Genomic DNA, 212,517 nt, shown 5'->3' with positions numbered 1-212,517 from the left:
CCGCGGTCATGCGAAAGATCGTCGTCACCCTAAACGCTAGGCTCAGAGACGCCGCCATTCCTCAGAGTTGATGACGAAGCCGCGTGAGCCGAGGTTTCGCCTGCTGCCACTCCAGCACCGCTCTTGGCCGTCGGTGCTTGGGCTTGCCTGATCTGAAGACGTGCCAGCCGATCAGTACTTGCCGACGCCGTTGGTGCTGCCGCCGTTGTTGCTGCCGCGGCCGCCATTGCCGTGATGGTCGCGGCCACCGTTACCGCCGCCCAGGCAATTCTCGGTGCCGACGTTGCAGCAGCGACCGCTCCACAGGTCATTGAGATTGGTCTTGGCGCAGCTTTTGACGGTCTGGTCCGCCAGGGCCGAGCCGGTCAGGGCCGATATCGCGACGGCGGCAAGCAGGGTGTTTCGCAGGAAAGCAGTCATTTGAATTCTCCATGGTTGGGTTTCTGTTCACGGCTGTGTGTCGCTCGCCGGACGGAAACGGTTCATGGAGTTGTGCGAAAAAATTTCGGCGACGTCGTCATCCACGGGTGAAGCGGACGCGCAGACCCGAGGATCCATGCCGAAAACTTCGCCGAAGGGCGCAACGACACAGAATTCTGGACCGCGGAGGCGCTCGAAGGTCACGGCATGGATCCCAGGGTCTGCGCTGCGTCGTTACTCTCCTTGCTTCGCCCTGGGATGACGAAGCCGGGTGAGCCGAGGCTTTCGCCTACTGCACGGAGCCGACCAGCACTGCCTGGCCGTCGCGGATCGAGACCCAGCGGCCGGTGTTGTCGATCGCCTGCCGCTTGAGGAAGCGGTAGCCGGTCGCATCCCAGGCTTTGACCTTGTCGGTCAGATTGTCGAGCACGTAGTCGCCTCTGTCGGTGCGCACCGTCAAAACGGAATGGCCCTCGCCGTCAGGCTTGCGCACGACGGTGATCAAGAGATCGGCGAGCGACATGCCCATGCGGTAGAGCTCGCGGCGCTTCTCCAGCACATAGTCCTCGCAATCGCCGTAGCCATTGTCCGGATAGGTCCAGACTTCGTCCTTGCCGTAATTGTCGAGGTCGCTCATCGGCTTGACGGCGGCGTTGACCCTGGCGGTCACGCTGACCAGCCTGCGCCACAGGCCGTCCGTCATCTTGGCCGGCGCCAGATCGGCCGGACGGATGTTGCATTCGCTCGGATGCGATTTGCAGAAATCATAGTGGCCGATCGGCTGCGAGGTCAGGCCGCCCGTGGCCATCGCGCCGGCCGCCCAGGCGGGCACCGCCCAATGCGCAGAGATCGCCAGCCCTGCGACTGCACACAAACGCAGAATCCGCGTCATCGCTGAGGAAGTCATTGTCCCCGCCGCCCTGTTCTTTCTTAACGAAACGTTAAAGGCGATTTACAGTCCGTGTCAATTAGAGACGACGGCTAGTTTGACGGCATGGTTACCTGGGCGATCCCACAGCGGCACTTTCGCAACAGAGGCGGCGGCGCAACACGGAGGGCTGCCGGGGTGGCGGCAGAACCGGATCTGGCTCCAGCAATCAGCTTTTGGCGGAACGGACCAGTTTCGGCTTTACCGCCACCCGGTGCTGGCGGCCATAGCTGGAAATGAAGTCGGCGATGCGCGGCACGATTTCCGAGCGGAAGCGTGAGCCGTTGAAGACGCCGTAATGGCCGACCGCCGGCTGCATGTAATGGGCTTTCTTGTCGGCCGGGATATTGACGCAAATGTCGTGCGCGGCCTGGGTTTGGCCGAGGCCGGAAATGTCGTCGTTCTCGCCCTCTATGGTCAGCAGCGCGACGTTGCGGATCGCCCTCGGATCGACCGGCTCGCCGCGATGCATCATCTCGCCCTTCGGCAAAGCGTGACGCACGAACACGGTGTCGACCGTCTGCAGGTAGAATTCCGCCGCCAGGTCCATCACCGCCAGATACTCGTCATAAAAGTCGCGATGCTTTTCGGCGTTGTCGCCGTCGTTTTTCACAAGGTGCATGAAGAAGTCCTTGTGGGCGATGATGTGGCGGTCGAGATTCATGCTCATGAAGCCCGAGAGCTGCAGGAAGCCGGGATAGACCGCGCGGCCGAAGCCCGGCACAGGCCACGGCGCCTGCATGATGACATTGTCGCGGAACCAGGCGATGCCCTTTTCCTCGGCAAGCAGATTGACCGCCGTCGGGTTGCGGCGCGTGTCGATCGGGCCGCCCATCAGCGTCATGGTCGAGGGCACGAAGGGATCGCCGCGCTTTTCCATCAGCGCCACAGCCGCCAGCACCGGTACGGAAGGCTGGCACACCGCCATCACATGCGTGTCGGGGCCGAGCGCATGGAACATCTCGATGACATAGTCGATATAGTCGTCGAGATCGAAGCTGCCTTGCGCCACCGGCACCATGCGGGCATCGACCCAGTCGGTGATGTGCACATCCGCGTGAGGCAGCATCGCCTCGACCGTGCCGCGCAGCAGCGTCGCGTAATGGCCCGACATCGGCGCAACGATCAAAAGCTTCGGGTCGGGCTTGCGGCCGGCGGGCAGCGCGCGTTCGAAACGGATGAGGTTGCAGAACGGCTTCGACCAGACGGTCTTTTCCGTGACGCCGACGCTCTTCCAGTCGACCACGGTGTTTTCCAGGCCGAATCGCGGCTTGCCGTAGCGGCGGGTGGTGCGCTCGAAGAGTTCGGCTGTCGCCGCGACGGAGCGGCCAAAAGGGGTGTGGGAGATCGGATTGAGCGGGTTCGAATAAAACAGCCGCACGGCGTCGGCGTAAAGGCGCGCGGGTTGCAGCGCCGCATGGTTCAATTCGTAGAGCTGGTAGAACATCGAGAACCCCGCTGCCGTCCGACGACCGAAAGGACGACGAACAGCGCCGAGCCTTGAATGTCTCGCAGCGAGGTTAGCAAGATATTGTTGCGATGCAATACGTCATTTTGTCTGACGAATGCTTCTTTCGTTCAACCTGTTGAAAAACAGCCACGAGCGGCCGAGCCGGCTCAATGTGCGCCGCAGAAGTGTGAAGGATATGTGTCCGGCCCCTCATGCCGGACGCCAGGCCATGATCCTGAACCTCGGGTCCGCGTTGGATCATGATCCGACAGATAGACGGCTTGGAGCAATTCCACGAAAAGTGTGAGCGGTTAAGTTCGGCGCTTTCGCCGTAACCTTCCGTCCGGAATTGCGTCCAGACAAAGAGCTCTAGACGCGCGCCATGCAGACGGCGGTGTGACCCGAACCGATGAAGCCGAGCTGGCCGGCGGCGCCACGAGAGAGATCGAGCACGCGACCCTTCACGAAGGGGCCGCGATCGTTGATGCGCACGACGACGCTGCGGCCGTTGTCCTTGTTGGTGACCCTGAGCTTGGTGCCGAACGGCAAGGTGCGATGGGCGGCAGTCAATGCCGAGGGGTTCATGCGTTCCCCCGAGGCGGTCCTGGAATGCAGCGCATACCAGGAAGCGCGGCCGCACTGCGCGGCGGCGGAGGAGGCGGAAGAGGCGCCAGCCATCAGGCCAGCCGCGATCGTCACCGCGACAAGCGCGGTCTGGTTGGTTTTCTTCATGCTTTGGGGAGGGCTCCGTTAGAGATAGACCCCGCCGATATGTGCCGAATGAGGCAGGAAATGCGGCAACCGTCTGGCGGTTCCATGGCGACGGCACACGTTTGGAGTCGCCAGGAAACAGTTTGTCATGATATTTCCGGCGCCGGTCAGGCGTATTCTCAATGAATATCGGACCGATATCCTGGACGTTCCGGGCAAGATCGGTCCTCAAGATTCAAGTAGAGGGGAACGGAACTGCTTCGGTTCCTCCGCGTCTTTTGTTGCGTCCCTATTGCTGTTCAGGATCGACTTTCGGAGAGGGTCTAACCGATGCGATTGATCAGGTTTGTGCTGGCGCTGATTGTGCTCGGCATCGGTGCGCTGTGGTCGCTGCAGGGCCTCGGCCTCATCAAGGGCAGCTTCATGACCGGCCAGACGCAGTGGCTCTATATCGGGCTCGTCACCATGCTGGTCGGCGTCGTCGGGCTCTACTGGGCGAACCGCTCGCGCGTCTGACCTGCCGGCTGCGCAGAGAAGGCGGGCGCCGCGAGTCCGCTGGACGGACGGCGCCCGGTTGCGTTCAGGCGGCCTTTGCCGCCGGCTTGGCCGATTTGACGTGGGTGACGCTGCGGCGACCGTCGACGCTGACCGGCACGTCGCCGTCGACGGTGGCGCGGCGCACGATCCGGTGCTCGCTGCCATAATCGTTGACCGCGTAATGCTGGGTGGCCCGGTTGTCCCAGATGGCGACGTCTCCAGCCTGCCACCGCCACCGGACAGTATTCTCCGGCGTGGTCACATAGCTTTGGAACAGCTCGTAGAGTTTTGCGGAATCGCTCTTCGACAGGCCGACGAAGCGATGGACGAAATTGCCTAAGAGCAGCGACCGCTCGCCGGTCTCCGGATGCACGCGCACGACGGGATGCTCGGTTTCGTAGACGGTCGAGGTGAAGACCTCCTCGAAATGCTTCCTTTCCTCGGCCGAGGCGCGGGGACGGACCGCGGCGTAATCATAGGCATTGCTGTGGATCGCCCAGAGGTTCTCTGCCAGCCGCTTGAGCGGCGCCGGCAGGCTTTCATAGGCGGCATGCGTGTTGGACCAGATCGTGTCACCTCCGGCCGCGGGAATGACGACGCCGCGCAGCACCGAGAACTTCGGATAGGCGTCCACGAAGGTGACGTCCGTGTGCCACTGGTCGGCGCGGCCGCCGCCGCGGCTGGAATCGAGATTGAGGATCGAAGCGGTGCCCGCCACCGGTCCTTGCGTCGGATGAGGCACGAGATCGCCCAGACGCCGCGCGAACAGTTCATGCTCTGAATCGTCGAGATGGTCCTGGCCGCGGAAGAAGACGACCTTGTGCTTCAAAAGCAGCTGGTTGATCGATGCGATGGTGGCATCCGACAGGCTGGCGCCGAGGCGAATGCCCCCGATTTCCGCTCCGACGCGGGCTGTCAAGGGAACGGCATCGGTCGCGATCTGGTCGACAAGGACTGGGTTGCTCATGAGGTCTCTCCTGGTTGGTCTTCGGGGAAAAGGCGGGGCTGCGGATCGATCACTGCGACCAGTACTGCCAAGCCCAGTAGAAGCTTTCGTCGCGCGGCGGCAGGCGATCGCGCTCGCCGGCAAAATGCACCGGCGTCGGCGATCTCGGTTCGCCCTCGGGTCGCCTGTCGTTCGGCGGCAGACGCAACAGCCATGTGCCGACATGGGAAAACAGCACCGCGGTGGAATGGGTCATTGAAAGGCTCGCTGAGAAACCGGATTGCCTTTCTATCGTCGGTTAATTCTATCGGGTTTGTAGAGTTAAATCCTTCCAAGCAAGCCGGCTTTGTTGGAAAAGTGTCGCCCAGTATCGGCGGAAAGGGCGCAAAAGGGTGGTCGCCGCGGCTTGGCGGGGCCGGAGCGATCGCCGGAGGAGACTAGCTGAGCCGCCGTCTCTGTCGTCATGTATGGACGGCCCTCTCACGAGCACCCCGGCGAATGAGAAATCCTCCTGTCACGCCATCCGGGTAAATCCATGCTTCAAAAGCTCCAGCAATTGGAAACCCGGTTTCGTGTGCGGAGTGGTTAGTATAGTAATCTTATCAACATTGGGAGTGAGAGAACGATGCGCAACCTTCTGAGGACCATTCGGGCGATCGTTCGTGGCCGGCGGCCGAGGCCGCCGGCGGCGGTCGCCGCGCGCTGACCGCTCCGTCAGGTTTCCGGCTCGCAACCATGGTTGGACGCGGCAACTCCATCATCATTGTCGGCGGCGGCGCCAGCGGCGTCGTGCTGGCGGCGCATCTGTTGAAGTCGCCCAATCCGGACCTGCGCGTCACGCTGATCGAGAAGCGGCCGCATTTCGGCCAGGGCATGGCCTATTCGACGCTGCTTTCGGCGCATGTGCTCAACGTCAATGCCTCCGGCATGAGCGCCTATGCCGACGACCCCACCCATTTCGCGCGCTGGGTGCTCGAGCGCGGCCTCGCCAAGCCCGACCAGGGTCCGTTCTATGCGCCGCGCAGCCTTTATGCCCGCTATCTGCAGGAACTGCTCGACGGCCTCGAGGAACGCGAGCGCGAGACAGGCCGCCTCCGGCTGATCAGCGAGGAGAGCCTGTCGATCTCGCCGACGCCGGCGGGCGTCGAGGTCGCCTTGGCCAACGGCACCAGCGTCGTCGCCCATCTTGCCGTTTTGGCCACCGGTCATGACGAACAGCCCGGCGCCTTCCAGGGCCAGGCCATCCGCATGGGAACGGAAGCCGACAGCGCGCTCGATCCTGAAGCCCCCGTTCTGTTGCTCGGCACGGGCCTGAGCATGGTCGACGCTTTCCTGTCGCTCGTACAGCGCGGCCATCGCGGCAAGATCGTCGCGGTATCGCGGCGCGGCCTGTTGCCGTCGCCGCACCGCAAGGGCAACCCGATCAAGCTCGATGTCGCCGACATTCCGCTCGGCACAGAGCTTTCCTATTTCGTCGGCTGGTTCCGCAATTTGATCCGCGAAACCCAGAAGGCCGGCGGCGACTGGCGCGACGTGGTCGACGGCCTGAGGCCCTTCAACCAGGCCATCTGGCAGAACTGGCCGTCTTCGGCGAAGCGCCGCTTCGTCGAGCACACCAAGGCCTGGTGGGACATCCATCGCCATCGCATGGCGCCGGAAGTCTATCGGCGCGTCACCGAGGCAGTCGGGTCAGGTCGACTGCGCCTCGTCGCCGGCCGGATCGTGGACATCCAGCCGAACGATGGCTTCGTGGTGAAAATCCAGCCGCGCGGCACGCAGGATGTGGAGACCCTCGATGTCGAGCGCATCTATGACTGCATGGGCATCGCGCGCGACATATCGAGGACGTCGAACGGCGTCGTGCGCTCGCTGGTCGAGCGCGGCCTGGCGCGCCCGGACCCGCTGCGCCTCGGCCTCGACGTCACCGCCAAATGCGAACTGGTCGCGGCCGACGGCACGGTCTCGTCGAAGCTGCTCGCCGTCGGGCCGCTGACGCGCGGCACCTTCTTCGAGATCGACGCCATTCCGGATATCCGCGTTCAGTGCGCCAAGCTCGGCAAGCTGCTGCTGGGGTGATTACGCTTGCTGTAGCGAGATATTGAAACGCTGGCGGGACAGCACCCCCCTCTGCCCGGCAGGGCAGAGGGGGTGTGAAGGAACTCGACATCCAAGGTTTACGGCCACCCGCCTGAAATTCCATTCCTCCACTCGCCGCCGGATTGGCACGATCTATCTTCTTTCCTGATGAAAAGGGCTGGAAAAGACGAGCGCGCGATCCGCGAAACCGGAATGGATTCCGGCGGCATCCTGCGCGAGATTGCGAAGACCCGCATCGAACTGCTTCCACGGAGCATCTGAGATGATCGAGCAGAGACAACCGGCGCCCGGCGGCGCGGACACCAATCTGTCCCGTTTGCGCCCGCCTTACGCTTCGGTGCTCGACCTGATCGGCCAGACACCGATCGTCGAGCTGACCAAATTCGACACCGGCAAATGCCGCCTGTTCATCAAGCTCGAGAGCCAGAATCCCGGCGGCTCGATCAAGGATCGCATCGCGCTGTCGATGATCGCGGCGGCCGAGAAGGATGGCCGGCTGAAACGCGGCGGCGCAATAATCGAGGCCACCGCCGGCAACACCGGCCTCGGTCTCGCCCAGGTCGGCATCCCGAAGGGCTACCGCATCATCCTCGTCGTGCCCGACAAGATGTCGCGCGAAAAGATCCAGCATCTGCGCGCGCTTGGCGCCGAGGTGCGCATGACCCGCTCCGATGTCGGCAAGGGCCATCCCGAATATTACCAGGACATGGCCGAGAAGATCGCCGCCGAATTGCCCGGCGCCTTCTATGCCAACCAGTTCGCCAATCCGGCCAACCCGCTGGCGCATGAAACCACCACCGGTCCGGAAATCTTTTCGCAGCTCGACGGCGATGTCGACGCGGTGGTGGTCGGCGTCGGCTCCGGCGGCACGCTCACCGGCCTCGGCCGCTATTTTGCGAAACATTCGCCGAAGACCGAGATGGTGCTCGCCGATCCGGTCGGCTCGGTGCTGGCGCCGCTGATCAAGACCGGCAAGATGGAGGAGGCCGGCAGTTGGACGGTCGAAGGCATCGGCGAGGATTTCGTGCCGCCCAACGCCGACCTGTCGCTGGTGAAAAAGGCCTACTCCATCACCGACAAGCAGAGCATGCTGGCTGTGCGCGATCTGCTGTCGCGCGAAGGCATCCTGGCCGGCTCGTCCTCAGGCACGCTTTTGTCGGCAGCACTTCGCTATTGCCGCGAGCAGACGATGCCGAAGCGCGTCGTCACCTTCGTCTGCGACAGCGGCAACAAATATCTGTCCAAGGTGTTCGACGATATCTGGCTGGCCGAGCAGGGCCTCGCGGACCAGGAACAGCATGGCGACCTGCGCGATCTGGTGGTGCGCTCGCCGCGCACCGGCGACATCGTCTATGTCGGTCCCGATGAGAGCCTGCTCAACGCCTATGGCCGCATGCGCCGCTCCGATGTCTCGCAATTGCCGGTGCTGGACGAGGGCAGACTGGTCGGCATCGTCGACGAGAGCGATATTTTAGCCAAGGTCGACGGCCCCTATGACGGCCGCTGGGACCGCTTCAACGGTCCGGTGCGCTCGGCCATGACCTCGAACCTGCACACGCTGCAGGCCAATCAGACGCTCGATGCGCTGCTGCCGGTCTTCGACCGCAACGAGGTCGCTATCATCTTCGATGGCGAGGAATTCATCGGCCTGATAACCCGTATCGACCTGATCAACCATCTGAGGCGCCGCGCAAAATGACGTCAACCGGCAAGAACCGCCTGGCCTTTTCCACCCGCACCATCCATGGCGGCCAGAGCCACGATCCGCTGACCGGCGCGGTGATGGTGCCGATCTACGCCACCTCCACCTACGGCCAGCAGTCGCCCGGCGTGCACAAGGGCTTTGAATATGCCCGCAGCCAGAACCCGACGCGCTTTGCCTTCGAGCGAGCCGTGGCCGACCTCGAAAGCGGCACTGCCGCCTTCGCCTTCGCCTCGGGCCTGGCGGCGATCGGCACCGTGCTCGAACTCTTCGACGCCGGCGCCCATGTCGTGGCCACCGACGACATCTATGGCGGCTCCTTCCGGCTGATGGAGCGGGTGCGCAAGCGCTCGTCCGGCCTCCAGGTGAGTTTTGCCGACTTCACCGACCTTGCGGCAGTCGAGGCGGCCATCCGCCCCGAAACAAAGCTGCTCTGGGTCGAAACGCCGACCAATCCGCTGCTGCGGGTCGTCGATCTCGAAGGCATCGCGGCGCTGGCCAAGCGCAAGGGGCTGATCACCGTCGCCGACAACACGTTTTGCAGCCCCTACATCCAGCGGCCGCTGGAGCTCGGCATCGACATCGTCGTGCACTCGACGACGAAATACCTGAACGGCCATTCCGACATGGTCGGCGGCGTGGCGGTCGTCGGCGACAACAAGGACCTCGCTGCCCAGCTGAAATTCCTGCAGAACGCCATCGGCGCCATCTCCGGCCCGTTCGACAGTTTCCTGGCGCTGCGCGGCATCAAGACCCTGGCGCTCAGGATGGAGCGCCACTCCTCGAACGGCCTCAAGATCGCGCAATGGCTGGAAGCGCGAAAAGACGTACGCCGCGTCATCTATCCCGGCCTCGCCAGCCACCCGCAGCACGAGATCGCCAAGCGCCAGATGCACGCCTTCGGCGGTATGATCTCGGTCGACCTCGACCGCGACCTCGCCGGCACCAAGCGCTTCCTCGAACGCACCCAGCTGTTCACACTGGCCGAGAGCTTGGGCGGCGTCGAAAGCCTGATCGAGCACCCGGCGCTGATGACGCACGGCTCGATCCCGGCGGAGAAGCGCGGCGCAATCGGCATCACCGATTCGCTGGTGCGGCTGTCCTGCGGGATCGAGGATGGGGATGATCTGATCGCGGATCTGGGGCAAGCGTTGCAGACCTAAGAATTCGTAGATACTCGTCATCGTAGTGATCCTTCGCGCCCCCCTCCGTCTCGCTAGCCGATCCCTCGTCATTCTAGGGCGGAGCAAGGAGCGAAGCGACGCGCGCAGACCCTAGAATCCATGCCGTGGCGGTTGAGAGGCGCCGCGGTCCAGAACGCTCACCAGCCAGTTCCGCGAAAGAGCTCGAACCATTCCGGATTGTTTTCCTCGATGAGTTCGATCTTCCATTGGCGTGGCCAGCGCTTCAATGACGTCTCACGTTGAATGGCGTCGGCGATGTCGAAATACTCCTCGTACCAGACCAGACGCTGCACGCCGTAACGGCTGGTGAAGCTGGAGCCTTGGCCGGTCTTGTGCTCGGGCATCCGACGAGCAAGGTCGTTGGTGACACCGATATAGATCGTGCCGCCTTTCTGGCTTGCGGTCATGTAGACATAGCCTGTCATCGATTGATGTTAGATGGCGGTGCTGCAAGTAGCCATTCTGCAGCGCTGCATCTTACGGCCCGTGTCACGGCATGGATTCTAGGGTCTGCGCGCGTCGCTTCGCTCCTTGCTCCGCCCTAGAATGACGAAGGATACGCCATTTGCGATTGTCCTGCCCACGAGAGGGGGGGGCGCTGTCCCGCCGACATGTCTGTATGTGTGCCATTGCAGACCGCGATACACACTCTAAACTACCCCGGCTTGCGATCTCCGGAGGCGCCATGCGCGTGATCGTGTTGGGTGGCGGCGTTGTCGGCGTCACCACCGCCTATCAGCTGCAGAAGGACGGGCACGAGGTCGTCATCCTCGAGCGCCAGCGCCAAGTCGCTGCCGAGACCAGCTGGGGCAATGCCGGCATGATCGCGCCGGGGCATTCCTTCGTCTGGTCGTCGCCCAGGGCGCCGATGATCCTGTTGAAATCGCTGGTGCTGAAGGACCAGGCGCTGCGCTTCAGGCTCTCGGCCGATCCCCGGCTCTACAGCTGGTCATGGCTGTTCCTGATGGAATGCACGGCCGACAAGGCCCGGCGCAACACGCTGCTCAAGCATCGGCTCGCCGTCTATTCGCAATCGGTCCTGCGCGAAGTCGTCGCCGACGAGGCGATTGACTACGATCGCAACGAGCGCGGCATCCTCTATTTCTATCGCAGCCAGCAGGCGCTCGACAAAGGCGTGGAGCATATGCGGCTGCTCGAATCCGACGGCCAGCTGATCAAGGTGCTCGACCGCGGCGCCATCGTCGCGCTCGACCCGTCATTGGCTTCCGCACAGGAAAAAATTGCCGGCGGTATCCATTGCCCGACCGACGAGACCGGCGACCCGGCGAAATTCACCCGGGCGCTTGCCGCCAGGGTGATCGAGCGCGGCGGCGAGATCCGCACCGGCACCACCATCACCGGCATCGAGGCGTCCGGAGACGGCGTCGCTCAGCTGCTGACCGACAAGGGCAGCTTCAAGGGCGACGCCTATGTGCTGGCGCTCGGCTCCTACAGCCCGCTGATCGCAAGCACGGTCGGCATCAGGCTGCCGATCTATCCGATCAAGGGCTATTCGCTGACCATTCCGATCGGCAACCGGCCGCGCCCGCCGACCATCGCGGCGATCGACGAGCACAATCTGGTCGCCGTGTCGCGCTTCGGCGATCGGTTGCGCGTCACCGCCACGGCGGAATTCGCCGGCTACGACACCAGCCACAAGCCGGCCGATTTCGCCTTCATGAAGGGCGTGACCGAGGAGCTTTATCCCGAAGGCGCCGATTACGACCGCGCCGAGATGTGGGCGGGCCTGCGGCCGATGACGCCCAACAATTTGCCCGAATTCGGCCTGCGGCAATTGCGCAACCTCTATCTCAACACCGGGCACGGCCATATCGGCTGGACCATGTCGCATGGCTCGGCCCGTATCACCGCCGACCTGATCGCCGGCCGTAAGCCTTCTATTTCGATGGAAGGTCTTTTGAACTGAAAGGGAACGCCATGTCTGCCGGACTCGCCGCCTCTATCCCTGCCGCCGTCAAGACTCTTGACCTCGGCGTGCTGCCATCCGAGATCGACGGCGGCCTTGCCTCGCGCGCGGCGATCGGACTGGCGATCCTGGCCACCGACCAGACGCTGGAACATGAATTCCGCGCGCTGGTGCGCATTCCGGGCGTCGCCTTCTACGAGGCGCGCCTCTTCAACGACAACGACATCACGCCCGAAACGCTGCGCGCCATGGGGCCGCGCATCGCGCCCACCGTCGACCTCATCCTGCCCAGCATCCCGCTCGACGTCGTCGGCTTCGGCTGCACCTCGGCGACCATGACGCTCGGCGAGGAAGCCGTCTTCGCCGAGATCAGGAAGGCGCGGCCGGGCGTCGCCTGCACCACGCCGGTCACCGGCGCTTTAGCCGCCTTCAAGGCGCTCGGCGTCAAGGGCATTGGGCTGCTCACGCCCTACGCGCCCGAGATCAACCAGGGCCTGGTCCGCTATTTCACCGGGCGTGGCCTCGATATCGCCGCCGTCGCCACCTTCGACCGGCGCGACGACCGCGAGGCCGCCCGCATCTCGCTCGCCTCGATCGAGGTAGCGGCCGAGACGATGGCTGCCGTGCCCGGAGTGGAGGCGATCTTCATCTCCTGCACCAGCCTGCGCGTCGCCGAGGCGGTGGCCGAGCTGGAACGGCGCATCGGCATCCCCGTCACCTCCTCGAATCACGCCATGGCCTGGCACTGCCTGCGGCTCGCCGGCATCGACGACGTCGTGCCGGCCGGCGGCCGGCTGTTCGCGTTGCCTGCCAGCTGATGCGCACCGGTCGTCGAGAATGGAGCGTTTGCGCATCCAGAGGGCAATCGCACAGGGCGCTCCCCCTCTTCGTCTCGGCTTCGCCGAGCCACCTCTCCCCCATTTCATGGGGGAGAGGAAACGCCAATCGCGGAGGCCGCGACCCTCGCAAACTTGGTTCCTCGCCCCCACAAAGTGGGGGAGAGGTGGCCGCGTAGCGGCCGGAGAGGGGGCAGCGCTGCCATATGCGACTGGCCTGGGGCAGCCAGCGACTTCATTTGCTCTCCCAGGGTGGTGGAAGGTTCATTAGCTTGAACAGTTTCCCGTTGGTTTGGCCGGCGCATCGAGCACCGCCAGGAATTCCGCATAAACCTCCGGCGAGACCTAACCTACGGATCTTAACTGTCTTTCCGAAGAGAGGCTCGTCTGGAAAGGCGCGTTTCATGGATCTCACGATAGCAGATCGTCCCACGTTAACCGAATCGGAAGGGGTTGTTTAACGCTTCGTCTCTATGTCCCGCCCGGGGAGGCGCAGACCGAGCGAGCATGATGAACGACAGCCCTGAAAAGCGAAATGAATGGCGCGCCATCTTTTATGTGCAGGCGCGCGTCGCCATCCTGTTTGTCCCGGTTGTCATCAGTCTGCTGATCATCGGCGCGCTCGCCGGCAAGGACCGCGACCCCAATGCCGTCGATCGAACCGTTACGGGCTCGGTGCGTTAAAGGCCTAATGCATGTCGCCCAGAAGTGCAGCGGTTCTGGGACAACGACATGCATCAAAACAAAGAGTTAAAACGCGTCGCCTGAATCCGGTTCAGCGCGACGCGCTTTAGCAGGCGACTGGAAGTCTGGCTGCGGAACGCGCTCAAACAAACCTCGGGATCGGGCCGTTCTGCGGTGTGATGTCGTCGCCGAGGTCGATGAACACTTCATCGAGATAGCACCATGCCCAGCCTTCCGGCGGATCGTAGCCCTCGATGACCGGATGCTGCGTGGCCTGAAAATGCTTGGTGGCGTGGCGGTTGGGCGAGTCGTCGCAACAGCCGACATGGCCGCAGCTGCGGCAGAGCCTCAGATGCACCCACCAGGAACCGCTCTTCAGGCATTCCTCGCAGCCGAGCGCGCTCGGCGTGACCTTTTGGATGTCCTTGGTGTGCCTGCATTCGTCCATTACGGGGTCCTCGCCGGTTCGGGCTCTCACTTTGTTTCACGCAATTCCGAACGGAAGGCTACGGCGAAACCGCCGAACCTAACCGCTCACACTTTTTCTGGAATTGCTCTATGGCTGTCGACGCCCTGGCCGCCGTTCCGCGCGAGATAGGCATGCAGTGCCGCGACCACCTGCGCGCCTTCGCCGACGGCGGCCGCGACCCGCTTGGTCGAGCCGCAGCGCACGTCGCCGATTGCATACACGCCATCTCGGCTCGTTTCCATCAGCCCTCGTCCCGGCGCCGCGTCCGGTCCGGTGCGCACGAAACCCTTCGCGTCGAGCGCTACGTTGCAATTCGCCAGCCAGTCGGTGTTCGGGTCGGCGCCGATGAACAGGAAGAGATGGTGGATGGCGCGCGTCGTCTCCTCGCCGGTCGCCCGGTTGCGCCAGCGCAGGCGGTCGAGATTGCCCTCATGGCCTTCCAGCGCCGCGACCTCGGTCTCGGTCAGCACCTCGATGTTCGGCTGCGCCTTGATGCGCTCGACCAGATAGCGCGACATGGTGGCGTCGAGGCTGTCGCGGCGCGCCAGAAGCGTCACCTTGCGCACCTGGCTGGCCAGATAGACGGCCGCCTGGCCGGCCGAATTGCCGGCGCCGACTAGCGCCACTTCCTGGTCCTGGCAAAGTCGCGCCTCGATCGGCGAGGCCCAGTAATGCACCGACGTGCCCTCGAACTGCGCCAGATTGGCGATATCGAGGCGGCGGTAGCGCGCCCCGCTGGCGATCACCACGGCGCGCGTGCGCACCGTTTCGCCATCGCCGATGGCAAGCTGGTAGCGGGCACCGTTATCGGCGTCGTCGAGCAGCTTCGCCTCGTCGGGGATCACCATCTCGACGCCGAATTTCTGCGCCTGGTTATAGGCGCGCGCCATCAGCGCCATGCCGGTGATGCCGGTCGGGAAGCCGAGATAGTTTTCGATGCGCGCCGACGCCCCCGCCTGTCCGCCGAAGGCGCGACAGTCGAGCACGATGGTCGACAGCCCCTCGGACGCCGCATAGACGGCCGCCGCCAGCCCCGCCGGCCCTGCGCCGACGATCGCCACGTCATAGACCTTGTCGGCATCGACCGGCCGCAGCAGGCCGATGCATCTGGCAAGCTCGGTTTCGCCCGGATTGTGCATCAGCTTGCCGTTCGGGCAGAGCACGATCGGCAGATGGTGCGGGTCGACATGGAAACGCTCGATCAGCGTCTTGGCGCAAGGATCGGTGTCGGAATCGAGCGCCCGGTGCGGCAGTCCGCTGCGCCGCAAAAAACCCTGAAGCCGCAAGACGTCGCCGTTGCCCGGCGGCCCGATGACGACCGGCCCGCTGGCGCCGCTTTCGAGCAGGCCGACGCGGCGCAGGATCAGCGCCCGCATGACGCGCTCGCCGAGATTTGCCTCCTGCACCATCAGGTCGCGCAGCCGTTGCGAGGGGATGACGACGGCCTCGACCGGCGAGGCCGCCTCGGCGTTGACCAGCGACGGCCGGCTCGAAAGCTGCGCCAGCTCGCCGACGAAATTGCCCGGGCCATAGGTGATGATCGGTTCAGCGCCGAGCCCGCCGGCCTGGGTGATATCGACCTTGCCCGACAGGATGACGATCAGCCCGGGCGAAACCGTGCCGGCCGTCACGATGTGATCGCCGGCGGCATAGGCGCGCTGCTCGCCGAAGCGGCGCATGCGATCGATATCCGCATCGGCAAGGACGGGAAACATCTGGTCGCGACGGGCGGCGATGGTCGGGCTGACGGTTTGGGCCATGGCGGGACCGTAGCGCCCGGGGCGGCGGGTTTGAAGCGCTTTGTTGGGGGACTGGCCGGAAGGGGAGGTCGCAAAGGCGCCCATCCGTTCGTCATCCACGGGCGGAGCAAGGAGCGAAGCGACGCGGTGCAGACCCGAGGATCCATGCCGTGACCTTGGCCGGAGAATGCAGCGGAAGCAGAATTCTGGAACGCCAATCTCGAACGTCGAGGCTTGCATCCCGTTGGCAGTCGGGATGAATGGCGACCCCTTTGCTCTTTGAACTCCGGGATGGCCTGCCATCCGAAGCTCGAAGAGCAAAGGATGGTGCCCAGAAGAGGACTCGAACCTCCACTCCTTGCGGAACACGGACCTGAACCGTGCGCGTCTACCAATTCCGCCATCTGGGCTGGTGGGCGCTCATGTAAGCGGGCAAACGATATGTGTCAACGCGCTTTTTTGTCGATGTCGGCACTGCCCCTCATCGCCCTGCCGGGCACTTCTCCCCGTATAGTGGCGGGGAGAAGTGGCTGGCCGCCGCGTCGGTGCTCTTCTTGCAACGCTGGCGATTGGCGAAACCGGCGACGGAGCCTCCCTCTCCCCGTCACTATACGGGGAGAGGATGCCGGCAGGCAGGTGAGGGGCAGCGCCAACGCTGGTCGGATGGAATTCAAACCTGAAGCGACTGTCTCGAGACTGCCACTCACCCCGAGCGCAGTCGGAAGAAGAGACCCCTCACCCCTCCAGCACGTCCTTCGACGCCACCGTGGAATCGGCGTTGAGCTTGTAGATCACCGGCACGCCGGTGCCGAGCTCGAGCTTGACGATCTCTTCGCCCGACTTGCCGTCCAGCGCCATGATCAGCGCGCGCAGCGAATTGCCGTGCGCGGCGACGAGCACGGTCTGCCCGCGCAGCACATGCGGCTGCACGTCGTGCAGGTAATAGGGCCACACCCGCGCGCCGGTGTCCTTCAGGCTTTCGCCGCCGGGTGGCGCGATGTCGTAGGAACGGCGCCAGATATGCACCTGCTCCTCGCCCCATTTCTTGCGCGCATCATCCTTGTTGAGCCCGGAGAGGTCGCCATAGTCGCGCTCGTTGAGCGCCTGGTCGCGGATCGTTTTCAGATCGCTCTGGCCGACGACGTCGAGAATGTGCTGGCAGGTCTTCTGCGCCCTGATCAGCGCCGAGGTGTAGGCGATGTCGAATTTCAGACCGCGCGCCTTGAGCTTCTGGCCGGCGGCAAGCGCCTCGGCGTTGCCCTGCTCGGTCAGGTCGACGTCGCGCCAGCCGGTGAACAGGTTCTTCAGATTCCATTCGCTCTGGCCGTGGCGCACGAGCACGAGAGTTCCCGACATGTCTGCTCCTTCAGGATGGTTGGATTTGAGCAATTCCAGGAAAAGTGTGTAGCGGTTTTCCGTCCGGAACTGCGTAAGAAAAAGCCCGCCTCAGCTCAGGCCGAGCACGTCTCGCATGGAATAAAGCCCGGGCTTCTTGCCGCGCGCCCAGAGCGCTGCCTTGACGGCGCCGCGCGCGAAGATCGCCCGGTCCTCGGCATGGTGGGAAAGCGTGATGCGTTCGCCGGTGCCGGCAAGGACCACGCTGTGGTCGCCGACGACGGAGCCGCCGCGCAGCGTCGCGAAGCCGATGGAGCCGGTCTTGCGCACGCCGGTATGGCCGTCGCGCACCCGCACGCTGTTGTCGGAAAGATCGATGCCGCGCCCTTTCGCCGCCGCCTGGCCGAGCAGCAGTGCCGTGCCGGACGGCGCGTCGACCTTGTGCCGGTGATGCATTTCCAGGATCTCGATATCGAAATCGTCGGCGTCGAGCGCCTTCGCGGCCTGCTCGACCAGCACCGCCAGAAGATTGACGCCGAGGCTCATATTGCCGGATTTGACGATCGTGGCGTGGCGCGCCGCGGCGGCAATCCTGGCATCGTCGTCGGCAGAGCAGCCTGTGGTGCCGATGACATGGACGATGCGCGCCTGCGCGGCATAGCCGGCGAATTCGACGCTTGCCGCGGGTGCGGTGAAATCGAGCACGCCGTCGGCCTTGGCGAAGGCCGGCAGCGGATCGTCGACGATCGGCACGTTGATGATGCCGATGCCGGCGAGCTCGCCGGCATCCTTGCCGAGATGGGCCGAGCCTGCCCGCTCGATCGCGGCGGCGACGCGCGCGCCGGGCATGGTGTGGATGGCGCGGATCAGCGTCTGGCCCATGCGGCCGGCTGCGCCCACCACCACCAGGCCCATATCGCCGGATTCACTCATGCGCTTCTCCTGACGGTCTTCTTGGCGCGGCTGCGCGGCGCCGGAGTTTGGCCCGAAGTCTGGCTTGCCTTGACGTCGTCGACAAGCCCCAGCCCCTTCTTGCCCTGTATCCGGTGGAAACGGGCATAGATGCTGTGCGGATCGGCCATCAGCGTCACATGCGTGCCGTCCTCGACCAGCCGGCCCTCTTCCAGCACGATGATGCGGTCGGCATTGACCACGGTCGACAGCCTGTGCGCGATGACGATGGTGGTGCGGCCTTCCATGACATGGGTGAGCGCTTCCTGGACGCGCGCCTCCGCTTCATTGTCGAGCGCCGAGGTTGCCTCGTCGAGCAACAGGATCGGCGCCTGGCGCACGATGGCGCGGGCGATCGAGACGCGCTGGCGCTGGCCGCCGGACAGTGTGGCGCCGTTTTCGCCGACCGGCGTGTCGTAGCCCTGCGGCTGCTGGCGGATGAACTCGTCGGCGGCGGCCTGGCGCGCCGCCTGCTCGATCTCGGCATCGGTGGCCGAGAGCCGGCCGTAGCGGATGTTGTCGCGGATCGTGCCTTCGAACAGATAGGGCGCCTGCGAGACATAGGCGATCGATTGGCGCAGCGATCGCTTCGTCACCTTGGAGATGTCCTGGCCGTCGACTTCGATGCTGCCCTGGTCGACGTCGTAGAAGCGCTGCAACAGCGCCACCAGCGTCGACTTGCCCGCGCCCGAGGCGCCGACGATCGCTGTCACCTTGCCGGCGGCCGCGGTGAAGCTCAGGTCCCTCAGCACCGGCATGTCGGCGCTGTAGCCGAAGGTCACATTGTTGAAGCGCACCTCGCCGGTGGTGATCTTCGCCTCGACCGCGTCGGGTGCGTCGCCCTGCTTCGGCTCGAGATCGAGCAACTCGTAGATCATGCGCGCATTGACCAGCGCGCGTTCCATCGTCACCTGCATGCGGGCCAGGCGCCGTGCCGGGTCATAGGCCAGGATCAGCGCGGTGATGAAGGAAAACACCGCGCCCGGCGGCTGGCCCAGCACGAGCGCCCGATAACCGGAATAGGCGATGACGGCCGTAACGGCGAAACCGGCCAGAATGTCCGAAATCGGCGACAGCCGCTCCGAGACGCGCGCGATCTTGTTGCTGCGCTGCTCGGCGGTGTCGGCCATGATGCCGATGCGGCGCGCCAGCTCGTCCTCCATGGTGAAGGCCTTGACGATGGCGATGCCTTGCGTGGCCTCCTGCACCGACCCGCTCAGCCGCGAGTTGATCAGCACGGATTCCCGGTTGATCTTACGCACCCGGCTTGTGATGTAGACGACGGCCCAGATCAGCGGCGGCCCGATCAGCAGCGAACTGAGCGACAACACCGGATCCTGATAGACCATCAGGCCGACGAGGCCGACCAGGGTCACGGCGTCGCGGGTGATCGAAATCAATGTCAGCGACAGGAGATCGCGGATGCCGCCGACATTCTCGTCCAGCTGCGCCGCCAGGCGGCCGGAACGCGTGTCGTTGAAGAAATTGACGCCGAGCTTCATCAGATGGTCGAAGGTGCGCTTCTGGTAGCGGGCCACCAGATTGTTGCCGATCGTGGCCAAGGCTATCGCCTGGCCGTAGCCGGCGAAGCCGCGTACCAGGAAGGCGCCCATGAAGCCGGCGCAGATCCACACCACCGCGTCGCCGCGCCGTTCGTAGAAGATCTCGTTGACCATCGGGGCCATGACCCAGGCCGAGAAGGCGGTCGCGCCCGAAACCAGCAGCGAGCAGACGATGACGACCACATAGGACCAGCGATGGTCATAGCCGTTCTCGGCGACGATGCGGCGCAGCACCGCCGAAACCTCGCCGGGTCGAGCCTTTTGCTTGTTTGGATTCTGAAATGTCAAATCGGAAGCGCTTCGTGGGTTTTCGGGAGACGGGGCTGCGTTTCGGCACCCCTCTTAGCGCCCCGGCTACGGCTTGCCTATGGCGAAACTTCGTCGCGGATCACTCGCGGCCTGGGGCCTGACCCAAAAGCGCACAGGTTGGAGATTGGCTGAAACGCCCATCGCTTCGTCATCCACGGGCGGAGCAAGGAGCGTAGCGACGCGGCGCAGACCCGAGGATCCATGCCGCGAGGCACGAGCGCTTCTGCGGTGCAGCATTCTGCTCCGCTGCAACCTTCGATCAAGGTCGCGGCATGGATTCCAGGGTCTTCGCGACGGAGCTTCGCTCCTGCTTCGCCCTGCAATGACGAAGCAGGGCCGATTTCAACGGTCCACCGCTGCGCCCCGGCCTCATGCCCGCCAGTGCCGCCCCGCCGTCTGCACGCCGAACAGCGAAGGCGTCCTGGCATAGGCGGCGAGCCCAAGCAGCGCCGCCAGCGGATGGGTGATGACATAGACCGGCATTTCGCGCATCAGCGCGCTGTGCGGCGCCTTGTCCTCGAAGGCGGCGCGGAAATTGCCGGCTTTCAGCGCCGGCACGATTTTCTGCGCGATGCCGCCGGTCAGGAAGACACCGCCGCGGCTCATGAACACCAGCGCCAGGTCGCCGGCAGTGCGGCCGAGGCAGGTGACGAACAGCGCCAGCGCTTCCTCGGCCACCGGGTCGGATTTCGAAAGCGCCGCCGCGGTGACCTCGGCCGGCGTGGTGAAGGGCGCCGGCCTGGCATCGGCCTTGGCCACGGCGCGGTAGACATTGACCAGCCCGCGGCCGCACAGGATCTGCTCGCCGGAGATGCGGCCTTCCAGCTTATCGATATGCGGAAACACTTCGAAGTCGCGCGGCGTGCGCGGGCCGATATCCATATGCCCGCCCTCGCCCGGCACCGGGATCCAGCGATTGAGCGCGTAGATCAGCCCGGCGACGCCGAGCCCGGTTCCGGGCCCGAGCACGACGCGGCCCGCATTGCCTTCCGGGGTGCCGCCGCCGATCTTTTCCATATGCTCTTCGCCCAGCGCCACCACCGCCAGCGCCTGCGCCTCGAAATCGTTGAGCACCACGACCTCGCTCAGGCCGAGATTGGCAAACATCTGGTGCGGCTTGACCACCCAGGGGCAATTGGTGAGACGGATCTCGTCGCCGTCGACCGGGCCCGCCACCGCCAGCACCGCCGAATTCGGCCGGATGGACGAGCGGTCGAGCACCGCCGCCTGGATCGCCTCGTCGATGGTGGCGAAATTGGCGGTCTGGACGATTTGCGGCTCGGTCGCTTCCGAATTGGCGTCGAGCACGATCGAGAAGCGCGCATTGGTGCCGCCAATGTCGCCGATCAGGATCGGAAACCGCAGCGCTGTCTCGTTCTCGCCTGGCATTTTCTCGTTCGACCCCGTTCGGGCTGTCTGCCGCTGTTTGTTCGTTGACTAGCGCATGGCCTTGCAAAGGGAAAGCGGCTTCGCTTCAGGCTTGAATTCCGGCCTAGCCACGTTTTCAACGTTTGCGCCGCCCCTCACCTGCCTGCCATCGCCGGTTTCGCCAATCACCGACGTTGCAAGAAGGGCGCCGAGATTGCGGCCAGCCCCTTCTCCCCGTCACTTATACGGGGAGAAGTGCCCGGCAGGGCGATGAGGGGCAGCACCGCCATCGACAATTGGACGTCTCGGCGACCGCACGATTTGGCAAGAACCTCAGTTTCCCGGCCTTGGCCTTGGCAGCGGAATGCCGATTTTCGGCGTCGGAGCAAAAGCGCTGGCCGCCGCCGGAAGCGCCGCGCCGCTTTCGGAGATCGTCTCAGCCGGCTCGGTTGGCTGCGGTTCGGCCACGGCGACCGCGGCGGCGCTGCCGCCCTGGTAGGTCACGGCCGCCAGCGACGGCGCATCCGACGCGGCGAGCACCGCCTGGCACTCTCTCGGCAAATTGGCCATCGTCAGCAGGTCGCGCGCCTTGGGCGCATCCGGGTTCTTGTTCGGCCGCCAGGGCTCCTCGGTGAACCACCAGGCGAGCGGCTTGCCGCAGCCGTCGTCCGTTGGCGTCGCCTCTTGGCGCTTGCAATCGGGCGAGCCGGGCTGGCAGCCGATGCGCATATGGAAGTGATAGTCATGGCCCCAGAACGGCCGGATCTTGCGCAGCCAGGAGCGGTCGCCGGTGACGGTGTCGCAAAGCTTCTTCTTGATGCCGGGATTGACCAGGATGCGCTCGACCTCCGGATAGCTCGCCGCGCGCTTGAGCAGCCTGGTGTGCTGCGGCGTCCACAGCGCGTCCCTCACCAGATGCGTCTTTTCGTCGACCATCAGCGTGGCGCTCATCGACTCGCGCTCGGCAAACGTCAGCGGACGCCCCGGCATCGCCGTCAGCCAGATGTCAGCATCCAGTCCGATCTGATGCGAGGCATGGCCGGTCATCATCGGGCCGCCGCGCGGTTGCGAAATGTCGCCGATCAAAAGACCCGGCCAGCCGTCGGCAACGGCGTCGCGCGACAGTTTCTCGATCAGCGAAATCATGGCCGGATGGCCCCAGCGGCGGTTGCGCGAGGGGCGCATCACTTCCCAGGTCGGCCCGTCCATCGGCAAGGCAACGCCGCCGGCGAAGCAGCCCTTGGAGTAGAAGCCGAAGGATTGCGCGGGTACCACCGCCGGCAGTTTCTTGGCGCCGAACAGATCCTTGGCGCGCGGTTCGGCCGAAATCGCGGCGGCCGCCAGCGCAGCGAGCGTCATTACCGCAAGCGCGGCGGTCAGGAACGGTTTCCTGTCGGGCAGCGATCGCAGATTCATCAGGTCGGGTCCCTCTCCAGTGGCGCGACGACACGCTTCGGGTGCGAATCATATCATGGCGTGCACGCCGCTTCGATCATGCGGCTCTAAATCAAGAAGGATGATGTCGTCCGAAAACCGCTTCACACTTTTCGGCATCATCCTTTCATCGGGCTGCGGGGTTCTCCGTCCCGCCAGTTGCCGTCGGCCCACATCCGCTCCAGCGCCACCCGGTAATCCGGGAACCGGAAGCGATAGCCGGCCGCCTTGATCGCCTTGTTGGCGACGCGCTTGTTCTCGCCATAGAAAGAACGCGCCATGGGCGAAAGTTGGGCGGTCTCGAAGGGAATTTCAGGCGGCGGCTCGACGCCCATCAGCCCTGCGGCATAGGCGACGACATCCTGCGGCGGCGCCGGCTCGTCATCGGTGACGTTGAAGATCCCGCCGAGATTGTTTTCGGCCAGAAGCCGGAGCGCGCCGGCGATGTCGTCGCAATGGATGCGGTTGAACACCTGGCCGGGCTTGACCAGCCGCCGTGCCGTGCCATCATCGAGGTTGGCCAGCGCGTTGCGGCCTGGCCCGTAGATTCCGGATAGCCGCAGGATCGCTACCGGGTTGCCGATCTCACGGCCAAGCTTCAGCCATTCCTGTTCGGCCGCCACCCGCATCACCGAGCGCTTCGACACCGGCCGGCACGCGCTGGTCTCGTCCACCCAGGCGCCGCCATGGTCGCCATAGACGCCAACGGTGGAGAGATAGCCGATCCACTCCAGTGCCGGCATGTTTGCCTTGAGCGCGTCGCCGGCGACGTTGAGCACCGGGTCGCCGGCTTCGTCGGGGGCGATCGAGACGATGAGATGGGTCGTCTTTGCAAGCGCATTGCCAAGGTCCGGCGACAGCGCGCCATCAAATTGCAGGGGCTCGATGCCGGCCGATCTCAGCGCTTCGAACTTTTCCGGCGTCCGGGTCGTCCCGAAGACCGGCGTGCGCTGCCCGTTGGTCAGCGCGAAAGCCCTGCCGGAATAGCCGGCGCCGAAGATGAAGAAGCGTCTTTCGCCCATCGATGAACCCCCATTAATCGGCCTTCACGGAATCGGCCGGTGCCGCCAGCCATTCCTCTCGGACCACCGCATCGGTTTCGGTCTTCGAAGCCGCAGCGGCAAGGTCGCCAAATTCGCGATCCGGGAGCAGTCGCGACAGGGCCCAGATTGCCGCACCCCGCACCAGCGGCGAGGCGTCGCCAAGCAGACCACGCACGATAGGTGCAACCGAAGAGTCGCCCGAATTTCCGGCGGCGATCAGGACGTTGCGGATAAAACGATCGCGGCCGATGCGCTTGACCGGAGAGCCGGAGAACAAAGCGCGGAACGCCGCGGCGTCGAGCGCGAGCAGTTCCGAAAGCGGCGGCTCGCGAAGATCGTCACGCGCGGCAAGCTTCGCCTCGGACGCCGCACTGGCGAACTTGTTCCAAGGGCAGGCGGCGAGGCAATCGTCGCAGCCATAGATGCGGTTGCCGATCTTTTCGCGGAATTCGCGCGGGATCGGCCCCTTGTTCTCGATGGTGAGGTAGGAGATGCAGCGCCGCGCATCGAGCCGGTAAGGCGCGGGGAAAGCATCGGTCGGGCAGACGTCGAGGCAGGCGCGGCAGGAGCCGCAATGGTCGATCTCCGCTCGATCGGGCTCCAGCTCCGCCGTGGTGAAGATCGTGCCGAGGAACAGCCACGAACCATGCGCGCGGCTGACGAGATTGGTGTGCTTGCCCTGCCAGCCGAGCCCCGCCGCCTCCGCCAGCGGTTTTTCCATGACCGGCGCCGTATCGACGAACACCTTCACGTCGCCGCCGGCGCGCGCGACGATCTTGCCGGCGATCTCCTTGAGCCGGCCCTTCATCACATCGTGATAGTCGCGGTTTTGCGCATAGACCGAGATCGCGCCGCGGTCGCGCTTTGCGAGGATACCGCGCGGATCATGGTCCGGGCCGTAATTCATGGCCAATACGACGATCGAGCGGACCTCCGGCCACAGCGTCGAGGGTTCGGCTCGCCGCTGAACCGTCTCGGCGATCCACTCCATCGAGCCATGGAAACCGTCGGATATGAATTCCGCCAGCCTTGCCGGCGCCAGCGGGATCGCGTCCGGCCGGGTCACGGCGACCGCCTCGAAGCCGGCGCGGCGCGCCTCGGCGTCGATCAGCGTGCGTAAGTTTTCAGAAGTCGAGGTCCGCATAATGCGATACCGGCGACAGGCCGCGCACCCGGTCGGAAAGCAGCGGCCGAAACGACGGCCGCGATTTGACGCGCGTGTACCACTCGCGCGCGGCGGTGTGCTCGCGCCAATCGATCTCGCCGAGGTAATCGAGCACCGAAAGCGTCGCGGCGGCCGCAAGGTCGGCATAGGTCACCTTGCTGCCGGCCAGCCAATGGCGAGTGCCGGCCAGCCAGTTGGTGTATTTCATGTGCTGGCGGATGTTGGCGCGGGCGGCGCGGATCGCCGCCGAGTCCGGCGAGCCGCCGCCGGCGGTTTCGGGCATGACAGGCTTCAGCACGCGCTCGCGCACCAGGTGGCGGGTGACCTCGCTTTCGGCTTTGCTCAGATACCAGTCGGTCAGCCGGCGGATTTCGGCGCGCTGCATCGGGTCCTCGGCGAACAACCGCTTGTCGCGCTTCAAGACGCCGCGCGTCTCGTCGAGATATTCGGCGATCACCATGGCGCCGACGATCGGCACGTCGCCTTCGGCAAGCAGGATCGGCAGCGTGCCGGCCGGGTTCAGCGCCAGGAACTCCTTGCGCCTGGTCCACGGCTTTTCCTCGATCAGCGCCAGCTCCTCGCCGTACTCGCCAAAGGCGAGGCGCACGAACCGGCAGGTGGCGAACATAGGATGATGGAAAAGCGTCAGCATGGTTCCGCGATAATAGGGCGCACTGGCGAATCATTACCCGCGCCGGTAAGTCCTGGCGGCCCGTCATGCGGCCGTCACGGTGCTGCGACCTATAGGGGGACTTCCGCGCCGTGACAAGCAAGCCGTTGTCTCCAGCTGTCCCCGAAATCCTGAGGTTGCCATGGAAAGCCAGACCATCGTCGAAGCGCTGCTGCTCGGGCTTTTGGAGGGCCTGACCGAATTCATCCCGGTGTCCTCGACCGGCCACATCCTGCTTGCGGGCCATTTCCTCGGCTTCCATTCCACCGGCAAGGCCTTCGAGATCCTGATCCAGCTCGGCGCGATCCTGGCGATCCTCAGCGTCTATTTCAGCCGTCTCTGGCAGATGCTGATCAAGCTGCCCAGCGATCCGCAGACCCGCCATTTCGTCATCGGCATCCTCATCGCCTTCCTGCCGGCCGCGGTCATCGGCGCCTTGGCGCATGATTTCATCAAGACCATCCTGTTCGAATCGCCGCGGCTGATCTGCATCATGCTGATCATCGGCGGCGTGGTGCTGCTTATCGTCGACCGCATCAACTTCAAGCCGCGCTTCCACGACGTCGAGCGCTTCCCGACCAGCCTTTGCCTGAAGATCGGCCTGTTCCAGTGCCTGTCGCTGATCCCCGGCACCTCGCGCTCCGGCTCGACCATCGTCGGCGCGCTGCTGATGGGCGTCGACAAGCGCGCTGCGGCCGAATTCTCCTTCTTCCTCGCCATGCCCACCATGGTCGGCGCCTTCGCCTTCGACCTCTACAAGAACCGCAACGTGCTGACCTCGGCCGACCTGCCGATCATCGCCATCGGCTTCATCGCCGCCTTCGTCACCGCCTTGATCGTGGTGCGCTTCCTGCTCGATTATGTCTCGCGCAACGGCTATTCGCTGTTCGGCTGGTGGCGGCTCGTGGTGGGGATCGCGGGGCTGGTGGCGCTATTCATTTGGGGGTAAGGGCGGGCTTTGCCCGCACCATTGGTCGAGTTCCCGCCAACCCCCCTCTGGCCTGCCGGCCATCTCCCCCGCAAAAGGGGGGAGATCAGACGTCACCACGGCTTTCGCCAATTGTCGACGTCGACGAAAGGGCGCGGCGCCTAAGCTGCCAATCTCCCCCCTTGCGGGGGAGATGTCCGGCAGGACAGAGGGGGGTGCTGTCCCGCCGACATTCGTAAGGGTCGACTGAGGGAGGCCCTTCAATTCCGCCCATAAAACGCATTCTCGACATGCACCGGCCAGCGCCAGGGCAGGACGGCCACCATGTCGAAACGCATCGAAAGCTTCCCGTAGTCGGGCTGGCGCGACAACCATATGTCCGCGGCGCCCTCGATACGGCGCTCCGACTCATGGCCGATCGCTTCCATCGCCTCGATCAGCGTGCGGCGCGCCTTGACCTCGACGAACAGCACGAGATCGCCGCGCCTGGCGATCAGGTCGATCTCGCCGAGCTTTGTGCGATGGCGGCGGGCGAGGATGCGGTAGCCCTTCAGCATCAGCGCCAGCGCCGCCAGCCATTCGCCGCGATGGCCGCGCCGATAGGCTTTTCGCCGACGGCCGGCCGAACGCTCAGCCACCATCGCCTTCCCTGAGCTCCAACAACCTTCGATAAAGCGCCTGCTTCTGCCCGCCGGTCATTTTCGCCGCTTCGGCAGCTGCCTTGGACGCCGGCATTTCGGCAGCTAGCGACAACAGCAGCCGGTCGATGTCGGCCGGCTGGTCCTCCGACGCTTCCGGCGGGCCGACGCAGATGACGATCTCGCCTTTCGGCGTGTCGGCGGCCGCATAGTGGTCGGCGAGCTCGGCAAGCGTGCCGGTCCGCATCTCCTCGAATGTCTTGGTCAGCTCGCGGCCGATCGCGGCCTGGCGCGTGCCGCCCAGCGCCTCGGCCATGGCGCCCAGCGTCTCGGCCAGCCGGCGCGGCGATTCGAAGAAGATCAGCGTCGCCGGCACCTGCCTGAAGCTCTCAAGCTTCGTCAGCCTTTGCCCTGCTTTCACCGGCAGGAAACCGGCGAACAGGAAGGCGTCGGAAGGCAGCCCCGACGCGGTCAGCGCGGCAAGTGCTGCCGAAGGTCCCGGGATCGGCACGACGCGGATGCCGCGCTCCAGTGCGTCGCCGACCAGCCGGTAGCCCGGATCGGAGATCAGTGGCGTGCCGGCATCCGAAATCAGCGCCACGCTTTGCCCGGCCGCGAGTGCGGCGATCAGCTTCGGTCCGGCTTCGGCCGCATTGTGCTCGTGATAGGCCGTGGTGCGGCGGCGGATGCCGTAGCGTTCGAGCAGCACGCGCGACACGCGCGTGTCCTCGCAGGCGACGATGTCGGCGCTGGCAAGCGTCTCCAGCGCGCGTAGCGTGATATCGGCCAAATTGCCGATCGGCGTCGCCACCAGATAGAGCGCCGGCGCAAGCGGCCGTGCCGCGATCTCGGTCTGTCCGATCAGGTAGCTGCGTTTGTCGCCGGTCACCGGTTGCCCCTCATAACCGGCCTTGTTTGGCATGGCTGACGCCCCGTTGCAAAACGTGAGGTCGACGTAAGAAAATCGCCATGCCTTTGCCACAGTGAGGAACGAAACCCGCTCAGTCGTATTTCAACCCTGATTCCCCGGGAGGAGGCAGGACCTGACGATGCCCAATCGCTTCGACATTTTTATCAGCCGACTTGAAAGCAAAACCGCCCGAGAGGGCATCCCCCCACATCCGATCGCCACTCAGCAAGGCGCCCGCCGCGACAAGGCCGACCAGAAGCACGACGCTTAAAGCGTAGCGGCGCCGCGGTCACCGCGCGGACGCGCAGAATTGCGTGACGTCGATCGCCGTTGAAATACCAGTGATGTGCCCACAGGAGTGGTTTCAAACCGTAGGATTTCGCGCAGCCGCTCAGAACTTATAGTTCACCTTGGCGACAACGCTGTTTTCGGTCTCGTTGAACCTGATCGACGTTGGACCAAGGCCGCCGTCGCCCCTCTTCTTCCCGAAATCGTAATACTTCCATTCCACGCCTGCCGTGATGTGGTCAGAAAAGGCGTACTCAGCACCAAGGCCAGCCGTCCAGCCAGTACGTGAGCCGCCATTCCATGACTGACCAAGTGGGGCGGTTTGATTAAACTTGTATTTCGTGAAGGCGACGCCGCCTGTCCCATATATCAGCAGTCGATCAAAAGCATAACCGGCGCGCCCGCGAACTGAGGCAAGCCAGTCCTGCTTCGTTCTGCAAACAGTTCCGACTACGGACGAGCACTGATTATCACCTTTGACAGATGATCCGTCGAAATCGGCTTCTGCGCCCAGCACGAATTGTTGGATTTGGTAATTGTATCCGATCTGGCCCCCATAAACGACACCGCTGCCGTTCGTGTTGAACTCCGGGCCGCCAAGATCAGTCCATTTGCTGTCATTCCACGCTCCCCCAACATTGGCACCAACGTAAAAGCCGGTCCAGCTATAGGGTGTTGCAGGCTCGGTCGTTCGGGCAGCAAGATCGGCGGCGAATGCCGGAGTTGCGAAAATAAGCGATGCCAGGACGGCAAAATTGGAAGCTCGCATGGATGTTCTCTAACGACAGGCGCTCTGATCAGAAATCGGCAGTCCTGAGAATACCGCCGATGTGACTGCAAAGATGTTACTTTTCGGTCACAGGAGTGGAGGAAAGAGCTAACTCTACATCGGCGTTCCATAAGCAAATGATGAACCGACAACTCCACTTTCTTTCGCTATCGACAACCATGCCCGATGCGATGGGAGAAGGTCAGGACTGTGTGGATGATCTCCCGGGCGAGGCATTCAGATATCTTGAGACCCTCACTTCCAGCAACCGCACCAGCTCCGGATCCATGAACTCGTAATCGTCCGGGATATCGAGGCAGATCACCCTGGCGCCCTTCAGGCTCGACCGGAACATCTTCTGCAGCTTGGCGCGGTGCGCCTTTTCCATGACGAAGATGATGTCGGCCCAGGCGACCAATTCATGCGTCAGCGGGTTGTCGGCGTCGTGATTGGTGCCAGCCGATTCGACCTCGATGTCGCGCCGCTTGGAAAACACCTGCTCGGCGGTCGGGCTGCGCAGGCGGTTCTGGCTGCAGACGAACAGGACGTTCTTCAAAGAGGTTACCTTGCCAGATCCGCCACCACGGCGTCGAGCACGATCATGCCGGCGGTCGTGGCGCGCAGGCGGGCATTGCCGACCGGCGCCACCAGCCCTTCTTCCTGCAGCACGGAAAGCCGCGCGGTCGACAGGCCGCGTCCGGAAAGCGCCTCGTAGCGCTGAAGGTCGATGCCTTCGGCGAGCCTCAGCCCCATCAGCAGGAACTCGTCGGCCTCTTCCGAGCGCGTCAGCACCTCGCCGCCGGCGATGCCATGGCCCTTGGCCTCGACCAGATTGGCCCAGGTCTCCGGCATCCTTTCCGCTATCGTCACCGTGCGGCGTCCGTTCTCGACGAAGCGGCCATGCGCGCCCGGCCCGACACCGACATATTCGCCATAGCGCCAATAGGTGAGATTATGCCGGCTCTCCGCGCCCGGCCGCGCGTGGTTGGAAATTTCATAGGCTGGCAGCCCATGCGCCGCGGTCACCTCTTGCGTCAGCGCGTAGAGGTCGGCGGCGTGATCATTGTCGGGAAGGGTGAATTTCCGCGCCGCGTAGAGCGCATGGAAGGGCGTGCCCTCCTCGATGGTGAGCTGGTAGAGCGACAGATGGTCGGCGGCATAGCCGATCGCCTGCTCCAGCTCCGCCCGCCACTCCTCCGGCGTCTGGCCGGGCCGCGCATAGATCAGGTCGAAGGAGAGCCGCGGAAAAATCTCGCGCGCCAAGTCGATGGCATGAAGCGCCTCCTCGACATTGTGCAGCCGGCCGAGGAAGCGCAGATCCTTGTCGTTCAGCGCCTGCACGCCGAGCGAGACGCGGTTGACGCCGGCGGCGCGGTAGCCGCGGAAACGCCCGGCCTCGACCGAGGACGGGTTGGCCTCCAGCGTCACCTCGATGCCGGCCGGCACCGTCCAGTTCTTCGCCACCGCCTCCAGCACCGCGCCTACCGTTTCCGGCTTCATCAGCGATGGCGTGCCGCCGCCGAGGAAGATGCTGGTCACCTCGCGCGGCCCGGTGCGGGCGCGCATGGTTGCCAATTCGGTTTCAAAGGCGCGGGCAAAACGCTCCTGGTCGACCGGCTGGTGGCGGACATGGCTGTTGAAGTCGCAGTAAGGGCACTTGGCCGCGCAGAACGGCCAGTGGATATAGACGCCGAAGCCGGGGCTGCGGTCGAGCGGTATGGTCACCGAGCTCATGCGGATCCCGATCGCGCTAAATCCAACCGGGCCAAATCTAGGCGTGCCAAGTCCAGGCGTGCTTGCGCGAATTTCTGGAAGGCGCGGGCGCGGTGCGAAAGCGCCGTCGCCTGGCCGGGCTTCCAGCCATGTTTTTCTTCCGCGCTCATCTCGCCAAAGGTCTTGTCGAAGCCATTGGGCAAAAACACCGGATCGTAGCCGAAGCCAAGCGTGCCGCGCGGCGGCCACACCAGCGTGCCTTCCGCTTCGCCCCGGTAATACTCCGCCTCGCCGTCCGGAAAAGCCAGGCAGATGACGGCGACGAAGCGGCCGCTGCGCTCCGAGGGGTCGGTCGCGCCGGCTTCCTGCAGCGCCGTTTCCGTCTTCTGCATGGCCATGCCGAAATCCCTGCTGCCGTCGGGCTTCTCGGCCCAGTTGGCCGTGTAGACCCCCGGCGCGCCGTCGAGTGCGTCGACGCAAAGCCCGGAATCGTCCGACAGCGCCGGCAGGCCGGTGGCCTTGGCCGCCGCATATGCCTTGATGTAGGCGTTCCCTTCAAAGGTGGTGCCGGTCTCGTCCGGTTCGGGCAGGCCATAGTCCTTGGCCGACTTCGCCTCGAAGCCGAATGGCGCCATCAGGTCGGCGAATTCGCGCAGCTTGCCCGCATTGTGGCTGGCGACGACGATCTTCCGTCCGTTCAGAGAATGCATCAAAAACCCCAGATCCTTGGCTCGGCGAACTCGATCGAATTGCCCGAAGGGTCGCGGATATAGATCGAATGCCCACCTTGCGGCCATTCGAAATCGCTTTCGATGGCGATGTTGTTCGCCGCCAAATGCTCTCGCCATGCGGCGATCTCGTCGGCGCTGGCGGCAAAGCAGAGATGACCCTCGCCGGCCGTGCCATGCGGCGGCACCTTCAGCCTGACGTCAGGCGCCGGCGGGACTTTCGTCGCCTCGGCGTTGAAGAGAAGCAGTACGCCGTCGCCGCAGCGAAAGAAGACGTGGCGTCCTTCGACCTTGCCCAACGCCTCGAGGCCGATGATGTCGCGGTAGAAGGCCTCCGACGCCTGCAAGTCAGTGACGTAGAGGGCCGATTCCAGGATGGCTGAGGGTATCACGAGGCACCCCCCTCTGCCCTGCCGGGCATCTCCCCCGCAAGGGGGGAGATCGGCAGCGTCGATGCCGCCGCATCCCTTTCAGCGTTGGAGATTGGCGAAGGCCGAGACGATACCCAATCTCCCCCCTTGCGGGGGAGATGGCCGGCAGGCCAGAGGGGGGTGTGAAGGATCGCCGACCTCATCGCATTCAACGTCAGGCCACCGCCATCTGCTGCAGGCTCACCAGCCGCTGAATCCCCTTCTTCGCCAGTCCCATCAGCGAGGCGAACTGTTCCTCGGAAAAAGGCTCGCCTTCGGCCGTGCCCTGGATCTCGACGATGCCGCCCTTGCCGGTCATGACGAAATTGGCGTCGGTGCCGGCCGAGGAATCCTCGAGGTAATCGAGATCGATGACCGGCTGGCCGTCATGGATGCCGCAGGAAATCGCCGCGACATGGTCCTTCAGCACCTTGGCGACGCTCACCATCTGGCGCGCCTCCATCCAGCGCAGGCAGTCGTAAAGCGCCACCCAGCCGCCGGTGATCGAGGCGGTGCGGGTGCCGCCATCCGCCTGGATGACGTCGCAGTCGACGGTGATCTGCTGTTCGCCGAGCGCCTGCAGGTCGATCACGGCGCGCAAGCTTCTGCCGATCAGCCGCTGGATCTCCAGCGTGCGGCCGCCCTGCTTGCCGGCGGAGGCCTCGCGCCGCATGCGCTCGCCGGTCGAACGCGGCAGCATGCCATACTCGGCCGTCACCCAGCCCTTGCCGGAATTGCGCATCCAGGCCGGCACTTTTTCCTCCAGGCTCGCCGTGCACAGGACATGCGTGTCGCCGAACTTCACCAGGCACGAGCCTTCGGCGTGCTTGGAGACGCCGCGCTCGAAGGAGATGGCGCGCATTTCGTCGGCTTGGCGTTTGGAGGGGCGCATTCGGCCTGCTTTCTTCTCGTTTCGGAATCGTGGCCGGCTTGTAGACGCAAGCGAGGCAAGTCGCAAAGGAAAAGGGGTCGCAAAGGAAAAGGGGTCGCAAAGGAAAACGCGGTCGTGAAGAAACGGGCGGGTGACCGCAAGCGCGGTACCGTGACCGCAAACGCGGCACCGGGTTGCGCCGGAGTGGCTTAAGTCTATATCTTTTGGGCAGGAGGTTTCTCGCCGGAATGAACAAGCCAGTCGATCCGACGTCGCAGTCGCCGGTGCTTCAGTCACTCGACATGCGCTCGCGCGACATTTTCCGGCGGATTGTCGATTCTTATCTGCGTGACGGCGAGCCGGTCGGCTCGCGCAGCCTGTCGCGCATCCTGCCTTCGTCGCTGTCTCCGGCCACCATCCGCAACGTGATGAGCGACCTCGAGCATCTGGGCCTGATCTACGCGCCGCACATTTCCGCCGGCCGCCTGCCGACCCAGACAGGTCTGCGCTTCTTCGTCGATGCCTTCATGGAGCTCGGCGACCTTTCCGACGACGAGCGCCGCATCATCGAGGCGCAGGTGCGCGCCTCCGGCTCGGGCGCGACGCTGGAGCATATGCTGACCGAGGCCAGCCAGATGCTGTCCGGCATGTCGCGCGGCGCCGGTCTCGTGCTTGCCTCCAAGAACGAAGTGGCGCTGAAGCATATCGAGTTCATCCAGCTCGAACCGACCAAGGCGCTTGCCGTGCTGGTGTCGCAGAACGGCGATGTCGAGAACCGCGTCGTCGACCTGCCCGTCGGCACCACCGTGTCGCAACTGCATGAGGCCTCGAACTTCCTCAACGCGCATATCCGCGGCCGCACGCTCGCCGAGGCGCGGGCGGAAATCGCCCGCATCAAGGACGAGACCAGGGCGGCGCTCGATACGCTGTCGCAGGATCTGGTCGAGAAAGGCCTTGCGGTCTGGGCCGGTGCCGAAAGCGGCCTGCCGGCGCGCCTCATCGTGCGCGGCCGCGCCAACCTTCTGGAAAATGTCACCGCCCAGGCAGACATCGAATTGCTGCGCCATCTGTTCGAGGATCTGGAAACGCAGGACGGGCTGCTGCAGCTGCTCGACCTCGCCGAGGAAGGGCCGGGCGTGCGCATCTTCATCGGCTCGGAGAACAAGCTGTTTTCGCTGTCCGGCTCGTCGCTGGTCGTCGCGCCCTATCGCGACAAGGATGCCCGCGTCATCGGCGCCCTCGGCGTCATCGGTCCGACAAGGCTCAACTACGCCCGCATCGTGCCGATGGTCGACTATACCGCGCAGCTGATTTCGCGCATGCTCCGCTAGCACATCAAAAGGGAGGCAAGAAAAATGGCGCTGGAAGCAATCAAGGCCCAGATCGACCTCCTGCTCCAGGAAATGATCAATCAGCCGCAGGACGAGCACGAGATCCAGGAACAGCTGCGCGAGAAGCTGAGGGAACTGCGCGCCATGGGCCTGCCCCTGCCGGCTGACCTCGTCGAATTGGAAAAGCGCCTCGATGACGATCTGGATGCCGAGGAGGCTGACTGATCCGGAACCGCTATGAAATCGGCCCCCTCTTTTCGGAGCACCCGTCGATCCTAGTTTCCCAGCAGGGAAATTTGCTGGATCGGATGGTGCTGCGTGGGCAGATTGCATGCCTTGGAGATCGGCCGGGACGCTTTTAGCCTCGCCCTGGGATGACGACGTCGATTAGAAGCAGACGACGAAGGACAGCCATGATGCGGATCGCCGGCCTTGCGGGCCTTGCACTGGTTCTCGCCAGCGGCGCCTTTGCGCAGCAGGCCGATCGCCCCTTGCTCAGCGGCGAAAAGGCCTTCGGCGACTGGAAGGCCGACGGCCCGGGCGTGCGCCGGCTGCTGAAGCCTGAAGACTTGCAGAAACCCTATGTGACGGAGTCCGCTTCGAACGGCGGCGGTGTCACCGATCGCCCCGAGGATGCGAAGCCAAAGCTTCCGCCGGGCTTCTCCGCCGAGCTCGTCGCTTCCGGAATCGACAATCCCCGCGTCGTGCGCGTGGCGCCGAATGGCGACCTCTTCGTGGCCGACAGCCGGGCCAACCAGGTCCGCGTCTACCGCCTGGCCGAGTACAGCGCCAAGCCCGTCGAGACGTCGATCTTCGCCAAGGGCCTGACCCGGCCCTACGGCATCGCCTTCTATCCGCCGGGCGACAAGCCGCAATGGGTCTATGTCGCCAACAGCAACAGCGTCGTCCGTTTCCCCTATCGCGACGGTGACCTGCAAGCGTCCGGCAAACCGGAGAGCATCGTCGCCAGGATCCCGGCCAACCATCACTGGACCCGCGACATCGCCTTCTCGCCCGACGGCAAGACGCTCTATCTGTCGGTCGGCTCCGGCTCCAACATCGCCGAGGACATGGGCGCCACGCCGAAGGGCGGTCTCGAAGACTGGGCCAAATCGCAGCCTCTGGGCGCGGCCTGGGGTTCGGAACAGGGCCGCGCCGCTGTGCTGGCCTTCGATCCCGACGGCAAGAACCGCAGGACTGTCGCCACCGGCCTGCGCAACTGCTCCGGCATGACCGTGCAGCCCGCGACAGGCGCGCTCTGGTGCGTCGTCAACGAACGCGACGAGCTTGGCGACAACGTCCCCTTCGAATACGCCACTGCCGTGAAGGACGGCGCCTTCTATGGCTGGCCCTGGTACTATATCGGCGACAATGAGGACCCGCGCCACAAGGGCGCGCGCCCGGACCTCGCCGGCAAGGTCACCATGCCCGACGTGCTGATGCAGGCGCATTCGGCGCCGCTCAACATTGCCTTCTACGACGGCGGCAATTTCCCTGCCGAGTATCGGGGCGACGCCTTTGTCACTCTGCACGGCTCATGGAACCGCGATGTCCGCAGCGGCTATAAGCTCGTGCGGCTGAAGTTCAAGGACGGCAAGCCGACCGCCGAATACGAGGACTTCGCCACCGGCTTCGTCATTTCCGACGACGCGGTCTGGGGCCGGCCGGTCGGCATCGCGGTGGCCAGGGATGGCGCGCTGATCCTCACCGAGGACGGCAACGGCACCATCTGGCGTATTGCGTATGGCGGGTAGCCCGAGCGCGGGCGTTCGATCCTGCGCGGTCCCCCTCACCCGGATTGCCCCGAATTGCGAAGGGCAATTCGGGGCAATCCGACCTCTCCCCCAGGGGAGAGGAGAGCGCTGGCGCCAACCTCTTCTCCCCTCCGGGGGAAGGTGGCCGCGAAGCGGCCGGATGAGGGGGCTGGCGCAACCGAATCCGGCTTTAGCGAATTCATTCCCGTTCGGATTCGTGCGATAAGCGCGTCCTGATTTCGGACCTTGAACCATGACACTCACCGGATTTCTCACCTACAGTGCCGCGCTTGGCGTCGCCGCCGCCATTCCGGGCCCTGGCGTCACGGCGCTTGTCGCCCGCGCGCTCGGCTCCGGCTTCCGCTCCTCGCTCGCCATGTCGTTCGGCCTGATGCTCGGCGACCTCATTTATCTCACCGCCGTGGTGCTCGGGCTCGCCTTCGTCGCCCAGACCTTCGGCATGGTCTTTCTTGCCGTCAAATGGGCCGGTGTCGCCTATCTCGCCTTTCTTGCCTGGCGCTTCTGGACCGGCGGCATCACGCCCGAGACCGTCGAGGCGCGGACGGCCAAGGGCGGACTCATATCGAGCTTCATCGCCGGGCTGACCGTCACGCTGGGCAATCCGAAGACGATGATCTTCTATCTCGCCATCACGCCGACCATCGTCGACCTGAAGACGATCACGTTTGCCGACTACGCCATCCTGGCGATGCTTACCGTGGTGGTGCTGTTCGTGGTGCTGGTGCCTTATCTGGCTTTAGCCGCCAAGGCGCGCTGGTTCCTGAAATCGCCGCGCGCGCTGAAGGTGTTGAACCGCACCGCCGCCGGCTTCATGATGGGCGCGGCGGCCGCTATTGCGGCCCGGCAGTAAGCGCCGATCTCAGCAGCTGCTGATTTGAGCCAAACCATTCCTGAAACTCGCCGCTGCGGAAAATGCGTTTCCGGTCTCGGGCGGTTTTGAGCAACCGCCCCACTCGGATATTTTCGAGCCTCAGCCTATCTTGCGCGGCTGAAAGCCCTATTCTGTTTGCCTGTGCCATTGCCTTGGGAGCGAACCAATGAACAAGCCCGTCACCTCCGCGCGCGTCCCCGGCCGCGGCCGCATCTTCAACTCGATCACCGAGACGATTGGCGACACGCCGCTGGTCAGGCTGGACAAGTTCGCCAGGGAGAAGGGCATCGTCGCCAATATTCTGGCCAAGCTCGAATTCTTCAACCCGATCTCTTCTGTCAAGGACCGCATCGGCGTCGCCATGATCGAGGCGCTGGAGGAGGCCGGCAAGATTGCGCCCGGCAAGACCACTTTGATCGAGCCGACCTCGGGCAATACCGGCATCGCGCTCGCTTTCGCCGCCGCCGCCAAGGGCTACAAGCTGATCCTCACCATGCCGGAGACCATGTCGGTCGAGCGCCGCAAGATGCTGGCGCTGCTCGGCGCCGAGCTGGTGCTGACCGAGGGGCCGAAAGGCATGAAGGGCGCCATCGCCAAGGCCGACGAGCTCGCCGCCACGCTTCCCAACGCCATCATTCCGCAGCAATTCGAGAATCCGGCCAATCCCGAGATACATCGCCGCACCACGGCCGAGGAAATCTGGAACGACACCAATGGCGAGGTCGACATCTTCGTTTCCGCCATCGGCACCGGCGGCACCATCACCGGCGTCGGCCAGGTGCTGAAGAAGCGCAAGCCTTCGCTGCAGGTCGTGGCGGTCGAGCCGGAGGCCTCGCCGGTGCTGTCGGGCGGCCAGCCCGGCCCACACAAGATCCAGGGCATCGGCGCGGGCTTCGCGCCGAAAATCCTCGATACATCGGTCTATGACGAGGTGGTCAGGGTTTCGAACGAGGATTCGGTCGCCAATGCCCGTCTCGTCGCCCGCCTCGAAGGCGTGCCGGTCGGCATCTCGTCGGGCGCAGCGCTGCAGGCCGCGATCGTCGTCGGCTCGCGGCCCGAGAACAAGGGCAAGAACCTCGTCGTCATCATCCCCTCCTTCGCCGAGCGCTATCTCTCGACCATCCTGTTCGACGGGCTGGGCGCTTAGGCATTCCCTTCGTCATCCCAGGGCGGAGCGAAGCGCAGACCCTGGGATCCATGCCGTGACGGTGGCCGAGGAAAGCCGCGGTCGAGGATGTTGTTGTCAGGCCGGCTGACCCTGTCGAGTAACGGGTGCTATCGCTCCCTCGGAACCCGTGTTCTGCATCGTTGTGACGTGGAGACGTCACGGCATGCATCCTCGGGCCTGCGCGCGTCGCTTCGCTCCTTGCTCCGCCCGTGGATGACGAAGTCGGGTACGCCACAACCAATCTCAAGGGCTTGCGAACAAGCGGCCGGGATTGATCCTGGCTGGACCGCTGAAAAAACACCTCTGGCGCCCGTCGTTTCGCTTGAGCGAGATGCGGCTTCGATCCAACCTTTCTTGCCGGCCTCGATCGGCCGGCGGGAGGATTTTGCATGTACAAGCTCTATACGCGCCCGGGCAGCGGCGGCTTCGTCGTCGAGGCGGCGCTTGCCATGGCGGGCGTGCCCTTCGAACAGATCGACGTGCCGAAGAAGGAAACGCCCGATCCGGCCTTCCTCGCCATCAGCCCGCTGAACCAGGTGCCGGCGCTGACGCTGCCGAACGGCCAATCGCTGACGGAATCGGCGGCAATCTGCATCCTGCTTGCCGAGCGTCACCCTGAAGCGCGTCTCGCGCCGGAAGCGGGCTCGCCCGGCCGCGCCGACTTCCTGCGCTGGATGGCCTTCATGTCGTCCGTGCTCTATCCGGCGATCCTGCGGCTCTATTACGCGCACCGCTACACCGCCGACGGCGAAGGCCTGCAGCCGGTGAAGAAGGCGGCGGTCGCCGAGATGGATCGCGGCTTTGCCATTCTCGACCAGGCGTTGGCCGGCCGTGATTGGCTGGCCGGCGAGACGCTTTCGCTGGCCGACATCTACCTTATCATGCTGGTGGCCTGGCATCCTGATGTCGACAAAGCACGCAGCGCCTGGCCAAACATCGAACGTCTGTGGAGCAGGCTGCGTCAGAATGAGCTCATGCGCAAACTGAATGCATCCCACGAGATGTGGCCTTGAAAGTGCGCGGCGAATGGGCTCGGCGATTTCGCCGGAGCCGTCCGTCTGGGTTGAGCTAAGTCCTCAGCATAGGGATTTTATCCCGGTCGGCTGTGTTTGCGCTGGCAGGCCGCATGCCTTGAAGATTGGCTGAAGCCCTCCCAACCTCGTCATCCACGGGCGGAGCAAGGAGCGAAGCGACGCGCGCAGACCCGAGGATCCATGCCGTGACTTCGACGCGCCGCAATGGTGCAGAATTCTGCTCCGCTGCGTTCTACGATCAAGGTCACGGCATGGATCCCAGGGTCTCCGCGACGCCGCTTTGCGGCTGCTTCGCCCAGGGATGACGAGGTTGGGGAGGCTTCAGCCAATCTCCCCAGCGTGCGCTGATTCACGGAAATGAACGATGAAACCGTGCCCGCCGATAAACGGCAACCTTCCAAAATCCCTGTGTCGGGGCCCTAGAGAAGGTCATTGCGCTAACTCCTGACGAGCTTCGCCTTTTCGCCCTGGAGGAAACGCCGCAGCGCGGGGTCGCGCTCGAGGCCGATCGCTTGGTCGTAGGACTCGGCGGCCTGCTTCCTGTTGCCGAGCCTGGCCAACAGCCCGGCGCGGGCGGCCCAATAGGGCTGGTAGTCCTGCAGCCGCTTGTCGTCGCCCAGCACGTAAAGCGCCGCCAATCCCGCCATGGCGCCCTCGGTTTCGGCGATCGCCACCGCGCGGTTGATCGCCACCACCGGTGAGCCGGCTATGGAGAGCAGCGCGTCGTAAAGCTGGCGGATCGCCATCCAGTCGGTACCGCTGCCGCGCCGGCGCGCCGTATGGGCGGACTGCACGGCGGCCTCCAACTGGTAGCGGCCGATGATTTCCCTTTGCGCGGCGCGCACGAGCAAGGCTTCCGCCTCGTCGATCAGGCTGTCGTCCCAGAGCGCGATATCCTGCTCGGCTAAAGGCACGAAATCCCCTTCCGGGCCACGCCTTGCCGAGCGGCGCGCCTCGGCGAAAAGCATCAGCGCCAGCAGTCCGAGCGCCTCCGGCTCGTCAGGCATCAGCGAGGCGACCAGCCGGCCGAGCCAGATGCCTTCGGTGGCGAGGTTGCGCCGCCTGGTATCGGTGCCGGTCGGATCCGACCAGCCTTCGGCGAAGGTGGCGTAGATCGCTTCCAGCACGGCGCCCAGCCGGTCGCCGAGCTCCGCCTGCTCCGGCACGCGGAACGGGATGCCGGTTTCGCGGATGCGCGCCTTGGCCCGCACCAGCCGCTGCCCCATCGTCGCCGGCGAAACCAGGAAGGCCGAGGCAATCGTCGCGGCGTCGAAACCGAGGATCGTCTGCAGGATCAGCGGCGCACGCACGCTCGATTCGATCGCTGGATGGGCGCAGGCAAACATCAGCCGCAACCTCTCGTCGGGCAGATCCTCGCCGCTCATGCTTGGCTCCATTTCTTCGGCAATCAGCTGCAGATGGACGCGGGCTGCCTCGCCTGTCAGCCGCCTCCGCACCGCGTCCACGTCGCGCCGGCGCGCCACCGCCAGCAGCCACGCCTCCGGCTGCGCCGGCACACCGGTTCGCGGCCAGCGTTCGAGCGCCGCCGCGAAGGCATCGGCCAACGCGTCCTCGGCGCCGGCGACGTCGCGCGTGCGGGCCGCGAGCCAGGCGACCAGCTTGCCGTAGCTGCGCCGGGCGGCCGCCTCGGCCGCCGCCCGCGCGATCTCGGAGCGATCGTCCATCACAGGCTCGCTACGCGGCTATGTACTCGGCCATCTCCCAGATCGGCCGCACCTCGACCGTGCCGCTGCTGGCGGCGGGGCAGCGCGCCGCCCATTCGATGGCGGCGTCGATGTCGGCTACCTCGATCATGTAAAAGCCGGCCAGTTGCTCCTTGGTGTCGGCATAGGGGCCGTCGAGCACATTGGTCTTTCCGCCGGCCATCCTCACCGAGGTGGTCGCTTGAGTCGGGCGCAGCCTGTCGCCGGCCAGCCACACGCCGGATTTGTGCAGCGCCTCGGTGTAGGCGCCGTAGGCAGCGAGGACCTGCTGGGTCTGCTCTTTCGGAGCATTCGCCATCGCGGCTTCGTCATTGTAGATCAAAAGCATGTATCGCATGGTCTTCTCCCGTTTTCTTGAAGGCCGCATCGTCGCGTGCCGACCTATGTCGTGTGGCATCGACCGATTTCGACAGGCGCAGCGAAAAATCTTTCGTCTTCATCACGAGATTCCGCAAGGACCAGGATTCCAGGCGACCAGTCCGATCGCTGGAATGCTTGAATACTGGCAGCCGTAGCTCGCAGCCCTATCCTTTTCTCGCGGGTCGGGCCCATCGCGCGCGAGAAGGGAGAAGAAAATGGAACTCGTGACCCACAAGAAATTCAAGAACGGCCGGCTGATGCCATGGGGAAAAGGCACGGTCGTCAGCGGAGCGAAGGGCACCGTCTACCTGTGCGGAAACACGGCGACATCGGACGACTACGATCCAATGGGCAACAAGGGCGGTGGCTTTGCCGGCGATGCGGCGGGGCAATGGCGCGCGGTGCTCGGCAACATCAAATCGGATCTGGAGGAACTCGGCAGCGGTCTCGAACATCTCATCCGATTGACCTTCTTTGTCAGGGGGCCATTTCCCGATGGCGGCGTTCTCGGTTCGCCCAATTTTCGCCTGGACGTGCTGGACGAGTTCTTTGCCGAGCATTGCCCCAAGCATTGCAGCTACAACAACCCGCCGCCCTCGGAGGTGATCGGGGTCGCAGCCCTTGCTCAAGCCGATATCGTCATCGAAATCGTCGCGGTCGCGGCGCTGCCGGATTGAGGTTCGCGGCCGAAAACCGCCTGCGCGGGCACCAGCCAGCCGCGATAGCGCACGATCGGCCCGACGACCGGGTGCGAGATCTCCACATGGAAGCGGAAGCGCCCGTCCTCGACGGTTTCGTATGCGTTCGAGCGCGGGCAAAGCCACATCGGCAGCGGCAGGCCGAGAAAGCTCCAGCGGCGCGGCACGAGCCGGAGCCGGTTATCGTCGAGGACCAGCGCCATGGCGAAGGTGAGCGGCCCGAAGCGTTCGCACAGCATCCGCTGCGAGCGGCCTCCCCCGGCAAATTGCCGGCTCGAAAAGCTGTGCGTTCCGAAAGTCCGCGTCCAGGTCTCGCCGTCCCTGCCGATGTCGAAACGGACCCTGACCGGGACATCCGTGCCGGCGGCGGGGAAACCGATCAACCACGCCGCAAGCCGGCTAAAGATGCCGCTGCCACGTTCGACGCCGGCGCGGCCTTCCGCCATTGCCGCTCCCTCATGCATGGCCCGGATTTCATGCGGAAGGCTTTTCCAGGCTTCACCGAGCAGCTCGGGATAGAGCCTCTTGGCCTCCTCGGTATCGTCCCTGAAACCGGTGTGGATCGTCTTGCCGGCAAAAAGCGTTTCGTAGTCCCCTAGCTCGACGTCGCGCACCGCCGCTCGGGCGCCCGGCATGGGCATGCGGCCGTCGAGTGCCTTGCCGATGATCGCCGCGACCGCCATGGAGGGGATCAGCGGCCCGTCATCGCCCTCGGCCAAGAGGTGCCAGGACCGCCTGGCCGGCATGCCGGCTGCGTCCGCGCCTTCGACTTCGACGAACATGCCGCCGCGATGTTCGCCCCATGACAGCCTGTTGGTTGCCCAATGCATCAGCGGCGCCAGCGGCGAGAGCGAACGGACGAGGCCGGCGCGGACCAGCCGGGCCAGCCCGATCAGTGCCCTATGCAGCACCTCCGGCACCGGGCCGGCGCCCATCCAGATCGTGCTGGCTTGCGGCCACAGCGCCTGCAGTGCGCCCAGGTCCGGCACGTCGACCAGCGAGAACAAGGTGTTGCGCACAGGTACGCGTCCGGGCGGCGCGATCGTATAGCGCATCTGCTCGGTGAGCGGATAACCTTCCGCCGGCCTGCCGTCCCGCACCAGCCGCACCGCCTGGCCGGCATAGCTTGCAATGGCGCGGATGACGTTCTCGCCGACGCCGGCGAAGGGCGAGGGCGCGATGCCGCCGCGAATGCTGTCGACGCGCGCCAGACCGGACGACAGGCACCGCACCACCGCCGCCGTCAGCACCGGAAAGCTGGACACGCCGGATAGCACAGTGACACCGGCCGCCTTGGCAGCCGCATCGAAGCCGGCAACGCCAGCGACGAATTCGGAGCCGTCAGCCAAATCGAGATAATGGATGCGAGCGTCTATGCAGGCCTCGACCAGCCGGTAGCGCCCCTCGCCATAGGCCTGGAACGGACCGCTGGCGTCGATGACGATATCGGGCAGCAGGCCAGCAAGTTGCGTGCCAAGGTCGCCGGCGCGGTCGAACATCAGCGGAACGAGCCCGGCCTTGGTGCCGCCTCGTGCTTTGCAATAGGCCTCGGCTTTGGCGAGCGACCGGCCGGCGACGAGCAGCCCGAGGCGCGGCTCATTCTCCAACAACTGCACGATGCGTCCGCCGAAGGTGCCGTAGCCGCCGACGATCAGAAGCTTCATCTAAACCTCCGCACCTTCCGTCTTATGCATGTCGTTGACCCAAAACCGCGGCGCACTTTTTGGGCGACATGCATTTAGCCGACCAACCGCTGCCGCAGGTCGGCGGACGGGATGTCGCAACTGTCCTTCCGGCCGAACAGCGCATAGCGGTTCTTGGCGACACGGTCGTAGACCCAGTCGCGCAGCGGCCGGGGCAGGATGAGCAGCGCCTTCGCCGCACGCCATGGCCAGCCGAGCGCTGCCATGACCGCGATGAAGCTGTCGAGGCGCGTGAAGGCCGCGCCGTCGATGATGGCGAGGTTGGTGTCGTAATTGTCGGTCGCCAGGCCGTGCTGGTGAAACAGCGCCTCGCCGAGGGGCGACTGCGCCGTGGCGAAGCGGAAGCGTTTTTTCCGGTCGAGCTTGAGGATGAGCTGGACGAAGCCTGAGCAGAACACGCAGACGCCGTCGAAGACGATCAGCGGCTGGCGAGCGTCATAGGTCTGGCGCGGGAAGTTGGGACGTTCGGGCAGGTCGGTCATGGCGGCCCCGGCTGCTTGTGCCTTAAGACACTAAGCCAGCCGGCGGCGGCGTCAAAGTCGCGGCGTTGTCGCACGCCAGTTGGCGGCAAGCGCAAGGCGCTCGGCGCGATAGGTCGTGGCGCGCTGGTCGGCGGCCGGCCTGCAGATGCGGCTGTGGTGGCCTCGTTCGCGGGTCATGATCAGTTCGCGCTGACGCCGAGCGAGTTGCCGCGGCGCGCGCAGGCCGGGCCCGGGCCGCGCATGTAATAGCGCTCCGGCCGGTAGGTCGGCGCGACGAATTCGCGAATGGCGGCGGCGTAGCCGGTGATGTGGTTCCAGAAGTTCATTTTACCTGTCCCTGTCCCGCTTTCGGATGTCCCGTCCGAATTGTTCGAGAGCATAGCGTCGAGGCGTGAATAGTCGGTGAACGTGATGTTAATTTCTGGTCCGAAAGTCGTTGCATCGTGGCCGGATTGCGGCTGATTCGCGGTCTTTCCACGCCTTTTGTCGCGATTTCGGCTCGTGTGACTTTTGCATCACATATGTTTCGTTCCGATGTCGCTTGGGCGCGCTTCTGTTTCACGATCGGCCGCCGACGGGAAATTTCCTTGCTCGCCGGACAAACGGCAGGAACCGCCTGAGGGCCACGCCCGTTGCGTTGAAAACCGGTCTGTGCACGCAAGGGAGTTTTGCCATGGCGCCGCGCCCCGCCTGGAAGGGCTATCTGAAGCTGTCGCTGGTCACCTGCGCCATCGAGTTGACCAATGTCGTCACCCATGCCGAAAAAGTCTCGTTCCGCATCCTCAACCGCAAGACTGGCAATACCGTCAAACGCATCTATGTCGATGCCGAAACCGGCAAGCCGCTGGACGAGGGCGACGAGATCAAGGGCTATGAGGTCGACGACGGCGACTTCATCCATATCGAGGAGGAGGAGATCGAGGCGGTGCAGATCGAGTCCTCGCATACGATGAGCCTCGACGGCTTCGTCGAGAAATCCTCGATCGAGCAGATCTATCTCGACACGCCCTATTACGTGGCACCGGCGGACAAGGTCTCCGAAGAGGCTTTCGCCGTCATCCGCGACGCGATGGCGGCCAGGAAGATGGCCGGCCTTGCCCGCCTCGTGCTCTATCAACGCGAACGCCCGGTGGTGATCGAGCCGCTCGGCAAGGGCATGGTGCTGACCACGCTGCGCTACGACAATACGGTGCGCCAGCCGGGCACGGTCTTCGACGACATCAAGGCGGCGAAGACCGACGACGAGATGATCGACCTGGCCCAGCACATCATCGACAAGAAGAAGGCGAAGTTCGATCCGTCGAAATTCGACGATCGCTATGAGGATGCGCTGCTCGAACTCATCCGCGCCAAGAAGGCCGGCAAGAAGGCGCCGAAGGCCAAGGCGCCGCCGAGGCCGTCCAATGTCGTCAATTTGTTCGACGCGCTGAAGAAGAGCCTGAATCCCGACGGCGGTGGCAAAGCCGGCAAATCCTCGGCCAAGGCGCCGGCGGGGCGCGCGAAAAGCAAGGCTTCCGCGCCGAAGCGCAAGTCGGCCTAGGAGGGCGGAACCGTGGCGAGCCTCGAACAGTATCACGCCAAGCGCGATTTCAAGAAAACCGCCGAGCCGGCCGGCAAAGTAGCTCGCGGCAAGGAGGCAGGCGGCCTCTTCGTCGTCCAGAAGCACGCCGCGACGCGCCTTCACTATGATTTCCGGCTGGAGCATGACGGCGTGCTGTGGAGCTGGGCGGTGACGCGCGGCCCGAGCCTCGATCCGCATGAGAAGCGGCTGGCCGTGCATGTCGAGGATCATCCGATCGACTACGCCTCCTTCGAAGGCACCATTCCGAAGGGCCAGTATGGCGGCGGCTCGGTGATCGTCTGGGACGAAGGCAGATGGATCCCTGACGGCGGTCCGGCCCAGGCGATGAAAAAGGGCCATATCGACTTCGAGCTCGAAGGCCGCAAGCTCAATGGCCGCTGGCATCTGGTGAGGTTGAGGCCTCGCCCCGGCGAAAAGCGCGACAACTGGCTGCTGATCAAGTCAGACGATGCCGCCGCCCGGCCCGGCGAGGATGTTCTTAAGGAACAGCCGAAATCGGTGAAGTCGGGCCTGACCATCGAGGAAGTCGGCGAAGGCAAGGCCGCCAAGGGCGAGAGACCGAAGGTCTGGCAATCGAACAAGCCGGCCGGCGGCAGGGCCAAGGCCGGGCATGGCAAGCGTCTCGACTTCATCGAGCCGCAGCTGGCGACATTGGAAAAGGACGCGCCTGCCGGCGACGATTGGTTGCACGAAGTAAAATTCGACGGTTACCGGTTGCAGGCGCAGATCGCAGGCAGCGAGGTCAGGCTGCTGACCCGCGCCGGCCTCGACTGGACCGGAAAATTCGACGGGCCGGTCACCGCGGCGCTGGCGGGGCTGAAATGCCGCGATGCCATCATTGACGGCGAGATCGTGGTTTTGGCCGACAGCGGCGTCTCATCCTTCCCCTTGCTGCAGGCGGACCTGTCGGCCCGCCGCGCCGACCGCTTCGTCTATTATGTGTTCGACCTGATGCGCCTCGATGGCGAGGATTTGCGCGGCGAGCCGCTGGTCGAGCGCAAGCAGGCGCTGGCCGAGCTGCTCGGCGAGCAGCCCGAAAATTCGTCGCTGCGCTTCAGCGACCATTTCCATGAACCGGGCAAGGTGATGCTGCAGCATGTCTGTCGCATGGGCCTGGAAGGCGTGGTGTCGAAGCGCGCCGACGCGCCTTACCGCAGCGGGCGGGGACTAGCCTGGATCAAGTCGAAATGCACGCTGCGCCAGGAATTCGTCATTGGCGGCTATCTGCCATCGGACAAGACAGGACGCGGCCTGCGCTCGCTGCTGGTCGGCTACAACGAAGGCGGCAAGCTGCACTATGCCGGCCGCGTCGGCACCGGCTTCTCCGGCAAGGTGTCAGCGGATCTCAAGAAGAAGCTCGACGGGCTCGAGGCAAAGGTATCGCCCTTCTCGGCCGCGGTGCCGACGGGCAAAGGCCTTATCTGGGTCAAACCGGAACTTGTCGGCGAGGTGGAGTTCCGCAGCTGGACATCCGACCGTATAATCCGCCATGCCTCGTTCCAGGGATTGCGCGAGGACAAGCCGGCGGAGGAAGTCGTGCAGGAACAGCCGAAGAAGTCCAAGGCCGAGACCGACGCAAAGTCGGGCGCCAAGACCGCGCCGAAAAGCTCGACTGGCGCGGCAAGAACCTCGATAAAGCTCTCGCACCCCGACAAGCTGCTGTGGCCCGACGAGAAGGTCTCCAAGCAGGACCTGCTCGATCACTACGCGCTGGTCTGGCCGCGCATGGAGCAATTCGTCGTCAACCGGCCGCTGAGCCTGGTGCGCGCGCCGGACGGCATCCACGGCCAGCGCTTCTTCCAGAAACACGCCTCGCCCGGCATGAGCGACAAGATCGCCAGGATGAAGGATCCGGGCGACGGCGAGGAGATCCTGTTCATCAAGGATTTCGACGGGCTTGCGGCACTTGTCCAGTACGGCGTGGTCGAGGTCCATATATGGGGCTGCACCATCGATGAATTGGAAAAGCCGGACCAGATCATCTTCGATCTCGATCCGGACGAAGGCGTCGAGGTCAGCCGGGTGCGCGAGGCCGCGCTCGACATCCGCAAACAGCTCGACGCGCTGTCGCTGCCCAACCTGGTCAAGACCTCCGGCGGCAAGGGCTATCACGTGCTGGTGCCGCTGAAACCGGCGGCGGGGTGGGACGCGGTCAAGGACTTCGCCCATGATTTCGCCCGTGCGCTGGAGCAGGCGGCGCCCGACCGCTACACGGCGACGCTGTCGAAGAAGGCGCGCACCGGCAAGATCTTCGTCGACTATCTGCGCAACGGCCGCGGCTCGACCACGGTCGCGCCATACTCATCGCGCGCCAAGAAGGGTGCGACGGTATCGATGCCGGTGACCTGGCCGGAACTCGAAAAGGGTCTCGCGCCCAATGCCTTCCCGCTTGGCGACGAGACGACGCTGAAAGAGTTGAAGAAGGCCGATCCGTGGGCGGAGTTCTTCAAACTGGGCAAGGTGCTGGAGCGGGGGTGAGCCTGTGTGGAAGGCCACGCCGTGATCCTTCACACCCCCCTCTGGCCTGCCGGCCATCTCCCCCGCAAGGGGGGAGATTGAACGCTCAGCCGGTTTCGCCAATCTCCAACGTTGGGAGAATGGCGGAGCGCCAGAACTGCCAATCTCCCCCCTTGCGGGGGAGATGCCCGGCAGGGCAGAGGGGGGTGCTGTCCCGCCGACGTTGCATGTTATCGCCGTCGAAATCTCACGCCAGAAACACCCTCTCGAACGCCTGCCTGCCTTTCGGCGAGAACACTACGGCGCGGCTGTCCTTTTCGCGCCGCGCCCATTTCTCGGCGATGATCTTGTCGAGGATGGCCGCGCCTAGCGTGCCGGCGAGATGCGAGCGCCGCACGCTCCAGTCGAGGCAGGCGCGGCACACCGGCCGCCTGGCCTTGGCATGGATATCGATGCCGAGCGCCGAAAAATGCGAGGCACCGGATGACGAGAGCCTGATCTCGCTGTCCTCGCGCAGCAAAATTTTTTTGTCGAAGAGCCGGTCGAGCATCGCCACCGCCTGTTCGCCGGCGAGGTGATCGTAGCAGACCCGCGCCACGCGCATGGCCGCATCGCGCGGGCCGGGCCGCACCCGCTTCGGGCCGACCGCCTCGGCAACGCCGATGATCGCTTCGATCATGCCGGCCACCTGCGCGCTGGCGAGGCCGTAATAGCGATGCCTGCCCTGGCTCGCCAAAGTCAGCAACCCGCCATCCATCAGCTTCGACAGATGCGAGGAAGCGGTGGGCAGCGATACGCCGGCTTCCAGCGCCAGTTCCGACGCGGTCAGCGCCGAGCCGCCCATCAGCGCGTTCAGCATATTCGCGCGGGCCGGGTCGCCAACCAGGCTGGCGATGCGGGCGATGTCCGGTCCTTCACGCATGGTTCGATCCCTATCGAAGCATTCCCGTCAGGGAAGCACTATTCTGCGGCGAGCTCAAGCAGCCCAGGCAAACCCTCCTGACAGGAGAATGCCTAACACACCGGCATAAGCGATGCTTCGACCGCGGTCGAAGCATCGCCGTCCAAAAGCCAACCGACGAGGAGACCGACATGACCATCACCTGCTTCATCCGCTACGAGATCGATCCGTTCGGCAAGGCGGCCTTCGAACAATATGCGCGGGCCTGGGGCCAAGCCATTCCGCGCTGCGGCGCCGAGCTCATCGGTTATTTCGCGCCGCATGAAGGCTCGGCCACCACGGCCTATGCCGCCTACAACATCGAGAGCCTCGCGGCCTATGAAGCCTATCGCGCGCGGCTTGCCGCCGACCCCGCGGCCAAGGCAAATTACGAGTTCGCGCGGCGCGAGAAATTCATCCTCAAGGAAGACCGCGCCTTCCTGAAGCTGGTGTCGGGGCCGCACGGTCCAAGACAGATTTTCAAGACCGACGTGACGGTGAGCGAAGGGATAGAAGCATGATCGCGGTCATCTTCGAAGTGGAGCCGGCGGACGGAAAGCGCGATGCCTATCTAGGCATCGCCGCCGAGCTTAGGCCGCTGCTCGACGGCATAGACGGCTTCATCTCGATCGAGCGCTTCCAGAGCCTTGCCGATCCCAAGCGGGTGCTGTCGCTGTCCTTCTGGCGCGACGAGGATGCGGTGAAAGCCTGGCGCAACACCGAGGAGCACCGGCAGGCACAGAAGGCGGGACGGGGCGGCATCTTTGCCGGCTACCGTCTGCGCATCGCCCATGTCGTGCGCGACTACGGGTTGACGGAAAGGGCCGAGGCACCGGCGGATAGTCGCATCGTCAACGGGTGAAGCGCGGCTCTCCCTTCTCCCCTTGTGGGAGAAGGTGGATCGGCGCGTAAGCGCCGAGACGGATGAGGGGTGCTCCAGCGGGGTGAGACGCTGGCTTTCCCTGGAGCACCCCTCATCCGTCGCCTTCGGCGACACCTTCCCCCACAAGGGGGGAAGGAAAAACTACGCATTCCCGATCAGCACGCCGGCTCCGAACACCAGCGCGCCGCCCAGCACCACCTGGAAGGCGGCGCGCCAGAACGGCGTCTGCATGTAGCGGTTCTGGACGAAAGCGATCGCCCAGAGCTCGAAGAACACCACCACGGCCGCGACCGCCGTGGCAGTCCAGAAATGGGGAATGAGATAGGGCAGCGCGTGGCCGAGCCCTCCCAATGACGTCATCAGCCCGACCGTCAATCCGCGCTTGATCGGCGAGCCGCGGCCCGACAGCTTGCCGTCATCGGAGGCGACCTCGGTAAAGCCCATCGATATGCCGGCGCCGATCGAGGCGGCGAGGCCAACCAGCAGCGTCTGCCAGGTATCGTGCGTGGCGAAGGCGGCGGCGAAGATCGGCGCCAGCGTCGACACCGATCCGTCCATCAGCCCGGCCAGCCCCGGCTGCACATAGGTGAGGATGAACTGGCGCTGTTCGGCGCTCGCTTCCTCGATCTTGATCTCGCCGGGGACGTGCTCCTGTTCCAGTTGATGCGCCGAGCTTTCATGGCCCTGTTCGGCCACGGCGAGGTCGTCGAGCAGCTTGCGCGTCGAGGCATCGGTGGTGCGTTTGGCCGCCTCGACATAGAAGCGATAGGCCTGCTGCTCCATCGCTTCGGCCTGACGCCTGACATGCTCGATGCCGAGCGGCTTCACCAGCCAGTCGGGCTTGCGCTCGTAATAGTCCCTCACATGCTCGCGGCGGATCAGCGGAATGCGCTCGCCGAAGCGCTTGCGGTAAAGCTCGATGAGGGAATCGCGATGGACGTCCTCCTCCTCGGCCATCGCCTCGAACACCTTGGCCGATTGCGGAAAGTCTTCTGCCAGCCCGTCGGCATAAGCGCGGTAGATGCGACCGTCATCCTCCTCGGAGGAGATCGCCAGCGCCAGGATCTCCTGCTCCGAGAGGGAATCGAACGAACGGCGGCCGAAGCCGAAAACACGGGAAAGCATGATGGGATCACTCTAGTTTAGAATTGTTCTAAACTACGATTTCGACTGCCGGACGTCAATTGCGAACGGCGCCGGCCGCGTCCGCAAATGGGTGATCCAGCGGAACCTGCCTCTTCATTATTGCCGAATGTTTGCTTATATAGCTGCCAACAGCCGAAATTGAAGGAAGCCCGATATGACGGACAAGAAGCCACCGCACGCATTCGACCCGAAACCCATTCTCGATCTCATCGCCAGCATCGAGGCCGACCTGCAGCGCCTGAAGGGCCTTGTCGAAGAACAGCTCGAAAAGTTCGACCCGGCCAACCCGCACAACAAGACGCCGGACGGCAAGCTGACCGAGGAAGGTGCGGAGTGCTGCTACCGCATGTTCGACGAAGGCAAATCGCGCTACACGGTTTCCCAGCAGATGAAGATATCCTTCGCCGCCGCCACCCACCGCTTCAACAATTGGCGCAAGCTCGGCGGCAGCAAACGGACGAGGACGCTGCTGGGGTGAGGAATGTAGCGTGTAGCGAACGAAAAGCTGAAAGCCCGGATCCATGATGGAGGGCTGGGCCGTCGCCAATCGCCATAGTCGGCGCCGCCCCTCATTGCCCTGCCGGGCATTTCTCCCCGTGAACGGGGCGAAAGAAGCCGGCCGCAATGCTGGCTCGCTACCTGCAACGTTGGTGATTGGCGAAAGCAGCGGCGACAGCGCCCTTCTCCCCGTTCACGGGGAGAAGATGGCGGCAGCCAGATGAGGGGCGGCGCCGGCGGTGAGGATAATGCGCCAACATTGTCTCCATCACATTTTTTCGTTGGCGCGTTGCCTCAATTTCCGTGCAGCATAGGCAGACCATCCGTCAACGAGGCCCGCCATGCTCACCCTACCCGGCATCTCCGACATCCGCGCCGCCGCCGCGCGGCTTTCCGGCCTGGTCGTCGAAACGCCGCTGATCGAATCGCCCGAGCTCAACAAGCGCTATGGCGGCCGCATCCTGTTCAAGCCGGAGACTTTGCAGCGCACCGGCTCCTTCAAGATCCGCGGCGCCTACAACAAGCTGTCGTCATTGAGCGCGGAAGAGCGCAGCCATGGCGTCGTTGCATTTTCATCCGGCAACCATGCGCAAGGCGTGGCGGCCTCGGCCGCGATCTTCGGCGTCAAGGCGGTTATCGCCATGCCGGCCGACGCGCCGGCGCTTAAAGTGGGCAATGTCCGCAAGATGGGCGCCGAGGTCGTGCCTTTCGACCGTTTCAAGGACGACCGCATGACGGTCGTCCGCCCCTATATCGAACAGGGAATGGCGCTGGTGCCGCCCTTCGACGATCCGGCCATCATTGCCGGCCAGGGCACGGTCGGGCTGGAGTTGATGAAGCAGGCGAAAGCCCTTGGCGTGGCGCTCGATGCCGTCGTCATCCCGTGCGGCGGCGGCGGCCTGTCGAGCGGCATCTCCGTTGCCGTCAAGGACGCCTCGCCGCAAACCGCCGTTTGGGCCGTCGAGCCGGAACATTTCGACGATACGCGCCGCTCGCTGGCCAAGGGCGAAAGGGTCGCCAACGAACCCGGCTACAGCTCGATCTGCGATGCGATCCTCACCGCCGAGCCGGGCTTGATCACCTTCGAGATCAACCGCAAGAATCTCGCCGGCGCCATCGCCGTCTCCGACAAGGCGGTCGCCCAGGCGATGCGCGACGCAATGGCCCATCTCAAGCTGGTGGTCGAACCCGGTGGCTGCGTCGCGCTTGCCGCGCTCGCCTCCGGCGAGATCGACCTCGCCGGCAAATGCGTTGCCGTGGTGCTGTCCGGCGGCAATGTCGATTTCAGCACCTATGCCGGGATCATGGCAGCGGCGTAAGCGCTGCGGCCCGCACACAGGAATCGCCGCGATCCTTCACACCCCCCTCTGCCCTTAGGCCTCCTTGCGAGGCCTCAATCCAGCGTGCGCCGGAACCGCACCAGCGCCACGCCGGCAAACAGCGCCACGAACACCACCAGCCAGCCGATCTCCACCGCCACCGCCGGCAGTTCCGCGCCCTTCAGCATGACCGCGCGGGTGATGCGCAGGAAATGCGTCAGCGGGAAGATCTCGCCGAAGGTCTGCGCCCAGCCCGGCATGCCGCGATAGGGGAACATGAAGCCGGACAGCATGATCGAGGGCAGGAAGAAGAAGAAGGTGAGCTGCAGCGCCTGCATCTGCGTGCGCGCGATCGTCGAGATCGTGTAGCCGAGCAGCACCAGCGCCAGCACGAACACCAGCACCGCCGATAGGAGCAGCGACAGCGATCCCATGAAGGGAATGGCAAACAGAAGCTTCGCCGCCGCCAGCACCACCACCACCTGCACGGCGCCCACCACCAGATAGGGCAGCACCTTGCCCATCATGATCTCCAGCGGGCTCGACGGCATCGCCAGAAGGTTTTCCATCGTGCCGCGCTCGGTCTCGCGCGTCAGCGCGATCGAGGTCATCATCACCATCGTCATCTGCAGGATGACGCCGAGCAGGCCGGGCACGATGTTGTATTGCGAGATGCCTTCGGGATTGTAGCGCCGGTGCACGACGACATCGAGCTGGCCGCGCGCCGCTTCCTTGGCGGTCTCCTCAGTGCCCTGGGCCCTGAGCAGCGCCTGGCTGGCCACGGTGCTGAGCGTCGAGATCGCGCCGCTGGCAACCGCCGGATCGGTGGCGTCGGCCTCGATCAGGATCTGCGGGTTATCGCCGCGCTCGACCCGCCGGGCAAAATCGGCGGGGATGGTGACGACGAAGGCGACGTCGCCGCGCGCCATCAGGAACTCGGCCTCCTCGGCACTTTGCGCCACATGGTCGAAGCGGTAGTAGCCGGTGGTCTGCAGCGCCGAGACCATGGCCCGCGTGTAGGGATCGCTGCTGGTCGCCACAAGTGCCGCCGGCAGGCTCTTCGGGTCGTTGTTGATCGCATAGCCGAACAGCACCAGCTGGATCAGCGGCACGCCGAGCATCATGGCGAAGGTGATGCGGTCACGCCGCATCTGGATGAATTCCTTGATCAGCAGCGCGCCCAGCCTGGCGAAGGAGAAGACCACGTTCATGCCATCTTTCATGCCATGTTGTCCTTCGAGCCGGACATGAACTGGATGAACACATCCTCAAGACTGGTCTCGCCCGGCGTCACAGTCACGCCCTTGTGCTCCTTCTCGATATCGGCAAGCGCCTTTTCCAGCGCCGCCTTGTCGGAACCGACGACATGCAGGGTCGTGCCGAACGGCGCCACCTGGTCGACGCCGGGCCGGCCCTGCAACGCCTCGGCCACCTGGTCGAGCCGTGGCCCCTGCAGCACGAAGGTGGTCAGCCCGGCATTCTTCACCACCTCGTCCACCGTGCCGGTGGCCAGCATCTTGCCGTAGGAGATGTAGCTGATGCGGTGGCAGCGCTCGGCCTCGTCCATGTAATGGGTGGAGACGAGCACGGTCAGGCCGCCGGCGGCCAGCCGGTGGATCTCGTCCCAGAACTCGCGCCGCGCCTTCGGATCGACGCCGGCCGTCGGCTCGTCGAGCAAAAGCAGCTTCGGCTGGTGCATGATGCAGGCGGCCAATGCCAGCCGCTGCTTCCAGCCGCCGGAAAGCGTGCCGGCAAGCTGGCTGCGGCGGCTCGCCAGGCCGAGTTCTTCCAGCGTCCTCGCCACATATTGTTCGACCGGCCTCAGCCGGTAGAGCCGCGCCACGAATTCGAGATTCTCGCCGATCGTCAAATCCTCGTAGAAGGAGAATTTCTGCGTCATGTAGCCGACTTCGCGCTTGATCCTGAGCGCGTCGCGGCGGATGTCGAAGCCGAGCACCGTGCCGTCGCCTTCGTCCGGGGTCAAAAGCCCGCACATGATGCGAATGGTCGTCGTCTTGCCCGAGCCGTTCGGCCCGAGGAAGCCGACAATCTCGCCTTCGGCGACCTTCATCGTCACATGGTCGACGACGGTCTTGTCGCCGAAGCGCTTGACCAGGCCGCGAACGTCGATGGCGTTCATTGCCCGAGATCCGCGAGATCGACATCGACGATCTGGCCGGGCTGCAGCGGTCCCGCATTGCCGTCCGGCCGCGCCTCGACCAGATAGACCAGCTTCTGCCGGTTCTCGAGCGAGTAGATCACCGGCGGCGTGAATTCGGGATCGGGCGAGACGTAGCTGACGCGTGCCTTCAGTCCTGTCCCGCAACCGTCGCAGTGGACGTTGAGCTCACTGCCGACCTTGACCGCCGAGAACGCACTTTCGGGCACATAGACGCTGAGCTTTACGGCGCCGTCCGGCAGCATCGAGATCACCGGCGCGGTCGGCCCGGCGGTGTCGCCGGGATTGCGGATGACGTCGCTGACGCGGCCGGGCGAGGGCGCGGTCAGCACCCGCTTCGACAGCCGCCATTCTGCCTGCTCCAGGCTCGACCGCGCCTGCTTGACCTGATTGTCGGCGGCCTTGATGGTCTCGGACCGCGCCGGCAGATTGCCGACGGCGAGGTTGGCCTCCGCCTGGCCGACCTGGGCCGTGGCGGTCTCCAGCGAGGCCGAGGCGGTGTCGTAATCCGCCTGGGTGCCGGTGCCGCGTTTATAGAGGTCGCTCGCGCGGTCATATTTGCGCTTGGCGTCGGCGGCCTGGGCCTTTGCCATGTCGACCTCGGCCTTGAGCGCCGCGATTTCTTCGGGGCGCTTGCCGACTTGCAGGTCGGCAAGCTGCGCCTGTGCCTGCGCAAGGGCGGCCTGCGCCTGCGCCACCTCGATCTTGGCGTCGGCATCCTCGAGCGTCGCCACCGCCTTGCCGCTTTCGACGCGGTCGCCGCGCCTGACCGTCACCGTCGCCACCTGGGCCACTTCGATCGGCGCCATCAGCACATATTCGCCTTCGACAAAGCCGACGGCCAAAGGCGCGGCCGGTGCGCAGGCGCCGAACAGCTGGGCCGCGAGCGGCAGCGAACAGAGAAAGCTCATGATTTGCCCTTCTTGCCGACGGCCGGTCTACGTGCTGCCAGCATTGCCCTGAGATTGTCGGTTGTGACCGCCACCACCTTGGCGGCCTCGACATTGCCGATCTCGCGCCAGCCCATCCGGCGCATCACTGCCTCGCGGCCGATGCGGAAATAGATGACCTGGCCGATCATGGTGAAAACGGTGAGCCGGGTTGCCTCGCTCTCGGCCGGCTCGCCGGTTGCCTGCTCCCAGATATGGCACAGCCGCCGGTGCGTAGGTTCGAACACGCCGGCATAGATGCGGTCGAGCGCCGCGGTCGGATGCGACAGCTCGCGAAGTACGAATTGTACGATCTCGCCGGCCTGTGGACTGGCCACGACGAAGCCGACCATCCGCTCAAGTGCCGCGAAAAGCTGGGCCCGGGCTGCTTCCGGATCCAGGGGCGCTGCGGCCTGCGCGCCGCCCAGCGCCTCGCCGGCGATCCCCTGTATGGTGTCGACGATATGGTCTGCGGCAGCAGTGCGCAGGCCTTCCTTGCCGCCGAAATGATAGGCGATGGAGCCGATATTGGCCTTGGCCTCCGACGCGATCTCGCGCGTCGATGTGCCGTCGAAACCTTGCCTCCCGAACAGCTTGAGCGCCGCATGCACCAGCGCCGCGCGCGTTTGATCGGCGGTGGTGGCCTCGCGCTGCTGCCTTTTTACTCCTGGTTGCTTGTTCATTTTTCAACTTTAATCAATCGATTGATTAAAGTCAAATTTGACACCCGACTCGGCTTGCCTTCTCGACCCTCGCAGGCTTTAGTGCGTGGCCATGGGCAAGGAAATCGAGCGTAAGTTCCTGGTCTCCAGTCCCGCCTGGCTCGAAGAGGTCGAGGCGGAGATCCGCATTCGTCAGTTCTATGTCGCAGCCCAGCCCGGCCGCACGGTGCGCGTGCGCATCTGCGATGGCCGCTCAGCCAATCTGACGCTGAAGTTCGGCGACAGGGCGCGCGAGCGTGACGAATTCGAATATTCGATCCCCCTCGCCGAGGCCGAGGAGTTGATGGCGTTTGCCGTCGGACGTGTCATCGAGAAGACACGCCACCATGTTAGACACCGCGGCTATCTCTATGAAGTCGATGTTTTCGGCGGAAAGCTCGCGGGGTTGGTGATCGCGGAGCTGGAGACGCCGGAGGACGTATCTGACGAAATGCTGCCCGATTGGCTCGGTCGCGAGGTCACCGGCGAGTCGAGCTTCTACAACGCGTCGCTGGCCCTCGGGGGGATTCCGGAGATCGCCGCATGAGCTTCCGCATCGATCCGCGCTTGCCGCTGACCGGCGAGGTCAGGCGCATATTGACCGACGAGATCGGCAAGGCAATCGGCCACCTCGAGACGGCGCGCGAGAAGCCGGAGCAGGGGCTGCACAAATGCCGCAAGCGGCTGAAAGGCGTGCGCGCCTTGCTGCGCCTGGTTCGTTCCGGGGACGAACCGTTCTGCCAGACCGAGAACGAATGCTATAAGCAGGTGTCGGCGCTGCTCGCCGGCCCGCGCGAGGCGACCGCGCTGATCGAAACCGTCGACCGTCTGGCCGACGCCTTTCCGGAGCAATCGGCCGGCGACGGTCTCGATCCCGTGCGCGAGCGGCTGGTGCTGCGCCAGCATGAACTCCATGCCGGTCCTGGGCTCGACGCCGCCATCAATGCGGCAATAGCCGCTTGCCGGGAGGGCCTGGAGCGCATCGACCGGCTGGCTCTGCCCGATCAGCCGGAGCAGGCCGCCGACATCCTGGCCGACGGCGCCCGCGCCACGCTGCGGCGGGCCAAAAAAGCGCTGGACAAGGCAGAGTCGCGCGGCCAGGGCGACGATTTTCACGACCTGCGCAAGGCAACCAAGACGCATTCCATGCATCTGTCGTTGCTCGGCCGCCTGTGGCCGACGCCGATCAAGGCGCGCCGCAAGGCGGTCGACAAGCTCGGCGAACAGCTCGGCGAATTGCACGACGTCTTCGTCATGCGCGCGCTGCTCGCCGCCGAAGGCGAGCCGCTCGGCCCCGCCGACGAGACCAGGCTTCTGAGCAAGCTGTTGAAGCGTTCCGAAAAGAGCCTGGCCAAGGCCTGCCTGGCCGATGCCGCCGACCTGTTCGGCGACAGCCCCAAGCGCTCGGCCAAAAAACTTGCCCGCAAAGCGCGCGACGATCTCGCCGGACCCCAGGAAGAAGCAAAAGCGGCCTGATCATGGCCTAAGTGGCGGGCCTGTGCTAATCGGCGTCTGGCATGACTGCGCCGGCCGACACCCTTCTGGATCGACTTGGCCGCTGGCTCGCCGGCCGGCTGCAGGATGAATCTTCGGGCTATGAGCCCTATACGCCATCCGATGCCGAAACACTGCGCCGTACCCTACAACCCGGCGATATCCTGCTCATCGAAGGCAACCAAAAAATATCGGCGGTGATCAAGTATCTCACCCAGTCGACCTGGTCGCATGCGGCCTTCTATGTCGGTGATGCCTTGCCGCAGCCCGATGACGGTTCGGAGCGGCCACGCCTGATCGAGGTCACGCTCGGCGAAGGTTGCGTCGCCGTACCGCTCTCGCGCTACCGCACCTACAATACACGCATCTGCCGGGCGAGCGGGCTGACTCCCGAGGATCGCGACAAGGTCGTTACCTTCATGATCGGCAAGCTCGGCCTGAGATACGACCTCAAGAACATTTTCGACATGCTGCGGTTTTTCCTCCCGGCGCCGCCGGTGCCGGTGCGCTGGCGCCGCCGGATGCTGGCATTCGGCTCCGGCGATCCGACGAGGGCAATCTGCTCTACGCTGATCGCCGAAGCCTATGGCCAGGTCCGCTATCCGATCCTGCCCGAGATCGCCCGTGCGCCCGGTCGCGCCTCGGCGCAGTCGAACTATATGCGACGGGAAATCCTGCACATCCGCCACCACTCGCTGTACACGCCACGCGACTTCGACCTGTCGCCCTATTTCCGCATCGTCAAGCCGACGCTGGAGTATGGTTTCGACTACCGGGCGGTGACCTGGGAAGACAAGGCAAGCGAAGACGCCGCAGCCGCAAAGGCTGGAGCAATCGCCTCAGACACGTGATGGCTTTCGGCCTGGGTCAGGACACGCCGTGTGGCGCGGCCGACCGCTATCCGGCCGAGGTGCGGGCGTTTCGCATGGCGGCCTGTATCACGCCGAAACCGCAATAGCGCCTTGGTCTTCGGCTCTGTGCTCGACCCAGACATGGACCGGTTCGTCCCGGCCGCGGATACTCACCGGCCCATGATCGCGCGCATTCAACTGTGTCGTGGGCGATTCCGCCTTTGCGGCCTCAATCAGTCGTGACCCAAAGCAAATATTCGCCTGAAGCTCGCGGCAGAGCGACTGCAAACGGCTGGCGACATTGACGGTGTCACCCACCACCGCGAAGGACAGATTGCGCTCGCTGCCGACCGCGCCGATGACGACTGCGCCATATTGTGCACCGATCCGAACGTCCAGGGGCGGGTACCCCCTGGACACACGCTGCACATTCCATGCTTCGAGAGCGGCGACCATCGCTTCAGCGCACTGGATGGCGCGAGTGGCGTCGTCATGGCTGGTTTGCGGAACCCCGAATGTCGCCATGATGCAATCGCCGATATAGTTATCGACGGTGCCATGGTGGTCGAAAACGACCTGCTCCATGCGACGGTGGAACTGACGCAGAAGTTCGAACACTGCTTCGGCCGGATGATCCTCGGAATAGTGTGTGAAGCCTACGATGTCGGCGAACAGCACCGCGATATCCTGCCGGCGGACCGGGCCGAAGGGCTCGTCATCCGTGGCGAGCTGGTCGACCACATTGGGCGAAAAATGCCGGGCGAGATTGGCGCGGGCGCGCTCTGCCTTGACATAGTCTTCCGACAGGTGTCGGGAACGATAGACGACCAACGCCATGATCGCGCCGATAATCAACACAACCAACATGTTGGTCGCCTGCGCGAATGTATCGACGAAGTTGGGGTTGAGATAGAGGTTCAGTCGCTCCGTCATCGGCAGCGAATAGAGGTTTGTCGCCGGAATGACGGTTCCCGGGTGAAAAATCACCCATCCCACCCCGATCGCCCACGTCAAGGCCGCGAGCGCGCCGAGATAGAGCGCCAATCGTGTCGAAAGGGTCAGCGCGCCAAGGCATACGAAAATCAGCAGGAATTTGAAGCTGCCCTCGCGCAGTTGCATCGCGGCCGGCGCGACCTCCAGCGAAAACGGGTTGGGCGTCACCAGCAGAACGGTCAACAGAATGATGTCCAGCGTACCGACGAGGTAACCGATCCACCATGGCGCCGTGCGACGGCGCGCAAAGAGAAACTGGATCAGGCCGACGAGTTGGAACAGCACGAGGCCCGCCAGCACGAAGAGCAGCGAGGCATCCCAGCGACTGATCAATGAAAAGAAGCAGGAGATCACGGCGAGCGATGCCGTACGCGCCCAGAACTGCAATCCAGCACCCTGGCGTTCTGCGCGCTCCCGCAAATTTTTCAGGCGCGAATAGCGGCGAAGTTCAAGTGTTGGCGCGGTCGGCATAAGGTCACTTCGATTTGACGGGGACGTGTCACGCATTCGGCAAACCCGCCCGCTACAATCTGGGGATCAGTGCACGAACTCTATCATGACTCAGCGCCGTCGGAGTGGTGCGCGACAAGCTCAGCCGCCAGATGCAACGATTTGGCCGTGTCAGGCCGGCAAAGGACGACGTCCCTTTGCAGGAGCGGCGCGTCGGTCGGCCGCCCCGGCATCGCGCGGGTGCGGCCCGATCGGCATGATCGCCGGAAACGGCGTCGCCCCGAAGGCAAAGGTCCATTTGTAGCCGGTGAGCTGGTCCTCCGGCGTGGTGTGCTGGTCGTGATGGGCAAGCAGCCTGGCGCGTTCGGCGAGTTCCTGGGCCTCGCGTCGCAGCATTTCCGCCGTTTCCGGCCGCATCCGCCTGGAAAAGCTGATGAAGGTCGCGGCCTGTTCCATATGGCCGATCGCCCAGCCGATGAAGTTCTTGTTGGTCATTTCGAAATGCGGCTTCAGCGGCCCCTCGAAATCCCACTGGATCGGCGTGTCGACGAGCAATTTTGCCGACAGCCCGCGCCCCAGCGCCACCAGCCCGAGTTCCTCGAGGTCGCGCAGATAGAGGAACATCGAAGCTTCGCTCAGGCCTTGCGAGCGCATGATGCCTTCGGCCGTGAATTTCTCCGACAGCATGATGAAGACGAAGAGCAGCGCCGGCCGCGCCGCCAGCCTGCGCTCGATTTCCGGCGCGACGCGGTTGGCCGGACCAGGCCCCCGGTTCATCGCGCCGAGCACGTTCTCCAGCTCGACATCCACCGCGGCGCAGATCTCCATCAGCCGGTCCAGCTTGCAGTTGCGCTCATGGAAGATGCGCTTCACCGTCGGCTCGGAAATGCCCACGCGCTCGGCCAGCGTGCGATAGGTCAGGCCCTTGGCCTTGAGCGTCCGTTTCAGCGCCTCGAAGATCGGACCGTTCATGGACTGCGCCTCATTCGTGCGAATTCGTATTGAATGGCGATACTAGCTTTGTTCTGACTTCCAGGAAAGTATCGAAAACACTAGCTCTCCGCCGTCATCACAGGAGAGCACCCATGAAACATCTGATCGCCTCAACCGCCTTCGCCGCCATCGCCGCTGCCGCTGTATCTGCCGCGCAGGCCGGCGAACTCTGGCGCGCCTCCGGCTTCGAGCAGCCGGAATCCGCCCTTGTCGATGCCGCCCACAACCGCATCGTCGTCTCCAATATCGTCGGCAGTCCCGGCGCCGTGGACGGCAACGGCTATTTGTCGCTTCTGTCGATGGACGGCAAGGTTATCGCCCGCCACTGGGTGGACGGCATGGACGCGCCCAAGGGCATGGCGATTTCCGCTGGCAAGCTCTACGCCGCCGACATCACCAAGGTGCGCGTCGTCGATCTCGCCAGTGGGAAACTGGTCGCCACCATCGAGGTGCCGGGCGCCGTGTTTCTCAACGACATGACGCAGGACAGCGCGGGCAAGGTCTACGTCAGCGACATGCTGGCCGACGCGATCTACCGCATCGACGGCGACAAGCCGGAACTGTTCGTCAAGGATGCGCTGCTGGCCTCGCCCAATGGTGTGTTCGCCGATGGCGGCAGGCTGATCGTCGCCTCCTGGGGCAAGGGCATCAAGCCCGATTTCAGCACGGCGGAGCCGGGCGGCCTGCTGTCGGTCGACCTCGCCACGAAGAAAATCACACCGCTGCCGGGCGCTCAAGAATTCGCCGACCTCGACGGGGTCATCGCCATTCGTGACACCATCTACGCCACCGCCTACATGACCGGCACGCTTTACAGCTACAAGCCTGGCGGCGCGCCGACAGCTATTGCGCAGTTCAAGCCGGGCAGCGCCGACATCGGCACCGACGGCGAAAAGATCTTCGTGCCGCTGATGGGCGAAGGCGAGATCGTGGCACTATCGCTGGAATGAGCCATGCGGCGGTGGAGAAGCCTTGAAACGCTGGCGCTGTCCCGCCGACGTTTCGGATTCATGCACTGCAGTGGCATTCTGAAGCCACCTCGGCCCGACGCGAGCCGCTCATTGCGTCAGTCCGATCCCTGCCAGCTTGTCTGGATTGCGGGCGGCTTGGCGGCTCAGCCTTGCGGGTTCTGCGCCGCGGTGATCTTGAGCCGCACACCCCTGCCGCCGCGCTCGCTGGCCTGGTTCTCGCCGATCAGCTCCACGCCGACCTCTTCGAGCGCCTGGATGACCTTCATCAGCGTGTCGACCACGCCCCTGACGACCCCGGCGCTTGCTTCCATGCGCTGGATCGTCGGCAGCGAGACTCCGGCTCGCTCGGCGAGCGTCTTCTGGTCGATGCCGGTCAACGCCCGCGCGGCGCGCATCTGTGCGGCAGTGATCATCGGCCGGAATCCATCTCTGAATCTATAAAAGATGCATATTGTAAATATTACAATGTCTCAAGCATCATTTTGCATGCATTAAACATCGTCACTGTCGGCCACCATTTTGCGTCGCTGCAGCAGGCGTGCCGCAAGCCAGCACAGCATGGCCCAGGCAAAGCCCGCGCACCAGCCGGCAAGCACGTCGGACGGCCAATGCACGCCGAGATAGACGCGGCTGGTGCCGACCAGCACGGTGATCAGCACGGCAAGGCAAAGCACGAAGATCTTCGTCCTGCGATCCGGAAGGAAGCGCGCGGCGAGCGTGCCGAGCGTGAGATAAGTCACCGCCGACAGCATGGCGTGCCCGCTTGGAAAGGACAGCGACGTCTCGTTGACCAGATGCGAGACGAGATCGGGCCGCGGCCGGTCGACCTCGAGCTTGAGCAGACTGGAAAGCACTTGCCCGCCGGCTATGGCGGCGAATACGAACAGCGCCGTCCCCGGCCTGCGGATCAAAAGCAGGTAGATGATCGTCGCCGTCGTGATCAGCACCAGCACGGCGGAGCTGCCGAGGGCGGTGACATCGCGAACAGCACCCTGCAGCCAGGCCGGGCCGATCGGGCTGTCCGGCTGCCCGACATGGCGGAAGGCAAGCAGGATTTCGGTATCGAAGGTGTGGGGCGTTGTCGCGCGCGCGGCCTCCATCGATTCCACAAAACCCCACAGCCCGCCGGCGATCACCAGCCCGGCCAGAAGCAGGGGGAATTCGATCTTGGTAAGCAATGCGCCGACGGATGGCTTCATCAAAGACCCGGGGTTAGAGCTTCTGCATATAGGGCCCAAGCGTGATCAGCGCGACGGCGGCGATCGCCAAGACCATGCCGGTCGCCTGAAGCGTATTGAGCCGTTCGCCGAAGAAAGCGATCGCCACGACATTGACCGAGACCAGCTGGATCACTGCCGACAGGCTGAACGACACCGACATGCCGAACTCGCGCACGAGCCTCAGCATGATCAGATTGCCGGCGGAATAGAGCGCGAGCGTCAAAAGCATTTTGCCGAGGCTCGGCGCCAGCCCCCATTGCTTGGCCGCCGCTGCCGCCAGCAGGAACATCACCGTCGAGGCGCCAAGCTGCGCCAGTCCCCAGAAACTCACCTTGCCGTCCCCATTTGAAGCGCCGTCGCCACGCAGGCCGCAGCCCTTGTTTCGCAAGCGGGTGAAGCCGTCAAGCTGATTGCGGCGGGCCGTGCGCGCTCACAAGGGATCGAAGCAGGGTTGTCGTAAAGGTCGCCGCTGTGACCCGGGGACTGGACGCCGCTCGATCACGGATGGCGCATCCGAAACCAAGGCAAACTCATCAGCCGGCAAACAACTATTGCAATTTGATCACGGCGATGTCACGAAAATGTGATCGGGGTGCTTTAGGGGTCGAAAGGTCAAAAACTCAAGCCACCTCAAGAAGCCAGAGGAACAGCCCATGACCGTGACCCCTGAGACCCGCTTCCGCACCAGCCAGCTCGAGGAAAATGACGGGCCGCCCGTCAACCCGACCGACAACCGCACCATGGGCGAGATCATCGCCGCGCGTTTCTCGCGCCGCGGTTTTCTCATGGGCTCGCTGGCCGTCTCGGCCATCGCCGCCACCGTCAGCCCGCTGGCGCTGGTCGCCGCCGACGAGGCGCGCGCCGCCGAAGGCTCCGCTTTCAAATTCGACGAGCTCGAGGCCGGCATCGACGACAAGCATCATGTCGCGCCGGGCTATGATGCCGACGTGCTGCTGCGCTGGGGCGACCCGCTCTTTGCCGATTCGCCGGAATTCGATCCGGCAAAACAGTCGGCCGAGGCCCAGGCAAAACAGTTCGGCTACAACAACGATTATGTCGGCTTTATCCCGATCGACGGCTCCGCCGAGCATGGCCTCCTGGTCGTCAACCACGAATACACCGACCCGCATCTGATGTTCCCCGGCATCGTCAAGGTCGTCGAGAAAGATGGCAAGAAGGCCGCCGAGGTCGCACCGCTGAGCAAGGAGCAGGTCGATGTCGAGATGGCCGCGCATGGCGGCACCATCGTCGAGATCCGCAAGCAAGACGGCAAATGGCAGGTGGTGCGCGACGGCCAGCTCAACCGCCGCATCACCTCCAACACCGAAATGGCGCTTTCCGGCCCGGTCGCCGGCCATGACCGTGTCAAGACCAATGCCGATCCGTCCGGCGCCAAGGTCATCGGCACCGTCAACAACTGCGCCGGCGGCGTCACGCCCTGGGGCACCTATGTGATGGCCGAGGAGAACATCCACGGCTATTTCTCGGGCGAGCTGCCGGAGGGCCACAAGGAAGCCGCCAATTACAAGCGTCTCGGCATCCCGGAAGGCGCCTATGAATGGAGCGCGCATTACGACCGCTTCAACCTCGCCAAGGAGCCGAACGAGCCGAACCGTTTCGGCTGGATCGTCGAGGTCGACGTCAACGACCCGAACTCGGTGCCGAGGAAGCGCACCGCCATGGGCCGCTTCAAGCATGAGGGCGCCGAATCGATCGTCGCCAAGGACGGCCGCGTCGTCTTCTATCTCGGCGACGACGAGCGTTTCGACTATGTCTACAAATTCGTCACCGCCGGCAAGTTCAATCCCGATGACCGCGCGGCCAACATGGACCTGCTCGACGACGGCACGCTGCATGTGGCCAAGTTCGCCGAGGACGGTTCGGTCGAATGGATGCCGATCGTGTTCGGAGAGGGTCCGCTGACTGCGGAGAACGGTTTTGCTTCTCAGGCCGACGTGCTGATCGAGACACGGCGCGCCGCCGACCTGCTCGGCGCCACCAAGATGGACCGCCCCGAAGACATCCAGCCCAATGCCGGCAACGGCAAGGTCTATGTCATGCTGACCAACAATTCGAAGCGCAAGGCCGAGCAGGTCGACGCCGCCAACCCGCGCGCCAAAAATGCCTTCGGCCATATCATCGAGATCGTCGAGGACGGCGGTGATTTCGCCGCCACCAGGGGCAAGTGGGAAGTGCTGTTGAAATGCGGCGATCCTTCCGTTGCCGATGTCGGCGCCACCTTCTCGACCGCGACCACCGCCAATGGCTGGTTCGGCATGCCCGACAACTGCGCCGTGGATTCTGCCGGTCGCCTGTGGGTCGCCACCGACGGCCAGGGCCCGAAAGCCACCGGCCGCACCGACGGTCTGTGGGCCGTCGACACGGAAGGGGCCGCGCGGGCGACCTCAAAACTGTTCTTCCGCGTGCCGATCGGCGCCGAAATGTGCGGCCCGCTGTTCGCGCCGGATGACCAGACCGCCTTTGTCGCCGTGCAGCATCCGGGCGATGGCGGCGAGGACTGGGAAGGTTTTGGCCGGCCTTCCTATTACGAGGATCTGTCGACCCGCTGGCCGGACTTCAAGCCGGATATGCCGGTGCGTCCGTCCGTCGTCGCCATTACGAAACAGGGCGGCGGCAAGATCGCGGTCTAATGCATGTCGCCCAGAAGTGTACGCGGTTCTGGGACAACGACATGCATAAAAACAAGGACTTAAAGCGCGTCGCCTGAATCCGTTTCAGCGCGACGCGCTTTAACGAAGGCGCGTCGGTCGAAAGAACCATCACAGACGTTGGGGATTAGCGGAGCCTCCCCAGCGTCGTCATCCCAGGGCGAAGCAGGAGCGAAGCTCCGTCGCGAGGCCCTGGGGTCCACGCCGTTACCTTGGTCGTAGGGTGCAGCGGAGCAGAATTCCGGACCGCTGCAGCGCCTCAGAGCCCCGGCATTGATCCTCGGGCCCACGCGTCCCTTCGCTCCCGCTCCGCCCGTGGATGACGAAGTCACGGCGCCTTCGAGCCAATCTCCCGGGTCCAACTATCCCGCCCGTTCAACCACGGCCATGTTCATCCTGCTTCTCGATATCCGCGAGACCGTTCCGGCCGCGATGGGCGACAGCGGGCGCTTTCGGACATTTGCCCTTCATTCGCCGCCAATTGCATCCTATATCGCGCTGGCGCGACGTGGGCGGCAATTCGGTCGCGTCCGCGATTCGGGCCTCCACAGCGGTCGCGCTGGGCTGAGGGTCCTCCCATCCACCGGCACGCGGAGCTCATGGCGCCCCTGCGCATCTATTTCGACAGGCTTCTCGACGGCGCGGCGCCCAAGGTTCCGCGGCGCGAGCTGACGCATCTCGAGCGCCTGGCGCTGATGCGCCGGCATGGCGATTTCTCGCTCGCCTATTCGACGGCCGTGCAGCAGAAACTGTCCTATTTCGGCGATGCCGACGGTTATATCGCCTTCGGCACCAAGATGAGGCACCATTTCGCGCTCGGCGATCCGGTGGTCGATCCGGCGGATCGCCCGGCCTACATCAAGCGCTTCGTCGAGGCCGCCGGCGGCCCCTGGTTCGTCCAGGTCGGCGCCGCCACGGCCAAGGTGCTGGCTGGGCTCGGTTATCAGGTCAATCGCCTCGGCATCGACACCAGCCTGCTGCTGCCGGCGCATGATTTTTCCGGCAAGCGCAACGAGACCGTGCGCTATTCCGAGCGCTGGCTGACCAGGAAAGGCTTCACGCTCGCCGAGGACAAGGACAACATGCTGCTCGACGAGGTCGGGCGGCTTTCCGACAATTGGCGCGGCGAGCGTATCGTCAAACGCTGGGAGATGGGCTTCCTCAACCGCCGCTTCGCCGACCATCTCGGCACCGACATGCGCCGCTTCGTCCTGCACAGCCCCGAGGGCGAGCTTACCGCCATCCTCGATTTCGATCCGATGTTCAGCGACGGCAAGCTCATCGGCTACACCACGGCCTTCAAGCGCAAGCAGATCGGCGCCACGCCGCATGCCGAGATCGGACTGACCAAATTCGCCGTCGACCGCTTCCGCGAGGAAGGCATCTCGGTGGTGACACTGGGTTTGTCGCCGATGGTCGATATCGAGCCGAGCGGCTTTGCCGAGTCGGATTTCTGGCGCGGCGCCTTCCAGCGCGCCTACCAGTCGCCCTGGGTCAACCGCTCGCGCTTCAATCTGCAGGGCCAGGCAGCCTTCAAGCGCCGCTTCCACGGTGTCGAGGAGCCGACCTATATCGCGTTCCGCAAGGGGACCTTCGTGGAGATGCTAGGGCTGCTGCGTTTGATCAAGGCGATCTGAAGGAGGCTGGCGGGTTTCGCGATTGGCCGAAACCTCGCAGCTTCGTCATCCACGGGCGAAGCAAGGAGCGAAGCGACGCAGCGCAGACCCGAGGATCCATGCCGTGACGGGACAGGCGTCGGGGCTAATTTTCTAAGCCTTGCGGGCGCCCAAGTGCGGTACAGCGAATGTCAATTCCTCAACCTGTATCCCGTCTTGAAGATCCAGGCCACGATCGCGATGCAGACGCCCAAAAACACCAGCGTCATGCCGAGGCTGACGCCGACCGAAACGTCGGCCTTGCCGTAGAAGCTCCAGCGGAACCCGCTGATCAGATAGACGACCGGGTTGAACAGCGTGATCGTCTTCCAGATGCCGGGCAGCATGTGGATCGAATAGAAGCTGCCGCCGAGGAAGGTGAGCGGCGTGACGATCAAGAGCGGCACCAGCTGCAGCTGCTCGAAGGTTTTCGCCCAGATGCCGATGATGAAGCCGAACAGGCTGAAGGTCACCGCCGTCAGCACCAGGAAGGCGATCATCCAGAACGGATGCTCGATCCTCAGCGGCACGAACAATGCCGCTGTGCCTAGGATGATCAGGCCGAGTATGATCGATTTTGTCGCCGCACCGCCGACATAGGCGATGATGATCTCCAGATAGGACACCGGCGCCGACAGGAGCTCGTAGATCGAGCCGACGAATTTCGGGAAATAGATGGCGAAGGAGGCGTTCGAGATCGATTGCGTCAACAGCGACAGCATCATCAGGCCGGGCACGATGAAGGCGCCGTAGCTGATGCCGTCGATTTCGGTGATGCGCGAGCCGATGGCCGAGCCGAAGACGACGAAATAAAGCGATGTCGAGATGACCGGCGAGATGATGCTCTGCAGCACCGTGCGGAAGGCACGCGCCATCTCCACCCGGTAGATCGCCCACACCGCACGAAGATTCATGGCCGCGCGAGGGTTCATGGCTCTTGCCTCAAAAGATTGACGAAGATCTCTTCGAGCGAGCTGTTCTTGGTGTCGAGATCGCGGAACTGGATACCGGCCGCCTCGAGGTCGCGGATCAGCGAGGCGACGCCCGGCCGGTCGCTCTGGTTGTCGTAGGTGTAGGTGAGCTGGCTGCCGTCCGTGGACAGCTCCAGCGCGTAGCGCGACAGGCCGTCCGGAACAGCCGAAAGCGGCGCCCGCAGCTCCAGCTTCATCTGCTTGCGGCCAAGCTTGCGCATCAGCTCGGCCTTGCCCTCGACCAGGATGATCTCGCCGCGGTTGATGACGCCGACGCGATCGGCCATCGCCTCGGCTTCCTCGATGTAATGCGTGGTGAGGATGATGGTGACGCCGTCTTCGCGCAGCCGCCGCACCATCGCCCACATGTCCTGGCGCAGTTCCACGTCGACGCCGGCCGTCGGTTCGTCGAGGAACAGCACGCGCGGCTCATGCGACAGCGCCTTGGCGATCATCAGCCGGCGTTTCATGCCGCCGGACAGCGTGATCGCTTTCGAATCCTTCTTTTCCCACAACGAGAGGTCGCGCAGCACCTTCTCGACGAAATCCTGGTTGGGCGCCTTGCCGAACAGGCCGCGGCTGTAATTCACCGTCGCCCAGACCGTCTCGAAGGCATCGATGGTCAGTTCCTGCGGCACCAGCCCGATCAGGCTGCGCGCCGCGCGATAGTCCTTGCCGATGTCGTGGCCGTCGACGCTGACGCTGCCCGACGAGCGGTTGACGATGCCGCAGACGATCGAGATCAGCGTCGTCTTGCCGGCGCCGTTGGGGCCGAGCAGCGCGAAGATCTCGCCCCGCTCTATGTCGAGATTGATTTCCTTCAGCGCCTTGAAGCCGGTGGCATAGGTTTTCGTGACACCGGAGATCGAGATGATGGATGACATGCTGAAATACGGCCGGCTGGAAATTGTGACCTGATATAGGTCGGTTGCCGTTTTATGCAAACCGTTAATCGATGCCGCTCCTGACAGCTCTGGACAGTGACATCCCAACTGACGGTCCTGCCAGACCAGTTATACCGTCCGCGGCGACTGGAGCGCCGGCGCCGGCGCCTGCTTCTTTCTCCCCGTTTACGGGGAGAAATGCCCGGTCCACCCTCCGTAGCTGCAGCTCAGCTGCAGCGAAGGATGGGCAGGGCAATGAGGGGCGACGCTAACTTGGCAAGCAAAGCGATACGGTGCGCTTTTCGGGAGATGCCTATATCACAAACGCCTGCGCTGCCCCTCATCCGTCACTTCGTGACACCTTCTCCCCGTGAAACGGGGAGAAGGCCTTAACCTTGCTCGGTCCAGAACGCGATCTCCTGCGCCTTGGTCCCGAGCTCCGTCTTCAGCCATGTGTCGTCGTCGTCCAGATAGCTCCATGGCGTCTTGCCCTGCGCCTGCATCTCGCGGATGTAGGAGCGGTAGCGGTAGTGGCTGTAGACCGACATCGCGTAGGTGGCATAGGCGGCGGCGAGCTTCCTGTGGCCGCGGATGATCACCAGGTTCTCGTCGTTCTTCTCGCTCGCCGGCGCCGAGAAATTGTGGCTGCCGGTCACCACCACGCAGTCGTTCGAATGGGGGTCGGTCACCAGGATCTTCGAGTGCACGATGGCGTGGCCGATCTGCGACAGGAAGGTGCGCCGGTTGACCTCGGCGATCCACGGCCCGAGCGGCGCGTCGAGGCCCTGCGGCTGCGCCACCGCATAGCGGTCCGGCGTGAATGTCCGGTCGCTGCTCACCAGGTCGATGTCGAGGAAATTCTGTTCGGTGCCGCCCTCGTCCGCGCTGAGCGTCGAGACCACGCCGCGCACATACATGCCCTTTTCCCTGGCGCGCTGCCCGGCCAGCGTGTGCAGCCCCTGCTTGCCCGGCGTGAACATCAGGAAAAGCACCGCCTGCCTGGCCGAGGTGATGACCTCGCGCAGCGCCGCCATGTCGGCGCCGTTCGACGTGCGGGTGAACCACACGGTCGCCTTGGCCGTTCCGACTGAGAAGGTTTTGGGCGCGTCGTTGTCGGCCATCAGCGCCGGCGTGAAATTGGCCGGGTCGGTCTTCGGCGGCGAGGCGTCCTTCAACAGGTCCCAGTGCTTGCGGTAATGCTCCGCGACCGCCGCGTCCTCGATCAGAAGGCCGTTGTTGACCTGCGTGCACAGGCCGGTCGTGCTCCAGTTGGTGCTGCCCGTCCACACCATCTTCGGCTCGCCGGCTTCCGAAACGACGACGAACTTGTTGTGGCCGAGACCTTTCGATTTCAGCATCCGGTCGATGGTCGCAATGCCGTGGTCGTTGAGGTTCTTGCGCGCGTCCTGGTTGCCGTCGCCGCTTGTGTCGGAGCCGTTGGCGAGGATGAGATGGAGCCGCGGCCCAAGCCCGATCAGCGCCGTCTCCAGCGTGGCGTCGCCGAGCTCGTAGAGCGCGGCATGCAATTCGTCGCCGGCAACCTGCGTCAGCCCGACCATGCGCAGCCCGAGATCGCCCTCGAGGAAAGCGCGGAACTTGGCGTCGCCATTGGTCTGCAGGCTCTTCTTGAAGGCCGCGGGCGAGAGCTTGTTCCTGGCCATGTAGCGGGCAACGAATTGCGACAACACCAGGCCGCGGTTGAAGTAGCAGGAAAAGCCGCCGCCGGCGTCGGTGGCGAGCGTCTTCCAGTCCGTCCAGTCGCTCGACACGCCCTTGGTCAGCGGCTTGCCGGGGCCGGCGCTCATCATCGCCGTCACCCGGTAGCGCACGACATTGCCGACATCGGCGGCATGGTCGGTCCAGTTGAAGCGCTGGAAAGGCCACACGTCGGACGGCCTGTGGTCGCCCGATACCGGCTTGTCCTTGGGGAAGCCGACACGGTTCTCCACCGGCTCGATCTTCTCGGTCGCGCCGACCTTGCGGCCACGCTCCAGAAGGAAGCCCCGGCATCCCGCGATGAATTCGCTGGGCGCCCAGGCGACGAAGGCGTCGTCGCCATTGGTGTAGACGGAAACTTTTATGTCGATGGCCATCTATCGTTCCTCCACGATGCGGCACCGGCATGTCCGGCCCATCAATGCCGCCAACAGTTCTCGGCGCCGGAAGCAGGGCTCCGGATCAGCCGAAACAGAATTTGGAAAGGGTGACGGCGATGATTATGTGGCGGCAGAAGATCGGATGTCAATGTTTTGCAGCGTCAAGTATAATTCTATGAACTGCTTCACATTGCGGTTTGTTTGCCAGCAAAACAAAGGGCGGATGGTTAGGTTGCCGTTTGTCGGCGGGCAGGATTTTCACCGTTCCTTTCCGTGAAATCGGTGCAAGCGCCGGGAATTGGCCGGAACGGCCCGGCCTCGTCATCCACGGGCGGAGCAAGGAGCGTAGCGACGCGCGCAGACCCGAGGATCCATTCCGTGACGTATGAGCGCTGCTGCGGTGCAGAATTCTGCTCCGCTGCGCTCTTTGTTCAGCGTCACGGAATGGATTCCAGGGTCTCCGCGACGCCGCTTCGCGGCTGCTCCGCCCTGGAATGACGAGGTTCTGGCGGCGGCCGCCAATCGCCAAGGCAACTCCTCCGCCAACGCAGACACATACCCCAACGGTCCAAATCCCTGTGCCGGGGAACAGGCCACCCTCGTCAGCTCTTGCTGGAGGCCAGCACCAGCACCGGCTTCTCGCTGTAAAGCTGCGGGAACAGCGACTTCAAATTCTCGATCTTGGGCAGGTCGTTGTAGACGATATAGGGATAGGTCGGGTTCAGCGTCAGGAAGTCCTGATGGTAATTCTCGGCCGGGTAGAAGGTCTTGCCGGTTTCCAGCGTGGTGACGATCGGCTTGCCGAACACCTTGGCCTTGTCGAGCTGGGCGATGTAGCTCTCGGCGACCTTCTTCTGCTCGTCATTCTCGGCGAAGATCGTCGAGCGGTACTGCGTGCCCGAATCCGGCCCCTGGTAATTGAGCTGCGTCGGATTGTGCGCGACCGAGAAATAGACCTGCAGCAGCTGGCCGTAGGTGACCTTCGACGGATCGTAGGTGATCTCGACCGATTCGGCATGCCCGGTGCGGCCGGAACCGACCACCTCATAGACGGCGTTTTCGGCGCTGCCGCCGGTGTAGCCCGAAACCGCCTTGCTCACGCCCTTGACGTGCTGGAACACGCCCTGCACGCCCCAGAAGCAGCCGCCGGCGAAGATCGCCTTTTCGCTGCCGCTCGCCGCCTTTTCGTCCATCGCCGGCGGCGGGATCACCACCGCATCCTCGGCCGAGCGGGCCGGGCTCTGCCAGAAGACGGCCGCGGCCGCGCTGAGCACCAGCGCCGCCAGCGCGCTCTTGGCAAGGAATGGCCGCCGCGCGGCTTTCTTTTCAATGCCGTTCATGTTGGGTCTCCTTGTTGTTGTTTCACTATATACGAATGAAGCCGCCAAGGGGTTCTCACTTTGCCGTGCGGCGGTGTGTAACCGCCGACGGCGCTCCCCTCATCCGGCCGCTTCGCGGCCACCTTCTCCCCGAGGGGAGAAGAGAGCGCCGGCGCTGAAAGTCTCCTCTCCCCACCGGGGAGAGGTCGGCCGAGCGAAGCGGAGGCCGGGTGAGGGGCAGCGCTCGACCCACCCTTACTGAGCGGTGGTGTCCGCCGGCTTCATGGCGTCCGTTGCCGGCTTCATGGCGTCGGCAGGCTTCATGGCATCCGTGGCCGGCTTCATCGCCTGGGTGCTCATCGCATCGGGCTTCATGGCATCGGCGGGCTTCATCGCGTCCGTCGCCGGTTTCATGGCGTCGGTCGCCATCGCATTGGCCGGCTTCATGGCATTGGCCGTGTCGTCGGCGCGGGCGCCGGCAACGAAGACGGAAGCGCAAAGCGCGAAGGCGAGCGCCGGCAGCGTGAGGAACTTGGTCATGGATAGTCTCCTTGGGGTTTGGCGCGCGGAAGCGGGCCGGGTTATGCGTTGCCGCTTTTTCACGGCCCCGCGCGAAGAGAAAGAAAAGTCAGTTGACGGCCGCGGCCAGGATCGGCCCGCCGCGCGGCGCCTGCACCAGCACGGCGGTGCTGAGCCCGCCGCTGGCCGCCGGCAGCGGCAGCGTGGTCGCTTGCCCGTTCCAGCTGCCGAGTTTTGTGAGCGCATGCACGACATTGGCATGCGGCAGTGTGCGTCCGGTGTTTTCGCCGCGCGCCACCGGCACCTCCACGACGCCCCGGTTGTAGCGCACCAGCCAGATGTCGGCGCCGCCGCCCGGCGCCTTGCCGGCGCCGATGCTGACCTTGCCCTGCCCAAGCGAAAGGTCCGGACCTTGCGTGCGGCCGCCCTTGGCGATCAGGCTCTGGATCTCGCCGGGCGCAGCGCCCACCACATCGTGGCTGCCATTCACCACCACCTGCGGCGTGAACGGCCCGTCATGGCCGAGCGGCGGTTCGTAGGTCACCTGGCGGTCGGTGAATTCCTTGCGGCCGAAAGTATCCTTCCAGCCGAGATAGTCCCAGTAGGTGACGTTGAAAGACAGCGCCAGCACGCCCGGCTGATCCTTGACCTTGATCAGATTGGCGTTGGCCGGCGGGCAGGAGGAGCAGCCCTGGCTGGTGAACAGCTCGACCACGGTGAGCGGCTGTGCGGCAGCGGCGCCCATCGTCGCGGCAAGCATCGCGCCGGCGAGCAGCGCTTTGCCGATCCTTGTCTTCAATCCGGTCATGGGAAGCAGTCTCCGTTGCGGCGGGTCATGCTCCCATTTCGCTACGGCGGACGGCTTCGTTACAGCTTCACCGGTTTGTGATTGAGGCGCACTTTCCCTTCTCCCCTTGTGGGAGAAGGTGGATCGGCGCGCAGCGCCGAGACGGATGAGGGGTGTTCCAGCTTGACGTCGACGTCGATCCTAGTCACCGCCAAGGCTGCAGGTCGGTATCCTTTACATATGCGATGATCGTATCGCGGACGCCGTCCATGTCGTCGTCATTCCAAAAGCGCAATACCCGAAACCCTCTCGCCTTCAACTCGGCTCCGCGAGCCAAATCCGATTCCGAGTCCGCGTGCTGGCTACCATCAAGCTCGACAATCAGGCGCGCTTGGAGGCAAGCGAAATCGGCAATGTATTTTCCGATAGGCACCTGCCGGCGAAACTTGATCCGATCGAGTCTGCGGTCGCGCAGTTCCTGCCACAGTTTGTTCTCCGCTTCCGTCATTTCACGGCGGAGCGTGCGGGCAAAGCTGCGTTTGGCCTGGGTGGTCGGCTGATGCGGCATGGCGCTAGATTAGCCGGCCGCCCCGATCCGTCCAGCACCCCTCATCCGTCTCGGCGCTGCGCGCCGATCCACCTTCTCCCACAAGGGGAGAAGGAAAAGCGTCGCGTAGCGCTCCTACTGCGTCAGCACCGTCTTCGACGGGCGCTGGTTGTAGTCGCATTTGCCTTGCACGGTGTAGAAGAAGTCGGCTTGGCTGCTGCCTATGGCCGCGGATGTCGGCACCGCGCTGCCGCCGTCTTCCCAAGCCTGGTAGCCGGTCTGGCCGCAGGGCACGGCGGTGAAGATGTCGACGATCTGGCCGGTCGCCACCTCCGGCATGTTGGTGGCGCTGGTGCCGATATAGAGCCGGTTCGAGGTGGTCGGATCGTTCGATTGCAGCGTCTGCGGGTTGCCTGAGGGCACCTTCATCTGCAGATAAAGCTTGTCCATCTGGCTGACGTCGATCACCGCGCCCGTGCCATTGGCGGGATAGAACGTATCGGCGCAGGAATAGGTCGTGCCGTACTGGTCTGTCTGGATGACCGATCCGGACGGCAGGTTCTTCTGTAGGTTCTTCAACGTGCCGGTGGTGCACACCTGCGTCTGCACCGTCGTGGACGTGGACCCGTTGACGGTGCTGACCGTGGTCGTGCCGTAACCTTTCGGGTCGCCATAGCCATTATAGCTGTAGGTGATCGCCATCAGCTTCTGGGCGGTGGTGTCGCCGAATTTGGTGCCGTAGAGATACATGGTCTTGCCCCAGTAGCCCGACACCTTCGTCACCTTGAACGTGGTCTGCACCAGCGCCGGTGTCTTGCGCACCGAGGAGCCGACGCCGACCTGCACCGTGTTGATCCGCGCGATCTGCATGAAATTGGTCGGCATCGGGTAGCTTGCCGCGGCGGTGAAGGTCGCCGTGCCGAACGTATCGACATTGACGCCGGTCAGCGTCGCCGCCCCCTGCCCGCTATTGGCGACATAGGCCTGCTGCAGCGCCGTCTGGCGGTCGGACAGCGATGTCGTGGTCGGCAGCGTGGTGATCGAGATGATCGCCGCGTCGAGCGCGTTCTGCATGTCGCTGCGGGCCGTCACCGCCGAGGTGTAGTCGACCGAGAAGCCGATCGCCGTCACCAGCGGGATCGTCATCAGCACCATGATCGGCATCATCGAGCCGTCGCGGCACGCGAGGAATTTGATCGCCGCCCCGGCCGGGCTGAACTTTCGGGCAGAACTGGACATTTCGGGCCTTCGTCGTCGCGGCGGTGAGCCGGGTTACCATCCGGGGGCGAAAGATGCCCTAAAGCGGTGCATGAAAGTTTAAGCGCTTTGAATGTTTCGTGAGCGGGACGTGAAGGGGCGCCTTTTCCTTCTCCCCTTGTGGGAGAAGGTGGCCGCGCAGCGGCCGGATGAGGGGTGTTCCAGGGAAAGCAGACGTCTCACTCCGCTGGAACGCCCCCATCCGTCTCGGCGCTATCGCGCCGATCCACCTTCTCCCCGTGAACGGGGAGAAGGGAAAAAGGCGCGCCGCTTGCCCCTCAACTCTGCCCCTGCTAAAGCGCGCCGCATGACCACCCCGCTCGACCACATCCGCAATTTCTCCATCGTCGCCCATATCGACCATGGCAAATCCACGCTTGCCGACCGGCTGATCCAGCTCACCGGCGCGCTGGAGGAGCGCGACATGAAGGAGCAGGTGCTGGACTCGATGGATATCGAGCGCGAGCGCGGCATCACCATCAAGGCCCAGACCGTCCGGCTGAACTACCGCGCCAGGAACGGCGAGGACTATGTCCTGAACCTCATCGACACGCCCGGCCATGTCGACTTCGCCTATGAGGTGTCGCGTTCGCTGGCCGCCTGCGAGGGCTCGCTGCTGGTGGTCGATGCCAGCCAGGGCGTCGAGGCGCAGACCTTGGCCAATGTCTACCAGGCCATCGACAACAACCACGAGATCGTCGTGGTGCTGAACAAGGTCGACCTGCCGGCGGCCGAGCCCGAGCGCATCCGCGAGCAGGTGGAGGAGGTGATCGGCCTCGACGCCTCCAACGCGGTGATGATCTCGGCCAAGACCGGGCTGGGCGTGCCGGACGTGCTGGAGGCGATCGTCCACCAGCTGCCGCCGCCGCGCGAGGGCGACATTTCCGCCCCCTTGAAGGCCATGCTGGTCGATAGCTGGTACGACGCCTATCTCGGCGTCATCGTGCTGGTGCGCATCATCGACGGCGTGCTGAAGAAGGGCCAGACCATCCGCATGATGGGCACCGGCGCGAAATATCTCGTCGAGCGCACCGGCGTGTTCAAGCCGGCCCGCGTCAATGTCGATGAGCTCGGCCCGGGCGAGTTCGGCTTCTTCACCGGTTCGATCAAGGAGGTGGCCGACACCCGCGTCGGCGACACCATAACCGAGGACCGCCGCCCGACGCAAAAGGCGCTGCCCGGCTTCAAGCCGGCGCAGCCGGTGGTGTTCTGCGGCCTGTTCCCGGTCGACGCCGCCGATTTCGAGGACCTGCGCGCCGCCGTCGGCAAGCTGCGCCTCAACGACGCGTCCTTCTCCTATGAAATGGAAACCTCCGCCGCGCTCGGCTTCGGCTATCGCTGCGGCTTCCTCGGCCTGTTGCATCTGGAGATCATCCAGGAGCGGCTGGAGCGCGAGTTCAACCTCGACCTCATCGCCACCGCTCCATCAGTCGTCTACCGCCTGAACCTCAATGACGGCTCGGTGAAGGAGCTGCACAACCCGGCCGACATGCCCGACGTGGTCAAGATCGCCTCGATCGAGGAGCCGTGGATCCGCGCCACCATTCTCACGCCCGACGACTATCTCGGCGGCATCCTGAAGCTCTGCCAGGACAGGCGCGGCATCCAGGCCGACCTCTCCTATGTCGGCAAACGCGCCATGCTCACCTACGACCTGCCGCTCAACGAAGTCGTCTTCGACTTCTACGACCGCCTCAAGTCGATATCCAAGGGCTACGCCTCCTTCGACTATCACCTGACCGACTATCGCGAGGGCGACCTGGTCAAGATGTCGATCCTGGTCAACGAGGAGCCGGTCGACGCGCTGTCCATGCTGGTCCACCGCACGGCGGCCGAAAAGCGCGGCCGCGCCATGTGCGAGAAGCTGAAGGAGCTGATCCCGCACCACCTGTTCAAGATCCCGATCCAGGCCGCGATCGGCGGAAAGGTCATCGCCCGCGAAACCATCTCGGCGCTGCGCAAGGACGTCACCGCCAAATGCTACGGCGGCGACGTCACCCGCAAGCGCAAGCTGCTCGACAAGCAGAAAGAGGGCAAGAAGCGGATGCGCCAGTTCGGGAAGGTGGATATCCCGCAGGAGGCGTTTATCCAGGCGCTGAAGATGGGGGATTGAGGGCGCTAACGCACGGCAACGTCGAAGAACGTTCGAACTTCAGCGGCCCACTCGAGAAACTGGGGTGTTCCTGAACCACCTGGTTGGAAATGAAGGATTTCGTCCGGGTCCCGATTCGGACCTAGCCGCAGAGGGCCGAACTCGTTCAACAATTCCAATAAAGTAGCAAAGTTTCGATGCGCGTAATAATGTCGAGGTACCTTAAGTTGACTAAAGACTCCGTAATTTAGAGCTATTGCGTTGTCAAAGTCCACTTGGATTGGAACTCCAGCAGTTATCAAAATTTGTCTGATTTGAACAGGATTCCGAACCGTGGGTTCATCGCGCCTAGCAACTTGAAGCGGCCTAGCCTTGGCGTATTGCCTTGGCCGCAAGCTCTCCAAAGCTAAGGCCCCGTATTCGCCATCTAAAAGCGGACGGTGGCCAATCCGTCGGATGGCCAGGCCCCTTGTTTGCTCACGACGAATTACAGTTATGGCATAAGAACGCAACGCGTCCACACAAAGATTATCGAGCTCAACAACCAAACTGCCAACGTAGAAAGACGACACTGCCGGCTGATCCCAGCTCCGCGTCATGTACGCAAGCTCCAGCTTAGTGCTTCTTTGCCGAACGAAACTGAGGTTCTTCAAATAATCATTTCGCCAAGTCATGCTTCGTTTTCTAGTGCGGCCAAAATAAACGCAAAACGTCTAAATTTCTGATTGCCTACGTTTGTCTTCTCAGAGCAGGCACTAACGAAATCCGAAAGCGCGGCCTCGGGAACCTCCTCTGCCAGAGCTTGATTGAGCGAAGCCAAAGTCAATCCAAGTTGCCGAATGCCGCTTAATTCTTCTGTCTGTTCACCGCTGAGACCTGGTAGAACAAAATTAGAGTTCCTCTTGGCGATAAGAGCCGCCAAATAGGTATAGAACACGTGCTTGCGGGCCAGCCGCTCGTAGGTCCCGTCATCAAACAGCCGCCAAGCGTCAAAAGCTTCAGCGATCAAATTTCCGTACTGCGCCGACAGAGCGAACTCCCTATCGTAGCGCTTATAAAGCGCCTCAATATTTGAGGGCTTAGTCGTAATGAAACCATCCTCCAGTATCGAAATCAAGTCAGAAAAAATACGCGTGTCGGCCATTCGGACAATATCACGGCGGGAGAGCACTCCGGCCTTCAGAAGATCTTCTCTATACAGCCGAGATAACTCCAATATAAACCACTTAAACTCTCCCTGATATTTCGCGTTAAGAAGTTCTTCAGCATTAAGAGAAACGTTGTTCGCATTCATTCTGGCAAATGACTCACGAATATCGTCCTCTGGAACGCCACTAAATTCATCTATCGAAAGAGAGTATGAAAGAAACGCTTCCTGCTCATCCTCAGATAAGTCACGATATCTTTTCTCGCGTAGCTGCGTAGTTGGAATATTTTTCGAAAGGCGCGTCTTATTTCGATAAAAGAGAAGCAGTGCGTGGCTCCTCTGCTGGCCATCCACGATTTCTTTGATGCTTCGCTTCGTCTTCAAATCAAATTTTGTGTAAAGAAAAATTTTCGGTATGGGATATCCGAGAAGGACCGATTCGATAAAATACGATCGCGCATAAGGGGTCCAGACACCCTCTTCCCTTTGGTAATCGTGGTTCACCACGATGCGGTCTTTTTCCATGCCTTCACAATAGTCCGCTACAGACATGGGGGAAGCATTGGCTTTCATAGGGACGACCTCTCGTAGGTGGCGGCATATTCAGGTGGAGGTGAAAAGCCAGAGGCGACTGATCGACTATTTACCGTTATCATATTGTGAGGTGCCAAGAAACTGAAGTTGGAGATGCGCTTATATTGATGACTGCGCAAAATTTCGTCGACAATAGCGGGAACGTCAACAAATATCTCTTTATAGTATGACCCCTGCGTAACGATAGTTATCGTTCGCAAGTCGTCAACCGAGTTAGTAATTTTTTTGAGAGAATTTTCGAGTCGTAGAAAATAGCTAGAGAAAAACTGCAAGTAATACGCCGAGGACGCTTTCGATTTGTGGCTAGAAATCTTTTCTAAATTCGATGCCGCTATGGAACTTTTCGGGAGACCGACCTTCCTTTTTCCTGATAGCGTCAGGACACTTCCAAGCATGGCTCGGCGCAGGGCGTCCAGGTCGATCGGAGTCTCTGCATTCAGCAGAAGGAGCTCCGGCAAGGTTTTCATCACATAGTCAATCCGCGTGAGGTATGGGGGTGACGTAATGATGTGTGACGCTGCGGTTCGCCAACGCAATTTGCTCCAGTCTGCTGTTGTCAGATGGGGCGAAACGTTGTCGCCGACAGAGGCAGCGCCCGTCTTCCATTTAGATAGGGCCGAGAAAGAAGATAAGCATTCGGCCGCAATCACCTCTGGTTTGAATTTTGCCGCCTTGAGCAATAGGAGCGAAAACCAAGTGGGATTCTTTGATCGTATGCTCCGAGCAAGTGCCCTGCACGTGACCATAAAGCCAAAGCGCAACGCGTCATGCAGGTCGACATCACAGCCTTTCTTCGCGCATTTCAAAAGCATTCCGCAGAGTTCAAAAAGGGACGTTTCTTCGTCGCCGAATTCCATCGAGTTGATGATAGCTATCGCATGGTCGCATGCCATCTCCACCCTGTCGGGGCGCATCGAGCGAACGGCGGCTATAGGCTTCATTGCCGGATTTATATCCACACCGAAGGATCGAATGCCCATCCGTGTGCAAACGGCCGTCGTGGTGCCAGATCCGTTCCATGGATCCAAGACCGTATCCTGTTCTGATGCGTTGATTTTCCTGAGAATAGACTCGACAAATTGTTCGGAATATCCCGCGTAGTAAGGGTAGATCGAACCCCTTCTGGTCGCTGGCGTGTGCTTGGGTGATTCCGGCTCATCATGCATGGCGACTTTTGTAAGCCAGGGCAAAAAAAAGGGAACACTCCGAAGGTAATAAATTATTGCGTCTCGCTGACTTCCGTCCTAGTGCCGCGCCAGCCAATCGTCTCCTTCTGTCTCATCCCGGCTTTAAGAACGTGTTTCCATACAGTATCCTCTCCCCAGCTCGGGGAGACATCACATGCGCTCCACCTCCGCCACCATCGCCGCGATCGGCCTCGCCATTGGCGGCGCGTTGGGCTTGGCGGGCACCTTCGTCGCCAGCGACGCGCTGCGCGAGACGCTGTGGACCATCGACGGCGTGGCGGTCGTCGTCGCGGCAGCGCTGCTCACCCTGAAATACCAGCGGCTGGGCAATGATCTCGTCGCGGCCGGCTTCCTGACGTTCCTGGCCGGCGAAAGCCTGCTTCTGGCCGGCAACGCGGCGGGCCTGCAGGCGAGCGTGCCTTCCTATGCCGGCGGCATTGCGCTCTGGGCGGCGGGGCTCACCATGGTCAGCGCGCCAGCCACCTTCGCGCTCTGGATGCGGCTCACCGCTTTAGTCTCGGCGCTGCTCTTCACCATCTCGGCGGCGATGATCCTGTGGGGCGCTCAGCTGTTGCCCACCTCCGCGCCGCTGCCCGCCGCCGGCTATCCGTTCCTAGTCCTCACCTTCATCGGCTGGATCTGGACGATTGCGAAATCCGAGCGTTGAATGGGCGAAAAATGGCCGCCCCGCTCGAACTCCGCAACAGCCCCTCGGGAAAGATTCTCCCGGCGCTCGGGCCGTTCCTGATCGGCGGCATTTTCGGCTTCGGCGCGCTGCAGGGCGTGGCCTCGGGCGCCGATGGCGGGCATGTGCTGTGGATCGCGCTGCTCGGCGCCGCCTGCCTCGCGCTCGGCGTTTTCATAGCCCGCGGCGCCTTCGACACCTCGGTCAAGGTCACCCTCGACAGCCGAGGCTTCCGCGATGCTCGCGCCGGCGACGTGCTGGTGCCGTGGAACAAGGTCATGAGCGTGCGCCTCGCCGCCGGCGGCAAGGGTGCTGCGATGCTCAATTTCGAGCTCACCGAGGAGCCGCCAGACGAGATCAGATACGCTGCCGCCAATGCCTTCGGCCTGATGCCCTTCGGCAAGACCATTGTGCACATGGAAATCTCCTCGCTCGACGTGCGCGGCCAGGACCTGGTGGACGCGGTGAAGACATTCGCGCCGCATGTGGTGGTGAGGAGGTAGGGCGCCGCAAATCGCCGACGTTGCACGGTGAGCGGGCGCCGAAGCCGCTGATCTCCCGCCTTGTGGGGGAGATGTCCGGCAGGACAGAGGGGGGCGCGAAGGAACGCCGACACTTCCGTCGTCATCCTAGGGCGGAGCAAGGAGCGAAGCGACGCGCGCAGACCCTAGGATCCATGCCGTGCCGCTAAGGCGTTGCAACGGTTATAGAATTCTGCACCGTCGCACCCGACGGCAAACGTCACGGCATGGATCCTCGGGTCAAGCCCGAGGATGACGAATGGAGAAGTTCGGCGGGACAAGCGCCCCCCTCTGCTCTGCCGGGCTTTCGTCGTTCGCAAAGCCAAGCAATTGGCTTTGCGCCCGCTACGCGGACCACTCCTCAATCCCCACAAGGGGGAGATTACGCACTCCACCCGTGCTCTACTCCGTCCGGGGACCCCGCCATGATTCGCGCTCTGCTCGCCGCCCTTCTCCTCACCACGCCGGCCTTCGCCGCCGACATGTCCGTGTTCGTGCGCAACAAGCGCTCGGACGGCGTCGCGGTGGAGCTGTTCAGCCGCGACAGCGGCAAAGTCTGGCCGGGCGACGACAAGGTCTACCTCATCCGGCCGAAGGCGCGAAAATCCGTACCGATCTCCTGCGAGCCGGGCGAGCACATCTGCTGGGGGGCCTGGGTCGACGGCAACGACCGGGTTTCCGCCGGCGTCGGCCCCGACAACGACCAGCCCTGCGACACCTGCTGCTTCATCTGCACCGAGCACTCGACCGAGACGGTGGACCTGGCCGAGTAGCGGGGTCTTCCCTTCTCCCCTTGTGGGAGAAGGTGGCCGCAAAGCGGCCGGATGAGGGGTGTTGGAAGAAACGAGGCGCCGGCGATTGGGCTCGATGCTCCACGATGGCGCCCTTGCCAAGCTGGAGCACCCCTCATCCGTCTCGGCGCTTCGCGCCGATCCACCTGCTCCCACAAGGGGAGAAGGGGAAGTCCCGCCAATCCCCCAAAATCAGTCACCTATTTTCGTCGCCAACCCCTTGGCAGCGGCCCGCATCGTGCCATCATCCCGCGATCGGCCGTGGGGGCCGATTCTACCTCGGGGGTTTTCATGTCGATCCTTTTCGCGCGCCGCGCCGTCGCCGCGCTTTCGCTTGCCGTCCTGTTCGTGCCCGCCGCCCATGCCGGCGACGTCACCTTCCAGATCAAGAACAATCACCCCAACGCCATGCGCGTCGAACTCTACAGCCAGGACCGCGACTATGTCTGGCCGGGCGATGGCAAGGATTTCTACCTCGACGACGGCGAGACCAAGCAATTGCCGATCTCCTGCAACGAGGGCGAAAAGATCTGCTACGGCGCCTGGGTCGACGGCGACGAGGAAACCTATTGGGGCGTCGGCCCCAACAACAAGGAAATCTGCGACGACTGCTGCTACACCTGCAGCGGCGGCCAGAGCGAGGAGATCGATCTGCAGGAGTAGGGGGACGCCTCTTCCCCTTCTCCCCCTGTGGGAGAAGGTGGCTCGGCGCGCAGCGCCGAGACGGATGAGGGGTGCTCCAGCGGAGTGAGACGCTATTGGCCTGAGCACCGATGATGGCATGCCGCACCAGCCCATAACCCCAGCCAAACGAAATTTCGCTCGTTCGATGCGCCGCGAGGCAACGGACACGGAAGACCGCTTATGGCAGGAGTTGCGTGGCCGCCGTCTCGACAAGATCATGTTCAAACGGCAGGTGCCGATCGGCCGATTCGTAGCCGACTTCCTTTGCGCAGATGCTCGGCTCATCGTCGAAATCGACGGCAGCCAACATGCGGAGTCGCGCCATGACCGGGAGCGTGATGCCGAACTGAAGGCGAGGGGATTCCGCGTGCTGCGGTTCTGGAACGACGATGTTTTGAAGGAACTGGACGCGGTCTGCGACACCATCATCGCCTATGTGCGGGATGAAAGTTTGCAACCTTGGCGGTGATGCCGATCGGGCGTATTTGCCAAGCTGGAACACCCCTCATCCGTCTCGGCGCTGCGCGCCGATCCACCTTCTCCCACAGGGGGAGAAGGAGAAGCTGCCCATCCTCCCAGCTTGACGCCTTTCCCACAGCCGCCCTAGCCTGTCTCCCATCAACAGGAGTACCCTACCCAAATGGCAGGCACGGTCGAAGGCGAGAAGATCGACGTCGGTTTCAGCGGCAAGCGCTGCATCCATTCGCGCAATTGCGTGCTCGGCAACCCGCATGTCTTCGTGCCCAACGCGCCGGGCGAGTGGATCCATCCAGACGCAACGAGCGTCGAGCAGGTCGTGGCGCTGGCGGAAAACTGCCCGTCCGGCGCCATCACCTACAACCGCAAGGATGGCGGGCCGCAGGAGAAGCCGCCGGCGGTCAACACCGTGCGCGTCAGGGAGAACGGCCCGCTGGCGGTGCATGCCGAGATCGTGCTGGGCGATGAGACCTTCTTTCGCGCCACGCTCTGCCGCTGCGGCCTGTCTCAGAACAAGCCGTTCTGCGACAACAGCCACATCAAGGCCGGCTTCACCGCCACCGGCGAGCCGCCCTTGAAGGAAGCGCAGGTGCTGGAAGCGCGGGATGGCCCGCTCAACGTGACGCCCACCGCCAACGGCCCGCTGAAGGTCGAAGGCAATGCCGAGATTGTCACCGGCACCGGCCACACCATCGCCCGCACCACAAAAGTCTTCCTCTGCCGCTGCGGCCACTCGGCCAACAAGCCGTTTTGCGATGGGTCGCATAAAAAGATCGGCTTCCTGGCATGACAAGCCCCGCGCCGGCGTTAGTTAAGGATGAGGTCTCGCGCTCAGGAGGATATCCATCATGCGCACCATGCTCGTTCTTGCTCTGCTTGCCCTGGCCATGCCCGCCTACGCCGCCAATCACGCGGTCCAGATCAAGGGCATGAAATTCAACCCGTCGAAGGTCAGCGCCGCCGTCGGCGACACCATCACCTTCACCAATGCCGACCCGATGACGCACACTGCCACCGCGGATGACGGATCCTTCGATACCGGCCAGCTTGCCACGGGCAAGAGCGCCAAGGTCAAGATCGCAGCCGCCGGCGCGCACCCCTTCCATTGCGCCATCCACGTCTCGATGAAGGGCACTGTCACGGCGAAGTAGGAGGCGCCGGCGGCGGAGCCGATCTCCTGCGTTGATGATTAGAGAGGCCGGCGGGACAGAGGGGGGTGGCTTGGCGCCAACTTCTCAGCAAATCTTCGAAGCCGCTCCAGCTCTCCGTCCCTTGGCCCATCCCTCCCTTCTTTATCCGCAACGCCGTATCGGCTAAGGGGCAGGCACCCGATCCTCTTGTCCCGGACTGCCGCCCCAAATGACCGCCAAGCCAAAACCTCTCTTCCTCGGCATCGACACCGGCGGCACCTACACCGATGCCGTGCTGTGGTCGGAAGAGGGTGGGCCCCTGAATCAGCCAACCAAAGGCAAGGTGCTGGCCAAGGCCAAGTCGCTGACCACGCGCCACGATCTCGCCGTCGGCATTGCCGGCGCGGTCGATGCGGTGCTGGAGAAATCCGGCACCGACCCGGCCGCGATAAAGCTGGTCTCGATGTCCACCACTTTAGCCACCAACGCGCTGGTCGAGGGCCAGGGCGGGCGCGTGGCGCTGGTCATGATCGGCTTTTCCGAGGCCGATCTTGCCCGCGACGGGCTGAAGACGGCTTTAGGCACCGACCCGGTGGTGTTCTGCCCCGGCGGTCATGACGTGCACGGCAATGCGGCAAAACTCGATCTTTCCGGTCTCGAGGCGGCACTGCCGGAGCTTGGGCGTTCGGTGTCGGGCTTCGCCGTCTGCGCCTATTTCGCCACCCGCAACCCGGCGCATGAGCTAGCAGCGCGCGACCTGATCCGCGACAAGACCGGCCTGCCGGTCACCGCCAGCCATGAGCTTTCGGCGAAGCTCGGCGGCCCGCGCCGCGCGCTCACCACTTTGCTCAACGCCCGCCTGATCTCGATGATCGACCGGCTGGTCGCGGCGACCGAAGGCTTCCTCGCCAAGCGCGGCATCGCCGCGCCCCTGATGGTGGTGCGTGGCGACGGCGCGCTGGTGTCGGCGGCCTTTGCCCGCCAGCGGCCGATCGAAACCATTCTCTCCGGCCCCGCCGCCAGCCTCGTCGGCGCCCGCCATATGACCGGGCTGGACGACGCCTTGGTCTCGGATATCGGCGGCACCACCACGGATGTCGCCGTGCTGGATGGTGGCCGGCCGCGTCTCGATCCCGAAGGCGCCACCGTCGGCGGCTTCCGCACCATGGTCGAGGCGGTCGCCATGCGCACCTTCGGCCTCGGCGGCGATTCCGAAGTCACGCTGGAAGACGGCGCGCTCGACCCGAAAATCCTGCTCGGACCGCGCCGTCTGGTGCCGCTTGCGCTGGCCGGCCTGGCGCATGGCGAGGCGGTGACGTCGGAACTGGAACGGCAGCTGCGCGCGCCCAATCCCGGCCGCATGGATGGCCGTTTCGCCGTGCGCACCGGCGTGCCGGACCGGCTCGCCGCCGGCCTCACCGGGCCGGAAGCGAAACTCTACGAGACGATCGGCGCCACCCCGCTGGCGCTCGACAGGCTGCTTGCTTCCAACGCGCAGAACGCCACGCTGAACCGGCTCGTGGCGCGAGGGCTCGTGCACATATCGGGCTTCACGCCGTCCGACGCCGCCCATGTGCTGGGCAAGCAGTCGAACTGGGATCCAGCCACCGCCCGCATCGGCGCCGAGCTTTTCGCCCGCCGCCGCGACGGTCGCGGCCAGGCGATCGCCGCGACGCCGGAAGCGCTGGCCGAGCGCGTGCTTGTCACGCTGACCCGCTGGTCGGCCGAATACATCCTGGAGACCGCTTTCGCCGAGGACGGGCTGGACGGTGCCGCGACCGTCGCGCATGCGCTGGTGCAGCGCGCGGTCGATGCCCATCCCGGCATCGCCCGCTTCACCGTCGCGCTCGACCGCCCGGTCATCGGCCTCGGCGCCTCCGCGCCGCTGCATTATGCAGGCCTGCCGCCGCTCGTCGGCAATGGCTGCATCGTGCCGGAGGATACCGACGTCGCCAACGCGCTCGGCGCGGTGGTCGGCCAGGTGCGCGTCTCGGCCGAAGCCCGCGTCAGCCAGCCCAGGGAAGGCCTCTTCCGCCTCGCCTCCGGCCAGACGGTGCGCGACTTCACCGAGGAGGAGAAGGCGATTGCGGCGGCCGAAGCCGATGTGCAGGCGATCGTTGCCGAACGCGCCAAAAACGCCGGCACCGACAATGCCGAGATCGAACTTGCCACCGAGTTCAAGGTCTCGACCATCGAAGGCCAGCGCATGTTCATCGAGGCGCATGTGGTGGCGGTGGCTTCGGGGCGGCCAAGGATTGCGGTGTGAGGCGACTTTTTTCCTTCTCCCCTTGTGGGAGAAGGTGGATCGGCGCGATAGCGCCGAGACGGATGAGGGGTATTCCAGCGGAGTGAGACGCTGGTTTTCCCTGGAACACCCCTCATCCGTCGCCTTCGGCGACACCTTCTCCCACAAGGGGAGAAGGAAAGGCGGCGCCGCCCTACACCCTAAGCCGAATTGACCCCGCAACCCCAAACATGCCAAAGGCCCCCGAGCCAGCAAACACGGCCGACTTCCCTCGGCCACCTATCTGGAGACGTGCTGATGACCGATCGCATCGAGATCGCCGGGTTGCGGATTGCCCGGGAGCTCCATGACTTCGTGGCCGAGGAGGCAGCAGTCGGCACCGGCGTCGACCCGGAGAAATTCTGGACAGGCTTTTCGGCGATCGTCCACGATCTCGCGCCGAAGAACCGCGCGCTGCTGGCCAAACGCGACGCCATGCAGGAAAAGCTCGATGGCTGGTACCGCCAGAACGGCGCACCGATCGACATGGAAGGCTACAAGAATTTCCTGAAGGAGATCGGCTATCTGGTGCCGGAAGGGCCGGCCTTCAGCGTCGGCACCGAGCATGTCGACCCTGAGATCGCCGTCGTCGCCGGGCCGCAGCTCGTCGTTCCGGTGATGAACGCGCGCTATGCGCTCAACGCCGCCAATGCGCGCTGGGGCTCGCTCTACGACGCGCTCTACGGCACCGACGCCATTCCCGAGACCGGCGGCGCCGAGAAGGGCAAGGGCTTTAATCCCGCGCGCGGCGCCAAGGTGATTGCCTGGGCCAGGGATTTCCTCGACCAATCGGTGCCGCTGACCACTGGCAAATGGGCCGGCGTCAACGGGTTGTCCGTCGCGAACGGCGCGCTGAAACTGGGTGAAGGCGCCGGCGCCACCACGCTTGCCGACCCAAAGCAGTTCGCCGGCTATCGCGGCGATGCCGAGAATCCCGAAGCCGTGCTCTTGGTCAAGAACGGCCTGCATATCGAGATCGTCATCGACCGCGCCAACCAGATCGGCAAGACCGATCCGGCCGGCATTGCCGACGTCATCCTGGAATCGGCTTTGACCACCATCCAGGACTGCGAGGATTCGGTCGCCGCTGTCGACGCCGAGGACAAGGTCGTCGTCTACCGCAACTGGCTCGGCCTGATGAAGGGCGATCTTTCCGAAGAGATCACCAAGGGCGGCAAGACCTTTGTCCGCAAGCTCAACCCGGACCGCCGCTACACGGCTCCCAATGGCGGCCAGCTGCTGCTGCCTGGACGTTCGCTGATGCTGGTCAGAAACGTCGGCCACCTGATGACCAATCCGGCGATAACCGATCGCGACGGCCACGAAGTGCCGGAAGGCATCATGGATGCGGCCATCACCGCGCTGATCGCGCTGCACGATGTCGGCGCCAGCGGCCGCCGCGCCAATTCCCGTGCCGGCTCGATGTATGTCGTGAAACCCAAGATGCATGGGCCCGACGAGGTCGCCTTCGCCGTCGAGATCTTCGATCGCGTGGAAGTGCTGCTCGGCATGGCGAAAAACACCATCAAGATGGGCATCATGGACGAGGAGCGGCGCACCACCGTCAACCTCAAGGAAGCGATCCGCGCGGCAAGAGCGCGCGTGGTGTTCATCAACACCGGCTTCCTCGACCGCACCGGCGACGAGATCCACACCTCGATGGAAGCCGGCCCGATGATCCGCAAGGGCGACATGAAGCAGGCCGCCTGGATTTCCGCCTATGAGGCCTGGAATGTCGATACGGGGCTGGAATGCGGGCTCGCCGGCCATGCCCAGATCGGCAAGGGCATGTGGGCGATGCCGGACCTGATGGCGGCGATGCTGGTTGAGAAGATCGCGCACCCCAGGGCCGGCGCCAACACCGCCTGGGTGCCGTCGCCGACGGCCGCGATCCTGCACGCCACGCATTATCACAAGGTCGACGTGCATGCCGTGCAGGCGGCGCTGAAGAGCCGGCCGAAGGCCAAGCTCGACGATATTTTGTCCGTGCCGGTGGCGGTGCGGCCGAACTGGACGCCGGACGAGATCCAACGTGAGCTCGATAATAACTCGCAAGGCATTCTGGGCTATGTCGTGCGCTGGATCGACCAGGGCGTCGGCTGCTCGAAAGTTCCCGATATCAACGATGTCGGCCTGATGGAGGACCGCGCCACGCTGCGCATCTCCTCGCAACACATCGCCAACTGGCTGCGCCACAAGGTCTGCTCGGAAATCCAGGTCCGGGATTCGCTGCAGCGCATGGCGGCGATCGTCGACCGCCAGAATGTCGGCGACCCGCTCTACCGCCCGATGGCGCCGGACTTCGACCATTCCATCGCCTTCCAGGCCGCCTGCGACCTTGTGTTCAAGGGGACGAGCCAGCCCAATGGCTATACGGAGCCGGTGCTGCATAAGCGGCGGCTGGAGCTGAAGGCGAAAGGGTGAACCGGCAGAGGATCGAAGGGCGCGGCGTCAGTCGCCGCGATCATTTTTCATCCGTCAGCGTTGCCCCTCATTGCCCTGCCGGGCATTTCTCCCCGTAAACGGGGCGAAAGAGGCTGGCCGCAACGCGCCGCCATTCCTGCCGCGCTGACAATTGGCGAAAGGAGCGGCGACAAGTCCCTTCTCCCCGTTCACGGGGAGAAGATGGCGGCAGCCAGATGAGGGGCGGCGCCGGCCTCTGCCTAATTGGCAAACAGCACCCCAACGCAGCATACTCAAGCGATCTCGGCTCTTTTGAAAAACCTCAGTTCAGCCCCAGCGTCCCCCGCAGCTTGGGCAAATCCACTGCCAGGGCCGTCACCGGGCCGTTTAGCGCCTTTCGGTCGGCGTCGGACAGCTTGTCGTAGGCCCATCCGCCGTTTTGTACTTCGCCAGGATCGTGTCGACGGTGGTGAAATTGTCGTTGACGGTCTTGATCAGCGCCGGGTGCTCCTTCGCGACCAGTGCCACGATCTTCTGGGCACCGTCGATATTGGCGTGGAATCCTACAGATCGGTGTGGCTCTAGCGGTCTTCCTCGCCGGAGATATTTGACGAGGCAACTTCCTCGAGCAGGCCGGCCGCGCCGTCGACCGCCGGCGGGACGGTGAGCCGGCGCCGATCACATAAACGAGATATCGAGGTGATCGCTGATCGGTCCGCAAGGCATTGACGATTTTGTATCTACCTATTAGTTGGTAGGCACAATTGGATGAAAGGTATCGTCATGTCTGCACAAATCGACCGTGCCCGGTCGTCGAATGCCTGGCTCAAATTCTATTACTATCTGCGGTTTGCGGTGTCAGCGGCCTGGGTTGCCCTGGCTTTCACCGTCGCAAGAAGCAGTCAACCGCTCGCTGCCGTCATGCTGGTGACCTACCCCGTGTGGGACGCGCTCGCCAACTATGTCGACGCGCAGCGTAGCGGCGGGCTCCGCCGCAACAAGTCGCAGATGTTGAACTTCGCCGTCAGCATCGTAACGGCGATTGCGGTCGCCATCGCGCTTGGCCGCAGCATGAATACGGTGCTCTCGGTCTATGGCGTCTGGGCCGTTGTCTCCGGCGCCTTTCAGCTTCTCACCGCCGTGCGTCGCTGGAAAACCAACGGTGCGCAATGGGCAATGATCCTGAGCGGCGCCCAGTCGGCGCTGGCCGGCCTGTTCTTCGTAAAGATGGCCGGCGGCACCGAGGCCATTGGCATCGCCAACGTTGCGCCCTATGCCGCTTTCGGCGCCTTCTACTTCCTGGTGTCCGCTGTGTGGCTTTCCGTGAGCGATATCCTTCGCAAGCCGCGACAGGTCGCGAGTTGAGGTTTCCTCCGCTGGAAGTTAGGCATGTCTATGAACAAGCCCTCGAACACTGCCGATGACATCCTGGCCGCCGCGCGAACCTTCATCGTCGCCGGCGGCTACAACGGTTTCAGCTACGCGGACATCGCCGAGGTGATCGGAATCCGCAAGGCCAGCATCCACCACCATTTCCCCAGCAAGGTCGACCTGGTGCAAACCCTGGTCAGCCGTTATCTCGAGCATGCCGTCACGGGCATGGCGGAACTCGAGCGCAATGTGCCTGAGCCGCCTGAGTTGCTTCGAACCTACGCCGGCTTCTGGGCCCAGTGCATTGAGGATGCGAGCAGGCCGTTCTGCGTCTGCGCCCTGCTCGCCAGCGAGCTTCCGGCTCTTCCGCCCGAAATTGCCGTGGAGGTCCGGGCGTATTTTCGGTTTCTCTCGGGGTGGCTGACCGGCGTCATCGAGCGCGGCGCCGAGCAAGGCACATTGACAATCTCCGCTGCGCCGCCCGTCGAGGCGGAGGCCTTCATGGCGACCGTGCACGGGGCCATGCTTTCCGCGCGAGCCTATGGCGATGCTTTGACCTTCGGCATGATCCTGGCGCCGACGCTGCAGAAGCTGATCCCCACGACCGATTGAAGAGGAAAAGCAAGCCCCGGGAGCCGATGGAGAAGCGGACCTGGGCCCCTTGCGATCCCTTGTGATTACGCCGCCTGCGCCATCCGCTCGGCACTCATCCGGTAAGAAATCGCCTCGGCGAGATGGATGCGGCCGACCGTCTCGCTGGCGTCGAGGTCGGCCAGCGTGCGCGCCACTTTGAGCACGCGGTGATAGGCCCGCGCCGAAAAGCCGAGTTTTTCGCTGGCATCCTTGAGCAGCGTCAGGCCGGCCGTGTCGGGCTTGGCGATCTCCTCGATGATCGAAGGCGGGCAATGGGCGTTGGTGGTGGTGCCGGCGCCCAGCTTTTCGAGCCGTTCGCGCTGCATGGCGCGCGCCCGCGCCACGCGCTGCGCTACCGAAGCACTTGTCTCGGCCTTGTCCGGCCGGATCAGGTCGCTTGCCGAGACCGCCGGCACTTCGATCCGAAGGTCGATGCGGTCGAGCAGCGGGCCGGAAATGCGCGCCTGGTAGTCGGTGCGGCAGCGGTCGCCGCGCAGGCAGCGATAGCCGGGCTCTCCCGACATGCCGCAGCGGCACGGATTCATCGCCGCCACCAGCTGGATGCGCGCCGGGTAGGTGACGCGATGGTTGGCGCGCGCGATCATGCAGTCGCCGGTCTCCAGCGGCTGGCGCAGCGCATCCAGCGTCTGCGGCGTGAACTCCGGCAACTCGTCGAGGAACAGAACCCCATGATGGGCGAGCGAGACCTCGCCCGGCCGCGCGCGTATGCCGCCGCCCACCATCGCCGCCATCGAGGCCGAATGATGCGGGGCGCGGAACGGCCGCCGGTCGGTCAGCTTGCCTTCGCCAAGCTCGCCTGCCACCGAAGCGATCATCGACACTTCGAGCAGCTCCTTCGGCGCCAGCGGCGGCAGGACCGAGGGCAGGCGCTGCGCCAGCATCGATTTGCCCGAACCCGGCGGCCCGACCATCAAGAGGTTGTGCCCGCCGGCAGCCGCCACTTCCAGCGCCCGCTTGGCGCTTTCCTGGCCCTTGATGTCGGCGAGGTCAGGCAGGTCGCGCCCCGCGAGCTGGATGCCGGCTTCGGGCCGCGACAGCACCTGGGTACCGCGAAAGTGGTTGGCGATCGCGATCAGGCTGCGTGGCGCCAAAATGTCGAAATCCTTGCCCGCCCAGGCCGCCTCCGGTCCGCAGGCGAAGGGACAGATCAGGCCCTTGCCTTCGGCGTTGGCGCCGATTGCCGCCGGCAGCGCGCCGGCCACGCCGGCGATGGTGCCGTCGAGCGACAATTCGCCCAGTACCACATAGCCTGCCAGCATGTCGCCAGGGATGGCGCCGAGGGCCGCCATCAGGCCGAGCGCGATCGGCAGGTCGTAATGGCTGCCTTCCTTGGGCAGATCCGCCGGCGCGAGGTTCACCGTCACCTTCTTCGACGGCATCGACAGGCCGGACGCATGCAGCGCCGCCTGCACGCGCTCGCGGCTTTCGGCCACCGCCTTGTCCGGCAGGCCGACGATCTGCATGCCGACCTTGCCCGGTCCGACCATCACCTGGACATCGACCGGCACTGCCTCGATGCCCTGGAAAGCGACCGTGCGAACCCGCGCCACCATTTTTCAAAGCCCCCGGATACCTGCCCTCCTGCCGGTCCTGCCACCAGGCGGCGAAGGGGTCAACGAAGACAACCACAGATTTTTGTTTACTGCAAGAACATTACGAGAACAGGCTTGTTATCAAGGCAATGACTTCGGCTCGGAAGTGCCATCGACGTCATGAGGCTGAAGTCGTCGAGGGGCTGTGCGCCCGCCCGGCGCAGGAACCGGTCACAATCCACTATCGGCTGCCGCTCGAAGCGCTTCTCTTAGCGGAACTCCAACGCAATCCTCACGCTCGACACGAAACTCGGAGCTTTTTCCAAGCGCTTGGCTGACGCGCCATTCTCTAAAGGTCTCGCGGAATCGACGGCAAGGCTCGTCGTGCCGTTCGCGGGGAAGATGACCGGCACGGCCTCCATGCCCTGGAAAGCCGCCGTGCGAACCCGCGCCACCATCTTGTCTCAAGCCCCCGGATACAGGCTCGCGGGCGGTCTTGCGATCAAGCCGCGAGCGAAGTCAGGCTGGACAACCACAGATTTTCGCTTGGGCAAGAACATTGCCGGGAACGTAGACAACTGCGCGTCCCGTTATGGCGCAGCAGTCGAACATTGCCGCGGCAACGGAACCTTCGAGAATATCTTATCCAAGCTTCGTAGGTGCGGCTTGGTAAATCGACGGCGATAGTAGTAAGTTGCCAGGGCGGACGACCAGTACTTCCTTCGCAGCCCTATGAGGCCAAGGATCATCTTTCGTCTACGGGCGGACTTCAAAACCATTGTTCCTGCAGGAATATTCAACCCCGACATGGTTCTGTAGAAATTGAAAACATCCGCAAAAGGCACGCGCTTGAAGCGCCAGGGCTTGGCCGCTCCCGCATAGTGGATCACCTTGGGAAGCCGCCGTTCGATTTGCACATACCGGTCTGAAAAGAAATTCCATTCCCTGTCCAGGAAAAGAACTCGTCCGCGCACCACCGTATTCAAGGCTGTCTGGTCGAGGTATCGCGAATGGTCGGTTTCCCGAACTTTTGCAAAGATCCTGTCCGTAATGCCTTCACTGCGCCAGGCGGCGAGGTTCATCGTCAGAACGCCGGAATTGATATACTCATTCCGGGACATTCCGACGTCATCGAGTTCCTCCTGCTCGACGAAGCCGTCAATCACGCCGGCGACCAAATTGTCGCCCAAGTCCGCTGACCAGAGGCCGCTGAGATCGGACACCACCAGCGTATCTGCATCCATGTAGATGGCCTTATCACAATCAGGCAATATCTCGGGAATGAGTATTCGGGCATATGCGGCAGTCGTCAGCAGCTTGCCTCTTGTCGGCAGATCGGAAATCCGCTTGCCGTCTGCTCGGACGAGCTGACAATCTATTCCATTTCGTTCACAAAAACGGCGAAGCTTTATCACGGTGGCAGGCTCTATTCCTGCGTCGATAACGAGGAACTTCGCCCCGCGATTATGAATCCAAGCAGAAAAGATGAATACGAAAAGCCCGGGCACAAAGTTATTGTCGCTTGCGGTAACAATTATCATGAAATTGCTTTTCCTGGAAAGCGGGAGGCTAGACCCTGCTATAGCGGATAGGTCGCGGGAGCGCTCACGGTCAAAGGCAGCACGTTGACAACTTGCTCCTCAAATAGCTCATCGCCAGATCTACTTCTTCCAGCACATTTGGCAGACTAGTCGTATGGGAGGCTTACTTCCTCTTCCCCTCGACGCAATCCCAGAACAAACCCGCAATATCCGCCCCGCCGAAACGCTGCACCTCGCGCACGCCGGTCGGCGAGGTGACGTTGATCTCGGTCATGTAATCGCCGATCACGTCGATGCCGACGAGGATGAAGCCGCGTTCCCTGAGCGCCGGTCCGATGCGGGCGCAGATCTCGCGCTCGCGCTCGGTCAGCTCCGTCTTCTCGGCGCGGCCGCCGACATGCATGTTGGAGCGCGAATCGTGCTCGGCCGGCACGCGGTTGATGGCGCCCACCGGCTCGCCGTCGATCAGGATGATGCGCTTGTCGCCCTTGCGCACGTCCTTGAGGTAGCGCTGCACGATATAGGGCTCGCGGAACAGCTGGCCGAACATTTCCAGCAGCGAGGCAAGGTTGCGGTCGGCCTCGTGCAGATGGAAGATGCCGGCGCCGCCATTGCCGTAGAGCGGCTTGACGATGATGTCGCCGAATTCCTTGCGGAAGGCGGCCACCTCCTGCGGGTCCTTGGTGATCAGCGTTTCCGGCATCAGGTCCGGGAATTCGGTGACGAAGATCTTTTCCGGGCTGTTGCGCACCCAGGCCGGGTCGTTGATCACCAGCGTTTTTGGATGGATGCGCTCCAGAATGTGCGTGGTGGTGATGTAGTTCATGTCGAAGGGCGGGTCTTGCCGGAGCAGCACCACGTCCATCTCGGAGAGGTCGGTGCGCACCTTCTCGCCCAGCGAATAGTGGTTGCCCTTCTCGTCGCGCACCTGCATCTCCTCGACGCGCGCGAACACCTTGCCGTCGCGCATCGACAGCCGGTCGGGCGTGTAGTGATAGAGCTTGTGGCCGCGCCGCTGCGCCTCCAGCGACAGCGCGAACGAGGTGTCGCCGGCGATCGACACGGTGGAGACATGGTCCATCTGGACAGCGATTTTCAGCGGCATTTTCGGCCTCCAGGGCGGTCGAGCAAACTCCAGGAAGCGCCGATATAGGGAAATCGGCGGCTTCTGCCAATCGGCCAGAGCTACAGCAATTCCAGGAAAAGTGTGAAACGGTTTTCCGTCCGGGATTGCGTCAGACAAACAGACAGAGCGGTTGCCGTTTGCATGAAACGGAAATCGCTCTACCGGTCGAAGACCAGGCGCGAATAGCCCAGGAAGGATAGCGCCATGGCGACGATCGAGGCAAAGGCGAGGGCAACGAGCGGCGGCAGCCCCGGCAGCGCGAACAGGGCGGCGCAGTAGACCAGATAATTGACGACGCTGGTGGCGATGCCGACGCCGCCGTAGCGCACGCCTTCCTGCGCGATGCCCCGGCTCGACGGCGAGAAGGTCAGATGGCGGTTTACCTGCCAGGTGACGCAGAGCGCGAAGCCGATCGACAGCACGCGCGCCGAGAGCGGGCCGAGCGGCGTCGCCGAAAGCAGCAGCCAGAGTGCCGCCGCGTCGGCGGCGAAGCCGATGCCGCCGGCAAGAGCGAAGCGGACAAGGCGGTCCACTATGCCGCCCGCGATGCCTTGCGCGGCTCGCTTTTCGGCGCGGCCTGCCCGGATCCCGGGCGCTCGGCGCGGCCGGAGGAAATCGACAGGTAGAAGATGCGCTTCTGCTCGGCCCGGCCGCGCGAAACCGAATCGAGGATCAACCCGGTCATCATGGAGAGCATGGCCAGAAGCAGCATGCCGATCGACAGCACCCAGGTCGGCATGCGCGGCACCAGCCCCGTCTCGGCGAACTCGACCAGTACCGGGATCATCAGGCCGATGCTGGCCGCCAGGAAGAACAGCGCGAACGTGCCGAAGAAGCGCAGCGGCTGCGTCTCCTTCATCAGCATGGCGAACATCCACAGGATCCTGGCGCCATCGCGGAAGGTCGACAGTTTCGACGACGAGCCTTCCGGGCGGCGGCCGTAATCGAGCGCCATCTCGCTCACCGGCAATTTCAACTGCGAGGCATGCACCGACATCTCGGTCTCGATCTCGAAGCCGCCGGAGACGGCGGGGAAGCTCTTGACGAAGCGGCGGGAAAAAACCCGGTAGCCCGAAAATATGTCGGTGAAGTCCGTGCCGAACAGGCTCTTGTAGAGGCGGTTGAAGATGCGGTTGCCGAAAGCGTGGCCGTTGCGGCCGGCATCGTCGGTCACGCCGCGCCTGGTGCCGACCACCATGTCGGAGCGCTCGGTCAGCAGCACGTTGATCAGCTGCGGCGCATCCTCCGGCGCATAGGTGCCGTCGCCGTCGGCCATCACATAGATGTCGGCATCGATGTCGGCGAACATGCGCCGCACCACATTGCCCTTGCCCTGGCGCGGCTCGCGCACGACGTTGGCGCCGGCGGCGCGGGCTTTCAGCGCCGTGAGGTCCTTGGAATTGTTGTCGTAGACATAGATCGCGGCCGACGGCAGGGTCTCGCGGAAACGCCGCACGACCTCGCCGATCGTCAGCTCTTCGTTGTAGCAAGGCAGGAGCACGGCGATAACCGGCTCGTGGCGGACTGCATGCGGCATGTCTGTCTCCGGGCGCCCGACCAGCCTCCGGCCGTGCTCATGCCGGCCCCGTCGAGCCGTTTTACTATTTATTGAAGCCGTTAAGGCTAGGTTTAAACCGATCCTCTCCCTTCAAAGGCTAAGGCAATGGGCACAGCTGAGAACGGCGCCGCCACCTGGAAGTCCGATCTCATGCTGGCGCTGCTTGCCGCCTTGCTCGCGTTCGCACTCGATGCGTGGACCGGTTTTGGCCCGCTGACCGATGCCGGCGGCGACAACGACAACCTGCTGCGCCTCGTCGAGGTCCGCGACCTGCTCGCCGGCCAGGGCTGGTTCGACCTGCACCAGTACCGGATGGGCCTGGAAGGCGGCTTCGTCATGCACTGGTCGAGGCTGGTCGATGCGCCGATCGCTGCGATCATGCTTGCCGCCTCAGTGCTTACCGGCAGCAGGCCGCTCGCCGAGGACGTGGCGCAGGTGCTGTGGCCGGCGCTGCTTTTTTGGTCGACCTTGTTCTTCACCGCGCGCGCCGCGCGCAGCTTCGGCGGTGGTGGCGCGGTGCTGCCCGCCATCCTGATCGGTGGCGCCGGCTATTACGTCATGGGCATCTATGCACCCGGCGCGCTCGATCACCATAACGCCCAGCTGATGCTCACCATGGCGAGCCTCGCTTTGCTGATCGAGGCGCCTGCCCGACGCTGGGCCGCGCTGTTGTCCGGCTCCTGCGCCGCGCTGACACTCGCCGTCGGCATGGAAACCGTGCCCTATGTCGCCGCCATCGGCGTCTGCGTGTCGTTGCTGTTCGTTGCCGATGCCGGCGGCGAGCGGGCGATCGTCCGGGATTTCGGCCTCGGCTTCGCCGGCGTGGCGGCGCTTGTCTTCGTCACCACCGTCTCGCCTTCCGCATGGGGCGTGGCGCAATGCGATGCCTTCTCGGTCACGCAGTTCCTCGTCGCGGCCGTTGCCGGCATCGGGCTTGCGGCGATTGCCTCGATCGTACCCGCCGCCCGCGGCTGGCAGCTCAGGCTGGCATCGCTTGCCGCGCTCGGCGTCGTCCTCGGCGTGGTCGTGGCGGCGCTGTTTCCGCAATGCCTCGCCGCGCCCTACGCCAATCTCGACCCGCGCCTCAGGGAACTGTGGCTCGACAATATCGACGAGGCCCAGTCGCTGTTCATGCTGCTTGTCCGTAATCCGGCGCGCGTGGCGGCGCGTTACGGGACGCCGCTGGTCGCGATCATCCTGATGGCGCTGCGCTTCCGCCGCGGCGGCTGGCGGCGGCAGGACAGCCTCGTTGCAGCACTGCTCGTCGTCGCTTTCGTGGTCGGCGCCTGGCAGGTGCGCGGCACCACCTTCTCGATCGCCTTTGCGGTCATCCCGCTCTCGGCCTGGATCGCCAAATGGCGCGCCCGCGCCGAAACCAGTTCTTCGCTCGGCGTGGCGCTGCGCCTGGCGGCCGTCTGGCTGGTCTCGATCAACCCGGTCTGGACAGGCGTCGCCGCTGCCGCCTCTGTGGCGTTCGATAAAGGCACGGCTGTCGCCGACGGCGGCGCCATGGACAAGACCTGCGAGAAGAAGGCCACCTTTGCGCCGCTTGGCGGCATGGCCGGCACCACCGTGCTGACGATCTCCAATCTCGGAGCGCCGGTCCTTGCTTACAGCGGCCATCGCGTCTTCGCCGGCCCCTATCACCGCAATGTCGCCGGCAATCTCCTGGCACTGGAGGCCTTTCTCGGCTCGGCCGATGACGCGCATCGTATCGTCGAAGCGCATCGTGTCGGCCTCGTCGCCATCTGCCCCGGCAATTTCGAGAGCCGGACCCTGACCCAGAAGGCGCCGCAGGGCTTCCTTGCCGGCCTGCTGCGCGGCAGCGTGCCGGACTGGCTCGAGCTGGTCGGCGAGAAGGGCAGTCCGATCGAGCTCTATCGCGTAAGGCAAGCCGGCTAAAGCGATCCACGAAAGGCGCGAAGCGGTTGGGTTCTGCGTCTGCGCGGTGGCCTCCGTCCGCAATTGCTTAAACAGAAGCCAAGCCCCTAAGACCATCCGATATTTCCATTGGAAATTACGCATAAACGAATATCTTGGGGGCGGATCAGTGTTCCTTGTCGGAAGCTGAACCATTGCCGGCGAGGCAAGCAGCTTTTGGACATTGGAAAATCGATTTTCCGATACTTTTCCTAAACGCTTTGCTGCCAGTCTGGCCGCAAATACCGACATCACAACAGAGGCATGATGCAAACGACGTTTGGCACCGGTCAGCCAGGCAAGGAAAACACGGATCTGGCTTTCACCGATTCGTTGACCGGGCTTGGCAACCATCGTCGCTTCTTCGACAAGGTCGATCGCCTGATCAGCGACCGCGCCGACGATCCCGCGCCCTTCACCGTCGGCATCCTCGACCTCGACGGCTTCAAGCCGATCAACGACCTGTTCGGCCACAGGGCCGGCGACGACATCCTGATCCAGGTGGCGATGCGGCTGCGCGCCTCGATGGACGGCTATTCCACCGTCTGCCGCATCGGCGCCGACGAGTTTGCCTACCTCTACCCGATGGTGTTCTCGGAGGAGCAGGCGGCCGAGAAGTCGCGCATGCTGATCGAGATATTGTCGGCGCCATATGACGTGGGCGAGCGCACCGCGAGGCTGTCGGCCTCGGTCGGCTGCTCGCTGTTTTATTCCGGCGACGAGACCACCGAGATCCTCATCAACAAGGCCGAAACGGCGCTCTATCACGCCAAGCGTTCGGGCCGCGGCCGCGTCGTCGTCTACACCCGCGAGATGGAAGAGGCGGCCAAGCGCGTCACCCGCATCGAGCAGGCGCTGCGCCGCGCCGTCTCGGCCGGCGAGGTCGAGCCGCATTTCCAGCCGATAGTTGACCTCAACAGCCGCCGCACCATCGGCTTCGAAACCCTGGCGCGCTGGACCGACCGCGACCTCGGCGTCGTGCCGCCATCCGTCTTCATCCCGATCGCCGAGGAACGCGGCATCATCGGCCCGCTGTCGCAGCTGGTGCTGCGCAAGGCGACCGAGGCCGCGCGCAACTGGCCTAAGGAGCTGTTCCTGTCCTTCAACCTGTCGCCGTCGCAGCTCGTCGACCAGAACACCGGCCTGCATATTCTTGCCATCCTCGACCGCACCGGCTTCGATCCGCGCCGGCTGGAGATCGAGATCACCGAGACCGGCCTGATGAACGATCCGGCCTCGGCCGAGAAGATCGTCGAGGACCTGCGCCGCGTCGGCATTCGAGTCTCGCTCGACGATTTCGGCACCGGCCAGTCGTCGCTCGGCCGCCTGCGCGAATTCCACTTCGACAAGCTCAAGATCGACCGCGCCTTCGTCTCCTCCATCCTCGACGACCGGCCCTCGGAACACATCATCCGCGCCATCCTGGCCATGTGCGAGGGGCTCGGCATGGATGTCGTCGCCGAAGGCATCGAGGACGAGGCGCAGGCCGACCGTCTCGTCCAGTTCGGCTGCGCCGGCGGGCAGGGCTACCTGTTCGGCAAGCCGGCCGATGCCGACGCCACGCTCGGCTATCTGCGCGATTCCTATCGCGGCGCGCTGCACGCCAAGGCGATCTGACCGCGCCTTTCAGTTGTTCGGAAGACCGGCCGCCGCCGATCTGGCGTGGCGCCGATCATTTGTCTGACATTAGGCCGGAAATCCGACGTTTCTCCCTTGCCCCCGCGCTTTGTCTGGATAGGATGCGCGCCGGCCAAACGGAGAATAGAGATATGATGCCATCGGCGCGGTTCGCCGACCTCGACGGCACCTCGGTGCTGATCACCGGCGGCGGCTCCGGTATCGGCGCGGCGCTGACCGAAGGCTTCATGCGGCAGGGCGCCAAGGTCGCTTTCATCGACATAGCCGACAAGTCCAGCACGGCCCTTGCCGACCGGCTGGACAAGCAGCTTGGCCGCCGCCCGCTCTATCTCAAGGCCGACCTGCGCGACATCGAGGCGCTGCGCGCTGCCGCGGCAAAGGCGGCTGAAGCGCATGGCGATGTCACGACGCTCGTCAACAACGCCGCGCTCGACGACCGCCACGCGGTGGAAGACGTCACCGTCGAGTTCTGGGACAACAACCTCGCGGTCAATCTGCGGCCGCATTTCTTCACCGCGCAGGCCGTGGCGCCCGGCATGAAGCGCGCCGGCGGCGGTTCGATCATCAATTTCACCTCCACCTCCTATCTGATCAACCATCCCGATATGCCGGCCTATACCGCCGCCAAGGCGGGCATACTCGGCCTGACCAAGGGCCTTGCCGGCAAGCTCGGCGCCGACCGCATCCGCGTCAACGCGGTGGCGCCAGGCTGGGTCATCACCGAACGGCAGCGCGAGCTCTGGGTGACGGACGAGGGGCTCGCCGCCCATATCGCAAAACAATGCATCAAGGACGTCATGCAACCCGACGACATGGTGGGCACGGTGCTGTTCCTGGCATCGGATGCCTCGCGCATGCTCACCGCCCAGATGCTGATCGTCGATGGAGGCTTCCTGTGAGCACAGCACCTGCGGTTGCCGCGCTCGACTGGGGCACGACGCGGCTCAGGGCCTGGCTGCTCGATGGCTCGGGCAAGGTGCTTGCCGAGCGGCGCGGCGACGACGGGCTGATCACCGCCCGCGAAAAAGGTTTTGCCAAGGTGCTGGAAGGCCACCTTGCCGCCATGGGCGCGCCGGACACGTTGCCGGTCATCATCTGCGGCATGGCCGGTTCCCGGCAAGGCTGGATCGAGGCGCCTTACGTCACCGTGCCGGCGCCGATCGGCGCCATTTTGCGCGGTGCCGCCCGCATCGAAAGCGAGCGGCGCGACATCCGCATCGTGCCTGGCCTCGCCCAGCGCCTGGCCGATGCGCCCGATGTCATGCGCGGCGAGGAAACCCAGCTTGCCGGCGCCGGTTTGCCGGCAAAGGGGCGCCACCTCGTCTGCATGCCGGGCACGCATTCGAAATGGGTCGCGGTCGAGGACGGCGCGGTCGAAGGTTTCGGCACCTGGCCGACTGGCGAGCTCTATTCGATGCTCTCCGCGCATTCGATCCTCAAACATTCGCTGGGCGAGCATCCCGCTCCGGTCGCCGCCGCCAGCCCGTTCTTCCGGCAATGGTGCCAGCGCGCGCTGGGCGAGGGTGGCGACGTTACCTCGAAGCTGTTTGCCATCCGCGCAGCCGGGTTGCTGCAGGATCTGCAGCCCGCCGATGCGGCGGCATGCCTGTCCGGACTTTTGCTCGGCGGCGAGATCGCCTCGGCAAGGCGCCGCTTTGGCGTAAGCGATGCGCAGGTGGCGCTGGTCGCCTCCGGCGCGCTGGCCACGCTCTATGGCGCGGCGCTCGACCTTGCCGGCCTTGCGTTTCGCACCGTGGACGCCGATGAAGCGGTGCGCGCCGGCCTCGTCGAGGCCGCGCGCGAGAACGGCATGATTGGAGGCGCCGCATGAGCCAGACCGCAGTGACCCAGACCGCGGCTTTCCCGAAACTCCGGCGCGGCCTTGTCGCCATCCTGCGCGGTTTGAAGCCTTCCGAGGCGGTGGCGATCGGCCGGGCGATCCATGACGCCGGCATCGCGGCGATCGAGGTGCCGCTCAATTCGCCGGAGCCGTTCGTCTCCATCGCCGATCTGGTCAAGGCGCTTCCGCAAACGGCGCTGATCGGCGCCGGTACTGTGCTGACGGGGGCGGATGTCGATGCCTTGCACAAGGCAGGCGGGCGTCTGCTGGTCAGTCCCAACATCGATGCCGAGGTCATGGGCCGCGCCATGCAGCACGGCATGGTGACGATGCCTGGCGTGTTCACACCCACCGAAGCCTTCCAGGCGATCCAGCTCGGCGCCTCGGCGCTGAAATTCTTCCCGGCAAGCGTGCTCGGATCGGGCGGCATCGCGGCGATCCGCGCGGTGCTGCCGGCAACGACGCTGGTCGGCGCCGTCGGCGGCGTTTCCGACAAGGATTTTGCCGGCTACAAGGCGGTCGGCGTCAGCGTCTTCGGTCTGGGGTCGAGCCTCTACAAGCCAGGTGCAAGCGTCGAGGACGTGGCGCAGCGCGCCCGTGCCGCGGTCGCCGCCTGGGACGAAGCCTTCGGAGGATAAGATGGACGGCGTTTCGGTTTTTTCCGACCACATTTGCGAGCTCGGCGAAGGCCCAAGCTACGATCCCGCCACCGACACGCTGTTCTGGTTCGACATCGTCAACGGCGAGCTTCTGGAAAAGCCGCTCGCCGGTGCCCTGAAAATCCATGATCTCGGCCTGATGGCCAGCGCCATCGCCGTCATCGATGACGATCGCCAGCTCATCGCCACCGAGATCGGGCTGCAGGTCAGGGACGTCAGGACCGGCAGGCTGACGCCGCACACGCCGATCGAGGCCGACAATCGCTTGACGCGCTCCAACGATTCCCGCGTCCATCCGTGCGGCGCCTTCTGGACCGGAACGATGGGCAAGGACGAGGAGAAGGGCGCCGGCTCGATCTACTGGTTCTTCAAGGGCGAGCTGCGCCGGCTGTTTTCCGACATCACCGTATCGAACTCGATCTGTTTCTCAGAAGATGGCGCGACCGCCTACTACACCGATACCGCGACCGGGCTTCTGATGCGCGTCGCCTGCGATCCGGCGACCGGCCTGCCCAAAGGCGAACCGAAGGTGTTCGTCGACCATCGCTCCTCGAAAGGCTATGTCGACGGCTCGGTCGTCGACCGCGACGGTGTGCTGTGGAACGCGGTCTGGGGCGGCACGGCGGTGAAGGCCTATGCGCCGGACGGCACGCTGCTCAAAGAGATCGCAATGCCGGTGACGCAGGCATCTTGCCCGGCCTTTGTCGGCCAGAAGGCCGACCGCCTGGTGCTTACCTCTGCCTGGAAAGGCAAGGACGAGAAGCAGCGCGCTCTCGATCCGCAGGCCGGCATGACCTTCCAGCTCGATATTCCGGTCAAAGGCCGCTTCGAGCCGCGTGTGCTGATCGCCTAATTCTTCGACAGAGAGATTTTGAAAGATCGCCGTTTGTCGAGGGGCAAGGCTTTCACCGCTCATTCCATGAAATCGGCGCAAACGCTGGGGGTTGGCGCAAGCCCCTCAGCCTGACGACGGGACTGGTCGTTTCGGCCAATCTCCAAGGCATGCCGCCCCCAAAGGCCAACAAAATCCCTGCGCTGGGAACTGGCGCAATTTCCAGGAAAGCGTGAGAACGGTTCGGCGCCTTCGCCGTAGCGGCCGGCTTCCTGTCGCGCAATCGCCCGGCCCGGTCGGTTTCCCGCAAGCCGGCCGCTCCGGCCATGCGATGGTAAGCGCCTGATTTCGCCCGGAGCATTCGATGCCGCAGCCGACCCTGATCCTTGTCCACGAGCCGGAACAGGCCTGCTTTGATCGGCTTGTCGCCGATGGTCATCCGGCGGAGCGCGCCACCGAGATTTCGTCCTACCTGGCGCAATCGACCGATCTTGCGCCTGAGTTTGGCATGCTGGCTGCCGCCTGCGGGACGCGCGGCCTCGCCTTCGCCGCTGTCGAGCTCGACGACGCGGCGCCGCTGCTGGCGAAAGCCGACCCGCGGACGACGCTGGTCTGGACGTTGACCGACGGCATCGCCTATTTCCGTGGCGGCGCCGCACCCGCAATGGCGCGGCTGAACGGGCTGCGCACCATCGGCGCCGACGATTCGCTGTTCGCGCTCTGCCAGGACAAGCTTCGCTCCGGCGCGGTGCTCGGGGCGTTCGGCCTGCCGGCGCCGCCCGCCGGCTTGGCACGCAACGGCGAATGGCTGGTTGAGCCGCCCGCCTCGTCCGCCGGCTGGTTCGTCAAGCCGAACCGGCTTGGCGCCAAGATCGGCATCTGGCCGGATTCGCGCATCGCCGACCTCGCTCACGCGCTGGAACTTAGCCGGCGTGTCTTTTCCCATTATCGCGACGACGTCGTCGTCCAGCCCTATGTCGCCGGCCGCAATGTGCGGGCGAGCTTCCTCGGGCTGAAGCCCGAAACCGGCGTCGAGGCGCTCGGCATCTTCTTTGTCGATTCCGGCGGCGATTTCCAGACCATGGCCGACTCGATGGCGCTCTATGGCGAGACCGGCCAGGCCGCGAAGGATGCGGGAACCTATGCCGAGCCGGAGCTCGAGCCTGTCGGCTCGCGCCAGCCGGCGGCCGACCGGAGAATCCGCGCCATCGCGCAAAGGCTGATCGGCGGGCTTGGCTTGCGGGATGTCTTTTCCGTCGATTTCCGGGTCGAGGCCGACGATACCGTCCACCTCATCGAGTTCGAGGTTTGTCCGGGCCTGCCCTGCTTCGATTTTCGCGACTATTGCCGCAGAGAATGGGGCATGAGCCTTGCCGATGCGATGGCAGAGACGGCTGCCAATAGATTGAGGTCGTGACCTTCATATTGGCTGAGACCTAACGATTTCGTCATTCCAGGGCGGAGCAAGGAGCGAAGCGACGCAGCGCAGACCCTGGAATCCATGCCGTTACCTCGGCCGTGGAGTGCAGCGGAGCAGAATTCTGGACCGTAGCGGCGCGTTGACGTCACGGATTGGATCCTCGGGCCTGCGCTGCGTCGCTACGCTCCTTGCTCCGCCCGTCGATGACGACAAGATGGATGGACGTTTCGGCTAATCTCCAACGTGCCAACGCAGCAACAGGCGATCTACCCCCCTGCTTCGACGAACTAAATCCCTTCCACCAGCACGATTTCGCCGTCGGCCACTTTCTGGCGGATAGCGACGGCGCGCTGATATTCCGGCGAGTGGTAGCAATCATGCGCCGCCGAGAGCGATTCGAATTCGATGATGACGTTGCGGGCGCGTCCAGGCCCTTCGGCCTTTTCATGCTCGCCGCCGCGCGCCAGGAATTTCGCGCCGAAGCGGTCGAAGGCGAGCTTCGCGGCGGCGACATAGTCCTTGTAGCCTTCGGCATCGCGCACATCGACACGAGCGATCCAGTATCCCTTGGGCATTTGTCTTCTCCGGTTCGAAAAATCAGGCTGATTGCATCTCGGTGAGGATCGCCTCAGCCGCCGCGCGGCGATCCGGCGCCGCGACGATGGGCCGGCCCACGACGAGATGGCTGGAGCCGTTGCGAATTGCCTGCGCTGGCGTCACCACGCGTTTCTGGTCGCCATGGTCGCTGCCTGACGGCCGGATGCCCGGCGTCACCACCGCCATGTCGGGGCCGACGATGCGGCGCACCGCTTCAGCCTCCTCCGCCGAGCAGACGATGCCGCCCATGCCGGCATGCAGCGCCTGTTCGGAGCGCCTGAGCACCAGCGTGTGCGGGTCGTATTCATAGCCGGCGTCGATCATGTCCTGCTCGTCCATCGAGGTCAGCACCGTCACTCCGAGCAGGCACAGATCGCTGCCTTTGGCCGCCTCGACCGCTGCTTTCATCGCTTTTGGATAGGCATGCAGCGTCAGCATCGTCATGCCCATCCTGACGATGTTCTCGACGCCCTTGGCCACCGTGTTGTCGATGTCGAGCAGCTTCATGTCGAGGAACACTTTCGTGCCGCCGCTCGCCAGTTCCCGAGCGAAGTCCAACCCGCCGGCGAAGGCGAGCTGGTAGCCGATCTTGTAGAAGGAAACGGTGCCTTCGAGCTCGCGCACCGCCTTCTCGGCCTCCTTCAGCGTCGGCAGGTCGAGCCCGACGATCAGCCTCTCTTGCATGGACTTGGCGCGCATGGTGTCGGCTTCCGCGAAATGCATCACGCCTCGATCCGGGTGGACAGCATGCGCGAGGTTTCGATCAGCGTACGGCATAGGCGCTCCATCGATCGGTGTAGTCTATCGTCCCTGAATTGTCCGTCCTCGGCGAAAGCTTCGTCGGCGCCGGCAACCGAGCATTCCGGCGTAATCACCTCCATCTGGCAGCGCACCAGCACCGCGCGCAGATGGTTGATGCAGCGTATGCCGGCGAACTTGCCCTCCGAGGACGAGCAGAGTCCCACCGGCTTGCCGGCAAGCGGCCTGGATGTACGGTTGCCGTCGCGCCGTATCAGGCTTACCCAGTCGATCGCGTTCTTGAGCAACGGCGGGATCGAGCCGTTATATTCCGGCGTGGCGATCAGCAAGCCATCATGGACCGCGATCTGCCGACCGAGCTTCACGGCATTCTCGGGGATGCCTTTTTCCTTCTCGAGGTCTTCGTCCATGATCGGTAGCGGATAATCGCCGAGCGAGATGCGCGTCACCTCCGCGCCCTGCATGGCGAGTTCCTTCTGCGCGACATCGGCCGTCCGGCCGCTGAACGCGCCGGTCCGGACCGAGCCAGCGAAGACGAGGATTCTTGGGATCACTGCCATCGGCCTGCTTCGCTAAGGGAGTAAGGGAGTAGGGGAGCAAGGCAATAGGGATTAGTCCGCAAATCGTCCCGTTCATTCCCTACTCCCTACTGCCTTACTCCCCTACTCCCTTCATCTAATGCGCCGCGCGCCGGTAGATCCACAGCTGAGTCGGCGGGATGTTGCGGATGATGAAATCGAAATGCTCGACCGTGTAGTCGCCGCGCCCCGCCGGGATCGGCGACAGCGGGCCATAGGTCAACTGCACGATCGGCCGGCCATGCGGGATGCGGTCGAGCAGGCTTTCGATATAGGCGACGCGCTGGGCGACCGGGAAATTGAGCAGCGGCACGCCGGAGACGACCGAATCGAACACCATGTCGCGCTTGTCGCCGAGCGTGGCGTTGAGATTGAAGGCGTCGCCCTCGATCACGTTGACGCCGGGATAGAGCCTGCGCAGATGGCGCACGAAGTCGCTCGAATATTCGACCGCGTATAGGTTCTCCGGCTTCACGCCCTGGGCCAGGATGGCGCGGGTGATGACGCCGGTGCCGGGCCCGACTTCAAGCACCGGCAGGCCCGATCTCGGATTGACGATCGAAGCCATCTTGCGGGCGGTGATGGAACTGGTGGGAACGATCGAGCCGACCGCTTTCGGCTTGTCGATCCAGCCTCTGAAGAACTTCAGCTCGTCGTCGAATTTCTCCGCCAGCGCTTTGCGCAATCCGGGACCACGTGCCATGCGAGCTCTCCTCACTGCTCAGCCTCCCGATCCGCTACTTAGCAGCTGGGTGGCACAAGGCAAGGTATCGGTCCGGCATAAGGTGTTGATGACGCTTGGGAAGCGTCCGCTTCCGATGCCGGTGCGCGATGCCGGCACGGTCATGAGCCTTCGCCAAAAGACTCGAAGAAGTCCTTCATGCGGGCGAAAAAGCCGCTCGACTGGGGCGAATTGTCCTTCGAGGAGAGCTGCTCGAACTCCTCCAGCAGCTCGCGCTGGCGGCGCGTCAGGTTCTGCGGCGTCTCGACCGCCGTCTGGATGTAGAGGTCGCCGACATTGGGCTGGCGCAGCACCGGCATGCCCTTGCCCTTGAGCCGGAACTGGCGGCCGTTCTGAGTGCCTTCCGTCACCTTGACCTTGGTCTGGCTGCCGTCGAGCGTGGTGACCTCGAAGGAGCCGCCAAGGGCTGCCGTCGTCATCGAGATCGGCACTTTGCAATAGAGATCGGCGCCGTCGCGCTGGAAGAATTCGTGCGGCTTCACCGCCAGGAAAATGTAGAGGTCGCCGGACGGTCCGCCGCGCAGGCCGGCCTCGCCCTCATTGGCAAGCCGGATGCGGGTGCCGTCCTCGATGCCGGCCGGGATGTTGACCGACAGCGAACGCTCCTCGGTGACGCGGCCCTGGCCGGCGCATTTCGGGCAAGGATCCTTGATCGTCTGGCCGCGGCCCTGGCATTGCGGGCAGGTGCGCTCGATCGAGAAGAAGCCTTGCGTGGCGCGCACCTTGCCGTGGCCGTGGCACATCGAGCAGGTCACCGGCTGCGTGCCGGGCTTGGCGCCGCTGCCGGAGCATTCCGAGCAGGAGATGGAAGCCGGCACGCGGATCTGCGCCGTCTTGCCGGAGAAAGCCTCTTCCAGCGTGATTTCCATGTTGTAGCGCAGGTCGGCGCCGCGTTCGCGGCCTCCGGAAGAGCGGCGCTGGCGGCCGCCCATCATGTCGCCGAAAATATCCTCGAAGATGTCCGCGAAGCCGCCGGCGCCAAAGCCGTGCGCGGCGCCGTTCATGCCGCCCTGCTCGAAGGCGGCGTGGCCGAAGCGGTCATAGGCGGCGCGCTTCTGCGGGTCCTTCAGCGTCTCGTAGGCTTCGTTGATTTCCTTGAACTTGTGCTCGCAGGCACCGTCGCCGGGGTTGCGGTCGGGATGGAACTGCATGGCGAGCTTACGGAAAGCGCTCTTGAGTTCCTTTTCGTCGGCGCCTTTTTGCACGCCCAGCGTTTCGTAGAAATCAGCTTTCATTTTTTCCCGCTGTCCGGATGCTCAATGTCTTCAAGCATTGTTGGCGACGTTTGCCGGCACGTTCTTGGATTTAGGAGCGATGGTACCCGGATGCTAGTACTAAGCTGGGCCCGCTCCGGGTTTTTCAGTCACTTTTTCGGACAGGCCCTTACTTTTTCAGCGAAGGTTGCAAAAAAGCCCGGCTTTGCGCCGGGCTTTTGCACTTATTCGCCGTCAGCCGGCTCAGGCCGACTTCTTCTTGTCGTCGTTTTCGTCGATTTCCTCGAAGTCTGCGTCGACCACGTCCGAATCCTTGGCGGCATCCGCCTTGGCGTCGGCTTCGGCCGCTTCCTTCTGCGAGGCCTCGTACATGGCCTGGCCAAGCTTCATCGACACTTCGGCAAGCGACTGCGACTTGGCCTCGATATCGGCCGCGTCGTCACCTTCGGCCGCGGCCTTCAGCGCGGCGATGGCGTCGACGATCGCGGCGCGGTCAGCCTCCGAGACCTTGTCGCCATAGTCCTTGAGCGACTTCTCGGACGAATGCACCAGCGCTTCGGCCTGGTTGCGGGCCTCGACGAGACCACGGCGCTTCTTGTCCGTCTCGGCATTGGCCTCGGCGTCCTTCACCATCTTCTCGATGTCGGCGTCGGACAGACCGCCCGAAGCCTGGATGCGGATCTGGTGCTCCTTGCCGGTGCCCTTGTCCTTGGCCGAGACGTTGACGATGCCGTTGGCGTCGATGTCGAAGGTGACCTCGATCTGCGGCACGCCGCGCGGGGCCGGCGGGATGCCGACCAGGTCGAACTGGCCGAGCAGCTTGTTGTCGGCCGCCATTTCGCGCTCGCCCTGGAAGACACGGATCGTCACCGCCGACTGACTGTCCTCGGCGGTCGAGAAGGTCTGGCTCTTCTTGGTCGGGATCGTCGTGTTGCGCTCGATCAGCCTGGTGAACACGCCACCCAGCGTCTCGATGCCCAGCGACAGCGGCGTCACGTCGAGCAGCAGGACGTCCTTGACGTCACCCTGCAGCACGCCCGCCTGGATGGCGGCGCCAAGCGCCACGACCTCATCGGGGTTGACGCCCTTGTGCGGCTCCTTGCCGAAGAACTGCTTCACGATCTCCTGGATCTTGGGCATGCGGGTCATGCCGCCGACCAGAACCACTTCGTCGATCTCGGCAGCCTTCAGGCCGGCATCCTTGAGCGCCGCCTTGCAGGGCTCGATGGTGCGCTGGACGAGGTCGTCGACCAGCTGCTCGAACTTGGCGCGGGTCAGCTTCATCGTCAGGTGCTTCGGGCCGCTGGCGTCGGCGGTGATGAAGGGCAGGTTGATCTCGGTCTGGGTCGTCGACGACAGCTCGATCTTGGCCTTTTCCGCGGCTTCCTTGAGCCGCTGCAAGGCAAGCTTGTCGTTCTTCAGGTCGATGCCCTGTTCCTTCTTGAACTCGGCCGCCAGGTACTCGACGAGCCGCATGTCGAAGTCCTCGCCGCCGAGGAAGGTGTCGCCATTGGTCGACTTCACCTCGAACACGCCGTCGCCGATTTCGAGCACCGAAATATCGAACGTGCCGCCGCCAAGGTCATAGACGGCGATGGTCTTGCCGTCCTTCTTTTCCAGGCCATAGGCGAGCGCCGCGGCCGTCGGCTCGTTGATGATGCGAAGCACCTCGAGGCCTGCGATCCTGCCGGCATCCTTGGTCGCCTGGCGCTGGGCGTCGTTGAAATAGGCTGGAACGGTGATGACCGCCTTCTCGACCTTTTCGCCGAGATAGGCTTCCGCCGTCTCCTTCATCTTCTGCAGGATCATGGCCGAGATCTGGCTGGGCGACTGTTTCTTGCCGCCGGCCTCGACCCACGCGTCGCCATTGTCGCCCTTGACGATCTTGTAAGGGACAAGCTTCTTGTCCTTCTCCGTCACCGGGTCGTCATAGCGGCGCCCGATCAGGCGCTTGACCGCGAAGATGGTGTTTTCGGGATTGGTGACCGCCTGGCGCTTGGCTGGCTGGCCGACGAGACGTTCGCCGTCGCTCGAGATGGCGACGATGGAAGGCGTCGTGCGGGCGCCTTCAGCGTTTTCGATCACCTTGGGGTCCTTGCCATCCATGATGGCGATACAGGAATTGGTGGTGCCGAGATCGATACCGATAACTTTTGCCATTTGTTCTAGTCTCTCCTCTAAGCAGGCTCTCAGGACCCTTCAAAAGGCGTTCCGACGAAAGCCCCTGTTCACAAGAAATCCCGTCCCGTCCCCGCATTTCGGGGCCGGACGGCTTGGCGCGTATATAAGAACAGCCGACACGGGGCGCAAGCATTCTGCGCAAGGCGTCCATCGTCTCGACACGGACCGGGAGGCGACCCGCCGTGCTTGGCGGCAAGATCGGCGTGAGATTGCGCTATCGCTTTGTTCCAGCTTGCTTTTTTAGAATCGATGCTATGGACGACGCGCAGATCCGCCATCCGGCAGGGGCAAGATGTGCCCCGGCGGGCGTGACTTTCAGTCGCGAAAGAGCGGAAAATCAGCCTCGCCGCCATGCTTTTGGCATCTGTCGGCGAGCTGTGAAAGCGCCCGGCTCGCGCAGAGTGTCAGCGCGTAGGCCCGAAGGCGGTCTCGCAGAGCCGTTGTAGCCTAGGGAAGATCTGCTTGCCGCCGGTGATCACTTGCGTGCCCTGGTCGAGCACCGTCTTCGGATCGGCCTTGAGCACCGTGCCGCCTGCCTCCTCGACCAGCAGCATGCCGGCAAGGCAATCCCAGGCGTTCATGTGTTCCTCGACATAGCCGAGCAGCCGGCCCGCGGCCGTATAGGCAAGCATCAGCGCGCCGGACGCATTGCGGAAAAAGACGCCGCCTTCGGCCATGATCTTGCTGATGAGCACCGCGACATGCTCGGTCGAAGCCCGGTTCGAAAGCCCGGTGCCGACGGAGCCCTCGGAAAGCGAGGCCGCATTGCTGGCCTTGATCGGCTTGCCGTTGATGAAAGCGCCGCCGCCGAGGCGGCCGTAAAACGTCTCGTCGGTCGAGGGCTCATGGATGACGCCGACCACAGTCTCGCCATCCCTGGCGCAGGCGATCACCACGCACCAGGCGGGAATGCCGCGCACGAAATTGGCGGTGCCGTCGATCGGATCGATCACCCAGACATGACCGGTTTTTCCGGTCACCGCCGCATGCTCCTCGCCGACGATGCCGTCTTCCGGACAGGCCTCGGCGATTGCCGCACGGATGAACAGCTCGACCTCGCGGTCGGCTTCCGAGACCAGATCCTGATGGCCCTTGCTCTCGATGGTCAAATTGTCGAGGTCGCGAAAATATTTCAGCGCCAGATCGCCGGCGCGCCGCGCCAGGTCGATGGCAAAATGCATGCGGTCGTCGAGATCATGGGTCACGGGCAGGCTCGCGCTCCAGAGCAATTCCAGGAAAAGTGTGAAACGGTTTTCCGTCCGGAATTGCGTCAAAACAAAGAAAATAGAGCGGTTCGCCGTGAAACGGTGAAAAGCTCAAGAAGGAGCCTGCCCTTAGCAGACCAGTATGTCAGGCAAAAGCCGTGACGCGATCACGCCGCCTTCGACATCGATTTATGCACGTCGGCGAGGATCTCGAAGGAGCGCACGCGCGCCGCGTGATCGAAGCACTGCGCCGTCACCATCAATTCGTCGGCGCCGGTGCGGCGGCTGAAGGCGTCGATGCCCTGGCGCACCGTTTCCGGCGAACCGACGACGGCGCAGGACAGCGCCTGGGCAAGCATGCTTTTCGCGACGGGATCGAGATCGCGGTCGTAGTTCTCGACCGGCGGCGGCAACTGGCCGGGCCGACCGCTGCGCAGATTGACGAAGGCCTGCTGCAGCGAGGTGAACAAAAGCTTCGCCTCCGCGTCGGTCGGCGCCGCGAAGACATTGAGGCCGAGCATCACATAGGGCTTGTCGAGCTGCGCCGAGGGCTGGAAGCGCGTGCGGTAGACCTCCAGCGCGTGGTCGAGCTCGGCCGGCGCGAAATGCGAGGCGAACGCATAGGGCAGGCCGAGAAGTGCGGCGAGTTGCGCGCCGTAGAGGCTGGAGCCGAGAATCCAGACCGGCACGGTCTGGCCTTCACCTGGCACGGCGCGGATGCGCTGGCCTTCCTCGGCCGGCTGGAAATAGCCCATCAGCTCGACCACGTCCTGCGGGAAATTGTCGGTGCTTTCGAGGTTTCGGCGCAGCGCGCGAGCGGTCAGCATGTCGGTGCCCGGCGCGCGGCCGAGGCCGAGGTCGATGCGGCCGGGAAAAAGTGCCGCCAGCGTGCCGAACTGCTCGGCGATCACCAGCGGCGCATGGTTGGGCAGCATGATGCCGCCGGCGCCGACGCGGATCGTCTTGGTGCCGCCGGCGACATGGGCGATCACCACGGAAGTCGCCGCGCTCGCAATGCCTGGCATGTTGTGATGTTCGGCCAGCCAGTAGCGCCTATAGCCCAGACGCTCGGCATGGCGGGCAAGATCCAGCGAATTGGCAAGCGACTGCGTGGCGGTGCTGCCTTGCGTGATCGGCGACAGGTCGAGAACCGAAAGGGCCGTCATTGGTCAGGTCTCCACGATGCGTTTTTCGCGCAGCCTCGCCGCGAAAGCGGCGCGGTCCGCAATGAGGATGGCGAGCTGGTTCTCCAGCACGTCGGCGAGCTCAATGGCCGTCGCGATTTCGCGCTGCTCGCTGCGGCCGCCGGCATGATGCGTCGACAGCCGGTTGTTGCGCAGCGCGTACCGCCGGTCGGGCAGGGCGAGCGCGGCGACAAGGGTCGAGAGAAAATGCGAGCTCGGATGGGTCGACAGGAAATGGCTGGCGACCCGATAGTCGACCTCATAAGCCTGCTGCATGTCGAAGCGGTAGAGCGTGCGCCAATCACCGCCGATATTTGCCTGCAGGCGGAATTGGTCGCCGGTCTCCACGATGCGGAAGGTCTCATGCGGCGTCTGTTGCTCAAGCCCGGGCTCCAGCAGCAACGGCGCCGTCAGCGTCAGGCCGCCGAAGCCGACATCGGCGATGTAAGCGCGGCCGCCGAGCTCGATGCGCAGCAGCATGTGGCTGCGCGCGGCAATAGTGTCCTCGGGCTGGCCCCACAGCACGCGCGCCGCCAGCCCGCTGGCCGTGAAGCCCAGCGCCGTCAGCGCATGCATGAAGATCAGATTGTGCTCGAAGCAGTAGCCGCCGCGACCCTGGCTGAAGATCTTGTCCTGCAGCGAGGCGACATCGAGCCCGACCGAAACGCCCATCAAGGCGTCTATGTTCTCGAACGGGATCGCCCGCGGGTGGATGGCATGCAGCACCCGCAGCGTGTCCAGCGAAGGGCCGGTCGGCCCGCCATAACCGATGCGGGCGAAATAGCCATCGAGATCGAAGTCGCTCATTGAGGGAACAGGTCCGGCTTGACCGGCCCGATATAGGCACTCGCCGGCGGTGCCGCAAACGATCGGCCGGGACTCGGGGATTGGGCCAGCGCATTACGCGGCGGACTTGTGATCTTGGTCCGCCGTCTCTTCGTCCACGGCCATGGACTGCTGTGCCGCGAGGAAGTTGCCGACATGGCTCAAACCCTCGAAGTGGTCGCAGAAGACCTTGATGACGACCAGCAGCGGCACCGCCATCAGCGCGCCGACGAAGCCCCACAGCCATGACCAGAAGGCAATGGCGATGAAGATCGCCACCGCGTTGATCTCGAGGCGTCGCCCGACCACCATCGGCGTCACGAACTGGCCTTCGACGATGTCGCACAACATCACGAAGGCCGGCGCCAGCAGCGCGAAGGAGATCGAATCGAAGCTGATCAGCGCGATGACGGCAACGAGCAGGATGGTCATCAGCGCGCCGACATAGGGCAGGAAATTGAGCAGAGCCGCCGCCGCGCCCCACACCAGCGGATTGGGCATGCCCAGCCCCCACAGACCCAGCCCGATCACTGTTCCGAGACCCGTATTGATGAGGAGGACAGTGAGCAGATAGTGCGAGATTTCGCGCTCGACGTCATAGACGACGCGCAACGCCCGCTTCTTCTGGGTCATGCTGGTGAAGGACTGGACTATCTTCTCGTAAAACAGCGTGCCCGAGGCGAGCAGGAACAGCGACAGCACGAAGACGATGGTGATCGAGGTGCCTGCTTCGAGGATGTTGCTGGCGGCCGTGGACAGGATGCCGGACGGCGCCACCGCGACCCGCTGCACGCCCGGCTCCTGCGAGGTCTCGGTCAGCGCTTCCAGCTGATGCGCGAGATCCATCATCCGTTCGAGCGGCCGCTTGAACGGCGCCAGCCGCTCGGTGAGCTGCTGGCCGATCGAGTAGCTGTTGTTGATGAGCTCGATGATCGGGCCGCTGAGCAGGTAGCCCGCGGCGGCGAAGACGACGATGGAGAAGAGCACCAGCAGCGTCGCCGAGACCACCTCCGGAATGCCGTGCTTGCGCAGGAAGCGCACGATCGGCGTCAGCGTCAGCGTCAGCAGGAAGGCAAGCATCACCGGCATGAAGAAGGCACGAGCGAAATAAAGCGCGGCGGCCGCCATCAGAATGAAAATCCCGATCAGCAGCGACCGCATCAGGCGCATGTCCGCCCAGGCATCGGCACGCGGATCAGGGCTTTCGGCAACGCTCGCGCCCGAAGCGATCGGTTCGGTTTTCATCGGTTCCCCTAGAGCAATTCCAGGAAAAGTGTGAGCGGTTTTCCGTCGGGAATTGCGTCAAAACAAGCCACCGCAACCGGTGCAATCGACGGGAAACGTGCCTGCCGCGGCAAGGTTCCGTTAGCCGGCGGTCACGGAAGGCCTTCCGCCGCCACCGCTCAGGCGACCGGCGCCGCCGCCGCGGGGACTGCCTTTGCCGTCTCCTTGCGCACGATCGGCGCCACCTTGGTGCCGTAGAGCTCGATCGCCTTCATGATCTTGGCGTGCGGCATGATGCCGATCGCCATCTGCAGGAGGAAGCGGTCGTTGCCGAAGATCTTGTGCTGGGCGACGATCTTTTCCGCCACCGCTTCAGTATTGCCGACGAACAGCGCGCCGTTCGGGCCGCGCGCCTGGTCGAAATGCGCGCGCGAGGTCGGACCCCAGCCGCGCTCGCGGCCGATGCGGTTCATCACCTCGGCCTGCGGTCCGTAGAAGTCGTCGGCCGCCTGTTCGGTCGTCTCGGCAATGAAGCCGTGCACGTTGATGCTGGTGGCGAGCGAAGCTGGATCGGTTCCGGCTCGCCGCGCGGCCTCGCGATAGATATCGAACAGCGGCGCGAAGCGCGCCGGCTCGCCGCCGATGATGGCAAGAGCCAGCGGCAGGCCGAGCGCGCCGGCGCGGGCGGCCGACTGCGGCGTGCCGCCGATGGCGATCCAGATCGGCAGCTTTTCCTGGAATGGGCGCGGATAGACGCCGCGCCCGTTGATCGGCGCGCGCAGCTTGCCCTGCCATGTCACTTTCACCTGGTCGCGGATAGCGAGCAACACGTCGAGCTTCTCGGCGAAGAGCTCGTCATAGTCCTCGAGATTGTAGCCGAACAGCGGGAAGGATTCGATGAAGGAGCCGCGCCGGCCATGATCTCGGCGCGGCCGTCGGACAGAAGGTCCAGCGTCGCGAATTGCTGGAAGACGCGCACCGGATCGTCGGAGGAGAGCACGGTAACCGCGCTGGTGAGGCGGACACGCTTCGTGCGCTCCGCTGCCGCGGCCAGCGCCACAACCGGCGCCGAGGCGGCATAGTCGGGGCGGTGATGCTCGCCGAGGCCGAACACGTCGAGACCGACCTGGTCGGCAAGCTCGATTTCCTCGATGAGGTTGCGCAGCCGCTCATGCGGGCCGATGGCGCCGGGACCCGGTTCCGGGCTGACGTCCGCGAAAGTGTAGAGACCGAGTTCCATGTTGCTGTCCTGGGGTGTCGTCTGGGTTGGTTTCGGCGCTAGAGGTAGCGATCGGTCTTGCCGCCCGCCAGTGGCGGATTGTGAACAGTCCATCGCGATGGCCAGCCGTATCATTGCGGCAACAGCACAGATTTTCATGGCTGGCATACCGTTTTGGCGCTTGAACTCGCCGCTTTCGCGCGTATGTAAGCGTCGCGAATAGACTGCAGGGAAGTACACTTGGCTATCTACAGGGAAAAAGACATTTTCGAGCGGCGCAATGCCGCGAACGAGGCAAAGAAGGCGCTGCTCGAGCGCTTCAAGGCAAAGCCGGCGGCGGATGACCCCGCGGTGCTGGCGCGTCAGGCCGAACGCAAGGCAATCCTCGAGGCTCGCGAGATCCGCGAAGCGGAGAAGGCTAGGCTGAAGCAGGAAAAGCAGGCGCGTGAAGCGGCCGAGAAGGCCGAGCGCGCAGCTATTGCCGAGGCGGCACGGCTTGCCGCGGAAGCAGCCGCGGCCGAAGAGGCCAGGCGCCGCGAGGCCGAGGAAGCCGAACGCATCGCGGTCGACCTTGCCGACGAGGCCGCGCGCAAGGCAAAGCGTGACGCACGCTATGCCGCCCGCAAGTCGCGCGTCGGCAGAACGCCTCCGGGCTTCTCCGCCCGCTAAGTTCGGGTTGGATGGAAAATGTTCAGGGTCGCCGAAAGCGGCCCTGAACGTATTTGTGCCTTCGGAGTAACGTGCTTCGTCTAAACTGATGCATGTCGCCCAGAAGTGTGCAGCGGTTCTGGGATAACGACATGCATAAAAACAAAGACTCAAAGCGCGTCGCTTGAATCCGTTTCAGCGCGACGCGCTTCAGGCGACGAGTTTCAGGCCGATGATGCCGCAGACGATCAGGCTGATGCAGGCGAGCCGGACAATCGTCGCCGGCTCGCCAAGCAGCCAGATGCCGAGCAGCGCCGTGCCGACGGTGCCGATGCCGGTCCAAACCGCATAGGCCGTGCCGACAGGCAGCGCCTTCAGCGCCAGGCCCAGCAGGCCGAGGCTGACGATCATCGAGGCAATCGTCAGAAGGGTCGGCAGCGGCTTCGAGAAGCCGTCGGTATATTTGAGGCCGATCGCCCAGCCGATCTCAAGCAGACCGGCGAAAAAGAGAAAAACCCAGGACATTGAAACAATCCTTCATTCCGGCATCGGTTGAGATGCTCGGTGTGGCGGGTCGTCCCGGCCGGTTTTTCGGGGAAGCGAGGTCGTCCTCGCCCCTTTCATGTGGGGTGCCCTGTTCCCCGATCAACAAAACACCGGCAGTATTGTCATGCCGCCGGTTCGAAGCTGTATTGAGCCGGGTCGATCGAATTCGGCCGCTTACTTTTCCTTGATGCGCATCGCCTTGACCGGCGGCGCCTTCGGAGCCGGAGCCGCGGCGGGCTTCTTGGCGTCCTTCTTCGGCTTGCGGGCTTCCTTGCCTGCCTTCATCGCACCTTTAGCCATGATTCGCTCCTCCGATTGCGGACGTGCAAGTGAAACAAGAGAAATGCCCGGCTGCAAGAGGGTAGCGGCTGTCGCCGCCAACAGCCGGGCGCTTTCAACCGATTTCTAATTTGCTCGCAAACCACATCGGTCCGTGCGATGGTCTTCTTCGCACTGCAGCATCAGCTCAGCTTTCGCCGGGGCGATGGATCAAGCAGCCGGGCAGGGAGACAATGCGAATTCATATCGGCTGCGAGATGAGCTTCGACTTTCCGCAGGAAGCGCCACTGATCGCGATGCTCAACGTCCACTACTCCCGCGCCTCTGATCTTGAGCGGCCGGATTTCCTGACCTCCACTCCGCCAGTGCCGATCCAGAGCTATCGCGACAGTTTCGGCAACTGGTGCAACCGACTTGTTGCCTCTCCGGGACGTTTTACTTTCGGCACCGATGCCATCATCCGCGATCCCGGCACCTTCGAGACGGGTGACCTGTCGGCTTGGCAGCACGAGGTGCGCGACCTGCCATCGGACACACTCTTGTTCCTGCTGCCCAGCCGCTATTGCGAAAGCGATGTGCTGGCGAGCGACGCCTGGCGGTTGTTTGGTCACACCCCCCTCGGCGTTCCGCGCGTCCAGGCGGTCTGCGACTTCGTCCACAACCATGTCGTCTTCAACTACGGCAATGCGCGGCCTACGCGCACCGCGGCGGAGGCCTACCGCGAGCAGAGCGGCGTCTGTCGCGATTTTGCCCATCTTGCCGTCGCCTTTTGCCGTGCGCTCAACATTCCGACCCGCTACTGCACCGGCTATATCAGCGACATCGGCATGCCGAAACCCTGGGCCCTGATGGATTTCGCCGCGTGGATGGAAGTCTATCTCGGTGGCCGCTGGCACGCTTTCGATCCGCGCAACAATGCCCCGCGCATCGGCCGCATCCTGATTGCCTCCGGCCGCGACGCGGCCGATGTGCCGCTGACCCACATCTTTGGACCGGGCACGCTAGCCGGCTTCAGAGTATGGACCGACGAAGTCGTCGAATAGGAGCTTCACGCCACGAGCCACCTTCCTCTTTGAACGACCGGACCGTTAGCGCGTTTTGCACTGCTGTGGAGCTTCGGCCGGCAGGCCGCTAAGGTCGGTCGTATCGGAAGGGGTCAGGAACCTGATGGCAGGGCATGCCGGCTCGAAAAGGGTTATCTATGCCGCGCTCGCCGGCAACCTGGCGATCGCGCTGACCAAATTTGCGGCGGCGGCCTTCACCGGTTCGTCCGCCATGCTGTCGGAAGGCGTGCATTCGCTGGTCGACACCGGCAATGGCGGGCTCCTGCTCCACGGCATGCGCCGCGCCGCGCGGCCGGCCGATCGTACGCACCCGCTCGGCCATGGACGCGAGCTCTATTTCTGGAGCTTTATCGTGGCGCTTCTGGTGTTCGCGCTCGGCGCCGGCGTTTCCTTCTATGAAGGCGTCATCCACATCATGGCGCCGGAACCAGTCGTCAACGCCAAGGTCAACTACATCGTGCTTGGCCTGTCCTTCCTGTTCGAAGGCAGCTCGTGGCTGGTGGCTCTGAGGGAATTTCGCCGGCAGAAGGGCAACCAGGGCTGGTTCGAGGCCATCCACCGAAGCAAGGATCCCAGCGTCTTTACCGTGCTGTTCGAGGACAGCGCTGCCCTGCTTGGCCTGATGGTCGCCTTTGCCGGCATATTGGCGGCGGAAATCATGGAAATGCCCGAGCTCGACGGTGTCGCCTCGATCGGCATCGCGCTGATCTTGGCCACAACGGCGATCTTCCTGGCGCGGGAGAGCAAGAGCCTGCTGCTCGGCGAGCCGGCCTCGCCGGAGGTCCAGAAGCAGGTGCTCGCCATCGCCCAGCAGGATCCGGCCGTGCAGCGCGCGAACGGAATCCTCAGCGTCCATATCGGGCCGGAGGAGATCGTTGCGGGCTTGAGCATCGAATTCGAGGACCATCTCACCGCGCCCGAGATCGAGGCCTGCGTCGAGCGCCTGGAAGCACGGTTGAAGAAGGAGATGCCGCAGATCACCAGGCTCTTCGTCAAGCCGCAGACCACTGGCACATGGGAGCGGCGGCGCGAGGCCATCGCCGAGGCAGCGGAGGAGGGCTAGGTTTTGATGCGGCGAACTTGTCAGGAGGAAGACCGATGAAGATCGACGGCGGATGCCATTGCGGCGCCATAACTTATGAGGCGGAGGTCGATCCCGAAAAGACTTCGATCTGCCATTGCACGGACTGTCAGCAACTGACCGGCACCGCGTTCCGGGTCACCGTGCGTGCGCCTGAGGAGGACTATCGCATTACCAAGGGCGAGCCCAAGGTCTATATCAAGACCGGCTCGACCGGCGCCAAGCGGGCACAGGGTTTTTGCGGCGATTGCGGCTCGCATCTCTACGCCACCTCTGTCGGTGACGGACCGAAGGTCTACGGCATCAGGGTCGGTACGTCGCGCCAGCGCGACCAACTGGTGCCGAGGACGCAATACTGGCATCGCTCGGCGCTGCACTGGCTACCGGAATTCGAGGGCACGAGGGTCGTCGAGGAGCAGTAGGGTTCCCAGGCCTCCGGCGATTAGCCGAAGCCTCTCTGCCTTCGTCATCCACGGGCGGAGCGGGAGCGAAGCGGACGCGTAGACCCGAGGATCCATGCCGTGACCTCATCAAGGGCACGGCAGAACAGAAATTCTGCACCGTTGCAACGCCTTAGCGTCACGGCATGGATTCTGAAGCGCGCCGCGCCGAACCGGATTCAGGCGACGCGCTTTAAGTCTTTGTTTTGATGCATGTCGTTGTCCCAGAACCGCTGCACACTTCTGGGCGACATGCATTAGGGTCTGCGCGCGCCGCTTCGCTCCTTGCTCCGCCCGTGGATGACGAAGCGATGGGCGTTTTGGCCAATCTCCAAGGTATGCGGCCTTGCCAGCGAAGAAAGCCCGCGTTGAGCAACTACTCGTCGCCTTCCACGACGCGCAGCCTGAGCTGGCCGGTCTTCGAATCGGCGACGCGCGAACCGCCTTCGGCCTTTGGCCCTGCACTTCGCGCGGCTTCGGTTTCACCTTCCGCGAATTCCAGCGCCTCGATCTTTTGGCCGCGCTTCGTCACCTTCGACGTCGAAACGAGGATGTCGTCGATGTCCTTGGCCGCCTGGCCGAAATGCGTCTGCAGCCGGCGCACGCGCTCGTCGACCCGCGCCACGTCTTCCATCAGCCGGATGACCTCGCCCTGGATCAGATGCGCCTGCTCGCGCATGCGGGCGTCCTTGAGGATCGCCTGGATCACCTGGATCGACAGCATCAGCAGTGACGGCGAGACGATGATGACCCGCGCCCGGTGCGCCTTCTGCACCACCGCTTCGAAATTCTCGTGGATTTCGGCGAACACCGATTCCGACGGCACGAACATGAAGGCAGTGTCCTGGGTTTCGCCCTGGATCAGGTATTTTTCGGCGATATCGCGGACATGCACTTCGATGTCGCGCCGGAAGGCCTGCGCCGCCGCCTTCTGCATGTCGGCGCCCTCGGCGGCGCGGATGGCATTCCAGGCTTCCAGCGGGAACTTGGCGTCGATGGCAAGCGAAGGAGCGCCATTGGGCATCCGCACCAGGCAGTCGGGCCGGCTGCCGTTGGAGAGGCTGGCCTGGAATTCATAGGCGCCGTGTGGCAGACCGTCGGCGATGATCGCTTCCATGCGCGACTGGCCGAAGGCGCCGCGCGTCTGCTTGTTGGAGAGGATCGCCTGCAACTGCACGACCTGGCCGGCCAAAGACTGGATGTTGCCTTGCGCTGTGTCGATCACCGCCAGCCGCTCCTGCAGCTTGGCCAGGCTTTCATGCGTCGACTTGGTCTGCTCGGTCATCGTCTGGCCGAGGCGGCCGGTCATGGCGTCGAGCCGTTGTCCCAGCGACTGGGTAAGCTCTGCCTGCCGTGCCCCGAACACCTCGGCGATCGCCCCCATGCGCCCCTGCATTTCGGCCTGCGCCTGCAGGACGTCGGCTATGCGCGCCTCGGTGTCGCGGGCATGGTCTGCCGCTTCCGCGGCGGCCACCGCACGCGCCTTGCCCGCGCGCCACAAGGCCACGGCCAGCACCAGAAACAGCGCCACCAGCAGCAATGCGCCGAAACCCAGCGCCTGGCCGAGCGTGATCGTGGTGGCGCCGAGCCGCGCGACCGGTTGCGAAAGGATGGTGGTCATGTCGTTCATTTGGGCAGCATAACCGATTCGCCTCGCTGGCACAGATCAAAACGTGAACAGGCCAGAGGTGTCCCGGTTGACGCTTTTCCAACGACGTCTTAGGTGAGACGCCATGTCGATCAAGCCGCTCATCATTCTTCCCGATCCCATACTGCGCCAGGTCTCCAAGCCGGTGGAGCGCGTCGACGGCGACCTGCGCAAGCTTGCCGACGACATGCTCGAGACCATGTATGACGCGCCGGGCATCGGCCTTGCGGCGATTCAGGTCGGCGAGCCGCGGCGGCTGCTGGTCATCGACCTCGCCAAGGAAGGCGAGCCGCCTCAGCCGCATGTCTTCATCAACCCCGAAATCCTCGAAAGCGCCGACGAGCGTTCGGTCTATGAGGAAGGGTGCCTGTCGATCCCGGATTATTATGCCGAGGTCGAGCGCCCGGCTTCCGTGCGGGTGAAGTATCTCGACCGCGACGGCAAATTGCAGGAAATACAGGCGGAAGGGCTGATGGCCACCTGCCTGCAGCACGAGATCGACCATCTCAACGGCGTGCTGTTCATCGACCACATCTCGAAGCTGAAGCGCGACATGGTGGTGAGGAAGTTCAAGAAGCTCGCCAAGGACAAGGCGCCGGGCAAGATGGTGGGGTAACAACGCCTTGAAACTCGCTGCCTTGAGCGTAAGCTCTGAGCATGATATCTCTGATATCAGAGCGGAGATACGCCAATGGGCGACATGTTAATCCGAGGCATTCCCGAGCCTTTGAAGCGTGAAATTGAGCAAGCTGCTCGCAAGGGTGGCCAGAGCTTGTCGGGCAAAGCCATCGATCTTCTGCGCAAAGGTATCGTTGCTGAAAAAGAGGCCAAGCCGGAGCGGGGCGTCTCGGCCTGGGATGCGATTCGCTCGGCATTCGTCGCTGAAAATGCCACCGACGAAGCGTTCGCAGAGATAATGGAAGAAATCGAAGCGGAAAGGAAACGTGACTTTGGTCGCCAGGTCGAGGATTTCGAGTGATCGTCCTCGACACCAACGTCATTTCCGAAGCCGGCAAGCCGACGCCCGATCCGATCGTTGCCGAATGGCTTCGCAAACAGGACGTTCTTGAACTCTACGTGTGCGGCCCGGTTATAATGGAGCAATCTTTTGGCGCGGAAAGGTTTCTGAGCAGGACCGGGTCGGATCGCTATATCCGTGTCCTCGATCATCTGATCTCACATCAGTTTGCCGGTCGCATTGCGGAGTTTGCGGGCCCGGCCCCTCGTCTTGCCGGCAAGCTACGGGCCATGCGCGAACGAAGGGGCCGCCCGATGAGTCTGCCTGACGCGATGATTGCCGCTATCTGTCTGGCGCATGATGCCACGCTGGCAACGCGCAATGTTTGCGACTTCGATGGGCTCGACCTCAAACTCGTAAATCCGTTTGAAGCGGGCTCCTGAGCGCGCCATCGGCACAAGCAGATATTGGAAGAACAAATGCCGCTTCGCGTCATCTTCATGGGCACGCCGGATTTTTCCGTGCCGACCTTGCGGGCCATCGCCGAGGCCGGACACGAGATCGTGGCTGTCTACACGCAGCCGCCGCGCGCCGCCGGCCGGCGCGGGCTGGAACTGACGCCCTCGCCGGTGCAACGCGAGGCCGAACGGCTGGGGCTCGAAGTGCGAACGCCGGCATCGCTGAAAACCGAGACCGAGCAGCAGGCCTTTGCCGCCTTGCAGGCCGATGTCGCGGTCGTCGTCGCTTATGGGCTGCTGCTGCCGAAAGCAGTCCTGGAGGCGACACGGCTCGGCTGTCTCAACGGCCATGCCTCGCTTTTGCCACGCTGGCGTGGTGCTGCTCCCATCCAGCGCGCCATCATGGCCGGCGATGCCGAAACCGGCATGATGGTCATGAAGATGGAAGAGGGTCTGGACACCGGTCCGGTGGCAATGGTTGAAAAATGCGCCATCGCACCCGATATGACGGCCGGCGAGTTGCATGACCGCCTGATGGTTCAAGGCGCCTCGCTGATGGTGCGGGCGCTCGCGCAGTTGGGGATAAATTGTCTGACATTTACCCCACAGGCAACGGCAGGGGTGACCTACGCCCGAAAGATCGATAAATCGGAGACACGCGTAGACTGGACGCGGCCTTCTGGCGAAGTCCACGATCACATTCGCGGCCTTTCGCCCTTTCCGGGCGCATGGTGCGAGGTCGACATTGGCGGCCGCATGGAGCGGCTGAAACTGCTTCGCTCGACGCTTTCGGATGGCGTCGGCGAATCGGGAGGAATTCTCGATGACCGGCTGAAGGTCGCCTGCGGGGCAGGCGCGGTCAGGCTGGTCGAAGTTCAACGGGCGGGCGGGAAGCCCGCCGCCGCGCTGGAGTTTTTGCGCGGAGCCAAGATCGAAAAAGGAACGAAACTCACATGAGCATGATGTCGATACGCGCGGCGACGCCGCGGGATCGCGAGGCGATCCGTCTCGTCGAAGAACATGCCTTTGGCCAGCGGGCGGAAGCCGGCCTGGTCGACGCACTCGTCACCGGCGGCGATGCCGTCGTCGAACTGGTTGCCGAGGAAGACGGCCAGGCCGTCGGCCACATCCTGTTTTCCAGGCTTTACGTGCAGAATGGCGGCAAGCGTTTCGCGGCCGTCGCGCTGGCGCCGCTGGCTGTCGAGCCCTCCTTCCACGGCACCGGCATCGGCGGCGCGCTGATCCGCGAGGCGCATGTCCGTCTCAAGGAAGCCGGCGAGCGGCTCGCCGTGGTTCTGGGGGATCCGGTCTATTACGGCCGCTTCGGCTATACCCATGCCCGCGCCGGCAAGTTCGAGAGCGAATATCAGGGCGAGGCGCTGCAGGCTCTGGCCTGGGGCGATGCGCCTGAGACCGGCAAGCTGGTCTACGCTTCGGCCTTCACCGCGCTCGCCGCCTAGAGCATGATCCCGAACCGAAGGTCCGCGTTCGCGAAAAGTGGGAACCGGTTTTCGGGAAAGATCATGCTCAACCGAAAAGACAAGGCCTCGTCGCGATCGCGGGCGGTTGCCTGAACATGCCGCGTTTTCGGCTCGATATCGAATATGACGGCAGCCAGTTCGCCGGCTGGCAGCATCAGGCCGACCAGCCCTCCGTGCAGCAGGCGATCGAGCAGGCGATCGAAAGATTCTGCGGCGAACAGATAAGGTTGCGTGCCGCCGGCCGCACCGATGCCGGCGTGCACGCCACCGCACAGGTGGCGCATGTCGACCTGGCCAGGGACTGGCCGGGCGACAAGGTGCGCGACGCCGTGAACGCCCATCTGCAGGCGGCGGGCGCGCGCGTCACCATCCTCAAGGCGGGCGTCGTCGCCGACGGCTTCGACGCGCGCTTTTCCGCCACCGGCCGCCACTATCTCTATCGCATCCTCAACCGTCGGGCGCCGGCGGCGCTGGAAAAGGGCAAGGTGTGGTGGGTGCCGAAACGCCTCGATGCCGAGGCCATGCACGAGGCGGCCCAAGTGCTGCTCGGGCGGCACGACTTCACCACCTTCCGCTCCACCCAGTGCCAGGCCGAAAGCCCGGTCCGCACGCTTGCGCAGCTGGATGTCAGTCGCGTTGGCGACCTGATCGAAGTTCGCACTTCGGCGCGCTCTTTCCTGCACAATCAGGTGCGCTCGATGGTGGGCTCCTTGCGGCGCGTCGGCGACGGCTCCTGGGGCGCGGCCGATCTCAAGGCGGCGCTCGAAGCACGCGACCGCGCCGCCTGCGGCCAGGTAGCCCCACCGGACGGGCTCTTTCTCGTCGGCGTGGATTATCGGGAAGCCGTCTGAAGGACGCGTCGATCAGCCGGCGTCGTCTTCAGCCAGTTCGTCCGACCAATTGGCTCCGCCATAGAACAGGCGCAGAATCACGATCCGCTCAGGCTCCACGACGAAAGCGACGGTGATCCGCCGTTCAAATCCGACGACACGAAGGCCCGGCCGCACGTCATCACGGCGCGTGCCACGTTCAGAGCCATGCTCGAGGCGCTCGCAAAACGCCCGTATGCGACTGTCATAGCGGTCCGCCGTGATGGGGCTGCTAGCTTCAGCAACGTTAGTGTAAATGCGATCGAGATCGTCGCCGGCATCAAGCGAGTAGACGACGGCCCGGCGCTTTACGGTTTCTTCTGCGAATGGGTATCGTGGCGCTTGCGCGCCCGTTCGGCCATTTCCGCAGGCGAAATGACTTTGCCAGGGTTTGTCTTCCACGCATCATAGGTCGGTGCGACTTCCTCGCGGAGCCAGCGCTCCACCGCGGCGTCGCGCTCCTGAAGGGCGCGAAGCCCCGCGCGGATGACTTCGCTGCTGGTCGCATAGGTGCCCGAGCGGACAAGTTGATCGATGAAGGCGGCTTGCTCCGCCGGCAGGCTGAAGGTGCGTTTTTCGGTAGCGGACATAGTAACCCTCCACAGAATGGTATGAAATTATCATACCCATTCCGTGGATAAATTGAAAGACGTCGTCGGTCGGGCGGGATCAACCCGTCGTGCCGCCCGGCAAGTCGACGCCGAGCAGCGCCTGCAGGCCGAACAGGACGAGCAGCGAGGCAATGAACATGCCGACAAAGACGGCGGTGCCGACGGCGGCGCCCTTGCCGATCGATGCATTGGTCATGCGCCAGGTCAGCAGCATCGACAGCGCGAACAAAACCAGCGAGACCAGGCTGCTGATTTCGCTGGTGGAAGGCAGGAAAAGCCTGAGCAGCGCCGAGGGCAGCATCAGCCAGGCGATGATCGCCGACGCCCAGTTGGACGCAACGACATAGTGGACGAAGCGGCCGCCGATGCCGGCACGCGGCGCGACCAGCGCAAGCGCCACCAGCGGCAACACCCAGGAGCCGATATCGACGGTCGCCAGCCGGATGAGCGTGCCGAGGCGCCCGGCGAAGGCATCGGGGTCACCGATCTCGTTGGCGATCCCGACCCAGCCGACGATCAGCGCCGGCGCCGCCACGATGATGGCGAAGAAGGAATTCCAGAAACCGTCCGCCGAAAGGTCGAGCAGGCGCAGGCCGTCGGCCTTGCCGAACATAAGTCGCCAGGCGCCGGCCAGCGAAGCGTAGGTTTCGTCTGCCGAAAGCATGGTCACGAAAGGCCTTTTCCGAACCAGTCTTCGATGAAGCGTTCGTAGATTTGCGTCAGCGTATCGAGGTCGGCAAGCGCGACGCGTTCGTCCACCATATGCATGGTCTTGCCGACCAGCCCGAATTCGACCACCGGGCAATAATCCTTGATGAAGCGGGCGTCCGAGGTGCCGCCGGAGGTCGAGAGCGCCGGCGTCTTGCCGACCACCGCCCTGACCGAGCTACTCAGCGTATCGATCAGCTTGTCGTCGCGGGTGAGGAAGACATGGCTCGGCCGGTCGCGCCAGACAAGCTCATAGTCGACCGGCGTCTTCTTGCCCGGCCGGTATTTTTTGCGCCCGGCGGCCTGGTCGAGCCGGTTGTGGATCTCGGCCTGGACAGTTTCTGCATCCCAAGTGTCGTTGAAGCGGATGTTGAACGTGGCTGTCGCCTTGGCCGGGATGACGTTGGTCGCCGGATTGCCGACATCGATCGACGTCACCTCGAGATTGGTCGGCTGGAAATCCTTCGTGCCCTTGTCGAACACGGGATGAAGCAGCGCATCGACCAGGCTGATGAGTCCGCGCACCGGGTTGTCGGCAAGCTGCGGGTAGGCGGCGTGGCCCTGGCGTCCGTTCACGATCACGCTGCCCGACAGTGAGCCGCGCCGGCCGATCTTGATCATGTCGCCGAGCGCATCGGGATTGGTCGGCTCGCCGACGATCGAGGCGTCCCACTTCTCGCCCTTGGCCGCCGCCCAGCCGAGCAGCTTGGTGGTGCCGTTGATGGCGGGTCCTTCCTCGTCGCCGGTGATGAGCAGGGAGACCGAGCCTTGCGGGCCGCCATTCTTCGCGACGTGACGCGCCACCGCGGCGATGAAGCAGGCAATGCCGCCCTTCATGTCGACGGCGCCGCGACCATACATCTCGCCATTGGCGATCTCGGCGGCGAAGGGCGGATGCGTCCAGGCCGCCTCGTCGCCCACCGGCACCACGTCGGTATGGCCGGCAAACATCAGATGCGGGCCATTGCCCGAGCGCCGCGCATAGAGGTTTTCGATGTCCGGCGTTCCGTCTTCCGAGAAGACTGGACGCTCGACGGCGAAGCCGAGCGGCTTCAGCATGTCTTCCAGCGCGGCAAGCGCGCCGCCTTCGGCGGGCGTCACGGAAGGACAGCGGATCAGGGCGGCAAGGTTAGCGGCGGGGTCGGTCGGCAATGTCATGGGCAAAGCGATAGTCGAAAGCGTTTGTCGTGTCACGGTGGCAGATGATCGCCGGTCATACCGCCGACAATATGGCTTTCATGGCGTATAAATGCCTGTCGCCCAGAAGTGTGCAGCGGTTCTGGGAGAACGACATGCATCATGGCGAGTTGCGAGCCAAGCGAGGACGAATGCATGGCCAGCGAAGCAAGGACGATCGCGGTCGCCGGCGCCGGCAGCATCGGCGGCTATGTCGGCGGATGCCTGGCGCTCGCCGGACGCAAGGTGGTCTTTCTCGGTCGCGGCCGCGTCGTCGAGGCCATGCGCCAGGGTGGACTGCGCGTCAGCGATCTCGATGGCCGCGACCGCCGCATCGAGGCACAGGCGATTTCGGCCACCGACGATCCGGCGATCGCGCTGCATGAGGCGGCCGTCATTCTGGTGACGGTGAAGAGCGGCGCAACCGCGGAGATGGCGAAGCTGATAGCCGTCCACGGGCGTTCGGATGCCGTGGTGGTCAGCCTGCAGAACGGCGTCGACAATGCGGACAGGTTGCGCGCCCGGCTCCCCGGCCGGCAGGTGCTGACCGGCATGGTGATGTTCAACGTCGTCCAGTCGCTGGACGGCGAGGTCCCGTTCCGCGTGCATCGCGCCAGCCAGGGCGAGGTGATGATCGACGGCGGCGTCGACGGCCTTGCCGATCTGCTCAATGTCGACGGACTTGCCGTCGAAGCGCGCGCCGACATGAAGGCGGTGCAGTGGAGCAAATTGCTGATGAACCTCAACAACGCGCTGGTCGCGCTCTCCGACCTGCCGCTGGCTGTGCAACTCGCCGACCGAAGCTGGCGCGTCATCCTGGCCGCCCAGATCGACGAGGCGCTCGCCGCGATGAAGGCGGCGGGCATAACGCCGGCGCGCATCACCGGATTGCCGGCGGCGCTGCTGCCGAAGGTGCTGCGGCTCCCCGACTGGCTGTTCGGCCTTCTGGCGCGCCGCATGCTGGCGATCGATCCCGAAGCGCGCTCGTCGATGTGGGACGATCTGAAACGCGGGCGTCCGACCGAGATCGACGAATTGCAGGGCGCCGTCATTCGCGTGGCCAGGCAAAGCGGCACCCCGACGCCGGTCAACCAACGCGTCACGGCGCTGGTGCGTCAGGCCGAGGCGGAAAAGCATGGTCCGCCCGGTCTTGGGCCGGAAGCGGTTTAGAGCAATTCCAGGAAAAGTGTGAAACGGTTAGGCTCGGCGACTTCGCCGTAGCCTTCCGGCCGGAATTGCGCTCTAGCTGCGGTCCTCGATCAGCGTGATCTTCTGCCAGATCTTGCGCGACAGGTTGGAGGCCAGGTTCTCGATGTCGTTGACGGCATTGACGACGACATAGTCGTTGACCGATTGCGCGAACAGCGCCGCGATCTTGCCGGTGATCGACAGCATCTCCGAGCAATAGTCGAGGTAGCGCGCAAGATCGGCCGCGTTGGTGATGCGGATGGGCGAGTGCGAGGTCGGCTTGAAATCGGCCGACAGTGTCGCCGGGTCCTTGGTCAGCTGATGCATGTCGATGACATGGATCAGCGAGCGCAGCCCGTGCAACTGGCGGAATACCTTGTTGCGCTTGATGCGCTCCTCGGTGCGGACCAGCGCCAGCAATCCGAGCACGGCCAGGATAACGGTGTTGATCGTCGCCTCGATGCCTTGCATCGACTGCACGGCATCGTCAGCTCCCGAAATGCGGTCGAGCGGCAGGATGGTGCCGACGAACAGGAACATCGCCACGCCGGCGATGAAGGCGGCGACGATGACGCCGCGCAGCCACCAGATCGGCGCTTCCAGCTCCTTTGCGGCGTTCGCCAGGTCCCGCGACAGCGATACCAGCTCGGCGGCGACGCCACGCAGGCCGGCTTCCGGAAAACGATCGCCGACCCGCACTTCCAGCCTTTCGGCGGTCTCGATGATCAATTGCGGATCGAGCGTGCGGTAGCGCATGGCGGTTTCAGGGTTCGCCCGGCGCGTTGGTACGCCTGCCGTAACGGTTCGGTCCGGGATCGCTGCGGAAACAGGCGAGGATGACGAGCAGGATCGGGCCGATGACCAGCGAGATCAGCGCAAAATAAGTCGGCTTGCCGAAATCATGGAAGCGCTTTGCCGTCACCGCGAAGGTGGCCCAGGCCGAGATCAGCAGCACGCCCCAGCATATCATGGCCCAGTTCTGGCTGGCGGCGGAGTTGAGCTCCACCCGCGCGAACTGGTAGAACGGAAAAAACTGGACAAGGACCAGCAAGATCCCGGCCAGCGCATACGCGACCGGGCTCAGCCGCCCCGAAAGGCTGAAGAACAGCCAGAGGAATTGCGATCTTTCAGACAATGGCGTCCGCTCCGCTGTGGAGGATCAATCGCGCAGCAATTCGTTGATCGAGGTCTTGGAGCGGGTCTTGGCGTCGACGCGCTTGACGATGACGGCGCAGTAGAGGCCCGGGCCCGGCTCGTTGTTCGGAAGGGCCTTGCCCGGCATCGAGCCGGCGACGACGACGGAATTCGCCGGCACTTCGCCATAGAAGACCTCGCCCGTGGCGCGGTCGACGATCTTGGTCGACTGTCCGATGAAGACGCCCATGCCAAGCACCGAGCCTTCGCGCACGATGCAGCCTTCGACCACTTCCGAGCGTGCGCCGATGAAGCAATTATCCTCGATGATGGTCGGGCCTGCCTGCATCGGCTCCAGCACGCCGCCGATGCCGACACCCCCCGAAAGATGCACGTTCTTGCCGATCTGGGCGCAGGAGCCGACCGAGGCCCAGGTGTCGACCATGGTGCCGGTATCGACATAGGCGCCGACATTGACGAAGGACGGCATCAGCACCGCGCCCGGCGCGACATAGGCCGAGCGGCGCACGATCGAGGACGGGACGGCACGGAAACCGGCCTTCTCGAAGTCGACGGCGCTCCAGCCGTCGAACTTCGACGGCACCTTGTCCCACCACACGGCCTGGCCGGGACCGCCCTTGATGATCTCCATCGGGTTCAGCCGGAAGGAGAGCAGCACCGCCTTCTTCAGCCACTGGTTGACGTGCCACTTGCCGTCGTCTTGCCGTTCGGCGACGCGGGCGACACCACGATCGAGCAGGTCGAGCGCCGACTGGATGGCCTCGCGCGCCTCGCCGCGCGTCGCGGTCGAAATCGTGTCCCGCTCCTCGAAGGCCTTTTCGATGGTGCTTTCGAGGCTCGCCAGATCGGGCTTCGACATGATTTCGCTCCATTACCAAGCTGTTAAGGGGCTGCGCCTTAACCTGTTTAAAAGTCGCGCGGACCCTATGTTAAGGCTCAATGGGGGTCAATCGCGCCTGCGTCACGGGACGGCGCAAGTAAGGGAATTGGACGGGTGGATTCGATGACTCCCATGGAAAAGGCGGGATGGACGCCGCTGCCGCATTCGGACGAGGACCTGGAGCGCTCGAAAAGCGTGCCGGATACCCCGCAGACACGCGCCGAAACCTACCGGCTGGCCTGGAACGATCCCGACTTCATGACGCGGCGCGAGTTACGCGCCGTGCGGCTGCAGCTCGAACTCTTGAAGCCGGAAATGATCCTGGCCGAACGCGGCATTCACTCGACCGTGATCCTGTTCGGCGGCGCCCGCCTGCCGGAACCCGGCGGCGAGGCCTGGGCGGCCAAGAACGAGACGCAGAAGAAGAACCTCGAGGCGAACAGCAAATATTACGAGGAAGCGCGCAAATTCGCCCGTCTGTGCTCGCGGCAGTCGGCTACGTCCTACTATCGTGAGTACGTCGTCGTCACCGGCGGCGGACCCGGCGTCATGGAGGCAGGCAACCGCGGCGCCGACGACGTCGGCGCACCGTCGATCGGCTTGAACATCGTGTTGCCGCACGAGCAGGCGCCCAACGCCTATGTCACGCCGGAGCTCTGCTTCAACTTTCACTATTTCGCCATCCGCAAGATGCATTTCGTCATGCGCGCCAAGGCGGTCGCGGTGTTTCCGGGCGGCTTCGGCACGATGGACGAGTTCTTCGAGACGCTGACGCTCATCCAGACGGGGCGCATGGAGCGTGTGCCGGTGATCCTGTTCGGCAAGGCGTTCTGGCAAAGGGCGATCGATCTCGATTTCCTCGCCGAGCAGGGCACGATCTCGCCCGGCGATCAGGACATCATCGATTTCGTCGACACCGCCGAAGAAGCCTGGGACATTATCCGCCGCTTCTACAAGCTCTGAAAGGCGCGGGAAACAAACTTGCCCGGTCCCGGTGTGCCTAAACCGGCAGCTCGACCAGCCAGCCATTCGAGTGCGCGAAACGCACGATGGCCGCCCGCGAGCGGAGCTCGAGCTTCTCGGTCGCCCTGGTGCGATAGGTTTCGATCGTCTTTATGCTGAGGTTGAGCCGGGACGAGATTTCCTTGTTGCTGTAGCCGAGCGCCACCAGTTGGATGACCGACCGCTCCCTTTCGCTGAGATTGCCTGGATCGCCCTGCGCGGCGCTGCGTGGGCTCAGTATGCGCGCCGCAAGCGCCGGATCGACATAGTTGTCGCCGGCCAGCACGCATCGGATGGCCTGCAGCAGATCCGTTGCGGTCGACCGCTTGACCACGAAACCGCGCCCGCCGGCCGCAAGCACCTGGCGAAGGCAGCCGGGGTCCTCATGCGCCGTCAGCGCTATGCAGCTGACCTCCGGAAAGCGCTCGCCGAGCCGCTCGATCAGCGTGACCCCGTTGACGCCGGGAAGCGATATGTCGACCACGGCGACATCGGGCAGCGTCTTGCCGATCCCTTCGAGGGCATCATCGGCATTCCCGGCCAATCCGACGATCGTCAGGTCCTCCTGGCTGTTGATCATCGCCCCGACCCCGGACAGGATGATCGGGTGGTCATCGACCACAAATATCCGCTTGCAGCACACCTTTAACCTCCATCAGTCGATGAAGGAGCCCTTCACCCTGGAAGGGCCCCTCTTGTCCTTGATGGTCTAGGCAACTGCCCCGCCTTATGCGGGACGCCCGTCTGTTTCGGCAAGCCGCGAGGCGGCCGTAGCGGGTAAGCTATCCCCCGCCTAACCCATGCGGCCGGACTGTAAGCCGGGACTAAAGTCCGGGATGTGCAGCGCTTCACGTAACCCCACCCGACGTGGAGGATGCCATTTCCGACTTGATCATATTGCTTGGTACGAAACCGTCGATCAGCCGGCGAGGGGCACGTCGGCGTAAAGCGTGGTTCCCTTGCCACGGGCGGTTTCAACCGACAATTTGCCACCCACCAGCGCAAGGCGTTCTTTCATTCCCGCAAGTCCCAAACGGCCCGGGCCAGGCTCGGCGCTGCCGTCAAAGCCGCTGCCGTCATCCTCTATTGCCAGGCGCATCCGATCGTCCTGGATGTGCGCCGTCACGCTTATGCGGCTCGGCGCGGCATGCTTGCCGATATTGGTGAGTGCCTCCTGTGCGATCCGGTAAAGCGTGAGCGCGATCTCGGCGGGCAACGGGTTCGAAAGGGCTTCGAGGTCCATTTCGCACGTTATGCCGAGCTGGCCGCAAAGCACGGCGGCCAGATCCTCGACCGAAGCCCGCAGGCCATGGCGTTCGATATCCGCGGGCCGCAAGCCCCAGGCGGCGTCATGCACCCTTGCGTTCAGTTGGTCGACAAGCATCGCGGCGCGTGCGAGGCGACTGTCCATCTCAAGCGAGCCGGCGCGAACGATGTGCAATTCGAGCGCGACGCTGGCCAGCATCTGGCCCAGGTCGTCATGCAGCTCGCGCGACAGGCGCAGGCGCTGCTCTTCCTGCACGGCAACCAGATGCCGCGCCAGGCTCAGGCGCCGAACTTTCGAGCTATCGTCCTTGCCGGTGTCGATGCCACCCTCCATCGACGTCCCTTCTCGTCGATGCCGCAAAGTACGGGCCTGCGAGAAAAGGCATTAGGGGTTCTTCCCTCGCGCAATATACACCCGGCATATGCCTTTATGCCTGTCAGTTTTTTCCCGATTGCTTCAACTTTTCCTGACACGGAGATCAGCAGAAAAACCGACGGTGCCTGCCGATCAGCCCGAATGTATCGCCACTATTTCTGCGTGCATCCTTCAAGCGTCCTCCCGGTCATCTTGAACTGCCGGGAAGCTCAACGCAAACAAGGAGAACGTCATGAGAAAGATCATCCTGGCCGCGGCCGTCCTGTCGGCCCTGACTGGTTCGGCATCCGCACTTTCGATCGGTAGCGGCAATGGCAACGGCAATGGCAATGTCGGCGTCGGCAACGGCAACGGCAACGGCAATGCCAATACCGGCGCCTTCAACGGCAACTTCAACGGCAATGGCAATTTCGGATTCGGGAACGGCAACGGAAACGGCAATGCCAACATGGGCGCCTTCAACGGCAACTACAACGGCAACCTCAATGCCGGCATCGCCAACGGCAATGGCAACGGCAACGGCAACTTCGGCCTCGCCAACGGCAACGTGAACGGCAACGGGAACTTCGGCCTCGGGAACGGCAATGCCAACGGCAACGGCAACTGGGGTGCCGGCAACGGCAACGGAAACGGCAACGCGAACCAGTAGCGCCGTCCAAACCGCTAGCGTCGCCAAGCTTCAACTTGGAGACGCTGACGTCTCTGGGACCGCCGAGCCACGCGCCCGTCCCCCGCGCAAGGCTATCGCGACATGTCGCCGGCGGTCCCAGTCCTTTTCGAAACCCGGTCTTTTTCGAAGCAAGTGCCAATTTCGAAGCAAAGCCATGGAAGGAGCTCGCAGATGAAACGGTACGTCATACCGGCGCTATGCCTGGGGCCTGCGCTATGCCTGGGGTTGTTGATTGCAACCGCGGCGAAGGCTGGCACCACGACGGGCAGCCAGGCCTTCGGCATGTCGGCTGTCCAGGCGGCGGTCGGCAAATACGGCCAATCTATCGGTTCGAACGTCAGGGACATGAACCCGCTTGGCAGCCTCGGCGGCAATGCCGGCTACAAGAACAGCGGCACCGGCAATGTCGGCGCCTTCAACAGCGGTACCGGCAATGTCGGCGCTTTCAACGGGAACAACAACACCTCGACGACGAGCGGCAACGGCAATATCGGCGCCTTCAACGGCAACGGCAACACCGGCGAATATGACGGCAACGGCAACATCGGTGCCGGCAACGGCAACTTCAACGGCGGGTCGTTCAACGGCAACGGCAATGTCGGCGCCTTCAACGGCAACTTCAACGGCCGGGGAAACCGCTGATGACCGGCCTGAAATCATCCGGGCCGGCTCGGCCTCGCAAGCGCCAGGAGGCGGCGAGGCTGCTTGATGGAAACGGCCTCGCGGTTGGCACCCTGCTTGCCGCGATCATCGTTGCCGACGCCTCGACCCTGGTCAGGATTGCCGACCTTCCAATCGGCGCCGGTGTCGCCAACGGCCTTGGCAACACCGGAAATTTCAACGGCAACGGCAATTCAGGCAATTTCAACGGCAATGGCAATCGCGGCAATTTCAATGGCAACGGCAATGCCGGGAGCTTCAGCGGCAACTTCAATGGCGGCAACTTCAACGGCAACGCCAATTGCGGCAACGGCTACGGCAACGGCTATTCGTCCGATGGCAACGGCAACGGCAAGGGAGCCGGAGGTACTCCGGCCTGGTGCCGGTTTCTGAAGGACCTGAATGGCCGGCTGGGACTGCCGCCAGGCACGATTCCGGATTTCGATTAGGTCCTCGATATAGGGATTTTGAAAGGTTGCCGTTTGTCTTGGTGCAAGATTTTCCGTTCATTTCCGTGAAATCAGCGCAAACGCCGGAGATTGGTTGAAGCCGCCCCAACGTCGTCGTTCTATGGCGGAGCAAGGAGCGAGGCGACGCGCGCAGACCATAGAATCCATTCCGTGACTTCGAAGCGTTGCGGCGGTGCAGAATTCTGCTCCGCAGCGCCTTCGATCAAGGCCACGGCATGGCAACTGTGTTCACGCGAATGCAGTTTTGTCGCGAATGATGGCATTGAGGACGACTAGGAGCTTCCTTGCGACGGCGATGATGGCGAGCTTCTTGGAGCCTGAGCGGGCAGCAAGCGCTGTGTAGAAAACCTTGAAGCGGTCACAGGTTCGAATGGCAGTGAGGGCCGCCATGTAAAGGGCGCGGCGCACGCGCGATCGTCCGCCCTGGATCTGGCTTCTGCGGTTGAGCTTGCCGCTTTTGTTGTCGAATGGGGCAAGGCCGGCGAGCGCCGCGATCGCCTTGGGTGAGCGCTGGCCGAGCTCGGGAAGGAGCGCCAGCAGCGAGAGCGCGCCAACCTTGGAGACACCGGGCACGGAGACCATCAGCGCGTGGTCGCGAGCGGTGTCCTGGTTTTGACGAATGACTTCAGCAATCAGGCTCTCGAGCGCCTTGATGCGCGTGTCGAAGTAGGCGATCGTTTCTTCCAGATCGGCAATGACGATCTCATCGAAGGCCTCGGCGAGGTGCTTCTTCGCCGTTGCCCGCATATTGACCAGGTGATCGCGATGGCCGGCAAGCGATTGAAGCCGCTCGACTTCTTCGCTCGGCGCCGGCTCGGCTTCAGGCTGATAGCGACGGCCATAGTCGCTCAGCATCCTGGCGTCGAGAGGATCGGTCTTGGCGCGTCGTCTCGTCGACTTCGCATAGTGGTGAGTATGGGCCGGGTTGTGCCGCGAGAACGGCACGCCGGCCTTGGCCAGTGCGTGACGCAGCAGCCGGTCATGGACGCCCGTCGCCTCCATGACGACGAAGTCTTGATCGGGGTCAAGGTCCGCCACATAGGCAGCAATCGCATCGGCCTGGTTGTCGATGCGCCGAAGACGGCCGCTTGTCTCATCAAAAAAGTCGAGCCACTGCTTGGAGATGTCGCAGCCGACATAGTTCTGGGCTATCATGTCCACGCCTCTTCCTGTGGTGCGGGGTCTGCTTGGAACAGCCCCGTGCAACTGTTCAGGTTGATGGTTCACCGGTGGGAAGGGACCGGGCCATGCCACGGCCTGCCCAAAAGGACGACCAGGATCCACTCGGTCTCCTTCCCACTTCAACCATACACCAGAACCAACACACAGGATTCTAGGGTCTACGCGATACGCTTCGCTTCCCGCTCCGCCCTAGCATGACGACGGGGTGGGCGTTTCGGCCAATCTCCAAGGCATGCCACCTGCCTAACGGTGCAGAATTCTGCTCCGCTGCACCCTACGGCCGAAGTCACGGAATGGATCCTCGGGTCTGCGCGCGTCGCTACGCTCCTTGCTCCGCCCGTGGATGACGAGGCCGGGCCGTTTCGGCCGATCTCGAACGCATGCCGCCTGCCAACGCAAACAGAGCTCAGGCCACGACGTCGACGATCGCCGTCAGGAAGCCGCCGAGATCGTCGGTGACGAAATCGACGTCGTCCTCGTTTGCCGGATCGCGTTCCCAGATCTCCGAAAAGGTCGGTTCGAAATTGCGCGGCACCACCAGCACCGTCGTCATGCCGAGCGCTTTCGGCACGGCCAGATTGCGCGCCAGATCCTCGAACATCACCGCATTGTGTCCGGTCACGGAGTGCAATTCGGCAAAGCGCTCATAAGTCTGGCGCTCCGGCTTGGGATTGAGCCCCGCCGCGACGATGTCGAAGATGGCGTCGAAATGCTCCAATATGCCAAGCTGGCGCGCGGTGCGCTCGGCGTGCCTGCGGTCGCCATTGGTGAAGATGAATTTGCGCCCGGGAAGTTGGCGGATCGCCGCGCCCAGCACAGGATCCGGCACCAGCCTCGAATAGTCGATGTCGTGCACCTTCTCGAGAAAATCGTCGGGGTCGATGCCGTGCCGCTTCATCAGCCCGTTCAGCGTCGTGCCGTATTCCAGGTAGAGCTCCTTCTGCAGCTTGCGCGCCTCGTCGCGCGAAAGCGTCAGCAACTCGCCGACATAGGCGGTCATCTTCACGTCGATCTGCGCGAACAGATTCGAGTGATGCGGATAGAGCGTGTTGTCGAGGTCGAACACCCAGTCCGTGACATGGGCAAAGCGGGCGGGATCGGGTGTCGTTGTCATAGGTTTCTTATGGCATGCCGACGCTGAATTTATCCACAACTTATACGCGTCACGAATTGTGAAAATGCCATCTCACTTCAAATTTTAAAAGTCCTGGAAAGGTCGCCTTTAACGCTTGCTGGCACAGAAGCTCTCCGTTGGGAGCAAGTGATGAGTCGCATATTTCTGAGGGCCGCGGCCGTAGCGTTCGCTTCGGTCGCCGTCTCGCTGTTGTTGACGCTGATTGTAGTTCCGGCAATGGGCTTTTCGATGAGCCGCACAGTGTGGCTGGCGTCTACGGTTTGCCCGCTCGTGCTTGCCTGGGCCGCCAGCGCCGGCAGCTTCTGGCAGAGCGACCGGCTGCAGAATGCGCATCGCGAGCTTGCCCGCGCCCACGCACAACTCACCGCCGCTCACCGGCGCCTCTCGGAAAAGGCAAGCCGCGACGACATGACCGGCATGCTCAACCGCGAGACCTTCTTTGCCGCGCTCGACGGTTCGCGGCGCAAGAGCGATCGCGGCGCGCTGCTCATCATCGACGCCGATCACTTCAAGAGGATCAATGACAGCTATGGTCATTTGACGGGAGACGAAGCGCTGCTTCTGATCGCCGGCGCCATCGAGCGCGGCATTCGCAGCGGTGACGTGCTTGGCCGCATCGGCGGCGAGGAATTCGCGGCCTTCCTGATTGGCGCCAGCGAGCCGGAGGCCAAGCATATCGCCGAACGCATCCGCCGCGAGGTCGAGCTGATCCGTTTCCGCCCCGTCGATGAGCGCACCGTGCCGCTCACCGTCTCGATCGGCGGCATAAGCTGCGGCGAGAGCGCAACCGTTTCCGATTTGGAGCGCGCCGCCGATCGCAGGCTTTACGAGGCGAAGAATCGCGGCCGCAATCTTTCGATCCTCGACCGCGAACTTCCGGAAGCGGCATGAAGCTTCGCCGCAGGTGTTAGGAATGCCCTAACCATGGCCCTATTCAACCGCGCTAAACTTCCTGGTGTAACGCCGTTTTCACCTAGGTCTGGCACGGAATTGGCCTCCTCGACGGCATGTGTGCCGTTCAGGAACGGCATGCGTGGATCGAGGCCCCTATCGAGAGACGTGTCATGAGCAATTTCATAAGAAAAATGTCGCGCCGCGCGATCGTGCAAGCCCTGATCGCGCTGCCCGCCTTGTCGCTGTTCCGCAACCAGCCAGCCGCCGTCGATGCCGACGAGATCATAGAGGCGAATGGCTGGATCCTGCGGCGGAGCGATCTCGCATGATCTTCGACAGCTACGAGGCCTACAAGCAGGCCGGCTTCAAACCCAAGGCCTGTATTCTCGGTTCCGGTCCGGCCGGCACGACGATCGCCAGGAAGCTCGGCGCCGCCGGCATCCCGGTCGTCGTTCTGGAGGCGGGCTCGCGCGAGTTCAGCGACGAGTCGCAGGATTTCTACCGCGGCGCCACGGTCGGCGATTATTATTTCGACCTCGACATCACGAGGCTGCGCTTCATGGGCGGCTCGTCCAACCACTGGGCCGGCTGGTGCCGCGTGCTCGACAAACAGGATTTCGAGCCCAAGGCCTGGGCTCCGGACACCGGCTGGCCGATCAGCCGTGCCGACATCGAGCCTTATCTTGGCGAAGTCCACGATATCCTCGAACTTCCCGATTTCCGTCCCGATGTGCCGGTTTCGGACGACATCCGCTGGGTGCAATTGATCAAGAGCCCCGCCGTGCGCTTCGGCGAGAAGTTCGCCGACGAGCTCGACAAGAGCAAGAACATCGCCGTCGTGCTCAACACCTACGCAACCGAGCTCGCCGGCGACGGCAAGCGCGTCACCGGCGCGAAACTCTGGTCGAACGGGCAGGACGCCGGTACCTTCAAGGCGGACTATTTCGTCACCTGCACCGGCGGGCTTGAGAACTCGCGGTTGCTGCTATGGTCGAACCAGCGGTCGAATGGCGGCGTGGTGCCCAACGCGGCGGCGCTCGGCCGCTACTGGATGGAGCATCCGACCTTCGAGGGCGGCAACGCCATCCTCGCCAATTACTCAGAGTTCGAGGTCGACACGTCGAACGAGGCCTTCTTCTCGCCTACGCTGGCGGCCATGGAGCGGCTGCAGATCCTGAATTTCGGCATCCGCGTGATCGAGTCGCCCTATCCCAATGTCAAGCGGCTGATCGCAGACCTCGCCTGCACCGCACCCAATATGGCGGAATGGATGTCCTCCCAGCTGGACCAGAGGCTGCATTGCGCGGCCCAGCTTTACGTCGCCTGGGAGCAGGCGCCGCTTGCCTCGAACCAGATCGAGCTGTCGAAGGCCGATGTCGACCACGCCGGCGTGCCGCGCATCGAACTGCACTGGAAGAAGTCGCCGCTTGAACGGCGGACCTTGCTCGAGGGCCTGAGGCTTTTCGGCACGACCATGGCGCAGAAGAATCTCGGCCGCGTCCGCATCGACGACTGGATCGGCAATGGCGGCGACTATCCGACCAGTGAGGAAACCGCCGGCCACCACCATATGGGCGGCACCCGCATGGGCACCGATGTCTTGAACAGCGTCGTCGACGCCAACTGCAAGGTGCACGGCATGGACAATCTCTATGTCGGCGGCTCCTCGGTGTTCTGCACCTCGGGCCAGTGCAACCCAACGACGACCATCACCGCGCTCGCCTGCCGGCTGGGCGAGCATCTCGGCAAGGTGATCGCCGTCTGAAACTCTCGAGAAGCAGACGGCCCCGGCGCCTGGAATGGCAAACCGGCGCCACCTAATGCATGTCGCCCAGAAGTGTGCAGCGGTTCTGGGACAACGACATGCATCAAAACAAAGACTTAAAAAGCGCGTCGCCTGAATCCGGTTCAGCGGGACGCGCTTTAGGCGCGCGTTTGGGTGAATCGCGAGCAGCCCGAAGGTGGCGATGCGCGCCAGAACGGCCGCTGCGGCCGGCGCCGCCGGCAGGATCCTTGAAAAAGGTCAAAGCGGCCCAGCCGCCTTGTGGCAGCTGAACCGCCCTGAACGTCGGTTGGGCGAAAACCGACCTCAGACCGTCGCCGGGTCGAGCGCCGGCTGGCCCTTGAACCGCGCCACGATGCCGGCAAGGTCGGCGCTGCCGAAAGCATCGCGCAGCACGTCGAAGGACGGCAGCACGAAATAGGCGCGCTGGAACTTGTCGATCTCATAACCGGTACGCATCACCGTCTCGAGGTCGAACGGCACATGGTGGGCATCCTTGCTCTCGACCGCGAATTGCAGCTCGGTGAAGGACGACATCAGCCCGGCGCCGAAGGCCTTCAGCGGCTGGCCGGCCTCCTGGATGAGCCCGTACTCGGCGCTGTACCAGTAGAGCCGGGTGATCATCTCGTCGCCGCCCAGCGCAATCGCGTCCTCGGCCTTCTCGCCATACATCTGCATGAAATCGGCGAACACCGGCTGGGTCAGGATCGGCACATGGCCAAAGAAGTCGTGGAACATGTCCGGCTCGACGATGTAGTCGAGCTCTTGCTTCGTCCGCAGCCAATTGGTCACCGGGAAGCGGCGGTTGGCGAGATGGTCGAAGAAGGGGCCGGCCGGGATCAGGCCCGGCACGGCGACGATCTCCCAGCCGGTCAGCTTGTTGAGCTTCTCGCTCACTTCGTCGAAATCCGGAATCCTGTCGAGCAGCCCGAGCGCGGCGACGCCGTCGAGATAGGAACGGTGCGCGAGCCTCTGCGTCAGCTTCGTCTGGCGGTCGCACAGCGTGCGCCACACCGCCTGCTCCTCGGCTGAATAGTGGTAGTCTTGCGCCACGGTGAAATCGGTGCGGCATACCGAATAGTCGCCGCGAAGGCCCTGCGCCGCGCATTCGGCGGCGTAGTCGGCAACGCTGATCGTCATTTCTTCCTCCTCAAGATCGTGATCGGGGATCGTGCGGTCATCGTAACCGCGGCGGGCGAGGCAAATCAGCCTTGTTTGTAGCTTGGCCGCCGGTTTTGAGCTAAGTTTCGCTCGAAACTGCAGATCGAGGAGTGAAAATGCCTCAGTTGGACGAGTTCGAGATAAGAATGCTCGACATCCTGCAGCGCGACGGGCGCAAGCCCGTCTCGGAGCTGGCGCAGGAGATCGGCCTGTCGACAACGCCTTGCGCGCGCCGCTTCGAGGCGTTGCAGGAAACCGGCATCATCAAGGGCTTTGCCGCGGTGCTCAGCCGTCGCGCCGTCGGCCTGACGGTCGAGGTGTTCATCCAGGTGCGGCTGGTAAGCCATAGCGACGGCTCGCCCGAAAGCTTCATCGCCGCCGTGCAGCGCATGGACGAGGTCTCGTCCTGCTGGACGATGACCGGCGACCACGATTTCCTGCTGCATGTCATGGTGCCGTCGGTCGACGACCTCAACGCCTTCGTCATGCACCGGCTGATGCGCCTGCCCGGCGTGCGCGACGTCCACACCCAACTCGTGCTGCAAAACATCAAGGGACCCGGCCACGTGCCGCTCAGCCATCTGCGGCGCTGACGCAATTCCAGGAAAAGTGTGACGCGGTTTTCCGTCCGGAATTGCGTCTGAGCAAAAAAGTCAATTCCAGGAAAAGTCTGACGCGGTGGGGCTCGGCGACTTCGCCGTAGCTTCCGTCCGGAATTGCGTCCGAGCAAAGAGCGCAGATTTCTCCGGAAAAGCTGCTTGGAAACTGCTGAACCGCGTCAAGGCGGCTTCGACATCGGCAACTAGCACAAGCGGACCAACATGGAGGTCCGCCTTGAACATCGTGCTGATCAATCCGCCGCACACGGCCATCGGCAGCCGCGTGCCCGACGATCACCTGCCGCCGCTCGGCCTTCTGGCGATCGGCGGCCCGCTCATCGATTCCGGCCATCAGGTGCGCCTTGTCGATGCCGAGTTCGGGCCGTTGCCGCTTCCAACGCTTGTCGACCAGGCTCTGCGCGGCGATCCCGACTTCGTCCTGATCGGCCATTCCGGCTCGACCTCGGCACATCCGACCGCCTTGCGCATCGCCGAAATGATCAAGGCCCGCGCGCCAGGCGTCATCGTCATCTATGGCGGCGTCTTCCCGACCTATCATTGGCGCGACATCCTCGCCGCGACGGATGTCTTCGACTTCATCGTGCGCGGCGAGGGCGAGGCGACCGCGACCGCCTTGGTCGAGGCGGTCGAGATGCGCCAGCCGGTGGCAAGCGTTGCCGGCATCGCCTATCGCGACGATTTCGGCCGCCCCGTCGCGACGCAGGCGGCAATGACCATTGCCGATCTCGATGCCTATCGCGTCGGCTGGGAACTGATCGATCATCGCCGCTACAGCTACTGGGGCGGCAAGCGGGCGGTGGTCATGCAATTCTCGCGCGGCTGCCCGCATCTGTGCAACTATTGCGGCCAGCGCGGTTTCTGGACGCGCTGGCGCCACCGCGACCCTGTCAAATTCGCCCGGGAGATCGCCTGGCTGCATCGCGTGCACGGCGTCGAGCTGATCAACCTGGCGGACGAGAACCCGACTTCCTCGAAGAAGGCCTGGCGTGCCTTTCTCGGCGCCATGATCGCGGAGGGCGTGCCGGTGCTGATCGTCGGCTCGACGCGCGCCGACGACATCGTACGCGACGCCGATAGCCTGCATCTCTACCGCAAGGCCGGTGTCATCCGCTGGCTGCTTGGCATGGAGAATACCGACGAGGAGACGCTGTCGCTGATCCGCAAGGGCGGCAGCACCAGGTCCGACCGCGAGGCGATCCGGCTGCTCAGGCAAAACGGCATCCTGTCGATGGCGACCTGGGTCGCCGGCTTCGAGGACGAAGGGTTTCGCGACCTCTGGCGCGGCTTCCGCCAGCTCATCGCCTATGATCCCGACCAGATCCAGGCGCTCTATGTCACGCCGCATCGCTGGACGCCGTTCTTCCGCATCGCCAGCGATCGCAAGGTGATCCAGAAAGATGTCCGCCTCTGGGACTACAAGCACCAGGTTCTGCACATGACACGACTGAAGCCGTGGATGCTGTTCTTCGCCGTCAAGCTGATCGAAGCCGCCGTACAGTCGCGCCCGAAGGCGCTGGCGCGCATCCTGTTCCACCCCGATCCCGAGCAGCGGCATTCGATGCGCTGGTACACCAGGATGGGCCGCCGCGTCTGGTTCCGCGAGGTCTGGGGTTTTCTGGCCCGAGACCGCCGTGTGACGGACGGGCCGACGCTTGCAGAATTCTGGGGCGCGCCGCAGGACGCCGAAGAGGAATCGATGATCTTTCAGCGCCCCGCGCGAAAGCCGGCCACGCCTTTCATCGAAGACACACGTGAGTCGAACGAAAGAAGATTAGCCGGCTGATTATGCCTTGCTAAGGAACGATCAGCGTGCCCGCGCCGTGCTCGGTGAACAGCTCGAGCAGTACCGAATGCGGCGTCTTGCCGTTGAGGATGACGACGCCTTCGACGCCGCGCTCGATCGCCTCGATGCAGGTCTCGACCTTCGGGATCATGCCGCCCGACACCGTGCCGTCCTTGATCAGCGCCCTGGCCTGGGCCACCGTCAATTCGTCGATCAGCTTCTTGTTCTTGTCGAGCACGCCTGGCACGTCGGTGAGGAACAGCAGGCGCGAGGCGCGGCAGGCGCCGGCGATGGCTCCGGCGAACGTGTCGGCATTGATGTTGTAGGTGTGGCCGTCGCGGCCGGGCGCGACCGGCGCCAGCACCGGGATCATTTCGGAACGCGCCAGAAGGTCGAGCAGCGTGCGGTCGACCTCGACCGGCTCGCCGACAAAGCCCAGATCCAGCACGCGCTCGATGTTGGAGTCGGGGTCGATCATGGTCTTGCGCGCCTTTTCGGCGAACACCATGTTGCCGTCCTTGCCGCAGAGCCCGATCGCCCATTCGCCCTCGGCGTTGATCAGCGCCACGATCTCCTTGTTGATCGAGCCGGCCAGCACCATCTCGACGATCTCGACCGTCTTCTGGTCGGTGACGCGCAAGCCGCCCTCGAACTTGGATTCGATGCCCATCTTGGTGAGCATCGCGCCGATCTGCGGCCCGCCGCCATGCACGACGATCGGGTTGACGCCGGATTGCTTCAACAGCGCGATGTCGCGGGCAAAGGCCTTGCCAAGCTCGGTATCGCCCATGGCGTGGCCGCCATATTTCACCACCACCGTCTTGTTCTCGTAGCGTTGCATATAAGGCAGCGCGCGCGAGAGCAGCGCGGCCTGCATTTCGGCGGTGGCGGCGATGTCCATCATCGATGTGATCCTGGCTTGCTGGAAAGGACGGCGGGGTCTTAGCGGGTATTGCTGCGCGTCGCAAACGGCTTTGCGGTCACAATGACGAAATCTGCTAGTTCCCAGCACAGGGATTTTGACCGGCCGGCTATGTTTGCCTTGGCAGGTGGCATGCCATGGAGACTCGCTGAAACAGCCCGGCCTCGTCATCCACGGGCGGAGCAAGGAGCGTAGCGACGCGCGCAGACCCGAGGATCCATTCCGTGACGCATGAGCGCTGCTGCGGTGCAGAATTCTGCTCCGCTGCACTGTTTGATCAGGGTCACGGAATGGATCCCGGGGTCTCCGCGACGCCGCTGCTCCGCCCTGGGATGACGAGGTCGAGAGGCTTCAGCCAATCGCCAGCGTTTGCGCTGATTTCACGGAAAGGATGATGAAAACCTTACTCGCCGACAAGCGGCAACTTTCAAAATTCCTGCGCAGAACCACCGGGGACCTTGAGTGGCGCGCGCCGCTTCAGCCATCCCGAAAGCTTCTCCATCTGCGCGGCGAAGGACAAAAGCGTCTCCTCGTCGCCGGGGCGCCCCACGGCCTGGATGCCGAGCGGCAGGCCGTCCGCCGTGACATGCACCGGCAGCGCGATCGACGGCTGCCCGCTGACATTCCGGATCGCCGGCCAGTGGGTGAACCACAGGCTCTTGCTCATCAGCTGGCCGAACAGCGCCTTGATCTTGAGCAGCCGGGTGAGATGCAATTTGACATCCGCATCCTCGATTTTTGGCGAGGCTAGCGGTGCCCGATTTGCTTGGCAACGGCCGGGGGGCGAGGTGCGTTGGATTAGTAGCAACCTCTGGTGAACAACGCTTCCGGCACCCGTTGCAAATAAATCGCAATCTTCTAATTTGCCGCTATGGCGCCGCAGGACATCAGCAAGCTGATCGTCCGGACTTCGATGAAGGACCGGGCTGCGTTCGATCTGCTCTACAGGCAGACCAGCGCGAAACTTTTCGGCGTCTGCCTTCGTGTCTTGAGAGACAGGGGAGATGCGGAAGAAGCGCTTCAGGAGGTCTTCGTCAAAATCTGGACGAAGGCGGATCGTTTCGCGGTTTCCGATCTGAGCCCGATTTCCTGGCTGGTGGCCATTGCGCGCAACCATGCGATCGATCGCATCAGGGCGCGGCGCAGTCCTTCTGCCAACATCGATGCAGCCTTCGACGTCGCCGACCCGACGCCAGGACCCGAGGCCATGGCTGTGGCGGGCGGCGAGACCGAACGCATCTACCATTGCCTCGACGAACTGGAAGAAGACCGGGCGGCGGCCGTCCGGGGCGCCTATTTGAGCGGCGAAAGCTATGCCGAGCTGGCGGAGCGCTTCAAGGTTCCGCTGAACACGATGCGGACTTGGCTGCGGCGAAGCCTGCTCAAACTTAGAGAATGCCTGGAAAGATGACGCTGGCGGAAGACAACGGACCGGAACGTGGAGGCGACGACCTGCTCGCCGCCGAATACGTTCTCGGCGTTCTGGCAGCCGACGAACGCCAGATCACCTCTCGTCGCATCGACACCGAAACGGCATTCGCCCGCCTTGTCGATGCCTGGGAGGTTCACTTCGCGCCGATGGCTGCAGCTTATGCCGCGGTCGAGCCGCCCGCTTCCGTGAAGGTGGCGATCGACCGTCGCCTGTTTACATCGTCCGCGTCTACATCCACGGCGCCCGGCAGCGGCCTGTGGGCGAGCCTTATCTTCTGGCGTGGCCTCGCCGCCGCGGCCATTGCCGCCCTGGCCGTCTATGTCGCCCTGCCTTATGTCAATCCGCCGGTCCCGCAGCCAGAGACCAGGCTGGTCGCCTCGCTTGCCGCCGACAACAGCAACGTCAAATACCTTGCCGTCTATGACGCAACCCGCCACGAGGTTGGCTTGTCGCTGGTCTCCGGCGATCGCGGCGCCGGCAAGGATTTCGAGCTATGGATGATCGAAGGCAAGAACGCGCCGGTCTCGATGGGCGTCATCCCGGCCGGCCAGACCGCGCGCATGGCGGTTACGCCGGCCGTTCAGCAGAAGCTGGCGCAAGGCGCCGTGCTCGCCGTCAGCCTCGAGCCCGCCGGCGGTTCGCCGACCGGCCAGCCGACCGGCCCCGTTGTCGCCGCGGGTGACCTGAAGGGCATCTGACAACCTTTCGCCCGAAGCATATTCAAGTCTATCTGCTGCCTTTGGCGGGGATGAGAAGTTTGCCGTCGCCAAATGGCGCGCGGGTGAAATAAAGCGAGTGAAGAAAAAATCTCGCGACGTTCGTGAAACTTAATTTTCGCTGCCGCGTATCTCCTCGCGTTCCCAAAGACGGGAAAAACAACCCGAGGAGACTGACATCATGCGCAAAATCGCCACCCTTTTGCTCGCTTCCACACTCGGCCTTGCCTCGCTCGGCGCCGTTGCCTATGCCGCCAATCCGATGGTCGGCGGCGCGCCGATGTATGCCAAGAAGAACATCATCGAGAACGCCGTGAATTCGAAGGACCACACCACGCTGGTCGCCGCCGTCAAGGCCGCCGGCCTGGTCGACACGCTGCAGGGCGCCGGTCCGTTCACCGTCTTCGCGCCGACCAACGAAGCCTTTGCCGCGCTGCCCGCCGGCACGGTCGACACGCTGCTCAAGCCTGAGAACAAGGACAAGCTGACCAAGGTGCTGACCTGTCATGTCGTCGCCGCCAGGGCGCTGGCCGCCGATGTCGCCAAGATGGCCAAGGCCGATGGCGGCGCGCACCAGGTCAAGACGGTCGGCGGCTGCGAGCTGACGTTGAAGGCGGAGAAGGGCAAGGTCACCGTCACCGACGAGAACGGCAATGTCGCCCATGTCACCATCGCCGATGTCCGCCAGTCGAACGGCGTCATCCACGTCATCGACAAGGTTCTCTTGCCGAAGATGTAACAAAGCGGGCCTGGCCGGCGAAGACATGGCTGAGCGCCGGCCGCATCATGTCAAGATCCGCGCCGCCGGCAAGGGTGTGCTCCGCGTCGCCTTGAAAGGGCGGCGCGGAGCAACATGCTCAAAACGAGGGACAGGGCGTCACCGGCTTTTGATTTCCGGGCGGCGCTCTATCTTGGCAAAATGGGTCAGGAGGAACGGCCATGGACCGTCGCGATTTTCTCTGGAGCGGCGCCGCCGCCACCGCTCTCATCGTTGGATCCGCAGCGATGCTGCGCGCCGGCGGGCCGAAGCCGGCTTTCGCCGCCGAGACTTTCGAAATCACCAAGACCGATGCCGAATGGCACGCCATCCTTTCCGACGCCGCCTTCGACGTGCTGCGCAAGCAGGGCACCGAATATCCAGGCACCAGCCCGCTGCTCAACGAGCATCGCAAGGGCGTCTTCGCCTGCGCCGGCTGCGACCTGCCGGTCTATTCGTCGGAGACGAAATTCGATTCCGGCACCGGCTGGCCGAGTTTCTACCAGGAAATCGCCAACTCGATCGGCAAGACCGAGGATCGCTCGCTCGGCATGACGCGGACCGAAGTGCATTGCCGGCGCTGCGGCGGCCATCTCGGCCATGTCTTCGACGACGGCCCGCCGCCCACCGGCCTGCGCCACTGTATCAACGGCGTGGCGCTGAGCTTCAAGCCGGCCGCCGCCTGAGGTGTGTTGATATTCAGGTGAGGCCGGCCTGCAAATGGTGGTTTCCTGCGCTTCCGGTGCTCACGTACTTTAAGTACGCTCCGCTCCGGTTCTCGGAAGCCACCATTTTCGACTCGGCCTGACCTGAATCTCAACCCATCTTAGAGTCGCTTTCGATCTCTCCAAAAAGAATGACCCCGGAAGTCGTCGCCGATTTCCGGGGCCACGCGTTGAGGAAGCCAGGCGGGGGTTCCGGCTCCTCAATGACCTCCGCCACCGCCGCCCTGCTGGGCCGGCTTGTTGATGAACAGCACGAAGAATCCGAGCGAAGCGAACAGCGCCGTCAGCATCAGGAACACGTCGATGAACGACAGCAGCGCCGCCTGCTGATGCACCATGCCCGAGAGCTTGGAAATCGCCGCGCTGGTGGCATCGAGGCCGGCGGTCTGCTCGAAGTTCAGCGTCATGTTCTGCAGCTTGGTCTGCGCGGCCTGGCTGCCCCACTGCACATGCTCGGCAAGCCTGGCGTAGTGGAAGGCGTTGCGGTCGATCAGCACCGTGTTGATGACGGCGAGGCCGACGGCGCCGCCGAGATTGCGGGTCAGGTTGAACAGGCCGGACGCATTCTTCAGCCGGTCGGGCGGCAACGTGCCGAGCGCGATGTTGTTGATCGGCACCATGCACAGCATCATCGAGCAGCCGCGCAGGATCTGCGGGATCAAGAGCTCGTAAAAATCCCAGTCGGCGGTGAGATGCGTCATCCACCAGGTGCCTGTGGCGAAGCCGAAAAAGCCGATCATCATCATCAGCCGCAGATCGATCTTGTTCGACAGGATGCCGGCAACGGGCGCGGTGACGAACATCGCCAGGCCGCTGACGAACAGCGCCTCGCCGATCATCATCGAATCGTAACCGCGGATACGGCCGAGGAACACCGGATAGAGATAGGTCAACCCGTAAAGGCCGATACCGACGACGAAGGAGAACAGCGAGCCGAAGGCGAAGTTGACGTTGCTGAAGGCCCTGAGGTCGACGATCGGCTCCTCGGCGGTGAAGGCGCGCCAGAAGAAGATGATACCGCCGATGGTCATGATGACGGCACAGGCAAAGACAGCCGGCTCCTGCAGCCAGTCGTGGTTAGGGCCTTCCTCCAGCACATATTCCATGCAGCCGAGGAAGGCGGCCATGCCGGCGAGGCCCCACCAGTCGAACTTTGAGAACAGCTTGAGGTTGGGCTTGTCGAAATCGATCAGCGCCCAGGCCGCCGTCGCCACCAGTATGCCCGGAACGACATTGATCAGGAACAGCCAGTGCCACGACATGGCGTGGCTGATATAGCCGCCCACCGTCGGGCCGATCGTCGGCGCCAGCGTTGCCACCAGGCCGATCATCGGCGAGACCACGGCACGGCGCGAGGGCGGGAAAATGGTGAAGGCGGCCGCGAAGACGCTGGGGATCATGCCGCCGCCGATGAAACCCTGGATGGCGCGGTAGACGATCATCTGGTCGATGTTGGTGGCGGTCGCGGCAAGCGCGCTGGCCGCGGTGAAGCCGGCCGCCGCGGCGGTGAACAGCACGCGCGTCGACAGCATGCGGCTGAGGAAGCCCGACAGCGGGATCATCACCACCTCGGCAATCAGATAGGCGGTCTGCACCCACGGGATCTCGTCCGAGCTGGCGCTCAAGCCGGCCTGGATTTCCGACAGTGAGGCCGAGACGATCTGGATGTCGAGGATCGCCATGAACATGCCGAACACCATCGCCAGGAAGGCGACGACGCGGCGGACCGGCATGTGGTCCGCGGGCAGGGCCGGCGCGGCGGCAGCGATCGGACGTCCCGGCGCTGATCCTGCGGTAATGGTTGCGGTTGCCATGTCATGGCCTCCCTAAGCAATTCCACGACAGGCGCGTGGCGGTTCCGTCCGGAATTGCGTCAAAACAGATGTCTGGAGCGGGCGTGCCGCTCTGAAGCAGGCTGGGCGGCTCGGCGCTCAACAGGCCACCGGGCCGCCCCCCAATCAGTTGGTCGTCGAAGCCGGCGCCGTGCGGCTGTCGACCGCGACGACGACGCTCAGGCCGGCGCGCAGCTTGCCGGTTTTCAACACATCGGCCGGCACGTCGATGCGCACGGGCACGCGCTGCACCACCTTGGTGAAGTTGCCGGTGGCGTTTTCCGGCGGCAGCAGCGAGAACACCGCGCCCGAAGCCGGCGCCAGCGAGGAGACCGTGCCTTCGAAGCTCTGGCCGTCGATCGCGTCGACGCTGATGCGGACCTTCTCGCCGGGCACCATCCGGCCAAGCTGCGTCTCCTTGAAGTTGCCGACGATGTAGAGCTTGTCCATCGGCACGACGACGGCGAGCTTCTGCCCGGGGTTGACGAGATCGCCCTGTTCGACCGAGCGGTTGCCGACGACGCCGTCATAAGGCGCTTTCAGCACGGTGAAGGACAGGTCGCGCTGGGCCTTGTCGCGGGTGAGTTGCAGCGAGGCGAGCGTACTCGCCTGCTCCGCGCGCTGGGCTTCCAGCACGCCGATATTGGCCTGCGCCGCGGCGATCTGGGCGTCGGCGCCGACGAGGGCCGCCTTGGCCTGGTCGAGCGCGGTCTGGGCGTCGTCGAGCTGTGCCTGCGTGCCGACATGGGTCTTGAGCAGCTGCGCCGCGCGCACCTGGGCGCGCGCCGCGTTGTCGGCGGCGGCCTGGTCGGCGACCTTCTGGGCCTGCGCCTGCTGCAGCGAAGCCTGCGCGGCCTTGGTCTGCGCGTCGATGCGGTCCAGCGTCTTTGCCAGGGTGGCGATCTGCGCCTCGGCCTGAGCGACGGCGATCGTGTAGTCGCCATTGTCGATGGCGAACAGCGGATCGCCGGCCTTGACCTGCTGGTTCTCGCTCACCAGCACCTTGTCGATGTAACCGGAAATTTTCGGCGACACGAACGACGTATCGGCCTGGACATAGGCATCGTCGGTGGAGATCATGAACCGGCCGTCGGTCCAGTAGTCATAGCCATACCACGAACCGGCGCCGAGCAGGGCCAGGCCGATGATCGGCAAAAGGAAAGAGCGCACCGAACGCTTCTTCTTGGCCGGCGCTTCGGCTGCGGGAGGCGCTACCGGGGTGACGGGTTGAACAGGCGCTTCCGGGGCTTCGGTCGACGGCTGGACCTTGGCGTTGGGAAACGTACGGACTTCGGCGGTGGCGGGTGCGTTCGAGGACATGGTAATCTCTCTGGAGTGTCAGTCAGACTGAACCGTTCGGTTCGAATTCGCCGTTGACATAGCGCGTAAAGAGGCCCATATCAAGTGCAAATCGAACCGCCTGGTTCGAAATATTTTGTGAGGTATGACTTTCATGGTCGACACGACAGCGGAAAGCGACCTGCTCGACTTACGCAAGGGCCGCCCGGCGGCCGGGCAGGACCCGGTCAAGCGGGCCCAGATCATCGAAGGCGCCCGCCGCGTCTTCATAGACAAGGGCTTCGAGGCCGCCTCGATGAACGACATCACCCGCGAGGCCGGTGTCTCGAAGGGCACGATCTACGTCTATTTCGAAAACAAGGAAGAGCTCTTCGAGGCTCTCATCGAGGAAGAGCGCGGCACCATCTTCAAGAACATGTACGAGGTGCTCGACCACTTCGACGATCTGCGCCGTACATTGCTGAAGTTCGGCATGGGGCTCTCGGCCAAGATCACTTCGGCCAAGGTCATCCAGGCCCAGCGCACCGTGGTTGGCGCGTCCGACCGGATACCCGAGCTTGGCGCGCGTTTTTACGAGCGCGGCCCGAAGCGAGGCCACGACAAGGTCATGGCCTTCCTCAGCGAAGCCGTCGAACGCGGCCTGCTGCAGATCGACGATGTCGACCTTGCCGCCTATCAGTTCACCGAGCTGTGCCTCGCCGGCCTGTTTCGCCAGTGCATCTTTTCCTACCGCACCAAGGCGCCGAGCCTGGCGGAGATCGAGCACATCGTGACGTCTGGCGTCGATGTGTTCCTCAAGGCCTACGCGACGGAAAAATTCGTCGCCGAGGAACGGGCTTTGACATCGGCGTGACCGTCCGGGCACGCGAAATCCGGAGTGTGCGGCGCAACCCTGAAGGCGGGCGAGCGCGCCTTGAAAAGTTGGCTGGCGCCGAGACCGACCTCCATGCGGTGAAGACCTGTCAGCCGACCTCTTTCGAACGTCGATTGGCATCGTCCAGAGGTGCTTTCGGAAGGACCTGTTAACCATCGCTTCCTATGTCTCGGGACACGTTCAAATCGGCGAGTCTCGAGAATGACATCCATGCGTTTTCCCCGTGCCAATCTTTCCGGCGATTCCGTCTACGGCAAAGACGACGATCGCTATCGCGCCGAGGAAGCCGGGCGCCGTGGCGCAGGCCCGCAGCCACAGGTGCAAGCGGGGCAGGTCGTGACGTTGCGGACCTCGGTTGAAGGCGAATCGGATGCCGCTCGCGGGGCGTCGTTCGATTCGGCCGATGGCGGGGAGTTCGACCGCCCAGCTTGGCAGGACTATTTCTTCCTTGCGCCGAATGTGCGCTTCACCCGCACGCCGGATATCGATCTCGCCAAGCGTGCCGCGCCGCAGGCGGAAGATGCCGCGCAGGGCAAGGCACCTGCCGCCGGGCCTGTCCGGCCCGCGCCTGCGGCTCCGGCGGCAGCCAAGCCGGCCCGGGCAATTCCCGCCGTCACCGCCGCTCGCGTCGTGGCGCCGGCACAAGCTAAACCGGTCGGCGCACCTTCGGTCGTCGCGGCTCCGGTTGCGCAGCCCAAGGCTGCCGCGGTTCCAGCGCCAAAGCCACGCCCGTCTGGATTGCGTTGGTCCTATCTTTCCGATCATGCCTTTTTCGAATTCGGCATGCCCTTCCTTGCCGAGCGCCTGGCGCGGGCGCGCCTGAATGAAGCGGGACAGACGCCCGCCGTTCCGGCGCAGCCGCCCGTCAAGCCGATGCCGGCGCATCCTCCGGCCGCCCAGCCAATCCAGCCCCGTGCCGCCTTCCTGGGCGAGGCAACGTCGTTTTATCGCGTCATCGAATGGCGCTCCAATGCAGCGGAAGGAAGCCCTGTCTCGACGCCAGTACCGGCTCCGGTGGCCGCTGCCCAACCAAGACCGGCTGAGCCAACGCCGATTCCCGCCACGGTAAGCGCGAGAACCGCGCGGCCGGCACCCTCCCTGCCTGTCGCCGGCGCGGTCGTGCCGCCATCCGCTTCCGCCGGCTACGAGCTTCCTTCCGAGGACCTTTTGCAGATGCCGCCGGAAGGCCAGGGCTTCTACATGTCGCAGGAGCGGATGGAGCAGAACGCCGACCTGCTTGAAAGCGTGCTGGAGGATTTCGGTGTCAAGGGCGAGATAATCCATGTCCGGCCGGGGCCGGTCGTCACGCTCTACGAGTTCGAGCCGGCGCCGGGCGTGAAGTCCAGCCGCGTCATCGGTCTCGCCGACGACATCGCCCGCTCGATGTCGGCCATCTCGGCGCGCGTCGCCGTGGTGCCGGGCCGCAATGTCATCGGCATCGAACTGCCCAACGAAACGCGCGAGACGGTCTATTTCCGCGAGCTGATCGGATCGGCCGGCTTCCGCAACACGTCCTGCAAGCTGGCGCTCGGCCTGGGCAAGACGATCGGCGGTGAACCCGTCATCGCTGAACTCGCCAAGATGCCTCATTTGCTGGTCGCGGGCACCACCGGCTCGGGCAAGTCGGTCGCCATCAACACCATGATCCTGTCGCTGCTCTACCGGATGAAGCCGGAGGAATGCCGCCTCATCATGGTCGATCCCAAAATGCTGGAACTGTCGGTCTATGACGGCATTCCACATCTGCTCACCCCCGTCGTCACCGATTCCAAGAAGGCCGTCACGGCCCTGAAATGGGCGGTGCGCGAGATGGAGGACCGCTACCGCAAGATGGCGCGCCTCGGGGTACGCAACATCGACGGCTACAACCAGCGCGCGGCAGGAGCCCGTGACAAGGGCGAGGTCGTGACCATGCAGGTGCAGGCAGGCTTCGAGAAGGGCACTGGCGAGCCGCTGTTCGAGGAGCGCGCGATCGACCTCGCGCCCATGCCCTACATCGTCATCATCGTCGATGAGATGGCCGACCTGATGATGGTGGCCGGCAAGGAGATCGAAGGCGCCATCCAGCGGCTGGCGCAGATGGCGCGCGCCGCCGGCATCCATCTGATCATGGCCACGCAGCGCCCGTCGGTGGACGTCATCACCGGCACGATCAAGGCCAATTTCCCGACCCGCATCTCCTTCCAGGTGACGTCCAAGATCGACAGCCGCACCATCCTGGGCGAGCAGGGGGCCGAGCAGCTGCTCGGCCAGGGCGACATGCTGCATATGGCCGGGGGCGGGCGCATTTCGCGCGTGCATGGTCCTTTCGTTTCCGACGTGGAGGTCGAGCACGTCGTGGCGCATCTGAAAGCGCAAGGGCGGCCCGAATATCTCGACACCGTCACCGCCGACGAGGAAGAGGCTGAGGAAGCGGCGGACGCCGGCCCGGTATTCGACAAGGGCTCGATCGCCGAGGAGGATGGCGACGCCCTCTACGAGGAAGCCGTCAAGGTGGTCAAGCGCGACAAGAAATGCTCGACCTCCTATATCCAGCGCCGCCTCGGCGTCGGCTACAACCGCGCCGCCTCTCTGGTCGAACGCATGGAAAAGGAAGGCCTGGTCGGCGCGCCCAACCATGTCGGCAAGCGCGAGATCCTCAGCGGCCGGCGCGATCGTGAGCCCGAACGCGATGAGATGGACTGATGCGCTTTGGGCAGGGCAATCGCATATGGCGGCGCCAGCCCCCTCATCCGGCCGCTTCGCGGCCACCTTCTCCCCGTTGGGGAGAAGAGGCTGGCGCGGGCGCTGGCAATCTCCTCTCCCCGTCGGGGAGAGGTCAGCCGAGCGAAGCGGAGGCTGGGTGAGGGCGAGCGCCATCCGCGTCGGCCCTGCTCCAAGGCGATAACTGCCTCAGCCGCCGTTCGCCACCAGGGCGATCGCCGCGCGCAGTTCGTCCAGCCCGGCGGCGTTTTCCGATGATGTCGCCAGGACGACGGGGAATGCCGCCGGGCGCTTCTTGATCCTGGCCAGCGTCTCCTCGATCAGCCTCGGCACGCCGGCCGCCTTGATCTTGTCGGTCTTGGTCAGCACCATCTGGTAGGACACCGCCGCCTTGTCGAGCAGCGTCAGCACTTCCTCGTCCTTGGCCTTGATGCCGTGGCGGGCGTCGATCAGCACATAGACGCGCTTCAGCGTGACGCGGCCCTGCAGATACTCGTAGATGAGCTTCGTCCACTCATCGACCTTGTCCTTCGGCGCGCTGGCATAGCCGTAGCCCGGCATGTCGACCAGCGCCATCGGGGGCAGGTCGGCGCCTTCGCCGGAGAACCCGTCCGGCACGAAATAATTGAGCTCCTGCGTGCGGCCTGGCGTGTTGGATGTACGCGCCAGGCCTTTGTGCCCGACCAGCGCGTTGATCAGCGACGACTTGCCGACATTGGAGCGGCCGGCGAAGGCGATCTCCGGCGGGCCTTCCGGCGGCAGGAATTTCATCGACGGCACGCCGCGGATGAAGATCCACGCGCGCGTGAACAGCTCCGGGCCTATTGCAGTTTCGTTCGTGGTCTTGTCGGGCGCGTTCAAATCGCGGCCTCCAGTTTTGAAATGTCGGCGCCGCGAATGGCGTTGAGGTTACGGCCGATCTTGTCGACCGGCCAGTCCCACCAGGCCGCCTTCAACAGCCGCCGCACCGTGAATTCGTCGAAACGCATCTTCACCACCTTGGCCGGATTGCCGGCGAAGATCGCATAAGGCGGCACGTCGTGCGTGACAACCGATTTCGCCGCCACGATGGCGCCGTGGCCGATCCTGACGCCCGGCATGATCGCCGCGTCCATGCCGATCCATACGTCATTGCCGATGGTGGTGTCGCCGCGGATCTCCTTCGACCAGGTCTGCGGGTCGAAGCCTTCTTCCCAGCCATGGCCGAAGATGTTGAACGGATAGGTCGAGAAGCCCGACATGGCGTGGTTGGCGCCGTTCATGATGAAGCGTGCGCCCTCCGCGATGGCGCAGAACTTGCCGATGATCAGCCTGTCGCCGATGAACGGATAGTGGTGCAGCACGCATTTCGCGGCGAATTTGTCGGGGCCGTCGGGGTCGTCGTAATAGGTGAAGTCGCCGATCTCGATGTTGGGCGCGCTCACCAGCCCCTTCAGGAAGCCGACGCGCGGATGCATCGCAATGGGATGCTTGATGTCGGGGTTGGGTCCGGTCATCGCGGTCCTTTGCAGGCGTGGTGGGGCGCGGCCGGCGAAGGCCCGCGCGCGATCAAACTAACGTGATCCTTCCATAGCACCAACCGTTCAGTGGCTGCCGCGGCAGATCACGATCGGATTGGAAAGGGCGCTGTCGAACCCGCTGCCCTGATAAACCTGAACGTTCGACGCTCCGGGCGGCAGCGAGAAGCTGCTCTCGACGATTTTCTGGTCGCCGGTCATCATGTGCAGGGCCCAGCTGAAAGTGCAGAATTGCGGCGGCGCCTTGGGTTGCACGTGGCTGCAGTTCAGCTGCGCGCCACCCAGCATCGCCGCCCCGCCGCAGCTCACCGTTTCTTTCGCAGCGGCCGGAAAAGCGTATCCCGTCAGCAGCGCCAGGATGGTGATCTTGAGCCCGTGCATCGTCTTGTCCTTGCCGCAGAACAGGCCGTTCGGCCGGGTTGTGGCCCATGCGATATTTTTACCAAGCGCCTTAGTCGGTCTTGCGCTGCGCGTCCAGCAGGATTATGTGCATGATGATAATAAGCATGCTCATGAAAACTGGTCTGCCGGTTCCGACGTTCTCCCATGCCCTCCTCACCCAATATCAGCTTCGTGCTGCATGACGTCGCGCGCCTGCTCAGGAAGCGGTTCGAGCAGCGGTCGCGCAGCTTTGGGCTGACCCGTGCGCAATGGCAGGTGCTGGCTTATCTTTCGCTGCATGAGGGCATCCACCAGAACAGGCTGGCCGACCTCATCGAGATCATGCCGATCACGCTCGGAAGGCTGCTCGACAAGACGGAAGCGCGGGGCTTCATCGAGCGCCGGCCCGATCCCGCCGACCGTCGGGCGTGGCTGCTCTATCTGACCCCGCAGGAGCATCCGCTCATCGAAGTGATGCGCAGCAATGGCCTCAAGACGCGTGAGGAGGCCTTTACGGGCTTGTCCGCGGACGCGCAGCAGCAACTGCTGCAAACCCTTTGCCTGATTAAATCCAATCTGCTCGAGGCCTGTACCCAGCCGGCCGTCGACCGGGAGAAAGTCCATGTCTGAAGGAACCTCACCCAGAAAGCCCGCCGACGAGGAAAATGCCGGCGAAAGAGTACGCGACCAGGTCATCCGCCTGGACAGCCAGCGCGAGCAAAGGCGTGGCAATCCGCCTGTCGTCGAAGACGATGAGCTGGAAGCGCCGGTCGCACCCGAGCCCGCCACGATGGAGGCGCCTTCGGCCCAGCCGAAGCCGGCCGCGGTCACGGTAACGCCTCCGGCTCCCGCCAAGCCGCGCCGCAGCCTGACGCGGCCGGTCCTGTTTGCGCTGCTCCCGGTCGCGCTGGTGGCGGGCGGCTATTACTATGTCGTCGGCGGCCAGGTCATGACCACCGACAATGCCTATATCCAGGCGCAGTCACTCGGCGTTTCCACCGACGTCTCCGGCACCGTGCAGGAGATCGACGTGCATGACAACCAGGCGGTGAAGAAGGGCGACGTGCTCTACCGGCTGCGGCCTGCGTCCTTCGAGACCGCGCTTGAGGGCGCCAAGGCGCAGCTCGGCACGGTGCGCAACCAGGTGCTGACCCTGCAGGCGAGCTACCGGCAATCGCTGGCATCGATCGACCAGGCCGAGGCCGACATCCCGTATTACGAGTCCGCCTTCCAGCGTCAGCAGGACCTGCTCAAGACCTCGACCGCGTCCAAGGCGACCTTCGACAGCGCCCAGCACGACCTCGTCGCCGCCCGCCAGAAGGTGACCGTCGCCAAGGCGCAGGCGCAGGCGATGCTTGCCCAGCTCGGCGGCGACGCCAGCCAGCCGGTCGAGAAGAACCCCTTCTACCTGCAGGCCCAGTCGGCTGTCGACGATGCCCAGCGCAACCTCAACGATGCCGTCGTCAAGGCGCCGTTCGACGGCATCGTCACCAATGTCGACGCCTTGCAGGTCGGCAGGTACCTGCCGGCCTCGCAGCCGGCCTTCAGCCTGGTGTCGTCGACCGATATCTGGATCGCCGCCGAGCCCAAGGAAACCGAGCTCACCTATGTGCGCCCCGGCCAGAAGGCGACGATCAGCGTCGACGGCTATCCGGGCGAGGTCTGGCACGGCACCGTCGGCTCGATCAGCCCGGCCTCGTCGTCGAGCTTCTCGCTGCTGCCGGCGCAGAACACCAGCGGCAACTGGGTCAAGGTCGTGCAGCGCATCCCGATGCGGGTGACGATCGATGATCCCGACGGCAAGGCGCCGCTGCGCGGCGGCATGAGCGCGGTCGTCGACATCGACACCGGCCATGCGCGCGGCCTGCCCGACTTTGTCACCGACCTCCTCAAGCGCTTCGGGCAAAAGTCATGACCACAGCTTCCGCGACAGGCGCGCCGGTGGTCGCCAATCGCGGCGCCATCACCGCTTGCGTGATCCTGGCGGTCATCATGCAGGCGCTGGACACCACCATCGCCAATGTGGCGCTGCCTTATATCCAGGGCAGCGTCTCGGCGAGCGCCGACCAGATCAACTGGGTGCTCACCTCCTATATCGTCGCCGCCGCGGTGATGACGCCGCCGTCCGGCTATCTCGCCAATCGCTTCGGCCGCAAGCGGATCCTTTTGGTGGCGATCACCGGCTTCGTGGTGGCCTCGGTGCTGTGCGGCTTCGCGCAGTCGCTGCCGCAGATCGTCGGCTTCCGCTTGCTGCAGGGCCTGTTCGGCGCTGCCCTTGTGCCGCTGTCGCAGAGCATCCTGCTCGATATCTACAGCGTCGAGGAGCGTGGCTCGGCCATGGCGCTGTTCGGCGTCTCGGTCATGGTCGGCCCGGTGCTCGGCCCGGTCATCGGCGGCTGGCTGACCGAAAACGTGTCCTGGCGCTGGGTCTTCTACATCAACGTGCCGATCGGCATGCTGGCCTTCGCCGGTGTCTCGATGTTCGTTCAGGAAACCAAGCTCGACCTGAAGGCCAGGCTCGACTGGCTGGGCTTCGGCATGCTCAGCCTCGCGATCGCGTCGCTGCAGATGTTCCTCGACCGCGGGGAGCAGCTCAACTGGTTCTCCTCGGCGGAAATCATCGTCGAGGCGCTGGTCTGCGCGTCGGCCTTCTACATCTTCATCGTCCACACTTTCACCGCGCGCGACACCTTCGTGAATCCGCGGCTGTTCCTCGACCGGAACTTCGCCGTCGGCATGGTGTTCATCTTCATCATCGGCATCACCTATCTCGCCTCGCTGGCGCTGATGACGCCCTATCTGCAGACGCTGATGGGCTATCCGGTGGTGACGGCCGGCATCGTCATGGGGCCGCGCGGCCTCGGCACCATGGCCTGCATGTTCATCGTCGGCCGTCTCGTCGGCAAAGTCGACACGCGCTGGCTGCTGTTCATCGGCCTCGCGATCACCGCCTGGGCGATGTACGACATGACCGGCTGGACGCCGGACGTCTCGCAATGGACGATCATCAGCACCGGCTTCATCCAGGGCGCGGGCTTAGGCTTCCTGTTCGTGCCGCTCACCACCATCACCTTCGCCACGCTGGCCCCGGAGAGGCGCTCGGAAGGCACGGGTCTCTACAATCTGTCGCGCAACATCGGCTCCAGCGTCGGCATCTCGGTCGTTACCGCGCTCCTGACCCAGAACCAGCAGATCAATCACGCCAACATCGCCACCTATGTGACGCCCTACAATCCGGCGTTCGCCGATCCGGCGATCTCGCAGTCGCTGAGCCCTTACACCGCCGCCGGCCGCGCCGCGCTCGACGGTCTGGTCACGCTGCAGGCGACGATCATCTCCTATGTGGACGACTTCAAGCTGATGATGATCCTGTCCCTGGCCGCCATCCCGCTGGTGCTTTTGCTGCGCAAGCCCGGCACGCCGGCCAAGATCGATCACAGCGCCGCCATGGAGTGAGAACCGCTAGAGCATGATGCCGAAAAGTGTGGAGCGGTTTTCGGCTGACATTATGCTCCATCTCTTTGAATTAGAGGCGGATTCAGATTTCAGGTCGAACAGACCTGAAATCATCCGGCTCTAGGGCAATTCAGAAACAGGGTGAGCGGTTTCCGTCCGGAATTGCGTGGCATGGGCCGTCTCATTTGTAATAATCACCAGAGAAACTGACATTCAGGCCGCCGCAATTGCCGCTGTCCTCGGCGTTGTCGCTCACCACGAGGGCCGCCTTATCCAACGCGGCGATGACGCGGCAACTGTCAGGACCATGATCATCAGGAAACGCAAACACGGCGACGTTGTTGCGCGGCGTCGCCGGTCCGGGCGGCATGTCGCCCATATGGGGACCGCCTGGAGCTTCTTTTTTGGACGGATGCGCCGACGGGTAAAATGCCTCGCCATCGGCCCTGAGGGCATCGCCTTCGACGCGCAGTTTGATCCAGTTGCCAAATGCTTCGCGCCATTTGCCTTTCCACGCTTTAAGCGGCAGCGGCGGGCGCGGCGCGATGTCCGTCTGTTTCACATAGCCGCCGACATTCGTGCTCGAGCCGGCAACATAAACGCAGACATAGGGACCATTGATAAGGCTCGTCGTGAGCACCAGTTCGTTTTTCTTGAGATGTAACTGCGACTTGCACTGGCCGCTGTCATCGGGGCAAGGCGCCTCTGTCTTGCTCAGATCGATGCCCTTCGAGGGTTTGATCTCTGCCAGCCCCAAGCCGGCATTGGCCGGATCACCGATCTGACATATGTCGGAGGCCTGAGCGGCCGGGGACAAAAGCGCCCCCAAGATGACGGCGCCGAGAGCAGCGAAGCGCCACGCGGATCGGGGTAATCCGAAGGTAATGAACCTCGTCAAGGCGCGCGGCATCGAAGACATGTTCATCTCCCTGTCGAGCCGCTGTATGCCGACTGAAGCACCGGCTGTTGAGATTTAGATTATCGCTCCTGAAGCGCGAGGTCTGCCGCTATATTCAGCCGCTGAGCCCTATTTTTCATCGCAGCTTCGATGGTAGCTGCGATTTCAGATTTTCTCAAATTTCTCCTCGCCTGTGGCTTGCCGGACCTACGACGCAGCCGCCGACTTGTTTGGCAGCCGTGGTTCAAAGATCTCAGCCATCGATCTGCGGAAAGGACCGGGGTCCCGCCGCGGGACCCCGGCCTGCCGGGCAGCCTCCCAAACACCGGCGTCGTTGCGCCGGAAGCCACCCGGCCTTTTTGGGGTGGACCAGAATCATACGAAACGAGCCGGCGCGGAGTTTCACGGCTCCCGACAAAATTTTTGGAAAGATTAGAGCAATTCCAGGAAAACTGCGCAGCGGTCAGGCTCGGCGACTTCACCGTAGCCTTCCGTCCGGAATTGCGTAAAAACAAAGAGTTGGAGCAGGTCACCTACCAAACGCTGAACCGCTCCAGCGGCTGCCAACGAAAGCCCCGGCCAAAGGCCGGGGTTTTGGTTTGGGACTCGGGGGGTGCCGGCTATTCCGCCGGCGATGGTTTCTTGCGGAACAGCGCCGCCAGATTGTCCCACAATTCGATCTTGGCGCCCTGGCGCTTCATGATCACGCCCTGCTGCAGGATCGAGAGCGTGTTGTTCCAGGCCCAGTAGATGACGAGGCCGGCGGGGAAGCTGCCCATCATGAAGGTGAAGATCACCGGCATCCAGGTGAAGATCGCCGCCTGCGTTGGGTCCGGCGGCGCCGGGTTCATGCGCATCTGCAGGAACATGGTGATGCCCATGACCACCGCCCAGGCGCCCATATGCGGCAGGAAGGCCGGTGCTGCGAACGGCAGCAGCCCGAACAGGTTGAAGATCGAGGTCGGATCGGGTGCCGCCAGATCGTGGATCCAGCCGAAGAACGGCGCGTGCCGCATTTCGATGGTGATGTAGAGCACCTTGTAGAGCGAGAAGAAGACCGGGATCTGCAGCGCCACCGGCCAGCAGCCGGCCAGCGGATTGATCTTTTCGGTCTTGTAGAGCTCCATCATCGCCTGCTGCTGCTTCATCTTGTCGTCCGCGTATTTCTCGCGGATCTCGACCATCTTCGGCTGCACCTTCTTCATGTTCGCCATCGAGGCGTAGGATTTGTTGGCGAGCGGGAAGAACAGGGCCTTGACGACGACGGTGGTGGCGAGGATCGCCAGCCCGAAATTGCCGAAGAATTTGTAGAGCGTGTCGATCAGCCAGAACATCGGCTTGGTGATGAAATAGAACCAGCCCCAGTCGATCAAGAGGTCGAACCGCTTGATGTGGCGGTCCTGCGCATAGGCATTGATCTTGGCGACTTCCTTGGCGCCGGCGAACACTTCGGTTTCGACGGTCGCCGACTGGCCGGCCTCGATGTTGATCGGGTCGGTCAGGAAGTCTGATTGATAACGATGGCGCCCGTCCTCGAAATAGGCGTAGCGCGGCTGGAAGGGCTGCTTCTCTGTCGGCACCAGGGTGACGGCCCAGTATTTGTCGGTGATGCCGAGCCAGCCGTCGGTCGACTTGCCGGGCTTGACTTCCTTGTCCTTTTCGATGGCTGCGTATTTGTACTCCGCCAGCCCCTCGGTGCCGGTAACGCCGATCAGGCCTTCATGCAGCACATAGGTGCTGGCGACCGCCGGCTTGTCGTAGCGCGTGACGCGCCCGTAGTTGAACAGGCTGACGGCGGCGCTTCCTGAATTCTGCACCGTGTCGGAAACGGTGAACATGTAATCATTGTCGACCGAGATGGTGCGTTTGAAGGTCAGGCCCTTGTCGTTCGTGTAGGTCAGCGTCACCGGCGTCGACGGGGTCAAAGTCGGATTGCCTTCGACGATCCACAGCGTGTCCGAGCTTGGTACCGCGCCCGTCTTGTCGGTGCCGACGAAACCGATCTCGGCGAAATAGCCGGTGGGCAGCGCCTGGGGGTTGAGAAGCTGGATCTCTGGCGAGTTCTTGTCGACCGTCTCGGTATAGTGCTTGAGCTTCAGGTCGTCGAGGCGCGCGCCGGTCAGGTTGATCGAGCCTTCGAGGCTCGGCGTATCGATCTTGACGCGCTTGGTCGCGGCAACAGCCTGGTCTCGGCTCGCGACAGTGACGGTCTCGCCACCCGGCGCGGTCGGAATGGCGCCAGGAGTCGGCGCCGGCGTTGCGGCCGCGCCAGGATTGGTGCCCTGCGCTTCCTTCTTCTGTGCCTCGACGCGCTGCTGTTCGATGCGGGCCTGCTCGCGCTGCTGCTCCATCTTCGGGTTCATGTAGAACACCTGCCAGAGTGTCAGGATCAGCACCGACAGCGCGATGGTGATGAAGAAATTGCGGTTGTTTTCCATCGAAAGCCCTTGGCCTATCGTGTTCCGCGCAGCCGGCGGGAAAGCTCGGCCTTCAACTGGCCGAACGGTATGGCAAGCACGTCGTCACGCCCGACGATGACATAGTCATTGCCGGGCGCCATGTCATCGGCGGCATGCGTTCGCACCGCTTCCCTGAGCCGCCGCCGGACGCGATTGCGCACCACGGCGTTGCCGACCTTCTTGGTGACGGTGTAGCCGACGCGCGGCGCAGAAGCATCGCCACGGTCGAGAACTTCAACGAGAAAAAGCCGTCCGCGGCGTTTCTCGCCGCCGCGCACAGCCAGGAAGTCCGCGCGTTTCAGAAGCCGTCCGGGGGCGTTCCCCTTTGGCTTGCCGGTTGCGGGCAACGATCTCGTCTTTCGTTCAGGCGCTGAGCCGCTTGCGGCCGCGATTACGGCGGGCAGCAACGACGCCACGGCCACCCTTGGTGGCCATGCGGGCACGGAAACCATGCCGGCGCTTACGGACGAGCTTGGACGGTTGGTAGGTACGCTTCATTTGTTTTAATACCGCGGGGTGCGGCCCTTCTTGATTCTGTCACTCTGTAACAGGAGCTTTGCCGGGCCGGCTTAGGCGCGATCGAAACCGCGCCGGGACGAATGGCCCGAGCGTGAGCGGGCTTATAGAAAGAAGGTTTTTGGAAGTCAATCCGCCCCGGCCCCGAGGTATCTTTTCGCGGGCGACAATGAAATTGGCAAAAATGCCGCAAATCGCATAATCTTGGCCGATCAAGCCTTTGTGAATGCGCGTCAATGACGAGTGAAGCTCTGCCCACGAACGAGAAGGCAACGAACGAGAAGGCAACGCCTGCGGCGGCGAATTCGACGCGCCGGGTGCCGCTGTCGCGTGGCCTGTCGACCAAGCTCCTCCTGCTCACCATCGCCTTCGTGCTGCTGGCTGAAATCCTGATCTTCCTGCCCTGGATCGCCAGCTACCGGGTCAACTGGCTGAAGGAGCGGTTGAGCACTGCCGCCGCCGTGTCGATCGTGCTGTTGCAGGGCGAGCCCAACTCGTTGTCGCACAACGCCCAGAACGACGTGCTGATGGCGATCGGCGCCAAGGCGATCGCGGTGCGCGACGGCGGGGTTTCGCGGCTGCTTGTCGTTTCAGACATGCCGCCGCAGGTCGACGAGCATATCGACATCGCGAATGTCGGCCTGGTCAACGGCATGACCGGCGCGCTCGACACGCTGTTCTTCGGCGGCAAGCGCATGCTGCGCGTCTTCGGCCCGGTCGGCGACAGCGACAAGGAATTCGAGCTGATCATGCCGGATTACCGTCTGCGCGACGCAATGCTCAGATACTCGCGCAACGTCGCCGTCGTGTCGCTGCTCATCTCGCTGTTCACCGCCATGCTGGTCTATGCGGCGATAGACCTGATCATGATCGGGCCGATCCGCACCATGACGCGCTCGATCCTGTCCTTCTCCGAGGCACCCGACGATCCCGGCCGCGTCATCTCTCCGACCGAGCGCTCCGACGAGATCGGCGTGGCCGAGCGCGAGCTGGCGCAGATGCAGGACCGGTTGCAGAAGATGCTGTCGGAGCAGAAGCACCTCGCCGATCTCGGCCTGGCCGTGTCGAAGATCAACCACGACATGCGCAACATCCTGGCTTCCGCGCAGCTGATGTCGGACCGCCTGCGCCAGGTGAAGGACCCGACCGTGCAGTCCTTCGCGCCGAAACTTCTGCGTGCGCTCGACCGCGCCGTCTCCTATTCCGAAGGCGTGCTTCACTATGGCCGCACGCAGGAGCCGGCGCCGTCACGCCGGCGTCTCCGGCTTCGCCAGCTGGTCGACGACGTGCACGGCCTGCTCGATATCGAGCAAGGTATCGAGTTCATCAACGCCGTCGATCTCGCTTTCGAGGTCGACGCTGATTCCGACCACCTTTTCCGCGTGCTCACCAATCTCTGCCGCAACTCGGTGCAGGCGATGGCCGCCGACACGGAGAGCGCGGTGGTGCGCCGGCTGGCGGTCGCGGCCGAGCGCCATGGCAGCGTCAGCCGCATCACCGTCACCGACACCGGCCCCGGCCTGCCGCCCAAGGCGCGCGAGAACCTGTTCGCCGCCTTCCGCGGCTCGGCGCGCAGCGGCGGCACCGGCCTCGGCCTGGCGATCGCGCATGAATTGATCCGCGCCCATGGCGGCACGGTCGAGCTCGTCGAATCGATCGGCGGCCGCACCGTCTTCGCCGTCACCATCCCCGACCAGCCGGTACGGCTCGATCAAGCGCGCGGAAGCTTGCGCAGACCTGCTTGACGCCACGACCTCTGGCTGAGCCGCTTGTCGGTAGCGGCGCGCCTTGATCAAAGCGGGCAAAAACCACCAGCGACAAAACTTTTGCCGGATCGGCTTGCAATTCGCGAATTCAGTCGTTAGGGAACACTCCACATCGCGGCCGGCCGTCTCGACCGGATCGCGGGGCTTGTGTCACACACGGCCTGTTGCGCGCCCGTAGCTCAGCTGGATAGAGCACCAGACTACGAATCTGGGGGTCAGGAGTTCGAATCTCTTCGGGCGCGCCATTTTCTTCAATGAAATCCGATACCCCGTATTCGATATGGTCGCGCGTTAGTCCAACTTAGGGTGGGCTAACTTTGTTTGCCGTTTCGTCTCGCCTGAGGCGTGTCTAATGCATGTCGCCCAGAAGTGTGCAGCGGTTCTGGGACAATGACATGCATCAAAACAAAGACTTAAAGTGCGTCGCCTGAATCCGGTTCAGCGCGACGCGCTTTAGGGTGCAACTTCGCGGGCAAGCTTGTCGATCGGCCATATCTCGAAACTGGCCCCGGTCAAAGCCTTCATTTCTGCTGCAAGGATCGGGTGGGCAGTGCCTTCGCGGTTCCAGTCGATCTTCTTCTCCTGCGAAACGAGAATCACGCGACCGAATGTGGATCCGGCGTCGAGCGCGTTCTGCAATCCGACCAAGAGGTCAGCCCAGACAAAGAAGTCGCCGTCCCCATCATCCCTAAAGCCGGGGGGCGTCTTAGTCTTTTTTCGAAGAAGGGCCGTTGGGGAAAACAGTTGGCGGGGTACAAAAGGCACGGCGGCCTTCTGCTTTAGCATCTCCATGAAGGCGTCCATTCGCCGAACGGTCGCCTCGTCGTAAATGTAGCCATAGCTCCCTTGGAACTCGTCCAGTAACGCGCTGAACCGATCCGCGAATGGGCCAAACGTACCATCTACCTTATCTACATCGGCCTTTAGCTGGTCGTATCGCTTTTTGATGCCGACAGCGAGAGAGTCTACCGCCGTGAACTGATTGTTCCAAAACTCTTGGACCACCTGACCCGGCAAGATCACTGGCGCGGCGTGCGCCGCCCTTAAGTAGTCGACGATATCCGCGCCCTTCGCGTGACTGCCTAGGCGCAGAAAGACGTTTGCATCAAACGCGATAGCTGTCTCACTGAGAGGTACGGTCGACGGCTCAGGCCGCAAAGCAAACGCTAACGCGTCAAGGGCTTCCAGGCGTACGTCGCGGTTCAGAACCGCAAGGACTTTCGAGGTAGCGGCGTCAGCGCTCACTACGTTTTCCCGACTAGTACCAGATCTCGCCAGCGGCGACAGCCAACTTCGCACCAATCTGGTCAACGGCCGCCGCATCCCATTCTCCTACCTCTTGTAGTCGGTCAACCCATTCATTCGCGACGGCTGTGGGAAGCATATGCTGCTTGAAGGTGGCCCAATTGACCACATCTTTCGGACGGCGATCCAGCGTGGATAAGAACGAGTTTCCGATCGTGGACGCCCAGAATGACCCTTCATCTTCATCCATTCCCTCGAAATCAGACTGCCGTGTCCAAATAAAATGAAGAACACCTTCGTCCTCGGGTACAATAGTGTGTTGTAATATAGAGCGCCTCATGAAGTGAAGAACTTGCTTATTGAACGATCTCTTTCGCAGTTGGTCGACAAATTGCTCTTTGGCTGGATTAAGATCCTTCAGATCGTGGATGATTGATCGCCAGTTGTTTGAATCGCGGATATTTTTTGCGGCCTCACCAAGGCGACGCTCTACATTGCCTGTGCCCAGATTCCCGACAATTATGCGGCGAACTACCAGCTTGAGTATGTAGCGCATACCCTCGATTGAATCTGGAACATCTGCCAAGGCTAGAAGTATTGGGCGGACCGCAATAACGCTGAGGCTGTTCAAGGCAGAAAAAACACTCAGGGCCTCAGGGTCGCTGGGGCCCGCTAGGGTAGGGTCGATCATTTGCTGATACTGAGGCAGAGCACTATCTAGCATCAGCATAAGTTCCTCGGGGACAGGGGGGATGCGGCCCGACAGGCGCAAACGTCCGGCGAGAAAGCCAAACAGGTCTTTCGGCAAAACGTGCCCGCTTCGCACTGTCACCACATGCCTTATGAACTGCACAAAATTGTTCGTGCCTTCGTTCGGAAATTGTTTCGATAGAGTTCGCCATTGTGTGTAGCGATCAGACCGACCTGCCGGTGGAGTTTGGCTAAGAACATAGTTCTTAAGCAAATCGGCAGTGGTGAGATCCTTGCCGCGCGTATTGACAACCTCAAAAACCTGATAGGCGGACGCGGCGTCGGGGTGAACGAAGACAGCAAAATAAAGTCTGTTCGTTATGAAATCCGTCCATTTGCCCAGCCGTTTAAACGGGTCACTTTTTAGATCATCCGAAAGCTTACGCGCTAGGAAGTTGTAGGATGCGACCATCCGACTCGAGACGGAGTCAGAATCGTCAGTTGCAGCGACTTGCACATTCCCCTTAGCAAGGATCAGTTGGAAGGTTGCGTCATCAGCAGTATCAGACAGTTCCACGCGCGGCGCAGTTTCGTCAGACTCGTAATCGATGGAACGCAGAAAATCAGCTTGGATCCGGTCAGCTAGCGCCTTTCTTTCACGCCTCACCGCTTCATGGAAGATTGCTGTTGCCAGCAAACTTAACGTTATTATGCGCTGCTGTCCGTCAACGACGTGCTTGCGACCATCGTCGGCCCCGCTCGGGTTGGTCAGAATGATCAAGCCCAAGAAATAGGTTTCCGCTTCAAGGCTCATTTGCAGATCAGCCCAGAACTCGGAGACCTCTTCGAGCGCCCACGAATATTCCCGCTGGAACTCGGGCACCTCAAAGGTAGTGGTAGAAAACAGCGCACCGGCGGTGCTTGCAGAGGCGTTTAATGGTGTTTGCAAGGTGGCGCTCACTTTAGCGATGGGCGTTGATGCGCCAATCCCACAAAAGTTGCCATATACGCGATCGGCTTGCAAACAGCGACGACGCCACCGCCCGTTTCCCCTTCTGGCTATCGTTGAGTCAACACAAAACGGCAGCGAAGTCGCTACTCGCGGCAGAAAGCGCTATTTCAGCGGCAGAAACAGCTCCGCGACGATCTACGAAGCGTGCTGTCGCGGGTTTTAGGATTTCTGCGACACGCGAGCCTGCAAAGCGTCGATCTCTGTTTCCGCGAAAACCTCAAAGGATCTACAAAGTCCTGCTCCAAGAACCAATTGCGAAATAAAACCAGTCGATCTAACCTACAACCGATTGCATAACGCAATCAGATGCGCGCGGATAATCATGTAAAGGAACGGGTATGGCCAAGCTCGTGTTCGGAATGAACCAGTCGCTGGACGGCTACGTCGATCATATGGCGTTTGGCCCAAGCCCCACTCTCTTCCGCCACTTCATCGAGGAGGCGCGGGGACAGGCGGGCAGCATCTATGGTCGCCGCATGTATGAGATCATGCGCTACTGGGACGACGAGCATCCTGAATGGGATGCCGAGCGGCTTGCCTACGCGGCGGCGTGGCGGAACCAACCGAAATGGGTCGTTTCGCGTTCGTTGCAGTCGGTCGGCCCCAACGCTACGCTTGTCGAGGGCGATCTCGAGGGCGCTATTCGCAAGCTGAAGGCCGAGCGCGACGGCGAGATCGAAGTTGCCGGCCCTGACTTGGCGCGAAGCCTCACCGAACTGGGCTTGATCGATGAGTATCGGATCTACCTGCACCCGGTCGTGCTTGGTCACGGCAAGCCCTATTTCGCCGGGCCTCGGCCGCCGCTCCGCCTTTTGACCAGTGATCGGATCGGCGAGGATGTGATCAGGCTGACCTATGGTCCTGCCTGATCCTGATCGTCTTGCGAACACCATGGATCTCCGCTTCCCGCCATAGAGCGCAACGGCAGCTACCTGGATGGAACCGTCATCGGCTGCGGCAGCCGGTTGATCCGGTGGAATGACCAAAGAAGCTGCGGGCACAGGAGGAGGGCGGCGGCGCCGAATTCCAATGCGGCCGCCGCGGTGTCGGCCCAAACGGCAAGCTTGCCGCCGACCGCCGGCGCGGCCAGCATGCCGGCATAGTAGACGGTGTAGAACACGCCCATCCCGATCGATCGCGTCCTTGGATCGAGCACGCGCGTGGGCAGGCTCATGATCGCGCCGGCGGGCAAGCCGCATACGATCCCCATGGCGATGGTGACGGGCAGCACGGCTCCGTTTCGCGACAGAAGGAGCATCAGCAAAGCGAAGCCGGCACAGCCCGCGGCGAGGACCGCGCCGCCGCGTTTGCTGCGATCAGCCAGCAAGCCGCCCAGGGGGACCGAAAGGGTGGCCAGCCAAAGCACGACGCTGATCGCCGGTCCCGCCGCCGCGTTGGACCAGCCGCGCTCGACAAGCATCGAGGGACCGAAGCTGAAGACCATTGCGAAGCCGACGTTGTAGAGGCACCAGATCAGGCCGGCGGTGATGAGCGCGCAGGTGGTCCCGGCCGAAACGCCGCGGCGTTCGATCCCGCCGGCGGACGCTACGTCCGGGGCGCGATAGACGAAGGCCATGACGCCGATGCCGACGATAATGGGGACCGAAACGGCAATGCCCACGGCGTTCATCCCGAACGTCGTCCCGATTGCCGGCAGCAGCATGAGAGCGATGGCGATGCCTGCCGGCCATGAGTTGATGTAGATCGCCATGGCGGTTGCCATTTCCCGGCCGGCAAACCAGTCGGCGACCATCTTGGTCATCAGCACGTTCAGGAGGACGCCGCCGGTGCCGCCGATCAGCCGGCCGCCAATCTGCAGGTTCCAGGACGTCGACCCCGTCATCAGCAGCTCACCCGCCAGCATCATCAGGAGGCCGGCGAGAACGGTCGCCTTGTCGCCATGGCGCCGGCCGATCGTCGCGCCGGGCAGGGCCAATACGACCCCGGGCGCAAGATAGAGGCCGATCAGTATCCCGATGTCGGCGAGACTCGCGCCGAGGCTGTTGCCGACAAGGGGCGCGACGGCGGCAACGCTCTGGAACTGAAACGCCATCGCGGTGCGGGCGACAATAAGGACAGCAAGGATCGTCCAGCGACTGCGCACCGGTCCCACGAATTATCCAGGTCTGATATTCTGGTTCAATCGGAAGAAATTGGTCGGGTCGTATTGCTTCTTGATGGCAGCGAGGCGCGCATAATTGGCGCCGTAGGCATCACGCACGCGCTCGTCGCCCTCATCACCGAGATTGTTGGCATAGACGCCGCCGGTCGAGAACGGTCTGACCGCATTCCACAGGTGCCGCGCCCAGCGGATATTTGCCTCGTCATCGGCCGGATCGTCCCAGATGGCGATGGGGAAGCAATCGAGGGCCGCATCGCGGTTGGCATAGGGCGAGTGCGACGCTGGCACGCGAGCGATCGCGCCGCCGACCTGCTGGAAAACCAGCAGGGAGGAGCGATTGGGAGCCCGCGCGTAAGCGTCGAGCAGCGCCTCGATCGCGCCATCGCTGATCTCGCGCATGAACTGCGCTTTCCAGTAATAGCGTCGCCCGCGTGGAAAGAGGCTGTCGCCCGCCGATTGGATCTGAAGATAGGGAATGACCTGAAGGCGACTGTCGATGGGGGATCCGAATTTCATCAGCGGCGCAATGACGGGTTCGCCCGCTTCGGGTGGCCCGACATAGCAGGCCGAGATGCTAAACGCACGCTCGCCCGAGGGCAGCGTGACGAGCGCGGCGTCGACGCTCATCTCGTCCGGGGCGTCGCGGGAGAATTTGTCGTAAAACCGCATGGCCTCGCGCGCATCATTGTAGGCGTGCAGCACCGAGCCCACGAGAAGCGACGGGCCGATCGGGTGCAACCGGTATTCGAACGCGGTCACGATGCCGAAATTGCCGCCGCCGCCGCACAAGGCCCAGAACAGGTCGGGATGCTCGCTGGCGCTTGTGTGCAACAACCGTCCCTCGGCGGTGACGATTTCAGCCGCGATCAGATTGTCGCAGCTCAGCCCGTGCTTTCGCCCGAGCTTGCCGAAGCCGCCACCCAGCGTCAGGCCGGCAATACCGGTGTCGCCGTTGACGCCCATGGTCGTTGCGAGGCCGTGCGCCTGCGTGGCTGCGTCGAACTCACCGAGATTCAGGCCGGCCTTGGCCCTGGCGACGCGTCGCTCGGGATCGACGACGATCTCCTTCATGCGGGATAGATCGATCACCATCCCGCCGTCGCAGACCGAGAGGCCGGCGACGTTATGGCCGCCGCTGCGAACGGCAACGAGACAGCCTTGTGACCTGGCATAGGTCACGGCACGGACGACGTCATCGCGATTGGCGCAAAAGACGATTGCGGTGGGACGTTTGTCGATCGCCCCGTTCCAGACCGCGCGTGCCCGGTCGTAGCCGGCGTCCGTCGGCAAGACCACTTCGCCCCGCAAGCCCTGCCGGAGTTGTTCGATCGCGGTGATCGAGGAATGGGATCGGCCCGATGGCCTGTCGGTCTGTCGTGGAAGGTCCATCATTGTCGTCCTCGGTTCCAGCAGGACTACGGTCTCACAGGGCCCGGCCTTCCGCAAAAGGGAAATTCTTAGGTACTGGATGAGCGAAATTCATCTACACTGCCGGCATGAGGAACAGCCCGCCGCTCCGCGCCTTGCACGCCTTCGAGACCGCCGCCCGGCACGGCAGCTTCAAGGCCGCGGCGGTGGAGCTGGGCGTGACACCGACGGCCATCAGCCACCAGGTCCGCCTGCTGGAAGAGATCTACGGTCGCAAGCTGTTCCAGCGCCGGCCGCGCCCGCTCGTGCTGACGAGTGCGGGAGCGCGGCTGTTCCCGATCGTCCGCAACGGCTTCGATCTCCTCGCCGGTTCTCTTGCCGCGGTCGCCGAGCCGGATGTCCAAGCGCCATTGCGGGTGACAAGTCCGAACGCTTTCGCCAGCCGATGGCTGGTGCCTCGCCTGCCGAAATGGCGAGAGGCCAACCCGGCCGCGCCGCTGGAGATCATCGGGACGGATGCGCTGCTCGATCTGCGTGCCGGCGCCGCGGACGTGGCGGTCCGCTACACGCGGCGCCCGCCTTCGGGTTTTGCCGGGCAAGAGCTGTGCCGCGATTCCTTCTTTCCCATTTGCAGTCCAGGGTTGCTGGCCAGCGATGGGCGGTCGATCGAGCGCGCCGCGGATCTCCTGCGCTATCCGTTGATCCATTTCGACTGGATGAACCGGGATCCGGACGCTCCCACCTGGCGCCGATGGCTGGCAACGGCCCGTTCGATCGATCCCGACCTGATCCCGGACAAAGCCTGGGATCTGAGCTTCCGCGAGGAGCTGCATGCCATCGATGCGGTTGTAGCCGGGCAAGGCATTGCGATCCTGAGCGACGTCGTGGTCGGCCGTGAACTGGAAAACGGCTCGCTCGTCAAAGCGCATCCATTGTCCCTGCCGGGCTACAGCTTTTACGTCCTGTGGATGCATCACAGCCCGCGGTCGGCGGTGATGGAGTCCTTCCTGGCGTGGATGAGAACCGTATTGTGAGATTGTCGGCCTGTCGCCGCGCCCTGCGACACTGGCTCAGCAACCGGAAGTCTCCTCTGAAGGCTGCGCTGACACCCTTAGTGCGCGCCACCGCCGCGCAGGCGGATTTGCGCGCCGAGGACTGTGCTGCGCCGTCGTAGGTTCTCGTTCGGCGCGCCCTCCCTTTCTAACGCTTGTGTGTTGACATATATGCAAAATACTTATATGTATGCCGCATATTATATACGAGATGCACCGATGAACGAGACCGATTTCCTCAAGGAATACGACCCCGGCGCGTTCCGGCGCCCCTCGGTCGCAGTGGACCTCGTCCTGATGGGCATCCGCGAGGGCCGGCCGACAGTGCTGCTGGTCAAGCGCGACCAGCTTCCGCATGCCGGCCGCCGGGCCCTGCCGGGCGGCTTCGTCGGCATCGACGAGTCCCTCGATGCAGCCGCCGCTCGGGTGCTGCGCGAGAAGGCCGGCATGGCTCATGCGCATCTCGAACAGCTCTACACCTTTGGCGCGGTAGACCGCGATCCGCGCATGCGCATCATCAGCGTCGCCTACCTGGCGCTGCTCACCGAGCGAGCCTTCGACACAGCGCTCAGCGCTATGCCGGCGCTGCTGCCCGCCGCGATCCAGGTGCCCTGGGCCGGCGAGGCCGGCGGCCCGGTCGACGTGCTCTCCCCGGACAAGGAAGCGCTGACGCTCGCCTTCGACCATGCCGCCATCCTGGCGATAGCGATGCTCAGGTTGCGCGGCAAGCTCGACTATTCCGATGTCGCCTTCGCGCTGCTGCCCGAGCTCTTCACACTGCGGCAGTTGCAGGATGTGCACGAGGCGGTCCTGGGTGCCGCGCTCAACAAGCCGGCCTTCCGCCGGCGCCAGCTCGACAAAGGCTGGCTGGCGGCCACCGGCGCCTATGAATCGGGCGCCGCCTTCCGCCCGGCTGAGCTCTATCGTTTCCAACGTTCCACGGCCGATTGAGGGAGAAATCATCATGGCCACTATCCGCAGTTTCGGCTTCATCGCCCAGCTTCGCAGCGAGGCAAGCAGCCACGTCATCCGCTACCGCAACGGCCGTGCAACGCAGAGCGGCCGCGGCCTGGTCTTCTGGTTCGTGGCCGAGACCGCCAGCATTGCCGAACTGCCGATGGACGACCGCGAGATGACGCTGTTCGTCAAGGGCCGCAGCCAGGATTTCCAGACCGTCGCCGTGCAGGGCACCATCGGCTGGCATGTCGTCGACCCAGCGCGGCTCGCCGAGCGTGTCGATTTCAGCATCGATCTCCGGAACGGCAAATTGCGTGGCGAGCCGATCGAAAAGATCCAGGCACGCATCGCCGGTATCGCCAACCAGGCGGTCCAGCAATATCTCGGCCAAGCGCCGGTGCGGACGCTGCTCGACGCCGGCCCGGCGCCGTTGCGCGAGCGGCTGCAGGCGGTGGTCGCGGCCGATCCGGCGCTCACCGACATCGGCGTCGCCGCCGTCGCGGTCAGGCTTACCAACCTGACGCCGACCAGCGAGCTCGAGCGGGCACTGCAGACGCCGACCTTCGAGGCCCTGCAGCAGAAAGCCGACGAAGCGACCTTCCAGCGTCGGGCTTTAGCCGTCGAGAAGGAGCGCGCCATTGCTGAGAACGAGCTGGCGAACAAGACCGAACTGGCGCGGCGCGAGAAGCTGCTCATCGCCGAAGAGGTCGAGAACGCCCGCAACCGTGCCAGCGGCGCGGCCGAAGCGCAGCAGATCGAGGCAGGCGCCGAGGCCGAGCGCATCCGCACCATCGAGGGCGCCAGGGCGGAGACAGAAAGGCAGCATATCGCCATCTACCGCGACCTGCCGCCCGCGATCCTGCTCGGGCTTGCGGCCCAGCAACTCGCCGGCAAGCTGGACAAGATCGACCATGTCAACGTGACGCCCGACCTGCTCGCCACTGTACTCGGCGAGTTCCGCAAGGGCCCGGCGGTGATTGAGGCGCGCTGAGGGAACGGACATGGCCGCGAACCGACCCCGTGCGGTCTTCGTGACGCGGGAGACCGACTACGAGCTTCTGATCGCGCATCACGCGACGCGCGGTCAGGCCCGCTTCTTCCTCGAGACGCGCGGCCAGCGGCTGGAAGACGTCGAGGCCCGGCACGACCGCTTCCACGCCGCCCTGGGCACGGCCCGCGCCGCAGTGCCGGCCGACTGGCGCCAAACCCTGGTGACGCGCGCCGACCTCAACCGCTTCCTGTTCGCGCCCGACGATGTCGTTGTCGCAGTCGGGCAGGACGGCCTGGTCGCCAACGTCGCCAAATATCTGAACGGTCAGCCCGTGCTCGGCGTCAATCCGGCGCCGGATCTCTATGACGGCGTCCTGGTGCGCATCGGCGTCGGCAGGCTGGCCGGGCTGCTTGTCGCCAGCGGCGCCGGCGATGTCGAAATGGAATCGCGCACGATGGTCCAGGCCGAGCTGGGCGAGGGCGAGACGCTTCTCGCGCTCAACGAGATCTTCGTCGGCCACCGCAGCCACCAGTCGGCACGTTACCGCATCGAGGCGGAAGGCGAGACGGAGGACCATTCCTCCAGCGGCCTCATCGTCGCCTCCGGCACCGGCGCGACCGGCTGGGCGCGCTCGATCATGGAAGCGACGCATCTGGAACTGTCGCTCGGCCGCGAAGAGCATGCGGTCGGTTTCTGGGTGCGCGAGCCCTTCCCGAGCGTCGCCACCGCCACGAAACTGCGGGCGGGGAAGATCACCGGGAAACCGCTCTTCATTACCTCGCGCATGAATGAGGGCGGCGTGATCTTCGCCGACGGCATCGAGCAGGATTTCATCGCCTTCGACTGGGGCAGGCAGGTGCGGCTGTCGCCGGCGTCAAGGGTGCTGCGCCTTGTGGTCGGTCAATGAGCTGTGGCAAGACAGCGAGGCGGCTCGGGCAGAGCTCGGCACGCTCACACCGAATAAGCCAGCGCCAGGATTCTGGGCGAGGTGGTGAAGCGCACAGTCAGGCGCCGGCCGGATGATGTGACTGCTTCGCCGGGTGCGAAATCAACGGCGATGTCCTCGAAGCCCAGCACGCGGCCGTCGAGCGGAAACGATGCCTTGTAGACCGCCTCTTTGGCGGCAAACAGGACGCGGCTGCCTGTGGCTGGCTCAAGATCGCCCTGGCGGTCTTGAGGCGTGGCCACGATCGCCTCAAGCTCCCGAGGCAATGGCAGGGCGGCCTCGATGTCGACGCCCACGCTTTTCACCGCGTCGGATCGCGCGACGACGGCCACGGCCAGGTCGTCGTCATGCGCGATCGAGCCGACGATGCCCGCCGGCCAGATCGGGTTTCCCAGTTGGCCGCGCGGCACGGCGGGATCCGCACACCCCAGTCGCCGAAGCAATTCGTGCGCGACCCGGCGACCCGCCCCGCTGGCGGCGCGCGCCCTGGGGTCGCGTGCCGCGATGGAGGCGTTTTCCGCCGGCAGGAGATATTGCTCGTCTCCGGTACGAATAAGACGGCAGCCGGTGATCAGGCCAGGCGGCATGAAGCCCGTCAATGCGCGCTCGACGGCCCTCTCGATGTCCGGTCGTGCCCCTTTCGGTTGGGTGTTCAACGCCCTATCCGCCCAGTTCTCGCACGGCGATCATCTCGTCGTCCTCGTCCAGCCCCCGCTCGATGAAACCGAAGCCTGCGTAAAGCCGGCGCGCCGCCTCGTTCTCCGGTTCATAGCAAATCGAAACGCTGCGGATGTGGTTGAGCCGCGCAATCTCCTCCAGCGCCTTGGCGACGGCGGCACGGCCAAGGCCCTTGCCCTGCTCGCGCCGGTCGATCATGAAGCGATAGATGATCGCTTCGTCATCATCCTCCGGCGCGCTGTACATCAAAAATCCGACGACGCGCCCGGCGGCGGTCACCGCCCGGGCGATCGCCTCGTCATCCTGCCGGACCTCGGCCAGCGATTCGGCGTTGGAGGCAACGAATCCCTTCTGCTCCGGCAACAGTTCGAGCGCCAATATCGCCGCCCGGTTGCCCTTGCCGACAGGCTCCAAGGCAACCGGCCGGTCGCTCGTGCCGGCGGGGCGCGTCACGGGGCGTGCCCGATTTCCATCGCGCGGGCGTCAATCGGCGTCACCACGCCATAGAGCTTCGCCGGATTGCCGCGCCAGACCGTGTTCGGCTCGAGCACTTCGCCCTTCATGACGAAGCAGTCGACGTCGGCCACGGACCCCTCGCCCATCACCACCGCGTAGTGAACGAAGGCGGAAGGTGCCAGCGTGCAGCCGTTGCCGATGCGGATATAGTCGGACTTGAACGCGCCTTCCTCCAGCGAGTGCGGCTGGATCACGCAGCCCTCGTTGAGCGTCACGTCGTCGCCGATCTCCACCAGCGACCGCTCGGTTATGATGCAGCCGCCATCATAGAGCCGCAGCCCGACCTTCACACCCAGCATGCGCAGGATGAGCGGCCGGAACGGGGTGCCGGTGAACAGGCCCATGATCGGTGAATCGGACAGCTTCCAGTGACGTTCGTGCCGCCAGAAAACCGGGTCGTAGATCGTCGCCATCCTGGGTTTCAGCCGGCGGAAACCGAGGCTGGCGCGCTCGAGGAAGATGTAGAACGGAATACCGATCGCCGTGGTCAGCGCCACCGCCACGAACAGCGCCGTCTGCGTCCATTCGGTATAGTAGTTGAGCGCGCGGTCCCAGATGGCGAGCGACAGGAAGAGGATCAGCCACTGCGCGGCCACGAACATCAGCGCGGTGACGAGATTGTGCAGGTTCTTCAGCGGCAGCCGACGGCTCCGCTCCTTGTCGGAGATCAATCCGAGAAGCTCCCTGTCGCGATTGACCATGCGCGGAATTTCGAAGGGTGGCGAGCCCAGAAGCCCGACATTCTCGCGCATGGGACCGTCCACCGGCACGTGGACCTTGGTCCCGAGCAGGCAATTGTCGCCGACGCGGGAATCCGGTGAATAGATGATGTTGTTGCCGAAGAAGTTGCGTTCGCCGACCCGCGTATGCTCGATGCGGAAGGAGTTGGCCGACTTCTGCATGTTGACCATGAACAGGCCGTCGGACACCATCGTATGCGAGCCGATCTCGCTCAGCTGCGGGTTTTCGTGCCGCTGGTTGGTGCCGAAATTCGACCCGGTCTGATCCACCTTGTTGAGCCGCCACCCGATGGCGCGCAGGTAGTAGATGATGGCCGAGCTGTCGCCGAACAGCACGTTCAGCAGCCGCACATTGCTGACCAGCTCCAGCATTGTTTGCAGCCAGTAGTGGAACCCATAGAGCGAATAGTTTCGGCCGGGCTTCAGCACGAGGTTGAACAGACGCGGCACGATCGCCGCCAGCAGCACCCCGCCGACGATGAAGCCGGCCACCGTGACCGTTGTGCCGATCGCCACGACGCCGATGGTCTCATCGTAGTCGTCGCCGACATTTTCCCAGTAGCTGTGAAACAGAAGCGGGAACGGTGTGACGATGGCAAAGAGGATGAAGAGCTGGATCATCTCATAGATGACCCGCCGCGCCCGCGACAGCGGGACGTTGGGAACGGTGCAGTAATTCGCCTCGGTCGGGATCGCCGGCGATCCGTGCCACCGCTCGCCGGCCGGTACGGCCTGCCCGCGATACAGCGACGAGGCATGGCCGAGCTGGGTGTCGTCGCCCATGCGGGTATCGATGTCCAGGGTCGATCCGACGCCGACGAAGGCGTTGTTGCCGATGTTTACAGGCCCGGTATGGATGTAGCCAGCTTGCGCGCGGAAACCGAGGATCGTTGAATCCTTGCGCAGGATCGAGTTGTCGCCGATGGCGATCAGGTCGGTGCAGACCGGAACCGCTCTGCACTCGATGACCGTGCGGTTGCCGAGCCGCGCGCCGAGCAGGCGCAGATAGAGGCTATAGAGCGGACTGCCGCGAAACAGCACGACCGGGGCGCTGCGAACCAGCGTCTTCACGATCCAGAAGCGATAGTAGCGCCAGCCCCAGATCGGGAAGGTTTCGGCCTTCCAGCGGCCGACCAGCAGCCATTTGGCGGCGATGGCGAAGCCGCTTAACCCGAAGAACACGCCGGCGGACAGAAGCACGCAGCGCAGATAGAGCGAGGTCGGGTCGTCCAGGGCGTCATAGACCCAGGTGAGGCCGTCATTGATCGACCACAACGCCATGAAGCTGTAGACCGCGTAGAACAGCAGCTGGCCGAATCCTGTTGCCCAAATGGCAAAATTGGAGGCCCGATGCGTCAGCATCGGCTCGCTCGCGGCAACCGCGGCCATCTGCGGCGCCCGCAGGCAATCGGCGAGCTTCGCCACCGTCGGGTGCAGGTAGATGTCGCGCATCGAAGTCGTCGACCAGGCCTTGCGCGAGCGGATGCGCGCGCAGAACCGCGCCATCAACAGCGAGTTCGCGCCGAGATCGTCGAAGAAGTGATCCTCGATGGAGATATCCTCGAACTTCAGCACGTCCTGCAGCGTGTCGACGAGAAACTTCTCGTCCTCGTTGCGCGGGTCGATCATCGCATGGCCGGCGGCGACGCGGGCGCTCGTCGGCTTTGGCAATTTCCGCAGGTCGACCTTGTCGGAAACGGTCATCGGGATCGCGGGCAACTGCTCCAGATAGGCTGGAACCATGTAGTCGGGCAGCCGCCGCTTGAGCTCCTGCACGAGAGCGGTGCGGTCCACACCGTCACCGCCGCTTTTGGGGGCATAATAGGCGACCAGCTCCGTGCGCTCGGGCTCGATCTCCCATGTCGTCACCGCCGCCTGCGCGATGTCCGGCTGATCCAGAAGCACGGCTTCGATCTCGCCAAGCTCGATTCGGTAGCCGCGGATCTTCACCTGCGTATCGATGCGGCCGTGATATTCGATATCACCGTTGTCGTTTATGCGGCCAAGGTCGCCGGTCCGATAGATGCGGCCGCTGGGATTGTTCGGCAGGCCGATGAAATCCTTGATGAACCGCTGTTCGGTGAGTTCCGGCCGATTGAGATAGCCGACCGCCACGCCCATGCCGCCGATGCAGACCTCGCCCAACTGGTCGCCGGTCAGCACTTCCGGCTTTTCGGGATCGAGAATGGCTATCGAATAGGTGGGCAACGGCTTGCCGATGGTCACCGGCTCGTCGGGGATCAGCAAGGCCATCGTGGCAGTGACCGTCGCCTCGGTCGGCCCATAGGTGTTGAGAATCTTGCGGCCCGGCTTTGCCCAGCGGGTGACGAGCTTCTGCGAGCAGGCTTCGCCGCCGACCAGGATCGCACGCAGGCTTGGCGCGTCGCTTTCGATCGATGACAGCAGCGTCGGGCTGCAGGCCATGCAGGTGATGTTGTGCTCGCGCAGGAAGCTCGCCAGCTCCTCGCCAACGAGCGGCTGCTGGCCCGGCGCCGGCACGACGGTGGCGCCGGCGGTGAATGGCACCCAGATCTCCTCCGAGGAAAAGTCGAAGGCGATGGTCATGCCCTGGTATACCCGGTCGCCGGGTTGATAGCCGTAGGACGCCGCGGCGACACGGATGAAGTTGCAGAAGCTCTGGTGCGTGATGACCACGCCCTTCGGCTTGCCGGTGGTGCCGGAGGTGTAGAGGATATAGCAGGTTTGATCCTGGCTGCCGTCCGGCAAGGGCGCTGTTTCCGGCTGGAGCGCGATTTCGGACTCCGCCGAATCGATAGAGATATGCGGAACGGGCAGGCGCGCCACACGCGCCGCATAGCCGGAGACGCTGATCACCATCGTGACGTTGGCGTCCTCGATGATCATCACCATGCGATCTTCCGGAAACGCCGTGGCCAGGGGGACAAATGCCGCTCCGGCCTTCATCACGGCAAGCACGGCGATGTAGGTCTCGGCCGAGCGGTCGAGCAAAAGGCCGATCCGGTCGCCAGGCTTCACGCCGCGCTCGATCAAAAGATGGGCGAACTGGTTGGCGCGGCTGTTCAGCTCGCGATACGACCAGGCACAGCCGCCGGAAATGACCGCGGGCGCAGCGTCGAAGCGACTCGCCAGGTCGCCGAAGAACCGGTCGAGCCGCTCATTCGGCTCGCCCTTGTGGATGAAATCGGGACCGACAAGAACCTGGTCTCGCGCCGGTGAGCTCTCTGCTACATTGGCCGTGCGAGAGCTTTGCCTGATGGGCTTGCTTAGTTCATTGAGAGGCATTGGGGAATCCCGCCGAGCGCGTGTTCGCTCGCACTATGCCGCGAGTGGCGAAAAGACAATAAGCTGATGATATTGGGCCAGTTGATCTGTCTTTGCGGCCGAATTGAGATGCGGTGCGCTTTGACGCTATCACTCAAAAAATTGCGCAGCGATTTTCCGGCAGAACGACATACATCAAAACAATGACCTAAAACACGTTTGGACGAATCCGCTTCCGGCGCTTGAGCGGACTTTGCCGGGCCTGCCGCGAACGACGCACTGGCGACCGCCCCGTCATCCGATCGCCGCCAGCACGCTACTTCAGAGCTGCGGAGGTTTCATGACGATAGCGCTCCCTCTCAACCCGTGGAAGCGCCGGCCTTGCCGTTCGCGCCGTCGAGCAGCGCGATCAATCCCTTGAGGATCTCGATCGGCGCCGGCGGGCAGCCTGGAATGTGCAGGTCGACCGGCACCGCGTCCGACACGCCGCCGACGACAGCGTAGCTGCCGGCGAAGCAGCCGCCGTCCTTGGCGCAGTCGCCGAGCGCGACCACCCATTTCGGGTTGGGCGTCGCGTCCCAGGTCCGCTTCAGCGCCTCGCGCATGTTCTTCGTGACCGGCCCGGTGACTAAAAGCACATCGGCATGGCGCGGCGAGGCGACGAAGCGGAAGCCGAAGCGCTCGATGTCGTAGAAGGCGTTGTTGAGCGCGTGCATTTCGAGCTCGCAGCCATTGCAGGAACCGGCGTCGACCGCGCGGATCGACAGGCTCCGGCCCAGCCGCTTGCGGGCGGTCCCATCGAGCGCGCGCGCCAGCTCGTCGACCGCCGCGTCGCTGACTTGCGGCGAACGCTCGGTCAAGGGAGGACGGATCAGGCTTTCGAAGAGCAGCTTGCGCATGATGGCATATCTATTGTTTGACCATGATCTTTTCCGAAAAACCGGCCTCCACTTTTAGGGATCATGGTCTAGAGGTCATGACCGGAATAGGCGCAGTTGAACGATTTGTTGCAGATCGGGAAGTCGGCGATGATGTTGCCCTCGATCGCCGCTTCCAGGAGCGGCCACTGGAACCATGAGGGGTCGCGCAGGTGGCAGCGCTCGATCGAGCCGTCCTCGCCGATACGCAGCCAGACCAGTATGTCGCCGCGGAAACCCTCGACCAGCGCCATCCCCTCGCGCGGCCCGTCCGCGGCATTGCCGTCTGCGGCGACCTCGACGCTGATCGGGCCAGCGGGCAGGCGCGCCAATATCTGCTCGACCAGCGACAGGCCCTGCTCGACTTCGCGGACGCGGATCCAGACGCGCGCGTTGACGTCGCCCTCCTGCAGCACCGGCACATCGAAGGCGAGCTGGTCGTAAGGCGCGTAGCCTGGGGTGCGGCGCGCATCGAAATCGCGGCCCGAGGCCCGCCCGACATAGCCGCCGGCGGCATATTGCCGGGCAAGCTCGACCTTGAGCCGGCCGGTCGCCACCGTGCGGTCCTGCAGTGAGGCTGTGTTGTCGTAGAGTTCCACCAGGTGCGGGAAGCGCTGCCTGATCTCCGCGACCAGCGATCGGATGGCGCCGGTGCCCGCCTCGTTCAGATCGCTTGCCGCGCCGCCCGGCAGGATGCGGTCGCGCATCAGGCGATGGCCGAACGCCGCGTCGGCGGCGCGCAGCACGCGCTCGCGCAACACGCCGCAATGGGCGTGCATGATCGCGAAGGCGGCGTCGTTGCAGATGGCGCCGATGTCGCCAAGATGATTGGCGAGGCGCTCCAGTTCGGCCATCAATGCCCGCAGCCATGTTGCGCGCGGCGGCGGCGTGATGCCGAGCGCCGCCTCCACCGCCCGGGCAAAGGCCAGTGAATAGGCGACCGTGCTGTCGCCGCAGGTCCGGCCCGCCAGCCTGGCCGCGCGATCGAGCGACGCGCCGGCCATCAGGCCTTCAATGCCCTTGTGCACATAGCCCAGCCGCTCTTCCAGCCGCACCACCGTTTCGCCGCCGGCCGTGAAGCGGAAATGCCCCGGCTCGATGATGCCGGCATGCACCGGTCCGACCGCGACCTGGTGGAGGCTTTCGCCCTCCGCCGCCAGGAACCGGTAGGAGGCGGCGGCCGCCGGTCCGCCGGGCTGCCCCGCCAGCGGATGGCTGATGTCCCATTGGCCATGGTCGAGCCAGCAGCGGGTATCGGGCAGGCCTTGCGGCGCCAGCCCGAAGAGGTCCGCCGCGGCGCGTTCCAGCCGCAAGGCCGGCGCATGATATTGGCCGACCGAGGGATAGCGGCCGCCACGGCAGTCCAGGCTGATCACCCCGACGTTCAGCGCTTCGTCGAGAAGCGCCATGTGCACCTTGTCCGGCTCGCCCCACAGGCCGAGCAGGCTCCAGCGGCCGTCGGCGAGCTGCTCGACGGCAAGGTTCCAGACCTTCGGGGCGACCACGGCGCGCCGCCATGGCGCGTGATGGTCTACCATGCGAGCGGCGTCGATGAGGTCGGCGAGTGCGGGCATGCTTTTCCTGATCATGCGCCTCACCCCAGTATGCCGGCGACATGCTGGAACCATGCGACCAGCGGCGCCGGCAGATAGATGCCGGCGGCAAACACCAAGGCGAGGTGCGAATACATCGGCACGTAGGACGCCTCGACCGGCGCCATGCCGCCGCGCGGCTCGCCGAAGGCGACGCCGGTCAGCCGCAACAACAGCGCCCCGAAGGCGATAAGCAGCCCGAACACCAGCGGGATCGCCAGCCACGGATGCCTGGCGAAGGTCGAGCTGACGACCAGGAATTCGCTCATGAAGATGCCGAGCGGCGGCAGGCCGGCGATTGCCACGACACCGATGACGAGCGCCCAGCCAAGCCCCGGATGGCTTTCGGTCAGCCCCCTGATCTCGGAAATCTTCTGCGTGCCCTTGACCTGCGCGATATGGCCGACGGCGAAGAAGATCGCCGACTTGGTCAGGCTGTGCATGACCATGTGCAGCAGGCCGGCGAAGTTGGCGAGCGGGCCGCCCATGCCGAAGGCAAAGACGATGATGCCCATATGTTCGATCGACGAATAGGCGAACAGGCGTTTGATGTCGCGGCGGCGGTAGAGCATGAAGGCCGCGAAGATGAGCGAGGTCAGTCCCATCGTGACCATCAGCGGCCCCGGGCCGATCGCCTGCGGGTTTGCCGCGAGCAAAAGCTTGAAGCGCAGCACGGCGTAGAGCGCGACGTTGAGCAGCAGGCCCGACAGCACCGCCGAGATCGGTGTCGGGCCCTCCGCATGCGCATCGGGCAGCCAGGCATGCAGGGGCGCGAGCCCGACCTTGGTTCCATAGCCGAGCAGCAGGAAGATGAAGGCGACGCTGAGCAGGGCCGGATCGAAATGCGCCGCCTTTTCGATCAGCACCGACCAGACCATGGCGTTGGTGCCTTCCCCGACGACCGGCTGCGCGGCCATGTAGACGAGGATGGTGCCGAACAGCGCGAGGGCGATGCCGACGCTGCCGAGGATGAAATACTTCCACGCCGCCTCCAGCGCCTCATGCGTGCGGTAGATGCCGACCATCAGCACGGTGGTCAGCGTGGCCAGCTCCACCGCGACCCACATAAGGCCGATATTGTTCGACACGAAGGCGAGGTTCATGCCGAACATCATGATCTGGTACATCGCGTGGTAGAACCGCAGGTTCGGCGCGGTCAGCCGCCCTGTTTCCAGCTCATGCGCGATATAGGACGCGCTGAACACGCTGGTGGTGAAGCCGACGAATGTGTTGAGCACGATGAAGACGATGTTGAGGTCGTCGACCAGGAGATATTGTCCTGGCGCAGGCCGTTCCGTGACGAACAGCGACAGCGCCGCGAGCAGAGTGAGCAGGCTGGCCGCGACGTTGACAAGCGCCGTCATGCGGTAGTTGGGCAATGCCGCCAGGACAGCCGCGGCGGCCGCTGGAACAAAAAGGATCGCCGCCACGGCATCGAAGGAAAACCCGGTCACCGGCGTTCTCCCCGGTAGTCGTCGAGCGCGCCGATATCGACCGAATCGAACCGTTCCCGGATGCGGAACAGGAAGACGCCGATGACGATGAAGGCGATCAGGATCGAGAAGGCGACGCTGATCTCGACGACAAGCGGCATGCCCTTGGCGCCGGTGGCGGCCAGCACCAGGCCGTTCTCCAGCGACATGAAGCCGACGACCTGGCTGACGGCGTTGCGCCTTGTGACCATCACGAGCAGCCCCAGCAATATGATCGACAGCGCGAAGGCCAGATCCTCGCGGGCGAGCGGGTCGGCCTCGGGCGTCACCCGAAGCATCAGAACCATGGAGAGCGTCACCAGCCCGATGCCCGCAAGCATGGTCGGGCCGATGCCGACGGCGGTCTCGATGTCGCGGTGGATACCGAGCCGCTGGATGATGCGATGCAGCCCGACGGGAATGACGATCGCCTTGAAGACCAGCGCTATTGCCGCGGTGATGTAGAGATGATGCGCGTCCTGGATATAGGCCTGCCAGGCCACCGAGAGCGCAAGCACGACCGCATGCAGCGCAAAGACGTTGATCAGCGCGAACAGCCGGTCCTGGTAGAGCATCATGAAGGAGATCAGCACCAGGCTGCCGGCGAGCAGATGGGCGATGTCGAAGGTGAGACCGTTCATCACAGGCTCCGCGAGACGAACAGCAAAAGCGTGCCGAGCAGCGCCAGCATCAACGCCGCGCCCAGGAAGTCCGGCACGCGGAAGACACGCATCTTGGCGACGGCCGTCTCGAACACGGCAAGCAGGATGGCAAGCACCGCCAGCTTGCCCAGATAGGCGGCGGCGCCGATAGCCAGCGATTTCGGCCCCGTGCCCGCGCTTTCCAGCCCCCAGGGCAGGAAAACGCAGGAGATCAGCGACATGTAGAGCAGGAGCTTGAGGAAGGTGGCGAGCTCGATCATCGCCAGATGACGGCCGGAATATTCCAGGATCATCGCCTCATGCACCATGGTGAGCTCCAGATGCGTGGCCGGATTGTCGACCGGTATTCGCGCATTCTCGGCGATCGCCACCATCACCAGGGCGATCAGCGACATGCCGAGCGACACCCGCAGCCCGACCTGCGGCGAGCCCATGAAGGCGGCGACCGTCGAAAGCTGCGTGGCGCCGGCGACGAGCGCCAGGCTGAAGACGATCAGCAGCATCGCGGGTTCGGCCAGCGATGCGATCATCACTTCGCGGCTGGCGCCGATGCCGCCGAAGCTGGTGCCGACATCCATCCCGGCCAGCGCCTGGAAGAAGCGTGCGCTGCCGAGCAGCGCCACGATGACGATGAGATCGGCTGCCCAGCTGAATTCGAGGCCGGTGGCGAATGTCGGAACGAGCGCCGCCGCGACCCAGGTGGCGGCGAAGATCAGGTAGGGCGTCACGCGGAACAGCCAGGACGCATTGTCCGCCAGCACGACCTCCTTGCGCATCAGCCTGACGAGATCGCGGTAGGGCTGGATCACCGAGGGCCCCTGCCGCCTGACGAGCCTTGCCTTCACTTTGCGCACGAAGCCGATCAAAAGCGGCGCCAGCAGAAGCACGACCAGCATCTGCGCGCCCTGCACGGCCAGATCGAAGATCACGGCCATAGCGCAAGCACCAGAAGCAGGATGACGAGATAGAGGAAGACCAGCGTCAGGTAGCGGCGGATCGTCAGGAACTGCAGATGGTTCAGCCGCTCGGTGGCGAAATCGATCGCGCCGGCGATCGGCTGGTAGAAGGTCTCCCAGGCCACATCGTGCATATCCACCTTGAGGCGCGCCGGATCGAGGGCGCCTGGTGCCGGCATTTCCACCGTCTCGCGGGCGCGGAACGCGAAGCCGCCGAAGACGCGGCGGATGGGCTGCGCGAAGCTGACGGCCGTGTATTGCGCGGCCGGCACCGCGTCCGCGAAGCCGCACCCCCATGCAATGCCCCGGCGCACGGCATGCGAGGCGAAGCGGTGAATGAAGAAGGCGGCAAACGACGCCGAGATGGTGATGAAGCCGAACACCAGGAGGCCGTTGTAGGAGCTGCGGCTCTCGGCGATCGGCACGATCGACAGCCAGGGCTCGGCCATCTGAACCGGCATGCGGTCGCCGACGAGCGAAAGCGTCACCGGCGACAGGCCGTCGATGACGAGGCCGGGCAGAATGCCGGCCAGCAGGCAGAAGGCGGCAAGCACGGCCATCGCCGCCAGCGACCAGCGGTCGACCTCGTGTGCCCGCTCCACCGCCGCCGACCGCGCGCGGCCAAGGAAGGTGATGCCGAATGCCTTGACGAAGCAGGCCGCGGCCAGCGCCGCCGACAGCGCCAGCATGCCGCCAACCGCGGGCACGATGACCTTCAGCCCCCATTGCGGCAGCTCGGGGCTGCGCAATATGGCCTGGAAGACCAGCCATTCGGAGGCGAAGCCGTTGAAGGGCGGCAGCGCCGAGATCGAGACGCAGCCGATGAGGAAGACGAAGCTGGTCACCGGCAGTCGATGGATGAGGCCGCCGAGCTTTTCCATGTCGCGTTCGCCGGTTGCCGAGAGCACGGCGCCGGCGCCGAAGAACAGCAGGCTCTTGAAGAAGGAATGGTTCAGCACGTGGAAGAGCGCCGCGGTGAAGGCCAGCGCCGCCGCCGACGGCATGCCGTTCGCCTTGAAGGCCAGCGCAAGGCCGAGGCTGGCAAAGATGACGCCGATATTCTCGATGGTCGAATAGGCAAGCAGCCGTTTGAGGTCCTTTTCCATCATCGCGTGGAGGATGCCCAGGACTGCCGTCACGCCGCCGATGAGAAGCACCGCTATGCCCGACCACCATGCCGGCTCGCCGAGCAGGTCGAACACCACGCGGATGAAGCCGTAGACGGCGACCTTCGTCATGATGCCGCTCATCAGCGCCGAAACGTGGCTGGGTGCGGCCGGGTGGGCAAGCGGCAGCCAGGCATGCAGCGGCACGAGGCCGGCCTTGGAGCCTGCGCCAAGCAGCATGAGGACCAGCACCGCGCCGGCGGCGAACCGGTCGGGATGCGCCGTCCGCATCGCGTCGAACGCATAGGTTCCCGCCGGCCCCGCCAGCAGGCCGAAGGCAAGCAGGAGCGCCATCGTGCCGAAGCTTGCCATCACCAGGTAGATGGTGCCGGCCAGCCGGTTGGCCTCGTCGCGATGATGCGCCATGACCAGCGCCCAGGAGGCGAGCGACATGAACTCCCAGGACAACAGGAAGCTGAAGGCGTCGTTGGCCAGCACGACGAGGTTCATGCCGGCGAGGAACGCCGGATAGAACGGCAGCACGCGATGCGGCGCGGATTCGTGCCGGCCATAGCCGAGGCCGTAAAGGCTGGTGATGGCGCCGCCCAGGTTGACGACGACGAGAAAGAACGCCGACAGGCCGTCGAGGCGGAACCGGGCGCCGGTCCAGGGCAGGCCGAGCGGCAAGGTGGCGGACGCCTCGCCGGAGTTGCCGGCGAGATGGCCGGCGGCGATCACGAGCAGGACGGCTGAAATGACAAACGCAGCGCCATAGACCAGACGCGTCGCGCCGCCGAGACGGCTGACGGCCGCGGCCAGGACGGCTGTTGCCAAAAGCGCGGCGGGGCCGCACAGCAGAGGGGCGACGGTCGAATTCACGGCAGGCTCCCGCCGGGTTCGGTATCGTCGCCATCGGTTTCGGACGCCTTGGCGATGGCGAAACCGGCCTTCAGCCGCACGCCGCGCCCGCCGCCCTGGCTGGCTGCGCCTTCGCCGATCAGTTCGATGCCGGCCGCCTCAAGCGCCGCGATCAGCTTCATCAGCGAATCGACATTGCCCCGGATGATCGAGCCGCTGGCTTCCATGCGCTGGATCGTCGGCACCGACAGGCCGGACAATTCGGCAAGCCGGCGTTGATCGATGCCGAGCAGCGATCTTGCTGCGCGCAATTGCGGTGCGGTTATCACCGACGACTCTCTGACTCAGTTCCAAGATGTGAGGTCTCGGTGCTGTAGCCTACATTAAAAGGTTCTATCGTCAAGTATTGATGTTTTAAACATTGATGTTGATGGTAATTCACTGGCGGACGTTTATGAGGCCACGGCCGCTTCCTTCCTGTCGCCCATGCCGGCAGAAATGGGCACTTTATTCGCGGCCGCCCGCGCTGACCGCTAATGCATGTCGCCCAGAAGTGTGCAGCGGTTCTGGGACAACGACATGCATCAAAACAAAGACTTAAAGCGCGTCGCCTGGATCCGGTTCAGCGCGACGCGCTTTTAGGCGACTAGCCGTCGATGGCGCGGATGTCGGCGTCGGCGACGCAGTAGGGCGCATAGCGGAAATCGCGTATCATCGCGACCTCATCGTCGCGCCAGTCGATCAGCATGAAGCCGCGCACCGCATCGGCTGCCCGCGGGTTGCGGATCAGGATCGCCGGCCGTCCCTCGACAAAGCCGAGCGACAGCGCCCAGTCGTCGACACGGTCGTAATTGCCGAAATAGGTCGAGGCTTCCTTCTTGCCGCGCAAACGGGCGCGGTTGATGACGTCGACTTGGACATCCTCGGCGATCAACGCCCTGACGCCATCGAAGTCGCGGGCGTTGAACAGGTCGATATAGCGGCGCAGTTGCCGCTCTTCCTTCGGATCGAGCTTCGGCATGGTCATGTCGTCCGGCGCCGTCGCCAATGCCTTCAACTCCGCCCGGCCGCGATGCAGCGCCGCCTTGGAGGCTGCAAGCGTCGCGCCCGTCACCGCGCAGGTCTCGAACAGGCTGAGACCGAGCACGTCGACCAGGATGACGGCGCTGCGCTGCGCCAGCGTCAAGCGCATGAAGCCGCGCAGGCTCGTCGCCGTCCCCAGTCTCGCCTCCGCGTTGGCGGAGAGGTCCTCCACTGTTGTCATGTCGGCCTCGGTGATGCGGGAACGCTCCCGCTGGCGACGGCGCAGATGATCCTGCGCCGCGTTGTGGGCGATGCGAAACAGCCACTGCTCGGGGCGTTCGACGAGGGCACCGTCATCATGCGCGGCAAGCGCCTTCACCGCCGCCTCCTGCACGATGTCCTCGCCCTCGATCGCCGAGCCGGCCATGCGCGCCGCATAGCGGTGCAGTTTCGGGCGCAGGCCGACGAGCATGGCTTCAAGTTCCGCGCGGCCGAATTTCGCTGTGCTCATCGTTCCTGTTCTCTTGATCGCCGGCTCGTGAGCCATACCGCGCCCGGGTCAGGCTGGCACAGCTTTGTCGGCCTTGGCCAGCATACGATAATTGCCGACGATCTTCGCCGGCGACCTGGCAAGCGGCGTCGAGCGTCGTTCGGCATGATTGGCGCCGAAGGCCTTGAAAGCGCCGAGTTCGGTGAGCGCCGAGCTGTCCTTGTCGTAGCCGACAAGATGGACGAATTCGCCATTCTCCAGTTCGAGCACCAGATAGCACACGGATTGAGGCTGCGTTTCATCCAGCGCCTCGAACACTTTCGCCACCAACGCCCGGTTCTCGGCGATACTGGCATCCTTCACGCCGTAGCGGATGAGGTTGTAGGTCATGGTCGTCTCCTTCGATGGGCTTGCGAAGGAAAGACGTTTTGGTCCGGCAAAAAGATTCTCGTCGACCCGAGAATCTTTTTGCCTGCCTCCGTCGTCTTTTATGCGTCGAGGCCGCATCGGCGGCCTCCGCGATGAGGAGAGACATCCATGCATATCCAGTTTGCCGAGCTGCCGGTATCCGACCAGGACCGCGCCAAGGCGTTCTACACCAACAACCTTGCCTGCCAGGTCATTGCCGACCAGCCCATGGGCGATAGCGGCTGGCGCTGGGTCGAGCTGGCCTTCCCCCACGCGGTCACCAACCTGCATTTCATCAGCCGCACCGATACGTTGCCGAGCGCCGATCCGGTGCTGGTCCTGATCGACGATGACGTCGAGGCGAGGGTCGGCTCGCTCAGGGCCAAGGGCGTCGAGATCGTCACCGAGCCGCTGGAAGCGCCGTGGCAGCCGGGCCGTACCGTCGCGGAGTTCCGCGACAGTGAAGGCAACCGCATGATGCTGGCCAGCCGGTAGCGCCTCGCGGTCGCCGGCCATGCGGTCAGGCGACCGCCTTGGCGGCCGCCCGCCCGGCGCTGCGGCCTGAAAAAATACAGCCGCCGAGGAACGTGCCTTCCAACGCCGCATAGCCATGCACGCCGCCGCCGCCGAAGCCAGCGACTTCGCCGACCGCATAGAGCCCCGGCACCGGCTGTCCGGCGGCATCCAGCACGCGGCTGTCCAGGTCCGTCTCGAGGCCGCCCAGCGTCTTGCGGGTCAGGATGTTGAGGCGCACGGCAATCAGCGGGCCGTTGGCCGGATCGAGCATCTTGTGCGGCTTTGCCGTGCGGATCAGCCGGTCGCCGAGATAGGCGCGGGCGCCGCGCAACGCGGTGATCTGGGCATCCTTGGAGAACGGGTTGTCGAGCTGCCTATCGCGGGCACGGATCTCGCGCTCGACCTGCGCCACCTCCAGCAGCGGCTCGCCGCCGGCCAGCGCGTTCATGCGCGCCACCAGCCTGGAAAGGTCGGCCTCGACGATGAAATCCTCGCCCTTTTCCATGAAGGCTTTCACCGGACCTGGGATGCCGCTGGTCGCGCGGCCCAGCACCTGCCGCCAGCTTTTGCCGGTGAGGTCGGGATTCTGTTCGGAGCCCGACAGCGCGAACTCCTTCTGGATGATCTTCCTGGTCAGGATGAACCAGGAATAGTCGAAGCCGGTGCGCATGATGTGGCTGAGCGTGGCCAAAGTGTCGAAGCCCGGATAAAGCGGCACCGGCAGCCGTTCTCCACGCGCGTCGAGCCAGAGCGAGGAGGGGCCGGGCAGGATGCGGATCGCATGATCGGTCCAGATCGGCGCCCAGTTCTTGATTCCCTCGACATAGTGCCACATGCGGTCGCGGTTGATGACCCGCCCGCCGGCCGCTTCGCTGATCGCCAGCATGCGGCCGTCGACGTGGTCGGGCACGCCGGTGATCATGCGCTTCGGCGCCGTGCCGAGCCGCTCGGGCCAGTTCCTGCGCACCAGCTCATGGTTGCCGCCGATGCCGCCGGAAGCGACGATCACCGCTTGCGCATGGAGCGCGAAGTCGCCGCTCACATTGCGCGCGCTCTTGTGGCCGCGCTCGACGCTGCTCGGCTCCAGCACATCGCCGCGCACGCCGGTGACAGTGTTGCCGGTGCGGACGATCTCGTTGACCCGGTGGCGGAACCTGAACTGGACCAGCCCGCGCTTTTGCGCCTCCCGCACGCGCTGCACGAAAGGTTCGAGCACACCGGGACCGGTGCCCCAGGTGATATGGAAACGCGGCACCGAATTGCCGTGACCATAAGCATTGCCGCCGCCGCGCTCGGCCCAGCCGACGACGGGGAAGAATTTCATGCCCCTCTCGATCAGCCAGGAGCGTTTCTCGCCGGCGGCGAAGCCGACATAGGACTCAGCCCATTTGCGCGGCCAGAAATCTTCTGGACGGTCGAAAGCGGCGGTGCCCATCCAGTCCTCGAGCGCGAGGTCGTGGGAATCGCGGATGCGCATGCGCCGCTGCTCCGGCGAATCGACCAGGAAAAGCCCGCCGAACGACCAGAAGGCCTGGCCGCCCAGCGACTGTTCCGGTTCTTGGTCGACGATGATGATTTTCTTGCCGGCGTCAGCCAGTTCGGCAGCGGCAACGAGGCCCGCCAGCCCCGCGCCGACAATGATAGCATCCGCGTCAGCCATGTTTCCCTCCCCCAAAACGGCCGTTGGCGAATTTCTTAGACGGCTTCCCAACCGTCCCTGTCGCCTGCGCGGAAGATGGCGTCGATGACCTTCTGGTTGAGCACCGATTCTTCCAGCGTGAAGACGCTGTCCTTGCCGCCCTGGGCGGCGCGCACGAAGGCTTCGCATTCGAGCCGGTATTGCTGCGTGCCGGGGAAGCGGAACACCTGCGCCTCGGTGTGGTTCTGGTTGTGCAGCTCGACACGGTGGTGGTCGTAGAGCCCGGCATTGAACGGGGCGACGACCTCGATGAAACCCTTCTCGCCGTGGAACACCATCACCTGCCGTGCCGCCATCTGCGTCGACAGGTAGAAGGACAATTCGAAGTCGCCGAAATCGGCGCGGATCGAGGAATAGATGTCGGTGCCGAATGTCTTGTCGCGCTCGATCGTCGCCTGCACGCGCAGAGGCTCCTTGCCGGTCGAAAAGCGCGTCGACACAGTCGGATAGACGCCGATGTCGGGCAGCGCGCCGCCGCCGAGGTCGAGCTGGTTGCGCATGTTCTTGGGGTCGACATTGTAATAGGAAAACGCGCCCTGTACGTGCCGCAGCCGGCCGATGGCGCCGCTGGCGATCAGGTCGCGCACCTTGATCCATTGCGGGTGGTAGACGACCATGAAGGCCTCGCAGACGAGCACTTTCTTCTGGTCGCGCAGCTTGATGAGCGGCGGGATGTCCTTGGCGTCGAGCGCCAGAGGCTTCTCGACCAGCACATGCTTTCCGGCTTCGATCGCCTTCGCCGTCCATTCGACATGCTGGGAGGTGGGCAGCGGGATGTAGACGCCGTCGACCTCCTTGGAGGCAAGCAGTTCCTCATAGGAGCCGAAGGCATGGCGGGCGCCGAAACGCTCGCCCAATGCCTTGGCCTTCGACAGGTCGCGGCTGGCGATCGCCGACAAAACGCCGTTCTCCGAATCCACGATTGCCGGCAAAAGCTGCTCTCGGCCGATCTTGGCCGTCGACAGAACACCCCATCGGAACATCACGCTTCTCCATGTCGGTTACAGGCGACGAGGTTTGCCCCAATTCTGGAGAAAAGCCAATCGCAGGCGCGGGTCACAAAGCGCCTCGTCATCCTCGGGCTTGACCCGGGGATCCATTCCGTGACCTATGGCGTAAAGTGCAACGGCGCAGAATTCTGTAACCGTTGCAACGCCTTAGCGTTACGGCATGGATCCTAGGGTCCGCGCGCGTCGCTTCGCTCCTTGCTCCGCCCTAGGATGACGAACCCGAGGAGGCGGGGCTTAGAACTAACCCCTTCTCCCCATCAGCGTCATGTCGAAGTCGACGATGTTGGAATAGAGCGGCGTGCCGACATCCATGCCGTAGCGCGACCTCAGCACCTTGCCGGTGACGTGGAACTTGATGGTCCCGCCCTTCAATCCGCCGAGTTCGGCCGTGAATTTTTCCGGAAATGTCTTGCCGCGGGCCGTCAGCCGGCCGGTGACGAGCGCCGTCGTGTCGCCGGTGCGGGTCACGCTGGTCGAGCGGAACTGGATCTCCGGATTGTTGGCGGCGTCGAACACCGCGTCGGAGCGCAGGAAGGCGTCGATGCGGCCCTGGCCCGTGCCGACGCTTTCCGGATAGATGGTGAGGTCGACCTTGGAGCGGCCGACATCGCCATTGTCGATGCGGATCGTGCCCCTGAAGCGGCCGAAGGCGCCGTCGAAGCCGCCGCCGCCGGCCTTGCCGATGGTGAAGCGGATGCTCGAGCCCGATGGGCTGATCGTGTAGCTGCCCGCGGCGTCGCTTAGCGCCACCGCCGCCACTGCGGGCATGGCAAGGCAAGCGGCAAAAGCCGCCAATCCAAAGATGCGCGCGTTCATGAGATTTGTTCCTTCCGCGGATACGCATTTTCTGCGTTCTCGACCCACCAACGAATGATGGAGCGGTTCTATTCCCCGCCTGACGAAGGCGTGATCATGCGCCTCAGCACATTGTCGCGCAGCAGGAATTGATGGCGCAGCGCCGCCGCCACATGCAGCGCCACCAGCGCGATGCCGGCATAGGCGAGATACCAATGCGCCGAAGTCCAGAAGCTCTCTGAAGCGTCGGACTCGGCCAGCGGCAGGTCGGGCATCACGAACAGGTTGAACGGCATGGTGGGGATTTCCAGCGTCGAGACCGAGACCAGCGCCCAGCCGGACAGAGGCAGCGCGATCTGGAAAGCATAAAGCGCGAAATGCGCCAGCGGCGCCGTCTTGCGCTCCAATGTTCCAACAGAGCGCGGCAATGGCGGCGCCGCGTTGCCGAGCCGCCAGGCGATGCGCAGGATGATCAGGCCGAGCAGCAGGAAGCCGAAGGATTTGTGCAGTTGGATCAGCTCGAAAGACGTCCGCTGGCTCGCCGTCCGCACCATGACGAAGCCAAGCACGAACTGGCCGATGAAGATGATACCGATCAGCCAGTGGAGCATGATCATCGCCCAGCCATAGCGGGTTTGGGTGTTGGTGATGGCGAATTGCATGATCGGCAAACGCTATCGGGTTCAGCTTTCTTCCGAGGTGCCTAAGCCTGATTCTCCACACAACCTTCAGACGCCGCGCCGCCCCTCATTGCCCTGCCGGGCATTTCTCCCCGTAAACGGGGAGAAAGAAGCCTGCGCCAGCGGTTTCGTCAATCTCAGAAGTCGAAAGAACAGGCGCCGGCCTCGGACCAGCCCCTTCTCCCCGTTGAACGGGGAGAAGATGCCGGCAGGCAGATGAGGGGCGGCGCCGACGGTTGATAATCTTACCGATCTCGCCAGCGCCTACCCGCCCACCTTGAAGAAATCCACGAAAGCCCTGAGCGCCGGGCGCATCTGGCGGCGGCTGGGATAATAGACGAAGAAACCATCGAAGGCCGGGCACCAATCCTCCAGCGCACGGACCAGCCTTCCGTCGGCGAGCGGCGCCTTCACATAATCCTCGAAGACGAAGGCAAGCCCGGCGCCGTCGACGGCCGCCTGGGCGATCAGATGGTCCTCGTCGAGGATTAGCGGCCCTTGCGCGGCAATCTCGATCTCCTCGCCGTCCTTCTCGAATTCCCAGCGGTAAAGGACGCCGCTGGAGAAACGGAAGCGGATGCAGCGATGGTCTGCCAACTCGCGCGGATGGCGAGGTTTAGGCATCGTCGCGAAATAGGACGGCGCGCCTACGACGGCGCCGCGAAGATCGGGGCCGATGCGCACCGCGATCATGTCGCGCTGCAGGCTTTCGCCGAGCCGCACGCCGGCGTCGAAACCGCCTTCGACCACGTCGGTGAAGCGGTCCTCGATGACGATCTCCAGCACGATCTCGGGATAGGCGGCGGCAAAGGCGCCGAGCCGCGGCGTCAGCGTCAGATGCGCAGCCGTGCGCGGTACGGTCAGCCGCAGATTGCCGGCTGGTCGGTCGCGCGCCTCGACCGCGGTTTCCAGCGCGAGGTCGATCTCGGACAGCGCCGGCCGCAGTCGTTCGAGCAGCTGCGCGCCCTCCTCGGTCGGCGCGACACTGCGCGTGCTGCGCGTCAGGAGCCGCACGCCGAGCCGCGCTTCCAGGCTGGAGACCGCGTGGCTGACTGCGGACGGCGCGATGCCGAGCTCGCGCGCCGCGCCGCGAAAGCTGGCGCATTGGGCAACGGTGGCGAGCACGGCAAGCTGCGAGAGGTTGGTACGGTTCATTGATCTACTTCTTAGAACAGGCCGTGCAAAAGAGCCATGATTATCGAACGGAGTTCTAGCCCCTATCTCCTTCCCACCGCAACAAGGAGATACGCGATGCAAACCCGCAAATTAGGTACTGAACTCGAAGTCTTCCCCGTCGGCCTCGGCTGCATGGGCATGAGCTTCGTCTATGGCGGCCAGCCGGAAGCCGAGGCAATCGCCACGCTGCGCCGGGCCGTCGAAATCGGCGTGACCTTCTTCGACACCGCCGAAGTCTATGGTCCGTTCGAGAACGAAATCCTGCTCGGCAAGGCGCTGAAGCCGGTGCGCGACAAGGTGACGATCGCCACCAAATTCGGCTTCAAGATTTCCGAGCACGGCTCGGGCACCGACCGCATGATCGGCCTCGACAGCCGCCCCGAGCACGTCAAGGCGGTGGCGGAAGCCTCGCTCAAGCGGCTCGATACCGATGTCATCGACCTCTACTACCAGCACCGCGTCGACCCCAACGTGCCGATCGAAGACACCGTCGGCGCCATGGCCGAGCTGGTGCGCGAAGGCAAGGTTCGGGCGCTCGGCCTGTCGGAAGTGAGCGGCGCGACTTTGCGCCGGGCGCATGCCGTGCATCCGATCGCCGCCGTGCAGAGCGAGTATTCGCTATGGAGCCGCGATCCGGAGGACGAGGTCCTTGCCGTCTGCCGCGAGCTCGGCATCGGTTTTGTTCCGTACAGCCCGCTCGGCCGCGGCCTGCTCACCGGCACGCTCGGCAAGCCCGACGCGCTCGGCGCCGGCGACTGGCGCCTCACCTTGCCGCGCTTCCAGGCCGAGGCGATGGAAGCCAACAACGCCGTGATCGCGAAGCTGGAAAAGATGGCGGCGAAAAAGGGCGTGACACCGGCGCAGCTGGCACTCGCCTGGGTGCTGCACCAGGGCGACTTCATCGTGCCGATCCCCGGCGCGCGAAAAATCCGCCACTTGGAGCAGAACACGGCGGCTGCCGGGATCGAGCTGAGCGCGGCGGAAGTCGCCGCGATCGGTGACGCGCTGTCGCCCGACAAGGTGGTCGGCAAGCGCTATACGGAGGAACTGCTGGCGCTGGTGAATGGGTGACTGAGAGTGGAAAGGGGCGCTTCGGCGCCCCTTCTTGCGCAGCGCATGCAAAAAGTGTGAGACCTCGGCGCGAGGCACCCCCCTCTGGCCTGCCGGCCATCTCCCCCGCAAGGGGGGAGATCAGCTGTCGCGCGGCTTTCGCTAATCACCAACGTTGAAAGGGAGATGCTGTCCACCCGGACAGCCAATCTCCCCCCTTGCGGGGGAGATGCCCGGCAGGGCAGAGGGGGGTGCTGTCCCGCCGGCGTCTCTCACCACGGCACCACTTCAATCTCCGCCCAGCACTCCCGCGCCCTTCTCCCCTTCGCCTCGTGCGTCCGCTGATTGTCCAGCGCCCGGTTTGGCGTGATGCGAAACGAAAAAATGTCGTCGAGCCCAAACGGCGCCACCAGCTCCAGCTTCCCGCCGGCGTCGTACCGCACCCCCACCGCATGCGTCTTCGACGCAAAGTAACTCACCGACTCGCTCGCGCTCGCGTATCTCGGGCAGTCCTGCCCGAACTTTGCCGGATACCACAGATGCACCCGCGCCTGGTTGCGCACCTCGACCGGCAGCGGCAATCCGTCGAAATGCGCCGCCGCCCGGCGGATTACCGCATCCTCGGCCTCGTAGGAGAGGTCGGCATCGTCGAAATAGAACAGGTCGACATCCCTGATGCCGTAGCCAGGCGGCCTGCCGGTCAGATGGTTCCAGACGCTGTTGTAAAGCGCACCGGAAACCACCAGCCAATCCGGCAGCGCGAGTTGGCGCACACGCGCCAGCGTCTCGGCCAGCAGCGGATCGGCCGCGACGATGGCGAGGAAAGCCGCGCGCTGCTCCTCGAAGGGAAGGCCGGAATGGCGGAGATGGCGCATCGCCCTTTGGAGGGCGATTCGCCATCGCTCCGCAATGCCCTACGTTCTGAGCACGCCGCCCGTGTGCTTGTTGACGTTGTCGACGATGCGCTTGGCCAGCGCCTCGAAATCCTCGTCGGTCAGCGTCTTTTCGACCGGCTGGATCGACACTTCGATGGCGATCGACTTCTTGGCGGCGCCTAGTGACGCGCCCTCGAAGACGTCGAACACCGAAACGCCGGTGACCAGCTTCTTGTCGGCGGCAAGTGCCGCCCGCATCAACGTGCCGGCCTCGACCGACCGGTCGACGACGAAGGCGAAATCGCGCTTCACTGCCTGGAAGGGCGACAGCTCCAGCTTCGGCTTGGTGCGCGTCGGCTTGGCCTTCGGCTCCGGCACGGCATCGACGAAAATCTCGAAGCCGCAGATCGGACCTGACGCGTCGAGCCCGTCCAGCGTCTTCGGATGGAACTCGCCGAAGGTGCCGAGCACCGTCTTGGGTCCGAGCTTGATCGTGCCGGAACGCCCGGGGTGATACCAGGCCGGGCCGCCGGGCTCGATCTGCAACCGGTCGACCGGCGCGCCGCAGGCTTCGAGCGCCGCGATCGCATCCGCCTTGGCGTCGAACACGCCGACCGGCCCGGCATTGCCGGCCCAGCTGCGGCCCGAGCCGTCGAGCTTGGCTGTGCCGCGCCTGACACCAGCGGCGACGCGCCGCTGCTGGTCGGCGGCATCTCCCTCATAGGTGCCCGAAACCTCGAACAGCGCCACGTCGCCGATGCCCTTGTCGGCATTGCGCTGCGCGGCCGCGATCAGCCCGGGCAGCAGCGAAGGCCGCATGTCGGACATGTCGGCGGCGATCGGGTTGGCGAGCTTGAGCGCCGTCCGCCCGCCGCCGAACAGTTCGGCATGCCTGGCCGGGATGAACGACCAGGTGACGGCCTCCATCATGCCGCGCACGGCAAGGCCGCGCTTGGCCGCGCGGGTGCGCACCTGCAGCGCGGTCAGGATCTTGCCGTTGACTGCGTCATGCGAGGTCAGCGGCTGCGGTGCGATGTTGTCGACGCCATGGATGCGCATCACCTCTTCGACGAGGTCGGCCTTGCCGTCGACATCCGGCCGCCAGGACGGCACTTTTACCTTGACGACCTCGCCCGAACCCTGCGGCTCGAAGCCGAGGCGGGTCAGGATGTCCAGCGCCTCGGCCTTCGGCACCTCGATGCCGGTCAGCCGCTTCACTTCGGAGAGCGGGAAGGAGACGACCTTCGGCTTGTGGCCGGCATAGCCCGCCACTTCGATTTCCGTCGGCGTGCCGCCGCAGAAATCGAGCACCAGCTTGGTCGCCAGTTCGATGCCCGGCACCATGAATTCGGGGTCGACGCCGCGCTCGAAACGATAGCGCGCATCGCTGATGATGCCGAGCGTGCGACCGGTCCGCGCCGTGGTGATCGGATCCCAGAGCGCCGACTCGATCAGCACGTCGGTGGTGGTCTCGTCGCAGCCCGAATGCTCGCCGCCCATGATGCCGGCGATCGATTCGACGCCATCCTCGTCGGCGATCACGCACATCTCGGGCGTCAGCGTGTATTCGCGGCCGTCGAGCGCCAGGACCTTCTCGCCTTCGCGCGCCCGGCGCACGGTCAGATTGCCGGCGACCTTCTTGGCGTCGAACACGTGCAGCGGCCGGCCGCGATCGAAGGTGACGTAGTTGGTGATGTCGACCAGCGCGCTGATCGGCCGAAGTCCGATGGCGATCAGCCGCTGCTGCAGCCATTTCGGCGACGGGCCGTTCCTGACACCCTTCACCAGCGTCAGTGCAAAGCCGGGGCAGAGTTCGGGCGCCTCGATCGTGACCTTGACAGGACACAGCCCGTCGCCTGCATGCGGCATGATCCCGCCGCCGGTGAGGCGGCCAAGCCCGCTTGCCGCAAGGTCGCGCGCGATGCCGTAGACGCTGGTCGCGTCCGGGCGGTTCGGCGTCAAATTGATCTCGATGACCGGATCGTCGAGATGCGCGTAAGCGGCGAAGCCGGTGCCGACCGGCGCATCCTCAGGCAAATCGATGATGCCGTTATGCTCGTCGGAGATTTCCAGCTCGCGCTCCGAGCACATCATGCCATGGCTTTCGACACCGCGGATCTTGCCGACCGAAAGCGTCACGTCGATGCCGGGAATATAGGTGCCGGGCGCCGCGAAGGCACCGATCAGGCCCGCGCGGGCGTTTGGCGCGCCGCACACCACCTGCACCGGCGGTTTGCCGTCGCCGGTGTCGACAGTCAGCACCCGCAGCCGGTCGGCGTCGGGGTGCTGCACCGCCGTCAGTACTTTCGCGATGACGAAGGGCTTCAGGCCGGCCTTGTCGTCGACACGTTCGACTTCGAGGCCGATCGCGGTCAGCCGCTCGACGATCTCGGCTAGCGAGGCGTCGGTCTCGAGATGGTCCTTGAGCCAGGAGAGCGTGAATTTCATGACTGTGTTCCGTCGGATATTTGTTCTTCGGGCCGGGGCACGCTGGTCTTCAGCTCGCGCGGCAGCGCGTCGGGCATGTGCAGGAAGGGCAATTGCTCGCGCACATGCGCATGTACGGTCGGCCTGAAATAGGCCGGCATGTCCATTGCGCCGAGCATGAAATAGATCTGGTTGTCGAGCCGCTTGTCGGCATAAGCGATCGGCGAACCGCAAATGCCGCAGAACGAGCGCTCCACCGGACCGTTCCGGTAGCTTTTCAGCGATTTGCCGTTGAGCGCGACTTGGTCGGCCATGAAGCCGACAAAGGCCGACACCGGCGCGCCGCTGGCGTGCCGGCAGTCGCCGCAATGGCAATAGCTGATGTGGTGCGGCTCGGCTGACGCCTCGAACCGCACAGCACCGCAGCGACAGCCCCCGGTGTGAGGTGCGGTCATGTCGACAGTCCCCCGAACAGCGTCGGCAGGTCGAGCGGCCTGAAACCGTAATGCGACAGCCAGCGCACGTCGGCGTCGAAGAAGGCGCGCAGGTCCGGCATGCCGTATTTCAGCATGGCGATGCGGTCGATGCCCATGCCCCAGGCAAAGCCCTGGTATTCGTCGGGGTCGAGCCCGCCGGCGCGCAGCACATTCGGGTGCACCATGCCGCAGCCCAGGATTTCCATCCAGTCCGAGCCTTCGCCGAAGCGCACTTCGCCGGGCCGCGAGCGATCGCACTGGATGTCGACCTCGAGGCTGGGCTCGGTGAACGGGAAGAAGGACGGGCGGAAGCGCATCTTGACCGACGGCACCTCGAAGAAGGCCTTGCAGAACTCCTCGAGCACCCACTTCATGTTGGCGACATTCGCCGACTTGTCGACCACCAGCCCCTCGACCTGGTGGAACATCGGCGAGTGGGTGGCGTCCGAATCCTGCCGGTAGGTCTTGCCGGGGATGACGATGCGGATCGGCGGCTTCTGCTTCTCCATGGTGCGGATCTGCACGGGCGAGGTGTGTGTGCGCAACAGCTTGCGCTCGCACTTCTCGTCCGGCTGGAAGAAGAAGGTGTCGTGCATCTCGCGCGCCGGATGCCCCTCGGGGAAATTCAGCGCCGTGAAATTGTAATAGTCGGTCTCGATATCCGGGCCTTCGGCGATGGCGAAGCCGAGATCGCCGAAGATCGCCGCGATCTCGTCGATCACCTGGCTGATCGGATGGATGCGGCCGCGCTCCGCCGGCGACTGGCGCACCGGCAGCGTCACGTCGACCGTCTCGGCGGCGAGCCGAGCTGCGATCGCCACGTCCTTCAATTCCGCCTTGCGCGCGGTAAGCGCCTCGGTGACGCGGTTCTTCAGCCCGTTGATCGCCGGGCCCTTCACCTGCCGCTCCTCGGCGCTCATCGCGCCGAGCGTCTTCAGCATTTCGGAGACCGAGCCCTTCTTGCCCAGCGCCGAGACGCGCACCGCCTCGATCGCGGCTTCGTCCGAGGCTGCCGCGATGTCGGCCATCAGGGAAGCTTCAAGGGTTTCAAGATTTCCAGCGGTGGCGTTCACGGCGAAGCTCTCTCGATTGGATGACTGGCATTCAGCGTGCGTCACCACTTTGGTTGCGCGGGGTGCCATTTTGGTTGCATCAGGGGCCAAAAAAGAACCCGCGCCAGCCGTGCCAGCGCGGGTTCCCCAAATCAGTACTAAAAATGCTTGGGAAGCGCTGGCTTAGGCGACAGCGCTCTCAAAAGCATTCGGCGTGGTGTTCTTCAGATATTCGAGCGCGACCTTGGCCTTGGCCACGAGCGCTGCGAAAGCCTGCGGCTCGTGGATGGCCATGTCCGAAAGGATCTTGCGGTCGATCTCGATGCCGGCCTTGTTGAGGCCGTCGATGAAGCGGCCATAGGTCAGGCCGTGCTCGTGGGTCGCCGCGTTGATGCGCTGGATCCACAGCGCGCGGAACGAGCGCTTGCGGTTCTTGCGGTCGCGGTAGGCGTACTGCAGCGACTTCTCCACCGCCTGCTTGGCGATGCGGATGGTGTTCTTGCGGCGGCCGTAGAAGCCCTTGGCGGCTTTCAGGACCTTCTTGTGCTTGGCGTGGGCGGTGACGCCTCTCTTTACGCGTGCCATGTCATGATCTCCTTAAAAGCAATTCCAGGAAAAGTGTTTAGCGGTTTTCCGTTCGGAATTGCGTCAAACTAATTGCGTGTCCAAGCCGAGGGATTAGAGGCCGTTCGGCAGAAAATTCTTGATGACCTTCTTGCCGTCCGGTTCAGCCAGAACCATCGTGCCGCGGGCATCGCGAATGAACTTGTTGGAACGCTTGATCATGCCGTGGCGCTTGCCGGCGGCAGCCGACAGCACCTTGCCGGTGGCAGTAATCTTGAACCGCTTCTTGGCGGCCGATTTGGTCTTCATCTTGGGCATTTTGCTACTCCGTATTGGTGGCGCACCATCGCGCTTCTTTTCTCGCTTCGGGCCGACCAAAGCCCGAAAAGCAAATGAAACCGCCACGGCATGCCCTGCCGGGCGGTTTTCTTGGAACGGCGGTCCTATAGATCAAAGATGGCCGGCGCGCAACACCTCAAGCCATGCGACGCACTGTCCCCTGTCAGGGCAGGCGGAACCACACCGGCAGCATCCCCGACTGCTGCGCGCCGTCGATCAACTCGAAGGCCGGCAGCGCCACCAGGAACACCAGCCCGTCGAGCAGCGTGTTCAAGAGCAAGCGCGGCTTGAAGCTGCCAGTATCGCCTTCCTGGTAGAGCGGGAGGTTGGGGAAGAAGCGCGGCACCTTCGCTAGATAGGCTTGGTAGGCCGCGCCGAGCACTTCCTTCAGATACCGCTCCTCGCGCAGGATGACGATGTGGAATGCGCCGGCGCACAGCAGCGAAAACAGGATGATGCCGCTGAAAGAGCCGATCTGCGCGCCGACGCCGGCGGCCGCCACCGTCGAAAACAGATAGAGCGGGTTGCGGGTGATCGAATAAGGGCCACCGGTGACCACTTCGGCTGATTTGCGCCCGCCGATATAGAGCGTCGACCACAACCGCCCGACAATGCCGAGGAAGATCAAAAGCACGCCGAACATCTCGATCGACTCATGCACAGGCGTGTCCGGCGGAAAAGTCGACTGTCCAAACAGAAGCGCGGCGAAAAGCACCGCGACCAGCACGGCCAGCACGATGCGGCGCATATGCTGGTAGCCGCCAAGACCTTCATTTTGCTTGGCAGGCTTAGACTTCACTTCATCGGCCATGAGGAAAATCCGATCGTTTGCTCGCGATCGCGAAGCGATCGTCGAGGTTGCGATCGGATAGAAAACAGGCGCCCCGCCGATCGTCGGGACGCCTTGCGCCATGATTTTGGCGGGATTTTAGCGCGGTGCCAGCACCATCATCATCTGGCGGCCTTCGAGCTTCGGCTCCGCCTCGACCTTGGCGATCAGAGCGACTTCCTCGCGCACCTTGTTCAGAAGCTGCATGCCGAGTTCCATATGCGCCATCTCGCGGCCGCGGAAGCGGAGCGTCAGCTTGACCTTGTCGCCTTCCTCGAAGAAGCGCCGCACGGCCTTCATCTTGGTCTCGTAGTCATGGCTGTCGATGTTCGGGCGCATCTTGATCTCCTTGATCTCGATGACCTTCTGGTTCTTGCGCGCTTCGGCCGCCTTCTTCTGGTTGGCGTATTTCAGCTTGCCGAGATCGAGGATTTTGACGACGGGGGGCACCGCATTGGGCGATATCTCGACGAGATCGAGCCCGGCCTCTTCGGCCAGCAGCAATGCGTCGTTGATGGAAACATCGCCGCGGTTCTGGCCTTCGGCGTCAATGAGCTGGACCCGGGGCACCCGGATGTCTCGGTTGGAGCGCGGCCCGTCCTTGGTGGGTGCCGCTGCTTTGAAAGGTCTGCGAATGGTCGTGGTCTCCTCGGCCGTTTCGTTCAGGGTTTCTGTAGAGTCAAAATTAGGTGGACGCGCCTATGTGGTGAGCGCGGGGCGTGAGTCAATAGCATAGCCCTGCCGGAAAATCACCTGCCGCCCGGCAATTGTCTGCACCAAGCAAAGAAACGCCGCGAGCACTTTTCGTTGAACCACCGCCTGTGTCAAAAGACCGGCCGAGAGGACAAGGTCATGGCCGCCAGCGCTCCGGTTTTCATCGATGTGGACGGGTCGAGCATCGCCGTCCGGCAGGCACCGGGCGCTGCACCCGGCGTGGTCTGGCTCGGCGGCTACAAGTCCGACATGCTGGGCACGAAGGCCGAGACGCTTGCCGCCTGGGCCGGCAGCGAGGGCCACGCCTATCTGCGCCACGACTATTCCGGCCATGGTGAATCGGGCGGCGAATTCGCCGACGGCACGATCTCCAGATGGCTGGCGCAGAGCCTTGCTGTCTTTCGCCGGTTCAGCGAGGGCAAGCAGATCCTGGTCGGCTCCTCGATGGGGGCGTGGATCGCGCTGCGCATGGTGCAGGAACTGCGCAAGGTGGGCGACACAAGGGTCGCCGGCCTGGTGCTGCTGGCGCCGGCGCCGGATTTCACCGTCGAGCTGATCGAGCCTGTGCTGACCGATATGCAGCGGCAGGATCTGCAGGAAAAAGGCTTCTTCGCCGAGCCGTCCGACTATTCGGACGAGCCTTACATCTACACGCGCGCGCTGATCGAGGACGGCCGCGCCAACCGGGTGATGACCGGGCCGATCGACACCCACTGTCCGGTGCATATCCTGCAGGGCCTGGCCGACCCGGACGTGCCTTCGGGCCATGCCTTGAAACTCGCATCCATGCTGCCCGCCGACGACGTGACGCTGTCGCTGATCCCCGACGGCGATCATCGCCTGTCCCGTCCCGGGGATCTCGAAATGCTCAAGCGGGCTGCCGGGGAAATGGTCAGGCGGGCCGCCTGAGAATGCGCGTTTCCATCCCGATATCCGCTTTCGTCGCGGCGATCGTCGGCTTCGGCGGGACGCTGGCCATCGTCATTGCCGCCGCCAAGGCGGTCGGCGCGACGCAGATCGAGACCGCCAGCGGCGTGACGGCGATCTGCCTCGCCATGGCGATCGAATGCCTGTGGCTGTCCTGGCGCACGAAAATGCCGGTCATCACCGCCTGGTCGACGCCGGGTCTCGCGCTGGTCGCCGCCTCCAGCGGCTTCACCATGCCCGAAGCCGTCGGCGCCTTCATCGTCACCGGCGTCCTGCTGGTCGCCACCAGCCTGTTCAAGCCGCTGACCAGGCTGATCGCGCGGATACCGGCGTCCGTCGCCTCCGGCATGCTGGCCGGTATCGTCGTCACGTTCGCCATCAATGCGGTGAAGGCCATTCCGGCGGATCCCTGGCTCATTTTGCCGCTGATCGCGGCCTTTTTCGTCATCCGTATGTTCAATCCCGCGTTGTCGGTGCTGGCGGTTCTGGTTGGCGGCGGGCTCGCCGCCTTTCTCACCGGCCGCGTCGGCGGCTTGCCGGCGCCGGAACTGTCGACACTGACGCTGATTGCTCCTGTGTTCACAGCCCAGGCGATCGTCGGCCTGGCGCTGCCGCTCTACCTTGTCACCATGGCTTCGCAGAATCTCTCCGGCCTCGCCGTGCTGCGCGCCGCGGGCTACCACCCCGAACCTGGTCCGCTGATCGGCGTCACCGGCCTTTTTTCGTTGCTGTCGGCGCCGTTCGGCGCCGCAACCACCAATCTGGCGGCGATTTCGGCGGCGATCTGCACCGGCCCCGACGTGCACCCCGACCCCGCCCAGCGCTGGAAGACCGGTCCGTTCTATGCGCTGGCCTACCTGCTCTTTGCCGTCTTCGGCGCTTCGCTGGTGGCGATCTTCGCCGTCCTGCCGCAGAGCCTGATCGTGCTGGTCGCCGGGCTGGCGCTGATGGCGTCTTTGGCCAACGCCCTGTCGATCGCGCTCAGGGACGAGGCCGAGCGCATGCCAGCCACCATCACCTTTGCCGTCACGGCCTCCGGGCTCACGCTCTTCGGCGTCGGCGCGGCGTTTTGGGGCCTTGTCGCCGGAATGGCAGTGCTTTTCCTCGAAAAGCTCAAAAAGCGATAATCATTTCAGGCGCTTCGCCGGTTTTGGCCGGACTTGCCTTGAATCGCCGATTTCGCCTTCCCATTTCGATTCCACGCAGCCGGTTTGGCTGTCTCCAACGTAAGGATTAGGAGAAAATGAACACGAGTGCATTGATCCGTCCGGCCTGGACGCCGGCCACCATCGCGCTGATGATCATCGGCTTCATGGTGTTCTGGCCGCTCGGCTTCGCCATGCTCGCCTACATCATCTGGGGCGACCGGCTCGATGGCTTCAAGCGCGATGTCAACCGCGCCACTGACGGCATCTTCGCCGGCTGCCGCCGCGGCTCCGACAAGGCGGCCCGCTGGGGCCACGGTTCGGCCCGTACCGGCAACGTCGCCTTCGACGACTGGCGCGAGAAGGAACTCGAGCGCCTGGCGGAAGAGCGCCGCAAGCTGGACGAGATGTTGACCGAGTTCGACGACTACGCCCGCGAGCTGCGCCGCGCCAAGGACCAGGACGAGTTCGACCGCTTCATGGCGAACCGCAACAAGTCGACCGCGCCGACCACCACCGGCTCGACCGACAAGACCGCTCCGAAGCGCGGCAAGGGCACGAACCTGCTCGACGACTGAGATACCGGCGCATGACCCCGAAAATCGACGCCGATTTTCGGAAAAGGTCATGCGCCAACTCAAAGTGCCGCAGCGTCCTTTGCGCGTCCGAGAGGACGCGCGGCGCTGCCGGGACAGGTTTCGGCATGATATGCGGCGTCGCGTCTAGCGGCGCCGTTTCTTTTTTGTTCTCGATGTGACTTCCCTCCACTGGCCGTTTTTTTCGAATCGCGTATCGTCCAGCCATGACCCTCGGCTTCTTCCGCAACCTGACCAAGCCCAAGGCCGCGCCCGTCGTCGAGCGCGAGCATTGCGTCGCCGGCCGCACGCTGCCGCTCAAGATCGTCGAGAGCGCCAGGGCGCGGCGGCTGACGCTGCGCATCGATTCCGGCGGCCAGGGCCTGCGTGTCACCGTGCCGCCGGGCCTGCGCCGCGGCGAGGTGGAGAAGTTCCTCGACCGCCACCAGGACTGGCTTGAGCAGCGCCTGGCCAAGGTGCCGACAAGGCCGCAGGTGCGTCCAGGCATCAGGATACCGATCCGCGGCGTGCCGCATCGCATCGTCCACGAGCCTTCCAAGCGCGGCACCGTCGCCGTCTCGCGCGACGAGCGCGGCCCGCTTTTGATCGTCCATGGCGAGCGCATACACCTGCCGCGCCGCATCGCCGATCACCTCAAGCGCGAGGCCAAGAAGGAGATCGAGAAGCTGGTGGTGAAGCACACCGAGGCGATCGGCAAGCGCGCCAAGGCGATCCGCTACAAGGATACCACCAGCCGCTGGGGGTCATGCACCTCGGAGGGCAACCTGTCCTTCTCCTGGCGCATCATGATGGCGCCGCCGGCGGTGATAAACTACCTGGTGGCGCATGAGGTGGCGCATCTCAAGGAGATGAACCACGGCCCGAAATTCTGGAAACTGTGCGAGAAGCTCTGCCCCGACACCGACCGCTGCAAGGACTGGCTGAAGCGCAACGGCGGCGCCCTGCAGGCGATTGTTTTTGAGTAGCTCAAACGGCTAGGTCGCGTTCCTTCACACCCCCCTCTGCCCTACCGGGCATCTCCCCCGCAAGGGGGGAGATTGGCTGTCGCCACGGCTTTCGCCAATCTCAAGCGTTGCAGGAAAGGCAAAACGCCGAAGCTGCTGATCTCCCCCCTTGCGGGGGAGATGGCCGGCAGGCCAGAGGGGGGTGCTGTCCCGCCGACGCTTACCCGTTCACGGCATAGGCAATTCAATCATCATTCGCCGCGTTCAACTCCTCCGGCCGCAACCCTTCATCGGCGTGCGGCCACGGCAGGAAATTCCGATCGAACGCGTCGCTGCCGAAATAATCCAGCGCCCGATGGGCCTCGGCGCCGTTGTAGGCGGCCTTGTCCATCAGGTGGGCGATTACTTCGCGCGCCTGCGCGATTTTCTGCCTGAGTTCGGCGACGGTCTGGTCGGCCATGGTAATCGTGCTCCCGCCTGTAGTTGCTATATGAAGCTAGTGTTTTCCGTAAAGCCGGCAACAGCATGCTTTTTCTCGACTCTTTGGCCGTTTCGTGCCAATCCCGGCCAATGACGCTCGACATCAAGATCTGCGGATTGAAGACCGACGCCGCGATGGCTGCCGCCCTTGCCGGCGGCGCCAGCCATGTCGGCTTTATTTTCTTCGCCAAGAGCCCCCGCTATGTCGAGCCAGCGGAGGCCGGCCGCCTCCGAGAAGCCGCACGCGGCAAGGCCAAGGCTGTCGCCGTCACGGTCGATGCCGATGATGCCTTCCTCGACGAGATCGTCGCCAAAATGCGGCCCGACATGTTGCAACTGCATGGTTCGGAAACACCCGAGCGGGTGGCCGAACTCAAGGCCCGTTACGGCTTGCCGGTGATGAAGGCGCTGCCGGTCAGCGAGGCGGCGGATCTGGAGCGGGTAAAGCCCTATACCGGCGTCGCCGACTGTTTCCTCTTCGACGCCAAGCCGCCGAAGGGGTCGCAACTTCCGGGCGGCAATGGCGTCGCCTTCGACTGGCGCATCCTTGCCGGCCTTGACGCCGGCGTCGAATACATGCTTTCCGGGGGGCTCAACGCCGCCAATATCGGCGATGCCCTGAGACAGGCCAATCCGCCCGCAATAGACGTTTCGTCGGGCGTGGAAAGCGCTCCGGGCGTCAAGGATCCGGCGCTGATCGAGCAGTTTTTCCGGGCCGTCAGGGCTGCGCGCGACGACCGCG

215 protein-coding genes, 2 tRNA genes and 1 pseudogene (1 of these 218 only partly in view) are annotated in these 212,517 nt (G+C 64.0%); 91 read left to right on the top strand and 127 right to left on the bottom strand.

The features are described from left to right. Positions 1-171: 171 nt before the first annotated feature. The 4 genes from ACWGS9_RS06990 to ACWGS9_RS06975 form a co-directional block, all read right to left on the bottom strand. A complete protein-coding gene (locus ACWGS9_RS06990; RefSeq protein WP_454504536.1) occupies positions 172-420 on the bottom strand; it encodes a hypothetical protein in 249 nt (82 codons plus the stop codon). A 289-nt stretch (positions 421-709) separates the two neighbouring features. Beyond that, complete coding sequence (locus tag ACWGS9_RS06985; protein ID WP_454504535.1) at positions 710-1,327, bottom strand: transglutaminase-like cysteine peptidase; 618 nt, start codon at positions 1,325-1,327, stop codon at positions 710-712. A gap of 190 nt (positions 1,328-1,517) precedes the next feature. Further along, entirely contained in the window at positions 1,518-2,795 is a 1,278-nt protein-coding gene (locus tag ACWGS9_RS06980) for a polyhydroxyalkanoate depolymerase (protein ID WP_454504534.1), read from the bottom strand. Positions 2,796-3,167: 372 nt separating this feature from the next. Further along, positions 3,168-3,530 (bottom strand): septal ring lytic transglycosylase RlpA family protein, encoded by a 363-nt coding sequence (locus ACWGS9_RS06975; RefSeq protein ID WP_320215790.1) that lies wholly within the window; start codon positions 3,528-3,530, stop codon positions 3,168-3,170. A gap of 309 nt (positions 3,531-3,839) precedes the next feature. Here ACWGS9_RS06975 and ACWGS9_RS06970 point away from each other — a divergent pair, with 309 nt between their 5' ends. Then, positions 3,840-4,025 (top strand): hypothetical protein, encoded by a 186-nt coding sequence (locus ACWGS9_RS06970; RefSeq protein WP_454504533.1) that lies wholly within the window; start codon positions 3,840-3,842, stop codon positions 4,023-4,025. Positions 4,026-4,089: 64 nt separating this feature from the next. On the opposite strand, the gene ACWGS9_RS06965 is transcribed toward ACWGS9_RS06970, so the two are convergent. After that, on the bottom strand, positions 4,090-5,013 hold the full coding sequence (locus ACWGS9_RS06965; RefSeq protein WP_454504532.1) for a TauD/TfdA dioxygenase family protein: 924 nt from the start codon (positions 5,011-5,013) through the stop codon (positions 4,090-4,092). A 49-nt stretch (positions 5,014-5,062) separates the two neighbouring features. Further along, positions 5,063-5,248, bottom strand: a complete 186-nt coding sequence (locus ACWGS9_RS06960) for a hypothetical protein (RefSeq protein WP_454504531.1) — start codon at positions 5,246-5,248, stop codon at positions 5,063-5,065. Between the two features lie 479 nt (positions 5,249-5,727). Between ACWGS9_RS06960 and ACWGS9_RS06955 the strand changes: the two genes are divergently transcribed. From ACWGS9_RS06955 to ACWGS9_RS06945, 3 genes are all read left to right on the top strand, one after another. Continuing rightward, positions 5,728-7,068, top strand: coding sequence for an FAD/NAD(P)-binding protein (locus ACWGS9_RS06955; RefSeq protein WP_454504530.1), 1,341 nt, complete (start codon positions 5,728-5,730; stop codon positions 7,066-7,068). A gap of 283 nt (positions 7,069-7,351) precedes the next feature. Next, positions 7,352-8,788, top strand: a complete 1,437-nt coding sequence (locus ACWGS9_RS06950) for a pyridoxal-phosphate dependent enzyme (RefSeq protein WP_454504529.1) — start codon at positions 7,352-7,354, stop codon at positions 8,786-8,788. Further along, positions 8,785-9,954, top strand: coding sequence for a trans-sulfuration enzyme family protein (locus tag ACWGS9_RS06945; protein WP_454504528.1), 1,170 nt, complete (start codon positions 8,785-8,787; stop codon positions 9,952-9,954). Before ACWGS9_RS06950 ends, ACWGS9_RS06945 begins: the two co-directional genes overlap by 4 nt. 158 nt (positions 9,955-10,112) lie before the next feature. On the opposite strand, the gene ACWGS9_RS06940 is transcribed toward ACWGS9_RS06945, so the two are convergent. Then, a complete protein-coding gene (locus ACWGS9_RS06940; RefSeq protein WP_454504527.1) occupies positions 10,113-10,400 on the bottom strand; it encodes a GIY-YIG nuclease family protein in 288 nt (95 codons plus the stop codon). A gap of 260 nt (positions 10,401-10,660) precedes the next feature. On the opposite strand from ACWGS9_RS06940, the gene ACWGS9_RS06935 reads away from it, so the two are divergent. The 3 genes from ACWGS9_RS06935 to ACWGS9_RS06925 all read left to right on the top strand — a co-directional run bounded on the left by ACWGS9_RS06935 (position 10,661) and on the right by ACWGS9_RS06925 (position 13,422). After that, complete coding sequence (locus ACWGS9_RS06935) at positions 10,661-11,902, top strand: D-amino acid dehydrogenase (RefSeq protein ID WP_454504526.1); 1,242 nt, start codon at positions 10,661-10,663, stop codon at positions 11,900-11,902. A gap of 11 nt (positions 11,903-11,913) precedes the next feature. Then, a complete protein-coding gene (locus ACWGS9_RS06930; protein ID WP_454504525.1) occupies positions 11,914-12,720 on the top strand; it encodes a maleate cis-trans isomerase family protein in 807 nt (268 codons plus the stop codon). A gap of 525 nt (positions 12,721-13,245) precedes the next feature. Then, complete coding sequence (locus ACWGS9_RS06925; protein ID WP_454504524.1) at positions 13,246-13,422, top strand: hypothetical protein; 177 nt, start codon at positions 13,246-13,248, stop codon at positions 13,420-13,422. A gap of 142 nt (positions 13,423-13,564) precedes the next feature. On the opposite strand, the gene ACWGS9_RS06920 is transcribed toward ACWGS9_RS06925, so the two are convergent. The 11 genes from ACWGS9_RS06920 to ACWGS9_RS06870 all read right to left on the bottom strand — a co-directional run bounded on the left by ACWGS9_RS06920 (position 13,565) and on the right by ACWGS9_RS06870 (position 25,449). After that, positions 13,565-13,870 (bottom strand): UBP-type zinc finger domain-containing protein, encoded by a 306-nt coding sequence (locus tag ACWGS9_RS06920; RefSeq protein ID WP_454504523.1) that lies wholly within the window; start codon positions 13,868-13,870, stop codon positions 13,565-13,567. 86 nt (positions 13,871-13,956) lie between these two features. Further along, positions 13,957-15,651 (bottom strand): FAD-dependent oxidoreductase, encoded by a 1,695-nt coding sequence (locus tag ACWGS9_RS06915; RefSeq protein ID WP_454504522.1) that lies wholly within the window; start codon positions 15,649-15,651, stop codon positions 13,957-13,959. Positions 15,652-15,955: 304 nt separating this feature from the next. Then, positions 15,956-16,040: transfer RNA gene (locus tag ACWGS9_RS06910), tRNA-Leu, on the bottom strand. Positions 16,041-16,365: 325 nt separating this feature from the next. Next, entirely contained in the window at positions 16,366-16,986 is a 621-nt protein-coding gene (locus ACWGS9_RS06905) for a 2,3-bisphosphoglycerate-dependent phosphoglycerate mutase (protein ID WP_454504521.1), read from the bottom strand. Positions 16,987-17,076: 90 nt separating this feature from the next. Next, positions 17,077-17,898, bottom strand: coding sequence for a 4-hydroxy-tetrahydrodipicolinate reductase (gene dapB / locus ACWGS9_RS06900; protein WP_454504520.1), 822 nt, complete (start codon positions 17,896-17,898; stop codon positions 17,077-17,079). Further along, positions 17,895-19,766, bottom strand: coding sequence for an ABC transporter ATP-binding protein (locus tag ACWGS9_RS06895; RefSeq protein ID WP_454504519.1), 1,872 nt, complete (start codon positions 19,764-19,766; stop codon positions 17,895-17,897). Before ACWGS9_RS06895 ends, dapB begins: the two co-directional genes overlap by 4 nt. A 390-nt stretch (positions 19,767-20,156) precedes the next feature. After that, the gene (locus ACWGS9_RS06890) at positions 20,157-21,176 is read right to left on the bottom strand and encodes a glucokinase (RefSeq protein WP_454504518.1); all 1,020 of its coding nucleotides are present in this window, start codon (positions 21,174-21,176) and stop codon (positions 20,157-20,159) included. A 312-nt stretch (positions 21,177-21,488) separates the two neighbouring features. After that, positions 21,489-22,571 (bottom strand): penicillin-insensitive murein endopeptidase, encoded by a 1,083-nt coding sequence (gene mepA, locus ACWGS9_RS06885; protein ID WP_454504517.1) that lies wholly within the window; start codon positions 22,569-22,571, stop codon positions 21,489-21,491. A gap of 137 nt (positions 22,572-22,708) precedes the next feature. Continuing rightward, on the bottom strand, positions 22,709-23,611 hold the full coding sequence (locus ACWGS9_RS06880; RefSeq protein ID WP_454504516.1) for an SDR family oxidoreductase: 903 nt from the start codon (positions 23,609-23,611) through the stop codon (positions 22,709-22,711). Between the two features lie 13 nt (positions 23,612-23,624). Beyond that, positions 23,625-24,776, bottom strand: coding sequence for a tRNA epoxyqueuosine(34) reductase QueG (gene queG / locus ACWGS9_RS06875; RefSeq protein WP_454504515.1), 1,152 nt, complete (start codon positions 24,774-24,776; stop codon positions 23,625-23,627). Then, a complete protein-coding gene (locus ACWGS9_RS06870) occupies positions 24,757-25,449 on the bottom strand; it encodes a glutathione S-transferase family protein (protein ID WP_112098156.1) in 693 nt (230 codons plus the stop codon). Before ACWGS9_RS06870 ends, queG begins: the two co-directional genes overlap by 20 nt. A 160-nt stretch (positions 25,450-25,609) precedes the next feature. On the opposite strand from ACWGS9_RS06870, the gene ACWGS9_RS06865 reads away from it, so the two are divergent. Then, on the top strand, positions 25,610-26,416 hold the full coding sequence (locus ACWGS9_RS06865; RefSeq protein ID WP_454504514.1) for an undecaprenyl-diphosphate phosphatase: 807 nt from the start codon (positions 25,610-25,612) through the stop codon (positions 26,414-26,416). A gap of 239 nt (positions 26,417-26,655) precedes the next feature. Here the strand turns inward: ACWGS9_RS06865 and ACWGS9_RS06860 are convergent, their stop codons facing one another. Next, the gene (locus ACWGS9_RS06860; protein WP_454504513.1) at positions 26,656-27,036 is read right to left on the bottom strand and encodes a YraN family protein; all 381 of its coding nucleotides are present in this window, start codon (positions 27,034-27,036) and stop codon (positions 26,656-26,658) included. Continuing rightward, a complete protein-coding gene (rsmI, locus tag ACWGS9_RS06855) occupies positions 27,026-27,955 on the bottom strand; it encodes a 16S rRNA (cytidine(1402)-2'-O)-methyltransferase (RefSeq protein ID WP_454504512.1) in 930 nt (309 codons plus the stop codon). Before rsmI ends, ACWGS9_RS06860 begins: the two co-directional genes overlap by 11 nt. A 127-nt stretch (positions 27,956-28,082) precedes the next feature. Here rsmI and ACWGS9_RS06850 point away from each other — a divergent pair, with 127 nt between their 5' ends. Then, positions 28,083-28,214, top strand: coding sequence for a hypothetical protein (locus tag ACWGS9_RS06850; protein ID WP_454504511.1), 132 nt, complete (start codon positions 28,083-28,085; stop codon positions 28,212-28,214). Between the two features lie 120 nt (positions 28,215-28,334). Here the strand turns inward: ACWGS9_RS06850 and ACWGS9_RS06845 are convergent, their stop codons facing one another. The 6 genes from ACWGS9_RS06845 to rph form a co-directional block, all read right to left on the bottom strand. Continuing rightward, positions 28,335-29,000: an outer membrane protein gene (locus ACWGS9_RS06845; protein ID WP_454504510.1), complete on the bottom strand. Its 666-nt coding sequence runs from the start codon at positions 28,998-29,000 to the stop codon at positions 28,335-28,337. A gap of 202 nt (positions 29,001-29,202) precedes the next feature. Then, on the bottom strand, positions 29,203-29,556 hold the full coding sequence (locus tag ACWGS9_RS06840; protein ID WP_454504509.1) for a low molecular weight protein tyrosine phosphatase family protein: 354 nt from the start codon (positions 29,554-29,556) through the stop codon (positions 29,203-29,205). 5 nt (positions 29,557-29,561) lie between these two features. Beyond that, positions 29,562-30,734 (bottom strand): radical SAM family heme chaperone HemW, encoded by a 1,173-nt coding sequence (gene hemW, locus ACWGS9_RS06835; RefSeq protein ID WP_454504508.1) that lies wholly within the window; start codon positions 30,732-30,734, stop codon positions 29,562-29,564. Further along, on the bottom strand, positions 30,731-31,423 hold the full coding sequence (gene rdgB, locus ACWGS9_RS06830; RefSeq protein WP_454504507.1) for an RdgB/HAM1 family non-canonical purine NTP pyrophosphatase: 693 nt from the start codon (positions 31,421-31,423) through the stop codon (positions 30,731-30,733). Before rdgB ends, hemW begins: the two co-directional genes overlap by 4 nt. After that, positions 31,423-31,833, bottom strand: coding sequence for a VOC family protein (locus ACWGS9_RS06825; protein WP_454504506.1), 411 nt, complete (start codon positions 31,831-31,833; stop codon positions 31,423-31,425). Before ACWGS9_RS06825 ends, rdgB begins: the two co-directional genes overlap by 1 nt. Positions 31,834-32,026: 193 nt before the next feature. Beyond that, positions 32,027-32,743 (bottom strand): ribonuclease PH, encoded by a 717-nt coding sequence (rph, locus tag ACWGS9_RS06820; protein ID WP_454504505.1) that lies wholly within the window; start codon positions 32,741-32,743, stop codon positions 32,027-32,029. A gap of 227 nt (positions 32,744-32,970) precedes the next feature. Here rph and hrcA point away from each other — a divergent pair, with 227 nt between their 5' ends. The 6 genes from hrcA (at position 32,971) to ACWGS9_RS06790 (ending at position 38,880) form a co-directional block, all read left to right on the top strand. Further along, positions 32,971-34,053 carry a heat-inducible transcriptional repressor HrcA gene (gene hrcA, locus ACWGS9_RS06815; RefSeq protein ID WP_454504504.1) on the top strand — a complete coding sequence of 361 codons (1,083 nt, stop codon included), beginning with the start codon at positions 32,971-32,973 and terminating at the stop codon, positions 34,051-34,053. A 24-nt stretch (positions 34,054-34,077) separates the two neighbouring features. Further along, the gene (locus tag ACWGS9_RS06810) at positions 34,078-34,278 is read left to right on the top strand and encodes a hypothetical protein (protein ID WP_320311925.1); all 201 of its coding nucleotides are present in this window, start codon (positions 34,078-34,080) and stop codon (positions 34,276-34,278) included. A 188-nt stretch (positions 34,279-34,466) separates the two neighbouring features. After that, a complete protein-coding gene (locus ACWGS9_RS06805) occupies positions 34,467-35,807 on the top strand; it encodes a PQQ-dependent sugar dehydrogenase (protein WP_454504503.1) in 1,341 nt (446 codons plus the stop codon). Positions 35,808-36,060: 253 nt separating this feature from the next. Continuing rightward, positions 36,061-36,678 carry a LysE family translocator gene (locus ACWGS9_RS06800; RefSeq protein ID WP_454504502.1) on the top strand — a complete coding sequence of 206 codons (618 nt, stop codon included), beginning with the start codon at positions 36,061-36,063 and terminating at the stop codon, positions 36,676-36,678. A 187-nt stretch (positions 36,679-36,865) separates the two neighbouring features. Beyond that, positions 36,866-37,846 carry a cysteine synthase A gene (gene cysK, locus ACWGS9_RS06795; protein WP_454504501.1) on the top strand — a complete coding sequence of 327 codons (981 nt, stop codon included), beginning with the start codon at positions 36,866-36,868 and terminating at the stop codon, positions 37,844-37,846. Positions 37,847-38,256: 410 nt separating this feature from the next. Beyond that, positions 38,257-38,880, top strand: coding sequence for a glutathione S-transferase family protein (locus tag ACWGS9_RS06790; protein WP_454504500.1), 624 nt, complete (start codon positions 38,257-38,259; stop codon positions 38,878-38,880). 458 nt (positions 38,881-39,338) lie between these two features. Here ACWGS9_RS06790 and ACWGS9_RS06785 read toward each other — a convergent pair whose 3' ends face one another. The 3 genes from ACWGS9_RS06785 to ACWGS9_RS06775 are packed head-to-tail and all read right to left on the bottom strand — an operon-like array spanning position 39,339 to position 41,065. After that, positions 39,339-40,586 (bottom strand): RNA polymerase sigma factor, encoded by a 1,248-nt coding sequence (locus ACWGS9_RS06785; RefSeq protein ID WP_454504499.1) that lies wholly within the window; start codon positions 40,584-40,586, stop codon positions 39,339-39,341. Positions 40,587-40,596: 10 nt separating this feature from the next. Continuing rightward, positions 40,597-40,962: a YciI family protein gene (locus ACWGS9_RS06780; RefSeq protein WP_454504498.1), complete on the bottom strand. Its 366-nt coding sequence runs from the start codon at positions 40,960-40,962 to the stop codon at positions 40,597-40,599. Then, complete coding sequence (locus ACWGS9_RS06775; RefSeq protein ID WP_454504497.1) at positions 40,934-41,065, bottom strand: hypothetical protein; 132 nt, start codon at positions 41,063-41,065, stop codon at positions 40,934-40,936. Before ACWGS9_RS06775 ends, ACWGS9_RS06780 begins: the two co-directional genes overlap by 29 nt. A 135-nt stretch (positions 41,066-41,200) precedes the next feature. Here ACWGS9_RS06775 and ACWGS9_RS06770 point away from each other — a divergent pair, with 135 nt between their 5' ends. Then, positions 41,201-41,662 carry a RidA family protein gene (locus tag ACWGS9_RS06770; protein WP_454504496.1) on the top strand — a complete coding sequence of 154 codons (462 nt, stop codon included), beginning with the start codon at positions 41,201-41,203 and terminating at the stop codon, positions 41,660-41,662. Here ACWGS9_RS06770 and ACWGS9_RS06765 read toward each other — a convergent pair. The 4 genes from ACWGS9_RS06765 to ACWGS9_RS06750 all read right to left on the bottom strand — a co-directional run bounded on the left by ACWGS9_RS06765 (position 41,611) and on the right by ACWGS9_RS06750 (position 44,194). Continuing rightward, a complete protein-coding gene (locus tag ACWGS9_RS06765) occupies positions 41,611-43,347 on the bottom strand; it encodes an SDR family oxidoreductase (protein WP_454504495.1) in 1,737 nt (578 codons plus the stop codon). The genes ACWGS9_RS06770 and ACWGS9_RS06765 overlap by 52 nt on opposite strands. A gap of 74 nt (positions 43,348-43,421) precedes the next feature. Next, positions 43,422-43,868 carry a thiol-disulfide oxidoreductase DCC family protein gene (locus tag ACWGS9_RS06760; RefSeq protein WP_454504494.1) on the bottom strand — a complete coding sequence of 149 codons (447 nt, stop codon included), beginning with the start codon at positions 43,866-43,868 and terminating at the stop codon, positions 43,422-43,424. Between the two features lie 51 nt (positions 43,869-43,919). Continuing rightward, positions 43,920-44,045 (bottom strand): hypothetical protein, encoded by a 126-nt coding sequence (locus tag ACWGS9_RS06755; RefSeq protein ID WP_454504493.1) that lies wholly within the window; start codon positions 44,043-44,045, stop codon positions 43,920-43,922. A 2-nt stretch (positions 44,046-44,047) separates the two neighbouring features. Then, positions 44,048-44,194 (bottom strand): hypothetical protein, encoded by a 147-nt coding sequence (locus ACWGS9_RS06750; RefSeq protein WP_112128857.1) that lies wholly within the window; start codon positions 44,192-44,194, stop codon positions 44,048-44,050. A 347-nt stretch (positions 44,195-44,541) separates the two neighbouring features. On the opposite strand from ACWGS9_RS06750, the gene ku reads away from it, so the two are divergent. Continuing rightward, positions 44,542-45,408 carry a non-homologous end joining protein Ku gene (gene ku, locus ACWGS9_RS06745; RefSeq protein ID WP_454504492.1) on the top strand — a complete coding sequence of 289 codons (867 nt, stop codon included), beginning with the start codon at positions 44,542-44,544 and terminating at the stop codon, positions 45,406-45,408. Between the two features lie 12 nt (positions 45,409-45,420). After that, entirely contained in the window at positions 45,421-47,928 is a 2,508-nt protein-coding gene (ligD, locus tag ACWGS9_RS06740; RefSeq protein WP_454504491.1) for a DNA ligase D, read from the top strand. 226 nt (positions 47,929-48,154) lie between these two features. Here ligD and ACWGS9_RS06735 read toward each other — a convergent pair whose 3' ends face one another. Beyond that, the gene (locus ACWGS9_RS06735) at positions 48,155-48,829 is read right to left on the bottom strand and encodes an ArsR/SmtB family transcription factor (protein ID WP_454504490.1); all 675 of its coding nucleotides are present in this window, start codon (positions 48,827-48,829) and stop codon (positions 48,155-48,157) included. Positions 48,830-48,999: 170 nt separating this feature from the next. Between ACWGS9_RS06735 and ACWGS9_RS06730 the strand changes: the two genes are divergently transcribed. Together ACWGS9_RS06730 and ACWGS9_RS06725 are read left to right on the top strand one after the other, a co-directional pair. Next, complete coding sequence (locus tag ACWGS9_RS06730) at positions 49,000-49,368, top strand: NIPSNAP family protein (protein WP_454504489.1); 369 nt, start codon at positions 49,000-49,002, stop codon at positions 49,366-49,368. After that, positions 49,365-49,709 (top strand): antibiotic biosynthesis monooxygenase family protein, encoded by a 345-nt coding sequence (locus tag ACWGS9_RS06725; RefSeq protein ID WP_454504488.1) that lies wholly within the window; start codon positions 49,365-49,367, stop codon positions 49,707-49,709. Before ACWGS9_RS06730 ends, ACWGS9_RS06725 begins: the two co-directional genes overlap by 4 nt. Positions 49,710-49,871: 162 nt before the next feature. Here ACWGS9_RS06725 and mbfA read toward each other — a convergent pair whose 3' ends face one another. Continuing rightward, on the bottom strand, positions 49,872-50,855 hold the full coding sequence (gene mbfA, locus ACWGS9_RS06720) for an iron exporter MbfA (RefSeq protein WP_454504487.1): 984 nt from the start codon (positions 50,853-50,855) through the stop codon (positions 49,872-49,874). A gap of 175 nt (positions 50,856-51,030) precedes the next feature. Here mbfA and ACWGS9_RS06715 point away from each other — a divergent pair, with 175 nt between their 5' ends. Then, positions 51,031-51,354 carry a hypothetical protein gene (locus tag ACWGS9_RS06715; RefSeq protein WP_454504486.1) on the top strand — a complete coding sequence of 108 codons (324 nt, stop codon included), beginning with the start codon at positions 51,031-51,033 and terminating at the stop codon, positions 51,352-51,354. A gap of 361 nt (positions 51,355-51,715) precedes the next feature. Further along, positions 51,716-52,693, top strand: coding sequence for a threonine/serine dehydratase (locus tag ACWGS9_RS06710; protein ID WP_454504485.1), 978 nt, complete (start codon positions 51,716-51,718; stop codon positions 52,691-52,693). A 74-nt stretch (positions 52,694-52,767) separates the two neighbouring features. Here the strand turns inward: ACWGS9_RS06710 and ACWGS9_RS06705 are convergent, their stop codons facing one another. Genes ACWGS9_RS06705 through ACWGS9_RS06690 form a run of 4 tightly spaced genes read right to left on the bottom strand, consistent with a single transcriptional unit; the run spans position 52,768 to position 56,484 of the window. Further along, positions 52,768-53,904, bottom strand: a complete 1,137-nt coding sequence (locus ACWGS9_RS06705) for an ABC transporter permease (RefSeq protein WP_454504546.1) — start codon at positions 53,902-53,904, stop codon at positions 52,768-52,770. Positions 53,905-53,912: 8 nt separating this feature from the next. Next, positions 53,913-54,833 carry an ABC transporter ATP-binding protein gene (locus tag ACWGS9_RS06700; protein WP_454504484.1) on the bottom strand — a complete coding sequence of 307 codons (921 nt, stop codon included), beginning with the start codon at positions 54,831-54,833 and terminating at the stop codon, positions 53,913-53,915. Beyond that, a complete protein-coding gene (locus tag ACWGS9_RS06695; RefSeq protein WP_454504483.1) occupies positions 54,830-55,783 on the bottom strand; it encodes an HlyD family secretion protein in 954 nt (317 codons plus the stop codon). Before ACWGS9_RS06695 ends, ACWGS9_RS06700 begins: the two co-directional genes overlap by 4 nt. Then, complete coding sequence (locus tag ACWGS9_RS06690) at positions 55,780-56,484, bottom strand: DUF1956 domain-containing protein (RefSeq protein ID WP_454504482.1); 705 nt, start codon at positions 56,482-56,484, stop codon at positions 55,780-55,782. The genes ACWGS9_RS06695 and ACWGS9_RS06690 overlap by 4 nt, the downstream gene beginning before the upstream one ends. Positions 56,485-56,575: 91 nt before the next feature. On the opposite strand from ACWGS9_RS06690, the gene ACWGS9_RS06685 reads away from it, so the two are divergent. The 3 genes from ACWGS9_RS06685 to ACWGS9_RS06675 are packed head-to-tail and all read left to right on the top strand — an operon-like array spanning position 56,576 to position 58,847. Then, a complete protein-coding gene (locus ACWGS9_RS06685; RefSeq protein ID WP_454504545.1) occupies positions 56,576-57,049 on the top strand; it encodes a CYTH domain-containing protein in 474 nt (157 codons plus the stop codon). Beyond that, positions 57,046-57,978, top strand: coding sequence for a CHAD domain-containing protein (locus ACWGS9_RS06680; protein WP_454504481.1), 933 nt, complete (start codon positions 57,046-57,048; stop codon positions 57,976-57,978). Before ACWGS9_RS06685 ends, ACWGS9_RS06680 begins: the two co-directional genes overlap by 4 nt. Positions 57,979-58,019: 41 nt before the next feature. Next, on the top strand, positions 58,020-58,847 hold the full coding sequence (locus tag ACWGS9_RS06675; RefSeq protein ID WP_454504480.1) for a C40 family peptidase: 828 nt from the start codon (positions 58,020-58,022) through the stop codon (positions 58,845-58,847). 87 nt (positions 58,848-58,934) lie between these two features. Here ACWGS9_RS06675 and ACWGS9_RS06670 read toward each other — a convergent pair whose 3' ends face one another. Beyond that, positions 58,935-60,311: an adenylate/guanylate cyclase domain-containing protein gene (locus tag ACWGS9_RS06670; protein ID WP_454504479.1), complete on the bottom strand. Its 1,377-nt coding sequence runs from the start codon at positions 60,309-60,311 to the stop codon at positions 58,935-58,937. Between the two features lie 150 nt (positions 60,312-60,461). Next, positions 60,462-61,262 carry a helix-turn-helix domain-containing protein gene (locus ACWGS9_RS06665; protein WP_454504478.1) on the bottom strand — a complete coding sequence of 267 codons (801 nt, stop codon included), beginning with the start codon at positions 61,260-61,262 and terminating at the stop codon, positions 60,462-60,464. 113 nt (positions 61,263-61,375) lie between these two features. Between ACWGS9_RS06665 and ACWGS9_RS06660 the strand changes: the two genes are divergently transcribed. Next, a complete protein-coding gene (locus ACWGS9_RS06660; protein WP_454504477.1) occupies positions 61,376-62,233 on the top strand; it encodes an SMP-30/gluconolactonase/LRE family protein in 858 nt (285 codons plus the stop codon). A gap of 164 nt (positions 62,234-62,397) precedes the next feature. On the opposite strand, the gene ACWGS9_RS06655 is transcribed toward ACWGS9_RS06660, so the two are convergent. From ACWGS9_RS06655 to ACWGS9_RS06645, 3 genes are all read right to left on the bottom strand, one after another. Further along, positions 62,398-62,667 (bottom strand): helix-turn-helix domain-containing protein, encoded by a 270-nt coding sequence (locus ACWGS9_RS06655; protein WP_454504476.1) that lies wholly within the window; start codon positions 62,665-62,667, stop codon positions 62,398-62,400. Between the two features lie 78 nt (positions 62,668-62,745). Continuing rightward, on the bottom strand, positions 62,746-63,453 hold the full coding sequence (locus ACWGS9_RS06650; RefSeq protein WP_454504475.1) for a phosphatase PAP2 family protein: 708 nt from the start codon (positions 63,451-63,453) through the stop codon (positions 62,746-62,748). A 13-nt stretch (positions 63,454-63,466) separates the two neighbouring features. Next, the gene (locus ACWGS9_RS06645) at positions 63,467-63,805 is read right to left on the bottom strand and encodes a hypothetical protein (protein ID WP_454504474.1); all 339 of its coding nucleotides are present in this window, start codon (positions 63,803-63,805) and stop codon (positions 63,467-63,469) included. A 322-nt stretch (positions 63,806-64,127) separates the two neighbouring features. On the opposite strand from ACWGS9_RS06645, the gene ACWGS9_RS06640 reads away from it, so the two are divergent. Both ACWGS9_RS06640 and ACWGS9_RS06635 read left to right on the top strand, forming a co-directional pair. After that, positions 64,128-66,125, top strand: coding sequence for a PhoX family protein (locus tag ACWGS9_RS06640; RefSeq protein ID WP_454504473.1), 1,998 nt, complete (start codon positions 64,128-64,130; stop codon positions 66,123-66,125). A 617-nt stretch (positions 66,126-66,742) separates the two neighbouring features. Continuing rightward, entirely contained in the window at positions 66,743-67,780 is a 1,038-nt protein-coding gene (locus tag ACWGS9_RS06635) for a phosphatidylglycerol lysyltransferase domain-containing protein (RefSeq protein ID WP_454504472.1), read from the top strand. 170 nt (positions 67,781-67,950) lie between these two features. Here ACWGS9_RS06635 and ACWGS9_RS06630 read toward each other — a convergent pair whose 3' ends face one another. The 3 genes from ACWGS9_RS06630 to ACWGS9_RS06620 all read right to left on the bottom strand — a co-directional run bounded on the left by ACWGS9_RS06630 (position 67,951) and on the right by ACWGS9_RS06620 (position 71,746). Further along, entirely contained in the window at positions 67,951-68,712 is a 762-nt protein-coding gene (locus tag ACWGS9_RS06630; protein ID WP_454504544.1) for an ABC transporter permease, read from the bottom strand. 14 nt (positions 68,713-68,726) lie between these two features. Then, positions 68,727-69,653 (bottom strand): ABC transporter ATP-binding protein, encoded by a 927-nt coding sequence (locus tag ACWGS9_RS06625; protein WP_454504471.1) that lies wholly within the window; start codon positions 69,651-69,653, stop codon positions 68,727-68,729. 389 nt (positions 69,654-70,042) lie between these two features. Continuing rightward, the gene (locus tag ACWGS9_RS06620) at positions 70,043-71,746 is read right to left on the bottom strand and encodes a phospholipase D-like domain-containing protein (RefSeq protein ID WP_454504470.1); all 1,704 of its coding nucleotides are present in this window, start codon (positions 71,744-71,746) and stop codon (positions 70,043-70,045) included. Here ACWGS9_RS06620 and ACWGS9_RS06615 point away from each other — a divergent pair. After that, positions 71,733-72,026 (top strand): hypothetical protein, encoded by a 294-nt coding sequence (locus tag ACWGS9_RS06615; protein ID WP_454504469.1) that lies wholly within the window; start codon positions 71,733-71,735, stop codon positions 72,024-72,026. The genes ACWGS9_RS06620 and ACWGS9_RS06615 overlap by 14 nt on opposite strands. A gap of 325 nt (positions 72,027-72,351) precedes the next feature. Here ACWGS9_RS06615 and msrA read toward each other — a convergent pair whose 3' ends face one another. The 5 genes from msrA to ACWGS9_RS06590 form a co-directional block, all read right to left on the bottom strand. Beyond that, complete coding sequence (msrA, locus tag ACWGS9_RS06610) at positions 72,352-73,089, bottom strand: peptide-methionine (S)-S-oxide reductase MsrA (RefSeq protein ID WP_454504468.1); 738 nt, start codon at positions 73,087-73,089, stop codon at positions 72,352-72,354. Between the two features lie 234 nt (positions 73,090-73,323). Next, positions 73,324-73,608: a hypothetical protein gene (locus ACWGS9_RS06605; protein WP_454504467.1), complete on the bottom strand. Its 285-nt coding sequence runs from the start codon at positions 73,606-73,608 to the stop codon at positions 73,324-73,326. 88 nt (positions 73,609-73,696) lie between these two features. Next, positions 73,697-74,395 (bottom strand): DUF1223 domain-containing protein, encoded by a 699-nt coding sequence (locus ACWGS9_RS06600; protein ID WP_454504466.1) that lies wholly within the window; start codon positions 74,393-74,395, stop codon positions 73,697-73,699. A gap of 184 nt (positions 74,396-74,579) precedes the next feature. Beyond that, positions 74,580-74,942 carry an endonuclease domain-containing protein gene (locus tag ACWGS9_RS06595; RefSeq protein ID WP_454504465.1) on the bottom strand — a complete coding sequence of 121 codons (363 nt, stop codon included), beginning with the start codon at positions 74,940-74,942 and terminating at the stop codon, positions 74,580-74,582. Between the two features lie 114 nt (positions 74,943-75,056). Continuing rightward, on the bottom strand, positions 75,057-76,160 hold the full coding sequence (locus ACWGS9_RS06590) for a TadE/TadG family type IV pilus assembly protein (protein ID WP_454504464.1): 1,104 nt from the start codon (positions 76,158-76,160) through the stop codon (positions 75,057-75,059). Between the two features lie 325 nt (positions 76,161-76,485). On the opposite strand from ACWGS9_RS06590, the gene lepA reads away from it, so the two are divergent. Next, positions 76,486-78,291 (top strand): translation elongation factor 4, encoded by a 1,806-nt coding sequence (lepA, locus tag ACWGS9_RS06585; protein ID WP_454504463.1) that lies wholly within the window; start codon positions 76,486-76,488, stop codon positions 78,289-78,291. Positions 78,292-78,940: 649 nt separating this feature from the next. Here the strand turns inward: lepA and ACWGS9_RS06580 are convergent. Then, the gene (locus ACWGS9_RS06580) at positions 78,941-79,990 is read right to left on the bottom strand and encodes a DUF262 domain-containing protein (protein WP_454504462.1); all 1,050 of its coding nucleotides are present in this window, start codon (positions 79,988-79,990) and stop codon (positions 78,941-78,943) included. Next, positions 79,987-81,177 (bottom strand): DNA methyltransferase, encoded by a 1,191-nt coding sequence (locus ACWGS9_RS06575; protein WP_454504461.1) that lies wholly within the window; start codon positions 81,175-81,177, stop codon positions 79,987-79,989. Before ACWGS9_RS06575 ends, ACWGS9_RS06580 begins: the two co-directional genes overlap by 4 nt. A gap of 175 nt (positions 81,178-81,352) precedes the next feature. On the opposite strand from ACWGS9_RS06575, the gene ACWGS9_RS06570 reads away from it, so the two are divergent. From ACWGS9_RS06570 to ACWGS9_RS06530, 9 genes are all read left to right on the top strand, one after another. Continuing rightward, positions 81,353-81,865, top strand: a complete 513-nt coding sequence (locus ACWGS9_RS06570) for a hypothetical protein (protein WP_454504460.1) — start codon at positions 81,353-81,355, stop codon at positions 81,863-81,865. A gap of 11 nt (positions 81,866-81,876) precedes the next feature. Continuing rightward, positions 81,877-82,386 carry a hypothetical protein gene (locus tag ACWGS9_RS06565; RefSeq protein WP_454504459.1) on the top strand — a complete coding sequence of 170 codons (510 nt, stop codon included), beginning with the start codon at positions 81,877-81,879 and terminating at the stop codon, positions 82,384-82,386. Positions 82,387-82,829: 443 nt separating this feature from the next. Beyond that, on the top strand, positions 82,830-83,177 hold the full coding sequence (locus ACWGS9_RS06560; protein WP_454504458.1) for a hypothetical protein: 348 nt from the start codon (positions 82,830-82,832) through the stop codon (positions 83,175-83,177). 309 nt (positions 83,178-83,486) lie between these two features. After that, positions 83,487-83,858, top strand: coding sequence for a hypothetical protein (locus ACWGS9_RS06555; protein ID WP_454504457.1), 372 nt, complete (start codon positions 83,487-83,489; stop codon positions 83,856-83,858). Between the two features lie 118 nt (positions 83,859-83,976). Beyond that, positions 83,977-84,348 (top strand): endonuclease domain-containing protein, encoded by a 372-nt coding sequence (locus ACWGS9_RS06550; RefSeq protein ID WP_454504456.1) that lies wholly within the window; start codon positions 83,977-83,979, stop codon positions 84,346-84,348. 171 nt (positions 84,349-84,519) lie between these two features. Next, positions 84,520-85,146 (top strand): CDGSH iron-sulfur domain-containing protein, encoded by a 627-nt coding sequence (locus ACWGS9_RS06545; protein ID WP_454504455.1) that lies wholly within the window; start codon positions 84,520-84,522, stop codon positions 85,144-85,146. Positions 85,147-85,204: 58 nt separating this feature from the next. After that, positions 85,205-85,507, top strand: coding sequence for a cupredoxin domain-containing protein (locus ACWGS9_RS06540; protein ID WP_454504454.1), 303 nt, complete (start codon positions 85,205-85,207; stop codon positions 85,505-85,507). A gap of 208 nt (positions 85,508-85,715) precedes the next feature. Beyond that, complete coding sequence (locus ACWGS9_RS06535; protein ID WP_454504453.1) at positions 85,716-87,752, top strand: hydantoinase/oxoprolinase N-terminal domain-containing protein; 2,037 nt, start codon at positions 85,716-85,718, stop codon at positions 87,750-87,752. A 276-nt stretch (positions 87,753-88,028) separates the two neighbouring features. Then, complete coding sequence (locus tag ACWGS9_RS06530; protein WP_454504452.1) at positions 88,029-90,194, top strand: malate synthase G; 2,166 nt, start codon at positions 88,029-88,031, stop codon at positions 90,192-90,194. Positions 90,195-90,560: 366 nt separating this feature from the next. On the opposite strand, the gene ACWGS9_RS06525 is transcribed toward ACWGS9_RS06530, so the two are convergent. Beyond that, positions 90,561-90,701: a hypothetical protein gene (locus ACWGS9_RS06525; protein ID WP_454504451.1), complete on the bottom strand. Its 141-nt coding sequence runs from the start codon at positions 90,699-90,701 to the stop codon at positions 90,561-90,563. 255 nt (positions 90,702-90,956) lie between these two features. Between ACWGS9_RS06525 and ACWGS9_RS06520 the strand changes: the two genes are divergently transcribed. Next, positions 90,957-91,538, top strand: a complete 582-nt coding sequence (locus ACWGS9_RS06520; protein WP_454504450.1) for a DUF308 domain-containing protein — start codon at positions 90,957-90,959, stop codon at positions 91,536-91,538. Positions 91,539-91,568: 30 nt separating this feature from the next. Beyond that, on the top strand, positions 91,569-92,156 hold the full coding sequence (locus tag ACWGS9_RS06515; protein ID WP_454504449.1) for a TetR/AcrR family transcriptional regulator: 588 nt from the start codon (positions 91,569-91,571) through the stop codon (positions 92,154-92,156). A 65-nt stretch (positions 92,157-92,221) separates the two neighbouring features. Here ACWGS9_RS06515 and ACWGS9_RS06510 read toward each other — a convergent pair whose 3' ends face one another. From ACWGS9_RS06510 to ACWGS9_RS06490, 5 genes are all read right to left on the bottom strand, one after another. Then, complete coding sequence (locus ACWGS9_RS06510) at positions 92,222-93,751, bottom strand: YifB family Mg chelatase-like AAA ATPase (protein ID WP_454504448.1); 1,530 nt, start codon at positions 93,749-93,751, stop codon at positions 92,222-92,224. A gap of 569 nt (positions 93,752-94,320) precedes the next feature. Beyond that, positions 94,321-95,271, bottom strand: a complete 951-nt coding sequence (locus ACWGS9_RS06505) for a glycosyltransferase family 8 protein (protein ID WP_454504447.1) — start codon at positions 95,269-95,271, stop codon at positions 94,321-94,323. A 163-nt stretch (positions 95,272-95,434) separates the two neighbouring features. Continuing rightward, positions 95,435-96,376: a glutathione synthase gene (gene gshB, locus ACWGS9_RS06500; protein ID WP_454504446.1), complete on the bottom strand. Its 942-nt coding sequence runs from the start codon at positions 96,374-96,376 to the stop codon at positions 95,435-95,437. A gap of 179 nt (positions 96,377-96,555) precedes the next feature. Beyond that, positions 96,556-96,930 carry a GtrA family protein gene (locus ACWGS9_RS06495; protein WP_454504445.1) on the bottom strand — a complete coding sequence of 125 codons (375 nt, stop codon included), beginning with the start codon at positions 96,928-96,930 and terminating at the stop codon, positions 96,556-96,558. Continuing rightward, positions 96,930-97,934 (bottom strand): glycosyltransferase, encoded by a 1,005-nt coding sequence (locus ACWGS9_RS06490; RefSeq protein ID WP_454504444.1) that lies wholly within the window; start codon positions 97,932-97,934, stop codon positions 96,930-96,932. Before ACWGS9_RS06490 ends, ACWGS9_RS06495 begins: the two co-directional genes overlap by 1 nt. Positions 97,935-98,060: 126 nt before the next feature. Here ACWGS9_RS06490 and ACWGS9_RS06485 point away from each other — a divergent pair, with 126 nt between their 5' ends. The 7 genes from ACWGS9_RS06485 (at position 98,061) to ACWGS9_RS06455 (ending at position 106,261) form a co-directional block, all read left to right on the top strand. Beyond that, on the top strand, positions 98,061-99,857 hold the full coding sequence (locus ACWGS9_RS06485; RefSeq protein ID WP_454504443.1) for a GtrA family protein: 1,797 nt from the start codon (positions 98,061-98,063) through the stop codon (positions 99,855-99,857). 285 nt (positions 99,858-100,142) lie between these two features. Beyond that, on the top strand, positions 100,143-101,492 hold the full coding sequence (locus tag ACWGS9_RS06480; protein WP_454504442.1) for a putative bifunctional diguanylate cyclase/phosphodiesterase: 1,350 nt from the start codon (positions 100,143-100,145) through the stop codon (positions 101,490-101,492). Between the two features lie 152 nt (positions 101,493-101,644). Beyond that, positions 101,645-102,412, top strand: coding sequence for an SDR family NAD(P)-dependent oxidoreductase (locus ACWGS9_RS06475; protein WP_454504441.1), 768 nt, complete (start codon positions 101,645-101,647; stop codon positions 102,410-102,412). Further along, complete coding sequence (locus ACWGS9_RS06470) at positions 102,409-103,344, top strand: 2-dehydro-3-deoxygalactonokinase (protein WP_454504440.1); 936 nt, start codon at positions 102,409-102,411, stop codon at positions 103,342-103,344. Before ACWGS9_RS06475 ends, ACWGS9_RS06470 begins: the two co-directional genes overlap by 4 nt. Before the next feature lie 11 nt (positions 103,345-103,355). Continuing rightward, complete coding sequence (locus ACWGS9_RS06465; RefSeq protein ID WP_454504543.1) at positions 103,356-103,991, top strand: 2-dehydro-3-deoxy-6-phosphogalactonate aldolase; 636 nt, start codon at positions 103,356-103,358, stop codon at positions 103,989-103,991. A 1-nt stretch (position 103,992) separates the two neighbouring features. Beyond that, complete coding sequence (locus tag ACWGS9_RS06460; RefSeq protein ID WP_454504439.1) at positions 103,993-104,865, top strand: SMP-30/gluconolactonase/LRE family protein; 873 nt, start codon at positions 103,993-103,995, stop codon at positions 104,863-104,865. Between the two features lie 343 nt (positions 104,866-105,208). Further along, a complete protein-coding gene (locus tag ACWGS9_RS06455) occupies positions 105,209-106,261 on the top strand; it encodes a D-alanine--D-alanine ligase family protein (RefSeq protein ID WP_454504438.1) in 1,053 nt (350 codons plus the stop codon). A gap of 290 nt (positions 106,262-106,551) precedes the next feature. On the opposite strand, the gene ACWGS9_RS06450 is transcribed toward ACWGS9_RS06455, so the two are convergent. The 11 genes and pseudogenes from ACWGS9_RS06450 to ACWGS9_RS06400 form a co-directional block, all read right to left on the bottom strand. Beyond that, positions 106,552-106,839: a DUF1330 domain-containing protein gene (locus ACWGS9_RS06450; RefSeq protein WP_454504437.1), complete on the bottom strand. Its 288-nt coding sequence runs from the start codon at positions 106,837-106,839 to the stop codon at positions 106,552-106,554. 22 nt (positions 106,840-106,861) lie between these two features. Further along, entirely contained in the window at positions 106,862-107,584 is a 723-nt protein-coding gene (gene pyrF, locus ACWGS9_RS06445; RefSeq protein WP_454504436.1) for an orotidine-5'-phosphate decarboxylase, read from the bottom strand. Then, entirely contained in the window at positions 107,584-108,180 is a 597-nt protein-coding gene (locus ACWGS9_RS06440) for an NADPH-dependent FMN reductase (RefSeq protein WP_454504435.1), read from the bottom strand. Before ACWGS9_RS06440 ends, pyrF begins: the two co-directional genes overlap by 1 nt. 115 nt (positions 108,181-108,295) lie before the next feature. Continuing rightward, positions 108,296-108,901, bottom strand: coding sequence for a phospholipid N-methyltransferase PmtA (gene pmtA / locus ACWGS9_RS06435; protein WP_454504434.1), 606 nt, complete (start codon positions 108,899-108,901; stop codon positions 108,296-108,298). A gap of 140 nt (positions 108,902-109,041) precedes the next feature. Then, positions 109,042-110,175: a molecular chaperone DnaJ gene (dnaJ, locus tag ACWGS9_RS06430; protein ID WP_454504433.1), complete on the bottom strand. Its 1,134-nt coding sequence runs from the start codon at positions 110,173-110,175 to the stop codon at positions 109,042-109,044. Between the two features lie 222 nt (positions 110,176-110,397). Continuing rightward, complete coding sequence (gene dnaK / locus ACWGS9_RS06425) at positions 110,398-112,314, bottom strand: molecular chaperone DnaK (protein ID WP_454504432.1); 1,917 nt, start codon at positions 112,312-112,314, stop codon at positions 110,398-110,400. A 425-nt stretch (positions 112,315-112,739) separates the two neighbouring features. Next, the gene (locus tag ACWGS9_RS06420) at positions 112,740-113,540 is read right to left on the bottom strand and encodes an inositol monophosphatase family protein (protein WP_454504431.1); all 801 of its coding nucleotides are present in this window, start codon (positions 113,538-113,540) and stop codon (positions 112,740-112,742) included. 167 nt (positions 113,541-113,707) lie between these two features. Beyond that, positions 113,708-114,706, bottom strand: coding sequence for an LLM class flavin-dependent oxidoreductase (locus tag ACWGS9_RS06415; RefSeq protein WP_454504430.1), 999 nt, complete (start codon positions 114,704-114,706; stop codon positions 113,708-113,710). 3 nt (positions 114,707-114,709) lie between these two features. After that, positions 114,710-115,531: an arylamine N-acetyltransferase family protein gene (locus ACWGS9_RS06410; RefSeq protein ID WP_454504429.1), complete on the bottom strand. Its 822-nt coding sequence runs from the start codon at positions 115,529-115,531 to the stop codon at positions 114,710-114,712. Positions 115,532-115,624: 93 nt separating this feature from the next. Then, complete coding sequence (locus ACWGS9_RS06405) at positions 115,625-116,794, bottom strand: AI-2E family transporter (RefSeq protein WP_454504428.1); 1,170 nt, start codon at positions 116,792-116,794, stop codon at positions 115,625-115,627. Between the two features lie 158 nt (positions 116,795-116,952). Next, positions 116,953-118,013, bottom strand: a pseudogene (locus ACWGS9_RS06400) (LLM class flavin-dependent oxidoreductase). Between the two features lie 219 nt (positions 118,014-118,232). Here ACWGS9_RS06400 and ACWGS9_RS06395 point away from each other — a divergent pair. Next, complete coding sequence (locus ACWGS9_RS06395) at positions 118,233-118,661, top strand: DUF6481 family protein (RefSeq protein WP_454504427.1); 429 nt, start codon at positions 118,233-118,235, stop codon at positions 118,659-118,661. 189 nt (positions 118,662-118,850) lie between these two features. Here the strand turns inward: ACWGS9_RS06395 and sugE are convergent, their stop codons facing one another. Both sugE and ACWGS9_RS06385 read right to left on the bottom strand, forming a co-directional pair. Further along, positions 118,851-119,165 (bottom strand): quaternary ammonium compound efflux SMR transporter SugE, encoded by a 315-nt coding sequence (gene sugE / locus ACWGS9_RS06390; protein ID WP_454504426.1) that lies wholly within the window; start codon positions 119,163-119,165, stop codon positions 118,851-118,853. Between the two features lie 195 nt (positions 119,166-119,360). Continuing rightward, positions 119,361-119,486, bottom strand: coding sequence for a hypothetical protein (locus tag ACWGS9_RS06385; protein WP_095819016.1), 126 nt, complete (start codon positions 119,484-119,486; stop codon positions 119,361-119,363). 212 nt (positions 119,487-119,698) lie between these two features. Between ACWGS9_RS06385 and ACWGS9_RS06380 the strand changes: the two genes are divergently transcribed. From ACWGS9_RS06380 to ACWGS9_RS06370, 3 genes are all read left to right on the top strand, one after another. After that, positions 119,699-120,508 (top strand): transglutaminase-like domain-containing protein, encoded by an 810-nt coding sequence (locus tag ACWGS9_RS06380; RefSeq protein ID WP_454504425.1) that lies wholly within the window; start codon positions 119,699-119,701, stop codon positions 120,506-120,508. Between the two features lie 124 nt (positions 120,509-120,632). Next, positions 120,633-121,592 carry a cation diffusion facilitator family transporter gene (locus ACWGS9_RS06375; protein ID WP_454504424.1) on the top strand — a complete coding sequence of 320 codons (960 nt, stop codon included), beginning with the start codon at positions 120,633-120,635 and terminating at the stop codon, positions 121,590-121,592. A 35-nt stretch (positions 121,593-121,627) separates the two neighbouring features. Beyond that, on the top strand, positions 121,628-122,032 hold the full coding sequence (locus tag ACWGS9_RS06370; RefSeq protein WP_454504423.1) for a GFA family protein: 405 nt from the start codon (positions 121,628-121,630) through the stop codon (positions 122,030-122,032). Between the two features lie 394 nt (positions 122,033-122,426). Here ACWGS9_RS06370 and ACWGS9_RS06365 read toward each other — a convergent pair whose 3' ends face one another. Then, complete coding sequence (locus ACWGS9_RS06365) at positions 122,427-123,680, bottom strand: DNA recombination protein RmuC (protein ID WP_454504422.1); 1,254 nt, start codon at positions 123,678-123,680, stop codon at positions 122,427-122,429. Between the two features lie 103 nt (positions 123,681-123,783). Between ACWGS9_RS06365 and def the strand changes: the two genes are divergently transcribed. From def to truA, 6 genes are all read left to right on the top strand, one after another. Beyond that, entirely contained in the window at positions 123,784-124,314 is a 531-nt protein-coding gene (gene def / locus ACWGS9_RS06360; protein WP_454504421.1) for a peptide deformylase, read from the top strand. A gap of 75 nt (positions 124,315-124,389) precedes the next feature. Continuing rightward, positions 124,390-124,677 (top strand): plasmid stabilization protein, encoded by a 288-nt coding sequence (locus tag ACWGS9_RS06355; protein ID WP_454504420.1) that lies wholly within the window; start codon positions 124,390-124,392, stop codon positions 124,675-124,677. Further along, positions 124,674-125,099, top strand: a complete 426-nt coding sequence (locus ACWGS9_RS06350) for a type II toxin-antitoxin system VapC family toxin (protein WP_454504419.1) — start codon at positions 124,674-124,676, stop codon at positions 125,097-125,099. Before ACWGS9_RS06355 ends, ACWGS9_RS06350 begins: the two co-directional genes overlap by 4 nt. A 36-nt stretch (positions 125,100-125,135) precedes the next feature. Continuing rightward, on the top strand, positions 125,136-126,071 hold the full coding sequence (gene fmt / locus ACWGS9_RS06345; protein ID WP_454504418.1) for a methionyl-tRNA formyltransferase: 936 nt from the start codon (positions 125,136-125,138) through the stop codon (positions 126,069-126,071). Then, entirely contained in the window at positions 126,068-126,574 is a 507-nt protein-coding gene (locus ACWGS9_RS06340; protein WP_454504417.1) for a GNAT family N-acetyltransferase, read from the top strand. Before fmt ends, ACWGS9_RS06340 begins: the two co-directional genes overlap by 4 nt. A 116-nt stretch (positions 126,575-126,690) precedes the next feature. Further along, positions 126,691-127,446 (top strand): tRNA pseudouridine(38-40) synthase TruA, encoded by a 756-nt coding sequence (gene truA / locus ACWGS9_RS06335; RefSeq protein WP_454504416.1) that lies wholly within the window; start codon positions 126,691-126,693, stop codon positions 127,444-127,446. Between the two features lie 12 nt (positions 127,447-127,458). Here truA and ACWGS9_RS06330 read toward each other — a convergent pair whose 3' ends face one another. From ACWGS9_RS06330 to dapE, 4 genes are all read right to left on the bottom strand, one after another. Then, on the bottom strand, positions 127,459-127,866 hold the full coding sequence (locus tag ACWGS9_RS06330) for a type II toxin-antitoxin system RelE/ParE family toxin (RefSeq protein ID WP_454504415.1): 408 nt from the start codon (positions 127,864-127,866) through the stop codon (positions 127,459-127,461). Then, complete coding sequence (locus ACWGS9_RS06325) at positions 127,773-128,054, bottom strand: type II toxin-antitoxin system ParD family antitoxin (protein ID WP_320311507.1); 282 nt, start codon at positions 128,052-128,054, stop codon at positions 127,773-127,775. The genes ACWGS9_RS06330 and ACWGS9_RS06325 overlap by 94 nt, the downstream gene beginning before the upstream one ends. Positions 128,055-128,133: 79 nt before the next feature. Continuing rightward, the gene (locus tag ACWGS9_RS06320) at positions 128,134-128,739 is read right to left on the bottom strand and encodes a transporter (RefSeq protein ID WP_454504542.1); all 606 of its coding nucleotides are present in this window, start codon (positions 128,737-128,739) and stop codon (positions 128,134-128,136) included. A gap of 2 nt (positions 128,740-128,741) precedes the next feature. After that, positions 128,742-129,941 (bottom strand): succinyl-diaminopimelate desuccinylase, encoded by a 1,200-nt coding sequence (dapE, locus tag ACWGS9_RS06315; protein ID WP_454504414.1) that lies wholly within the window; start codon positions 129,939-129,941, stop codon positions 128,742-128,744. 174 nt (positions 129,942-130,115) lie between these two features. Here dapE and ACWGS9_RS06310 point away from each other — a divergent pair, with 174 nt between their 5' ends. Beyond that, entirely contained in the window at positions 130,116-131,129 is a 1,014-nt protein-coding gene (locus ACWGS9_RS06310) for a 2-dehydropantoate 2-reductase (RefSeq protein ID WP_454504413.1), read from the top strand. Between the two features lie 72 nt (positions 131,130-131,201). On the opposite strand, the gene ACWGS9_RS06305 is transcribed toward ACWGS9_RS06310, so the two are convergent. Genes ACWGS9_RS06305 through dapD form a run of 3 tightly spaced genes read right to left on the bottom strand, consistent with a single transcriptional unit; the run spans position 131,202 to position 133,161 of the window. Further along, a complete protein-coding gene (locus ACWGS9_RS06305) occupies positions 131,202-131,903 on the bottom strand; it encodes a hypothetical protein (protein WP_454504412.1) in 702 nt (233 codons plus the stop codon). A 7-nt stretch (positions 131,904-131,910) separates the two neighbouring features. After that, positions 131,911-132,282 (bottom strand): DUF805 domain-containing protein, encoded by a 372-nt coding sequence (locus ACWGS9_RS06300; RefSeq protein ID WP_454504411.1) that lies wholly within the window; start codon positions 132,280-132,282, stop codon positions 131,911-131,913. A 24-nt stretch (positions 132,283-132,306) separates the two neighbouring features. Beyond that, entirely contained in the window at positions 132,307-133,161 is an 855-nt protein-coding gene (dapD, locus tag ACWGS9_RS06295) for a 2,3,4,5-tetrahydropyridine-2,6-dicarboxylate N-succinyltransferase (RefSeq protein ID WP_454504410.1), read from the bottom strand. 144 nt (positions 133,162-133,305) lie between these two features. Between dapD and ACWGS9_RS06290 the strand changes: the two genes are divergently transcribed. Beyond that, a complete protein-coding gene (locus ACWGS9_RS06290) occupies positions 133,306-134,145 on the top strand; it encodes an LOG family protein (protein ID WP_320311502.1) in 840 nt (279 codons plus the stop codon). 37 nt (positions 134,146-134,182) lie between these two features. Here the strand turns inward: ACWGS9_RS06290 and ACWGS9_RS06285 are convergent, their stop codons facing one another. Next, positions 134,183-134,806 (bottom strand): response regulator transcription factor, encoded by a 624-nt coding sequence (locus tag ACWGS9_RS06285; protein WP_320216292.1) that lies wholly within the window; start codon positions 134,804-134,806, stop codon positions 134,183-134,185. 297 nt (positions 134,807-135,103) lie between these two features. Continuing rightward, positions 135,104-135,784 (bottom strand): sensor histidine kinase, encoded by a 681-nt coding sequence (locus tag ACWGS9_RS06280; RefSeq protein WP_454504409.1) that lies wholly within the window; start codon positions 135,782-135,784, stop codon positions 135,104-135,106. Positions 135,785-136,058: 274 nt separating this feature from the next. Between ACWGS9_RS06280 and ACWGS9_RS06275 the strand changes: the two genes are divergently transcribed. The 3 genes from ACWGS9_RS06275 to ACWGS9_RS06265 all read left to right on the top strand — a co-directional run bounded on the left by ACWGS9_RS06275 (position 136,059) and on the right by ACWGS9_RS06265 (position 137,605). Next, a complete protein-coding gene (locus ACWGS9_RS06275) occupies positions 136,059-136,475 on the top strand; it encodes a hypothetical protein (RefSeq protein WP_454504408.1) in 417 nt (138 codons plus the stop codon). A gap of 192 nt (positions 136,476-136,667) precedes the next feature. Then, positions 136,668-137,138 (top strand): hypothetical protein, encoded by a 471-nt coding sequence (locus ACWGS9_RS06270; RefSeq protein ID WP_454504407.1) that lies wholly within the window; start codon positions 136,668-136,670, stop codon positions 137,136-137,138. Beyond that, entirely contained in the window at positions 137,138-137,605 is a 468-nt protein-coding gene (locus ACWGS9_RS06265) for a hypothetical protein (RefSeq protein WP_454504406.1), read from the top strand. Before ACWGS9_RS06270 ends, ACWGS9_RS06265 begins: the two co-directional genes overlap by 1 nt. A gap of 249 nt (positions 137,606-137,854) precedes the next feature. On the opposite strand, the gene ACWGS9_RS06260 is transcribed toward ACWGS9_RS06265, so the two are convergent. Both ACWGS9_RS06260 and ACWGS9_RS06255 read right to left on the bottom strand, forming a co-directional pair. Then, positions 137,855-138,781 (bottom strand): IS110 family RNA-guided transposase, encoded by a 927-nt coding sequence (locus ACWGS9_RS06260; RefSeq protein ID WP_454504541.1) that lies wholly within the window; start codon positions 138,779-138,781, stop codon positions 137,855-137,857. A 433-nt stretch (positions 138,782-139,214) separates the two neighbouring features. Then, positions 139,215-139,922 (bottom strand): pyrimidine 5'-nucleotidase, encoded by a 708-nt coding sequence (locus ACWGS9_RS06255; protein ID WP_454504405.1) that lies wholly within the window; start codon positions 139,920-139,922, stop codon positions 139,215-139,217. 150 nt (positions 139,923-140,072) lie between these two features. On the opposite strand from ACWGS9_RS06255, the gene ACWGS9_RS06250 reads away from it, so the two are divergent. The 3 genes from ACWGS9_RS06250 to ACWGS9_RS06240 all read left to right on the top strand — a co-directional run bounded on the left by ACWGS9_RS06250 (position 140,073) and on the right by ACWGS9_RS06240 (position 142,602). After that, on the top strand, positions 140,073-140,834 hold the full coding sequence (locus tag ACWGS9_RS06250; protein ID WP_454504404.1) for a GGDEF domain-containing protein: 762 nt from the start codon (positions 140,073-140,075) through the stop codon (positions 140,832-140,834). A gap of 173 nt (positions 140,835-141,007) precedes the next feature. Continuing rightward, positions 141,008-141,166 carry a hypothetical protein gene (locus tag ACWGS9_RS06245; protein WP_454504403.1) on the top strand — a complete coding sequence of 53 codons (159 nt, stop codon included), beginning with the start codon at positions 141,008-141,010 and terminating at the stop codon, positions 141,164-141,166. Then, positions 141,163-142,602, top strand: coding sequence for a GMC oxidoreductase (locus tag ACWGS9_RS06240; protein WP_454504402.1), 1,440 nt, complete (start codon positions 141,163-141,165; stop codon positions 142,600-142,602). The genes ACWGS9_RS06245 and ACWGS9_RS06240 overlap by 4 nt, the downstream gene beginning before the upstream one ends. A 324-nt stretch (positions 142,603-142,926) precedes the next feature. On the opposite strand, the gene phhA is transcribed toward ACWGS9_RS06240, so the two are convergent. Beyond that, positions 142,927-143,760 (bottom strand): phenylalanine 4-monooxygenase, encoded by an 834-nt coding sequence (gene phhA, locus ACWGS9_RS06235; protein ID WP_454504401.1) that lies wholly within the window; start codon positions 143,758-143,760, stop codon positions 142,927-142,929. A 137-nt stretch (positions 143,761-143,897) separates the two neighbouring features. Here phhA and ACWGS9_RS06230 point away from each other — a divergent pair, with 137 nt between their 5' ends. Then, on the top strand, positions 143,898-144,374 hold the full coding sequence (locus tag ACWGS9_RS06230) for an Lrp/AsnC family transcriptional regulator (protein ID WP_320311493.1): 477 nt from the start codon (positions 143,898-143,900) through the stop codon (positions 144,372-144,374). A gap of 241 nt (positions 144,375-144,615) precedes the next feature. After that, positions 144,616-146,184, top strand: a complete 1,569-nt coding sequence (gene bchE, locus ACWGS9_RS06225) for a magnesium-protoporphyrin IX monomethyl ester anaerobic oxidative cyclase (protein ID WP_454504400.1) — start codon at positions 144,616-144,618, stop codon at positions 146,182-146,184. 10 nt (positions 146,185-146,194) lie between these two features. Here the strand turns inward: bchE and argB are convergent, their stop codons facing one another. Together argB and ACWGS9_RS06215 are read right to left on the bottom strand one after the other, a co-directional pair. Then, the gene (gene argB / locus ACWGS9_RS06220; protein WP_454504399.1) at positions 146,195-147,088 is read right to left on the bottom strand and encodes an acetylglutamate kinase; all 894 of its coding nucleotides are present in this window, start codon (positions 147,086-147,088) and stop codon (positions 146,195-146,197) included. A gap of 445 nt (positions 147,089-147,533) precedes the next feature. Beyond that, on the bottom strand, positions 147,534-147,821 hold the full coding sequence (locus ACWGS9_RS06215) for an amidase family protein (RefSeq protein ID WP_454504398.1): 288 nt from the start codon (positions 147,819-147,821) through the stop codon (positions 147,534-147,536). A gap of 156 nt (positions 147,822-147,977) precedes the next feature. Between ACWGS9_RS06215 and ACWGS9_RS06210 the strand changes: the two genes are divergently transcribed. The 4 genes from ACWGS9_RS06210 to msrB all read left to right on the top strand — a co-directional run bounded on the left by ACWGS9_RS06210 (position 147,978) and on the right by msrB (position 150,697). Further along, positions 147,978-148,517: a sigma-70 family RNA polymerase sigma factor gene (locus ACWGS9_RS06210; protein ID WP_454504397.1), complete on the top strand. Its 540-nt coding sequence runs from the start codon at positions 147,978-147,980 to the stop codon at positions 148,515-148,517. Next, complete coding sequence (locus tag ACWGS9_RS06205) at positions 148,514-149,236, top strand: anti-sigma factor (protein ID WP_454504396.1); 723 nt, start codon at positions 148,514-148,516, stop codon at positions 149,234-149,236. The genes ACWGS9_RS06210 and ACWGS9_RS06205 overlap by 4 nt, the downstream gene beginning before the upstream one ends. Positions 149,237-149,435: 199 nt before the next feature. Then, a complete protein-coding gene (locus ACWGS9_RS06200) occupies positions 149,436-149,993 on the top strand; it encodes a fasciclin domain-containing protein (protein WP_454504395.1) in 558 nt (185 codons plus the stop codon). Between the two features lie 200 nt (positions 149,994-150,193). Further along, on the top strand, positions 150,194-150,697 hold the full coding sequence (gene msrB / locus ACWGS9_RS06195; protein ID WP_454504394.1) for a peptide-methionine (R)-S-oxide reductase MsrB: 504 nt from the start codon (positions 150,194-150,196) through the stop codon (positions 150,695-150,697). A gap of 239 nt (positions 150,698-150,936) precedes the next feature. On the opposite strand, the gene ACWGS9_RS06190 is transcribed toward msrB, so the two are convergent. Continuing rightward, a complete protein-coding gene (locus ACWGS9_RS06190) occupies positions 150,937-152,550 on the bottom strand; it encodes a DHA2 family efflux MFS transporter permease subunit (protein ID WP_454504393.1) in 1,614 nt (537 codons plus the stop codon). Positions 152,551-152,694: 144 nt separating this feature from the next. Next, positions 152,695-153,888 (bottom strand): HlyD family secretion protein, encoded by a 1,194-nt coding sequence (locus ACWGS9_RS06185; RefSeq protein WP_454504392.1) that lies wholly within the window; start codon positions 153,886-153,888, stop codon positions 152,695-152,697. Positions 153,889-154,021: 133 nt separating this feature from the next. Between ACWGS9_RS06185 and ACWGS9_RS06180 the strand changes: the two genes are divergently transcribed. Next, positions 154,022-154,720, top strand: coding sequence for a TetR/AcrR family transcriptional regulator (locus tag ACWGS9_RS06180; protein WP_454504391.1), 699 nt, complete (start codon positions 154,022-154,024; stop codon positions 154,718-154,720). A 231-nt stretch (positions 154,721-154,951) separates the two neighbouring features. After that, positions 154,952-157,426, top strand: coding sequence for a DNA translocase FtsK (locus ACWGS9_RS06175; RefSeq protein ID WP_454504390.1), 2,475 nt, complete (start codon positions 154,952-154,954; stop codon positions 157,424-157,426). 207 nt (positions 157,427-157,633) lie between these two features. On the opposite strand, the gene yihA is transcribed toward ACWGS9_RS06175, so the two are convergent. The 3 genes from yihA to ACWGS9_RS06160 form a co-directional block, all read right to left on the bottom strand. Next, the gene (gene yihA / locus ACWGS9_RS06170) at positions 157,634-158,305 is read right to left on the bottom strand and encodes a ribosome biogenesis GTP-binding protein YihA/YsxC (RefSeq protein ID WP_454504389.1); all 672 of its coding nucleotides are present in this window, start codon (positions 158,303-158,305) and stop codon (positions 157,634-157,636) included. Beyond that, positions 158,302-158,940, bottom strand: a complete 639-nt coding sequence (locus tag ACWGS9_RS06165; RefSeq protein ID WP_454504388.1) for a CatB-related O-acetyltransferase — start codon at positions 158,938-158,940, stop codon at positions 158,302-158,304. The genes yihA and ACWGS9_RS06165 overlap by 4 nt, the downstream gene beginning before the upstream one ends. Positions 158,941-159,027: 87 nt before the next feature. Next, complete coding sequence (locus tag ACWGS9_RS06160) at positions 159,028-159,342, bottom strand: hypothetical protein (protein ID WP_454504387.1); 315 nt, start codon at positions 159,340-159,342, stop codon at positions 159,028-159,030. A 165-nt stretch (positions 159,343-159,507) separates the two neighbouring features. Between ACWGS9_RS06160 and ACWGS9_RS06155 the strand changes: the two genes are divergently transcribed. The 3 genes from ACWGS9_RS06155 to ACWGS9_RS06145 are packed head-to-tail and all read left to right on the top strand — an operon-like array spanning position 159,508 to position 162,798. After that, complete coding sequence (locus ACWGS9_RS06155) at positions 159,508-159,972, top strand: MarR family winged helix-turn-helix transcriptional regulator (protein WP_454504386.1); 465 nt, start codon at positions 159,508-159,510, stop codon at positions 159,970-159,972. Beyond that, on the top strand, positions 159,965-161,257 hold the full coding sequence (locus ACWGS9_RS06150) for an HlyD family secretion protein (RefSeq protein ID WP_454504385.1): 1,293 nt from the start codon (positions 159,965-159,967) through the stop codon (positions 161,255-161,257). Before ACWGS9_RS06155 ends, ACWGS9_RS06150 begins: the two co-directional genes overlap by 8 nt. After that, a complete protein-coding gene (locus ACWGS9_RS06145; RefSeq protein ID WP_454504384.1) occupies positions 161,254-162,798 on the top strand; it encodes a DHA2 family efflux MFS transporter permease subunit in 1,545 nt (514 codons plus the stop codon). Before ACWGS9_RS06150 ends, ACWGS9_RS06145 begins: the two co-directional genes overlap by 4 nt. Before the next feature lie 181 nt (positions 162,799-162,979). On the opposite strand, the gene ACWGS9_RS06140 is transcribed toward ACWGS9_RS06145, so the two are convergent. The 4 genes from ACWGS9_RS06140 to rpmH all read right to left on the bottom strand — a co-directional run bounded on the left by ACWGS9_RS06140 (position 162,980) and on the right by rpmH (position 166,653). Beyond that, positions 162,980-163,717, bottom strand: a complete 738-nt coding sequence (locus tag ACWGS9_RS06140) for a hypothetical protein (protein WP_454504383.1) — start codon at positions 163,715-163,717, stop codon at positions 162,980-162,982. A gap of 599 nt (positions 163,718-164,316) precedes the next feature. Further along, positions 164,317-166,134, bottom strand: a complete 1,818-nt coding sequence (gene yidC / locus ACWGS9_RS06135; RefSeq protein ID WP_454504382.1) for a membrane protein insertase YidC — start codon at positions 166,132-166,134, stop codon at positions 164,317-164,319. 14 nt (positions 166,135-166,148) lie between these two features. Beyond that, positions 166,149-166,502 (bottom strand): ribonuclease P protein component, encoded by a 354-nt coding sequence (gene rnpA / locus ACWGS9_RS06130; RefSeq protein WP_454504381.1) that lies wholly within the window; start codon positions 166,500-166,502, stop codon positions 166,149-166,151. A gap of 16 nt (positions 166,503-166,518) precedes the next feature. Beyond that, the gene (gene rpmH / locus ACWGS9_RS06125) at positions 166,519-166,653 is read right to left on the bottom strand and encodes a 50S ribosomal protein L34 (protein ID WP_008833937.1); all 135 of its coding nucleotides are present in this window, start codon (positions 166,651-166,653) and stop codon (positions 166,519-166,521) included. Positions 166,654-166,907: 254 nt separating this feature from the next. On the opposite strand from rpmH, the gene ACWGS9_RS06120 reads away from it, so the two are divergent. Together ACWGS9_RS06120 and ACWGS9_RS06115 are read left to right on the top strand one after the other, a co-directional pair. After that, positions 166,908-168,416: an ATP-binding protein gene (locus tag ACWGS9_RS06120; RefSeq protein WP_454504380.1), complete on the top strand. Its 1,509-nt coding sequence runs from the start codon at positions 166,908-166,910 to the stop codon at positions 168,414-168,416. 189 nt (positions 168,417-168,605) lie between these two features. After that, positions 168,606-168,682 (top strand) — tRNA-Arg (locus tag ACWGS9_RS06115). A 208-nt stretch (positions 168,683-168,890) separates the two neighbouring features. Here the strand turns inward: ACWGS9_RS06115 and ACWGS9_RS06110 are convergent. Next, on the bottom strand, positions 168,891-169,682 hold the full coding sequence (locus tag ACWGS9_RS06110) for a hypothetical protein (RefSeq protein WP_454504379.1): 792 nt from the start codon (positions 169,680-169,682) through the stop codon (positions 168,891-168,893). Between the two features lie 13 nt (positions 169,683-169,695). Then, a complete protein-coding gene (locus tag ACWGS9_RS06105; RefSeq protein WP_454504378.1) occupies positions 169,696-171,396 on the bottom strand; it encodes a DUF262 domain-containing protein in 1,701 nt (566 codons plus the stop codon). Between the two features lie 326 nt (positions 171,397-171,722). Between ACWGS9_RS06105 and ACWGS9_RS06100 the strand changes: the two genes are divergently transcribed. Continuing rightward, complete coding sequence (locus tag ACWGS9_RS06100; RefSeq protein WP_454504377.1) at positions 171,723-172,253, top strand: dihydrofolate reductase family protein; 531 nt, start codon at positions 171,723-171,725, stop codon at positions 172,251-172,253. A gap of 59 nt (positions 172,254-172,312) precedes the next feature. On the opposite strand, the gene ACWGS9_RS06095 is transcribed toward ACWGS9_RS06100, so the two are convergent. Together ACWGS9_RS06095 and ACWGS9_RS06090 are read right to left on the bottom strand one after the other, a co-directional pair. Beyond that, the gene (locus ACWGS9_RS06095) at positions 172,313-173,488 is read right to left on the bottom strand and encodes an MFS transporter (RefSeq protein WP_454504540.1); all 1,176 of its coding nucleotides are present in this window, start codon (positions 173,486-173,488) and stop codon (positions 172,313-172,315) included. Positions 173,489-173,500: 12 nt separating this feature from the next. After that, positions 173,501-174,898 (bottom strand): FAD-binding oxidoreductase, encoded by a 1,398-nt coding sequence (locus tag ACWGS9_RS06090; RefSeq protein WP_454504376.1) that lies wholly within the window; start codon positions 174,896-174,898, stop codon positions 173,501-173,503. Positions 174,899-175,029: 131 nt separating this feature from the next. On the opposite strand from ACWGS9_RS06090, the gene ACWGS9_RS06085 reads away from it, so the two are divergent. From ACWGS9_RS06085 to ACWGS9_RS06070, 4 genes are all read left to right on the top strand, one after another. Next, positions 175,030-175,908, top strand: a complete 879-nt coding sequence (locus ACWGS9_RS06085; protein ID WP_454504375.1) for a LysR substrate-binding domain-containing protein — start codon at positions 175,030-175,032, stop codon at positions 175,906-175,908. Between the two features lie 237 nt (positions 175,909-176,145). After that, positions 176,146-176,877, top strand: coding sequence for an NUDIX hydrolase (locus ACWGS9_RS06080; protein WP_454504374.1), 732 nt, complete (start codon positions 176,146-176,148; stop codon positions 176,875-176,877). Positions 176,878-176,890: 13 nt separating this feature from the next. After that, a complete protein-coding gene (locus ACWGS9_RS06075; protein ID WP_454504373.1) occupies positions 176,891-177,874 on the top strand; it encodes an SPFH domain-containing protein in 984 nt (327 codons plus the stop codon). Positions 177,875-177,884: 10 nt separating this feature from the next. Next, positions 177,885-178,781, top strand: a complete 897-nt coding sequence (locus ACWGS9_RS06070) for an NAD(+)/NADH kinase (RefSeq protein WP_454504372.1) — start codon at positions 177,885-177,887, stop codon at positions 178,779-178,781. A 44-nt stretch (positions 178,782-178,825) separates the two neighbouring features. On the opposite strand, the gene ACWGS9_RS06065 is transcribed toward ACWGS9_RS06070, so the two are convergent. The 12 genes from ACWGS9_RS06065 to ACWGS9_RS06010 all read right to left on the bottom strand — a co-directional run bounded on the left by ACWGS9_RS06065 (position 178,826) and on the right by ACWGS9_RS06010 (position 193,463). Beyond that, positions 178,826-179,476, bottom strand: a complete 651-nt coding sequence (locus ACWGS9_RS06065) for a 4'-phosphopantetheinyl transferase family protein (protein ID WP_454504371.1) — start codon at positions 179,474-179,476, stop codon at positions 178,826-178,828. A gap of 4 nt (positions 179,477-179,480) precedes the next feature. After that, positions 179,481-179,951 (bottom strand): GNAT family N-acetyltransferase, encoded by a 471-nt coding sequence (locus ACWGS9_RS06060; RefSeq protein WP_454504370.1) that lies wholly within the window; start codon positions 179,949-179,951, stop codon positions 179,481-179,483. Then, the gene (locus tag ACWGS9_RS06055) at positions 179,948-184,018 is read right to left on the bottom strand and encodes a Pls/PosA family non-ribosomal peptide synthetase (protein ID WP_454504369.1); all 4,071 of its coding nucleotides are present in this window, start codon (positions 184,016-184,018) and stop codon (positions 179,948-179,950) included. Before ACWGS9_RS06055 ends, ACWGS9_RS06060 begins: the two co-directional genes overlap by 4 nt. A 338-nt stretch (positions 184,019-184,356) precedes the next feature. Beyond that, positions 184,357-184,896, bottom strand: coding sequence for an NADH-quinone oxidoreductase subunit B family protein (locus ACWGS9_RS06050; RefSeq protein ID WP_454504368.1), 540 nt, complete (start codon positions 184,894-184,896; stop codon positions 184,357-184,359). A 68-nt stretch (positions 184,897-184,964) separates the two neighbouring features. Further along, on the bottom strand, positions 184,965-186,488 hold the full coding sequence (locus ACWGS9_RS06045) for a hydrogenase large subunit (protein WP_454504539.1): 1,524 nt from the start codon (positions 186,486-186,488) through the stop codon (positions 184,965-184,967). Positions 186,489-186,508: 20 nt separating this feature from the next. Continuing rightward, complete coding sequence (locus tag ACWGS9_RS06040; RefSeq protein WP_454504367.1) at positions 186,509-187,960, bottom strand: hydrogenase 4 subunit F; 1,452 nt, start codon at positions 187,958-187,960, stop codon at positions 186,509-186,511. Continuing rightward, on the bottom strand, positions 187,957-188,619 hold the full coding sequence (locus tag ACWGS9_RS06035; RefSeq protein WP_095819077.1) for a hydrogenase-4 component E: 663 nt from the start codon (positions 188,617-188,619) through the stop codon (positions 187,957-187,959). The genes ACWGS9_RS06040 and ACWGS9_RS06035 overlap by 4 nt, the downstream gene beginning before the upstream one ends. After that, the gene (locus ACWGS9_RS06030; protein ID WP_454504366.1) at positions 188,619-189,575 is read right to left on the bottom strand and encodes a respiratory chain complex I subunit 1 family protein; all 957 of its coding nucleotides are present in this window, start codon (positions 189,573-189,575) and stop codon (positions 188,619-188,621) included. The genes ACWGS9_RS06035 and ACWGS9_RS06030 overlap by 1 nt, the downstream gene beginning before the upstream one ends. Continuing rightward, a complete protein-coding gene (gene hyfB, locus ACWGS9_RS06025) occupies positions 189,566-191,581 on the bottom strand; it encodes a hydrogenase 4 subunit B (protein WP_454504365.1) in 2,016 nt (671 codons plus the stop codon). The genes ACWGS9_RS06030 and hyfB overlap by 10 nt, the downstream gene beginning before the upstream one ends. Beyond that, a complete protein-coding gene (locus ACWGS9_RS06020) occupies positions 191,578-191,889 on the bottom strand; it encodes a helix-turn-helix domain-containing protein (RefSeq protein WP_454504364.1) in 312 nt (103 codons plus the stop codon). The genes hyfB and ACWGS9_RS06020 overlap by 4 nt, the downstream gene beginning before the upstream one ends. 317 nt (positions 191,890-192,206) lie before the next feature. Next, a complete protein-coding gene (locus ACWGS9_RS06015) occupies positions 192,207-193,094 on the bottom strand; it encodes a sigma factor (RefSeq protein ID WP_454504363.1) in 888 nt (295 codons plus the stop codon). Positions 193,095-193,142: 48 nt separating this feature from the next. Next, positions 193,143-193,463, bottom strand: coding sequence for a hypothetical protein (locus ACWGS9_RS06010; protein WP_454504362.1), 321 nt, complete (start codon positions 193,461-193,463; stop codon positions 193,143-193,145). A gap of 147 nt (positions 193,464-193,610) precedes the next feature. On the opposite strand from ACWGS9_RS06010, the gene ACWGS9_RS06005 reads away from it, so the two are divergent. Then, on the top strand, positions 193,611-193,976 hold the full coding sequence (locus ACWGS9_RS06005) for a VOC family protein (protein WP_454504361.1): 366 nt from the start codon (positions 193,611-193,613) through the stop codon (positions 193,974-193,976). Positions 193,977-194,001: 25 nt separating this feature from the next. Here the strand turns inward: ACWGS9_RS06005 and ACWGS9_RS06000 are convergent, their stop codons facing one another. From ACWGS9_RS06000 to ACWGS9_RS05980, 5 genes are all read right to left on the bottom strand, one after another. After that, the gene (locus ACWGS9_RS06000; RefSeq protein WP_454504360.1) at positions 194,002-195,657 is read right to left on the bottom strand and encodes an FAD-binding dehydrogenase; all 1,656 of its coding nucleotides are present in this window, start codon (positions 195,655-195,657) and stop codon (positions 194,002-194,004) included. 35 nt (positions 195,658-195,692) lie between these two features. Then, positions 195,693-196,679 carry a Gfo/Idh/MocA family protein gene (locus ACWGS9_RS05995; protein ID WP_454504359.1) on the bottom strand — a complete coding sequence of 329 codons (987 nt, stop codon included), beginning with the start codon at positions 196,677-196,679 and terminating at the stop codon, positions 195,693-195,695. A 267-nt stretch (positions 196,680-196,946) separates the two neighbouring features. After that, the gene (locus ACWGS9_RS05990) at positions 196,947-197,522 is read right to left on the bottom strand and encodes a YceI family protein (protein ID WP_454504358.1); all 576 of its coding nucleotides are present in this window, start codon (positions 197,520-197,522) and stop codon (positions 196,947-196,949) included. Between the two features lie 68 nt (positions 197,523-197,590). Continuing rightward, a complete protein-coding gene (locus ACWGS9_RS05985) occupies positions 197,591-198,163 on the bottom strand; it encodes a cytochrome b (RefSeq protein WP_454504538.1) in 573 nt (190 codons plus the stop codon). A gap of 282 nt (positions 198,164-198,445) precedes the next feature. Then, the gene (locus tag ACWGS9_RS05980) at positions 198,446-199,336 is read right to left on the bottom strand and encodes a LysR family transcriptional regulator (RefSeq protein ID WP_454504357.1); all 891 of its coding nucleotides are present in this window, start codon (positions 199,334-199,336) and stop codon (positions 198,446-198,448) included. A gap of 96 nt (positions 199,337-199,432) precedes the next feature. On the opposite strand from ACWGS9_RS05980, the gene ACWGS9_RS05975 reads away from it, so the two are divergent. Next, on the top strand, positions 199,433-200,428 hold the full coding sequence (locus tag ACWGS9_RS05975; RefSeq protein ID WP_454504356.1) for an aldo/keto reductase: 996 nt from the start codon (positions 199,433-199,435) through the stop codon (positions 200,426-200,428). Between the two features lie 251 nt (positions 200,429-200,679). Here ACWGS9_RS05975 and ACWGS9_RS05970 read toward each other — a convergent pair whose 3' ends face one another. From ACWGS9_RS05970 to infC, 8 genes are all read right to left on the bottom strand, one after another. Next, positions 200,680-201,282: a nucleotidyltransferase family protein gene (locus tag ACWGS9_RS05970; RefSeq protein WP_454504355.1), complete on the bottom strand. Its 603-nt coding sequence runs from the start codon at positions 201,280-201,282 to the stop codon at positions 200,680-200,682. A 39-nt stretch (positions 201,283-201,321) separates the two neighbouring features. Further along, entirely contained in the window at positions 201,322-203,730 is a 2,409-nt protein-coding gene (gene pheT, locus ACWGS9_RS05965) for a phenylalanine--tRNA ligase subunit beta (RefSeq protein ID WP_454504354.1), read from the bottom strand. Beyond that, positions 203,727-204,164 carry a GFA family protein gene (locus tag ACWGS9_RS05960; protein ID WP_454504353.1) on the bottom strand — a complete coding sequence of 146 codons (438 nt, stop codon included), beginning with the start codon at positions 204,162-204,164 and terminating at the stop codon, positions 203,727-203,729. Before ACWGS9_RS05960 ends, pheT begins: the two co-directional genes overlap by 4 nt. Next, positions 204,161-205,213, bottom strand: coding sequence for a phenylalanine--tRNA ligase subunit alpha (gene pheS / locus ACWGS9_RS05955; protein WP_454504352.1), 1,053 nt, complete (start codon positions 205,211-205,213; stop codon positions 204,161-204,163). The genes ACWGS9_RS05960 and pheS overlap by 4 nt, the downstream gene beginning before the upstream one ends. A 207-nt stretch (positions 205,214-205,420) precedes the next feature. Further along, the gene (gene rplT, locus ACWGS9_RS05950) at positions 205,421-205,822 is read right to left on the bottom strand and encodes a 50S ribosomal protein L20 (RefSeq protein ID WP_027053776.1); all 402 of its coding nucleotides are present in this window, start codon (positions 205,820-205,822) and stop codon (positions 205,421-205,423) included. Positions 205,823-205,915: 93 nt separating this feature from the next. Further along, positions 205,916-206,119 carry a 50S ribosomal protein L35 gene (rpmI, locus tag ACWGS9_RS05945; protein WP_027166935.1) on the bottom strand — a complete coding sequence of 68 codons (204 nt, stop codon included), beginning with the start codon at positions 206,117-206,119 and terminating at the stop codon, positions 205,916-205,918. Between the two features lie 184 nt (positions 206,120-206,303). After that, positions 206,304-206,951, bottom strand: a complete 648-nt coding sequence (locus ACWGS9_RS05940; RefSeq protein WP_454504351.1) for a methyltransferase family protein — start codon at positions 206,949-206,951, stop codon at positions 206,304-206,306. A gap of 117 nt (positions 206,952-207,068) precedes the next feature. Then, positions 207,069-207,605, bottom strand: coding sequence for a translation initiation factor IF-3 (gene infC, locus ACWGS9_RS05935; RefSeq protein WP_454504537.1), 537 nt, complete (start codon positions 207,603-207,605; stop codon positions 207,069-207,071). A 216-nt stretch (positions 207,606-207,821) separates the two neighbouring features. Between infC and ACWGS9_RS05930 the strand changes: the two genes are divergently transcribed. From ACWGS9_RS05930 to ACWGS9_RS05915, 4 genes are all read left to right on the top strand, one after another. Then, the gene (locus ACWGS9_RS05930; RefSeq protein ID WP_454504350.1) at positions 207,822-208,592 is read left to right on the top strand and encodes an alpha/beta hydrolase; all 771 of its coding nucleotides are present in this window, start codon (positions 207,822-207,824) and stop codon (positions 208,590-208,592) included. Positions 208,593-208,594: 2 nt separating this feature from the next. Beyond that, complete coding sequence (locus ACWGS9_RS05925; protein ID WP_454504349.1) at positions 208,595-209,737, top strand: benzoate/H(+) symporter BenE family transporter; 1,143 nt, start codon at positions 208,595-208,597, stop codon at positions 209,735-209,737. A gap of 116 nt (positions 209,738-209,853) precedes the next feature. Then, positions 209,854-210,333, top strand: coding sequence for a DUF2852 domain-containing protein (locus ACWGS9_RS05920; RefSeq protein WP_454504348.1), 480 nt, complete (start codon positions 209,854-209,856; stop codon positions 210,331-210,333). A 224-nt stretch (positions 210,334-210,557) separates the two neighbouring features. Continuing rightward, positions 210,558-211,316, top strand: coding sequence for a M48 family metallopeptidase (locus ACWGS9_RS05915; protein WP_320214842.1), 759 nt, complete (start codon positions 210,558-210,560; stop codon positions 211,314-211,316). A 223-nt stretch (positions 211,317-211,539) separates the two neighbouring features. Here ACWGS9_RS05915 and ACWGS9_RS05910 read toward each other — a convergent pair whose 3' ends face one another. Beyond that, positions 211,540-211,755: a hypothetical protein gene (locus ACWGS9_RS05910; RefSeq protein WP_454504347.1), complete on the bottom strand. Its 216-nt coding sequence runs from the start codon at positions 211,753-211,755 to the stop codon at positions 211,540-211,542. A gap of 110 nt (positions 211,756-211,865) precedes the next feature. Between ACWGS9_RS05910 and ACWGS9_RS05905 the strand changes: the two genes are divergently transcribed. Continuing rightward, a protein-coding gene (locus tag ACWGS9_RS05905) for a phosphoribosylanthranilate isomerase (protein ID WP_454504346.1) crosses the window boundary here: on the top strand, positions 211,866-212,517 show its 5' portion. 8 nt of this gene lie beyond the right edge of the window; 652 of the gene's 660 nt are visible here — the first part of the coding sequence; the start codon lies at positions 211,866-211,868; the stop codon falls past the right edge of the window.

Source organism: Mesorhizobium sp. Arg314 (assembly GCF_053714275.1).
Note: the sequence above shows the minus strand (reverse complement) of the source record. Positions and strands in the feature narration are given on the sequence as shown.

Bases quoted from the DNA above. Each gene is read 5' to 3' on its own strand.
- ACWGS9_RS06665 (WP_454504478.1), bottom strand. From the start codon at position 61,262: ATGAACGGTCCGATCTTCGAGGCGCTGAAACGGACGCTCAAGGCCAAG.
- ACWGS9_RS06725 (WP_454504488.1), top strand. From the start codon at position 49,365: ATGATCGCGGTCATCTTCGAAGTGGAGCCGGCGGACGGAAAGCGCGAT.
- ACWGS9_RS06770 (WP_454504496.1), top strand. From the start codon at position 41,201: ATGGAACTCGTGACCCACAAGAAATTCAAGAACGGCCGGCTGATGCCA.
- ACWGS9_RS06540 (WP_454504454.1), top strand. From the start codon at position 85,205: ATGCGCACCATGCTCGTTCTTGCTCTGCTTGCCCTGGCCATGCCCGCC.
- ACWGS9_RS06455 (WP_454504438.1), top strand. From the start codon at position 105,209: ATGCCGCAGCCGACCCTGATCCTTGTCCACGAGCCGGAACAGGCCTGC.
- phhA (WP_454504401.1), bottom strand. From the start codon at position 143,760: ATGACGATCAGCGTTGCCGACTACGCCGCCGAATGCGCGGCGCAGGGC.
- ACWGS9_RS06255 (WP_454504405.1), bottom strand. From the start codon at position 139,922: ATGACAACGACACCCGATCCCGCCCGCTTTGCCCATGTCACGGACTGG.
- ACWGS9_RS06015 (WP_454504363.1), bottom strand. From the start codon at position 193,094: ATGAGCACAGCGAAATTCGGCCGCGCGGAACTTGAAGCCATGCTCGTC.
- ACWGS9_RS06045 (WP_454504539.1), bottom strand. From the start codon at position 186,488: ATGCCCGCACTCGCCGACCTCATCGACGCCGCTCGCATGGTAGACCAT.
- ACWGS9_RS06805 (WP_454504503.1), top strand. From the start codon at position 34,467: ATGATGCGGATCGCCGGCCTTGCGGGCCTTGCACTGGTTCTCGCCAGC.
- rph (WP_454504505.1), bottom strand. From the start codon at position 32,743: ATGCGCCCCTCCAAACGCCAAGCCGACGAAATGCGCGCCATCTCCTTC.
- ACWGS9_RS06955 (WP_454504530.1), top strand. From the start codon at position 5,728: ATGGTTGGACGCGGCAACTCCATCATCATTGTCGGCGGCGGCGCCAGC.
- ACWGS9_RS06940 (WP_454504527.1), bottom strand. From the start codon at position 10,400: ATGACAGGCTATGTCTACATGACCGCAAGCCAGAAAGGCGGCACGATC.
- ACWGS9_RS06685 (WP_454504545.1), top strand. From the start codon at position 56,576: ATGGGCAAGGAAATCGAGCGTAAGTTCCTGGTCTCCAGTCCCGCCTGG.
- ACWGS9_RS06675 (WP_454504480.1), top strand. From the start codon at position 58,020: ATGACTGCGCCGGCCGACACCCTTCTGGATCGACTTGGCCGCTGGCTC.
- ACWGS9_RS06490 (WP_454504444.1), bottom strand. From the start codon at position 97,934: ATGCCGCATGCAGTCCGCCACGAGCCGGTTATCGCCGTGCTCCTGCCT.
- ACWGS9_RS06440 (WP_454504435.1), bottom strand. From the start codon at position 108,180: ATGGCAGTGATCCCAAGAATCCTCGTCTTCGCTGGCTCGGTCCGGACC.
- ACWGS9_RS06245 (WP_454504403.1), top strand. From the start codon at position 141,008: ATGAGCAATTTCATAAGAAAAATGTCGCGCCGCGCGATCGTGCAAGCC.
- ACWGS9_RS06600 (WP_454504466.1), bottom strand. From the start codon at position 74,395: ATGACCGGATTGAAGACAAGGATCGGCAAAGCGCTGCTCGCCGGCGCG.
- gshB (WP_454504446.1), bottom strand. From the start codon at position 96,376: ATGCCGCTGAAAATCGCTGTCCAGATGGACCATGTCTCCACCGTGTCG.
- ACWGS9_RS06260 (WP_454504541.1), bottom strand. From the start codon at position 138,781: ATGATAGCCCAGAACTATGTCGGCTGCGACATCTCCAAGCAGTGGCTC.
- ACWGS9_RS06145 (WP_454504384.1), top strand. From the start codon at position 161,254: ATGACCACAGCTTCCGCGACAGGCGCGCCGGTGGTCGCCAATCGCGGC.
- ACWGS9_RS06410 (WP_454504429.1), bottom strand. From the start codon at position 115,531: ATGAGCGACTTCGATCTCGATGGCTATTTCGCCCGCATCGGTTATGGC.
- dapD (WP_454504410.1), bottom strand. From the start codon at position 133,161: ATGTCGAAGCCCGATCTGGCGAGCCTCGAAAGCACCATCGAAAAGGCC.
- ACWGS9_RS06680 (WP_454504481.1), top strand. From the start codon at position 57,046: ATGAGCTTCCGCATCGATCCGCGCTTGCCGCTGACCGGCGAGGTCAGG.
- ACWGS9_RS06005 (WP_454504361.1), top strand. From the start codon at position 193,611: ATGCATATCCAGTTTGCCGAGCTGCCGGTATCCGACCAGGACCGCGCC.
- ACWGS9_RS06595 (WP_454504465.1), bottom strand. From the start codon at position 74,942: ATGCCGCATCAGCCGACCACCCAGGCCAAACGCAGCTTTGCCCGCACG.
- ACWGS9_RS06070 (WP_454504372.1), top strand. From the start codon at position 177,885: ATGGCCGCGAACCGACCCCGTGCGGTCTTCGTGACGCGGGAGACCGAC.
- ACWGS9_RS05975 (WP_454504356.1), top strand. From the start codon at position 199,433: ATGCAAACCCGCAAATTAGGTACTGAACTCGAAGTCTTCCCCGTCGGC.
- ACWGS9_RS06365 (WP_454504422.1), bottom strand. From the start codon at position 123,680: ATGAACGACATGACCACCATCCTTTCGCAACCGGTCGCGCGGCTCGGC.
- ACWGS9_RS06870 (WP_112098156.1), bottom strand. From the start codon at position 25,449: ATGCTGACGCTTTTCCATCATCCTATGTTCGCCACCTGCCGGTTCGTG.
- ACWGS9_RS06310 (WP_454504413.1), top strand. From the start codon at position 130,116: ATGGCCAGCGAAGCAAGGACGATCGCGGTCGCCGGCGCCGGCAGCATC.
- hemW (WP_454504508.1), bottom strand. From the start codon at position 30,734: ATGAGCTCGGTGACCATACCGCTCGACCGCAGCCCCGGCTTCGGCGTC.
- ACWGS9_RS06275 (WP_454504408.1), top strand. From the start codon at position 136,059: ATGAGAAAGATCATCCTGGCCGCGGCCGTCCTGTCGGCCCTGACTGGT.
- ACWGS9_RS06185 (WP_454504392.1), bottom strand. From the start codon at position 153,888: ATGTCCTCGAACGCACCCGCCACCGCCGAAGTCCGTACGTTTCCCAAC.
- ACWGS9_RS06790 (WP_454504500.1), top strand. From the start codon at position 38,257: ATGTACAAGCTCTATACGCGCCCGGGCAGCGGCGGCTTCGTCGTCGAG.
- ACWGS9_RS06625 (WP_454504471.1), bottom strand. From the start codon at position 69,653: ATGTCATCCATCATCTCGATCTCCGGTGTCACGAAAACCTATGCCACC.
- ACWGS9_RS06705 (WP_454504546.1), bottom strand. From the start codon at position 53,904: ATGAACGTGGTCTTCTCCTTCGCCAGGCTGGGCGCGCTGCTGATCAAG.
- ACWGS9_RS06845 (WP_454504510.1), bottom strand. From the start codon at position 29,000: ATGCGAGCTTCCAATTTTGCCGTCCTGGCATCGCTTATTTTCGCAACT.
- yidC (WP_454504382.1), bottom strand. From the start codon at position 166,134: ATGGAAAACAACCGCAATTTCTTCATCACCATCGCGCTGTCGGTGCTG.
- rdgB (WP_454504507.1), bottom strand. From the start codon at position 31,423: ATGCATTCTCTGAACGGACGGAAGATCGTCGTCGCCAGCCACAATGCG.
- ACWGS9_RS06055 (WP_454504369.1), bottom strand. From the start codon at position 184,018: ATGCCTCTCAATGAACTAAGCAAGCCCATCAGGCAAAGCTCTCGCACG.
- ACWGS9_RS06750 (WP_112128857.1), bottom strand. From the start codon at position 44,194: ATGAACTTCTGGAACCACATCACCGGCTACGCCGCCGCCATTCGCGAA.
- ACWGS9_RS06630 (WP_454504544.1), bottom strand. From the start codon at position 68,712: ATGAATCTTCGTGCGGTGTGGGCGATCTACCGGGTGGAGATGGCGCGT.
- ACWGS9_RS06735 (WP_454504490.1), bottom strand. From the start codon at position 48,829: ATGCGTGAAGGACCGGACATCGCCCGCATCGCCAGCCTGGTTGGCGAC.
- ACWGS9_RS06660 (WP_454504477.1), top strand. From the start codon at position 61,376: ATGAAACATCTGATCGCCTCAACCGCCTTCGCCGCCATCGCCGCTGCC.
- ACWGS9_RS06565 (WP_454504459.1), top strand. From the start codon at position 81,877: ATGGCCGCCCCGCTCGAACTCCGCAACAGCCCCTCGGGAAAGATTCTC.
- ACWGS9_RS06385 (WP_095819016.1), bottom strand. From the start codon at position 119,486: ATGGCTAAAGGTGCGATGAAGGCAGGCAAGGAAGCCCGCAAGCCGAAG.
- ACWGS9_RS06100 (WP_454504377.1), top strand. From the start codon at position 171,723: ATGGCCAAGCTCGTGTTCGGAATGAACCAGTCGCTGGACGGCTACGTC.
- ACWGS9_RS06905 (WP_454504521.1), bottom strand. From the start codon at position 16,986: ATGTCGGGAACTCTCGTGCTCGTGCGCCACGGCCAGAGCGAATGGAAT.
- lepA (WP_454504463.1), top strand. From the start codon at position 76,486: ATGACCACCCCGCTCGACCACATCCGCAATTTCTCCATCGTCGCCCAT.
- ACWGS9_RS06980 (WP_454504534.1), bottom strand. From the start codon at position 2,795: ATGTTCTACCAGCTCTACGAATTGAACCATGCGGCGCTGCAACCCGCG.
- ACWGS9_RS06140 (WP_454504383.1), bottom strand. From the start codon at position 163,717: ATGTCTTCGATGCCGCGCGCCTTGACGAGGTTCATTACCTTCGGATTA.
- ACWGS9_RS06920 (WP_454504523.1), bottom strand. From the start codon at position 13,870: ATGGACGAATGCAGGCACACCAAGGACATCCAAAAGGTCACGCCGAGC.
- ACWGS9_RS06200 (WP_454504395.1), top strand. From the start codon at position 149,436: ATGCGCAAAATCGCCACCCTTTTGCTCGCTTCCACACTCGGCCTTGCC.
- ACWGS9_RS05970 (WP_454504355.1), bottom strand. From the start codon at position 201,282: ATGCGCCATCTCCGCCATTCCGGCCTTCCCTTCGAGGAGCAGCGCGCG.
- ACWGS9_RS06925 (WP_454504524.1), top strand. From the start codon at position 13,246: ATGATGAACGACAGCCCTGAAAAGCGAAATGAATGGCGCGCCATCTTT.
- ACWGS9_RS05985 (WP_454504538.1), bottom strand. From the start codon at position 198,163: ATGCAATTCGCCATCACCAACACCCAAACCCGCTATGGCTGGGCGATG.
- ACWGS9_RS06450 (WP_454504437.1), bottom strand. From the start codon at position 106,839: ATGCCCAAGGGATACTGGATCGCTCGTGTCGATGTGCGCGATGCCGAA.
- ACWGS9_RS06340 (WP_454504417.1), top strand. From the start codon at position 126,068: ATGAGCATGATGTCGATACGCGCGGCGACGCCGCGGGATCGCGAGGCG.
- ACWGS9_RS06210 (WP_454504397.1), top strand. From the start codon at position 147,978: ATGGCGCCGCAGGACATCAGCAAGCTGATCGTCCGGACTTCGATGAAG.
- ACWGS9_RS06615 (WP_454504469.1), top strand. From the start codon at position 71,733: ATGTCGATGGCCATCTATCGTTCCTCCACGATGCGGCACCGGCATGTC.
- rpmH (WP_008833937.1), bottom strand. From the start codon at position 166,653: ATGAAGCGTACCTACCAACCGTCCAAGCTCGTCCGTAAGCGCCGGCAT.
- rpmI (WP_027166935.1), bottom strand. From the start codon at position 206,119: ATGCCCAAGATGAAGACCAAATCGGCCGCCAAGAAGCGGTTCAAGATT.
- ACWGS9_RS06545 (WP_454504455.1), top strand. From the start codon at position 84,520: ATGGCAGGCACGGTCGAAGGCGAGAAGATCGACGTCGGTTTCAGCGGC.
- ACWGS9_RS06560 (WP_454504458.1), top strand. From the start codon at position 82,830: ATGATTCGCGCTCTGCTCGCCGCCCTTCTCCTCACCACGCCGGCCTTC.
- ACWGS9_RS06775 (WP_454504497.1), bottom strand. From the start codon at position 41,065: ATGAAGACGAAAGATTTTTCGCTGCGCCTGTCGAAATCGGTCGATGCC.
- rsmI (WP_454504512.1), bottom strand. From the start codon at position 27,955: ATGCCAAACAAGGCCGGTTATGAGGGGCAACCGGTGACCGGCGACAAA.
- ACWGS9_RS06030 (WP_454504366.1), bottom strand. From the start codon at position 189,575: ATGGCCGTGATCTTCGATCTGGCCGTGCAGGGCGCGCAGATGCTGGTC.
- ACWGS9_RS06990 (WP_454504536.1), bottom strand. From the start codon at position 420: ATGACTGCTTTCCTGCGAAACACCCTGCTTGCCGCCGTCGCGATATCG.
- ACWGS9_RS06505 (WP_454504447.1), bottom strand. From the start codon at position 95,271: ATGATAATTGTTACCGCAAGCGACAATAACTTTGTGCCCGGGCTTTTC.
- queG (WP_454504515.1), bottom strand. From the start codon at position 24,776: ATGCGGACCTCGACTTCTGAAAACTTACGCACGCTGATCGACGCCGAG.
- dapE (WP_454504414.1), bottom strand. From the start codon at position 129,941: ATGACATTGCCGACCGACCCCGCCGCTAACCTTGCCGCCCTGATCCGC.
- ACWGS9_RS06155 (WP_454504386.1), top strand. From the start codon at position 159,508: ATGCCCTCCTCACCCAATATCAGCTTCGTGCTGCATGACGTCGCGCGC.
- ACWGS9_RS06515 (WP_454504449.1), top strand. From the start codon at position 91,569: ATGAACAAGCCCTCGAACACTGCCGATGACATCCTGGCCGCCGCGCGA.
- ACWGS9_RS05910 (WP_454504347.1), bottom strand. From the start codon at position 211,755: ATGGCCGACCAGACCGTCGCCGAACTCAGGCAGAAAATCGCGCAGGCG.
- pheT (WP_454504354.1), bottom strand. From the start codon at position 203,730: ATGAAATTCACGCTCTCCTGGCTCAAGGACCATCTCGAGACCGACGCC.
- ACWGS9_RS05915 (WP_320214842.1), top strand. From the start codon at position 210,558: ATGACCCTCGGCTTCTTCCGCAACCTGACCAAGCCCAAGGCCGCGCCC.
- pmtA (WP_454504434.1), bottom strand. From the start codon at position 108,901: ATGGCACGTGGTCCCGGATTGCGCAAAGCGCTGGCGGAGAAATTCGAC.
- ACWGS9_RS06985 (WP_454504535.1), bottom strand. From the start codon at position 1,327: ATGACTTCCTCAGCGATGACGCGGATTCTGCGTTTGTGTGCAGTCGCA.
- dapB (WP_454504520.1), bottom strand. From the start codon at position 17,898: ATGAGTGAATCCGGCGATATGGGCCTGGTGGTGGTGGGCGCAGCCGGC.
- ACWGS9_RS06605 (WP_454504467.1), bottom strand. From the start codon at position 73,608: ATGACCAAGTTCCTCACGCTGCCGGCGCTCGCCTTCGCGCTTTGCGCT.
- ACWGS9_RS06405 (WP_454504428.1), bottom strand. From the start codon at position 116,794: ATGAAAACCGAACCGATCGCTTCGGGCGCGAGCGTTGCCGAAAGCCCT.
- ACWGS9_RS06050 (WP_454504368.1), bottom strand. From the start codon at position 184,896: ATGCGCAAGCTGCTCTTCGAAAGCCTGATCCGTCCTCCCTTGACCGAG.
- ACWGS9_RS06715 (WP_454504486.1), top strand. From the start codon at position 51,031: ATGACGGACAAGAAGCCACCGCACGCATTCGACCCGAAACCCATTCTC.
- ACWGS9_RS05980 (WP_454504357.1), bottom strand. From the start codon at position 199,336: ATGAACCGTACCAACCTCTCGCAGCTTGCCGTGCTCGCCACCGTTGCC.
- ACWGS9_RS06370 (WP_454504423.1), top strand. From the start codon at position 121,628: ATGAAGATCGACGGCGGATGCCATTGCGGCGCCATAACTTATGAGGCG.
- ACWGS9_RS06485 (WP_454504443.1), top strand. From the start codon at position 98,061: ATGGGCACAGCTGAGAACGGCGCCGCCACCTGGAAGTCCGATCTCATG.
- ACWGS9_RS06375 (WP_454504424.1), top strand. From the start codon at position 120,633: ATGGCAGGGCATGCCGGCTCGAAAAGGGTTATCTATGCCGCGCTCGCC.
- ku (WP_454504492.1), top strand. From the start codon at position 44,542: ATGGCGCCGCGCCCCGCCTGGAAGGGCTATCTGAAGCTGTCGCTGGTC.
- ACWGS9_RS06620 (WP_454504470.1), bottom strand. From the start codon at position 71,746: ATGGCCATCGACATAAAAGTTTCCGTCTACACCAATGGCGACGACGCC.
- ACWGS9_RS06575 (WP_454504461.1), bottom strand. From the start codon at position 81,177: ATGCATGATGAGCCGGAATCACCCAAGCACACGCCAGCGACCAGAAGG.
- ACWGS9_RS06785 (WP_454504499.1), bottom strand. From the start codon at position 40,586: ATGGACGATCGCTCCGAGATCGCGCGGGCGGCGGCCGAGGCGGCCGCC.
- ACWGS9_RS06970 (WP_454504533.1), top strand. From the start codon at position 3,840: ATGCGATTGATCAGGTTTGTGCTGGCGCTGATTGTGCTCGGCATCGGT.
- ACWGS9_RS06950 (WP_454504529.1), top strand. From the start codon at position 7,352: ATGATCGAGCAGAGACAACCGGCGCCCGGCGGCGCGGACACCAATCTG.
- ACWGS9_RS06165 (WP_454504388.1), bottom strand. From the start codon at position 158,940: ATGACCGGACCCAACCCCGACATCAAGCATCCCATTGCGATGCATCCG.
- dnaK (WP_454504432.1), bottom strand. From the start codon at position 112,314: ATGGCAAAAGTTATCGGTATCGATCTCGGCACCACCAATTCCTGTATC.
- dnaJ (WP_454504433.1), bottom strand. From the start codon at position 110,175: ATGAAAGCTGATTTCTACGAAACGCTGGGCGTGCAAAAAGGCGCCGAC.
- ACWGS9_RS06700 (WP_454504484.1), bottom strand. From the start codon at position 54,833: ATGAACGCCATCGACGTTCGCGGCCTGGTCAAGCGCTTCGGCGACAAG.
- ACWGS9_RS05940 (WP_454504351.1), bottom strand. From the start codon at position 206,951: ATGGCCGATGAAGTGAAGTCTAAGCCTGCCAAGCAAAATGAAGGTCTT.
- ACWGS9_RS06915 (WP_454504522.1), bottom strand. From the start codon at position 15,651: ATGGCCCAAACCGTCAGCCCGACCATCGCCGCCCGTCGCGACCAGATG.
- ACWGS9_RS06150 (WP_454504385.1), top strand. From the start codon at position 159,965: ATGTCTGAAGGAACCTCACCCAGAAAGCCCGCCGACGAGGAAAATGCC.
- ACWGS9_RS06710 (WP_454504485.1), top strand. From the start codon at position 51,716: ATGCTCACCCTACCCGGCATCTCCGACATCCGCGCCGCCGCCGCGCGG.
- ACWGS9_RS06695 (WP_454504483.1), bottom strand. From the start codon at position 55,783: ATGAGCTTTCTCTGTTCGCTGCCGCTCGCGGCCCAGCTGTTCGGCGCC.
- ACWGS9_RS06475 (WP_454504441.1), top strand. From the start codon at position 101,645: ATGATGCCATCGGCGCGGTTCGCCGACCTCGACGGCACCTCGGTGCTG.
- ACWGS9_RS06180 (WP_454504391.1), top strand. From the start codon at position 154,022: ATGGTCGACACGACAGCGGAAAGCGACCTGCTCGACTTACGCAAGGGC.
- ACWGS9_RS06230 (WP_320311493.1), top strand. From the start codon at position 143,898: ATGCCTCAGTTGGACGAGTTCGAGATAAGAATGCTCGACATCCTGCAG.
- ACWGS9_RS06290 (WP_320311502.1), top strand. From the start codon at position 133,306: ATGACTCCCATGGAAAAGGCGGGATGGACGCCGCTGCCGCATTCGGAC.
- ACWGS9_RS06160 (WP_454504387.1), bottom strand. From the start codon at position 159,342: ATGCACGGGCTCAAGATCACCATCCTGGCGCTGCTGACGGGATACGCT.
- ACWGS9_RS06510 (WP_454504448.1), bottom strand. From the start codon at position 93,751: ATGGTGGCGCGGGTTCGCACGGTCGCTTTCCAGGGCATCGAGGCAGTG.
- ACWGS9_RS06035 (WP_095819077.1), bottom strand. From the start codon at position 188,619: ATGAACGGTCTCACCTTCGACATCGCCCATCTGCTCGCCGGCAGCCTG.
- ACWGS9_RS06010 (WP_454504362.1), bottom strand. From the start codon at position 193,463: ATGACCTACAACCTCATCCGCTACGGCGTGAAGGATGCCAGTATCGCC.
- ACWGS9_RS06800 (WP_454504502.1), top strand. From the start codon at position 36,061: ATGACACTCACCGGATTTCTCACCTACAGTGCCGCGCTTGGCGTCGCC.
- ACWGS9_RS06120 (WP_454504380.1), top strand. From the start codon at position 166,908: ATGACGAGTGAAGCTCTGCCCACGAACGAGAAGGCAACGAACGAGAAG.
- ACWGS9_RS05920 (WP_454504348.1), top strand. From the start codon at position 209,854: ATGAACACGAGTGCATTGATCCGTCCGGCCTGGACGCCGGCCACCATC.
- ACWGS9_RS06690 (WP_454504482.1), bottom strand. From the start codon at position 56,484: ATGAACAAGCAACCAGGAGTAAAAAGGCAGCAGCGCGAGGCCACCACC.
- ACWGS9_RS06380 (WP_454504425.1), top strand. From the start codon at position 119,699: ATGCGAATTCATATCGGCTGCGAGATGAGCTTCGACTTTCCGCAGGAA.
- ACWGS9_RS06865 (WP_454504514.1), top strand. From the start codon at position 25,610: ATGGAAAGCCAGACCATCGTCGAAGCGCTGCTGCTCGGGCTTTTGGAG.
- ACWGS9_RS06730 (WP_454504489.1), top strand. From the start codon at position 49,000: ATGACCATCACCTGCTTCATCCGCTACGAGATCGATCCGTTCGGCAAG.
- fmt (WP_454504418.1), top strand. From the start codon at position 125,136: ATGCCGCTTCGCGTCATCTTCATGGGCACGCCGGATTTTTCCGTGCCG.
- msrB (WP_454504394.1), top strand. From the start codon at position 150,194: ATGGACCGTCGCGATTTTCTCTGGAGCGGCGCCGCCGCCACCGCTCTC.
- ACWGS9_RS06075 (WP_454504373.1), top strand. From the start codon at position 176,891: ATGGCCACTATCCGCAGTTTCGGCTTCATCGCCCAGCTTCGCAGCGAG.
- ACWGS9_RS06650 (WP_454504475.1), bottom strand. From the start codon at position 63,453: ATGAAGCCATCCGTCGGCGCATTGCTTACCAAGATCGAATTCCCCCTG.
- ACWGS9_RS06175 (WP_454504390.1), top strand. From the start codon at position 154,952: ATGCGTTTTCCCCGTGCCAATCTTTCCGGCGATTCCGTCTACGGCAAA.
- ACWGS9_RS06355 (WP_454504420.1), top strand. From the start codon at position 124,390: ATGGGCGACATGTTAATCCGAGGCATTCCCGAGCCTTTGAAGCGTGAA.
- ACWGS9_RS06080 (WP_454504374.1), top strand. From the start codon at position 176,146: ATGAACGAGACCGATTTCCTCAAGGAATACGACCCCGGCGCGTTCCGG.
- ACWGS9_RS06520 (WP_454504450.1), top strand. From the start codon at position 90,957: ATGTCTGCACAAATCGACCGTGCCCGGTCGTCGAATGCCTGGCTCAAA.
- ACWGS9_RS06325 (WP_320311507.1), bottom strand. From the start codon at position 128,054: ATGTCCGCTACCGAAAAACGCACCTTCAGCCTGCCGGCGGAGCAAGCC.
- ACWGS9_RS06270 (WP_454504407.1), top strand. From the start codon at position 136,668: ATGAAACGGTACGTCATACCGGCGCTATGCCTGGGGCCTGCGCTATGC.
- hrcA (WP_454504504.1), top strand. From the start codon at position 32,971: ATGAACAAGCCAGTCGATCCGACGTCGCAGTCGCCGGTGCTTCAGTCA.
- ACWGS9_RS06780 (WP_454504498.1), bottom strand. From the start codon at position 40,962: ATGCGATACATGCTTTTGATCTACAATGACGAAGCCGCGATGGCGAAT.
- ACWGS9_RS06570 (WP_454504460.1), top strand. From the start codon at position 81,353: ATGCGCTCCACCTCCGCCACCATCGCCGCGATCGGCCTCGCCATTGGC.
- ACWGS9_RS06880 (WP_454504516.1), bottom strand. From the start codon at position 23,611: ATGGGCGAAAGACGCTTCTTCATCTTCGGCGCCGGCTATTCCGGCAGG.
- ACWGS9_RS06670 (WP_454504479.1), bottom strand. From the start codon at position 60,311: ATGCCGACCGCGCCAACACTTGAACTTCGCCGCTATTCGCGCCTGAAA.
- ACWGS9_RS06550 (WP_454504456.1), top strand. From the start codon at position 83,977: ATGCCGCACCAGCCCATAACCCCAGCCAAACGAAATTTCGCTCGTTCG.
- ACWGS9_RS06000 (WP_454504360.1), bottom strand. From the start codon at position 195,657: ATGGCTGACGCGGATGCTATCATTGTCGGCGCGGGGCTGGCGGGCCTC.
- ACWGS9_RS06535 (WP_454504453.1), top strand. From the start codon at position 85,716: ATGACCGCCAAGCCAAAACCTCTCTTCCTCGGCATCGACACCGGCGGC.
- mepA (WP_454504517.1), bottom strand. From the start codon at position 22,571: ATGAATCTGCGATCGCTGCCCGACAGGAAACCGTTCCTGACCGCCGCG.
- ACWGS9_RS06590 (WP_454504464.1), bottom strand. From the start codon at position 76,160: ATGTCCAGTTCTGCCCGAAAGTTCAGCCCGGCCGGGGCGGCGATCAAA.
- ACWGS9_RS06305 (WP_454504412.1), bottom strand. From the start codon at position 131,903: ATGCGCTACCGCACGCTCGATCCGCAATTGATCATCGAGACCGCCGAA.
- ACWGS9_RS06205 (WP_454504396.1), top strand. From the start codon at position 148,514: ATGACGCTGGCGGAAGACAACGGACCGGAACGTGGAGGCGACGACCTG.
- msrA (WP_454504468.1), bottom strand. From the start codon at position 73,089: ATGAACGGCATTGAAAAGAAAGCCGCGCGGCGGCCATTCCTTGCCAAG.
- ACWGS9_RS06480 (WP_454504442.1), top strand. From the start codon at position 100,143: ATGCAAACGACGTTTGGCACCGGTCAGCCAGGCAAGGAAAACACGGAT.
- cysK (WP_454504501.1), top strand. From the start codon at position 36,866: ATGAACAAGCCCGTCACCTCCGCGCGCGTCCCCGGCCGCGGCCGCATC.
- ACWGS9_RS06090 (WP_454504376.1), bottom strand. From the start codon at position 174,898: ATGATGGACCTTCCACGACAGACCGACAGGCCATCGGGCCGATCCCAT.
- ACWGS9_RS06755 (WP_454504493.1), bottom strand. From the start codon at position 44,045: ATGACCCGCGAACGAGGCCACCACAGCCGCATCTGCAGGCCGGCCGCC.
- ACWGS9_RS06265 (WP_454504406.1), top strand. From the start codon at position 137,138: ATGACCGGCCTGAAATCATCCGGGCCGGCTCGGCCTCGCAAGCGCCAG.
- ACWGS9_RS06580 (WP_454504462.1), bottom strand. From the start codon at position 79,990: ATGAAAGCCAATGCTTCCCCCATGTCTGTAGCGGACTATTGTGAAGGC.
- ACWGS9_RS06635 (WP_454504472.1), top strand. From the start codon at position 66,743: ATGGCGCCCCTGCGCATCTATTTCGACAGGCTTCTCGACGGCGCGGCG.
- ACWGS9_RS06960 (WP_454504531.1), bottom strand. From the start codon at position 5,248: ATGACCCATTCCACCGCGGTGCTGTTTTCCCATGTCGGCACATGGCTG.
- ACWGS9_RS06965 (WP_454504532.1), bottom strand. From the start codon at position 5,013: ATGAGCAACCCAGTCCTTGTCGACCAGATCGCGACCGATGCCGTTCCC.
- ACWGS9_RS06655 (WP_454504476.1), bottom strand. From the start codon at position 62,667: ATGATCACTGCCGCACAGATGCGCGCCGCGCGGGCGTTGACCGGCATC.
- ACWGS9_RS06190 (WP_454504393.1), bottom strand. From the start codon at position 152,550: ATGGCAACCGCAACCATTACCGCAGGATCAGCGCCGGGACGTCCGATC.
- pyrF (WP_454504436.1), bottom strand. From the start codon at position 107,584: ATGCATTTCGCGGAAGCCGACACCATGCGCGCCAAGTCCATGCAAGAG.
- ACWGS9_RS06935 (WP_454504526.1), top strand. From the start codon at position 10,661: ATGCGCGTGATCGTGTTGGGTGGCGGCGTTGTCGGCGTCACCACCGCC.
- truA (WP_454504416.1), top strand. From the start codon at position 126,691: ATGCCGCGTTTTCGGCTCGATATCGAATATGACGGCAGCCAGTTCGCC.
- ACWGS9_RS05960 (WP_454504353.1), bottom strand. From the start codon at position 204,164: ATGACCGCACCTCACACCGGGGGCTGTCGCTGCGGTGCTGTGCGGTTC.
- def (WP_454504421.1), top strand. From the start codon at position 123,784: ATGTCGATCAAGCCGCTCATCATTCTTCCCGATCCCATACTGCGCCAG.
- ACWGS9_RS06415 (WP_454504430.1), bottom strand. From the start codon at position 114,706: ATGACGGCCCTTTCGGTTCTCGACCTGTCGCCGATCACGCAAGGCAGC.
- ACWGS9_RS06250 (WP_454504404.1), top strand. From the start codon at position 140,073: ATGAGTCGCATATTTCTGAGGGCCGCGGCCGTAGCGTTCGCTTCGGTC.
- rplT (WP_027053776.1), bottom strand. From the start codon at position 205,822: ATGGCACGCGTAAAGAGAGGCGTCACCGCCCACGCCAAGCACAAGAAG.
- ACWGS9_RS06530 (WP_454504452.1), top strand. From the start codon at position 88,029: ATGACCGATCGCATCGAGATCGCCGGGTTGCGGATTGCCCGGGAGCTC.
- ACWGS9_RS06945 (WP_454504528.1), top strand. From the start codon at position 8,785: ATGACGTCAACCGGCAAGAACCGCCTGGCCTTTTCCACCCGCACCATC.
- mbfA (WP_454504487.1), bottom strand. From the start codon at position 50,855: ATGCTTTCCCGTGTTTTCGGCTTCGGCCGCCGTTCGTTCGATTCCCTC.
- ACWGS9_RS05990 (WP_454504358.1), bottom strand. From the start codon at position 197,522: ATGAACGCGCGCATCTTTGGATTGGCGGCTTTTGCCGCTTGCCTTGCC.
- ACWGS9_RS06930 (WP_454504525.1), top strand. From the start codon at position 11,914: ATGTCTGCCGGACTCGCCGCCTCTATCCCTGCCGCCGTCAAGACTCTT.
- sugE (WP_454504426.1), bottom strand. From the start codon at position 119,165: ATGTCCTGGGTTTTTCTCTTTTTCGCCGGTCTGCTTGAGATCGGCTGG.
- ACWGS9_RS06850 (WP_454504511.1), top strand. From the start codon at position 28,083: ATGCCCAATCGCTTCGACATTTTTATCAGCCGACTTGAAAGCAAAACC.
- ACWGS9_RS06640 (WP_454504473.1), top strand. From the start codon at position 64,128: ATGACCGTGACCCCTGAGACCCGCTTCCGCACCAGCCAGCTCGAGGAA.
- ACWGS9_RS06765 (WP_454504495.1), bottom strand. From the start codon at position 43,347: ATGAAGCTTCTGATCGTCGGCGGCTACGGCACCTTCGGCGGACGCATC.
- ACWGS9_RS05925 (WP_454504349.1), top strand. From the start codon at position 208,595: ATGCGCGTTTCCATCCCGATATCCGCTTTCGTCGCGGCGATCGTCGGC.
- ACWGS9_RS05995 (WP_454504359.1), bottom strand. From the start codon at position 196,679: ATGTTCCGATGGGGTGTTCTGTCGACGGCCAAGATCGGCCGAGAGCAG.
- ACWGS9_RS06280 (WP_454504409.1), bottom strand. From the start codon at position 135,784: ATGGAGGGTGGCATCGACACCGGCAAGGACGATAGCTCGAAAGTTCGG.
- ACWGS9_RS06320 (WP_454504542.1), bottom strand. From the start codon at position 128,739: ATGCTTTCGGCAGACGAAACCTACGCTTCGCTGGCCGGCGCCTGGCGA.
- argB (WP_454504399.1), bottom strand. From the start codon at position 147,088: ATGATGGACATCGCCGCCACCGCCGAAATGCAGGCCGCGCTGCTCTCG.
- ACWGS9_RS06240 (WP_454504402.1), top strand. From the start codon at position 141,163: ATGATCTTCGACAGCTACGAGGCCTACAAGCAGGCCGGCTTCAAACCC.
- ACWGS9_RS06890 (WP_454504518.1), bottom strand. From the start codon at position 21,176: ATGCCAGGCGAGAACGAGACAGCGCTGCGGTTTCCGATCCTGATCGGC.
- ACWGS9_RS06460 (WP_454504439.1), top strand. From the start codon at position 103,993: ATGGACGGCGTTTCGGTTTTTTCCGACCACATTTGCGAGCTCGGCGAA.
- ACWGS9_RS06975 (WP_320215790.1), bottom strand. From the start codon at position 3,530: ATGAAGAAAACCAACCAGACCGCGCTTGTCGCGGTGACGATCGCGGCT.
- ACWGS9_RS06555 (WP_454504457.1), top strand. From the start codon at position 83,487: ATGTCGATCCTTTTCGCGCGCCGCGCCGTCGCCGCGCTTTCGCTTGCC.
- ACWGS9_RS06810 (WP_320311925.1), top strand. From the start codon at position 34,078: ATGGCGCTGGAAGCAATCAAGGCCCAGATCGACCTCCTGCTCCAGGAA.
- ACWGS9_RS06860 (WP_454504513.1), bottom strand. From the start codon at position 27,036: ATGGTGGCTGAGCGTTCGGCCGGCCGTCGGCGAAAAGCCTATCGGCGC.
- pheS (WP_454504352.1), bottom strand. From the start codon at position 205,213: ATGGCCGACATCGCGGCAGCCTCGGACGAAGCCGCGATCGAGGCGGTG.
- ACWGS9_RS06760 (WP_454504494.1), bottom strand. From the start codon at position 43,868: ATGACCGACCTGCCCGAACGTCCCAACTTCCCGCGCCAGACCTATGAC.
- ACWGS9_RS05930 (WP_454504350.1), top strand. From the start codon at position 207,822: ATGGCCGCCAGCGCTCCGGTTTTCATCGATGTGGACGGGTCGAGCATC.